The sequence below is a fragment of the Gordonia marina genome (assembly GCF_052036135.1).
GTDB lineage: Bacteria > Actinomycetota > Actinomycetes > Mycobacteriales > Mycobacteriaceae > Gordonia.
Window position 1 is genome coordinate 57672 of sequence record NZ_JBPSDN010000003.1, and the last position, 164471, is coordinate 222142.

The 164471-nt window shown below is 70.5% G+C and carries 140 protein-coding genes, 1 tRNA gene, 1 rRNA gene and 1 riboswitch (1 of these 143 only partly in view); of the genes, 87 read left to right on the top strand and 55 right to left on the bottom strand.

All coding sequences use genetic code 11. The features are described from left to right. Positions 1-1874, top strand: partial view of a pyruvate carboxylase gene (locus ACSEEN_RS02245; protein ID WP_371308401.1) — the 3' portion only. Its footprint begins 1516 nt before the window's first position; only the last 1874 of its 3390 coding nucleotides appear in the window; its start codon lies off the left edge, out of view; the stop codon is at positions 1872-1874. Between the two features lie 27 nt (positions 1875-1901). Beyond that, a complete protein-coding gene (locus tag ACSEEN_RS02250; RefSeq protein ID WP_440712187.1) occupies positions 1902-2525 on the top strand; it encodes an NUDIX hydrolase in 624 nt (207 codons plus the stop codon). 437 nt (positions 2526-2962) lie between these two features. On the opposite strand, the gene metE is transcribed toward ACSEEN_RS02250, so the two are convergent. Beyond that, positions 2963-5215 carry a 5-methyltetrahydropteroyltriglutamate--homocysteine S-methyltransferase gene (gene metE, locus ACSEEN_RS02255; RefSeq protein ID WP_440712188.1) on the bottom strand — a complete coding sequence of 751 codons (2253 nt, stop codon included), beginning with the start codon at positions 5213-5215 and terminating at the stop codon, positions 2963-2965. A gap of 140 nt (positions 5216-5355) precedes the next feature. Continuing rightward, a riboswitch (cobalamin riboswitch) is annotated at positions 5356-5551 on the bottom strand. Positions 5552-5860: 309 nt separating this feature from the next. On the opposite strand from metE, the gene ACSEEN_RS02260 reads away from it, so the two are divergent. After that, positions 5861-6064, top strand: a complete 204-nt coding sequence (locus ACSEEN_RS02260; RefSeq protein WP_440712189.1) for a type IV toxin-antitoxin system AbiEi family antitoxin domain-containing protein — start codon at positions 5861-5863, stop codon at positions 6062-6064. Between the two features lie 129 nt (positions 6065-6193). Next, a complete protein-coding gene (locus tag ACSEEN_RS02265) occupies positions 6194-6781 on the top strand; it encodes a hypothetical protein (protein WP_247867080.1) in 588 nt (195 codons plus the stop codon). A gap of 357 nt (positions 6782-7138) precedes the next feature. Here ACSEEN_RS02265 and ACSEEN_RS02270 read toward each other — a convergent pair whose 3' ends face one another. The 4 genes from ACSEEN_RS02270 to ACSEEN_RS02285 all read right to left on the bottom strand — a co-directional run bounded on the left by ACSEEN_RS02270 (position 7139) and on the right by ACSEEN_RS02285 (position 16954). Beyond that, positions 7139-12625: an ATP-binding protein gene (locus ACSEEN_RS02270; protein ID WP_440712190.1), complete on the bottom strand. Its 5487-nt coding sequence runs from the start codon at positions 12623-12625 to the stop codon at positions 7139-7141. A gap of 237 nt (positions 12626-12862) precedes the next feature. Beyond that, positions 12863-13282 (bottom strand): hypothetical protein, encoded by a 420-nt coding sequence (locus ACSEEN_RS02275; RefSeq protein ID WP_440712191.1) that lies wholly within the window; start codon positions 13280-13282, stop codon positions 12863-12865. Between the two features lie 28 nt (positions 13283-13310). Further along, positions 13311-14552, bottom strand: a complete 1242-nt coding sequence (locus tag ACSEEN_RS02280; protein WP_440712192.1) for an MFS transporter — start codon at positions 14550-14552, stop codon at positions 13311-13313. Then, complete coding sequence (locus tag ACSEEN_RS02285; RefSeq protein ID WP_440712193.1) at positions 14549-16954, bottom strand: beta-glucosidase; 2406 nt, start codon at positions 16952-16954, stop codon at positions 14549-14551. The genes ACSEEN_RS02280 and ACSEEN_RS02285 overlap by 4 nt, the downstream gene beginning before the upstream one ends. A 171-nt stretch (positions 16955-17125) precedes the next feature. Between ACSEEN_RS02285 and ACSEEN_RS02290 the strand changes: the two genes are divergently transcribed. Together ACSEEN_RS02290 and ACSEEN_RS02295 are read left to right on the top strand one after the other, a co-directional pair. Continuing rightward, positions 17126-17749, top strand: coding sequence for a TetR/AcrR family transcriptional regulator (locus ACSEEN_RS02290; RefSeq protein ID WP_440712194.1), 624 nt, complete (start codon positions 17126-17128; stop codon positions 17747-17749). Positions 17750-17820: 71 nt separating this feature from the next. Continuing rightward, positions 17821-18807 carry a poly(ethylene terephthalate) hydrolase family protein gene (locus ACSEEN_RS02295; RefSeq protein ID WP_440712195.1) on the top strand — a complete coding sequence of 329 codons (987 nt, stop codon included), beginning with the start codon at positions 17821-17823 and terminating at the stop codon, positions 18805-18807. An 82-nt stretch (positions 18808-18889) separates the two neighbouring features. On the opposite strand, the gene ACSEEN_RS02300 is transcribed toward ACSEEN_RS02295, so the two are convergent. The 4 genes from ACSEEN_RS02300 to ACSEEN_RS02315 all read right to left on the bottom strand — a co-directional run bounded on the left by ACSEEN_RS02300 (position 18890) and on the right by ACSEEN_RS02315 (position 23636). Continuing rightward, the gene (locus ACSEEN_RS02300) at positions 18890-20689 is read right to left on the bottom strand and encodes an acetyl/propionyl/methylcrotonyl-CoA carboxylase subunit alpha (protein ID WP_440712196.1); all 1800 of its coding nucleotides are present in this window, start codon (positions 20687-20689) and stop codon (positions 18890-18892) included. A 202-nt stretch (positions 20690-20891) separates the two neighbouring features. Continuing rightward, a complete protein-coding gene (locus tag ACSEEN_RS02305) occupies positions 20892-22277 on the bottom strand; it encodes a condensation domain-containing protein (protein WP_440712197.1) in 1386 nt (461 codons plus the stop codon). Positions 22278-22300: 23 nt separating this feature from the next. After that, positions 22301-22735: a SufE family protein gene (locus ACSEEN_RS02310; RefSeq protein WP_440712198.1), complete on the bottom strand. Its 435-nt coding sequence runs from the start codon at positions 22733-22735 to the stop codon at positions 22301-22303. Between the two features lie 10 nt (positions 22736-22745). Next, positions 22746-23636 carry a sulfurtransferase gene (locus tag ACSEEN_RS02315; RefSeq protein ID WP_440712199.1) on the bottom strand — a complete coding sequence of 297 codons (891 nt, stop codon included), beginning with the start codon at positions 23634-23636 and terminating at the stop codon, positions 22746-22748. 138 nt (positions 23637-23774) lie between these two features. Here ACSEEN_RS02315 and ACSEEN_RS02320 point away from each other — a divergent pair, with 138 nt between their 5' ends. Next, complete coding sequence (locus ACSEEN_RS02320; protein WP_298446655.1) at positions 23775-24683, top strand: neutral zinc metallopeptidase; 909 nt, start codon at positions 23775-23777, stop codon at positions 24681-24683. Positions 24684-24690: 7 nt separating this feature from the next. Here the strand turns inward: ACSEEN_RS02320 and ACSEEN_RS02325 are convergent, their stop codons facing one another. The 4 genes from ACSEEN_RS02325 to ACSEEN_RS02340 are packed head-to-tail and all read right to left on the bottom strand — an operon-like array spanning position 24691 to position 27974. Further along, complete coding sequence (locus ACSEEN_RS02325) at positions 24691-25476, bottom strand: acyl-ACP thioesterase domain-containing protein (protein ID WP_298446654.1); 786 nt, start codon at positions 25474-25476, stop codon at positions 24691-24693. Beyond that, a complete protein-coding gene (locus ACSEEN_RS02330; protein ID WP_440712200.1) occupies positions 25473-26144 on the bottom strand; it encodes a Maf family protein in 672 nt (223 codons plus the stop codon). Before ACSEEN_RS02330 ends, ACSEEN_RS02325 begins: the two co-directional genes overlap by 4 nt. Position 26145: 1 nt before the next feature. Next, positions 26146-26352 (bottom strand): acyl-CoA carboxylase subunit epsilon, encoded by a 207-nt coding sequence (locus ACSEEN_RS02335; protein ID WP_440712201.1) that lies wholly within the window; start codon positions 26350-26352, stop codon positions 26146-26148. Then, positions 26349-27974 (bottom strand): acyl-CoA carboxylase subunit beta, encoded by a 1626-nt coding sequence (locus tag ACSEEN_RS02340; protein WP_298446651.1) that lies wholly within the window; start codon positions 27972-27974, stop codon positions 26349-26351. Before ACSEEN_RS02340 ends, ACSEEN_RS02335 begins: the two co-directional genes overlap by 4 nt. 89 nt (positions 27975-28063) lie before the next feature. Here ACSEEN_RS02340 and ACSEEN_RS02345 point away from each other — a divergent pair, with 89 nt between their 5' ends. Continuing rightward, the gene (locus ACSEEN_RS02345) at positions 28064-28879 is read left to right on the top strand and encodes a biotin--[acetyl-CoA-carboxylase] ligase (RefSeq protein ID WP_298446650.1); all 816 of its coding nucleotides are present in this window, start codon (positions 28064-28066) and stop codon (positions 28877-28879) included. A gap of 3 nt (positions 28880-28882) precedes the next feature. On the opposite strand, the gene ACSEEN_RS02350 is transcribed toward ACSEEN_RS02345, so the two are convergent. Then, on the bottom strand, positions 28883-29512 hold the full coding sequence (locus ACSEEN_RS02350) for a hypothetical protein (protein ID WP_298446649.1): 630 nt from the start codon (positions 29510-29512) through the stop codon (positions 28883-28885). A 113-nt stretch (positions 29513-29625) separates the two neighbouring features. Between ACSEEN_RS02350 and ACSEEN_RS02355 the strand changes: the two genes are divergently transcribed. Genes ACSEEN_RS02355 through ACSEEN_RS02365 form a run of 3 tightly spaced genes read left to right on the top strand, consistent with a single transcriptional unit; the run spans position 29626 to position 32219 of the window. After that, on the top strand, positions 29626-30222 hold the full coding sequence (locus ACSEEN_RS02355) for a PH domain-containing protein (protein ID WP_440712202.1): 597 nt from the start codon (positions 29626-29628) through the stop codon (positions 30220-30222). Beyond that, positions 30219-30905, top strand: a complete 687-nt coding sequence (locus tag ACSEEN_RS02360; protein ID WP_247867097.1) for a response regulator transcription factor — start codon at positions 30219-30221, stop codon at positions 30903-30905. The genes ACSEEN_RS02355 and ACSEEN_RS02360 overlap by 4 nt, the downstream gene beginning before the upstream one ends. A gap of 3 nt (positions 30906-30908) precedes the next feature. Next, complete coding sequence (locus ACSEEN_RS02365) at positions 30909-32219, top strand: sensor histidine kinase (RefSeq protein WP_298446648.1); 1311 nt, start codon at positions 30909-30911, stop codon at positions 32217-32219. On the opposite strand, the gene ACSEEN_RS02370 is transcribed toward ACSEEN_RS02365, so the two are convergent. Continuing rightward, positions 32191-32751: a GtrA family protein gene (locus ACSEEN_RS02370; RefSeq protein WP_298446647.1), complete on the bottom strand. Its 561-nt coding sequence runs from the start codon at positions 32749-32751 to the stop codon at positions 32191-32193. The genes ACSEEN_RS02365 and ACSEEN_RS02370 overlap by 29 nt on opposite strands. Before the next feature lie 173 nt (positions 32752-32924). On the opposite strand from ACSEEN_RS02370, the gene ACSEEN_RS02375 reads away from it, so the two are divergent. The 3 genes from ACSEEN_RS02375 to ACSEEN_RS02385 are packed head-to-tail and all read left to right on the top strand — an operon-like array spanning position 32925 to position 35130. Next, positions 32925-34148, top strand: a complete 1224-nt coding sequence (locus ACSEEN_RS02375) for a 5-(carboxyamino)imidazole ribonucleotide synthase (RefSeq protein WP_440712270.1) — start codon at positions 32925-32927, stop codon at positions 34146-34148. A gap of 9 nt (positions 34149-34157) precedes the next feature. Then, positions 34158-34664 carry a 5-(carboxyamino)imidazole ribonucleotide mutase gene (purE, locus tag ACSEEN_RS02380; protein ID WP_247867100.1) on the top strand — a complete coding sequence of 169 codons (507 nt, stop codon included), beginning with the start codon at positions 34158-34160 and terminating at the stop codon, positions 34662-34664. Between the two features lies 1 nt (position 34665). Continuing rightward, on the top strand, positions 34666-35130 hold the full coding sequence (locus ACSEEN_RS02385) for a mycothiol transferase (RefSeq protein ID WP_440712203.1): 465 nt from the start codon (positions 34666-34668) through the stop codon (positions 35128-35130). Here ACSEEN_RS02385 and ACSEEN_RS02390 read toward each other — a convergent pair whose 3' ends face one another. Next, positions 35131-36141, bottom strand: coding sequence for an NAD(P)H-dependent flavin oxidoreductase (locus ACSEEN_RS02390; RefSeq protein WP_440712204.1), 1011 nt, complete (start codon positions 36139-36141; stop codon positions 35131-35133). It lies immediately after the preceding gene. Positions 36142-36459: 318 nt separating this feature from the next. Here ACSEEN_RS02390 and ACSEEN_RS02395 point away from each other — a divergent pair, with 318 nt between their 5' ends. After that, positions 36460-38034 carry an HNH endonuclease signature motif containing protein gene (locus ACSEEN_RS02395; RefSeq protein ID WP_440712205.1) on the top strand — a complete coding sequence of 525 codons (1575 nt, stop codon included), beginning with the start codon at positions 36460-36462 and terminating at the stop codon, positions 38032-38034. 182 nt (positions 38035-38216) lie between these two features. On the opposite strand, the gene ACSEEN_RS02400 is transcribed toward ACSEEN_RS02395, so the two are convergent. From ACSEEN_RS02400 to ACSEEN_RS02410, 3 genes are read right to left on the bottom strand one after another with little or no spacing between them, the layout of a single operon-like run. Beyond that, positions 38217-38909 (bottom strand): GNAT family N-acetyltransferase, encoded by a 693-nt coding sequence (locus tag ACSEEN_RS02400; protein WP_440712206.1) that lies wholly within the window; start codon positions 38907-38909, stop codon positions 38217-38219. After that, positions 38906-39727 (bottom strand): dienelactone hydrolase family protein, encoded by an 822-nt coding sequence (locus ACSEEN_RS02405; RefSeq protein ID WP_440712207.1) that lies wholly within the window; start codon positions 39725-39727, stop codon positions 38906-38908. The genes ACSEEN_RS02400 and ACSEEN_RS02405 overlap by 4 nt, the downstream gene beginning before the upstream one ends. Further along, positions 39724-40095, bottom strand: coding sequence for a PNPOx family protein (locus ACSEEN_RS02410; RefSeq protein ID WP_247867106.1), 372 nt, complete (start codon positions 40093-40095; stop codon positions 39724-39726). The genes ACSEEN_RS02405 and ACSEEN_RS02410 overlap by 4 nt, the downstream gene beginning before the upstream one ends. A gap of 38 nt (positions 40096-40133) precedes the next feature. On the opposite strand from ACSEEN_RS02410, the gene ACSEEN_RS02415 reads away from it, so the two are divergent. Continuing rightward, a complete protein-coding gene (locus ACSEEN_RS02415; protein ID WP_440712208.1) occupies positions 40134-40745 on the top strand; it encodes an ASCH domain-containing protein in 612 nt (203 codons plus the stop codon). A gap of 34 nt (positions 40746-40779) precedes the next feature. Here ACSEEN_RS02415 and ACSEEN_RS02420 read toward each other — a convergent pair whose 3' ends face one another. Beyond that, on the bottom strand, positions 40780-41412 hold the full coding sequence (locus ACSEEN_RS02420; protein ID WP_440712209.1) for a Type 1 glutamine amidotransferase-like domain-containing protein: 633 nt from the start codon (positions 41410-41412) through the stop codon (positions 40780-40782). Positions 41413-41462: 50 nt separating this feature from the next. On the opposite strand from ACSEEN_RS02420, the gene ACSEEN_RS02425 reads away from it, so the two are divergent. Both ACSEEN_RS02425 and ACSEEN_RS02430 read left to right on the top strand, forming a co-directional pair. Beyond that, positions 41463-42053, top strand: coding sequence for a TetR/AcrR family transcriptional regulator (locus tag ACSEEN_RS02425; protein WP_298445994.1), 591 nt, complete (start codon positions 41463-41465; stop codon positions 42051-42053). A gap of 89 nt (positions 42054-42142) precedes the next feature. Beyond that, the gene (locus ACSEEN_RS02430) at positions 42143-43306 is read left to right on the top strand and encodes an acyl-CoA dehydrogenase (protein ID WP_247867110.1); all 1164 of its coding nucleotides are present in this window, start codon (positions 42143-42145) and stop codon (positions 43304-43306) included. 32 nt (positions 43307-43338) lie between these two features. Here the strand turns inward: ACSEEN_RS02430 and ACSEEN_RS02435 are convergent, their stop codons facing one another. Continuing rightward, the gene (locus tag ACSEEN_RS02435) at positions 43339-44082 is read right to left on the bottom strand and encodes a TIGR03089 family protein (RefSeq protein WP_440712210.1); all 744 of its coding nucleotides are present in this window, start codon (positions 44080-44082) and stop codon (positions 43339-43341) included. Then, positions 44070-45839: an LCP family protein gene (locus ACSEEN_RS02440; protein ID WP_440712211.1), complete on the bottom strand. Its 1770-nt coding sequence runs from the start codon at positions 45837-45839 to the stop codon at positions 44070-44072. Before ACSEEN_RS02440 ends, ACSEEN_RS02435 begins: the two co-directional genes overlap by 13 nt. A 137-nt stretch (positions 45840-45976) precedes the next feature. Between ACSEEN_RS02440 and rfbD the strand changes: the two genes are divergently transcribed. Genes rfbD through manB form a run of 3 tightly spaced genes read left to right on the top strand, consistent with a single transcriptional unit; the run spans position 45977 to position 48940 of the window. Beyond that, the gene (rfbD, locus tag ACSEEN_RS02445) at positions 45977-46870 is read left to right on the top strand and encodes a dTDP-4-dehydrorhamnose reductase (RefSeq protein WP_440712212.1); all 894 of its coding nucleotides are present in this window, start codon (positions 45977-45979) and stop codon (positions 46868-46870) included. Positions 46871-46892: 22 nt separating this feature from the next. Further along, the gene (locus ACSEEN_RS02450) at positions 46893-47831 is read left to right on the top strand and encodes a glycosyltransferase family 2 protein (protein ID WP_440712213.1); all 939 of its coding nucleotides are present in this window, start codon (positions 46893-46895) and stop codon (positions 47829-47831) included. 5 nt (positions 47832-47836) lie between these two features. Further along, positions 47837-48940: a mannose-1-phosphate guanylyltransferase gene (manB, locus tag ACSEEN_RS02455; protein ID WP_247867114.1), complete on the top strand. Its 1104-nt coding sequence runs from the start codon at positions 47837-47839 to the stop codon at positions 48938-48940. 70 nt (positions 48941-49010) lie between these two features. On the opposite strand, the gene ACSEEN_RS02460 is transcribed toward manB, so the two are convergent. Further along, the gene (locus tag ACSEEN_RS02460) at positions 49011-49643 is read right to left on the bottom strand and encodes an O-methyltransferase (protein WP_440712214.1); all 633 of its coding nucleotides are present in this window, start codon (positions 49641-49643) and stop codon (positions 49011-49013) included. A gap of 201 nt (positions 49644-49844) precedes the next feature. Here ACSEEN_RS02460 and sigE point away from each other — a divergent pair, with 201 nt between their 5' ends. The 4 genes from sigE to tatB all read left to right on the top strand — a co-directional run bounded on the left by sigE (position 49845) and on the right by tatB (position 52900). Next, a complete protein-coding gene (sigE, locus tag ACSEEN_RS02465; protein ID WP_247867116.1) occupies positions 49845-50462 on the top strand; it encodes an RNA polymerase sigma factor SigE in 618 nt (205 codons plus the stop codon). An 88-nt stretch (positions 50463-50550) separates the two neighbouring features. Beyond that, entirely contained in the window at positions 50551-50901 is a 351-nt protein-coding gene (locus ACSEEN_RS02470) for a zf-HC2 domain-containing protein (RefSeq protein ID WP_440712215.1), read from the top strand. Positions 50902-50904: 3 nt separating this feature from the next. After that, on the top strand, positions 50905-52401 hold the full coding sequence (locus ACSEEN_RS02475; protein ID WP_440712216.1) for a S1C family serine protease: 1497 nt from the start codon (positions 50905-50907) through the stop codon (positions 52399-52401). 10 nt (positions 52402-52411) lie between these two features. Next, positions 52412-52900 carry a Sec-independent protein translocase protein TatB gene (gene tatB, locus ACSEEN_RS02480; RefSeq protein WP_247867118.1) on the top strand — a complete coding sequence of 163 codons (489 nt, stop codon included), beginning with the start codon at positions 52412-52414 and terminating at the stop codon, positions 52898-52900. Positions 52901-53311: 411 nt separating this feature from the next. On the opposite strand, the gene ACSEEN_RS02485 is transcribed toward tatB, so the two are convergent. From ACSEEN_RS02485 to ACSEEN_RS02500, 4 genes are all read right to left on the bottom strand, one after another. Beyond that, complete coding sequence (locus tag ACSEEN_RS02485) at positions 53312-54454, bottom strand: Mrp/NBP35 family ATP-binding protein (protein ID WP_247867119.1); 1143 nt, start codon at positions 54452-54454, stop codon at positions 53312-53314. A 33-nt stretch (positions 54455-54487) separates the two neighbouring features. Further along, positions 54488-55633, bottom strand: coding sequence for a lytic transglycosylase domain-containing protein (locus ACSEEN_RS02490; protein WP_440712217.1), 1146 nt, complete (start codon positions 55631-55633; stop codon positions 54488-54490). A 127-nt stretch (positions 55634-55760) separates the two neighbouring features. After that, complete coding sequence (locus ACSEEN_RS02495) at positions 55761-56279, bottom strand: DUF1003 domain-containing protein (protein WP_440712218.1); 519 nt, start codon at positions 56277-56279, stop codon at positions 55761-55763. Beyond that, the gene (locus ACSEEN_RS02500; RefSeq protein ID WP_440712219.1) at positions 56276-57559 is read right to left on the bottom strand and encodes a magnesium transporter MgtE N-terminal domain-containing protein; all 1284 of its coding nucleotides are present in this window, start codon (positions 57557-57559) and stop codon (positions 56276-56278) included. Before ACSEEN_RS02500 ends, ACSEEN_RS02495 begins: the two co-directional genes overlap by 4 nt. A 56-nt stretch (positions 57560-57615) precedes the next feature. Here ACSEEN_RS02500 and ACSEEN_RS02505 point away from each other — a divergent pair, with 56 nt between their 5' ends. The 6 genes from ACSEEN_RS02505 to ACSEEN_RS02530 all read left to right on the top strand — a co-directional run bounded on the left by ACSEEN_RS02505 (position 57616) and on the right by ACSEEN_RS02530 (position 63763). After that, the gene (locus tag ACSEEN_RS02505) at positions 57616-58095 is read left to right on the top strand and encodes a YflT domain-containing protein (RefSeq protein ID WP_247867122.1); all 480 of its coding nucleotides are present in this window, start codon (positions 57616-57618) and stop codon (positions 58093-58095) included. A gap of 147 nt (positions 58096-58242) precedes the next feature. Next, positions 58243-59706 (top strand): extracellular solute-binding protein, encoded by a 1464-nt coding sequence (locus ACSEEN_RS02510; RefSeq protein ID WP_247867123.1) that lies wholly within the window; start codon positions 58243-58245, stop codon positions 59704-59706. Further along, positions 59703-60932, top strand: coding sequence for a carbohydrate ABC transporter permease (locus ACSEEN_RS02515; RefSeq protein ID WP_440712220.1), 1230 nt, complete (start codon positions 59703-59705; stop codon positions 60930-60932). Before ACSEEN_RS02510 ends, ACSEEN_RS02515 begins: the two co-directional genes overlap by 4 nt. A 306-nt stretch (positions 60933-61238) precedes the next feature. Then, positions 61239-61970 (top strand): carbohydrate ABC transporter permease, encoded by a 732-nt coding sequence (locus ACSEEN_RS02520; protein WP_440712271.1) that lies wholly within the window; start codon positions 61239-61241, stop codon positions 61968-61970. Between the two features lie 3 nt (positions 61971-61973). Continuing rightward, positions 61974-63143 (top strand): ABC transporter ATP-binding protein, encoded by a 1170-nt coding sequence (locus ACSEEN_RS02525; protein WP_298444051.1) that lies wholly within the window; start codon positions 61974-61976, stop codon positions 63141-63143. Further along, entirely contained in the window at positions 63143-63763 is a 621-nt protein-coding gene (locus tag ACSEEN_RS02530) for a suppressor of fused domain protein (RefSeq protein ID WP_440712221.1), read from the top strand. Before ACSEEN_RS02525 ends, ACSEEN_RS02530 begins: the two co-directional genes overlap by 1 nt. 13 nt (positions 63764-63776) lie before the next feature. On the opposite strand, the gene ACSEEN_RS02535 is transcribed toward ACSEEN_RS02530, so the two are convergent. Genes ACSEEN_RS02535 through mhpA form a run of 4 tightly spaced genes read right to left on the bottom strand, consistent with a single transcriptional unit; the run spans position 63777 to position 68387 of the window. Continuing rightward, complete coding sequence (locus ACSEEN_RS02535) at positions 63777-64661, bottom strand: dioxygenase family protein (protein ID WP_440712222.1); 885 nt, start codon at positions 64659-64661, stop codon at positions 63777-63779. Continuing rightward, positions 64658-65737, bottom strand: coding sequence for an iron-containing alcohol dehydrogenase (locus tag ACSEEN_RS02540; RefSeq protein ID WP_440712223.1), 1080 nt, complete (start codon positions 65735-65737; stop codon positions 64658-64660). The genes ACSEEN_RS02535 and ACSEEN_RS02540 overlap by 4 nt, the downstream gene beginning before the upstream one ends. Next, positions 65734-66807: an alpha/beta hydrolase family protein gene (locus tag ACSEEN_RS02545; RefSeq protein ID WP_440712224.1), complete on the bottom strand. Its 1074-nt coding sequence runs from the start codon at positions 66805-66807 to the stop codon at positions 65734-65736. Before ACSEEN_RS02545 ends, ACSEEN_RS02540 begins: the two co-directional genes overlap by 4 nt. Beyond that, the gene (gene mhpA, locus ACSEEN_RS02550) at positions 66804-68387 is read right to left on the bottom strand and encodes a bifunctional 3-(3-hydroxy-phenyl)propionate/3-hydroxycinnamic acid hydroxylase MhpA (RefSeq protein WP_440712225.1); all 1584 of its coding nucleotides are present in this window, start codon (positions 68385-68387) and stop codon (positions 66804-66806) included. The genes ACSEEN_RS02545 and mhpA overlap by 4 nt, the downstream gene beginning before the upstream one ends. Before the next feature lie 126 nt (positions 68388-68513). Between mhpA and ACSEEN_RS02555 the strand changes: the two genes are divergently transcribed. After that, positions 68514-69500: an AraC family transcriptional regulator gene (locus ACSEEN_RS02555; protein WP_440712226.1), complete on the top strand. Its 987-nt coding sequence runs from the start codon at positions 68514-68516 to the stop codon at positions 69498-69500. Positions 69501-69507: 7 nt separating this feature from the next. On the opposite strand, the gene ACSEEN_RS02560 is transcribed toward ACSEEN_RS02555, so the two are convergent. After that, entirely contained in the window at positions 69508-70620 is a 1113-nt protein-coding gene (locus ACSEEN_RS02560) for a magnesium and cobalt transport protein CorA (protein ID WP_440712227.1), read from the bottom strand. Between the two features lie 52 nt (positions 70621-70672). Between ACSEEN_RS02560 and ACSEEN_RS02565 the strand changes: the two genes are divergently transcribed. Continuing rightward, positions 70673-71293: a MarC family protein gene (locus tag ACSEEN_RS02565; RefSeq protein ID WP_247867126.1), complete on the top strand. Its 621-nt coding sequence runs from the start codon at positions 70673-70675 to the stop codon at positions 71291-71293. Between the two features lie 37 nt (positions 71294-71330). Then, positions 71331-72197, top strand: coding sequence for a glycine betaine ABC transporter substrate-binding protein (locus ACSEEN_RS02570; protein WP_440712228.1), 867 nt, complete (start codon positions 71331-71333; stop codon positions 72195-72197). 42 nt (positions 72198-72239) lie between these two features. On the opposite strand, the gene ACSEEN_RS02575 is transcribed toward ACSEEN_RS02570, so the two are convergent. From ACSEEN_RS02575 to ACSEEN_RS02595, 5 genes are all read right to left on the bottom strand, one after another. Next, complete coding sequence (locus ACSEEN_RS02575) at positions 72240-73322, bottom strand: tetratricopeptide repeat protein (RefSeq protein ID WP_440712229.1); 1083 nt, start codon at positions 73320-73322, stop codon at positions 72240-72242. Next, complete coding sequence (locus ACSEEN_RS02580; protein ID WP_440712230.1) at positions 73315-75219, bottom strand: NB-ARC domain-containing protein; 1905 nt, start codon at positions 75217-75219, stop codon at positions 73315-73317. Before ACSEEN_RS02580 ends, ACSEEN_RS02575 begins: the two co-directional genes overlap by 8 nt. A 170-nt stretch (positions 75220-75389) precedes the next feature. Next, a complete protein-coding gene (locus ACSEEN_RS02585; RefSeq protein ID WP_440712231.1) occupies positions 75390-76217 on the bottom strand; it encodes an SDR family NAD(P)-dependent oxidoreductase in 828 nt (275 codons plus the stop codon). Between the two features lie 34 nt (positions 76218-76251). Then, complete coding sequence (locus ACSEEN_RS02590) at positions 76252-77085, bottom strand: SDR family NAD(P)-dependent oxidoreductase (protein ID WP_247867131.1); 834 nt, start codon at positions 77083-77085, stop codon at positions 76252-76254. Positions 77086-77111: 26 nt separating this feature from the next. After that, positions 77112-78623, bottom strand: a complete 1512-nt coding sequence (locus ACSEEN_RS02595; protein WP_440712232.1) for a flavin-containing monooxygenase — start codon at positions 78621-78623, stop codon at positions 77112-77114. Between the two features lie 80 nt (positions 78624-78703). Between ACSEEN_RS02595 and ACSEEN_RS02600 the strand changes: the two genes are divergently transcribed. Further along, a complete protein-coding gene (locus tag ACSEEN_RS02600) occupies positions 78704-79339 on the top strand; it encodes a TetR/AcrR family transcriptional regulator (protein ID WP_298444061.1) in 636 nt (211 codons plus the stop codon). A gap of 70 nt (positions 79340-79409) precedes the next feature. Here the strand turns inward: ACSEEN_RS02600 and ACSEEN_RS02605 are convergent, their stop codons facing one another. The 3 genes from ACSEEN_RS02605 to ACSEEN_RS02615 all read right to left on the bottom strand — a co-directional run bounded on the left by ACSEEN_RS02605 (position 79410) and on the right by ACSEEN_RS02615 (position 87978). Continuing rightward, a complete protein-coding gene (locus ACSEEN_RS02605; protein WP_440712233.1) occupies positions 79410-83180 on the bottom strand; it encodes a multifunctional oxoglutarate decarboxylase/oxoglutarate dehydrogenase thiamine pyrophosphate-binding subunit/dihydrolipoyllysine-residue succinyltransferase subunit in 3771 nt (1256 codons plus the stop codon). A 167-nt stretch (positions 83181-83347) separates the two neighbouring features. Next, positions 83348-87163 carry an ABC transporter ATP-binding protein gene (locus ACSEEN_RS02610; protein WP_440712234.1) on the bottom strand — a complete coding sequence of 1272 codons (3816 nt, stop codon included), beginning with the start codon at positions 87161-87163 and terminating at the stop codon, positions 83348-83350. Beyond that, positions 87160-87978 (bottom strand): hypothetical protein, encoded by an 819-nt coding sequence (locus tag ACSEEN_RS02615; protein ID WP_440712235.1) that lies wholly within the window; start codon positions 87976-87978, stop codon positions 87160-87162. The genes ACSEEN_RS02610 and ACSEEN_RS02615 overlap by 4 nt, the downstream gene beginning before the upstream one ends. A 149-nt stretch (positions 87979-88127) precedes the next feature. On the opposite strand from ACSEEN_RS02615, the gene ACSEEN_RS02620 reads away from it, so the two are divergent. The 8 genes from ACSEEN_RS02620 (at position 88128) to ACSEEN_RS02655 (ending at position 98171) form a co-directional block, all read left to right on the top strand. Next, positions 88128-89630 carry a DHA2 family efflux MFS transporter permease subunit gene (locus ACSEEN_RS02620; protein WP_371308443.1) on the top strand — a complete coding sequence of 501 codons (1503 nt, stop codon included), beginning with the start codon at positions 88128-88130 and terminating at the stop codon, positions 89628-89630. Positions 89631-89700: 70 nt separating this feature from the next. Continuing rightward, complete coding sequence (locus ACSEEN_RS02625) at positions 89701-90918, top strand: metallophosphoesterase family protein (RefSeq protein WP_440712236.1); 1218 nt, start codon at positions 89701-89703, stop codon at positions 90916-90918. Next, on the top strand, positions 90915-93518 hold the full coding sequence (locus tag ACSEEN_RS02630; RefSeq protein ID WP_440712237.1) for an AAA family ATPase: 2604 nt from the start codon (positions 90915-90917) through the stop codon (positions 93516-93518). Before ACSEEN_RS02625 ends, ACSEEN_RS02630 begins: the two co-directional genes overlap by 4 nt. Before the next feature lie 66 nt (positions 93519-93584). Continuing rightward, positions 93585-93657 (top strand) — tRNA-Arg (locus tag ACSEEN_RS02635). A gap of 368 nt (positions 93658-94025) precedes the next feature. Further along, positions 94026-95372, top strand: a complete 1347-nt coding sequence (locus ACSEEN_RS02640; RefSeq protein WP_440712238.1) for an MFS transporter — start codon at positions 94026-94028, stop codon at positions 95370-95372. Positions 95373-95476: 104 nt separating this feature from the next. Then, positions 95477-95836, top strand: a complete 360-nt coding sequence (locus tag ACSEEN_RS02645; RefSeq protein ID WP_298442166.1) for a bifunctional 3-phenylpropionate/cinnamic acid dioxygenase ferredoxin subunit — start codon at positions 95477-95479, stop codon at positions 95834-95836. Further along, complete coding sequence (locus ACSEEN_RS02650; protein ID WP_440712239.1) at positions 95833-97005, top strand: NAD(P)/FAD-dependent oxidoreductase; 1173 nt, start codon at positions 95833-95835, stop codon at positions 97003-97005. The genes ACSEEN_RS02645 and ACSEEN_RS02650 overlap by 4 nt, the downstream gene beginning before the upstream one ends. A gap of 44 nt (positions 97006-97049) precedes the next feature. Then, positions 97050-98171: an aromatic ring-hydroxylating oxygenase subunit alpha gene (locus tag ACSEEN_RS02655; protein ID WP_298442162.1), complete on the top strand. Its 1122-nt coding sequence runs from the start codon at positions 97050-97052 to the stop codon at positions 98169-98171. Between the two features lie 8 nt (positions 98172-98179). Here the strand turns inward: ACSEEN_RS02655 and ACSEEN_RS02660 are convergent, their stop codons facing one another. Beyond that, a complete protein-coding gene (locus ACSEEN_RS02660; RefSeq protein WP_371308446.1) occupies positions 98180-98986 on the bottom strand; it encodes an IclR family transcriptional regulator in 807 nt (268 codons plus the stop codon). A 61-nt stretch (positions 98987-99047) separates the two neighbouring features. Here ACSEEN_RS02660 and ACSEEN_RS02665 point away from each other — a divergent pair, with 61 nt between their 5' ends. From ACSEEN_RS02665 to glyA (ACSEEN_RS02695), 7 genes are all read left to right on the top strand, one after another. After that, complete coding sequence (locus tag ACSEEN_RS02665; RefSeq protein ID WP_371308447.1) at positions 99048-99719, top strand: GntR family transcriptional regulator; 672 nt, start codon at positions 99048-99050, stop codon at positions 99717-99719. 80 nt (positions 99720-99799) lie between these two features. Beyond that, a complete protein-coding gene (locus ACSEEN_RS02670; RefSeq protein ID WP_298442152.1) occupies positions 99800-101167 on the top strand; it encodes an L-serine ammonia-lyase in 1368 nt (455 codons plus the stop codon). Between the two features lie 12 nt (positions 101168-101179). Further along, positions 101180-102028 carry a formyltetrahydrofolate deformylase gene (gene purU, locus ACSEEN_RS02675; RefSeq protein WP_371308449.1) on the top strand — a complete coding sequence of 283 codons (849 nt, stop codon included), beginning with the start codon at positions 101180-101182 and terminating at the stop codon, positions 102026-102028. Between the two features lie 94 nt (positions 102029-102122). Continuing rightward, positions 102123-104627, top strand: a complete 2505-nt coding sequence (locus tag ACSEEN_RS02680) for a GcvT family protein (protein ID WP_298442148.1) — start codon at positions 102123-102125, stop codon at positions 104625-104627. Positions 104628-104664: 37 nt separating this feature from the next. After that, on the top strand, positions 104665-105435 hold the full coding sequence (locus ACSEEN_RS02685) for an electron transfer flavoprotein subunit beta/FixA family protein (RefSeq protein ID WP_298442146.1): 771 nt from the start codon (positions 104665-104667) through the stop codon (positions 105433-105435). Positions 105436-105446: 11 nt separating this feature from the next. After that, on the top strand, positions 105447-106412 hold the full coding sequence (locus ACSEEN_RS02690) for an electron transfer flavoprotein subunit alpha/FixB family protein (protein ID WP_440712240.1): 966 nt from the start codon (positions 105447-105449) through the stop codon (positions 106410-106412). Between the two features lie 10 nt (positions 106413-106422). Continuing rightward, positions 106423-107706: a serine hydroxymethyltransferase gene (glyA, locus tag ACSEEN_RS02695; RefSeq protein WP_298442142.1), complete on the top strand. Its 1284-nt coding sequence runs from the start codon at positions 106423-106425 to the stop codon at positions 107704-107706. Positions 107707-107739: 33 nt separating this feature from the next. On the opposite strand, the gene ACSEEN_RS02700 is transcribed toward glyA (ACSEEN_RS02695), so the two are convergent. Next, positions 107740-108072 carry a hypothetical protein gene (locus tag ACSEEN_RS02700; protein ID WP_298442140.1) on the bottom strand — a complete coding sequence of 111 codons (333 nt, stop codon included), beginning with the start codon at positions 108070-108072 and terminating at the stop codon, positions 107740-107742. A 112-nt stretch (positions 108073-108184) separates the two neighbouring features. Between ACSEEN_RS02700 and chaB the strand changes: the two genes are divergently transcribed. From chaB to ACSEEN_RS02715, 3 genes are all read left to right on the top strand, one after another. Continuing rightward, positions 108185-108418, top strand: a complete 234-nt coding sequence (gene chaB / locus ACSEEN_RS02705) for a putative cation transport regulator ChaB (protein ID WP_247867140.1) — start codon at positions 108185-108187, stop codon at positions 108416-108418. Between the two features lie 98 nt (positions 108419-108516). Then, complete coding sequence (locus tag ACSEEN_RS02710; protein ID WP_247867955.1) at positions 108517-109320, top strand: SDR family oxidoreductase; 804 nt, start codon at positions 108517-108519, stop codon at positions 109318-109320. Positions 109321-109523: 203 nt separating this feature from the next. After that, the gene (locus ACSEEN_RS02715; protein ID WP_440712241.1) at positions 109524-110300 is read left to right on the top strand and encodes a SigB/SigF/SigG family RNA polymerase sigma factor; all 777 of its coding nucleotides are present in this window, start codon (positions 109524-109526) and stop codon (positions 110298-110300) included. Positions 110301-110391: 91 nt separating this feature from the next. Here ACSEEN_RS02715 and ACSEEN_RS02720 read toward each other — a convergent pair whose 3' ends face one another. From ACSEEN_RS02720 to ACSEEN_RS02745, 6 genes are all read right to left on the bottom strand, one after another. Continuing rightward, positions 110392-112896, bottom strand: coding sequence for an HNH endonuclease signature motif containing protein (locus ACSEEN_RS02720; RefSeq protein WP_440712242.1), 2505 nt, complete (start codon positions 112894-112896; stop codon positions 110392-110394). Positions 112897-113193: 297 nt separating this feature from the next. Continuing rightward, complete coding sequence (locus ACSEEN_RS02725; RefSeq protein ID WP_440712243.1) at positions 113194-113565, bottom strand: hypothetical protein; 372 nt, start codon at positions 113563-113565, stop codon at positions 113194-113196. Then, positions 113562-113861 (bottom strand): metallothionein, encoded by a 300-nt coding sequence (locus tag ACSEEN_RS02730; RefSeq protein ID WP_502260902.1) that lies wholly within the window; start codon positions 113859-113861, stop codon positions 113562-113564. Before ACSEEN_RS02730 ends, ACSEEN_RS02725 begins: the two co-directional genes overlap by 4 nt. A 72-nt stretch (positions 113862-113933) precedes the next feature. Then, a complete protein-coding gene (locus ACSEEN_RS02735) occupies positions 113934-114134 on the bottom strand; it encodes a hypothetical protein (protein WP_440712245.1) in 201 nt (66 codons plus the stop codon). Between the two features lie 77 nt (positions 114135-114211). Further along, positions 114212-115231: a hypothetical protein gene (locus ACSEEN_RS02740; protein WP_440712246.1), complete on the bottom strand. Its 1020-nt coding sequence runs from the start codon at positions 115229-115231 to the stop codon at positions 114212-114214. A gap of 5 nt (positions 115232-115236) precedes the next feature. Continuing rightward, positions 115237-115494 (bottom strand): hypothetical protein, encoded by a 258-nt coding sequence (locus tag ACSEEN_RS02745; protein WP_247867153.1) that lies wholly within the window; start codon positions 115492-115494, stop codon positions 115237-115239. A gap of 171 nt (positions 115495-115665) precedes the next feature. Between ACSEEN_RS02745 and ACSEEN_RS02750 the strand changes: the two genes are divergently transcribed. The 3 genes from ACSEEN_RS02750 to ACSEEN_RS02760 are packed head-to-tail and all read left to right on the top strand — an operon-like array spanning position 115666 to position 119526. Beyond that, the gene (locus ACSEEN_RS02750; protein ID WP_440712247.1) at positions 115666-117285 is read left to right on the top strand and encodes an outer membrane protein assembly factor BamB family protein; all 1620 of its coding nucleotides are present in this window, start codon (positions 115666-115668) and stop codon (positions 117283-117285) included. Beyond that, a complete protein-coding gene (locus ACSEEN_RS02755; protein WP_440712248.1) occupies positions 117282-118667 on the top strand; it encodes a hypothetical protein in 1386 nt (461 codons plus the stop codon). Before ACSEEN_RS02750 ends, ACSEEN_RS02755 begins: the two co-directional genes overlap by 4 nt. Positions 118668-118683: 16 nt before the next feature. Further along, positions 118684-119526 carry a shikimate 5-dehydrogenase gene (locus tag ACSEEN_RS02760; protein ID WP_440712249.1) on the top strand — a complete coding sequence of 281 codons (843 nt, stop codon included), beginning with the start codon at positions 118684-118686 and terminating at the stop codon, positions 119524-119526. A gap of 12 nt (positions 119527-119538) precedes the next feature. On the opposite strand, the gene ACSEEN_RS02765 is transcribed toward ACSEEN_RS02760, so the two are convergent. Then, positions 119539-120192, bottom strand: a complete 654-nt coding sequence (locus ACSEEN_RS02765) for a Uma2 family endonuclease (protein WP_440712250.1) — start codon at positions 120190-120192, stop codon at positions 119539-119541. Between the two features lie 13 nt (positions 120193-120205). Between ACSEEN_RS02765 and argS the strand changes: the two genes are divergently transcribed. The 7 genes from argS to ACSEEN_RS02800 all read left to right on the top strand — a co-directional run bounded on the left by argS (position 120206) and on the right by ACSEEN_RS02800 (position 129582). Continuing rightward, positions 120206-121858 carry an arginine--tRNA ligase gene (gene argS / locus ACSEEN_RS02770; RefSeq protein ID WP_440712251.1) on the top strand — a complete coding sequence of 551 codons (1653 nt, stop codon included), beginning with the start codon at positions 120206-120208 and terminating at the stop codon, positions 121856-121858. Positions 121859-121867: 9 nt separating this feature from the next. Next, positions 121868-123289 carry a diaminopimelate decarboxylase gene (gene lysA, locus ACSEEN_RS02775; protein WP_440712252.1) on the top strand — a complete coding sequence of 474 codons (1422 nt, stop codon included), beginning with the start codon at positions 121868-121870 and terminating at the stop codon, positions 123287-123289. After that, positions 123282-124607 carry a homoserine dehydrogenase gene (locus tag ACSEEN_RS02780; protein ID WP_440712253.1) on the top strand — a complete coding sequence of 442 codons (1326 nt, stop codon included), beginning with the start codon at positions 123282-123284 and terminating at the stop codon, positions 124605-124607. The genes lysA and ACSEEN_RS02780 overlap by 8 nt, the downstream gene beginning before the upstream one ends. After that, positions 124600-125685 (top strand): threonine synthase, encoded by a 1086-nt coding sequence (gene thrC / locus ACSEEN_RS02785; protein ID WP_440712254.1) that lies wholly within the window; start codon positions 124600-124602, stop codon positions 125683-125685. The genes ACSEEN_RS02780 and thrC overlap by 8 nt, the downstream gene beginning before the upstream one ends. 9 nt (positions 125686-125694) lie before the next feature. Continuing rightward, a complete protein-coding gene (gene thrB, locus ACSEEN_RS02790) occupies positions 125695-126660 on the top strand; it encodes a homoserine kinase (protein ID WP_247867160.1) in 966 nt (321 codons plus the stop codon). Positions 126661-126922: 262 nt separating this feature from the next. Continuing rightward, on the top strand, positions 126923-128752 hold the full coding sequence (rho, locus tag ACSEEN_RS02795) for a transcription termination factor Rho (protein WP_440712272.1): 1830 nt from the start codon (positions 126923-126925) through the stop codon (positions 128750-128752). A gap of 479 nt (positions 128753-129231) precedes the next feature. Continuing rightward, entirely contained in the window at positions 129232-129582 is a 351-nt protein-coding gene (locus ACSEEN_RS02800) for a hypothetical protein (protein WP_440712255.1), read from the top strand. Between the two features lie 631 nt (positions 129583-130213). Here ACSEEN_RS02800 and ACSEEN_RS02805 read toward each other — a convergent pair. Genes ACSEEN_RS02805 through ACSEEN_RS02820 form a run of 4 tightly spaced genes read right to left on the bottom strand, consistent with a single transcriptional unit; the run spans position 130214 to position 139537 of the window. Beyond that, positions 130214-131389, bottom strand: a complete 1176-nt coding sequence (locus ACSEEN_RS02805; protein ID WP_298446613.1) for a diflavin oxidoreductase — start codon at positions 131387-131389, stop codon at positions 130214-130216. 49 nt (positions 131390-131438) lie between these two features. Next, entirely contained in the window at positions 131439-132416 is a 978-nt protein-coding gene (locus ACSEEN_RS02810) for a ChuX/HutX family heme-like substrate-binding protein (RefSeq protein ID WP_440712256.1), read from the bottom strand. Further along, the gene (locus ACSEEN_RS02815) at positions 132416-134212 is read right to left on the bottom strand and encodes a sulfite reductase subunit alpha (protein WP_440712257.1); all 1797 of its coding nucleotides are present in this window, start codon (positions 134210-134212) and stop codon (positions 132416-132418) included. The genes ACSEEN_RS02810 and ACSEEN_RS02815 overlap by 1 nt, the downstream gene beginning before the upstream one ends. A 12-nt stretch (positions 134213-134224) precedes the next feature. Further along, positions 134225-139537: a glutamate synthase-related protein gene (locus tag ACSEEN_RS02820; protein WP_440712258.1), complete on the bottom strand. Its 5313-nt coding sequence runs from the start codon at positions 139535-139537 to the stop codon at positions 134225-134227. 281 nt (positions 139538-139818) lie between these two features. On the opposite strand from ACSEEN_RS02820, the gene rpmE reads away from it, so the two are divergent. From rpmE to ACSEEN_RS02900, 16 genes are all read left to right on the top strand, one after another. Continuing rightward, positions 139819-140031 carry a 50S ribosomal protein L31 gene (rpmE, locus tag ACSEEN_RS02825; RefSeq protein ID WP_247867166.1) on the top strand — a complete coding sequence of 71 codons (213 nt, stop codon included), beginning with the start codon at positions 139819-139821 and terminating at the stop codon, positions 140029-140031. Between the two features lie 138 nt (positions 140032-140169). Next, positions 140170-141240: a peptide chain release factor 1 gene (gene prfA / locus ACSEEN_RS02830; RefSeq protein WP_298446617.1), complete on the top strand. Its 1071-nt coding sequence runs from the start codon at positions 140170-140172 to the stop codon at positions 141238-141240. Further along, complete coding sequence (gene prmC / locus ACSEEN_RS02835; RefSeq protein ID WP_440712259.1) at positions 141237-142142, top strand: peptide chain release factor N(5)-glutamine methyltransferase; 906 nt, start codon at positions 141237-141239, stop codon at positions 142140-142142. The genes prfA and prmC overlap by 4 nt, the downstream gene beginning before the upstream one ends. Further along, the gene (locus tag ACSEEN_RS02840) at positions 142139-142810 is read left to right on the top strand and encodes an L-threonylcarbamoyladenylate synthase (protein ID WP_440712260.1); all 672 of its coding nucleotides are present in this window, start codon (positions 142139-142141) and stop codon (positions 142808-142810) included. The genes prmC and ACSEEN_RS02840 overlap by 4 nt, the downstream gene beginning before the upstream one ends. Then, positions 142807-144048: a serine hydroxymethyltransferase gene (glyA, locus tag ACSEEN_RS02845; protein ID WP_440712261.1), complete on the top strand. Its 1242-nt coding sequence runs from the start codon at positions 142807-142809 to the stop codon at positions 144046-144048. The genes ACSEEN_RS02840 and glyA (ACSEEN_RS02845) overlap by 4 nt, the downstream gene beginning before the upstream one ends. Positions 144049-144058: 10 nt before the next feature. Beyond that, positions 144059-145240, top strand: coding sequence for a glycosyltransferase family 4 protein (locus tag ACSEEN_RS02850; protein WP_283255283.1), 1182 nt, complete (start codon positions 144059-144061; stop codon positions 145238-145240). Positions 145241-145263: 23 nt separating this feature from the next. Next, complete coding sequence (locus ACSEEN_RS02855) at positions 145264-145755, top strand: Cg1360 family ATP-synthase-associated protein (protein WP_247867170.1); 492 nt, start codon at positions 145264-145266, stop codon at positions 145753-145755. A 210-nt stretch (positions 145756-145965) separates the two neighbouring features. Further along, complete coding sequence (atpB, locus tag ACSEEN_RS02860; RefSeq protein ID WP_298446630.1) at positions 145966-146787, top strand: F0F1 ATP synthase subunit A; 822 nt, start codon at positions 145966-145968, stop codon at positions 146785-146787. 102 nt (positions 146788-146889) lie between these two features. Then, the gene (locus ACSEEN_RS02865) at positions 146890-147138 is read left to right on the top strand and encodes an ATP synthase F0 subunit C (protein ID WP_247867171.1); all 249 of its coding nucleotides are present in this window, start codon (positions 146890-146892) and stop codon (positions 147136-147138) included. A gap of 14 nt (positions 147139-147152) precedes the next feature. Next, positions 147153-147728, top strand: coding sequence for a F0F1 ATP synthase subunit B (locus tag ACSEEN_RS02870; RefSeq protein WP_440712262.1), 576 nt, complete (start codon positions 147153-147155; stop codon positions 147726-147728). 101 nt (positions 147729-147829) lie between these two features. After that, positions 147830-148645 (top strand): F0F1 ATP synthase subunit delta, encoded by an 816-nt coding sequence (locus ACSEEN_RS02875; RefSeq protein ID WP_440712263.1) that lies wholly within the window; start codon positions 147830-147832, stop codon positions 148643-148645. Positions 148646-148703: 58 nt separating this feature from the next. Then, positions 148704-150341, top strand: a complete 1638-nt coding sequence (gene atpA / locus ACSEEN_RS02880) for a F0F1 ATP synthase subunit alpha (protein WP_247867174.1) — start codon at positions 148704-148706, stop codon at positions 150339-150341. 2 nt (positions 150342-150343) lie between these two features. Then, positions 150344-151303, top strand: a complete 960-nt coding sequence (locus tag ACSEEN_RS02885) for a F0F1 ATP synthase subunit gamma (protein ID WP_440712264.1) — start codon at positions 150344-150346, stop codon at positions 151301-151303. A 29-nt stretch (positions 151304-151332) separates the two neighbouring features. Continuing rightward, on the top strand, positions 151333-152778 hold the full coding sequence (atpD, locus tag ACSEEN_RS02890; RefSeq protein WP_371308461.1) for a F0F1 ATP synthase subunit beta: 1446 nt from the start codon (positions 151333-151335) through the stop codon (positions 152776-152778). Positions 152779-152787: 9 nt separating this feature from the next. Then, positions 152788-153165: a F0F1 ATP synthase subunit epsilon gene (locus ACSEEN_RS02895; protein WP_247867177.1), complete on the top strand. Its 378-nt coding sequence runs from the start codon at positions 152788-152790 to the stop codon at positions 153163-153165. A gap of 105 nt (positions 153166-153270) precedes the next feature. Beyond that, a complete protein-coding gene (locus tag ACSEEN_RS02900) occupies positions 153271-153723 on the top strand; it encodes a DUF2550 domain-containing protein (protein ID WP_247867178.1) in 453 nt (150 codons plus the stop codon). Between the two features lie 14 nt (positions 153724-153737). Here the strand turns inward: ACSEEN_RS02900 and ACSEEN_RS02905 are convergent, their stop codons facing one another. After that, complete coding sequence (locus ACSEEN_RS02905; RefSeq protein ID WP_247867179.1) at positions 153738-154328, bottom strand: cob(I)yrinic acid a,c-diamide adenosyltransferase; 591 nt, start codon at positions 154326-154328, stop codon at positions 153738-153740. A gap of 35 nt (positions 154329-154363) precedes the next feature. Here ACSEEN_RS02905 and murA point away from each other — a divergent pair, with 35 nt between their 5' ends. The 7 genes from murA to ACSEEN_RS02940 all read left to right on the top strand — a co-directional run bounded on the left by murA (position 154364) and on the right by ACSEEN_RS02940 (position 162955). Then, positions 154364-155620: a UDP-N-acetylglucosamine 1-carboxyvinyltransferase gene (gene murA / locus ACSEEN_RS02910; protein ID WP_247867180.1), complete on the top strand. Its 1257-nt coding sequence runs from the start codon at positions 154364-154366 to the stop codon at positions 155618-155620. Between the two features lie 153 nt (positions 155621-155773). Beyond that, positions 155774-157045, top strand: a complete 1272-nt coding sequence (mdo, locus tag ACSEEN_RS02915) for an NDMA-dependent methanol dehydrogenase (protein WP_247867181.1) — start codon at positions 155774-155776, stop codon at positions 157043-157045. A gap of 111 nt (positions 157046-157156) precedes the next feature. Then, positions 157157-158221 carry a MadB family AAA-type ATPase gene (locus ACSEEN_RS02920; protein WP_440712265.1) on the top strand — a complete coding sequence of 355 codons (1065 nt, stop codon included), beginning with the start codon at positions 157157-157159 and terminating at the stop codon, positions 158219-158221. Then, positions 158205-159758 (top strand): MadC family VWA domain-containing protein, encoded by a 1554-nt coding sequence (gene madC, locus ACSEEN_RS02925; protein WP_440712266.1) that lies wholly within the window; start codon positions 158205-158207, stop codon positions 159756-159758. The genes ACSEEN_RS02920 and madC overlap by 17 nt, the downstream gene beginning before the upstream one ends. Positions 159759-159807: 49 nt before the next feature. Further along, positions 159808-160980 carry an iron-containing alcohol dehydrogenase gene (locus tag ACSEEN_RS02930; protein ID WP_298446629.1) on the top strand — a complete coding sequence of 391 codons (1173 nt, stop codon included), beginning with the start codon at positions 159808-159810 and terminating at the stop codon, positions 160978-160980. 2 nt (positions 160981-160982) lie between these two features. Then, a complete protein-coding gene (locus ACSEEN_RS02935) occupies positions 160983-162296 on the top strand; it encodes a MadS family sensor histidine kinase (protein ID WP_371308465.1) in 1314 nt (437 codons plus the stop codon). Beyond that, on the top strand, positions 162293-162955 hold the full coding sequence (locus tag ACSEEN_RS02940) for a MadR family response regulator transcription factor (RefSeq protein ID WP_247867186.1): 663 nt from the start codon (positions 162293-162295) through the stop codon (positions 162953-162955). Before ACSEEN_RS02935 ends, ACSEEN_RS02940 begins: the two co-directional genes overlap by 4 nt. A gap of 40 nt (positions 162956-162995) precedes the next feature. On the opposite strand, the gene mftM is transcribed toward ACSEEN_RS02940, so the two are convergent. Then, the gene (gene mftM / locus ACSEEN_RS02945) at positions 162996-163841 is read right to left on the bottom strand and encodes a mycofactocin oligosaccharide methyltransferase MftM (RefSeq protein WP_440712267.1); all 846 of its coding nucleotides are present in this window, start codon (positions 163839-163841) and stop codon (positions 162996-162998) included. A 532-nt stretch (positions 163842-164373) separates the two neighbouring features. Here mftM and ACSEEN_RS02950 point away from each other — a divergent pair. Then, positions 164374-164471, top strand: a 16S ribosomal RNA gene (locus ACSEEN_RS02950); the annotation flags it as partial.

The window sequence follows — 164471 nt, forward strand, 5'->3', positions numbered from 1 at the left end:
AGCGCCTGGACGCGCTGGGTCCGGAGGGCTTCGCGCGGGCGTTGCGCGAGCAGAAGGCGCTCGCCGTCACCGACACCACCTTCCGCGATGCGCACCAGTCGCTGCTCGCCACGCGTGTGCGCACGTCGGGCCTGGTCTCGGTGGCACCGTACGTCGCCGCCCTCACCCCCGAACTGCTGTCCGTCGAGTGCTGGGGCGGGGCCACGTACGACGTCGCGCTGCGCTTCCTCAAGGAGGACCCCTGGGAGCGGCTGGCGCGGCTGCGCAGGGCGCTGCCCAACGTCTGTCTCCAGATGCTGCTGCGCGGCAAGAACACCGTCGGCTACACGCCGTACCCGACGCAGGTGACCACCGCCTTCGTCGACGAGGCGGCCCGCACCGGTGTGGACATCTTCCGTATCTTCGACGCCCTGAACAGCGTCGACGCCATGCGGCCGGCCATCGACGCGGTGCGCGAGACGGGGACCACGGTCGCCGAGGTCGCCATGAGCTACACCGGGGACCTGGCGAACCCGGCCGAGGACATCTACACCCTCGACTACTACCTGCGGCTGGCCGAGCAGATCGTCGACGCCGGCGCGCACATCCTGGCGATCAAGGACATGGCCGGACTGCTGCGCCCGGCCGCGGCGCGGAAGCTGGTCGGCGCGCTGCGCGCCGAGTTCGATCTGCCGATCCACGTGCACACGCACGACACGCCGGGCGGCCAGCTGGCCACCTATCTCGCCGCCTGGGAGGCGGGTGCCGACGCCGTCGACGGGGCCAGCGCACCGCTGTCCGGCACGACGAGCCAGCCGTCGCTCTCGGCGATCGTGGCCGCCGCCGCGCACACCGACTACGACACCGGCCTGGACCTGGACAAGGTGACCTCGCTGGAGCCGTACTGGGAGGCGCTGCGCAAGATGTACGGCACCTTCGAGTCGGGCATCCCGGCGCCGACCGGCCGCGTCTACGACCACGAGATCCCCGGCGGTCAGCTCTCCAACCTGCGTCAGCAGGCGATCTCGATCGGTGTCGGCGACCAGTTCGAGGCCGTCGAGGAGGCCTACGCGGGCGCCAACCGGCTGCTCGGCCGCCCGGTCAAGGTTACGCCGTCGTCCAAGGTGGTCGGTGATCTCGCGATCGCCTTCGTGGCGCAGGGCATCACCGCCGAGGAGTTCGCGGCCGACCCGACCGCCTACGACATCCCCGATTCGGTGGTCGGCTTCCTGCAGGGTGAACTGGGTGAGCCGGCCGCCGGGTGGCCGGAGCCGCTGCGGGAGAAGATCCTGGCCGGTCGCAGTTCCTCGCTCACCGAAGAGGTGCTGTCGGCGGAGGACCAGGCGCTGCTCGCGGCTCCCGGTCCGGAGCGGCAGGCCGCGCTCAACCGGCTGCTGTTCCCCGGCCCGACCGCCGAATACCTCGCGCACCGTGCCGAATACGGCGACACCTCGCGACTGCCCGCGTACCAGTTCTTCTACGGGCTGCAGCAGGGCTACGAGCATCGCGTGATCCTGCGCGACGGCGTCCAGCTGCTGATCACGCTCGAGGCGGTCAGCGAGCCGGACGTGGCCGGCATCCGCACCGTCATGTGCACGCTGAACGGCGAACTCCGGCCGGTGCCGGTGCTCGACCGCACCGCCGACGTGACCGTCGAGGTGCGTGAACGCGCCGAGAAGGACAACCCGCATCACATCGGCGCGCCGTTCGCGGGCGTCGTGACCGTCTCGGTGCACCCCGGTGACGAGGTGGCCGCCGGCGACGTGATCGGCACCATCGAGGCGATGAAGATGGAGGCCTCCATCTCGGCGCAGACCGGGGGCGTGGTGAAGCGGGTCGTCGTGCACCCGGCCACCGAGGTGGGTGCCGGCGACCTGCTCGTCGAGCTGGAATGAGAACCGGATCGGCATAGCCTGGATGTCATGGATCTGACCCGGGACGTGGCGGCGCGGCGACTCTCCTCGTGGGAGCGCCGCGCCGCGGCGTCGTCGCCGGAGCTGAAGCGGGCGGCGGTGGCGATCACCGTGGTGCCGTCGGCGGGCTCAGGTGGCGGCGAGGGCTCGGAGCGGGGGATCTGGGTGATGCGGCGGGCCAAGTCGCTGCGCAGCCACTCGTATCAGTTCGCGCTGCCCGGCGGGCGTGTCGACCCGGGGGAGACCGCGATCGAGGCGGCCCTGCGGGAACTCGACGAGGAGCTCGGCGTATCGCTCGGCGAGGACTCGGTGATCGGCGTGCTCGACGACTACGAGACGCGCTCCGGGTACGTGATGACGCCGGTGGTGTGCTGGACCGACGAACCCGTGGTGCCGGTGCCGAGCCCGGACGAGGTGCACGAGCTGTTCTTCGTCACCCTCGACGAGGTCACCGCGCCGCCCGAGTTCGACGCGATCCCGGAATCGCCACGCCCGGTGATCCGCCTGCCGATCTTCGGCTACTGGGTGCACGCACCGACCGCGGCGGTGATCTACCAGTTCGCGGAGGTGGTCGTGCGCGGGCGACGGACTCGCGTGGACCAGCTGGAACAGCCGGTCTTCGCCTGGAAGTAGGGGCCGCGCCCGTTGCGCCACCGCCTCCGCCAGCCCGCCCCGCCACCGCCGCCTCCGCCAGCCCGTTGAGCCGGTCAAGCCGCTAGGCGCAGACCGTGTCGAAACGTCCTCTTGACTGGTGGGCGTTTCGACACGCCGCCTCGCCCTGGCGGGCTCGGCGACGGCTCAACGGGCTGAGAGGACTCGGTGGGATGTTGGGGTTCGGTGCTGTCTCGTTGAGCGGCCGCTGTCAGCTCGTGGGGTGTTACCGCTGGCCTGGTGGAGCCACCGCCGCCAGCCCGTTGAGCCGGTCAAGCCGCTAGGCGTAGACCGTGTCGAAACGCCCTCTTGACTGGTGGGCGTTTCGACACGCCGCCTCGCCCTGGCGGGCTCGGTGGCGGCTCAACGGGCTTGGTGGGAGCCGGTGGCCGCTCAACGGGCTGAGAGGACCCGGCGGCTCAGGCGCGGACGGCCTTGGCGGCGTCGACCATCGCGGTCAGGGCCGCGGTGACCTGCTCGGTGGTGCGGGTCTTGAGGCCGCAGTCCGGGTTGACCCACAGGCGCTCGGCCGGAACGGCATCCAGGGCCTCACGCAGCAGCGTGGTCATCTCGCCGGCGTCCGGGACGCGCGGCGAGTGGATGTCGTACACGCCCGGGCCGACCTCGTTCGCGAAGCCGATCGCGTTGAGGTCGTCCAGGACCTCCATGTGCGAGCGGGCGGCCTCGATCGAGGTCACGTCGGCGTCGAGGTCGGCGATGGCACCGATCACGTCGCCGAACTCCGAGTAGCACAGGTGCGTGTGGATCTGCGTCTCGTCGGCGACGCCGGAGGTCGACAGCCGGAACGCGCCGACGGCCCAGTCCAGGTACGCCTGGCGATCAGCGGACTGGAGCGGCAGCAGCTCGCGCAGGGCGGGCTCGTCCACCTGGATGATGCCGACGCCGGCGCGCTCGAGGTCGACGGTCTCGTCGCGAATGGCGAGGGCCACCTGGTCGGCGGTGTCGGCGAGCGGCTGGTCGTCGCGCACGAACGACCACGCCAGGATGGTGACCGGGCCGGTCAGCATGCCCTTGACGATCTTGTTGGTCAACGACTGCGCGTGGGTGATCCAGCCGACGGTCATCGGCGTGGGGCGGGCGACGTCGCCGTACAGGATCGGCGGGCGCACACAGCGCGAGCCGTACGACTGGACCCAGCCGTTCTGCGTGGCGAAGAAGCCGGTGAGCTGCTCGGCGAAGTACTGCACCATGTCGTTGCGCTCGGGTTCGCCGTGCACCAGGACGTCGAGGCCGATCTGCTCCTGCAGCGCGATGACGGCGGCGATCTCGGCCTCCATCCGCTCGCGGTAGGTGTTCTGGTCGATCTCCCCGGTCCGCAGCTGCTGGCGGGCCTTGCGGATGTCGCCGGTCTGCGGGAACGAGCCGATGGTCGTGGTCGGCAGTTCCGGCAGCTTCAGGGCCGCGCGCTGGCGTTCGCGGCGGTCCGCGGCGTCGTGGCGGCGGCGGTCGGCCTCGGCCAGGGCCGCGAGCCGATCGCGGACGGCGGCGTCGTGCAGGCGCGGGTCGGTGGCACGGGAGGCCAGGGCGTCGCGGGCGGCGTCGAAGGCCTGCTTCTGGGCGGCGCGCCCGTTCTTCAGTGCCCCCGACAGTGCGGCGACCTCGGCGAACTTCTCGCTCGCGAAGGCGAGCCAGCCGCGCAGGGCGTCGTCGAGCTCGGTCTCCGGGGCGAGCGAGTACGGGACGTGCAGCGTGGAACACGACGTGCTCACGGCCAGTTCACCGACCGCCGGCCGCAGGTCCTCCAGGGTGGCCAGGGCGGCGTCGAGGTCGGTGCGCCAGATGTTGCGGCCGTCGACCACACCGGCCACGACCAGCTTGTCGTTCAGGCCGGCGGCCTTCACCGACTCGGCGGAGCCGTAGACGAGGTCGACGCCGACACCCTCGACGCGGGTGCGGGCGAGCGCGGCCAGCGACTCGCCGGCGTCGCCGAAGTAAGTCTGCACCAGGATCTTCGGCCGATCCGGGGTGCTGGACAGCCGGGTGTAGACGCGCTCGGCGAGCTCCGCGAGGCCCTCGTGGGCGTCGGTCACCAGGACCGGCTCGTCGAGCTGCACCCACTGCGCGCCCGCGGCGTCGAGCTCGGCGAGGAGCTGCTCGTAGAGGGGGAGCAGGTCGTCGATGCGGCTCAGCGGCTCGGCGGCGTCGTTCACCGCCTTGGCGAGCGCGAGGAAGGTGATCGGGCCGATGACGACCGGACGGGCGGGCATGCCCTGCGCCGTCGCCTCCCGGTACTCGGCGAGAACCTTGGTCGGGTCGAGGGCGAAGACGGTGTCCCCGTCGATCTCCGGGACCAGGTAGTGGTAATTGGTGTCGAACCACTTCGTCATCTCCAGCGGCGTGATGCCGTCGGCGCCGCGCGCGGCGGCGAAGTAGCGGTCCAGCGGATCCTCGACGCCGGCGACGCGCGGCGGGAGCGCGCCGAGGAGCACGGCGGTGTCGAGCATCTGGTCGTAGTAGCTGAAGGTGCCCGTCGGGACCGAGTCGAGTCCGGCGGTCAGCAGCTCGGCCCAGCTGGTGCGGCGCAGCTGCGCGGCGACGCGCTCCAGCTCGGCGGCGTCGATCCGGCCGGCCCAGTACCCCTCGACCGCTCGCTTGAGTTCACGATCGGCGCCGATCCGGGCGGTGCCCGGCACGGTGGTGGTGAAAACCATCTTTCTTCTGTTCTCCTGCATACAAGGGTGACGACGAACGCCCTTACCGGAAGCGGAGACGAAGAGCCCCAGAGACGAAAAGCCCCAGAGACGCGCTTCGACTTCGCCCAGGTCCACGAGGCGGAACGTCACCGGATGCGGCGCATCCGGTACAACGGGCAGGTCTTCGGGCTCATCGGCGCGCGTCGGGAGAATGACGCTCCTACTGGCCGTCGCTTCCCGGCCGCTGGGGGCGGCCAGTGCGTGGTGACGGCGGTCGTTCCGATATACCGCTGCGGGTCAGCTCCGGAGTCTCACCGGATTCCCTCTCGCGACATCCACCGCGTCGTGCGATGCCTGCCGCTCGACGTCCGCGCGGTCACAGGGGCTCCTGGGCGACGGCGCGACGGACGAACCGATTGCGGGTTCAGTGTAGGTCGCGCATGGATGGGGTGTCACGACGGCCGGCGGGAGTGGGTTTAATTCGGGGCCCGGCTTGACGCCCACTGATTCGGTGGGCAGCGCCCAGTGAGTCGGTCGTCGCCCACTCGGCGGTGTGGGCGACATCGAAATCGCTGGCACGGGCTGTGGACAACCCGGGGCTCACTCGTACAGGTCTGTGGACAGTCGTTCGACGACGGCGCCGGAGTGGCCTTTCCTTCAACCATGACCATCGCGATCGACGACCTGCCCCGCGACCGCTACGGATTGATCCGGCGCGCCTCCGCGCACCAGGCCGGGATGTCCGACGATCGGCTGTGCGCCGCGGTGAGAGCCGGGTTGCTGGTGCGGCTCTGCCGCGGTGTGCGGGGTGAACTGGTCCCGCTGCTCCGGTCGTGGCTGCGGCGGCTCGGAATCGGCGTCGGATGACCGGCGCGATTCTTGCCCACGGAGTCGGCGAGCACTTCGTCGCCCACTCCGCGGGCTGGGCGACGACGAAGTCGCTGGCAGCGACGTGGACCGGCGGGCCGCGGGAAGCGCGCGTAAACTGGGCTCATCATGTCGCTCGGTGAAGTCGCCACCGGCGGCCGGTCGGGGCCGGTCGTCGGGGTCGTGCTGGTGTCCCGGGGCGACGAGGGGGCCGTGCCCGACGACAGCGACGACATCCCGCAGCTCGAGCGGCTCCGCGCACTTCTGGCGGGGTTCGGCGCCGGCGGCTGCGGCGATCTGTATGTCGCGCTCGGCAGCCGGGTGGTTCAGGCGCCGCGGGACTCGTCGACCGCCTTCTACGTGCCCGAATGGTACGACGCCCTCGACGAGACCGTCGGCGCCGCGCTGACCTTCGCGGCCGGCATCGACGGCGTCGCCGGGGTCCTGGTGCAGACCATCGACAGTCAGGACCTGGGCGACGTCGGCGTGGCCCGCGTCCTCGACGCCGCCGCGGGGAGGCCGGAGGTGCTGGTGCGGGCGTCGTGCCACGGGCATCTGGCGCAGCCGGTGTACGTCGGGGCGGGACTGCTCACCGACGTCTCCCGGGTGATCGCGGACTCCGGCGGCGCGGTCCGGTATCTCCGCGAGCACGCCGGTGAGGTGGTCACGGTCGATTGCAGCGACTTGGCCGGGCCGGTCGTGGACGTGCTGGGCTGAGCGTCGGCCGACTTGACTCGGGGGCGTTTCGACGAGCCCGCCAGCAGCCCGTTGAGCCGTCGCCGAGCCCGCCAGGGCGAGGCGGCGAGTCGAAACGCCCGCCAGTCCGGGGGCGTTTCGACACGGTCTGCGCCTAGCGGCTTGACCGGCGGGGCGGGCGGGTGGGTCCGCTCGGCGGGCGGTAGCAGGGTGGCTCAACGGGCGGGTGGGAGGTCCGCTCGACGAGCGGCGGCAGGGCGGCTCAACGGGCGGCGGGAGGGCGGTTCGGCGGGCGGTGGTCTCGACTTCGCTCGACCATCATGGGAGAGAACGGCGGCCGCCCCCGGGAAGTCCGGGGGCGGCCGCCGTCTCAGCCGGTCAGTCGCGCGAGGCGGTGATCGCTTCGATGATCTTCGGGCGCAGCTCGGCGGCCTTGATGATCTCGTCGGCGGAACCGACCTGGACGGCGCGCTCGATGCTGTGCACCGCGTCGAACTCGGCGGCCACCTCGGAGAGCTTCTCGGCCCGCACGCTGGCGCGCACCTCTTCGAGCTCGGCCGACAGCGACGCGTGCTCGGTGTCCGAGGCCTGCTCCAGGCGATTCTGCAGGTCCTGGACTCGCGGGTCGTTCTCGGTGCGCGTACGGACGTCGCCGGCGAAGACGACGGCCGCGGCGGGAGCGCCGCCGAGCACCGAGGCGAACGATCCCTCGATGGCCAGCACCGTCATGTTCGGGTTGAGCGCCTTGGAGAACACGACGAACGCGCCACCGTGGTAGCGGGAGATCACGCAGAAGACGATCGGGCCCTCGAAATTGATGATGGCCCGGCCGATCTCGGCGCCGTACTCCAGCTGCAGCTTGCGCAGCGACTCCGGTGAGCCGTCGAAGCCGGACAGGTTGGCCAGCACGACGACCGGCCGGTTGCCGCTGGCCGCGTTGATCGCGCGCGCCGCCTTCTTCGACGACTGCGGGAACAGCGTGCCCGCGCTGAAGGTGTCCGGGCCGTCGGCCGGCAGGAAGCCGCGACGGGCGATCGGCGTCGACTCGATGCCGATCAGGGTCACCGCATGCCCGCCCATGTGGGTGTCGTGCACGACGACGGTCTCGGCGTCGGCCATCCCCGCCCAGCGCTCCAGCGACGGCAGATCCTGGTCGACCACCGCGCTCATCACCGAACGGATGTCGAACGGCTTCTTACGATCCGGGTTGCCCAGGGGCGAGAAGATCTCGCCGACCGTGGCGAACTCGGAGCCCTCCAGCTCGTGCGGGAAGTCCGAGATGTCGCGGTCGACGGGGTCACCGGTCACCGCCGGGCGCGGCCCGTCCTCGCCGGGCACCACATAGCTGTGGTCGTAGTGGCTCATCACGACGCCGATGGCCGCGGTCAGATTCGGCGCCCAGTACTGTGCCTCACCGTTCGGGCCCATCACGCGGTCGTAGCCGCCGATCCCGAAGTTGTCCTCCGCGGACACGCCGCCGGAGAAGTCCAGGGCCTGCTTGCCGGTCAGCACCATCGACGAATCCGGGGTCATCACCAGGATGCCCTTGGTGTGCATCAGCATGGTGGCCTCGGCGTTCCAGTACGCCTGGCCGCCGACATTGATGCCGGAGACGACGATGTTGATCTCGCCGCCGTCCTGGGTGAACTCGACGATGCGCTTGAGCGCGGCGGCCACCCAGTCAAGATTCTCGGTGCCCGAGTCCATCTTGACCGCGGCGCCGGACGACAGCGCGTACCACTCGACGGGCAGCTGCTCCCGCTCGGCGAGATCCAGTGCCGCCATGTACCGGCGGCACTCGGGCTCGGTGAGGGCGCCGAGCGACTTGGTCGGATCGCCCAGCATCACCACGCGGCGGACACCCTCCGGGTACTTGGCGGTCGGGGTGCTGACGATACCGACGACGACCGCCGCGGTGTTGTGCCCCTTGGGCCGGTCCACCGGCACCAGTTCGCCGACCTCGTCCCGGTCCGGCTCGGCGGCCGGTTCCAGGTCGTACTCGGTGAAGTCGCCGAGCAGGTCGGTCAGCTCGTACGGGTACACGTTGTTGCGGCGCGCGGCCCGCAGCACCTTCTGCCGGTACTCGTCGACCGGCTCGATGGGCGTGCTGTCCGGCTCGTCGACGGTGATCTGGGTTTCGCCCGCGGCGTCGAACCCGATCGTCACGGCGACCTTGGTGAGTTCGCCGGTCTCCTGATCGCGGTGCCGGGCGATGAGCAGGATCTCCTCCAGCCCCGCGCCGTCGGTCGATGCCGCCGTACCGAGGGTGTGGCGCACCACACGCGCCACCTGCCTGCGGTCCACGTCCAGCGGCGGCCAGATGTACATCACGATGCGGTTGGTGTTGAACCGCTTGGACGACGGGCGCTTGGCCTGCGCGCGGCGGATCGAGTCCACGCAGGCCTCGAAGGTGCGCTCGGCGGTCGGCAGGGTGAGCAGCTTGCCGTTCTGCTCGCTGACCGCGGTCAGGTCGCGGACCTGGGCGAATGCGATCAGCCGGTCGTCGTTCTGGTTGGCCTTCGCGACGGCGCGGTACAGGTACACCTCCTCGTCGTCCGACGACCGCAGGCGCGTGACGTCGAACTTGCGGAGCCGTTCCATCTGCATGCGCTGGGCGATGTAGGGGTGCAGGCCGCGGATCAGGCGGTCCTCGCTCATCCCGGTCGCCGACGGCCGGAACGTGAAGTGGTGGTGCATGGCCTCGTCGCCGGAACCGGCGACGGTCGCGGTGACCCGGTGGATCTGGCTGGGCAGCAGGCGGGCGCCGACCACCTCCTGCAACTGGGCGGCCATCTCGTCGAGGTCCTCGGGCTGCTCCTCCCAGCGCACGTAGACGTCGGCGTCGATCGACGCGGCACCGTCGGCGAGTTCGGCCAGCCCGCACATCGCGGTGTCCAGGTCGTCGAAACTGGTCGCCGCAGACACCAGCAACGACCCGCCGCGCTGGGCCAGCACGAAGGTCACGCCGCCGGCGCGGTGGGTGGCGACGCCGCTCAGACCCTTGTTGCCGTAGTAGCGGCGGGTCAGGACCTCCAGCATCACGGCGTTGTCGAGCGACGCATCGGCCAGGCGACGGCTCAGCACGCGCACCAGCGGCTCGGTGCTCTTGACCATCTCGGCGATGCGCTCGGCGCGGTCGGAGGCTTCCGGATTGGCATCCAGGTACGTCAGATCGCTGTCGATCGCGGCGTACACCCGTTCGCGGGTGCGCATCAGACGCGGCTGGCCGTACCAGGCGTAGAGGACGCCGCGCGCCAGGTCGGCGATCGCCGGGAAGCGGATCTGGGTGGCCGCCACCATGTGCTCGAGCACCTGGCCGACTCGTTCCCGCAGCTCCGGTGCCGGTGCCGGCTCCTTCATCCAGCGGCGCAGCAGGGTCGCGACGCTCGGCACGATGTCGTCGAGCCGCTGCAGCGCGAGGAAGATCCGGAAGACCGCGGCCTCCAGGTCGTCGGTGCGTTCCAGGTCCTCGACGTCGTAGTGCGCGAGGGCGGCGGCGAGCTTGCGCTGGAACTGCTCGGGCAGGCCGGCCAGCTCCACGTCGAGACTCTGCAGATAGGTGTGGAACTGCTCGCGGGTCGAGTGGACGCGGTCGTCGACCTCGTCGTCGGCCGGGCGGCGCCGGGCCAGCTCGGCCAGATCGGCGAAGACACTGGCCAGTTCGGTCTCGCCGGCGAGCGGGCGGCTGCCGGCGTCGATCTCCGCCTGGCGGTCGGCGAGGTAGCCGCTGAGCAGCCGGCTGCTGTCCTCGGGGTCGACGTCGAAGCCCAGCATCAGGCTGTGCAGCGCTTCGCGGCCCCGCTCGGCGAGGTCGTGGGCGTCGGGGATGGTCGGCTGCGCGGGCAGATCGAGGACGGCGGCCTCGGAGGCGGTGTCCTGCTCCTCGTCGCCGTCGCCGACCGGTTCCAGACGCAGCAGCGGGGCGCCGGTCTCCACCTGCGCGCCGACGTTGACCACGCACTCCTTGAGGCGGGCGGCGAACGGCGCGCGCAGCACCGTCTCCATCTTCATCGACTCCAGCACCAGGACCGGATCGCCGGCGGCCACCTCGTCGCCGACCTCCAGCGGGGTCGCGATCACCAGCGCGGGCGCGGGGGAGCGGACGACGCCGCCCTCGTCGCGGCTGACGCGGTGGGTGACGCCGTCGACGTCGACCAGGTGGATCGGGCCGTGCGTGTCGGTGAGGACGCGGAAGCGCTCACCGTTGACCGTGATGCGGCCGGTGTGCTCGTCGTACCGCTCGACGCTGACGTCGGCGGCGGCCGAATCGGCGCCGGCCTCGATGACGACGCGGAAGCGCTGCGCCCCGACGCGGGCGACGCGTACCCGGTAGCCGACGCCGCGCAGTTTGAAGTCGATCGGCCGGCCGCTCTCGTGCATCACCTGCGGGCGACCGCCCCGGGCGGTGGCGAACAGGCGGTTGCGTTCGGCCTGCTCCTCTTCCTCGTAGGCGTCGATGGCGGCGGCGGCCAGGGCGATCGAGGAATGCCGGTGGCTGACCAGGCGGCCCTCGGCGCGGACCCGGTCGATCCAGCCGGTGTCGGCGCTGCCGTCGATCACCTCGGGCTGGTCGAGCAGGTCGATGATGAAGCTGCTGTTGGTGGCGCCGCCCTCGATCACCACGCGGGTGCGGCCCATGGCGCGGCGCAGGCGGGCGAGCGCCTGGTCACGGGTGTTGCCGTAGGCGATGATCTTGGCGATCATCGAGTCGAAATCGGCGGGGATGGTGTCGCCCTCGCTGACGCCGGTGTCCACGCGCACGCCGGGGCCGCTCGGCAGCTCCAGCCGGGCGATGTAACCGGGTGACGGCGCGAAGTCGCGGTCGGGGTCCTCGGCGTTGAGCCGGGCCTCGACGGCGTGGCCGCGCTCGGAGGGCTTCTCGCCGTCGAGCGTGCCGCCGGAGGCGACGTGGATCTGCGCGCGGACCAGGTCGAAGTCGTTGGTGACCTCGGTGATCGGGTGCTCCACCTGCAGTCGGGTGTTCACCTCGAGGAAGGCGAACATCTGCTCGCCCGGGTGGTACAGGAACTCGACGGTGGCGGCACCGCGGTAGCCGACCTTCACGGCCAGCCGCTCGGCGGCGGCCTTGACCTCGGCGACCTGCTCGGGGCCGAGGACCGGCGACGCCGACTCCTCGATCACCTTCTGGTTGCGGCGCTGCACCGAACAGTCGCGGACGCCGAGCGCCCACGCGGTCTCGCCGTCGGAGATCACCTGGACCTCGACGTGGCGGGCGCCGGTGACCAGACGCTCCAGGAAGACGACGCCGCTGCCGAAGGCGCGCTCGGCCTCGTCGCGGGTGCGCTGGTAGGCGTCGACCAGATCGGCCTCGTCGTCGACGCGCCGGATGCCGCGCCCGCCGCCGCCCGCGGTGGCCTTGAGCATCAGCGGGTAACCGATCTTCTCGGCCGCCGCGACGGCCTGTTCCTGGGTCTCCACCTCGCCGCCGCTCCACGGTGCGACCGGCACGCCGACCTCCTCGGCGATCAGCTTGGCGCCGATCTTGTCGCCGAGCTGGCGCATCGCGTCGGGCGACGGGCCGATGAAGGTGATCCCGATCCGTTCACAGAGCTCGGCGAAGGCCGGGTCCTCGGCGACGAAGCCCCAGCCCACCCACGCGGCGTCGGCGCCGCTCTCGATCAGGGCACGCTCGAGCACCTCGAGGTTGATGTAGGGGCGCGCCGCGGCGGGTCCCAGGTCGTACGTGAGGTCGGCCTCCCGGACGAAGGTGGAGCCGGCGTCCACGTCGGTGTGCAGAGCGACCGTCTGCACCGACTCCCCGGTCTCGGCGTTCAGGTCCCGGACGGCGTTGATCAGCCGCATGGCGGCCTCTCCCCGGTTGACAATCGCGATACGACGGAACATGCGCCCTCTCTGCGTCGGTGCCGTGGCGGTCCACGACGATCGGTACTTCTGCTGGCTTCGCCCGGGTGATCGGACGGCGGGCGGGCTGGCGCGCGCACGGAAGCCACCGGATCGCGGTGGAACCGGTCAGTCCACGGTATGCGGAGCGAGCTCGTCCGGGTAGTGCCTACCGGTACGTAACCACGTCCGGTGCGATGAATGACACAGTTACCGGCCGGTCAACTGTGTGGTAGGGGGTCACGGCACCCCGGTGCGGAGTTCACCGGCCGGTAGATCGAGGGCCTGGGCGGCGAAACGCCGGACCGGATCGGCCGCTGCGGCGAGTGCCTCGGCGTACCCCGCTCGATGGCAGCCGCGCAGTGTTCCGGCGCCGGGCCCTCCGGTCACGCCGATGAGCGCGACGAGTTCACCGGTGGTCGGGATGCACACCGCCCAGACGCAGCGGACCGCGTCCGGTTCGCCGGGCTGCACGGTCCCGTCGACGTAGCCGGCCGGGTCGGTGATCCCCAGGTCGGTCAGCGCGGGGACGTCGGACAGCCGGTCATCGGCGCGCAGGGCGCGGAGGTACCACGCGCCGGCGTTGATCTCGACGGCGGTCGTCGGCACGGTCGATGCGGGGTCGGGGTCCACGATCTGCACGATAGCGGACGAGACCATCAACACCCATTCGCTGCGTCCGCACCTCTCAACGGACGGAGCGAATGGGTGCGACGGCCAACGCACCCAGGATCGCCAGCGCACCGCCGATGAGGAACAGCGGGGTGTACCCGATGAGGCTCACGACGGCGGACGCGACGAAGGGTGCGAGGATCTGGGGCCCGGCGTTGGCGATGTTGAGCACGCCGAGATCGCGGGCGGCGTGCTCGGCCTTGGGGAGCACCATCGTCACCAGGGCGGTGTCGACGGCGATGAAGCAGCCGAAGGCGAGCCCGTTGAGCGCCGCGAAGACGAGCATGGCCGGCCAGGTCGGGCTGAACACCGGGATGACGAGGGCGATGGCCGCGAGCACCGCCGCGGCCGCGACGAAGACCTTGCGGCGATCGAACTTGTCGGAGAGCACACCGCCGGTCACCGTGGAGATCGCCATGGTGACGGCGCCCAACGGGGCCAGGATGGCGACCGCGTGCTCCGGCTTCAGGCCCGCGGGCAGATGGATGTGGTCCTGCAGGATGTAGAGCTGGTAGCCGGTCACCGCGAAATAGCCGAGCACCAGGCAGGCGCGGCCGATGAAGGCCCACCGGAAGTCGTGCTCGCGCAGCACCTCCAGGAACATCCGGACCTGTCGGCCCAGGGGAGTGGGCTCTTGCGGCGGCAGCGGAACGTCGCGGGCACCGGCGGTGAACAGGACGGCCGCGGCGGCGACGAGCAGACCGAGCACCAGGTAGCCGATCCGCAGGTGCTCGGAGAACGCCGACGCCACCACCACGCCGACCGCCGAGCCCACCGGGATGCCCAGGCCGACCGCGGCCGAGGCGGCGCCCCGGCGGCTGCGCGGAACGCGATCGGGCACCACCGAGGTGAGGGCCGCCTGGTAGACGTTCATCGTCGCCTGGCCGAGGCACCAGGCGATGGCGACGAGCAGGACGGTGTGCACGCTGCCGAGTAGCGCCATGGCGGCGATCGCGGCCAGGCCACCGCCGAGGATCCACGGGTTGCGGCGGCCCGAGTGGTCCGACAGCGCGCCGGCCACCGGATTGCACACGGTCGCGAAGATCGCCGCGACACCGGCGACGATACCGAGGTTGGTGACCTTCGAGGACGGGTCGATGTGCTCGATCTGCAGCGGCAGCAGCACGCTGCCGACACCCATGTACAGCGCGAACATCGCCGCGTTGCCGAGGAACAGCAGGGGCAGCAGGCCCCGTCCGACGGTGCCGGGGGCGGCCGGGAAACGGTCGGCGGTGGTGCCGGTCTCGGGGACGGTCATCGTGCCACCCCCGCGAACTCGGCGCTGGGCCGAACGTCGGCGACGAGCGGGAGATCGGCGACCGAGGTGCCGATGTGCAGCCGGAACGCGCCGGGTTCGACGCGCCAGCCATCGTCCGTCCAATGCTCGAAGGCGCGCTGGGGCAGTTCGATGACCGCGGTGGCCGATTCACCGGCGTCCGCCTCGACGACGGCGAATCCGGCCAGCCAGCGCACCGGACGGTCGACGGCACTGTCCGGCCGGGACAGATAGGCCTGCACCACCTGGCGTCCGCTGCGGCGGCCGGTGTTGCGGATACGGACCACGGCGGTGCGCCCGGCGATCGAGAGATCGCGCAGCTGCCAGCTGGTGTAGCCGAGACCGTGACCGAACGGGTAGGCCGGCTCCACGCCGCTCTTCAGCCACGCGCGGTAGCCGACGTGGATGCCCTCGTCGTACGCGAGTGTCTGGTCGGCGCCCGGCGCGGTGCGCAGCACGGGCACGTCGGCGATGGTCACCGGCCAGGTGTTCGGCAGGCGGCCGCCGGGTTCGGTCAGGCCGGTCAGCACGTCGGCCAGCGCGGAGCCGAACTCCTGACCGGGGAACCAGGTCAGCAGGATGGCGGCGACGTCGTCGCGCCAGGGCATCTCGACCGGGGAGCCGGAGTTCACCACCACCACGGTGCGCGGGTTGACGGCGGCCACCGCCGCGACCAGCTCGTCCTGCCGTCCGGGCAGGCGGAGATCGGTGCGGTCGAAGCCCTCCGATTCGATCTGCTCGGTGGTGCCGACCACGACGATCGCCACCTCCGCGGTGCGGGCCGCTTCGACGGCGGCCGCGAACTCCTCGTCGGCGGTGCGCTGGGGCCGGCGGGCGACCAGTGTGACACCGATGAGAGGGAGGCCGCCGTCGGGCGCGGTGCGCACGACGATGTCCAGTTCCTCCCCGGCGGCGAGGCCGCGGGTGACGCTGCGCTGCGGCGGCTTGAGGGCGATCTCGGCCGGATCGCTGCCGGTGGGCTCGATGAGTTCGTCGAGCACGGTGTCGCCGTTCAGGGTCAGCGTGACGGCGCCGACACCGGCGACCCCGATCTGCCAGTCGCCGGCGACGTCGGCGCGGAGCCGGCCGTGCACCTCGACGGCGGTGACGCCGGCCGCGGGTGGATGGCTGAACAGCATCAGCCGGCTCGCGGTCCGATGCTCGGTGGTGCGGATCTCCTCGCCGTCGAGGTAGCGGACGGACAGGCCGGACCGGCCGGTCGCGGGATCGGTCAGCAGACCGGTCGGCACCGGGCTCAGTTCGTCGCCGGCGTGGACGCCCGCGACATAGGTGACCGGCAGGATCGCGGACAGCCCGTCCAGGGGTGAACTGGTGTGGCTGGGAATCACGGTCGCGCTGCCGCCGCCCATGTACCGCGGCTCACCGGCGGCCGGCCCGAGCAGTGCGACCGGGGCCGGATTCGCCAGCGGCAGGACACCGTCGTTGCGGACCAGCACCATCGCCTTGGCGGCCGCCTCCCGGACGAGGCCCTGCGCGGCCGCGTCGGTGAACGGCTCGGGAACCGGAGCCGGATCGTCGAGTGCGCCGACCCGCTGGGCGAAGCGCAGGACGCGGCGGACCTTGTCGTCGATCGCGGACTCCGGGATCCTTCCGGCGCGGACGGCGTCGAGCAGGGGCGCTCCCCACAGCCGGGCCGGGCCGGGCATGGCGACGTCGCACCCGTCGGCGGCGGCGGTGGTCGAGCGGATCGCCGACCAGTCGGACACGACCACGCCGTCGAATCCCCACTCGCCCTTGAGCGGCTCGTCGAGCAGCCGGTTCTCGGTCATCGTGGCGCCGTTGACCGCGTTGTAGGCGGCCATCAGCATCCACGCGCCGGCCTGGACCGAGCGCTCGAAGGGATAGAGGTACACCTCGCGCAGCGCCCGGTCCGAGACCTGGACGTCGACGGTGAACCGGTCGGTCTCGGAGTCGTTGGCCACGTAGTGCTTCGGACAGGCGCTGACTCCGTGCGCCTGCACGGAGCGCACGTAGGCGTCGGCGATCTCGGCGGTCAGCAGCGGGTCCTCGGAGAGGCATTCGAAATGCCGGCCGCCGATCGGGGAGCGCTGCAGGTTGATGGTGGGCCCGAGGACCGCGTAGACGTCCTTGCGCCGCGCCTCGGCGGCGATCAGTCCGCCGACGCGGCTCAGCAGTTCGCGGTCCCAGGTCGCGGCGAGTGCGGTGCCCGAGGGCAGGCTGACCGAGGAGTCGCGTTCGTCCCAGTGTTCGCCACGCACCCCCGACGGCCCGTCCGACACCGGCATCTCGGCCAGGCCGATGTCCGGGTCCCCGGCGAACCGGAAGAAGGCGGAACCGGAGATCAGCAGGATCTTCGCCGGCAGGTCCAGGCTGGCGAGCAGGGAGTCGACCGTGTCGGTCATGTCCGGGGTCCTTCCAGGTCGGTGCGGGGCTGGAATGAGCGTGCCCTCGGACCAGTAATTTACCAAGTGATCGGTAAAGTTCGTTACTGATTCGTGACATTATACGACAGGGTTGTGCCATCCGCGGCGGGTGTTTGCCCGATCCGCAGCGCGGGAACTAAGGTCGCGCTCATGAGGCCGCAGCCACAAAGACGCGCGCGCGGGGAAGCGCGTCGCGAACAGATCATCTCCGAGGCGCTGGCAGTCTTCGCCGAACACGGTTACCGGAACGCCTCGGCGGCCGAGATCGCCGAGCGGTGCGGGCTGTCGCAGCCGGGATTGTGGCACTACTTCCCGAACAAGGACGCGCTGCTGACCGCGGCGCTGGCCCATCGCGACCAGGCCGACCTGGACCGATTCGGTCACGACCTGCCGCTGCACGGCGCCGACGCGCTCCGCCGGCTGGTGACACTGACCGAGGCGAATGAGCAGGTGCCCGAGCTGGTGCGCCTGTTCACGGTGGTCGCCGGGGAGTCGGTCACCGTGGATCACCCGGCCCGTGACTGGGCGGTTCGCCGCTACCGCAACATGCGATCGCATGTCGTCGTCGCGCTCGAGGGCGGCATCGCGAACGGAGAGTTCCGGTCCGACATCGACATCCCGGCGATCGCCGGCCAGGTGGTCGCGACGCTGGACGGGCTGCAACTGCAGTGGCTGCTCGATCCCGGCGAGGTCGAGCTGACGACGGTCTTCAATGCGTATATCGAGAACTTGATCGACTATCTGTCGGCGAAAGATAACGAAAAGATAACGTAGTTATATCGAAGTGATTGCATCCCTGACTGGGTACTCGGTTATTGCGCGGGTGGTCCCCACACTCGATGGGCATGAGACGAATGCACACAGCCCAGTTACTGATCAGCTTCTTCGCGACGCTGGCCGTCGCCGCCTGCATCGCCGTCGTCGGCATGGGCCAGGTGGCCGCCGCACCGCATACCCGGACCTCGCTGCCGATCGAATCGATCTACCGGGCACCGGGACCGTGGAAGGTGACCGCGCGCACCGGATTCTCGTGCTGCGACGCCGGCGGCGGCAAGCTCGACGTCTTCTACCCGACGAATCTCGGGGCCCGCGGCGCCCGCCACCCGATCATCACCTGGGGTAACGGCACCCTGGCCGACACCTCGAAGTACTCGTACCTGCTGCGGCACCTCGCCTCGTGGGGCTTCGTGGTGATCGCCACCCAGAACGAGTTCACCAACAGCGGTGCCGACATCCGCGCCGCCGCGTCGTACCTGGTGAAGCAGAACTCGACGCCGGGCAGCCGCTTCTACCAGAAGCTGGACACCAGCGACATCGCCGCCGTCGGGCACTCGCAGGGCGCCTCCGGCGCGCTCAACGCGATGATGGACTCGAACGGCGCGATCAAGACCGCGATCCCGATCGAGATGCCGGCCCAGCGGTCCTGCTCGCCGGGGACCTGCACCGATCCCGGCCGGCTGCGCAGCGGATCGGTGTTCTACGTGAACGGCTCGGCAGACGGATTCATCTCCCCGTCGTTCGAACCGAATCCGTGGTCGGGCGGTGGTCTGCAATCGCTGAGCGCGTTCTACCAGGCGACCCCGGATTCGGTCGCGAAGGTCTGGGCCACGCTCAACGGTGCCGACCACAACGACATCCAGGGCAAGCCCACGTGCTGGCAGGCATCCTGGCCCTGCGCCCACGGTGTGACGGGGTACCTCGGCTACCTCACGGCCTGGCTGATGGCGCAGCTGCGCGACGACGCCCGGGCCCAGAGCGTCTTCGTCCGCGACTCCGGGGAACTGTTCCACCACCCCGGCTGGAGCAACCAGAGCAGCAACATCACCGCCTGACACCGCCGTACCGCACACGACCGCCCCGGAACCGAGAAGGTTCCGGGGCGGTCGCGTGCGTGTCAGGCGGCCGTGCCGCGGACTACTTGATCTCCAGCAGGACGGTGCCCTGGGTGACCGCGGCGCCGGCCTCGACGGCCAGGCCGGTCACGGTGCCGTCCTTGTGCGCGGTGACCGGGTTCTCCATCTTCATGGCCTCCAGCACCACCACCAGGTCGCCGGCCGCGACGGTGTCGCCCTCGGCGACGGCGACCTTGACCACGGTGCCCTGCATCGGTGCCGCCACGGCGTCGCCGGAGGCGGCCTTGGCGCCGCCCTTGGTCCGCGAGCGGGACTTGGGCTTGCGGCGGATCGCGCCGTCGCCGCCACCGTTGCCGCCGGACAGGTTCAGGTCGCCCGGCAGGGACACCTCGACGCGTCGGCCACCGACCTCCACGACCACGCTCTGCCGCGGCAGCGCCTCGTCGTCGTCGGTCTGCGCGCCGCCGCCGCTGTACGGCTCGATCGGGTTCTCCCAGTCGGTCTCGATCCACTTGGTGTAGACCTCGAACGACTCGCCGTCACCGACGAACGCCGGGTTCTCCACGATGTGGCGGTGGAAGGGGATGACGGTGGCGAGGCCGTCGACCTCGAACTCGGCGAGGGCGCGAGCGCTGCGCTCGAGGGCCTGCTGCCGGTTCTCGCCGGTGACGATCAGCTTGGCCAGCATCGAGTCGAACTGGCCGCCGATCACGTCGCCCTGGCGGACACCGGAATCGACGCGCACGCCCGGGCCGCTCGGCTCGCGGTAGACCGCGACCGGGCCGGGGGCGGGGAGGAAGCCGCGGCCGGCGTCCTCGCCGTTGATGCGGAACTCGAAGGAGTGGCCGCGCGGGGCCGGGTCCTCGGTGAGCTCCAGGGCCTTGCCCTCGGCGATGCGGAACTGCTGGCGTACCAGGTCGATGCCTGCGGTCTCCTCGGTGACCGGATGCTCCACCTGCAGGCGGGTGTTGACCTCGAGGAAGCTGACGGTGTCGCCCTGCACCAGGTACTCCACGGTGCCGGCGCCGTAGTAGTGCGCCTCGCGGCAGATGGCCTTGGCGGAGGAGTGGATGCGGGCGCGCTGGTCGTCGGTGAGGAACGGCGCGGGGGCCTCTTCGACGAGCTTCTGGAAGCGGCGCTGCAGCGAGCAGTCGCGGGTGCCGGCGACGATCACGTTGCCGTGCTGGTCGGCGATCACCTGGGCCTCCACGTGGCGGGCCTTGTCCAGGTACTGCTCGACGAAGCACTCGCCGCGGCCGAAGGCGGCGACGGCCTCGCGGGTGGCCGACTCGAACAGCTCGGGGATCTCCTCGATGGTGTGGGCGACCTTCATCCCGCGGCCGCCGCCGCCGAACGCGGCCTTGATGGCGACCGGGACGCCGTACTGCTCGGCGAAGGCGACGACCTCGGCGGCGTCGGCGACCGGGTCCTTGGTGCCCGCCGCCATCGGGGCCTGCGCCCGCTCGGCGATGTGCCGCGCGGTCACCTTGTCACCGAGGTCGCGGATGGACTGCGGTGACGGGCCGATCCAGGTGAGTCCGGCGTCGAGCACGGCCTGGGCGAAGTCGGCGTTCTCCGACAGGAAGCCGTAGCCGGGGTGGATCGCATCGGCGCCCGAGCGGGCGGCGGCGTCGAGGATCTTGTCGAAGACCAGGTAGCTCTCGGCCGAGGTCTGGCCGCCCAGGGCGAAGGCCTCGTCGGCCAGCTCGACGAACAGCGCACCGGCGTCGGGCTCGGCGTAGACGGCGACGCTGGCGATACCGGCATCCCGAGCCGCCCGGATCACGCGGACCGCGATCTCACCGCGGTTGGCGATGAGTACCTTGTTGATCGTCTTCTGGGGGATCTCGGTCTTGGACACTGGCTCTCCTGCCTGGGGCTCACGCGGTGACGCGGGCCGTCGTCGGGGACAACGAATACGGTGCGGGCGCCGCCGCCACGGTGGGGCCGCGTGACGTCCGGCACGGCGCCGCTGATTCTCGGCGCCGTGCATACACGGGAATCACAGTAACTCACCGAGCACCTGCTAGGTTCCGGGGCTCGCGCAGCGACGATCCCGGTGCTCAGCCGCCCGCGGCGATACTCGCGAGTAGGCGCGCGAACTCGTTGAGGAACGCGGCCAGCCCGGCCTCGCCGGGGCCGTCGCCGCCGGCCGGGAACCGGCTGTGCAGCCGCAGGCCGCCGGGGGTGCGGTTGAACCAGACGTACACCTCGTCGTCGGCGTAGGTGTGACTGCGGAGCGCCACCGCGGCCCCGGCGTCGGCCTCGACGGCCCCCGGGACGCCGCGGGTGTCCATGAACGAGACGACGAACTTCGGTTCCGGCGGGATCCCGATCAGCTCGGCCAGCCGCAGCATCGGCAACGACGCGCCCTCGCGGGCGCGGTCGAGCGACACCATCGTCCGTTCCAGGGCGAGCGCGAAATCGGGGTCGTCGGACACGTCGACGCTGATCGGCGCCAGCGCGACGAACCAGCCGAGCGCGCCGTGGAACTCCACGTGGTGTCGGGTGTGCCGGGGCATCAGAGTGGTGAAACGACGGCCGCCGTGGCGGTGGTAGACGAGTGCCGCCACGGCCAGCAGTGCGCCGATCAGGGAGCCGCCCAGCGCGGTGGCGCGGTCGGTCAGCGCGCGGGTGGCGTCGTCGTCGAGAAGCAGTGTGGTGTGCGAGTGCTGCGCGGGCGGCGGCCCGGCGCCGGTGGGCGGCGCGGACAGGATACCGAACGGGGGCAGCCGGTCGGCGCCGCCGAGGAACTCCCGCCAGACGGCCACCGCCGGATGCCGGTCGTCGGCGGCGTCGGCGGCGGTTCGCTCGGAGCTGGAGAAATCGACGTAGCTGCCCGTCGGCGGCAGCGCCGCGGGGCGGCGCTCGCGCGCGGCCTGGTACAGCTCGCGCAGCTCGTATTGGGCGTTGACCAGCGAATAGCCGTCGACCAGCGAATGATCGGCGGCGAAGAAGAGCGTGAAACTGCCCGCCCGGGCGACGGTCGCGAAGCGGTACGCCGGCCAGTGCATCGGCGTGGTGGCGCGGTCGAAGGAGCCGGCGATCTGCTCGATCAGCAGCCGGGGATCGTGATACCAGCCGATCCGGCTCCGCCGCAGCAGCACCGTCCCGGGATCGGTGGTGTACCGGGCGACGTCGGGGCCGTCGAGGCGGACGTGCGTGCGGAGCACCTCGTGCCGGTTGATCCAGGCGAGGAGCGCGCCCTGCACCGCCGGGAAGTCGATCTGCTGATCGAACTCGACGGCCAGGCCCAGCCAGGCCTCGCGGCCGCCCTCACGCCGGGTGGCGCGCCGGTAGTCGTGCGCCGAGCGGAGATGCTGTTCGTGATTGTGGGACGTGCCGCGCGGGTCACGATGCCACGCGCCCAGTCCGCCGGGTGCCGCCGGGATCCACTCGATGAGTCCGCCCGGCCGGATGTCCGAGTCCAGGATCTGCAGAAATTCCATGTCGGCGGTGCGACGGGCCCCGGCTACGCCCCGCCGGAGCGGGTCTGCTCGGTCACCTGACGCTGAATCCGGGCCAGCATGCCGGTCATCCCGCGCAGGCGCAGCGGGGAGATGATGGATGCGAGCTGCAAACTGTTCACGAAGTCGGCGGGGGTGTCCAGGATCGCCGCGGCCGGGGCGCCGTCGAGCCCGGTGTGCAGGATCGACGCGAAACCGCGGGTCGTGGGCGCCTCCCGCGGCGCGCTGAAATACAGGCGCACCGCGTCGGGGTCGGCGGCGTCGACCGACAGGAAGATCGGCGACTGGCACTCCGGGACCGGCTCCATGGCATCGGCGTGCAGGTGCTCGGGAAGTGCGGGGAGGTCGTCGGCGAACTCCAGGAGGAGAGTGGTGCGGTCGGCGTCGCCGAGCGCGGTGAAATCGTCGACGATCTCCTGCAGGGCTGGTGTCAGGGTCATCGCGGTGAGGCTAGCCGTTCAGCGTGCCGGGCTCGTCGCCCACGGCGATCGGTGCGCGGACCGCGTTGCCCCACTCGGTCCACGACCCGTCGTAGTTGCGGACGGCGTCGAAGCCGAGCAGGTACGTGAGCACGAACCAGGTATGGCTGGAACGCTCGCCGATGCGGCAGTACGCGATGGTCGGCGTGGCCGGATCGAGGTCGGTGTAGATCTCCTCGAGCTCGGGCCGCGAGCGGAACCGGGCATCCGGGGCGGCCGCCTTGGCCCACGGGATGGAGACCGCGGTGGGGATGTGGCCGCCGCGGAGGGCGCCCTCCTCCGGGTAGTCGGGCATGTGGGTGCGGGCGCCGGTGTACTCCTCGGGGGAGCGGACGTCGACCAGCGGCTGGGTGCCGATGGCGGCGCGCACCTCGTCGGCGAACGCCCGGATACGCGTGTCGTCGCGCTCGATCACCGGGTAGTCGCTGCGCGGGTACTCGGGGACGTCGAACGACGTCTCACGCTGCTCGTCCATCCAGGCGGTGCGGCCGCCGTCGAGCAGCCGGACGTCTTCGTGGCCGAAGAGGGTGAACACCCAGAGCGCGTACGCGGCCCACCAGTTGTTCTTGTCGCCGTAGATCACGATGGTGTCGTCGCGCTCGATGCCCTTGCTGCGCATCAGTTCGGCGAAGGCCTCACCGTCGATGTAATCGCGGGTCACCGGATTGTTCAGGTGCAGGTGCCAGTCGATCTTCTGGGCGGTCGGGATGTGCCCGATGTCGTACAGCAGCACGTCCTCGTCGGACTCGACGATCTTCAGGCCCGGCGCGCCGAGATGCGCGGACAGCCATTCGGTGCTGACCAGGCGCTCGGGATGTGCGTACGACGCGAACGCCGGGTTCGGATCGAGTTCGACTGTCACGGGAGAGCTCCTGATCGCCGGGGACGCCCCCGGGGCGGGCGCCGATGGCTTTCAGCATACGGCGGGACCGGAGACCCCGCCGGGGCGCAGGGGTGGTTACGTGCGTGCGAGTCGCGCGGGCTTGGTACTTTTCCGCACATGCCTTCACCGCAGAACGGGCGCCGTCCCGTCGTCGCACTGGTCGTCCTCATCGTGGCGATCGCCGCCGCCCTGGCGGGATGCTCCCCGGCGGCCAAGCACCGCGGGGAACCGGAGCCGACGCCGACGGCCCCGCCCAAGCACTGCACCGTCGACGACTGTCCGGCGCTGGCCGACCCGGCGGGACGGATCGGGCCGAGCGGGGTGACCGACGAGAACGCCGCGTCGACCGTGCCCAAGTATCTGACGACCGTGCTCGACGACCTCGACACCGTCTGGCCCGCCTGGTTCACGCAGCTGAACATCACCCGGGTGACGCCGGGCCGGGTGCTGATCTCCGGCAGCGACACGTTCACCAGCGAGTGCACCGACGAGGACGGGAAGACCGTCGCGGTCGACAGCGACTTCCCGAACGCCTTCTTCTGCCCGAAGGACACGCAGAAGGACGGCGCCGGGCATCCGCGCACCGGATCGGTGATCCTGCCGGTGCAGACCTTCGCCGACATCTGGGACGGCAAGCTGATGGGCCAGCGCGGCTTCCTGCTCGGCGACTTCAGCGCGTCGACCATCGTCGCGCACGAATACGGGCACAACGTGATGTACCGGATGGCCGACGCCTACGGCATGACCCCCGAGCAGTATCCGACCGGGGACGACACGGAGTTGCTGGCCGACTGCTTCGCCGGGAACTGGCTGGCGACGGTGTATCGCCGAGACGAGCTGTCGGTGAAGGAGATCGGCCAGGCGGTGGTGCTGATGGCGAGCGTCGCCGACCCGGTGAACGGGATGGGGCACGGTTCCATCCCGGCGCGGGTCTCGGCGATCAGCCGCGGCTTCGGCGTGACCGGTGACTCCGCCCCGGTGACGTGCTTGAAGAAGTACTGGCCGCAGGCGCTGGGCTCGGCGTAGGCAGACCTTACGGCGACACGGGCAGCGCCTCGACGGACATCGTGGCCGCGGTGCGCTCACCGGCCATCAGCCAGACCGAAAGCACATCGCCGTCGCGGTGCGCCAGCAGCCGCGGCGCATCCGCCAGCTGCAGGGGCGAGTCGTGTTCGACCACGGCCCGCAGCGGCAACCGCTCGCGCAGGTCGGCCTGAGTGGCGAGGGCCTCCTCCAGCGCCGTCCAGTACACGGCGTTGTTGACGTGCTCGATGAGGTCCAGATCGCAGACGCGCAGCAGGAACGGCACCGGCACGGCATCGGGGTGCGGCACCGGATCGAGCCATTTCTTCCAGCGCAGCCGCCCGGGCACCGCGTCGCCGCCGATCCGGCGCCGGAAGGTGTCGCTCAGCGCGGACGGGGTGAGCGTGTCGACGTTGAAGTTGATCCAGAAGCCCTCGGTGGCGATCCGTGTGCCGCGTTCGCCGTCGATGTCGATCCGTGCGGTGAACCAGCGGGAGCCGGCCTGCGCGGCCCAGCGCTCGGCGGTCAGCTGGTCCGGCTGCTCGCCGAGTGCGTGCATCTCGATCACGGTGCGGCGTAACACCCAGTGCGGATGGATCTCCAGGTGACCGATGTGCGCCAGGTGATCCTGACCGACGTCCTGCAGGCACCGGGCCACGCCGTCGAACTTGAGCCGACGGTCGTGACTGATGTCGTCGCCGCGGACCGGCCACGTGCTGGTGAAGACCGCGCCCTCGGACAGCAACTCGCGGCGCAGCTCGGGGTCCAGGCGCGGGGAAAGGGGTTCTCCGATCATGACCGGAGTGTCTCACTCGCCTCCGGCAGCCACAGGCTCGTGACGTCGACGCCGACGTCGGCCAGCAGATCGCGGGTCAGCGGGAGGCTGATGCCGATCACGCTCGACGGGTCGCCGTCGATGCCGTCGAGCAGCCAGCCGCCGAGGCCGTCGAGGGTGAAGGCGCCCGCGACCTGGAGCGGTTCGCCGGTGGCGACATAGGCGTCGATGGTCTGGTCGGAGACGTCGGAGAAGTGCACCCGCGTGGATCTGGTGCCGGACGCCGCGCGCGCGACGGTGCCGCCGGTCATCCGGGTGACGCAATGGCCGGTCAGCAGCCGGCCGGTGGTGCCGCGCATGCGCCGCCAGCGTTCACGGGCGACCTCGGGGGTCTTCGGTTTGCCGGTCAGCTCGCCGTCGATCAGCAGCATCGAGTCGCAGGTGAGGATCACGCCGTCGTCGGCGACGGCGGCGATGTCCGGATCCGCCGAGGCCAGCACCTGCGCGACGATCGCGCCGCCCTTGGCCTTCGCCAGCTCGGTCACGACCGCCTCGGGAGCGTGACCGGCCAGTCCGGCGATCAGGGCGTCCTCGTCGAGATCGGACACCAGCACCAGCGGATCGATCCCGGCGGCCCGCAGCACGCCGCGGCGGGCCGGGGACGCCGACCCGAGCAGAACCCGGGTCACCTCAACCGTGGATGTAGCTGGTCGGCATACCCCACGCCGGGCGGTGCAGATCCGTCGGCCGTCCCCAGCGGTTGATCGGGCCGGCCGCCGCCGGGCCCCCACCGGACGACGCCGCGGCCGACAGGACGGTCACCAGCGCGGCCAGCTCCTCGTCGGTCGGGGCACCCTTGACGACGGTCAGGAAGGGCTGCTCCTCGTCGGCGCTCACAGCGGGATGTTCCCGTGCTTCTTGGGCGGCAACTGCACGAATTTACGTTCGAGCAGGCGCAGCGCGGTGGCGATCTGGCCGCGGGTATGGCTCGGCGGGATCACCGCGTCGACGTAGCCGCGCTCGGCGGCGACGTACGGGTTGACCAGGGTGTCCTCGTACTCCTGCTGGAGTTCCAGGCGCAGCGCGTCGACGTCCTCGCCGTTCGCCTCCGCCTCCTTGAGGCGGCCGCGGTAGACGAAGCCCACCGCGCCGGAGGCGCCCATCACGGCGATCTGCGCGGTCGGCCAGGCCAGGTTCACGTCGGCACCCATGTGCTTGGAGCCCATCACGTCGTAGGCGCCGCCATAGGCCTTGCGGGTGATGACGGTGATCTTGCCGACGGTGGCCTCGCCGTAGGCGTACAGCAGCTTGGCGCCGCGGCGGATGATGCCGTTGTACTCCTGGTCGGTGCCGGGCAGGAAGCCGGGGACGTCGACCAGCGTGATGATCGGGATGTTGAAGGCGTCGCAGGTGCGGACGAAGCGGGCGGCCTTCTCGGAGGCGTCGATGTCCAGGCAGCCGGCGAACTGGGTGGGCTGGTTGGCGACGATACCGACGCTGCGGCCGTCGACCCGGCCGAAGCCGACGATGATGTTCATCGCGCGCTCGGCCTGGACCTCGCAGAACTCGTCGTCGTCCAGGAGACGGCGGATCACCTCGTGCATGTCGTACGGCTGATTCGGCGAATCCGGGATCAGCGTGTCGAGCTCGAGGTCCTCCTCGGTGACGTTGTCCTCGATGGAGCCGTACTGGGCCGGGGCGGGCAGGCGCGGCGCCTCGGCGCGGTTGTTGCTCGGCAGGTAGCTGAGGAGTTCCTTGACGTACTCGAGGGCGTCTTCCTCATCGGTGGCGACATAGTGCGCGACACCCGACTTGGTCATGTGGGTGTGGGCGCCGCCCAGATCCTCCATCGTCACGTCCTCGCCGGTGACCGTCTTGATCACGTCGGGCCCGGTGACGAACATCTGGCTGGTCTTGTCGACCATCACGGTGAAGTCGGTGAGCGCGGGGGAGTAGACGTGGCCGCCGGCCGCGGCACCCATGATCAGCGAGATCTGCGGGATCACGCCGGACGCCTTGACGTTGCGGTGGAAGATCTCGGCGTACAGGCCGAGGGAGACCACGCCTTCCTGGATGCGGGCGCCGGCGCCTTCGTTGATGCCGACCAGCGGGCGGCCGGTCTTGATGGCCAGATCCATCACCTTGCAGATCTTCTCGCCGTAGACCTCACCGAGGCTGCCGCCGAACACGGTCGCGTCCTGGCTGAACACGCAGACCTCGCGGCCGTCGACCGTGCCGTAGCCGACCACCACACCGTCGCCGAGCGGGCGCTTCTCGGCGAGGCCGAAGTTGGTGCTGCGGTGCCGCGCGAGGGCGTCGAGTTCGACGAACGAGCCCTCGTCCAGCAGGTGGGTGATGCGCTCGCGCGCGGTCAGCTTGCCCTTGGCGTGGACCCGCTCGACGGCGGCCTCACCCACCGGATGCTCGGCATCGGCGAGTCGGTTGCGCAGATCGGCCAGTTTGCCGGCCGTCGTGTGGATGTCGGGGGCGGCGTCATCGTCGCGGCGAGCAGTCGTCATGGACACCCATGCTAACGACGTCGCCGCGGCCGTCGGCAACCGACACGGGTACCGGCGGGTAGGGCGGCGGCGTTACTAGGGTGGATGTCGTGACCGTTCCGCCGCTGCCCGACATCGCCACCCTGACCGGATCTCTGGCCGGTACGCGCTGGCACGACGTCCACGTGATCGCCGAGACCGGCTCCACCAACGCCGATCTGGTGGCCCGCGCCGGTGAACCGGGGATCGCCGGCACCGTCCTGATCGCCGGGCACCAGCGCACCGGCCGCGGACGGCATACCCGCGTGTGGCAGACCCCGCCCGGCCAGCTCGCCGTCTCCGCGGCGGTCCCGGTCACCGCGGGCGATGCCGCAGCGGTCGGCTGGCTGAGCCTGCTGACCGGCCTGGCCGTGCGCGCCGCGGTCGGTGAGATCACCGGAATCCGTCCGGACCTCAAGTGGCCGAACGACGTCCTCGTCCCGTCCGGGGTACCCGGGGAGGGCAAGAAGCTGTCCGGAATCCTGTGCGAGTTCGCGCCGTCCGGGCATCCGGACGGCGGCGGCATCGCGGTGATCGGCACCGGCCTGAACCTCGACCTGACCGCGGCGCGGCCGCCGATCGAGACGGCGGCCTGCCTGCGGAGCCTCACCGGTGACGTCCCCGACCCGACCGCCGTGGCGATCGCCTATCTGCGGGCGCTCTCGGATCTGCTCGCGCGCTGGCCGTCGGACCTGACCGCGCTGGCCGCCGACTACCGGGCGGCTTCGGCGACCCTCGGCAAGCGGGTGCGGCTGGTGCTGCCCGGCGACCGGGAGGTGATCGGCCGCGCGATCGACGTCGACGACGAGGGCCGCATCGTGGTGGAGGGACCGGCGGGACCGGTGAGCGCGTCGGCCGGCGACGTCACCCATCTGCGTCCGGCCTGACGGCTACCGGGCGGGCGATGCGGTCCGGCGGCTGCGGTCGCCCATCGTCGGGATCAGGGACAGGATCGGCAGACCGATGCAGACCTGCAGGATGCCGGTCACCAGACCGCTCCAGATGTCGCTCTGGGTGGCGAGCGGCACCACGAACGCGGCGACGATCAGCAGGCCGACGATCCACCGGTAGAAGCTGTTCGGGGTCGGGGTGACCAGGGTCAGGACGAACCAGAGCGCGCCGCCGAGCAGGGCCGCGACGAAGCCGACGATCGCGTACCAGTACTCGCCGCCCGGATCGAGGGGACTCCACCAGCCGAAATGCCCGGTGGCGTTCACCCCGCGGGCGATGAGGCCGATGATCCACGCGACCAGCCAGCCGGCCAGGCCGGTGACGACGCCGGTCATGAACACGCCGCCGGAGTACAGCAGCGGGTCGATGTCCGGTCCCTGCCGGGACGGTTTCGCCGGGGCGCCGGACTGCGGGTAGCCGGACTGGCTGTACCCGGTCTGGGGATAGCCCTGCGGGTCGTAGGCGGGCTGACTCTGCGTGTAGCGGGGGTCGGTGTATCCGGAGTCCTGGCTGTACGCCCGCGTCTGCGGCGGGCGGCGTCGCGGATCCTGCGGATCGGAGTAGGTCATCACGTCCCCTGCATCTCTGGTCGGTGTCTCGGCGTTTGCGCGCCGGTGTCCTGGCCGCCCAGTGTACTGGCGTCTCAGGCGTCTTTTACCCGGTGATGACTACGCTGGCATCCATGGCATATCCGCGGGAGAACCTCGCGCCCGGCGAGACCGTGCTGGTCTACCGGCATCCGCACTGGAAGAGCCTGGTGGCGCCGGTGCTCTTGTTCTGGCTGCTCACCGCGGTCGCCGGACTGCTGCTCGGGCTGCTGTGGAACTCAGCCGGCCCGGGTCCCGCGCGCACGTGGGCCACCGTCGCGATCGGCGTGGTGTGGGGGCTGGGCGCCTTCTGGTGGCTCGCCCGGCCGCTCGCCGCCTGGGCCACCACCCACTTCGTGGTGACCGATCGCCGGGTGATCTACCGCAACGGCATCCTCACCCGCTCCGGGATCGACATCCCGATCGGCCGCATCAACACCGTCGAGTTCTCGCACGGACTGCTCGACCGGATCCTGCGCACCGGGTCGCTGCAGATCCAGTCCGCGTCCGATGATCCGCTGACCTTCGTCGCGATCCCGCGGGTCGAGTCGGTGCACGCGCTGCTGTACGAGCGGCTGCTGGACCACGTCGACGACGAGGACTGGGATCGCCGCAGTGATTGGGATCGCCGCGGTGACTGGGATCGCCGCGGTGATGGGGACCGGCGTGACGGCGATCGGAGCCGGCGATGACGCCCGGCCGCGCGGTCCTGCTGGCCGAGGACGATCCGGCGATCGCCGAACCGCTGGCCCGCGCCCTGATCCGCGAGGGCAACGACTGCACCGTCGCCGCGACCGGACCGGAGGCCCTCGACGCCGCGCTGTCCGGTGCGTATTCGCTGGTGATCCTCGACCTCGGGCTGCCCGGGATGGACGGGCTGGAGGTGTGCCGCCGCATCCGTGACGAGCGTCCGCAGCTCGCGGTGCTGATGCTGACCGCCCGCACCGACGAGGTGGATTTCGTGGTCGGCCTCGATGCCGGCGCCGACGATTACGTCGGCAAACCCTTCCGGCTCGCCGAGCTGCTGGCGCGGGTGCGCGCTCTGCTGCGGCGCAGCATCGGCGACGACGAGGTGGTGCTCGACAGCGGTGACATCCAGCTCGACGTCCGCGCGCGCCGCGTCGTCGTCGACGGCGCCGAACTGACCTTCGCCAACCGCGAGTTCGACCTGCTGCGCTTCCTGATGGAGACCCCCGGCCAGGTCCGCACGCGCGACGAGATCATGACCGAGGTGTGGGGCTCGACCGATCTGCGGTCGTCGAAGACCCTCGACATGCACATCTCGTGGGTCCGCCGGAAACTCGGTGACGACCAGCCCAGCCGCCCGAAGCACATCGCCACGGTGCGCGGCGTCGGCTTCCGGTTCGACCCGTAGCCCATGCGCCAGCGCATTCTCCGGACGATGATCGTCTCGCTGCTCGCGATGGCGGTGCTGCTCGGCGTGCCACTGACCATCGTGACCTGGTCGTGGATCTCCACCACCGCGCACGAGGATCTCTCCAATCGGCTCAAGACGATGTACGAGGACGTGCTGGCCGAGGAGGCGGCGGGCGCCATCACCGGGCCGGAAGAGGTGCACCTGGACGACTTCCGGCTGCTGGTCCCGCGCACCGGCACCCTCACGCTGCACGGCCCGACGGGCACGCAGGAGCTGGGCGAGCCGCTGCCCGCCGACCGGTTGTCCGAGTCGGTCACCCTGGGTTCCGGCTACACCCTCACCCTGTCGATCCCGGCCAGCGACGTGCGCCCGAGTCAGTGGCTGGCGGTGACCGTGCTGGTGGTGGTGATCGCCGCGTCGGTGGGTGGCGGGGCGCTGGTGGCCACCGTCACCGCGCGCCGGCTGACCGAACCGCTGACCCGGGTGGCCGGGCGCGCCGCCGCGATGGCGCGCGGCGATCTCTCCACGGCCTGGCCGCGCTACGGGATCGACGAACTCGACCGCGTCTCCGAGGCGCTCTCCGAGGCGAACGCCGAGATCACCCGACGGCTCGAACGCGAGGGACAGATCATCGGCGACGTCTCCCACCAGCTGCGCAGCCGGCTGACCGCGATCGGCCTGCGGCTCGACGAACTGACCCTGCACCCCGATCCGGACGTCGTCACCGAGGCGCAGGCGGGAGTGGCGCAGGTGGAACGGCTGGCCTCCGAACTCGACGAGCTGGTGTCGGCGTCGCGGGCGGAGAGCGGCGTGCGGACCGAGATCGACGTCGTCGCCGTGGTGACGGCCCTGGCCGACGACTACGAAGCGCAGTTCGAGGCGGCCGGCCGCGTGCTCGTCACCCGGATCGAGGAGCAGCCGAGACCGGTTTCCGGGCGCCCGGGACGGCTCCGCGAGGCGCTGAGCGCCCTGCTCGACAACGCGCTGCGGCACGGCGGCGGCGTGGTGACCGTGCGCGTCGACGATCTCGGCTCGGCCGACGTCGTCCGCATCACGGTGAGCGATGCGGGACGCGGGGTGGCCGATGCGATCGCCCCGGACATCTTCCGGCGCGGTTTCTCCGGTGGGACCAGCACGGGGGTGGGCTTGTCGCTGGCGCGGGCGCTGGTGGAGGCCGACGGCGGCCGCCTCGATCTGGCGTCGCGGCGGCCCGCGGTGTTCTCCGTCGTCGTCCCGGTCCGGGCGGGTGCGCCGTCAGACGACGAGGCGGGCGGGGACGCCGTCAGGCGTGACCGAGTTCCTCATCGATGAGTTCCTCCGGCGTCGGCTCGGCGTCGGCGGACCCGCCGTGACCGCCGGGCCCCTGCTCCTCCGGGAACGCGAAACGGCGCAGCGCCCAGAACCGGAACGCCATCTGGGCGATGTTGCCGATGATGAAGGCCAGCAGGAAGTCGACGATCGCGAGTTCCACACCGCTCATGTTGTGGCGCATGTCGAACACGTTGTTGGCCAGCCAGAGCGGCGCGGCCGCGATGAGCACGCCGATCCCGCTGATCACGAAGAACAGCAGCGCCTCGTGGTGCCGCGCCCGGCCGCCGCGGTTCTTGAACGCCCATTCGCTGTTCAGGATGTAGCTGGCGATGGTGGCGACCACGCCGGAGATGATCTTGGCGATGGTCGGCTTGGCGTCGAGCACGGTGAACGCGAGCGCGTAGTAGATCACCAGGTCGACGACGAAGGTGGAGCCGCCGACGATCGCGAACTTGATGAGCTCGCTGTGCTTGATCACCAACCGATGCAGGGGCCCGGGGAGCTGGGAGACGAGCCCGTCGATGGATGGCACAAGTTCTGAGTGTACGTAATCAGACGCAGGGGGCCGGAATCGCGACGCGCGGATGTGAGGGAATCGCCGGTCGGACATCTCGGGCGATGCCGGGCGCGGGCACGGTTCATGTCAGGATTGAGCCCGTGATCTCGCGTCCCGACCCCGCCCGCCCCGGACCGTCCACCGGGGGCATGCCGACCGTGACCATGATCGGCGGCGGACAGCTCGCCCGGATGACCCATCAGGCCGCGATCGCGCTCGGCCAGTGCCTGCGTGTGCTCGCCGGTTCACCCGGTGAACCGGCCGCGGCGGTCAGCGCCGATGTGGTCCTCGGCTCGCACGACTCGTTCGACGACCTGCTGCGCGCCGCCGAAGGCGCCGTCGCTCTCACCTTCGACCACGAGGGCGTGCCGCTGGCGCACCTGGAGGCGCTGGAGGAGCGGGGGGTGGCCGTCCGGCCGCCGTCGGCGGCGCTGCGGTACGCGCAGGACAAGCTCGAGATGCGCCGCCGGCTGGCGGCGCTCGGCCTGCCGGTGCCCGACTTCGCCGACCTGTCCGGCGACCCGGAGCAGGCCCGCGCGGCCCTGCTCGCGTTCGGCGCCGCGCACGACTGGCAGATCGTCCTCAAAGCCGTCCGCGGCGGGTACGACGGCCGCGGCGTCTGGCTGATCGACGGTGACGAGGCCGCCGCGCTGGAGGTCTTCGACGGCGCCCGCGGCGGCGACACGGTGCTGATGGCCGAGCAGAAGGTCTCGATGGCCCGTGAACTGTCGGCCATGGTGGCGCGCAGCCCGTACGGGCAGGGCGCGGCGTGGCCGGTGGTGGAGACCATCCAGCGGCACGGTCAGTGCGCCGTCGTGCTGGCACCCGCGCCGGACCTGGATCCCGAGACAGCCGCCCGGGCGCAGCGGATGGCGCTGGAACTGGCCGCCGAGCTGGGGGTCGTGGGGAACATGGCGATGGAGCTGTTCGAGACCACCGGCGGTGAGCTGGTGGTCAACGAACTGGCGATGCGCCCGCACAACAGCGGTCACTGGACCATGGACGGCTGTGTGACCTCGCAGTTCGAACAGCACCTGCGCGCGGTCCTCGACTATCCGCTCGGCGACACCTCGGCGACCGCGGAGACGGTGGTGATGGCGAACATCCTGGGTGCCGCGCAGGCCCCCGAGATGAGCATGGACGAGCGGCTGCATCACCTGATGGCCCGGTTGCCGGAGGCCAAGGTGCACCTGTACGGCAAGTCCGAGCGGCCCGACCGCAAGGTGGGCCACGTCAACATCGTGTCGCGGCCCGGGCAGTCCCGCGACGACGTGCGTGAGCGGGCCGAGCGGGCCGCCCACTGGATGAGCCACGGCGTGTGGACCGACGGCTGGGATCACCGCGCCGACGACCGTCCCGGCCACGACGCTTAAGGAGAACAGATGACCCCCGCACCGCGTGTCGGCCTGATCATGGGCAGCGACTCGGACTGGCCGGTGATGACACTGGCCGCCGAGGCGCTGGCCGAGTTCGGCGTGCCCTTCGAGGTGGGCGTGGTGTCCGCGCACCGCACCCCGCAGCGGATGATCGACTACGCCCGCGGTGCCGCCGACCGCGGCGTGCAGGTGATCATCGCCGGTGCGGGCGGCGCCGCCCACCTGCCGGGCATGGTCGCCGCGGCGACCCCGCTGCCGGTGATCGGTGTCCCGGTGCCGCTGAAGTATCTCGACGGCATGGACTCGCTGCTGTCGATCGTCCAGATGCCGGCCGGTGTTCCGGTGGCGACGGTCTCGATCGGCGGCGCCCGGAACGCGGGTCTGCTCGCGGTCCGGATCCTCGGCGCCTCCGACGAGCGCCTGCGCGCCGCGATGGCCGAGTTCCAGGCCGACCTGGAGGCGCTGGTCCTGGAGAAGGACGAGAAACTGCGCCGCAGCCTCCTCGAGGACTGAGATGGCCGGGCCGCTCGAGGACGCGTGCCGCACCGTCGCCGAGGAGACCTTCGGCGCGATCGCCGCGGCGCTCGACGACTGCGACGACGAGACGGTGAACGCCACCCCGCTGCCGGGCACGGTGAACTCGGTGTTCGCGCTGGTGACGCACCTCGACGGCGTGATCGCCGACTGGGGCGGGAATCTGGTGGCCGGTGAACATCTTCCGCGGGACCGCGCGGCCGAGTTCACCGCGACCGGCACTGTCGCGCAGGCGCGCGCTCTGCTCGACCGGATGCGTGACCGGCTGCCGCGCTACCTGGACCTCGCGCTGACCGAGGGGATCGCGAACCCGCGGGGCATCTCGTCGACCCGCGCGGACGCCGCGTCGTCGACCCCGGAGTTCGTGGTAATCCACCTGCTGCGCGAGCTGACCCAGCACACCGGGCACGTGCAGATCTGCCGGGACCTGGTCGCCCGGCGCTGATCAGCGCGGGTCGAGGGCGGCGACGACGTCGGCGGCACCGGTCTCCCGAGCGCCGCGCCAACCGGTGCCTGCCCACAGGTTGATCACCTGCGGGTCGTGGGCGGCGGCCTTGCGCAGCGGACCGGTGAGGGTGTTGATCTGCGGGTAGACGGGGGGAGCGGCCTCGGTGAAGTCGCGAATGAAGTCGTTGACCAGGCCCCGCGCGAGGCGGCCCGAATAGGCCCGGGTGGTGGCCGTCTCGGTGAACCGCGGGTCGGTGAGGGCGTCCCGGTGGGCTTGCCGGGTACCGGCCTCCGGGGTGCGCAGGAATGCCGTGCCGGCCTGGGCGGCGATCGCCCCGGCGTCGAGCATCGCGGCGACGTCGTCGCGGCCGCCGACCCCGCCCGTACCGATCACCGGCACGCCGAGCCCGGTGACCTGGCCGATCAGGTCGAGCACGCCGCTCTCGCGGTCCTCGTTGCTGATGTGGAAGGTGCCGCGATGCCCGCCCGCCTCCACCCCCTGGGCGCAGAGCGCGGTGGCCCCGGCGGCGACCGCGATCTCCGCTTCGAGCGGCCCGGTGACGGTCGCGATCGTCGCGACAGCGCGCTCGGTGAAGGCGGCGAAGACGGCGGGCTCGGGCACTCCGAAGGTGAATGAGACGGCGGCGACCCCCTCGTCGAGCAGTACGCCGATCTTGGCGTCGAACCGGTCGTCGCTGTAGTCGACGTGCTCGGGCAGCTCGGCGCCGTACCGGGCGGCGAGCGGCAGCAGGGCCTCGCGGTAGGCGTCGAACGCCGCGGCGTCGAACGGAATCTCCTCGGGGACGAAGAGATTGACCCCGAACGGCGCGTCGGTGCGGTCGCGCACCGCGGCGATCTGCTCGCGCAGCTGGTCCGGGGAGAGATAGGCGCCGGCCAGGATCCCGAAACCGCCGGCGGCGCTGACCGCGGCGGTCAGCGCGGGAGTGGACGGTCCGCCGGCCATCGGCGCTCCGACGATCGGGACGGACAGGGCGGTCAGGTCGAGCATGGGTCTCCCTCGTCGGCGGATACGCGGCGTCGTCTTACTGCTTACTCTTCGCGTGGTGGGGCCGCGCAGCGGGCCCGGCCGGGTTGTCGTGAGCGCGGGTGCGTCGGACCCGGAGCGGACCGTGTGATGCCCCGTGACACCACAGGCGGCTGAGACCCGCCATCACAGCCGGGTACGCCGGTCACCACAGCCGGCTGAGCCCCGCCGAGACCCTACCCGAAAACTAGTTCGACAAATCTATTGCACACACAACATAGTGTGAGATATCCTGAGAACAGGACGCTAAACGATTCCTGACCAGCGGAAAAGGGGAGCGCCATGAACGGCGACGATGGCTCGTTCAACGCCGCGGGCCTCCTTGCCGGGCTCTCGCCGGCGGCCCTGGTCGCGGTGATCGGCGCCGCCGAGGAACAACTCGCTGATGCGCCGTTGGCCGCGCTGTCCGAGGATGGGCTCCTGGCTCTGCTGGATTCGCGGGAGCAGGCCCGCCGTACGGGCGTGGCCGTCGATGCCGCGTTGTATGTGGAGATCTCCGATCGCGGTGCCTACTCGCGGGCCGGATACAACACGATGCACCAGCTGTACACCGGCGCCCTGCGCCTGGGCGACGGTGAATCCAAACGGCGGCGGGTCGCCGCCGCGTCGATCGGCCGATTCACCGAAATGACCGGCGAACGCCGCGAACCCGCCCTCCCGTGCACCGCAGAGGCCGTAGCCGAGGGTGCGATCGGTGAAGCGCATGTCGTGGTGATCGAAGAAGTCATGGACCGGATTCCACGTGCGGTGGACCCGGCTGCGCGGGACAACGCCGAGGAACTCCTCGCCGGGGCCGCGCGCACCCTGAACCCGGCCGGTCTGATGGTCGTCGGCAACCGGATCCTCGCCCACCTCGACCCCGACGGCACTCTGGCCGACGACAAGGAACGCCAGCGGCAGCGCAAATTCCGTCTATCTCCGCAGGACCGGCAGTTGATGTCGGCCATCCAAGCCCGCATGACCCCGCAACTGCGGGCACAGTTCGAGGTCATGTTCAGCCTGTGGGCCGCCCCCGGGATGAACAATCCCGGTGATCCCGACTCGCCCTTTGGGTCCGCCGATCAACCCGGGCTCGATCCGGCGGTTCTGGCCGCCGCGGCTGAGCGCGATGACCGGCTGCTCGGGCAGCGTCAGCACGACGCCCTCGAAGCCATGCTCGACTGGGTCAACGCTCAAGCCTCGCACGCCCGGCCGGAGAGTCTGCGGAATCAGGTCGTGGTGACCGTCACCGATGAGGACCTTGCCCGCGGCGCTGGCGTCGCCTGGACCACGACCGGGACCCGCATGCCCGTTTCTGATCTGGTGAAGATGGCCGCGGACTGCGTGCCGTGGCTGGCGGTGTTCTCCAACGCCACCGGGCAGCCGTTGTATCTGGGCCGCGCCCACCGCCTCGCGTCACGCGCGCAGCGGCTCGCGCTGTTCGCCCGCGATCGTGGGTGCACGGCGCCGGGCTGCACCCGGCCGTTCTCGCAGTGTGAGATGGACCATACGCCGGAGTGGCAGGACGGTGGGACCACCGACGTCGACCGTCTCGGCGGGGCCTGCGGACGACACAACCGCCGCCACGGCAAGAATTCCGGCCAGTGGGAGACGATCGTCTTCACCGACGGCCCGAACAAGGGACGCGTCGGGTGGCGGCCGGTCGGAAGTGGCGGGCCGTGGATCGTCAACCCGCTCTTCCACCCGGACAAGCTGCGGACCGGCCCCGACGTCCCGGAGGCTGAACGGACGCCGCCGCCGGTGGTGAATCATCGCCTCGGCGACACCCCATGCTGGTCGAGCGAAGTCGAGAGCACCTCACCGCCCGGCACCGACTCCGGCGTCGAAGCTCTTCTCGAACAGCACCTGGCAGCCTGATCACCACGTGGTGGTCAGGCCACCGGTGCGTGTACCAGGGCCCATGACTGCGACCAGAGCCTTGACGCTGGATGAATCGCCCATTCAGAATACTTGCCGCAAAACGTGCGTACTGGAGTCCTATCGGTCCCGGCCCGGCGGCGGTGCGCTGACTGGAGGACCGGCTGTCTCCCTCAGGAGCGTCAGCTCGGAACCCGCACGATCTCCAGGGGCACGGTGGCGCGGTGGACGAAGCCCATCGACTCGTACAGGGCCCGCGCCGGGTTGTCGGCGGTGGTGTGCAGGAACGGGAGGTCGCCGCGGGCGACGATCCCGTCGGCGACCGCGGCGATGAGCCGCCGGGCCAGGCCGCGGCCGCGCGCGTCGGGGTGGGTGCAGACCGCGCTGATCTCGGTCCAGCCGTCGGGTTTGGCGCGTTCTCCGGCCATCGCGAGCAGCCGGCCGGTGCCGGGGTCGCGGTAGCCGAGGTAGTCGCCGAGTTCGATGGTGCGCGGCAGGAACGGCCCGGGCCGGGTGAGGTCGACCAGGGCGGTCATCTCGGGGACGTCGCCGCCGGTCAGCGCCACGAACTCCGGATCGGCCGCCGGTTCCACCGCCTCACCGGTGTAGAGCACCAGCTCGAAGGTCTCCAGCGCGTCCCAGCCGGTCGGGAGCGGGGTGGACCGGCCGCGCAGGCCGACGGTGCCGCCCGGGCCGGCGAGCGTGGCGAGGTCGGCGTAGTCGTCGCCGGTCAGCTCGCGCGGATGCGCGTAGAAGACGGACACGTCGCGCCGGTAGGCGATCGCGCTGCCGTGCGCCCGCGCGAACCGGGCGTGGCGTCCGCGCAGCGCGCACCCGAACGGGTCGTCGAGTACCGCGGCATCGAGGGTGGTCATCCGGCGACGCCCAGCTTGGTGGCGAAGAAGTCGATCACCTGATCCAGGGTGTCGCGGGTCGGCTGCCCGGGCTCGTCGATCAGGTGCTCGGTGAGGACCGAGTGCGGCGGGATCAGTGCCTCCGGGTTGGCCGCCGAATCGGGCAGTTCGACGCCGAGGAAGGCGTCGCCGAGCTGCTCGCGGAGGAAGTCGAAGCGGGTGCCTGGCACCATCAGGTCGCCCTCGAAGCGCGCGCCGAGCACCTGCAGTCCGTTCGCGCACCGCACCTTCACCGTTGCCAGGTCGTCGGGGGAGATGTCGATGGTCCGGCGGCGGCCCGGTGTCATCCCGAACGGCAGGGAGGGTTGGGAGAGCACGGGGGCGAGCATTCGGTCGTCGACGGCCATGGCGAGGGCGAAACCACCGGTCACGCACATGCCGACCGCGCCGACGCCGGGTCCGCCACACTCCTCGTGTGCCTTGGCGGCCAGGGCGCGCAGCCAGCCGACGACCGGGGAGGTCTTGCCGGTCGCGAAGATGGTGAACTCGCGGGAGACGCAGACCTTCCCGAGCGTCCGGGCCATCGTCATGCCGACGCGCGGCAGGTCGGTGGGGCCGGACGGGGACGGCGACGCACCGTCGGTGCCGAACAGCGAGGGCAGGTAGACGGTGAGTCCGGCGGTGGCGACCCGGCGCGCGAACTCGATCACCTTCGGGGTGATGCCCGGGACCTCGGCGATCACGATGACCGCCGGCCCGGTGCCGTGGCGGTAGTAGCGGTGGGTGATGCCGTCGTGGGTGAATTCATCGGCGGCGAAGTCGTCGAGGAGTGCGGTCACGACACGATCCTTCCGTAGAGCACACCCTCGAACGGGCGGCCGGCGTACTTGGCGAATCCGGCGACGTCGGGCGAGTCCGGCGGCAGAATCCGGACACCGGCGATGCGGAGGCGCCGGCCGCGGCGGATCATCGTGAACTCGCCGGCGGCGAGGACGTTGCGTACCCAGTCGGAGTCGGCGCCGTAGACGAGGGGAATGGAGATGCGGCCGTGCTCGGTCCACGCGAGCACCGGCGTGGAGTAGACGGTGCCGGACGTGCGGCCGACGTGCCGCACCACGGCCCACGGCGCGAGCCGCGGCGCCCACGCGCTCTGAATCGGGTTGGTGACGTACTTGTTCATCCGGGCGACGGCGCGGGGGACTCTCACCCCTCCATAGTGGCCCATCGGCGTTCTACGATCATCAGGTGCTCATCTCCAAGGCGATCGCCGAGCAGATCCGGGCCGGGACGGTCACCGCGCAATACCGGCGCTGGGACGTGCCGCGGGTGAAGGTGGGCGGCACCCAGCTGACCCCGGCCGGGGTGGTGCGGTTCACCCGGGTCGCCCGGGTGAACGACCTCGATCGGCTGACCGACCGGGCCGCCCGCGCCGCGGGGATGAAGAACGCGGACGCCCTGCGCAAGGCGCTGGCGCCCAGACCGAACCGCGCGCCCTCGGAGCGGGGTTCGCGCGGCGGCGAGCACATCTACCGGATCAATCTGGAATGGGCGGGCGAGGACCCCCGGCTGGCACTCCGCGAGGAGTTGCCCGACGAGGCGGCGTGCGCGGAGATCGCCCGCCGCACCGCGGTGCTGGATCGTCGTCTCGGTGACCGCTGGACCCGCGAAACCCTGGAATGGATCGAGGCCAATCCCCGGGTGGTGTCCAAGCGGCTGGCCGAGCTGCGCGGCGTGGAGCTGGCTCCGATGAAGACCGACATCCGCAAGCTCAAGGCCCTGGGCCTGACCATCAGCCACGACGTCGGCTACGAACTGTCCCCGCGCGGCGCGGCCTATCTCTCCTGGCTGCGGCGGTGACCGCGGCGGCCGGAGTGATCTGCGCCCGGACCCCTCAGCGAGACTCGACGATGTCGATCGCGTCGTCTGAGACCACGAGGGCCTGGTCGTCGTGAAGAAGCGTCAGCTGCAGGCGCGGGGAATACACCCGCGACACCTCGGCGATCAGTTCCGGCGGGAAGAGTTCGATCCGGCCGTCCGCGCGCGGCACGATCGAGGTGCCGACCAGCCCGAGCCCGCGGTGGTCGGTCAGTCCGGGGGCCAAGGACGGGTCGTCCATCAGCGACGCGGGTTCGGCGCTGGCCCCGGCGATCACCGCGCCCGCCGACAGCCCGATGTACGGCAGGCCGTCGCGCACCTTCTCGACCAGCACCTCGTCCAGACCGCGCGCACGCAGGTTGCCGAGCAGTACGAAGGTCTCGCCGCCGCACACGTAGAGCGCGTCGAGTCCGTCCAGCACATCGGCGAACTCGGCGGCGGTCGGGACATCGCGCGCGGTGATCGTCGTCGGCCGGTAGCCGAAGTCGATCAGGCGGTAGCGGTCGATATTGACGAACTCCGCGTCCTCGTAGGGGAGCGCCGCGTCGTTCAGATAGCCGAGGCGAGTCTGCTCCGCGGTCTTCCCGGTGGTGCGGGCCAGGAATCCCGGTAGCGCGCCCGCGCCCCACGACAGCAGCAAGAGGTTCACGGGTCGAGGCTATCGGTGGAGACGCCGGGGCGTGCGACATACTGGCACCCATGGCAGCGACCGATCAGGCATCCGGCGAAGCGGTCGATCTGCGCCGCCGGGTGGCGGCCGAATCGATTCGGCTCTTCGCCGAGCACGGCTACGACGCGACCACCGTCGACGACGTCGCGGCGGCCGCCGGAACGTCCCGGCGCACCCTGTTCCGGCAGTTCGGCTCCAAGGAGGGGCTGATCTTCGCCGACCACGACGCGTTGCTCGAACAGGTGGCCGCGCACCTGGCCGCGGCCGGCCGGGAGGACCGGGATCCGTGGGCCGCGGTCGCCGAGGGGGCGGAACTGGTCTTCACCCATTTCGCCGCGGACCGCGAGTTCGCCGCGCGGCGCTACGCCGTCGTCTCCCGGGTGGCGCCGCTGCGTGATCGGGAACTGGTGATGTCGTCGCGCTATCAGCGGCTGTTCGAGGACTTCCTCTCCCGCGAGCTGCCCGAGGTGGCGCGGACCCGGATCGTCGCCTACGCCGCCGCGGTGACCGGGGTGCACAATTACCTGCTGCGCCGGATGAGCCGCGGCGACGAGACGGCCACCGCCGAGGCGCTCGCCGCCGAGTTGCGGCGGCTGGCGGACACCATCGGCCACGACTGAGTCTCCCGCGGCGCGGTTGACCTACCGCCGCGTCCGTGGTGCACTAGGGACAGCCCAGACGTGGCACTCAGTGCCAAGAGGAGATGACAATGGCTTACGGCAACCCCGACTTCGACCTGTTCCAGCTGCCCGAGGAGCACCAGGCGCTGCGCGAGGCGATCCGCGATCTGTCCGAGAAGGCGATCGCCCCGCACGCCAAGGACGTCGACGAGAAGGCCCGCTTCCCCGAGGAGGCCCGCGAGGCCCTCGTCGCCAGCGGCTTCAACGCCATCCACGTGCCGGAGCAGTTCGACGGCCAGGGCGGCGACTCGGTGGCCGCGTGCATCGTGATCGAGGAGGTCGCCCGCGTCGACGTCTCGGCGTCGCTGATCCCGGCCGTCAACAAGCTCGGCACCATGGGCCTGATCCTGTCCGGTTCCGACGAGCTCAAGGCGAAGGTGCTGCCGTCGATCGCGTCGGGTGAGGCGATGGCGTCGTACGCGCTGTCCGAGCGCGAGGCCGGTTCCGACGCCGCGTCGATGAAGACCCGCGCCCGCAAGGACGGCGACACCTGGGTGATCAACGGCTCCAAGTGCTGGATCACCAACGGCGGCAAGTCCACCTGGTACACCGTCATGGCCGTGACCGACCCGGAGAAGGGCGCCAACGGCATCTCGGCGTTCATGGTCCACAAGGACGACCCGGGCTTCACCGTCGGCCCGCTGGAGCACAAGCTCGGCATCAAGGGCAGCCCCACCGCCGAGCTGTACTTCGAGAACTGCACCATCCCGGAGGACCGCATCATCGGCGACGAGGGCACCGGCTTCAAGACCGCGCTGGCCACCCTCGACCACACCCGCCCGACCATCGGCGCGCAGGCCGTCGGTGTCGCGCAGGGCGCCCTCGACCAGGCGATCGCCTACGTCAAGGACCGCAAGCAGTTCGGCAAGACCATCAGCCAGTTCCAGGGCGTCGAGTTCATGATCGCCGACATGGCGATGAAGGTGGAGGCCGCGCGCCTGATGGTCTACACCGCCGCCGCGCGTGCCGAGCGCGGCGAGAAGAACCTGGGCTTCATCAGCTCGGCGTCCAAGTGCCTCGCGTCGGATGTCGCCATGGAGGTCACCACCGATGCCGTGCAGCTGTTCGGCGGTGCCGGCTACACCACCGACTTCCCGGTCGAGCGCATGATGCGCGACGCCAAGATCACCCAGATCTACGAGGGCACCAACCAGATCCAGCGCCTGGTGATGGCGCGGCAGCTTCTGCGCTGACGCCCAGCCGCACGACGACGACAAGGCCGGTCTCACCCCAGGGTGAGGCCGGTCTTCTCCGTCTCGGCGATCGCCGGAAGATCAAGTCCCGCAACGGGATCGGCCCACACCAGGGCCGCTCCGGCCAGCAGCGGGGCCAGCAGATGATCGACGACGCCGTCGTCGGTGCGCCACGGACGGGTGGAGAGCACCCGCATTCCGGCCGTGATGCCCGCCGTCTCGGCGGCCGCGGCGGCGCGGGCGAGGACGTCGGCCACACCGAGTTCACCGAGCGCCAGCGGGCCGGCGCCGGAGGGGGAGAAGCGGTCGCCGTGCGGGCGCACCGTATCGCCGAAGTCGCCGGCGAAGGCGGGGAGGCCGGGTACCCGGCCGCCGAACGGGTCCAGCGGCACCGCGATCAGCTCCTCGGCATCGCGATGATCGTCCAGCCGGTCGGCGGTGGTGAACACGACGCGCGCGTCGCCGGTGTCGCCCGGCAGTGCCACCCGCAGCCCGGCCCACCAGGCGCCGAGCAGCGTGGCGGCGCTCTGCCAATGCTCGGGCAGGTCCACGGCCACCGTGTCGCCGGGCAGCAGGCCGGCCTCGTCGCGCAGATAGTTCGCGATCTTGGCCGACCAGTTCTCCAGCGTCGCCCCGGACAGCCCGACGCGCTGAGCTGGGACGTCGGGGCCCGCTCCCGGCGCCCCGGTGCCGTAGTAGGTGAGCAGCGGGCGGGCGCGGTCGGTGACGGCCTCGAACACGGCCCCGGTGACGGTCGACGGCATCAGTTCACGCACACCGGGCCGTTGGTGTCGGCCTTGATGGCCGGGGTGGCCTTCACCTCGCCGTCGGAGGCGCCGGACGTCTGGTCGTTGGCGTTGTCGCCCTGCGGTCCGGTGTTCCAGATGGCCCCGGTACCGGTGTAGGTGTTGGTCAGGACCGCGCGCAGCCGGTCGTCCGGGAGCGAGGTGTCCTTCCGGATCTCGATGTCCCCGCCGAGGTCCTTCACCAGCTGCTTGGCGCCGTCACCGTCGGGGTCCTTGGCGAAGACGATCGAGTTGAACTCGTTCATCGGCTTGCTCGACGTCGCGCCCTCGCGGTAGCCCTTGGCGGTGAGCAGACCCGAGACGTTCGCGGCGAGGCCGTCGACGGTGCCCGCGTTGACCACGTCCACCTGGTAGGCGCCGCGCCCGGTCTTCACGGTCGACGCCTTGCCGAGCTGGCGGTCGACGAAGGTCTGGACCTGCTTCGGATCCACCTCGACCACGCTCTGCGTGCCGTCGTCGCTCCAGCCGTGCTCGCTGACCACCGGGATGGTGGTGAACTTGACGTTGCCGCCGGTCAGGTCCTTCATCTGCTCGGCGAGCTTCACCACGTCCCAGCCGTCGTCGATCACGACCGACCGGGACACGGCGTGCTCCAGCTCGGTCAGCTTGCCGGGGTTGGTGAGCGTCTTGGTGGACAGGATCTTCTGCGCGAGCGAGGCCATGTACACCTGCTGGCGGGTGATGCGATCCAGGTCGCCGCGCGGCAGGTCGTGCCGCTGGCGCACGAAGCTCAGCGCCTTCGGCCCGTTCAGGGTCTGCCGTCCGGCCTTGAAATGAGCGCCGGAGAGCGGCTCGTTCACGGCGTTCTTCAGGCAGACGTCGACGCCGCCGACCGCGTCGGTCAGCAGCGCGAAGCCGAGCAGGCCGACCTCGGCGTAGTGGTCGACCGTGACGCCGGTGAGGCCGGCGACCGACTCGATGAGGGCCTTGCGGCCGGCCTTGGTGCCGTCGGCCTCCGCCTTGGCCTCGGCGGTGCCGCTCTCCACCTCGGTGCGCCGCACCTGCTCGCGGGTGGCGCCGTACGCGGCGTTGATCTTGCTCATGCCGAGGCCTGGGACGTCGACGTACGAGTCACGCGGGATGGAGATGGCCGTCGCACCGGAGCCGTCGTTGGGGATCCGGATCAGGAGGATCGTGTCGGTGGAGGTGGTGATGTCGTCGCCGACGCGCAGCCACTTGAGTTCGTCCGGCGAGAGCGGGTTGCCCTTGGCGTCGACGCGCGAGTCGGTGCCGACCAGCAGGATGTCGACGGCGCCGTCGCTGCCGCCGCCCAGGCCCAGGCCGCCCAGCAGGGTGACCGCCGAGTTGAGGCTCGCGATCCGGTTCCAGGCGACGCCGGTGACGATCAGGACGACGGCGGTGATCAGTGCAATGAGTCCGCGACCGATCGGCAGCGCCGCGCCCGGGCGGCCGCCGGTCAGGCGGGCGAGGAAGGTGCGTGGTCCGCGCGGCGGTCCACCGCGGCCGGCCGCGGGCCGCGGGGTGGGCCGGGCCGGGCGGCGGGCGGGCGCCGGACGGCCCGCGTTCTCGCGTGTGCCCGCCGTGCGTTCGGGCCGGCCCCGTTCGGCGGAGGTGCGGCGGCGGGTGTGGATCTCGGCCGACGTGTTCGTCTTGCGTTTGGTGGTTCCGGTGCCGCGGGTCGAGGTCGGCGTGGTCCGCGGCCGGGGTGCGGCGCGTCCGGCGCGGGCACCCTCGGCCCGGGCGCGGCCTTCGCGTCGTTCTTCCACCGCGCCTCGGTTCCTTCCGTTGGTGTGGCTGATGTGACAAGTGTGGTGTTCAGGGTACTGGTTTCGGACCGCCGTGCCCGGAACGCAACGCCGGGGTGTCCGGGTCCGCCGAGTCCGGGTGCGGCAGCATGGGAGCCATGTCACAGCGCACCGTCCACCTGATCGGCGCCTCCGGGCAGCTCGGCACGGCTCTGCGCGCGACCGCCCCGGCCGGGGCCGTCGTGCAGCCGTACACCTCCGACGATATCGATCTGATCCGCCGCCTCTCGGTCCGCGACGCGCTGGCCGGTCTGCGTTCCGGCGACGTCGTCGTGAACGCGGCCGCCTACACCGCCGTCGACGACGCCGAGACCGACTGGGACCTGGCCTTCCGGGTGAACGCGCACGGTCCGGCTCTGCTGGCTGAGGCGACCGCCGCCGCGGGGGCCCGGCTGGTGCACCTGTCCACCGACTACGTGTTCAGCGCGCCGCCGGGGTGGACCGTGCCCCTGGAACCCGGTGATCTGGACCCGGAGGCCGAGCCGGAGTCGATCTACGGCGCGAGCAAGCTGGCGGGGGAGCGGGCGGCGCGGGCCGCCGATCCGTCGTCGACGGTGGTCCGCACCGCCTGGGTGTACACCGGCGGACCGGACTCGCCCGACTTCGTCGGCACCATGCGCCGCCTCGAAGCCGGGCGTCCGGAGATCTCGGTGGTCGACGACCAGCGCGGCTCGCCGACCTATGTGAGCGATCTCGCGCGCGGCCTGTGGGAGCTGGTCGGGCATGTCGGGGCCCCCGGTGACATCACCGCCGGCGCGGATCTGCACGCCGCGGGCGCGGGCGAGGCCACCTGGTTTCAGCTCGCGCAGGCCGTTTTCGCAGGTCTCGGCGCCGATCCGGGCCGTGTGCTCCCGTGCACCACGGATCAATTCCCGCGTCCGGCGCCGCGTCCGGCGTTCTCCGTCCTCTCCGGACGGTCGTGGGCTCAGGCCGGTCTGACGCCGCTGCGCGACTGGCGCGAGGCCCTCACCGAGGCCCTCGAAAGCCGGTGAGAGCGGGCCGATGTCCTACTCTATGGCGGTGACTTCTGGACCCGACGCCGCCGGACGCGGCGACGCCGAGCCCGTCGCCGTGGTGACCGTGACGTATTCGTCCGGGGAGTATCTGCACAGCTTCCTGCGCACGCTGGGCGCCGCCACGACGCGCCCGGTGCAGGTGGTGATCGCCGACAACGGCAGCACCGACGGTGCGCCCGAGGAGGCCGCGGCGCAGCGGCCCGAGGTGACCCTGGTGCACACCGGCGGCAATCTCGGCTACGGCGGCGGCATGAACCGTGGCATCGCGGAGATCGCCCCGGAGGTGGAGTTCGTGGTGATCGCGAATCCGGACGTCGAATGGACGCCCGGATCGCTGGACGAGTTGCTCGACGCGGCGCGCCGCTGGCCCCGCGCCGGAGCCCTCGGCCCGCTGATCACCGAGCCCGACGGCACCGTCTACCCGTCGGCCCGGCGGGTCCCGGACCTGGTGTCCGGGTCCGGTCACGCGATCCTGGGCACGATCTGGCCGGGCAACCCCTGGACGGTCGCCTACCGCAACGAGAACGACGACGTCACCGAGCGGCCGGTCGGCTGGCTGTCCGGCTCGTGCCTGCTGGTGCGCCGGGCCGCGTTCGACTCGATCGGCGGCTTCGACTCGCGCTACTTCATGTTCATGGAGGACGTCGACCTCGGTGACCGGCTGGCCAAGGCCGGCTGGCTCAACGTCTTCGTCCCCTCGGCGCGGGTGATGCACGCCAAGAGCCACTCGGTGTCCAAGCACCCCGAGCGGATGCTCACCGCGCACCACGACAGTGCGTACCGATTCCAGGCCGACCGCCATCCCGGTGCCCGCTGGGCACCGGTGCGCTGGGCACTGCGCGGCGGCCTCGCCGCGCGCCGTCGCATCGCCGTCGCCTCCGCTCTCCGAGAACTGCGTGCCGCCGAGCAGCAGTCGACCGCCGCAAGAGAAGGGTGAGCGCTGTGGCTCCCGAATCCCAGAATCCCAGGTCCCAGAATCCCGATGTGCAGGCCCTGATCCTGGTGGGCGGCAAGGGAACCCGGCTGCGGCCGCTGACCCTGTCGGCGCCCAAGCCGATGCTGCCGACGGCCGGGGTGCCGTTCCTGACCCACCTGATCGCGCGTATCCGCGAGGCCGGGGTCACCGACATCGTGCTGGGCACGTCGTACCAGGCGGAGGTGTTCTCCGAGTACTACGGCGACGGTGCCGACCTCGGGGTACGGCTGACGTACGTCACCGAGAAGGAGGCGCTCGGCACCGGCGGCGGCATCCGCAACGTGTACGACTCGCTGACCGCCGACACCGTCCTGGTGTTCAACGGCGACGTCCTCGGCGGCACCGACATCCGCGAGGTGCTCGACACCCATCGCACCTCCGGGGCCGAGGTCACGCTGCACCTGGTGCAGGTCGGCGACCCGCGGGCCTTCGGCTGCGTGCCGACCGACGGCGACGGGCGCGTCACCGCGTTCCTGGAGAAGACGCAGGACCCGCCCACCAACCAGATCAACGCCGGCACCTACGTGTTCCGCCGCTCGGTGATCGGCGAGATCCCCACCGGCCGGCCGGTGTCGGTGGAGCGCGAGGTGTTCCCGCGGCTGCTCGCCGAGGGCCGCCACATCCAGGGCCACGTCGACGGCGCCTACTGGCGCGACATGGGCACCCCGGAGGACTTCGTCCGCGGCTCGGCCGATCTGGTGCGCGGCATCGCGCCGTCGCCGGTGCTCGACGGCGAGCGCGGGGAATCGCTGGTCAAGGAGGGGGCGCACGTCGCCGCCGATGCCGTTCTGGTCGGTGGCACGGTGGTCGGCGCCGATGCGCAGATCGGTCCGGGTGCGCGGCTCGACGGCGCGGTGATCTTCGACGGCGCCATCATCGAGGCGGGCGCGGCGATCGAGCGCAGCATCGTCGGTTTCGGTGCCCGCGTGGGCCGCGGCGCCCTGATCCGCGACACGGTGATCGGCGACCAGGCCCACATCGGCAACCGTTGCGAGCTGCTGCGCGGCGCGCGCGTGTGGCCCGGCGTGCAGATCCCGGAGGCCGGAATCCGCTTCTCGACCGACGTGTAGATCCTCGCCGGCAGGGCTTGTCGAACCCGCCGGCCGCTGTCCACCTCGCCGGCTGAGCTTGTCGAAGCCCCTACCGCGCCTTCGCGGCGACCAGCAGGCCGGTGTCCACCGGGACGACCGCGGGCAGCAGGCGGTCGTCGTCGGCGATCAGCTGCGCGGCCTCGCGGACCGCGAGCGTCCGCGGATCGGTCACGTCGCGGTCGGCGATGGTGCCCCCGGCCGACGCATCGGTCAGCACCAGCACGCCGCCGGGCCGCAGGATCCGGATGCCCTCGGCGACGAACGCCGGATAGCCGAGCAGCGGGCCGTCGACGAAGACGACGTCGTACGACTCGTCGGCGAGCCGGGTGAGCACGTCCGACGGGGCACCGGTGATGAGCCGGGTGCGGCCGGGCGCGATCCCGGCATCGGCGAACGCCTGGCGGGCGGCGCGGTGGTGCTCGGGTTCGGGGTCGATGGTGGTCAGCACCCCGCTGACCGGCATCCCGGCCAGCAGCCACAGACCGCTCACACCCACCCCGGTGCCGATCTCGGCGACGTGCTGGGCGCCGGCGACGCGGGTGAGCACCGAGAGCAGCGCACCGGCCGCGGGACTGATCGTCGTCGCGCCGAGTTCGGCGGCCCGCGCCCGCGCGGCACGGAGCGCCTCGTCTTCCAGGATCGCCGAGTCCGCGTAGGCGGCCAATGCGGAGGTGTCACTCATGCTCACGAGGGTGCCAGACCGTGGTCCGGCCGGTGCGGGTGGCACGCCGCGAGGGGCCGATCGGCATCCTCAGCAAACACTTAGGCGAGTAACAGCACTGGCACACGCCGGTGGGAGAGGCTGAACCGCAAGCAGCCCGGAATACCGGCGCCGGTCACGGCGTTTCACCGGGCGAGGTCAGGGAAGGAGCCGTGCAGAGCGGTGAAGCAGGTTCGACACAGCGGGCAGGGGTCTTCGCCGTTCGCCGGTACCGCCGGATTCGACGAGACGGGCGACGCCGCGCTGATGCCGTCGTGGGAGGACCTGGTCGCCGAGCACGCCGACCGCGTCTACCGGCTCGCGTACCGGCTGTGCGGTAATCAGCACGACGCCGAGGATCTGACCCAGGAGACGTTCATCCGGGTGTTCCGCTCGCTGCACAACTATCAGCCGGGCACCTTCGAGGGCTGGCTGCACCGCATCACGACCAATCTCTTCCTGGACATGGTGCGGCGCCGCAACAAGATCCGGATGGAGACGCTGGAGACCGGCTACGAGCGCATCAGTGCCGACACGCCCGACCCGCAGCAGGCGTACGCCGATGCGAGCCTGGACCCGGATCTGCAGCAGGCGCTCGACGCGCTGGCGCCCGAGTTCCGCGCCGCCGTGGTGCTCTGTGACATCGAGGGTCTGTCGTACGAGGAGATCGCCGCGACCATGGGCGTCAAGAAGGGGACGGTACGCAGCCGGATCCATCGTGGACGCCAGGGAATCCGGGAGTTCCTGCTCGCGCGCGGTCACACCGGCAGTCGTTCGGTGGCCGTCGGCAGCGATGCCTGAGCGCACCGCCCGCAACGTTCCGATAAGCTGGGGTCGACTTCGCCGCGTCCGCGGCGGGAGCTGTTCCGAGCGACGAGGGGAGCCGTGCGTGGGTGACGAGCGTTCCTCGCGGCCCCGGCGCTGGGCGCCGGTGGGTGCCACGTTCGCGCCCAACCCCGAATACCGTGCCGGTCGTGCGTTCGGTTCCACCGATCACCTCGCCGCCGACGCCGTCGTCGCGTACGTCGACGGCGTGCTGAGCGCGTCCGCCCAGGGGCGGGCCGAACGGCATCTCGCACTGTGCACACAGTGCGCCGCCGAGGTCGCCGCGCAGGCCGGTGCCCGGTCGGTCCTGAGAGCCAGTCGCGACGTGTCCGCGCCGATGGATCTGATCGGCCAGCTCAGCAAGATCCCGACCCGCGAGATCGATGTGCGGGACCTCGACCGCCGGAGCCGCTGACACGTGACCGATACCCCCGACTGGTCGGACCGCGACCAGAATCGGCCCCCGGCCGATCGCGCGACCGACCCGGTGACCGCTGTGCCGTCACGTGTGACCCGTCCGCCGGTGCCGGAGCAGGTCGCCGCCGTGTTCGGTCGTCCGCCCGGCGTCGAGGACTCGTTCGGCAACCGGTCGTCGACGCCCGTACCGCAGCCGCAGATCGCCCCGCCGGACCCGGTGCTCGCCGAAGCCTTCGGCCGGCCGGCCGGCGCCGCCGACACCCTGCAGCGCGACCCCTACGCCACCTACGGCGCACCGGAGGGTGAGGCCGAACCGGAGGATCCGTGGCGCGATCCGGCGAGCGCCGCGCGGCTCGACGGGCCGGCGCTGCGCGCATCGACCGGCGAACCGGTCCTCACCGCCGGTCCCAAGCTGGGCGTGCGGGATCTGCTGTTCGGCGACCGTGTGCACTGGTGGGCGCTGGTCTCCCTGGCGCTCGTCGCGGTGCTGATCGGTCTCGGTGGCGGCCTGCTCGGCCGCTGGACCGCCGAGGTGATCCCGCCGCGCAACACCAATGCGGTGGAGCTGCACGTCGACCACAGCAAGGCCGATTCCGGTGACGTCGCCCAGGTGGCCAAGGCGTTCGCCCCCGCCGTCGTGATGATCGAGGTCCGCACCGCGGGCGGCGGTGGTACCGGCTCCGGGTTCGTGGTCGACAAGCTCGGCTACATCGTCACCAACAACCACGTGATCAGCCAGGCCGCCAACGACAAGGAGGCCAAGCTGGAGGTGGTCTTCGACGACCACAGCCGGGTGCCGGCCCGCATCGTCGGCCGCGACATCCGCACCGACATCGCGGTGCTCAAGGTCGACAACGTCGAGAACATCACGGTCGCCAAGCTCGGCGACTCGTCGAAGCTGGAGATCGGGCAGCCGGTGATCGCGTTCGGCGCGCCCCTCGGGCTCGACCGCACCGTCACCACCGGCATCGTCAGCGCCGTCGACCGGGCCGTGCCGCTGCGGCCGGACGCCGACTCCGACACCGACGCGGTGATCAACGCCATTCAGACCGACGCGGCGATCAACCCCGGCAACTCCGGTGGACCGCTGGTGGACGGTAAGGGCCGCGTGGTCGGCGTCAACACCGCCGCGGCGGTGACCGGCGGCGGCTCCATCGGCCTGGGCTTCGCGATCCCGATCAACGAAGCGATCCCGGTGGTCGACACGCTGATCAAGGACGGCAAGATCCACCATCCGCAGATCGGTGTCAGCGCCGCCACGGTCCGCAACGACCAGGTGTTCGGCGCCCAGGTCAAGAGTATCGCCGACGGCAGCCCCGCTGCCCGCGCCGGGCTCAAGGAGGGCGACGTGATCACCAAGTGGAACGGCAAGCCGATCGAGGGTGCCGACGAATTGACGGTCGCCGTCCGGAAGTCGAAGATCGGTGGCGAGGTGAAGTTCACCTACTGGCGCGACGGCCGCACCTTCGACGGCACCATCACGCCGGCGAGCGACTAGAGGCGGCGCGATGTTCAGCAGTATCGGGTGGGGCGAGGTCCTCATCCTGCTCGTCGCCGCTCTGGTCATCCTCGGTCCGGAACGCCTCCCCGGCGCCATCACCTGGACCGTGCAGTCGCTGAAGAAGGCGCGCGACTACGCGACGGGCGCCTCCCAGGACCTGCAGGAGCAGATGGGTACCGACTTCGATTCGCTCCGCGAGCCGCTGCAGCAACTCAACGAACTGCGCCAGATGACGCCGAAAGCGCTCGTCACCAAGCATCTGTTCGACGGCGACGCGTCGACGCTCGATTCGCTGGAGTCCTCGGTCCGCGACTCGCTCAGCATCAGCGGCACCGCCCCGGCCAACCCGCATCCGCAGCCGGACGCCGCCGACGTCGACCGCTTGGAGCGCGCGACCCAGGCCGATCCGGGCCGACTGAACGGCGACGTCCCCGCTCCGCCGAAACCCTCGGGCACCCCGCGTCGCCACGACGTCGCCGACTGGGACGCCACATAGGTCCGAGAGGCTCCTTGCGGGCCAGGGTGCGTTTCGACACGATCTCGCCTAACGGCTCGATCGGCTCAACGGGCTGTGCGAAATGTCGCAGAGCCGGTTGTTGTCTTTTAGCCCGCCCCGCCGACGACGAGCCCTTCCAGCCCGCCCCGCCGACGACGAGCCCCTCCAGCCCGCCCCGCCGACGACGAGCCCTTCCAGCCCGTTGAGCCGACGACGAGCCCGCAAGGGCGAGTCGGCGAGTCGAAACGCGCCCCCAGCAGAGGCAGGCCGGGACGGAGCGATCTGTCGCGGATCGTGTCGGGGTCGACAATCCGTCGCGTCTGCCCTGTCAGATCCGCCAGGATCCGCGACATCTGCCGACCGGCGACACGATCCGCGACATGTCGAGGCCGGCCCGTCGTGCGGTCCCGCTCAGTGGCGGACCGTGTCGATGCCCAGGCTCATCCCGGCCAGCCCGCGCTTGCGGACGGCGAGCTTGTCGGCGACGGCCCGCAGCGCCGTCCCGGACGCCGAGTCGGGGGACGACAGCACCACCGGGGTGCCGGCGTCGCCGCCCTCGCGCAGGTCCTGCTCCAGCGGCACCTGACCGAGGAGTTCCACCGGTGCGCCGATCAGCCGGCTGAGGCTCTCGGCGACCCGCGCGCCGCCGCCGGAACCGAAGGGCTCCATCCGGGAGCCGTCGGGGAGCTCCATCCACGACATGTTCTCCACCACGCCGAGCACCTTCTGCTTGGTCTGCAGCGCGATCGACCCGGCCCGCTCGGCGACCTCGGCGGCGGCCTGCTGCGGGGTGGTGACCACCAGGATCTCCGCGCCCGGGATCAGCTGGGCGATCGAGATGGCGACGTCGCCGGTGCCCGGCGGGAGGTCGAGGAGCAGCACGTCCAGGTCGCCCCAGTAGACGTCGGCGAGGAACTGCTGCAGCGCGCGGTGCAGCATCGGCCCGCGCCAGGTGACCGGGGTGTTGCCGTCGGTGAACTGTCCGATCGAGATGAACTTCACGTCATGGCTGATCGGCGGCATGATCATCGACTCGACCTGTGTCGGCCGGGCGTCGCTGCCGAGCATCCGGGGCACGCTGTGGCCGTAGATGTCGGCGTCGAGCACGCCGACCGACAGACCGCGGGCGGCGAGGGCGGCCGCCAGATTCACCGTGACGCTCGACTTGCCGACACCGCCCTTGCCGGAGGCGACCGCGTACACCCGGGTCAGATTGCCGGGCTTGGCGAACGGGATCTCCGCCTCGGGGCGGTCACCGCGCAGCTGCTTGCGTAGCGCGGTGCGCTGCTCGTCGTTCATCACGTCCAGCTCGACGCGCACCTGTCCGACGCCGGGGACGTCGGAGACGGCCGAGACCACGTTCTCGCTGATCTTGGTCTTCATCGGGCAGCCCGCGGTGGTCAGGTAGACGCCGACGTCGACGGTGCCGTCGTCGGCGACGGCCACCGATTTGACCATGCCGAGGTCGGTGATCGGCCGGCCGATCTCCGGATCGGAGACCTTGCTCAGCGCCGAACGGACGGCGGACTCGGTGGGGAGGGCTGCACTAGTCACGCAATCCAGACTAGCGACCCGCCCGGCGGGACCTCAGCGCGGCTGGACGGTGGTCTTGGCCGTCGGCTTCTTGGTGGTCGGCTGCTTGGCCTGCGGGGCCTTCGACTTGGGGGCGGCGCTCTTCGGGGCCTTCGGCTGGGGCTGGGGAGCGGGGCCGATGCCCGGCGGCAGGCAGAGCGCGCCGAGGCAGTTCTGCGGGGGCGGCGTGGGCGTGGGCGTCGTGGTCGACGGCGCGGTGGAGCCGTCACCCGGCTTGGTGGTCTCGCCCGGCTTGGTCTTGTCGCCGGGCTTCTTCTTCGCGTCGGTCTTGGTCGCCGGTGCGTGGCTCATCTCCGGGATGCCGCCGGTGGGGATCACGCCGGTGGCGTAGGCCGCGGCCCAGCCGAGGACGTTGTTCACGTAGGCCATCGAGCGGTTGTAGCGCAGCACGGCGGCGACCTTGTTGCTGCTCGACATGATGTCGGTGACGCCGGCGCACAGGTAGCGGCCCGCCGAGTAGGTGGCGTCGAAGATGTTGTCCGGGTCGGCCTTGCCGTCGCCGTTGGCGTCCGAGCCCCACGACGCCCAGGTGCTGGGAATGAACTGCATCGGGCCCATCGCGCGGTCGTGTCCGGCGTCGCCGTCCAGGCGGCCGCCGTCGCTGTCGTGGATCACCGCGTTGCCGGCGAGTGAACCGTCGAGCACGGGTCCGCGGATCTTGACGCGGGTGTTGCCGTACGCGTCCACGTCGCCGCCGTCGGCGTGACCGGACTCGATGCGGCCGATCCCGGCGAGCAGGTACCAGGGCAGCTTGCACTGCGGGCTCTCCGCGGCGACGCGGGTGGCGGCCAGCTTGTAGGCCTGCAGCACCACGCCGGGGATGCCCAGCGGGCCGCTGGGCAGGTCCGCCGCGATCCGGAACTGCGGGTTCGCGGCGGGCGCGGCCTCGGCGGGCGGCGCGAAGCCGTACAGCTGGGTGGCATCCGCCGGGACGGACGCGGCGACGGCCGGCGCGTCGCCGGCGGTGGGAACGGTCACGCTGGCTACGGTGTAGGCGGCGGCCGGTGAGCTGGAGGAACTGGCGGTCGCGCCCGCGAGCATGACGGCGCCGACGGCGGCGATGCCGGTGGTGACGGCCACGCCACGCCACGGTATGCCGGGTGCCGGGCGGTCCCCGCGCCGCGAAAAACTGATCCCCATCGGTTCCGATTACTCCAGTCGGTACTGTGCTGTGCCGTCGTCGGTGGCGTCCCTCCCCGGTGAGGCCGGGGCCCTCCGGACGCTGACTGTGAGCCAGCATACCCTGCGGTAGCCCGGCGGGTCAGGGCTACCGCGCGATCTCCGGTTCACCGGCCTCGGTGCCGCCGGTTCCGGGCTGCTCGCGGAGCCGTTCGACGAGTTCGTCGACCAGATCGTCCAGCTCGCGCCGCAGGTAGTCGCGGGTGACGGTGTCGCCGACCGCGAGCCGGACGGCGGCCAGCTCGCGGGCCAGGAACTCGGTGTCGGCCTTGGTCTGTGCGGCCCGGCGACGGTCCTCGTCGAGGGCCACCTTGTCGCGGTTCTCCTGCCGGTTCTGGGCCAGCAGGATCAGCGGCGCCGCGTAGGCGGCCTGCGTGGAGAACGCCAGATTGAGCAGGATGAACGGGTACGGATCCCAGCGCCAGGCGAACGCGCCGAGATTCAGCCCGATCCACACCACCACGACGATGGTCTGGATCGCGAGGTAGCTGCCGGTGCCGAGGAACCGGGCGACCCGCTCGGCGTAGACGCCGACCACGTCGGCGTCGATCTGCGGAGAGAAGCGACGCCGGCCTTCGCTGGGGGTGTCGAGGCGGCGTGGGCTCATCGCGGGAGGGCCTCCGGTTCCTGATCGCGCCAGTCGCGGGGCAGCACGGCGTCGAGCAGATCGTCGACCGCCACGGCGCCCAGCAGATGCGCGCCGTCGTCGACCACGGGCGCGAGGACCAGGTTATAGGTCGCGAAGAATCGCGTCATCACCTCCAGGGAGTCGGTGGGGCTCAGGCGGGGGATGTCGGCGTCGAGGATGCCGGCCACCAGGTTGGCCGGCGGCTCACGCAACAGGGCCTGGGTGTGGACGGCGCCGAGGAGTTTTCCGGTCGGGGTGCTGGTCGGCGGGCGGACGACGAAGACCATGCTCGCGCCCGCCGAGGCGATGTCCGGGTTGGCGACCCGCGCCAGCGCCTCGGAGACGGTGGCGTTGGCCGCCACGATGATCGGCTCCGGCGTCATCACGCCGCCGGCGGTGTCGGGGGAGTGCAGCAGCAGGCGGCGGACCGGTGCCGACTCCTCGGGGTCCATCCGGGCCAGCATCGCCTCGGCCTCGGCGGCCGGCATCTCGCCGAGCAGGTCGGCGACGTCGTCGGGGTCCATCGCTTCCAGGACGTCCGCGGCGCGGGCGGGTTTCAGGCTGGCCAGCAGGGCGGTCTGGTCGTCGGCGGTCATCTCCTGCAGGATGTCGGCCAGACGCTCGTCGTCCAGGGCGGCGGCCAGTTCCTCGCGGCGGCTCTCTGGCAGCTCGCGCAGCGCGTTGGCGACGTCCGCCGGGCGCATCCCCTCGAACTGGGCCAGCGCCAGTTCCACCCCGTGCCCGGGCTGGCTGAGGTTCAGTTCGGTGATGCCGACGACGTGATTCCACGGCACGACGATCGTCTCGCCGCGCCGGCGCAGGCCCTTGCGGGTGGTGCGCAGCGCGACGCGGCCGACCACCCAGTCCAGGCTGCGGGTCCGCTCGATCTCCATGTCGACCACCGACAGCCCGGTGCCGTGCAGTTCGGGATGGTCGGGGTCGTCGGTCTGCACCCGGCTCTCCAGGATCTGGCCGACGGCCAGCGCCTCGTTCACCCGCAGCTGCAGTTTGCGCATGTTGATGCGGCCGGTGGTGAGCGTGATCGCGTCGGCGTCGATGTTGATCACCCGGCTCATCGGCACGAAGATCCGGCGCCGGCCGGCGGCCAGTTCGACGGCGAGGCCGAGCGCGCGCGGGCGCTGACCGGGCAGGTACATGGACACCACCACGTCGCGCACACGCCCGATCGACTCGCCGTCCGGACCCAGGACGACGAGACCGACTAATCTGGCCACGAAGACCTTGAGCGTTGACGTCATGGTCTCAAGAGTAGAAGTAGCCGCCCGCTGCCACGCACATTCCTCGAGGGGGAACCATGACTCAGCCGCGACCGACCCCGGGCCTGCCGACCAAGCCGACCGGCTGGCCCGTCGGCTCGTACGACACCTACGAGCAGGCGCAGCGGGCCGTCGACTACCTGTCCGACAACCAGTTCCACGTGGAGAAGCTGACGATCGTCGGCGTCGACCTGATGCAGGTGGAGCGGGTCCTCGGCCGGCTGACGTGGGGCAAGGTGCTCGGCGGCGGGCTGGCGTCGGGCGCGTGGTTCGGCCTGTTCGTCGGTCTGATCATCTCGATCTTCTTCAACGGCCAGGACTTCTGGTGGCCGATCGTGTTCTGCGTGATCGCCGGCATGGTCTTCGGCGTGATCAGCGGCGCGATCCCGTACGCCGCGACCCGCGGCCAGCGCGACTTCGCGTCGACCATGCAGTTGGTCGCCGGGCGGTACGACGTCCTCTGCGATCCGGGCAGCGCCGAGCAGGCCCGCGACATGCTGACCAAGCTCGCGCTCTAGGACCCCTCGCCCCCGGGCGACACTCCGTCCCGGCCGATGTGTGCGGTTTGTCACTCGCCGGTGGGTTAGCCTAAGCGGCACAGCAATTTTCACAGGCGTTTTTCAGCTACGCCGGTGGCCGTATGTGTCGAGGAGGCGTCTAGCGAGATGGTCCGGAAGTCTTCAACGAAGCGCCGCCGCGCGCGCACCCGGCTGACGGCCGCCGCGGTCGCGGCCGCCGCCGCAGTGCCGCTGCTGGCGGCCTGCGGCTCGGGCTACTCGCCCGGCGTGATCAACGTCTACGCGCCCGCCGACGGCGCCGACCAGATCACCGCGCGCGCCGCGATCTGCAACAAGGAATCCGGTGGGGCGTACCGCGCCGCGGTCACGATCCTCCCGAAGGACGCCGACGGTCAGCGTCTGCAGCTGGCCCGCCGCCTGGCCGGCAACGACCACGGCCTCGACGTGATGGCGATGGACGTGGTGTGGACCGCCGAGTTCGCCAACGCCGGATGGCTGGTGCCGGTGCCCGACGCCGAGGCCGAGCAGGTGATCGAGAACAATCTCGCCGGCCCGGTGGAGACCGCCATGTGGAAGCGGCCCGACGACGCCGAGAAGCGGCTGTACGCGCTGCCGATCTGGACCAACACCGAGCTGATGTGGTACCGCCCCGACGTGCTGAAGAAGTTCCTCGGGCGCAAGTCCCAGGTGCCGGTCACCTGGGATCAGATGATCGAGAACGCCACCGAGATCCACCGGCAGGACCCCAAGGGGCCGACCCAGATCCTGGTGCAGGGCAGCCAGTACGAAGGCCTGATGGTGTGGTTCAACTCGGTGCTGCAGAGCGCCGGCGGCCACATCCTGGACCCGGACGACCCGTCCAAGCAGACCCTCAACGACACGCCCGAGCACCGCGCGGCGACCCTCAGGGCGCTGCAGATCCTCAAGGCGGTGTCCACCTATCCGGGCGCCGATCCGTCGATCAGCAACTCCGACGAGGGCTCGGCCCGCGACGGCATGGAGCGTGGCGAGGCCGCCTTCGAGATCAACTGGCCGTTCGTCTTCGACTCGGCCCGCAAGAACGGCGCTTCCGGCAACATCGACTTCCTCAAGACCGAGATGGCCCCGTTCGCGAAGCGGATCCTCGACGAGGAGAACCCGCCGACCGCGGCCGAGCTGGTCCCGATCAACCGGGAACTGCGCACGCGGTTCGATTTCGCGCTCTACCCGGGTGTGTCGAAGGACCTGCCGGCCAAGTCGACGCTGGGCGGCCTGAACATCGCGGTGGCCTCCACCTCGCGGCAACCGGAACTCGCGGCCAAGGTCGCCTCCTGCCTCACCAGCAAGGACGCCCAGCGCGTGTACGCCCTGGAGGGCGCGCTGCCGCCGACGGTGGCGTCGCTGTACGACGAGAAGGACTTCAAGGTCGCCTACCCGATGGGTGACGACATCCGCACCCAGCTGGAGGCCGACCACGTGGCGCCGCGTCCGGCCACCCCGCAATACCAGGCGATGTCGACGCTGGTCACCGCCACGCTCAGCCCGGTCGGAAGATGGGACCCGGCGTCGATGGTCGACAAGCTGGCCGAGCAGGTGCAGAAGGCGATCGACGGGGAGGGGATCATCCCATGACCACCGGTGACGACGACACCACCCGCGAGACCCCGGCCGGCGACGACGCGCCCGGCCGTCACTCCCGCGGCGACGAGACGCGGCCCGCGCCGCCCGCGGGACCCGCCGAGACCGGCCCGATCGCGCCGGTGCACTCCGACGCCTGGGTGCCGCCGCCGTCGGCGCCGCGGCCGCTGCCGCCGCAGGGGCCGCCCGCGCAGCCGGCCCAGCCGCCGCGGCCGCAGACGCCGCGGCCCGCGCCGGCGGCCACCGCGACCGGCTCCATCACCGACCTGCTCGACGCATCGCCCCCGCCGCCCGCCGCCCCCGCGGCGAAGGCCAAGCCCGCGCGCTCGCGCGGCGCCACCGCCCGCAAGGCCGGCGAGCGCCGGCTGGCGTATCTGCTGGTGGCGCCCGCCGCGATCGTCATGCTGCTGGTGACCGGCTACCCGATCGTCTACGCGTTCTGGCTGTCGCTGAACAAGGCGACGCTGACCGCGCCGGACGACAACAAGTTCATCGGCTTCGGCAACTACGCGACCGTCCTGACCGACAGCTACTGGTGGAATTCGCTCTGGGTGACGCTGTTCATCACCGTCGTCTCGGTGGCGATCGAGTTGGTCCTCGGCATGATGATCGCGCTGGTGATGCACCGCACCATCTTCGGCCGCGGCACCATCCGGACCGTCGTGCTGATCCCGTACGGCATCGTCACGGTGGCGGCGGCGTTCTCCTGGTACTACGCCTGGACCCCGGGCACCGGCTACCTGGCGAACCTGCTGCCCGACGGGGCCACGCCGCCGCTCACCGAGCAGTGGCCGTCGTTGTTCATCATCATCCTGGCCGAGGTGTGGAAGACCACCCCGTTCATGGCGCTGCTGCTGCTGGCCGGTCTGGCGCTGGTGCCCGACGACCTGCTCAAGGCCGCGCAGGTGGACGGTGCCGGGGCGTGGACGCGGCTGCGGAAGATCATCATCCCGCTGATGAAGCCGGCGATCCTGGTCGCTCTGCTGTTCCGCACGCTGGACGCGTTCCGGATCTTCGACAACATCTACATCCTGACCAAGGGCAACAATCAGACCGGCTCGGTCTCGATGCTCGGCTACGACAACCTGTTCAAGGCTTTCAACCTGGGCGTCGGCTCGGCGATCAGCATCCTGATCTTCGTGTGCGTGGCGATCATCGCCTTCATCTTCATCAAGGTCTTCGGCGCCGCCGCGCCCGGTTCCGACAACGAGGGGAGGTAGCCGGAGGTGAACAACGTCAATCGCCGCGTCGGCTGGACCGTCGCCAACGTGCTGGTGATCCTGTACGCGATCGTGCCGCTCTGGTGGATCATCAGCCTGTCGTTCAAGCCCTCGGGCAGCGTGCTCGACGGCAACTTCATTCCGCGCGAGTGGACCATGGAGAACTACCGCGGGCTGTTCGCCTCCGGGGTGCTCACCGACCTGCTGTGGGCGCTGCTCGGGCTCGCGATCGGCGGCGTCGTGCTCGCCGTCGCGCTGTGGTGGCGCCGCGGTGCCGAGGAGTCGGGCGACGCCCAGCGCAAGCGCGTGGCGACCGCGCTGGTCGCGGTGCTCTCGGTGGCCTGGGTGGTCGGCCTGATCTGGGGCATCATCGTGCCGCTGACCGACGGCGGCAACTTCGGGCGACCGCTGCTGAACTCGATCGGTGTCGGACTGATCACCACCGCCGTGGCCGTGATTCTCGGCACGATGGCCGCCTACGCGGTCGCCCGCCTGGAGTTCCGCGGTAAGAAGCTGCTGGTCGGCGTCGCGCTGCTGATCGCCATGTTCCCGCAGATCTCGCTGGTGACGCCGCTGTTCAACATCGAGCGCCGGCTCGGTCTGTTCGACACCTGGACCGGCCTGGTGATCCCGTACGTGGCGTTCGCGCTGCCGCTGGCGATCTACACGCTGTCGGCCTTCTTCCGGGAGATCCCCTGGGATCTGGAGAAGGCGGCCATGATGGACGGCGCCACCTCCGGGCAGGCCTTCCGCCGGGTGATCGTGCCGCTCGCCGCGCCGGGCGTGGTGACCGCCGCGATCCTGGTCTTCATCTTCGCCTGGAACGACCTGCTGCTGGCCCTGTCGCTGACCTCGACCCCGCGGGCGATCACCGCGCCGGTCGCGATCTCGCAGTTCACCGGCAGCAGCCAGTTCGAGGAACCCACCGGATCGATCGCCGCGGCCGCCGTGGTGATCACGATCCCGATCATCGTCTTCGTACTCTTCTTCCAACGTCGTATCGTCGCCGGTCTCACCTCCGGCGCGGTGAAGGGATAACCCATGGCCGACATCGTTCTGGAGAACGTCTCCAAGCAGTACCCGGACGGCTCGACGGCCGTGCACGGCGTCAACCTGCGGATCGCCGACGGCGAGTTCGTGATCCTGGTCGGCCCGTCGGGCTGCGGCAAGTCGACGACGCTCAACATGATCGCCGGCCTGGAAGACATCTCCGGCGGCGACCTGTACATCGGTGGCGAGCGGATGAACGACGTCGCGCCGAAGGACCGCGACATCGCGATGGTGTTCCAGAGCTACGCGCTCTACCCGCACATGACGGTGCGGGAGAACATCGCCTTCCCGCTGAGCCTGGCGAAGCTGCCGAAGGCGGAGATCGCGGCCAAGGTCGACGAGGCCGCCCGCATCCTCGATCTCACCGAATACCTGGACCGCAAGCCGGCGAACCTGTCCGGCGGCCAGCGGCAGCGCGTCGCCATGGGCCGGGCGATCGTCCGGCACCCCAAGGCGTTCCTGATGGACGAGCCGCTGAGCAACCTCGACGCCAAGCTGCGCGTGCAGATGCGCACCGAGATCGCCGAACTGCAGTCCCGGCTCGGGGTCACCACCGTGTACGTCACCCACGATCAGACCGAGGCGATGACCCTCGGCGACCGCGTGGTGGTGATGCGCGGCGGTGTGGTGCAGCAGGTCGGGGCGCCGCAGGACCTCTATGACCATCCGGCCAACCTGTTCGTCGCCGGTTTCATCGGCTCCCCGGCGATGAACTTCATTCCCGGCCGGCTCACCCAGACCGGTGTCGACAGCGTGCTCGGACCGATCGAGCTGCCCGACTACGCGCGGGTGGTCGAGGCCGCCCAGCGCGCGGGTTCCTCCGGCGAGGTGCTGCTCGGCATCCGCCCCGAGCACCTGGCCGACGCCGAACAGATGGACCCGGCGCAGCTGCCGATCATGAAGACCTTCGACGCCCGCGTGGACATCGTCGAGTCGATGGGCTCGGACAAGTACTACTACTTCACCCTCGACGACGGCGGGCGCCACGCGGACCTGCTGAATCAGCTCGCCGAGGACCTCGGGGCCACCACCTCGGGCGGCCAGAAGGTGGCGCGTCTGCTGCCGGCCACCCGGGTGCCGCGCGGCGGCATCCTGCACCTGGCGATGGAGCCGCGCCTGCTCCACGTGTTCGACGCCGCGTCCGGCGTCGCGCTCCGGTAGTGGCGGCGTCGACGACCGATCGCATCGCCGCCCACCTGACCGCGGGACTCGGCGCGCAGCCGCAGCGCGCGTCGGTGACCTTCCTCGGGGTCGAACCGATCGACGTGCTGCGTTTCGGTCCCTTCGACGGAGCTCAGGGGGCGATGGACGGGGCTCAGGGGGCGGCGGAATTGGTGTTCGCGACGGTGGGCTGCGCCCGTCATCCCATGCACGACCCGGCCGACCTCGCGCCGGACCCGGAGCGAGGGCCGCGCGCCGAACTCGTGGTGCGCATGCGCGCGGTGTCGCCGCTGCCGGGGCTGCACCGCTCCCTCGCGACGGTGGCCGCCGCGCCCGCGGTGGAGGGCCTGGTCCTGGGCGACGACTCGCTGATCGACCTGCAGGAACCGCTCTGGGCCGGCGCCGTGTGTTCGGCGCTGCTGCTGTCGGCCGATTCCGGCGTCGACGACCTGCCGCTCGACGCCCCGGCCGACCCGGTGCGCTTTCTGCGGGCCGTCCCGATCACCGCGAACGAGGCCGCCTGGGTGCGGCTCAAGGGCGCGGCGGCGCTCCGCGAGGCGTGGGCCGAGGGCGGCGTGGACGTCACCGATCCGGCCCGCGGGGGCGTGACCCCCGCCTGACCGGTCGGCGCGCTCAGGCGTCCGCGGGGGCCAGCACGATGTCGAACTCGGCGCGCGCCCAGTCCCGGCCGCCCAGGTCGCGACCGTCGGGGGTGGGGGTGCCTGCGGGCTGCACGTCGAAGGCGCTGATCAGCGAGTCCTTGACGCCGAAGACGCTGTCGCCGGCCGCCAGCTGCGGGTCGCCCTCGACGAAGATGTGCGTGACGAGGGTCCGCAGTCCCGGGGCGGTCACCATGAAGTGCAGGTGTGCCGCGCGCACCGGGGAGCGGTTCACGGCGGCGAGCATCCGGCCGACCGGGCCGTCGTGCGGGATCGGGTACGGCGTGGGCGTCAGCCCCCAGAATCGGTACCGGCCGTCGTCGTCGGTGAACAGGTGCGCGCGCCCGGCGACCCGCTCGTCGCCGTACTGGACGTCGTAGAAGCCGTCCTCGTCGGCCTCCCAGACCTCGACGCGGGCGCCGGGAACCGGGTTCCCGGCGACGTCGGTGACCCGGCCCTGCACCCAGCAGGGCTGGCCCGGCGCGCCGCCGGCGATGTCGCCGCCGAGCGGTATCCGAGGTGAATCCTCGACGAAGAACGGTCCGAACACGGTGGACTCGGTGATCCGGCCGTCCACCGGGTTGGCGACCGTGATGGTCTGCATCGAAGCGCCGAGGACGTCGGAGAGCAGGATGAACTCCTGGCGGCGGTCGTCGGTGATGTGCCCGCAGCCGGTGAGGAAATCGATGCCGGCCTGCCACTCGGCCTCGGTGAGCCGGACGTCGCGGATGAAGGCGTGCAGGTGGGTCACCAGCGACTGCATCACCTCGCGCAGCCGGTCGTCGGGGGTGCCGGCGAAGGAGGCCAGGACTCGCCGGGTCAGCGATTCCTCGGCGAGCTGCTGAGCGTCGTGGGTCATGACTGTGCTCCTTCGGTGAGGACGGCCGGATCGTCGCCGCGGGTGGCCGCGGTCAGCAGCGCGGTCAGGTTCTCGGCGGTCACCGGCCGGGGATTGCTGGGCGGCGCGATCGGCAGGATCGCCGCGACGGCCTCGCCGATCCGTGCGGCGTCGAAGCCGATCTCGGTCAGCGAGCGGGGGGCGCCGACGGCGTCGTACAGCGCGACGAGCCCGGTCAGCCCGTCGTCGGCGCCGAGACCGGCGGCGAGCCGGGCCGCGGCGGCGGGCGCGGCGGGGGCGTTGAACGCGGTCACGAAGGGGAGGAGCGCCGAATGCAGCGGCGCGTGCGGCAGGTTGTAGGCGCCGCCGAGCACGTGGGCGATCTTGTGGTGCAGGCCGGATCCGGCCGAGGCGAAGGCCACCCCGGACAGGTAGGTCGCGTACAGGATCTGCTCGGCGCCGGAGACGGTGCCGGGGACCGCGGCCAGCCCGCGCAGGCCGACACCGAGCGCCCGGATGCCCTCGGCGGCGAAGGCCGCGTTGATCGGGTCGGCGTTCGGCGCCCACAGCGAATCGATGCAGTGGGCGAGCGCGTTGAGACCGGAGGTCACGGCGGCTGGGACCGGCATGCTCGCGGTGTACGCGGCGTCGTACACCACCGACCGGGGCAGGACGCGGTCGTCGACGCCGGTGCGCTTGCCGTCGGCGTCGGTCAGGCCCCACATCGGGGTGGCCTCGGAACCTGAGTAGGTGGTCGGTATCGCGACGATCGGCAGCCCGGACTCCAGGGCGATCGCCTTGGCCAGCCCGGTGGCCGAGCCGCCTCCGATGCTGAGGAGCAGATCGGCGCCGGCCGCGGCGGCAGCGAGCCGGGCCCGCTCGGCCAGCTCGACCGGCACGTGCATGGCGACCTCGTCGAAGTGCGCGGCCGCCGGCACCGCGTCGATCACCGCGGCGGCCTGGGCCGCGGCGCGCGCCGAGGCGATGACGAAGACGCGCTGGCCGCCCAGATCCGCCACGGCCCGGCGGGCCGACTCGGCGGCCGCGCCGGTGGCGAAGTGGACGGTCTGCTCGAGACTGCGATGGGTGAACTTCACGTGGCGGCTCCCGGGTCGGTGAATCGGTCGGCGAACCAGTCGGCCACGAGATCGTTGCGCTCGTCGCCGTGGTTGTAGATCGTGTGCTCGCCGTCGTCCCAGACGTGCAGGGTGGCATCGCGGGCGGCGTCGAGGAAGGGCTGCTGGTCGGCGAGGTCGACGAGCGGATCGGCGCCGCCGTGCAGCACCAGGAGGGCGCCGTCGATGCGGTGGCCGGCCGGATCGAACGCGAGCCGGTCGAAGTTGGCGGTGATCGCCGCCGGGTCGTCGGTGCCGAGCATGGCCGCGGCCTGTTCGGCGAAGGTCCGGAAGCCGAGCAATCGCGGCCGGGCGAAGCCGCCGTTGATGCAGCACGCGACGATGCGCGGATCGGCCGCGGCGGTGAGCCCGGCGAACAGCCCGCCGACACTGTTCCCCCAGATCCCGACCGGACCGTCGACCCGGTCCACCGCCGCGTCGACGAACCGGCCGAACGCGGCGGCGACGTCGACGTCGAGATGGACGCCGTGCCGGATCCGGCTGCCGCCCTGCCCGGGCCCCTCGGCCAGGACGGTCGCGATACCGCGCTCGGCGAGTGCCGCGGCGTTGCGCAGGTACGCCGCGCCCCAGCCGCTCTGCCCGCCGAAGACGATCACCGTGCCGATCGCCGGCCCCGGCGGCCGGACGTGCCAGCCGGTCAGGGCGGCGTCGCCGAACGGGATCTCCAGCCGCTCGATCGGCGGATCGGAGAGACCGGCCAGCCCGGCGACCGCGTCGTCGAACCGCTGATACAGCGCGGCCTTGCGCGGGGTGTCCTCGTTGATCGCCATCTGCGCGAAGAGATAGGCGCCGGCCGCATCGGCGAACCGATGCCGGGCCGTCACCCGGTGCCCGGCGGCGAGCGCGTCCGCGGCGGCGGCGAACCGGGCGTCGCCGATCCGCTCGCAGGCGACGTCCCAGGCCACACCGTCGTCGAGCCGGCGCTCCAGGTCGAGGGTGTCGGCGTAGGCCATGCCGCAGTCGAGCAGACGGGTCGGCGACATGGCGCGCCGGTGCGCGGCGTTGGCGGCCGCGATCTCGTCAGCGGTCATGCCGGCGTCACCACCGCACCGCTCAGAGTGGACCGCAACTCGTCGACCAGGGCGCCCAGTTCGGCGGCGGGCACGGCGCCGAAGAGATGGAAGTCGGGCCGCGAGATCAGGGCGTCGACGCCGTTCTCGGCGAACCAGCCGGCGTAGCCGCCGTCGACGTCCTCGACCGAGTACGCGGTGCCCGGCGCCGTGCTGACCACGGTCGCGCCGAGCCGGTCCAGGAAGGCGAGCTGCTGCTCGCCGAGCACGGCGGCCGGATCGGCCGCGGTGACGACGGTGAAACCCCAGCCGATCAGGTCGTCGAGCAGCGCGGTCGTGCCGGCCGAAGCCACCCGGAACTGCGGGGCGAGGGTGCCGGCGAGCGGGGCCGGCTCGTCGCCGGCCATGGCGACGCCGGACAGCACGGTCGGGAACGGCGGCAGCGGCGGGACCTCGCCGCGGCGGAACATGGCATCGCGCTCGGCGGCCGCGACCGGATCCTTGAGATTGGCGACCTTGCCGAGTTCGACGGCGCAGAACTGGATCAGCTCGGCATGCGGCCGGCGCTCGGTCTCGTAGGTGTCCAGGTACTCGTCGGGCGCGTTGCCCCGGAGCACCTGGTCCAGCTTCCAGGCGGCGGTGATGCCGTCGCGCATGCCGGAGCAGGCGCCCTGGCCCATGTACGGCGGCATGGTGTGCGCGGCGTCGCCGGCCAGCAGCACCCGGCCGGACCGCCAGGTCTGCGCGTTGCGGGCGGAGAAGGTGTAGATCACGTGGCGCAGGATCTCGACGTCGTCGGGTCCGAGGCCGTGCCTGCGGCCCAGCCACGCCCACGCGAACTCCTCGGTGGACATCTCGGTGGGGTCGTCGCCCGGGCGCACGGCGACCTCGAAACGCTGGCGGGTGAGGCCGATCGGCATGAACATGTTCGGCTGCTCGGGGTCGCAGAACTGGCGGGTGACGCCGAAGTTCTCGCCGAGCGGGTGACGGCACTGGGTGTCGATGTTGAGCCAGGTGTCGTCGACGCCCAGGTCGTCGCGGGTGATTCCGAGGGACTCCCGGACGAAGCTGTTGGCGCCGTCGGCACCCACCAGATACCGCGCGGTGTAGGTCCGCGCGGCGGCGTCGATGTCGGCCTCGGCCCAGGTGCGGTCCTTGGTCCACGGGCGCACGGTGACCGCGACGGTGTCGTCGTCCTGCTCGATCCCCACCAGCTCGGTGCCCATGTGCACCTCGACGTTCGGGTAGCTGCGGGCGCGCTCGTCGACCGCGTCCTCGATGTCGGGCTGGTACATGGTGTAGTGGGCGGCGAATCCGGACGACTCGCCCGCCCAGTCGAGGGCGACGAGGAGTTCGCCCTCGCCGTTGCGCCACTCGTAGTTCTTGGCGGGCTCGGCGTCGCGCAGGGCGTGCTCGACATCGCCGGCGGCCTGGATGATCCGGGCGGTCTCGCCGTCGATGTGGGTGAGCCGCGGGAGACCGTAGAGGTTGGGCCAGCGCTCGAACACCGCGACGCGGTGCCCGGCGCGGCCGAGCATGGAAGCGAGCACCTGACCGGTCGGGCCGTAACCGGCGACGATCACATCGAAATCAGTGGCCATCGGAGTACTACCTATCGTGAGAGTGTGACTGACGCAACTGACAGTAGAGTCGGGTGGGGAGCGGCACTATCCGCATCGCGTCGGCGCGATCCGGATCGCGCCACGAGTTCTACCGAGGAGGCGGCGGTGACCGAGTCGGTGCTGGGCGACGTCGAGCGGGCGTCGCGCACCCTGGGCGTCGATCAGTTCCAGGCGCAGGCCGCCGGGCTGCTCACCGCGCATCGCATCGCGGTCGCCGGCCGGGAGGGGCCGCACGAGTTCCGCGGGGTGGTGCAGGTGGCGCAGGTGGCCGACATCCAGGTGATCTACCTGGAGCAGGGGATCGCGGTCGACGTCGAGATCACCGAACCGATCGACTACTACGACGTGATCGTCGCGATGCGCGGCACCAGCCGGATCAGCGCGGGCGGCGGCGGGTCGTTGATCGACGCCGGCCACGGTGCGGTGCTGAGCCCCGGGATGCGGGCGAGCATGCAGATGGACGACGACTACGGGCAGCTGCACCTGCGCATCGAACAGCGCACCCTGGACCGGCACCTGGAATCGGTGCTCGGCCGGCCGGTCGGCGCCCCCGCCGGATTCGCCGTGCCGATGGACCTGCGGTCGGGTCCGCTGCGGTCGTGGCGGCACCTGGCCGACATGGTCTACGGCGACCTGGCCGCCGGCGACGGGCTCGCGGCGCACCCGCTGGCGGCGCGGAGCTGGCGCGATCACATGCTGACCGGGCTGGTCGCGGCGCAGCCCGGCAGCTATCTCCGGGCGCTCGACGATGCCGCCCACGAACGCCCGCATCGGCGAGCGCTGGCCCGGGCCCTGGAGTACTGCGAGGAGCGGATCGCCGAACCGATCGGCGTCGACGACCTCGCCGCCCACGCCGGGGTGAGTCGCCGATCGCTGCAACGGATGTTCGCCGAGGAACTGGCGGTGTCGCCGGCCGGTTATCTGCAGCGGTTGCGGCTGCGCCGGGTGCGGGCGGACCTGCTCGACGGTGACCCGGCGGCCACCGTCACCGACGTCGCCCTGCGCTGGGGATTCGCCCATCTGTCCCGGTTCGCCGCGGCCTACCGGGAGCAGTACGGGGAACTCCCGTCGCAGACCCTGCGGCGCCGGTGACCGCGGGTCAGAGCCAGTGGTTGCGGTGCAGCGTCCGCCACAGCAGCAGACACACGCTGATCACGCTGAGCAGCAGCACCGGATACGACCAATGCCAGTGCAGCTCGGGCATCCAGTCGAAGTTCATGCCGTAGAAGCCGGCGACCATCGTCGGGACCGCGGCCAGCGCCGCCCACGACGAGATCTTGCGCATATCGGTGTTCTGCTGGATGCCGACCTTGGTGGCGGCGGCGCCCAGGAGCGAGGTGAGCCGCTCGTCGTACTCGGTCACGGCGTCGATCACGGTGCGCAGGTGGTCGTGCACGTCGCGGAAGTGCCGGCGATTCTCCTTCTGCCGGAAGGTCTCGGTGCGCTCCACGCGCAGCAGCGCGCGCGGCCGCTGGTCGTCGCCGGACAGCCAGGCCAGCGGCTCGTCGAGCGGGATCACCACCCGCCGCAGTTCCAGGATCTCCCGCTTGAACAGGTAGACCACGTCGATGTCGAGGTTCTTGGTGCTCGAGGAGAACACCCGCTCCTCCACCTCGTCGACGTCGTCCTGCATCTCCTCGACGACGGCCACGTAGCCGTCGATGATGTGGTCGGCGATGGCGTGCACCACCGCGGGCGGACCGACGGCCAGGCGCTCGGGGTTGGTCTCCAGCCGCGCCCGCACGCCGGCGAGCCCGGTGTGGTCGCCGTGCCGCACGGTGATGACGAAGTCGTGGCCGGCGACGATCATGATCTCGCCGGTGTCGACGATGTCGTTGGCCCGGTCGAGCGAGTCGTGGTCGATGTACTTCATGGTGCGCAGCACCATGAAGAGCGTGCCGTCGTACAGTTCGAGCTTCGGCCGCTGGTGCGCGTGCACCACGTCCTCCACCAGCAGCGGGTGCAGGCCGAAGACCTCGGCGACGGTGTTCATCTGACCCTGGGTCGGCGCGTGCAGGCCGAGCCACACGAAGCCCTCGCCGGTCTCACGGACGATCTCGTGCGCGCTGGCGTAGTCGACATGCGCGGACACGCGCCTGCCGTCGACGTAGATGCCGCAGTCCACGATGGCGCGGCTCGCCGGTATCGGCGGCAGGATCGGGCCGTCGCCGCCGCGGCGGCCGCCGTTGCCGCCCCAGGGGAGTGAGGGCACGTCCACGATCGTACGGCGCATCGTGCCGCGGGGCCCGGGTAACATGCGCCCCGTGCACTTCGAGACGGCGGTTTACACCACGACGGCGATCACGCTGATCGTCATCATGGATCCGCCGGGCCAGGTTCCGGTGTTCCTGTCCCTGGTCGGACGCCGCTCACCCGAGTACCGCAGGCGCGCGGCGATCCAGGCGCCGCTGGTGTCGCTGCTGGTCATCAGCATCTTCGCGGTGGCCGGCCGATTCATCCTCAACTACCTGCACGTCTCCATCTCGGCGTTGCAGGGGGCCGGCGGCCTGCTGCTGCTTCTGGTGGCGCTGCAACTGCTGACCACCACCGGCGGCCCGAAGACCGCGGCGGCCGACGACGAGGTCAACGTCGCGCTGGTGCCGCTGGGGACCCCGCTGCTGGCCGGTCCCGGTGCGATCGCCGCGGTGATCGTCGCCGTCAGCCAAGCGCACGGCCGGCCGGGCGCCTACCTGGCGATCGCGGCGGCGATCATCACGGCACACGCCGTGGTCTGCCTGGCCCTGCTGTATTCGACGGTGCTGATCCGCGTCTTGAAGGTCAGCGGCATCACCTTGCTGGCCAAGATCGCCGGTCTGCTGCTGGCCACCATCGCCGTCCAGTTGATCGCGACCTCGGTGACCGGATTCGTGCAGGCCGCCTCGTGAGTTCGCGTCGGCGTCGGGTCGGCTACCGTGGGCAACGATGCTGAAGCTGCGTATCCCGGCCGCGATCCTGGCGATCCTCGCGGCGCTGGCGACCCTCACCGCGTGTGGTGACGACACCGCGCGCCCCCTGCTGATCGGCTCGTCGTCGTCGTCGCCCGCCATGCGGGCCGCGGCCGCCGTGTACGCGGTCTCGCTGACCCGGGCCGGTATCCCGGCGACCACCGACGGCGCACCGACCGGATCGGACGCGCAGCTGCTCGACGACGCGGGGACCGGCCGCGTCGATCTGTTCCCCGCCTTCACCGGCGACCTCCTCACCCAGCTCTCCAGCAAGCCCGAGGCGATGGGTGGCGAGGACCTGCTGACCGAGGTGGCCCGCGCGCTGCCGCAGGGCGTCTCCATCGGCGACCCGACCGGGGTGAGCAACCGCCCGCAACTGCTGATCGCAGCCGGTCTGCGGGACCGGCACGACGTGGCGACCCTGGACGACTGCGGGCGGCTGCCCGCCGGACTGCCGCTGGTGGTGACCGGTGACCCCGGGCCGCAGACGCTCGCGGCGTTCGCCGGCTGCCGTCCCGGGCCGGTCGAGACGGTCGCCGATCCGCGCGCGGTGATCGCCCGGGTGTCGAGCGGGCAGGCACTGGGCGTGCTGCCCGCGCTGGACACCGCCGGGGCCGGCGACCTGGGCGACGTGCAGGCGCTCAAATCGACCGGTGCGCCCCGCGCGCAGGACCTGGTGCCGGTGTACCGCAGTGCGGCGTTGAGCAAGTCGGGTCTCAAGCAGCTCGGCCGGATCGCCGGGGAACTCACGACCGGCGACCTCGCGAAGCTCGCCGCCCGGGTGCGGGCGGGGGAGGACCCGCGCGTAGTCGCCGCCGACTGGCTGTCCGGCGCCGGGGACTAGAGCCGAGGCCGTGCAGTTGAGCAGGGGGAGACGGTCGGTGATCTATCGGCCGGGCGTGAGATCGGCGAGGTTCCGCCGGGTGCGGACGGTGTCCGGATGATCGTGGCCCAGCCGTGATTCACGTCTGGCGAGCACATTGCGATACAACGTGACGGCCTCCTGGGTGCGTCCGAGGGCGGCGTATGCGAACGCGACGTTGTGGGCGGAGGTCATTCTGTCCGGATGCGACGGACTCAGTGAGCGTTCTCGCTCGCTCAGCACCTGCTGAAATAGCCGCAGCGCCTCCTCGGTCCGCCCGTCTTCGTGGTAGGCGAAGGCCAGGTTGTTCATCGAGAGGAAGATGTCGGGGTGATCGCGGCCGAGGGTCGTGGTTCGCAGGTGCAGGACTCGGGTGTACAGGTCGAGCGCCGGGCCGTAGTCACCCATCGACTCGTAGGTGTACGCGAGGTTGTTCATCGTGGTGAGTGCGTCGGGATGGTCCGAGCCGTGGAGGCGTGTGATGTCGTCGAGCAGTTGTTTGCCGACGTCGATCGCTTCGTCATAGCGTTCCGCGGATTCCAAGGTGAAAGCGATGTTGATACGTACCTCGAAGGTCTCGGTGGTACCGACCCCGTACCGAGTCTCGAGCGCGTCGAGCACCTGCCGATACAAAGCCAGCGCAAGCTCAGCCCGGTCCGCATCTTCATACACATCCGCGAGCGCGGTCATCGTCGTCAGTGTGTTCGGATGGACCGGCCCGAGCGTCCTGGACTGATCCTCACGAAGACGCTCGAACAGTGAGATCGCTGTCGGCAGGTGCCCGAGCGAAGCATGTACGGTCGCCAGCCGATACCGAGCGTTCAGTACATCTGGGTCCTTATCGTCGCGCTCGGCTGCGAGCGATTCAGCAAGAGAAGTGGCGCAGTCGAGTGCCTCGTCGAGTTGCCCGGCGCGGTCGAGCGCATCGAGCAGACTCATGAACGCGCGGATGGTCGCGGGGTCCGCAGCCCCCAGGACACGGGTGGCGTCCGAGACGTTGAGACGGGCATTCTGCGCGGCAGTCTGCGGGTCCCCGAGCGCGAGCAGCAGATCGACGGCTTTGGAGCGCACATGGGTGAGCTTCCGAACCACGTCGGGGTCAGTCATCGTGCTCGGGTGCTTCGGCATCCTCGCCGGTCTCGAAGACGTTGGTGGCCAGGGCCTCGATCTGCTGCACGAGGTGCAGACTCGCGTCGCGCCCCGACCAGGCCGGTTCCGCATCGATTCCGTCCTGGACGAGCCGCAAGGTGTCCGCGACCGCGATGTCGGCGCGGCCGGCACGACTGGTGCGTTCCCTGATTACCCGGCCCATCAACCGGTGCATGATGACCGCGTTACCGCCTTGCGACCACGACAGGATCGACGCGCTCACACAACGTTCCAGCGCATCCTCGATGTCCGCGTTACTCCACCCCTCTCCTGAGCCCGTCGCGACCTGGGTAAGCAGATCGCGATTCACGCCGTCGGGGGAGAGGTTCGCGATGATCTCCAGGAGGGAGCGCGCCACATCACCGCCGACGCCCGAGGCGACGGAGTCGATTGCGAGCAGCAGAGCGGCTGTGGTGCTGTGGGGATACTCCACGCTCCGGCCGCGCCCCAGCACCTCGACCACCGGATACGCTTCGAGATCTGCGAGGCACTGTGCGAAGGTCAGCTGGCGCCGTCGCGCGTAGGCGGAGATCGCGGCGAGCGCTAGCGGTAGGTCGCCGAGTTCGTCCGCGACCTGGTCGGCGCCGCGGCGGTCGGTGGATTCGGTTCGGCCCAGAAGGTACTCGATGGACTCGGTGCGCTCGAACGTGTCGACGTCGATCGCCGTCGCGAGATCGCGGAACGCCCGGTTAGTCGTGGTGATGATCACCTTCGCGTGGCCCGTCGCGGGCACGATGCGGTGGGCGAGGGCTGGGTCTTCGGCGTTGTCGAGCACGAGCAGGCTCGGCTGATCCGAACTGGACAGGTGCTCCCGAAGAAGGACGGTCGCTTCGTCGTGATCTGTGCCCTCGTCCACCAGCCCTAGCCGTTCGGCGACGCGCGCGAGACCGGTCAGCAGAGTGTCCTCTGTCTCAGCGTTGATCCAGGCGACCAGCGGCACCCGGTCGGTGACCGCGGCGCGGGCGCACGCTGCGGCGACCTGGGTCTTGCCGACGCCCCGCATCCCGGTCAGTGCGGTCACGACTACGACCGGGGAGGAGCTGAGCTCCACCGACAGTCTCCGGACGAGGTCGCGATCCACGAACGTCTGCGGCTCACCCGGGATCTGACCGGTGACAAGCGTCTCGCCGCCAAGAGCCGCCCGTGTGGGGTGGAGGAGCGAAGCGCGAATGTCTCTCCGGAGCGCCCGCCACGCGGGACTGTCGAGCGTGGGCGCATCCAGGATGCTGGAATGGTCCCCGGGAAGCACATGCACGGTGCGGAACGATCCGCGTCCAGATGCCACTGGCACCACCCCGTCCGTCTCTCCGAGGTAGGCGGTGATCGGGATCGGGCAGCGCGAGGGCGATACGTTGAGAGCCTGGTCCACCCGCTGCACCACGTTCGCATGTGTCTCGGCCACGGCGGTTGCGAACGGCCTGAGCTGGCGATCCTGCGGATGCCGGCCGAGCAGCGTCTTGCGGAGTGTCAGAACGATTTCTGACCCGTGGCTCGGGCACGCGAACAACGACACACCTCGAATACGAGATAACTCGTGACCTCGGTCTGCGTTGAGCTGGCGGATGAGCATCCGCTGGATCGCCAGACCGCCCTGGCTGTGACCTACCAAGTACAGATTCGCGGGTTCCGGTGCTTCGAGTCCGAGGAAGGTCCAGAGCCCGTCCGCGATCACATCGAGGTCCGGGATCACCCGAGTCGGATTGAAACAGAACTTGGGGGTGCTGTACCGGTAACGAGCGACCTTTACTTGATCAAGTCCGTCATCCTCGCTCAGGCATGAGGCGAGGCCGTCGAATACATGCGGGCCCGAGAAAACGCCGTGGACGAACACGACGCTCAACACACCCTGGTCCATCAGCCTCATCACCTCCGCGAGAGGCTTTCGCGATCGCCTCCGGTCCTGTGACACGAGCTTAGCGGCGCCTCCTCATGGGGGCTCCGTCCGACGTGATGAGCGGCGCGGACGAGTGCTGCACGAGGAGACGAGGCTCCCAGAGTCACATCGCTGACCGCGCGGCGTCGCGACTAGATGCCGGCGAGCTTCGCGGCCCGCGCAGAGATGCCCTGATACCAGGAACCGGCCAGCCGGACGCCGAGATCGAGCACCTTCGCGTCGGGGCCGACCAGGACGCGGGCCCGCTCCTTGACGGTCGCGTTCAGGATGATCTGGGCCGCCCGCTCGGCCGATGTGCGGGCCAGGTGCTTGTCGAAGTAGTCGGCGCCGGCCTTCGCATCGCGGTCACCCGACGCGGTGGCGTTGCGGGCGATGGCGGTCTTGATGCCGCCGGGGTGCACGCAGGTGACGGCGACCTCGGGGTGGCTCAGCAGCATCTCCTGGCGGAGCGATTCGGTGAAGCCGCGGACCGCGAACTTGGCCGAGTTGTAGGCGCTCTGACCCGGCTGGGACAGGATGCCGAACAGCGAGGAGATGTTGACGACGGCGCCGTCGCCGGAGGCGATGATGTGCGGCAGGAAGGCCTTGGTGCCGTTCACCACGCCCCAGTAATCGACGTCCATGATGCGTTCGAGATCGGTGAACCCCATGGTCTCGACGTCCCCGTTGTGGGCGATCCCGGCGTTGTTGATCACGGCGTTCACGGTGCCGAAGTGCTCGGCGACGGTATCGGCGTAGGTCAGGACGGCTTCGCGTTCGGCGACGTTGAGCAGTTGCGTGTGCACCTGCGCGCCCGGCACCGCACCGGTCACCAGACGCTCGGTGGCGCCCAGTCCCTCCGCGTCGACGTCGGAGATCGCGACCTTCGCGCCGCGGCGCGCGGCCAGCACCGCGAGTTCACGGCCGATGCCCGATCCGGCGCCGGTGATCACCACGACCTTGTCGCGCAGATCCTTCATCGCGGCGCGCTCGGTGAGTGACGGCCCGGTCGGGTCATCGGTTCAGCTTCTCGAAGGCGAACTTGGTGACGCGCGCGGTGAAGCCCTGGTAGGCCGAACCGGTCAGACGCACCAGCACGTCGATGATCTTCGCGTCGGCGCCGACCAGCACGCGGGCGTTCTCCCGGTGCACGGCCGACAGGATGATCCGCGCCGCGCGCTCCGGCGAGGTGTGCGCGAGGTACTTGTCGAACATGTCCGAGAAGGACTCCAGGTCACCCGACGTGGTCGCGTTGCGGGCGATGGCGGTCTTGATGCCGCCGGGGTGCACGCAGGTGACGGCGACCTCGGGGTGGCTCAGCAGCATCTCCTGGCGGAGCGATTCGGTGAAGCCGCGGACCGCGAACTTGGCCGAGTTGTAGGCGCTCTGACCGGGTTCGGAGAGGATGCCGAACAAGGAGGAGACGTTGACGACGGCGCCGTCGCCGGAGGCGATGATGTGCGGCAGGAACGCCTTGGTGCCGTTCACCACGCCCCAGTAGTCGATGTCCATCACGCGCTCGATGTCCTTGAACTCCATCACCTCGACATCGCCGTGATGGGCGATCCCGGCGTTGTTGAAGATGGCGTTCACGGTGCCGAAGTGCTCGGCGACGGTGTCGGCGTAGCTCAGGACGGCTTCACGCTCGGCGACGTTGAGCAGCTGCGAGTGGACCTGCGTGCCGGCCGCCGCCTCGGTGATCAGCGATTCGGTGGTGGCCAGGCCGTCCGGGTCGATGTCGGAGATCGCCAGCTTCGCACCGCGCCGGGCGAGATCGATCGCCAGCGCCCGGCCGATCCCGGAACCGGCCCCGGTGACGACGACGACCTTGTCGCGGAAGTTCTTCATGCGGGAGTGCTCTCTTTCTGGGACTGTCAGACGTGCGCCGGGGTGGCGGCGGGGGCGGATACGGTGGTCGAGACGTCGTAGGCCGCGATGTCGAAACGGCGCGTCGCATTGCGGAAGACGAAGGTGAAGCCGGGCCACAGGGTGGTGATGTTGCCGTGCTCATCCTTGTACCAGGACGAGCAGCCGCCGTTCTCCCACACGCTGTGGCGCAGGGTCTGCTGGAGACGGGCGTTGTAGCGTTCCTGCGCGGCCGCGGAGACGTCGACGCGGGTCAGGCCGCGTTCACGCACCTGACGCAGGTAGTCGACCAGGTAGTTGAGCTGCGACTCGATCATGTACACCATCGAGGTGTGGCCGAGGCCGGTGCCCGGGCCGACCAGGAGCATCAGATTCGGGAAACCGTGGACGAAGCTGCCCTTGTAACCCGCCATGCCGCTCTCGGCCCACACCTGCGCCAGGCTCCGGCCGTCCGCGCCGTGGATGGCGTCGAACATCGGCGAATCGGTGACGTGGAAGCCGGTCGCGACGACGATGACGTCCACGGGGTGCGACTCGCCGTCGCGCGTGACGATGCCGTCGGCGGTGATCTTCTCGATGCCCGAGGTCACCAGGTCGACGTTGTCGCGGTCGAGGGTCGGGTACCACTCGTTGGACTTGAGGATGCGCTTGCAGCCGACGGCGAAGGTCGGGGTGACGCGGGCGCGCAGCTCCGGGTCGCGGATGCCGCGGAAGATGTTCGCCTTGCAGAGGGCCTCGACCGGCTTGAGCGCCTTGGGGGCGTAGGTCATGCCGGCCGCGACCGACTCGTTGGCGGTGTAGATGGTGCCGCGGATCAGGTTCTGCAGGCCCGGCACGTGCTTGAACGCCCAGTTCTCGACGGGCAGGTACGGGCGCTCGGTGCGCGGGACGATCCACGGGGCGGTGCGCTGGTAGACGTCGAGGTGACCGGCGATCTCGCCGAGACGGGGGACGATCTGAATGGCCGAGGCGCCGGTGCCGATGACGGCGATCCGCTTGCCCGCGTAGTCGGCGTCGGCGTCCCAGCGGGCGGAGTGGACGATGGTGCCGGCGAAATCGTCGAAGCCCTCGATGTCGGGCAGATTCGGCTCGCACAGCGGGCCGATCGCGCCGATCAGCTGGCGCGCGGTGACGGTGCTCGCCTCGCCGTCGCGTTCGATCGCGATGGTCCAGCGCGCGGTGTCCTCGTCCCAGTCGGCGCGGGTCACCTCGGTGCCGAACCAGGTCCGCTCGGCGATGCCGTACCGGTCGGCGACGCCGTTGAGGTAGCGATGGATCTCCGGCTGGTGCGAGTACGAGCGCGACCAGTCGGGGTTCTGGGCGAACGAGTAGGAGTACAGGTGCGAGGGCACGTCGCACGCGGCGCCGGGGTAGACGTTGTCGCGCCACGTTCCGCCGAAGTCCGCGCCGCGATCGAGCACCAGGTAGTCGTCGAAGCCGTTCTGTCCCAGCTTGATGGCCGCGCCGAGCCCGGAGAAGCCCGCTCCGACGATGACGATCTCTACATCGCGTGTTGTCATGGTGCTCACGATAGAGCCTTACTGAATCGGAGTCAACGACTTGTTGAATCGAAGTCAATAAGTGCCCTACAGTGAGATGTATGACGGTGACCGGGAAGGACGCCGGCGCTGCCGGGACGGTGCGCCGCAGGCGGATGAGCCCGGAGGAGCGGCGTCGCCAGCTGCTCGATCTGGGCCAGGAGATCGCCCTGGAGCGGTCGCTGGAACAGGTGACGATCGACGAGGTCGCCGAGCGGGCCGGGGTGTCGCGGGCGCTGATCTTCCACTATTTCGAGTCCAAACAGGACTTCCACGTGGCGCTGGTGCAGGAGCAGGCCGAGGTGATGCTCACCCGCACGCTGCCGCCGTCCGAGGTCGAGGACCCGCTCGCCGCGCTGGTCGTGTCGATGTCGTCGTACCTGGACTACGTCGAGGAGTTCAAGGAGCATTTCGTCGGCCTGCTCCGCGGCGCGATGAGCTCGGACCCGGCGATGCGGCGGGTGGTCGACGGCACGCGCGCGGCGATGGCGCGGCGGGTACTGGACCACGCGCCGCGGCTGGGGATCGAGCCGTCGCCGGCCGTCGCGACCGCGGTCCGCGGCTGGACCGCCTTCGTCGAGGACGTCGTGATCCGCTGGATCACCGATCCGGAGCCGGAACTGAACCGCGACCAGGTCCTCGGGATGCTGGTCGGCTCGCTGCCCGCCCTCGCCGCGAGCGCGTCGTTGATCGAGTGAACCCCGACCGGCGACGACGGGGCCGCACCAGTGCAGGTGCGGCCCCGTCGTCGTCAGGCGGTACGGCCCGTCAGGAGAAGGCGCCGTCGATGATCTCGGCCTGCTCCACGGCGTGCACCTTGGACGAGCCGGACGACGGTGCGGCCATCGGGCGGCGCGAGATGCGCCGCAGACCCGACAGCAGCTCGGGGAGCTGCTCGGGCAGCCACAGCCCGAGGAACGGCCACGGACCCTGGTTGGCCGGCTCCTCCTGAACCCAGACGAAGTCCGTCGCGTTCGGGTACTGCTCCAGGATGCGGCCCAGACGGCGGTGCGGCACCGGGTGCAGCTGCTCGATCCGGACGATCGCGATGTCGCCGCGGCCGTCCTTCTTGGCCCGGGCGGCCAGCTCCCAGTACAGCTTGCCCGAGGTCAGCAGCACGCGGGTGACGGCCGAGCGGTCGAGCTTGTCGCCGTCGCCGCGGAAGTTGCCGGCGAAGCGCGGATCGTCGCGCACCGACAGGAACTTGCCCTCGCTGAACTCCTCGATCGGCGAGACGGCCGCCTTGTTGCGCAGCATCGACTTCGGCGTGAAGACCACCAGCGGGCGGCTGATGCCGTCGTGCATGTGGCGGCGCAGCAGGTGGAAGTAGCTGGCCGGGGTGGACGGCAGGGCGACGGTCATCGAGCCCTCGGCGCACAGCTGCAAGAAGCGCTCGATCCGGCCGGACGTGTGGTCCGGGCCCTGGCCCTCGTGGCCGTGCGGCAGCAGCAGGACCACGTCGCTGCGCTGGCCCCACTTGGCCTCGCCGGAGCTGATGAACTCGTCGATGATCGACTGGGCGCCGTTGACGAAGTCGCCGAACTGCGCCTCCCACAGCACCAGCGCGTCCGGGTTGCCGATCGCGTAGCCGTACTCGAAGCCGAGCACCGCGAACTCGCTCAGCGGCGAGTCGTACACCATGAACCGGCCCGGGCCCTGCGGCGCCAGGGTGTTCAGCGGGGTGTACTCGCTGCCGTTCTCCCGGTCGATGAGGACCGAATGCCGCTGGGTGAAGGTGCCGCGGCGCGAGTCCTGACCGGACAGGCGCACCGTGATGCCCTCCTGCACCAGGGTGCCGAACGCCAGCAACTCGGCGAACGCCCAGTCGACGTCGCCGTTGCGCGACATGTCGTGCCTGCGCTCCAGGACCGGCTTGACACGCGGATGCGGGGTGAAGCCCTCCGGCACGTTCAGGAAGGCGTCGCCGATCTGCTCCAGCGCGGCCGTCGGGACCCCGGTGTTCAGGTTCACCTGCAGCTGCTGGTCCTCGGTGATCGGCTCGCTGGGCTCCGGCTGGAAGCGGTCGAGCTCCTTGACCTCCACGAACACCCGCTCGAGCTGGCCCTGGTAGTCGCGCAGGGCGTCCTCGGCCTCCTTGGTGGAGATGTCACCACGGCCGATGAGCGCTTCGGTGTAGCTCTTGCGGACGCTGCGCAGATTGTCGATCACGTCGTACATGGCCGGCTGCGTCATCGACGGGTCGTCGCCCTCGTTGTGGCCGCGGCGGCGGTAGCAGACCATGTCGATCACCACGTCGCGGTGGAACTGCTCGCGGTAGTCGACGGCCAGCTGCGCGGCCCAGACGCAGGCCTCGGGGTCGTCGCCGTTGACGTGGAAGATCGGCGCGCCGATCATCTTGGCGACATCGGTGCAGTACTGCGACGACCGCGAGTACTCGGGCGCGGTGGTGAAGCCGACCTGGTTGTTGACCACGATGTGCACGGTGCCGCCGGTGCGGTAGCCGTTGAGCATGGAGAGGTTCAGCGTTTCCGGAACCACGCCCTGGCCGGCGAACGCGGCGTCGCCGTGCAGCATCAGCGGGAGGATGTCGAACTGGTGCTCCTCGTCGAGCAGGTCCTGCTTGGCGCGGACGATGCCCTCCAGGACCGGGTCGACGGCTTCCAGGTGGCTGGGGTTGGCGGTCAGCGACACGTTGATCTCGTTGTCGCCGAACATCTGGTAGTAGGTGCCCTCGGCGCCGAGGTGGTACTTGACGTCGCCGGAACCGTGCGCCTGGGCGCTGCCCAGGTTGCCCTCGAACTCGGTGAAGATCTTGGAGTACGGCTTGCCGACGATGTTGGCCAGCACGTTGAGGCGGCCGCGGTGCGGCATGCCGATGATGACTTCCTGCAGGCTGTGCTCGGCGCTGCGGTCGATCACCGCGTCCATCATCGGGATCACCGACTCGGCGCCCTCCAGCGAGAAGCGCTTCTGGCCGACGTACTTGGTCTGCAGGAAGGTCTCGAAGGCTTCGGCGGCGTTGAGCTTGCTCAGGATGTACTTCTGCTCGGCCACCGGCGGCTTGACGTGCTTCACCTCGACGCGCTCCTGGAGCCAGCGCTGCTGCCCCGGGTCGAGGATGTGCGTGTACTCGACGCCGATGTGGCGGCAGTAGGCATCGCGCAGGATGGACAGGACGTCGCGCAGCTTCATCTCGTTCTGGCCGTGGAAGCCGCCGACCTTGAAGGTGCGGTCCAGGTCCCAGAGGGTGAGGCCGTAGGTGAGCACGTCGAGATCCGGGTGGGCGGCGCGGGCGTCGCTCTCCATCATCAGCGGATCGGTGTCGGCCATCAGGTGGCCGCGACTGCGGTAGGCGGCGATCAGCTCGAGCACGCGGGTGTTCTTGTCGACCGCACCGGCCGGGATGTCCCGGCGCCAGCGGATCGGCTCGTACGGGATGTGCAGCGCGGTGAAGATCTCGTCCCAGAAGGCGTCGTCGAGGATCAGCTCGTGGATCCGGCGCAGGAAGTCGCCGGACTCGGCGCCCTGGATGATGCGGTGGTCATAGGTGGAGGTCAGCGTCATCACCTTGCCGACGCCGGCGTCGGCGAGCTGCTGATCGCTCGACCCCTGGAACTCGGCGGGGTACTCCATCGCACCGGCGCCGATGATGGCGCCCTGACCCGGCATCAGGCGGGGGACCGAGTGGACGGTGCCGATGGTGCCCGGGTTGGTGAGCGAGATGGTGACGCCGGCGAAGTCCTCGGCGGTCAGCTTGCCGTCCCGCGCGCGGCGGACGATGTCCTCGTAGGCGGCCCAGAACTCGCCGAAGCCCATCGTCTCGCAGCCCTTGATGGCGGCGACGACGAGCGTGCGCTGGCCGTTCTTGCCCGGCAGGTCGATCGCCAGGCCGAGGTTCGAGTGCGCCGGGGTCACCACGTTCGGCTTGCCGTCGATCTCGGCGAAGTGCCGGTTCAGGTTGGGGAACGACTTGAGCGCCTGGATGATCGCGTAGCCGAGGATGTGGGTGAAGCTCACCTTGCCGCCGCGGGTACGGGCGAGATGGTTGTTGATGACGACGCGGTTGTCGAACATCAGCTTCACCGGGATGGCCCGGACGCTGGTGGCGGTGGGCACCTCGAGCGAGGCGTTCATGTTCTTGACGATGGCGGCGCCGGGACCGCGGATCACCTTGTTCTCGTCGGCGGCGGGCTCGCTGGCCGGCTTGGCGACGGCGGCCGAGCGGCTGACGCCGGAGGCGGCCTTGGTGGCGGCGGCCTCGCGCGCCGGGGCCGCCTTGCGCGGGGCGGCGGTGCGGGTGGGCTCGGCGTCGAGGGTGATCGCGGGCTTGGCCGAGACCGGTCCGGTCGCGGCGGCCGGGGGATCGGCGGGGGCCACCTGGGCCGGGGCGGCGGGCGTGGCCGGCGCCACCGGGGCGGCGGGTGTGGGGGCGGGGGCGACCTGGTCGGGCTTGTACGACTTGAGCAGGTCGTGCCAACTGGGATCGACCGATCCGGGATCCTTCTGGAATCGCTGGTACATCTCCTCGACCAGCCATTCGTTTTGTCCGTAGTCGGTCTGGGATGTCGAACTGCTCACAGCGTCGTCTCGCCTCTTAGATATATCGATGTGGTCTTCGATCGCCGGCCGGCCGCGTCGGATTGCGTGCAGCACCGGCCAACAGTCGATCGTACGCCCAGAAAAGTCCGCACGCCCGGCTTCCGGGCGCCCTGACCGGCCGACTCACGAGTAAGTGGCGGGAATCACTACCGGCGTCCGGCTGTGGCGCCCGCATCGTCGGGCGCGACGCCCGCCGCCCACATCCGCGCATAGGTGCCACCGGCCGCCAGCAGGGCGTCGTGCGGGCCGCGTTCGACGATCCGGCCGTCCTCGACGACGGCGATGGTGTCGGCCCGGGCCGCGGTCGCCAGGCGGTGCGCGACGATCACGCTGGTCCGCTTCCGGCGCAGCGCGGTGCCCGCGGCGAGCACCTGCGCCTCGGTGGCCTGATCGAGGGTCGCGGTGGCCTCGTCGAGCAGGATCAGCTCGGGCTCGACGAGCTCGGCACGCGCCAGCGCGATCAGCTGTCGCTGCCCCGAGGACAGACCGCGGCCGCGCTCGGAGACGGCGAAGTTCATGCCGCCGGGCAGACCGGCGATCATCGCCGCGGCACCCACCCGGCGGGCGGCCTCGGCGATCTCCTCGCGGCCGGCGCCGGGGCGCCCGTAGGCGATGTTGTCGGCGACGGTCCCGGCGAACAGATGCGGTTCCTGGGGGACCACGCCGAGCCGGGCGCGGTAGTCGTGCAGATCGAGGGTCCGCAGATCGTCGCCGTTGTACTCCACCGCGCCGCGGGTCGGGTCGTAGAAGCGGGCGAGCAGTTTGACGATGGTCGACTTGCCGGCGCCGGTGGGCCCCACCAGGGCCAGTGACGCGCCCGGCGGGAGATGCAGGTCCACGTCGTGCAGCGCGTCGGCAGGCGCGACCGAGTAGCGGAAACCGACCCCGTCGAGCCGGACGTCGGCCATCCCGGAACGGTGGTCCCCGTGCCGGTCGAGCGGAGCCGGGATCGCCGCCTCCTCGGCCACGACGGCGGCCTCGACGAGGGAACTCGGGGTGGTCAGCAGGTCCCCGATGCGGCGCAGACCGACACTGGCCTGCTGATAGCCGTCGAACACGGTGGTCAGCTGCTGTACCGGCCCGAACAGCATCGACAGGTACAGCACGAAGGCCACCAGCGTGCCCGCGGAGAGCCGGCCGTGTGCCAGCTGATGGGCGCCGAAGCCGATCGCGACGGCGGCCGCGACGTCCGCGCAGAAGGTGATGAACGGGAAGTACGACGCGATCGCGCGCTGGCTGCTCATCCGCGCGGCCACCCAGGCGTCGCTGAGCCGGCCGAACCGGGCCTGCGCGATGGCGGTGTGGCGGTAGGCGCGGGTGGTGGCGAGCCCGGCGATGTTCTCCTGGAAGTCGGCGTTGACCGCGGACACCAGCTCGCGGGCCCGACGGTACGCGCCCGCGGCGACGCGGCGGAACCAGAGCGTCGCCAGCGCGAGGATCGGGAACACCGGCAGCACGGTGAGGCCCAGCTCCCAGTCGGTCACCATCAGCATCGCGAACACGCCGACGACGGTGAAGATCGCGACCACCGCGGAAGCCAGGCCGGTCTGGATGAAGGTGGAGAGCGCGTCGACGTCGGTCGTCATGCGCGTCATGATGCGGCCGGACAGTTCGCGCTCGTAGTAGTCGAGGCCCAGTCGTTGCAGGTGGGCGTAGCTGCGCACGCGCAGCGCGTAGAGGACGCGTTCGCCGGTCCGCGCCGAGACGAGCGTGTTGACCGCCTCCACCACCCAGCCGGCCGCGACCAGGGCCAGGCCCACCCCGGTGGCCGCCCACAGCAGATCGGCCCGGTCGTGCGTGCCGGCATCCAGGACCACCCGGGCCAGCGACGGGTAGGCGAGGCCGATCAGGGTGTCGAGCGCCAGGGCGACCAGCATCACGACCAGCAGGCCGCGCACCGGGCGCAGGATCTGGCGCAGCGAGAACACCGGGTTCTCGGCGGCGGCCGCCGCGACGTCGACCCGCGGATCCTCGTCGGCCGGCGGCAGCGCGGCGACGGCCGCGGTGATCTCCGGGGTGGCCGGCATGCTGCCCAGGGCACTGGACAGCTGTCCGCCGCCGCGGGCCCCGCCACCGCCGCCTCCGCCACCGGGACCGGGGCGGGTGGGGGCCGCGGTCGCGGCGCGGGCCGGTTCGGCGGCGCGCGGTGCGTCGGTGCGCCACAGGTCGTCGACGGTCAGCGCGGCCTGCCGGGCCACCCGCTGCGCGGCTGCGCGCTCGGCCTCGGCGCCGTCGGGCGGGGACATCAGTTCGGCGAACCTCGGGCAGCGCGCGTCGAGCTCCTCGACCGTGCCGATGTCGAGGATGCGACCCTCGTCGAGCACCGCCACCCGGTCGGCGACCGCCAGAGTGGAGCGGCGGTGGGCCAGCAGCAGCATGGTGGTGCGCCGGGCGCGCAGCCGGGTGAGGATCGCCGCCTCGGTGACCGCGTCGACCGCCGACGTGGCGTCGTCGAGGACCAGGACGCGCGGCTGCGCGTAGAAGGCGCGGGCCAGGGCGATGCGCTGCCGCTGTCCACCGGACAGGGTGAGGCCGCGTTCGCCGACGGTGGTGGCGAAGCCGTCGGGCAGGTCGTCGACGAAGTCGGTGGCGGCGGCCTCGTCGGTGGCCGCGCGCAGCGCCGGATCACCGGGGTCGGGCGGCGGCAGCGGGCCGAGCGCGACATTGGCGGCGATGGTGTCCGAGTAGAGGAAGGGCTCGTCGAAGGCGACCGCGAGCGCGCCGTGCAGCGCGTCCGGGTCGAGCGCGTCGACGTCGTACCGGTGCCCGTCCGCATCGGTGAGACTGACCCGGCCGGCGTCGGCCCGCGACGCGCCCTCCAGGAGCGCGGCGAGCGTCGACTTGCCCGAGCCGGGGCCGCCGACGACGGCGACGGCCTCGCCGGGTGCCACGCGCAGGTCGACCCCGGCCAGCACCGGGCGCGTTCCGCGGGTGAGCGCCACCCCGTCGAGCCGCAGTCCGAGCGGGCCGTCCGGGAGCTGCCCGGTGTTGGTCAGTGCGGGGTCGAGCGGGTGGTCGATCACGTCGAACACGCGGGACGCCGAAGAGGCCGCGAGCTGGCTGGCGACCACCAGGTTGGTGAGGATGCGGGCCAGCGCCGTCATGCTCGCGAGGTAGGTGGTGAAGGCGAGGAAGGTGCCCGCGGTGAGCGAGCCGCGCAGGGTGAGCCAGCCGCCGACCGCGATCACCAGCACCATGCCCAGCTCGGGGACGGCCGCCATGGTCGGCGTGAAGCGGGAGGAGAGTCGGGCGGCCCGCATCCGCAGGCGGAACAGGGTGCCGCCGAGTTCGGCGAGTTCGGCGGTGGCGCGCCGCTCCTGGCCGAAGCCCTTCACCACCCGCACGCCGGTGACCGTCTCCTCGACGTGCCCGGCCAGCTCGGCGGCGGCCTGCTGCGCCGACCAGGTGGCCGCGAACAGGCGCCGCCGCCCGCGATAGGCGACGACGGCGACCAGCGGCACCGTGACCAGCGTGACGATGGTCAGCAGCGGGGAGAGCCAGGCCATGATGCCGATCGCCAGGACCACCTGCACGGCGCCGCCGAGGGACAGCGGCGCCATCGCGAGAAGCCCCTGCACGACCTGGAGATCGGAGATCGACCGCGACACCACCTGCCCGGTGCGCAGCGTCTCCTGGGCGGGTCCGTCGAGCCGCAACAGGGTCGCGAGCATCGCGCGGCGCAGCCCGTCCTGCACGACGATGGACAGCCGCCCGGCCAGCAGCCGCCGGCCGAACTGGCAGCCGTAGCGGATCAGTGCGGCCACCAGCAGCGCCGCCACCAGCACCGACAGGGCGACCCCGCCGCGGACCTCGCCGGTGGCGTGATCGATGGCGGAGCGGGCGATCAGCGGCGTCACCAGGTCGACGGCCACCGCGCCGAGCGTCACCGCGACGGTCAGCAGCGTGAGACGCCGATGCTCCCAGCAACGAGCGGCGAGTGCCGCCAGCCAGCCGGGCGTCACCGTGGCAGCACGGTGCCGTCGACGTCCCAGAAGCGCGGCGGGGGACCGAAGGCCTCGCGGGCGTTGCGCAGCACCAGCGAGCCGAGGGCGCGGTTGCCCGCACCGCCGACCGCGGCGCCGATCCCGCCCGGGATCAGTTTGCCGACCAGGATCGGGGCCCGGCGGACGGCGAACTTCTTGACCAGCTTGGTGGTCAGCGTCTTGTTCAGGCTCGCCAGCCGGCCGGCCGACACGCGGCCTCCGGCCATTCGCACGATCGCGTCGGTGCCGCGCGTCCCGGCGACCTTGCCGAGGGCGGCGACGCCCTCCTCGCCCATGGCGACGGCCAGGACCAGGGCGCGGCGCCGTTCCGCCTCGTGCGGCGAGATGCCGTGCACCTCGGCGGTGGCCAGCGCGAGCAGCGCGGAGGCCTCGATGAACACGGCGGTGTCGGCGGTCAGCGCGGACAGCGCGGTGATGGTGCCGACGCCGGGGATCGAGGCCGTGGCGCCGACCGCGGCGCCGGAGGTGGTGACCGCGTTGAGGTACCGCCGCTCGAGGCGCCGGATGATCTGTTCGGGAGAGTCGTCGGGGTACTTGGCGCGCAGCCGGGTGACGTACTTCGCGACGGCCGGCTGTTGCAGCCGATGCGCCTTCTCGACGATCCGGGTGACCAGCGCGACGGTCCGCGTGGACTTCTCGGCGGCATCACGCGGCAGTGCCGTCTCCGGGACGGCGACGTCGCTCACCGGCACCGGGAGCGCGCCGCCGTGGTAGACGTCGAGCCGGGCGTGCGGGTCCACGACGGTCTTCGCGGCCTTGCTTCTTCGCGCCATCTGCTGCTCCGTTCTCGCGGGCGGACGGGCTGTTCTCCGCCGCCGTCCAGATTAGGGGAACTCGCGTTGTCGGCGGTCGGTGCTACTGTCGGCTCGCTCCGCTGACAGGTGCGGCCGCGGGCCGCGCTCGCGGCCCCGCCGAACCGAGGATGACCGTTATGACCGTTCCCGCTCCGCCGCAGTTCAAGTCGGTCACCGACCGCCCGTGGGCCGCGCTGCTCGCCCTGTGCGTCGGCTTCTTCATGATCCTGGTCGACATGTCGATCGTGGCGGTCGCACAGCCGGAGATCATGGAGGCGCTGCACGCCGGCGTCAACGGGATCGTCTGGGTGTCCAGCGCCTACCTGCTCACCTACGCGGTGCCGCTGCTGATCGCCGGCCGGCTCGGCGACAAGTTCGGGCCGAAGAACGTCTACCAGGTGGGCCTCGTGGTGTTCACGCTCGCGAGCATCTGGTGCGGTCTGGCCGGCTCGATCGGCGAATTGATCGCGGCTCGCGCGGTGCAGGGTATCGGCGCGGCGCTGATCACCCCGCAGACCATGGCGCTGGTGACCCGGATCTTCCCGCCCGAGCGGCGGGGTGCGGCGATGGGCGTGTGGGGCACCGTCGCCGGTGTCGCGACGCTGGTCGGCCCGCTGCTGGGCGGCATCCTGACCGACAATCTCGGCTGGGAGTGGATCTTCTTCATCAACGTGCCGGTCGGCGCGGTCGGCCTGGTCCTGGCCGCGACGCTGGTGCCGCAGGTGGAGACGCACGATCACCGTTTCGACTGGATCGGCGTGATCCTCTCCGGGCTGGGTCTGACGGCGCTCGTCTTCGGCGTCCAGGAGGGCCAGACCTATCACTGGGCGGCGTGGATCTGGGTGCTGATCGCGGTCGGGGTGGCGCTCATGGGGCTGTTCCTGCTGTGGGAGGCCCGCACGCGCACCGAGGCGCTGGTGCCGCTGAGCCTGTTCCGGGAACGCAATTTCTCGCTCTGCAACGTCGGCATCACCTCGATGGGCTTCGCGGTGTCCGGCTCGATGATTCCGTTGATGTTCTTCCTGCAGTTCGTGGGCGGCATGTCGCCGACGCGGTCGGCGCTGATGATGGTGCCGATGGCCGTGCTCACCGGTGTGTGCTCGCCGATCGTCGGGCGGATCCTGGACCGGGTGCATCCGCGCAACATCATCTCCACCGGCCTGGCCGGGTACGCGATCGCGACCGGGCTGCTCGGCTGGCTGATGACGCCGTCGACGCCGGTGTGGCAGTTGCTGATCCCGACGTGCCTGATGGGCCTGTCGTCGGCGTGCATCTGGGCGCCGCTGGCCGCGACGGCCACGCGCAATCTGCCGTGGAGCGACGCCGGCGCGGGCGCGGGTGTGTACAACACCACCCGGATGATCGGCTCGGTGGTCGGCACGGCGGCGATCGGCGCGCTGATGATGACCTTGCTGGCCGACAAGCTGCCGGGGATGAACGCGGCGGCCTCGGAGGGATCGAAGGTGCACCGGCTGCCCGAGGTGGTGTTCGGGGTGCACGTGCGCGAGGGCTTCGCCTCGGCTATGGGACAGTCGTTGTTCCTGGGCGCGGCGGTGCTCGTCGTCGGTGCGATCGCCACCCTCTTCCTGGTCCGGCCCGACCATCAGGGATCGCCGCGCGGCGCGGCCTGACCGACTTTGTCGGAGGGGCCTCCTACCATCGTCTCGACGAGGTGGTCGACGACAGCGAAAGGGGGCCGCCATGACCGTGCCACTGTTCGATCTGCCCGAGTCGGAGCCCGGAACCGCCGTCGGCGGCGACGCGGCGCGCGAGGTCACCTTCCTGCACACCGCCGACTGGCAGCTCGGCATGACCCGGCATTTCCTGGGCGCCGACGCGCAGCACACGTACGACGCCGCCCGCGCGGATGCGGTCGCCGAGATCGGCAGGCTCGCGTCCCGGACCGGCGCCGAATTCGTGGTGGTCTGCGGCGACGTGTTCGACGACCCGCGCGTCTCGTCGCGGATCATCCGCCGCACGCTCGACGCCCTCGGCGACTATCCGGCACCGGTGTATCTGCTGCCCGGCAACCACGACCCGCTCGACGCGACCTCGGTGTACCGGAGTGCGACCTTCGCCGCGGCCTGCCCGCCGAACGTGCACGTGCTCGAGAAGGCCGGCCTCGTCCGTGTCCGGGACGGGGTCACCCTGGTGGCGGCGCCGTGGACCACCAAGCGCCCGGACGGCGACCTGATCGCCGAGCAGTTGGCCCGGCTGGGGTCCGCCGACGAGGTGCGGATCGTGGTCGGGCACGGCGGTGTCGACACGTTCAGTCCGGGGTCGGATCCGGCCCGGGTGGCCGCGGCGGATCTGGAGGCCGCGGTGCGGTCCGGTCTGGTCGACTACGTGGCACTGGGCGACCGGCACTCGGCGACGCCGATCGGGGAGTCCGGCCGGATCTGGTACGCGGGTGCCCCCGAGGTCACCGACTTCGATCACGTCGAGACCGGCTCGGGCCAGGTCCTGGCGGTGACCGTGGGTCGCGGTGCCGGGGCCGCGCGCGAGGTGGAGGTGGTCCCGCACCGCGTCGGGCAGTGGACCTTCACGACTCTCCGCCAGGACGTCGACGGCGCCGCCGACCTCGAGGTGCTGCGGGAACGCTTGACGGCGCTGCCGGACAAGTCTCGGACCGTGGTCAAACTGGCCCTGGTGGGCACTCTGAGCCTGGCCGACGACGCGGCCTTCGAGGCGCTCTTCGCCGAGTTCGCCGAGCGCCTGGCCGGGCTGTGGCTGTGGGAGCGCCACCACGACCTGACCGTCGTCGCAGATCCGTCCGACGTGTCGGCGCTCGGTCTGCAGGGGTACGCGGCGCAGGCGGCGGACGAACTGTCGGCCCTCGCCGCCGGCGAAACGCCTGAGGCCGGGGCGGCGCGCAGCGCGCTGTCGCTGTTGTTCCGGCTGGCGGGATCGTCGTCGTGAGACTCCACCGGCTGCGCCTGCGCGACTACCGCGGCATCGCCGAGCGGGAGATCGACTTCGCCGACTCGGGGATCACCGTGGTCGAGGGTGCGAACGAGGCGGGCAAGTCGTCGATGATCGAGGCGCTCGACCTGCTGCTGCAATATCCGTCGAGCAGCAAGAGCACGGCGGTGCGCGCGGTGCAGCCGGCCGGGCGGGACGTGGGTTCGGAGGTCTTCGCCGAGATCAGCTGTGGACATTGGCGTTTCGAATACTTCAAGCGGTTCAACAAGAAGGCCGAGGCGGCGCTCACGATCATCGAGCCGCGCCGCGAACAGCTCACCGGGCGGGCGGCGCACGAGCGCGTCGAGCAGATCCTCGCCGAGTCGCTGGACAGCCCGCTCTACCGGGCGCTGCGGTTGCAGCAGTCGGGTGCGCCCGAACTCGGCCGGCTGAGCGATTCGTCGGCGCTGGCGCGGGCCCTCGATCGGGCAACCACACCGGTCGACGCTCACGCGGACGACGGCGACGGCGACGCGGACGCCCAGGCGCTGATCGCGGCCGCGGAAGCCGAGTACCAGCGGTACTACACGCTCAAGGCGGGCCGCCCGGCCGGTGAACTCGCCGCGGCGATGGCGGCGGCCCGGATGGCGCGCGCGGAGCTGGACGAGCGCCATCGCGGACTGGACGCGGCGGAACGGGCCGCCGCCGAACTGCCGGACGTGGAGCAGGCGTACCGGGAGGCGACCGCGGCCGAGGTGCACGCGCTCGAGGAACTGGCCGACGCGAGCCGTCGGGTGGCGGACGCCGAGAAGGTCGCCGCCGCGTTGGATCAGGCCGCCGAGCGGGCGCAGCGCCGGGAGATCGCCGTGCGGCTCGCCGAGCGCGACCTGGCCGACCGCCAGGACGCTCAGCGCCGGGTCGCCGTCCTCGCGGACCAGGTCGACGCGGCACGGGAGTCGGCCGCGGAGCTGGCCGGGACGGCGGAGCGCGCCGACGCCGAGGTCGCGGACCTGGACGGGGCCGTGACGGCGGCGCGGGCGCGGCACGAGGCGCTGTCCGCGGAGCTGACGGCCGCGGTCGAGGCCGAGCGGGTACGCGCCGATCGCGCCCGGATCGCCGAGATCGAGGCCGTGCTGAACGAGCTGAGTGAACTCGCCGCCTCGCGCGCCGGGATCGTCGCCGGACTGGAGTCGAATCCGGTCGGCGCGGAGCAGGCGGAGCAGGCGGTGCGCCTGGATCGTGCGCTGGCCGTCGCGCAGGCGCGCGTCGAGGCCGCCGCCGCACGCGTCGAGGTCACCCCGCTCGGCGGCGAGGAGGTCCTCGTCGACGGTGCGGCGATCGGTGACGCGGTCGCGCTGTCCGCCGTCGGGGACACCGTGATCGAGACCACCGGCGTCCGGGTCCGGGTGATCGGCGCCGCGGGCACTCGCGCGCTGTCGGACGACCTCGATGCGTTGCGGCGATCGGAACGGGAACTGCTGACCGCTTGCCGGGTCGAGTCGCTGGCGGAGGTGGCCATGCGCGCCGCCGAGCGCGGCGCCGCAGGGCGTGCGCTCGCCGACGTCGAGGCCGCCGGCCGGCGGCTGCTCGGCGGGTCGACGGAGCAGGCGCTGTCCGGCGAGCGTGACCGGCTGCTCGCGGCGTCGCCCGGCGAGGCGCCGGCCGCCGGCGACCGGCCGGTGGACCAGTTGCGGGTCGCCGAGCGTGAGCAGCAGGGGTTGGTGGCGCGTGGCGAACGGGCGGCGAGTGCGCGTCGTGCGGAGGCCGCTGCGGCCCGGGTGCGTGCGCAGGCGCAGGCGGAGACCGCCGAGCGGGCGGCGTCGGACCTGGCCGTCGCTCGTGCCGAACTGCTGGAACAGCGCGCGCGGATCAGTGACGAGGCCCTGTCCGGCGTCGCGGACACGGCGCGGGCCGAGCACGCCGAGGCGTGTGCCGTCGTCGACGAGCAGCGGGCTCGGGCGCAGCGGCTGGACCTGCCGGGGCTGCGTGCCGCCTGCGCCGAGGCCGAACAGCGGCTGGACCGGTTGCGCGGCCGGATCGGGTCGCTGCGGGATCAGCGGACGCAGTTGCGCACGCTGATCGAGCAGTGCCGCACCGAGAACCGGCTCGACGACCTCACCCGTGCCCAGACCGCCGATCGGGCCGCCGCGGCCGAGCTGGAGCGCGTTACCCGGCGGGCCGAGGGCGCCCGGCTGCTGTACCGGACGCTCACGCGTACGCGCGCCGAGAGTCGTGCGCGGTATGTCGCGCCGTTCACCGAGCGGCTGGAGACGCTCGCCAAGCCCGTCTTCGGGGAGTCGGTGCGCTTCGAGGTCGATGACGACTTCACCATCGCCAGCCGCACGCTCGACGGTGTGACCGTCGATGCGAGCGCCCTGTCCGGGGGAGCGCGGGAGCAGCTGGGCCTGATCGCCCGGCTCGCCTGCGCGATGATCGTCGACCCCGGTGACGGCGTCCCGGTGATCCTCGACGATGCCCTCGGCTACTCCGACCCGGCGCGGCTGGCCTCGATGGCCGGTGTGCTCGGCGACGCCGCCGGCGGCGCGCAGATCATCGTCCTGACCTGCACCCCGGACCGCTACGCGGCGGTGCCCGACGCCCGGGTGGTGGCCGTCTAGCGCGCGCCGCGACCCCCGTGTTGGGGTCCGCGGCATGGGTGCGCTAATGTTGCTCTCGCTTCACCCGCCCCCCTAGCTCAGGGGATAGAGCGTCCGCCTCCGGAGCGGAAGGTCGTAGGTTCGAATCCTACGGGGGGCACAGATAGACGCAGAAGAAGACCACTGGCCAGGACCGTATCGGTCCTGGCCAGTGGTCTTTCTGCGCCTCGTCCCGCGGCGGCTGCCGGGACTGCCATCTCGCTGAGTCCGATAGATATATCAGTCAGCATTGACAGGCTGATGTGTCGTGCCTCACACTTCACTATTGGATAGTGAGACCTGTTGCAGAGTATGCAACTTGCCTGGTCGGACGTGGAGCTTGCCCGCCGCGGATTCCGGCCTCGATGATTCGCCGCGCGGATCGCCGGCACTACTGCCCGCGCCCGGACCCCGATGAGTCCGGCGTGTGAGACCCGACGGATGAGGGAGAAGTGATGCCGAATACCACCACGACGGGGAGGACCGCACATGTCTGAGATAGTCGGATCCGCGACGCAGGAGCCCGAGGACCCCGCCGTCCTGGCCAAGCGGCGGCGCTTTCTGTGGCGCATGATTCTGGTGCTCGTCGGCGGAACGTTCCTGGACGGATACATCCTCGGCATCATCGGGCCGGTCACCGGCACGATCGAGCACGACGATCCTCGCTACACCGCGATCTGGATCGGCCTGGAGGCCTCGTCCGCCATGCTCGGTATCCTGATCGGCTCCCCGGTGGGCGGATGGCTCGCCGATCGGCTCGGGCGCCGTCCGATCCTGTTCTGGGATCTCGTTCTGTTCACGGCGTTCTCCGCGCTGCAGTTCTTCGTCGACGGCCCGTGGCAGCTGTTCCTGGTCCGCCTCGGCATGGGTATCGCCGTCGGCGTCGAGTACGCCGTGGGTCAGCCGATGATCGCCGAGTTCGCACCCGTGCACCTGCGCGGCAAGCTCCTGGGCACCACGCTCGTCGCCTGGTACTTCGGCTTCATGGTGGCCTTCATCATCGGCTACTACCTCAACGCCGCCGGGGTGCACTGGCGAGTGATCCTGGGTTCCAGCACGATCATCGCGGTCATCCTGGTGATCGGCCGAATCGGGCTACCGGAGTCGCCACGCTGGTTGTGGTCGCGCGGCCGAACGGAGGAGGCTCACGAGATCGCCCTGGAATACATGGACACGGCGTATCAGACGGATATGGCGAAGGCGGCCAGCGACGGTGTCGTCGGCTCCTTCGGGATGCTCTTCTCGCCGGCGGTATGGCGGTCGACGGTCTTCATGTGCGTGTTCTGGACCTGTGCCGTCGCGCCCTACTTCGCCATCGCCACCTTCGCCGACAACGTCATGGGCACCGTCGGGCTGACCGGCCTGCTCAGCGGCGTGATCCTCTCGGTGTTCGCCTGGCTGGGCGTCACCTGGACGACGCTGGTGATCGACCGCTACAGCCGGCGTTCGCTGTGTGTGCCGACGCAGTGGGCGGCCGCGGTCCTGCTGGTGGTGATCGGCCTGTGGGCCGGTGCGCCGGCGCCGATCATGCTGGTCATGTTCCTCGCGTACTCGTTCCTCAACGCCGTGTACACGTGCCTCACGATGATCTACCCCGCGGAGATCTTCCCGACCGAGATCCGTGCACTGGGCACCGGCTTCTCGGCGGCGGTGAGCCGGCTCGGCGCCGCGGGCGGCCTGTTCCTGATCCCGCTCTCGCTCGACCACCTCGGCTTCACCTGGACCATGATCTTCGCGGCCATCGTGGCCTTCGTCGGGGCGCTCGTCTCGCAGATCCTCGCCCCGGAGACCGGCGGGAAGAGCCTCAGCGAGCTCGCCTCGGAAGTCACTCACTGACGCCCGTGGAAGGCCGTTGACAAGTGACTATGGCGACCATCACACTGTGAATGCGAATAGCGATATGAGTTGCACAATACGCAACAAAACGAGAGGGGAACGCGATGCTTGAGATCTGTCCACTGGCCGATCTGAGCCCAGGGGATGCGCGCCGCGTCGCCGTCGATCCGCCGATCGCGGTCTTCCGCACGGACGACGGCGAGGTGTTCGCGATCGACGACACCTGCACCCACCAGGACGCGTCCCTCGCCGACGGCTGGCTCGAAGGCTGTGCGGTGGAGTGCCCGCTGCATGCCTCGCAGTTCGACCTGCGGACCGGTGCCGTCGACGCGCCGCCGGCGAAGAAGCCGGTGCGCACGCACCGGGTGGAGATCGTCGACGACGTGATCCATGTCGAACTGAGCACCGAGGTGCCGAACCTGCCGCCGTCGCTCGCATCGCGGCGCGGTCCGGAGTCGGCATGAGGTCCGTGGTGGTGGTCGGGGCCTCCCTCGCCGGCCTGAGTTCGGTACGCGCGCTGCGCGAGGCGGGCTTCGACGGTGTCATCACCGTCGTGGGCGAGGAACCGCACCGTCCGTACGACCGGCCGCCGCTGTCCAAGGAGTTCCTCCGGGGCGACGTCGTGCGCGCGGATCTCGAGCTGGAATCCGACGACGACCCGCCCGCCGACTGGCTGCTGGGCCGCCGGGCCGTCGACCTGACGGTGGACGGCGGCGGTATCGGTGTCGAACTCGACGACGGCACCCGGGTGGTGGCCGACGGCGCGGTGCTGGCCACCGGCGCCCGGGCCCGGACCTTTCCGGGCCGGGAACTGGCCGGGGTTCACGTGTTGCGGACCCTCGACGACGCCGAGCGGCTGCGCGAGGTGCTGGTGCCGGGATGCCGACTCGCGGTGATCGGCGGCGGGTTCATCGGTGCCGAGGTCGCGTCGACCGCGCATCAGCTCGGCGTCGAGGTCACCGTGATCGAGGCGGCACCGGTGCCCCTCGCCGGTGCGCTCGGCGCCGAGTTCGCGGCGGTCGTCGCCGACGTGCACGCGTCGAACGGAGTCACCCTCATCTGCGGCACCGGCGTCGACGGCCTCACCGGCGACGACCGGGTCACCGGGGTGGCGCTGGCCGACGGGCGGCACATCGCGGCGGACGTGGTGCTGGTCGCGATCGGCGCGCGGGCGAACGTCGAGTGGCTGCTCGGCGGGCCGGTCGAGACGGGCGAGGGTGTGCTGTGCGACGCCCGCGGCCGGACCAGTGTCCCGCATGTCGTGGCGGTCGGCGACTGCGCGTCGTGGTTCGACCCGTATCTCGGCAGGCGGCGGCGCGTCGAGCACTGGACCGGTGCGCTCGAGCGGCCCTCGCTGGCCGTCACGACGCTGCTGTCCGGCGGAGGCGACGACGGGCCGTCCCCGGCACCGGTCAAACCGCCGTACTTCTGGTCCGACCAGTACGACCGGAAGATCCAGTTCGCCGGACACGCCGAACTGGCCGACGAGGTGACGGTCGACGTCGGCGCGGCCGCCGATCTCGACTTCCTCGCCGTCTACCGCCGGGACGGACGGCCGGTCGCCGCTCTCGGCGTCAATCAGCCGCGGGCCTTCACCCGGGTCCGCAGGCAGCTCGCGCCGCCGACCTTCTGACCTTCCGGCATCACCCAGCCCCCTTCTGAGAGAGGAGATCGCCGATGTCGATCACCGAACTACCCCCCAGCCTGATCTCGACGCTTCCGGGCGAGTACTACGTCGATCCGGAGATCTTCGCCGAGGAGCAGGCCAGGATCTTCGAGTCGATGTGGATCGCGACGGTGCGCGCCGACGACATCGCCGAGCCCGGCGCGTTCCGGACCGTGCAGATCGGCCGGGAGAGCGTCATCGTCTCCCGTTCCCGGCGCGGCGAGATCCGGGCGTTCTACAACGTCTGCCGTCATCGCGGCGCCAAGCTGTGCATGGAGAGCGAGGGCGCGGTGAAGCGCGCCTTCCAGTGCCCTTACCACGCGTGGACCTACGACCTCGACGGCAAGCTGATCGCGGCCCCGAATCTGTCGTCGATGCCCGACATCGACCGCCAGGAGTTCGGGCTGAAGACGATCCCGGTGCGTGAATGGCTCGGCTACGCCTGGGTCTGTCTCGCCGACGAGGTGCCCTCGTTCGAGGAGTCGGTGATCAAGGACGTCACCGATCGTCTCGGCGACGCCCACATGATCGACCACTACGGCGTGGAGAACCTCGCCGTCGGGCGCCGGATCGAATACGACGTCCAGGCGAACTGGAAGCTCATCATCGAGAACTTCATGGAGTGCTACCACTGCGCCACCATTCACCCCGAACTGACCGAGGTGCTTCCGGAGTTCGCCGACGGGCTCGCCGCGCAGTACTACGTCGGTCACGGCGCGGAGTTCGGGGACGAGGTCCAGGGGTTCACCGTCGACGGCTCCGAGGGCGTCGACCGGCTGCCGGGGATCACCGAGCACGAGGACCGGCGCTACTACGCCATCACGGTGCGGCCGCTCGTCTTCGTCAACCTGGTGCCCGACCACGTGATCATTCACCGGATGTTCCCGCTGGCCGCCGACCGCACGCTCGTCACCTGCGACTGGCTCTACCTGCCGGGCGTCGTCGAATCCGGCCGGGATCTCGATCGTTCGGTGGAACTGTTCCACCGGGTGAACACGCAGGACTTCGAGGCCTGCGAACGGTGCCAGCCGGCGATGAGTTCACGCCTCTACGCCGACGGGGGAGTGCTGGTGCCCAGCGAGTTCCACATCGGGCAGTTCCACGACTGGGTGCGGTCGATGCTGGGCCGCTGACGCGCGGATCAGCCGCCGGTCGGGTGGTACCCCATCCGGCGGCTGATCTCCGCGGCGGCCGCGGTCACCACGGGCGTCACCTCGTGCATCCGTTCCCGCGTGAAGCGGTACACCGGGCCGGACGCGCCGATCGCGCCGATCACCGCACCGGTGTAGTCCCGGATCGGGGCGGCCAGGGAGTTCAGTCCCTCTTCGAGTTCCTCATAGGCGTACGCCACACCGTCCCGCTGCGCCTCGGCCACCTGGTCGCGCAATGCGGCCGGATCGGTCACCGTCGTCGGCGTGAAGCGTTCCAGCGGAACATCGTCGACGATCGCCGTGAGGTCGGCCGGTTCGAGGCTGGCGAGCAGGACTTTTCCGGTCGAGGTCGCGTGCAGCGGATTGAGCGACCCGAGCCAGTCCTGCGAACCGATCGTCGACGGGCCGAACGCCTGCAGCAGATTCACCGAGAGCCCGGACCGGGCCACCGCGACGGTCACCGTCTCGCCGACCTTCGTCGCGAGGTCGTCGCAGATCGGCTGCGCCTGGTGGCTGATGTCCTGCCGGGCGGGCACCGCCGAGGCCAGGCGCAGGATCCCGTGGCTGAGGCGGTAGCGTCCGCGCGCGTCCCGCTGCTCGACGAGATCACGCGCTTCCAGCGCGCTCAGCAGCCGGGACGCGGTGGACTTGTGGACGCCGAGATTCTCGGCGACGTCGCCGACACCGACCGCGCCGCGGCGGGCCAGCAGTTCGAGAACACCGATCGCCCGGTCGACGGCCTGGACGCCTTTGGCGGCGGCGCCGGCCGGTTCTGAGTCGTCGTTCCTGGTCCCCATGGTCGCCATAGTAGGCACCGTCGGGAATGCCGGACTCATCGCCGGGTGATATACCGGTCCTGTGACTACTGCGCAACAGAGCCTCGGCAGCGGCGCGACCAATGCCGAGATCGCCTACGAGCAGATCCGGGAGCGGCTGATGCTGCTGGACATCAGGCCGGGTGATCCGATCAACGACGAGCAGCTCGCCGCCTCGCTCGGGTTCGGCCGCACCCCGGTGCGGGAGGCGCTGAAACGACTCGAACGCGATCGTCTGGTCGTCACCTTCCCGCGCCGCGGAACATTCGCGACGGCCGTGGACATCACCGACCTGGGGCACATCTCGGCCATTCGCACGCGCCTGGAGCCGCTGGCCGCCGGCCTGGCCGCCGTTCATGCGAGCCCGCAGACGCGAGAGGCGTTCACCGAGATGGCGGCGCAGATCGAGTCGGGGGAGTTCGGCGACGACCGCCGGGAGATCCTGATGCGCGATGTGCGGCTGCACCGGGAGGTCTACCGGGCCTGCGGCAATCCCTATCTCGAAGACGTGCTGATCTGCCAGGATGCTCACGCGACGCGGATCTGGTGCCTGTTTCTGGATCGCCTCTCGCAGCTGGTACCGCATGTGCAGGAGCACGTGCGGCTGTTGCGGGCGATCGTCGACGGCGACGCCGAGGCGGCCGAGGAGTACGCGCTCGATCATGTGAAGGGATTCGAGGCGGCGATCCGCGGCGTCCTGCATCAAGACTCCTGAGCGAATCGACTGACACGACACTGATATATCAGTATCGTGGGCGGGACATCGATCGGCATGCGCGAGAGTGAGGTGCACGCGTGGCGTTGTCCGTCTTCGACCTGTTCAAGGTCGGTGTCGGTCCGTCGAGTTCCCATACGGTCGGGCCCATGCGCGCGGCGTGCCTGTTCGTCGGGCGTCTCCGCGATGCCGGGCTGCTCGACCGGACGGCCGGCGTGCGCTGCGAGCTGTTCGGCTCGCTCGGCGCCACCGGCCACGGGCACGGCAGCGTGCGCGCCGTCGTGCTCGGGCTGAGCGGAGAGCTGCCGCATCTGGTGGATCCGGTCGCCGCCGGACCGATGGTCGACGCCGTCGTCGCGAGCGGGCGGATCGTCCTGGGCGGTGAACACGAGATCGCGTTCTCGGTCGACGACGACGTGGTGCTCTACCGGAACCGCTCGCTGGACTTTCACAGCAACGGGATGCGATTCACCGCCGTCGACGACGACGGCGCCGAACTGGACTCGCACGAGTACTACTCGGTGGGTGGCGGTTTCGTGGTGGATCAGGACGAGGCGGGCCGGCCCACGCTGGTCAGCGACTCGACCCACCTGAAGTACCCGTTCACCACGGGCGACGAGCTGGTGGCGCTCGCCGGCAAGACCGGTCTGCGGATCAGCGACCTGATGCTCGCCAACGAACTGTCGTGGCGCAGCGAAGACGAGGTGCGCGAGGGGCTGCTGGAGATCTGGTCGGTGATGTGCGAGTGCGTGGACCGCGGCACCAAGGTCGAGGGCGTACTGCCCGGCGGCCTGAAGGTGAAGCGCCGGGCCGCGGCGCTCCGCCGGCGGCTGGAGTCGGCCGACGCCGACCACACCAGCGCCATCGACTGGGTGACGCTGTACGCGCTGGCGGTGAACGAGGAGAACGCCGCCGGGGGACGGGTGGTCACCGCACCGACCAACGGCGCGGCCGGCATCGTTCCGGCGGTGCTGCACTACTGCGAGCGATTCGTGCCGGGCTTCACCGACGACGATGTGGTGCGCTTCCTGCTCGTGGCCGGTGCCATCGGGATCCTCTTCAAGGAGAACGCGTCGATCTCCGGTGCCGAGGTCGGGTGCCAGGGCGAGGTCGGTTCGGCGTGCTCGATGGCCGCCGGCGGGCTCGCCGAGGTCCTCGGCGCGACGCCGGCCCAGGTGGAGAACGCGGCCGAGATCGGTATCGAGCACAACCTGGGGCTGACCTGCGATCCGGTCGGTGGCCTGGTGCAGATCCCGTGTATCGAGCGGAACGCCGTCGCCTCGGTGAAGGCCATCACCGCCGCGCAACTCGCTATCCGGGGGGACGGTGTCCACCACGTCTCCCTGGACAAGGCGATCAAGACGATGCGGGAGACCGGCGCGGACATGAAGAAGAAGTACAAGGAGACGGCCCGTGGCGGGCTGGCTCTCAACATCGTCGAATGCTGAGGAGAACATGCGATGGCGATCACCTGCACACTGAACTTGATGTGCCCCAACCGCTCCGGGATCCTCCGGGCGGTGACCGGCTACCTGTACGAATACGGCTGCGACATCGGCCAGCACCAGCAGTGCGACGACACGGTCACCGACTGGGTCTTCATGCGGACCCAGGTCAGCGCCCCGGACGGCACGGACGTCGAGGCGATGGCCGAGGGCTTCGAGCGGGTGGCCGATGAATTCGGGATGACGTACTCGCTCGGTGCGGACCGGAACATGCGGGTGCTGGTCATGGTGTCGAAGCTGGGCCACTGCCTCAACGACCTGATCTTCCGCTGGCGGGCGGGCAGCCTCGGCGCCGATCTGGTCGCCGTGGTGTCGAATCACGAAGACCTGCGGCCGATGGCCGAGGCCGCGGGCCTGCCGTACATCTGCATACCGGTGACACCGGAGAACAAACCGGAGGCGGAGGCCCGGCTGCTGGAGGTGATCGACGAGTACGACGCCGAGCTCGTCGTCCTCGCCCGCTACATGCAGATCCTGTCGGATGAGACCAGCGCGACGCTCTCCGGGCGTGCGATCAACATCCACCATTCCTTCCTGCCGGGGTTCAAGGGCGCCAAGCCCTATCACCAGGCGTATCAGCGCGGCGTGAAGATGGTCGGCGCGACCGCGCACTACATCACGTCCGATCTGGACGAGGGCCCGATCATCGAGCAGGAGGTGATCCGGATCGACAACAACGATGATCCGCACGCGCTGCAGATGCTCGGCCGGGACGCCGAGGCGCTCGCGTTGTCCCGCGCGGTGCGCTGGCATTGCGAGCGGCGGGTGCTGCTCAACGGGCAGCGCACGGTCGTCTTCCGTTAGCGCTGGAAGAAGGGTATTGACGCCCGAAATCCGGGGGCGTAGCTTCATCTCAACACTGATATATCAGTCCACTGTTAGACCCTGAGGAGTAGTCATGGCAGAAGTTCCCGCGCAGGCGAAGTGCGTGGTCATCGGCGCCGGCATCGTCGGCAACAGCCTGGTGCATCATCTGGCCGAACTCGGCTGGACCGACATCGTGCAGATCGACAAGGGTCCGCTGCCGAACCCCGGCGGTTCCACGGGCCACGCGTCGAACTTCATCTTCCCGGTGGACCATTCGCGCGAGGTCACCGACATCACGCTCGACTCGGTGCGCCAGTACAAGGAGATGGGCGTCTTCACCGAGTCCGGCGGCTTCGAGATCGCCCGTACCGAAGAGCGGATGGAAGAACTGCGCCGCCGGATGTCGAGCGCCAAGGCGTGGGGCATCGAGTCGGAGATCGTCACTCCGGAGTTCGTCAAGGAGAAGGTCCCGTTCATCGAGACCGATCAGTTCATCGGCGCCCTGTGGACCCCGAGCGTCGGCGTCGTCGACTCGCTCCGGGCCGGCACCATCATGCGCGACGGCGCCGTCGCGTCCGGTGCGTTGACCACCGTGCCCAATGTGGAGATCACCGGGCTCGACGTGGAGGACGGCCGGATCCGCCGGGTGCGCACCGACAAGGGCGACATCGAGGCCGAGTACGTCGTCATCGCCTGCGGAGTCTGGAGCCCGAAGATCGGCGACATGGCCGGCGTCCGCATCCCGCTGACCCCCGCCGTGCACCAGATGATCTCGGTGGGCCCGTGCGAGCAGCTGTCCGGCCTGCCCGGCGAGATCAACTTCCCGATCGTCCGCGACATGGACACCTTCTGCTACGAGCGTCAGCACGGCGCCGACATGGAGGTCGGGTCGTACGCGCACCGCGCGATCCTGCACGAGCCGGAGGACATCCCCAGCATCGAGCAGTCCAAGCTGAGCCCCACCGAGCTGCCCTTCACCTCCGACGACTTCGACACCCAGCTGGAGCAGGCCTACGAGCTGATGCCCGAGCTGCTGGGCGGCGAGGGCGCCGAGATCCGCTACGCGATCAACGGTCTGCTGTCGCTCACCTGCGACGGCAGCGCGATCCTCGGTGAGAGCGACGTCGACGGCCTCTGGGTCGCCGCGGCCGTATGGATCAAGGAGGGCCCCGGCACCGGTCGTGCCGTCGCCGAGTGGATGGTGCGCGGCTACAGCGACATCGACGTCTCCGGCTCCGACATCGCCCGTTTCTACCCGCACCAGGAGCGCCGCGAGCACACCCGCCTGCGGACCTCCGAGAGCTTCATCAAGACCTACGGCATCGTCCACCCGCACGAGCAGTACGAGTCGGACCGTCGCCGCCGGCTGTCCCCGATGTATGACCGGCAGGCCGAACTCGGCGCGGAGTTCTTCGAGGCTGTCGGCTGGGAGCGCCCGCAGTGGTACAACTCCAACGCCGATCTGCTCGACGTCTACGGGGACGCGGTCATGCCGCGCGAGAACGAGTGGGATGCGCGCTGGTGGAGCCCCATCATCAACGCCGAACACCTCCGGATGCGCGAGGCGGCCGGCATCATCGACCTGACCGCCTTCGCCGTCTTCGACATCACCGGCCCGGGCGCCCTCGCCTCCGTGCAGGGCGTGTGCGTCGCCCAGTGCGACGTCGCCGTCGGCAAGGTGATCTACACCCCGGTCCTCGACGCGAAGGGCGGCTTCATCTCCGACCTCACCGTCATGCGGCTGGGCGACGAGCACTTCCGCGTCGTCACCGGCGGCGCCCACGGCATGGTCGATCGCAAGTGGTTCGGCGATCATCTGGTCGACGGCGCCGAACTGACCGACCTCACCGACCAGATCTCCACCATCGGCCTCTGGGGACCCAAGGCACGCGCCATCCTGTCCTCGCTGACGGCGGAGGATCTCTCGGACGAGGGCTTCGGCTTCCTCACCTGCCGGAAGATCGATGTGGGCGGCATCAACGTCCTGGCCTCGCGGATCTCCTACGTCGGTGAACTCGGCTGGGAGCTCTACGTGCCGTTCGAGGACGCGGCCGCCCTCTGGGACAAGCTGCTGGAGGCCGGCCAGGAGTACGGCGCCCGCGCCGTCGGCATCGGCGTCTACGTCACCACCGGCCGCCTGGAGAAGGGCTACCGCGCCTTCGGGCACGAGCTCGACGCCGAGCGGACCATCGTCGAAGCCGGCATGCAGCGCCCCAAGGTCAAGGCCGCCGACTTCGTCGGCAAGGAGGCGTACCTGGCGCAGCGGGAGGCCGCGCCGGCCGCGGTGCTGTGCACCCTGACCGTCGACGACCACACGTCGGCCTCGGGTATCAAGCGCTACATGCTCGGCGGCGAGCCGATCGTGACGCGCGCCGGTGAGCCGCTGGTCGACGGCCACGGTCACCGCAGCTACGTCACGTCGGCCGGATCCGGGCCGTCGCTCGGCAAGCACATCCTGCTGGCCTACCTGCCGCCCGCCGAGGCGACCCTGGGCAACGAACTCGCCGTCTCCTACATGGAGGAGCTGTACCCGGTGACCGTCGTCAGCGTCGACTCCACGCCGGCCTTCGATCCCGCCAACGAGCGCATCCGCTGAGCTCCCGATCACCCCAGTAGTAACCGAAAGGCAAACGATGCCGAACATCCTCGTGTGCATCAAACGAGTCCCGGACTCGTCCGGTGAGATCGTGCTGACCGACGACAGTCAAGAGGTCGACGGCCGGTTCGCCGGCTTCACGGTCAGCAACCATGAGAACAGCGCGGTGGAGCTCGCCGTGCGCACCGTCGAACAGTCCGGCGGCGCGGTCACCCTGCTCACCGTCGGGCCGGCGGCGGCCGACGAACAATTGGTCGCCGCGCTCTCCATCGGCTGTCACGCAGCGGTGCGCGTCGACGCGGTGAGCTCGCAGCTCGGCCCCTCGGACGTCGCCAACGAGATCGCGAACGTCGTCGTCGAGCACCAGGAGCAGGGCCGCGAGTACGACCTGATCCTGCTCGGGAACGACGCCGCCGACAGCGGTGACTTCCAGGTCGGCATCCGGCTGGCCTACGCGCTCGGCCGTCCGGTGGTCAACGGCATCTCGACCTTCGAGGTGGCCGGCGGCGAGGTGACCGCGCGCGGTGACGGCCCCGACGGCGAGGAGACCTTCGTGCTCCCGCTGCCGGCCGTGGCCACCGTGCTGGAAGGCGGTGCCGAACCCCGGTATCCGTCGCTGAAGGGCCGCATGGCGGCCAAGAAGATCGAGATCGAGACCCGCGCGCCCGGCTACGAATGGGCCGGCCCGGACCGGGTGCGGCTGCTGCTGCCGCCGCCGGTGCCCTCGCAGGTGGAGGTGCTCGGTGAAGGACCCGAAGCGGCCAAGGCCGTCGTCGATCTGCTCGAGAAGCTGGGAGTGACCCGATGATTCTGGTGTTCGTGGAAACCGAAGACGGTGCGGCGGGCGAGACCTCGCTCGAGACGCTCGCCTTCACCCGTGCGCTGTCCGACGAGATCGGCGGTGTGCCGATCCGGGCCGTCGTGATCGGCGACGTCGCCGACCCGGCGGCGCTGGCGGCCGAGCTCGGTGCGCACGGTGCCGACGAGATGCATCACGCGGTGGGGGAGGCCTTCGCGGCCTACTCGGGTGCCGCGTGGGGTTCGGCGGTGCAACAGCTGGCCGAGGCCACCGAGTCCGATGTGATCACCGCGGCGGGCACTCCGCGCGGCAACGAGGTGCTGGCGCACGTGGCGGCCCGGCTCGAGGTGCCGATGGCCGCGAACGTCGTCGGCTTCGAGAGCGTCGACCCGTTCATCGTCACCCGGCAGGTGGTCGGCGGCTCGGCACTGGAGGAGATGCAGCTGTACCCGCAGCCGGCGATCTTCAGCGTGGCCGGTCACTCGTGGGCCGCCGCCACGGTCGACGGCGCCGGGCCGGCGGAACTGATCGAGCAGCAGCCCGTGATCGACGATGCGGACCTGGTCGCCCGGGTGCGTTCGACCGGTGTCAAGGAAGCCGATCACTCCGATTCGCTCAAGTCCGCCAAGGTCGTGGTCGGTGCGGGTCGCGGTGCGGGCGGACCGAACGGATTCGACGCGGTGGTGGCGCTGGCCGAACTGCTCGGCGGATCGGTGGGCGTCTCCCGCGTGGTGACCTCCCTCGGGTGGCGGCCGCATCACGAGCAGGTCGGCCAGACCGGCTCGCGGATCAGCCCCGACATCTACATCCCGTGCGGCATCTCCGGTGCCATTCAGCACTGGGCGGGCTGCTCGTCGTCCAAGACGATCCTCGCGATCAACACCGACGACGAGGCACCCATGATGACCAAGGCGACCTACGCCGTCGTCGGCGACATGCACGAGGTGCTGCCGGCCGTCATCGCCGAACTCGAATCCCGCCGGTGAGGAGCCGACCATGACCACCACCACCTCGACCCTCGACGAGGACCTCGTGACGTACGATCCGGCGGTCGCCGAGCTGATCGGCCTCGAGCTGGACCGGCAACGGCACGGCCTGGAGATGATCGCCTCGGAGAATCACGCGCCGATCGCGGTGATGCAGGCCCAGGGGAGCGTGCTCACCAACAAGTACGCGGAAGGCTATCCCGGGCGCCGGTACTACGGCGGCTGCGAGCACGTCGACGTCCTCGAACAGCTGACGATCGATCGGGTCAAAGACCTGTTCGGGGCCGGTTTCGCGAACGTCCAGCCGCATTCGGGCGCGCAGGCCAACGCCGCCGCGATGCACGCGCTGATCCAGCCCGGTGACACCATCCTCGGTCTCTCCCTGGACGCAGGCGGCCACCTGACCCACGGCATGCGGCTGAACTTCTCCGGTCGCCTGTACGAGGTCGTCGCCTACGGCGTCTCACCGGACGATTACCGGGTCGACATGGCGCAGGTCGCCGACCTGGCCCGCGAGCACCGGCCGAAGCTGATCATCGCGGGCTGGTCGGCCTACCCGCGGCACCTCGACTTCGCCCGGTTCCGGGAGATCGCCGACGAGGTCGGCGCGTACCTGATGGTCGACATGGCGCACTTCGCCGGCCTGGTCGCGGCGGGGCTGCACCCGTCGCCGGTGCCCTACGCCGACGTCACGACCACCACCACGCACAAGACGCTCGGCGGGCCCCGGGGCGGTCTGATCCTGTCCAACGATGCCGCGATCGCGAAGAAGATCAACTCGGCGGTGTTCCCGGGGCAGCAGGGTGGGCCGCTGGAGCACGTGATCGCCGCGAAGGCGGTCGCGATGGGGATGGCGGCCCGTCCCGAGTTCACCGAGCGACAGCAGCGGGTTCTGGACGGCGCGGCGATCCTCGCCGAGCGGTTGTCGCAGCCGGATCTGGTCGACGCGGGGATCAGCGTGCTCACCGGTGGAACGGACGTGCACCTGGTGCTGGTCGATCTCCGCGACGCGGCGATCGACGGTCAGCAGGGCGAGGACCGGCTCGCCGCGGTCGGCATCACCGTCAACCGGAATGCCGTGCCGTTCGATCCGCGCCCGCCCATGGTGTCCTCGGGACTGCGCATCGGGACGCCCGCGCTCGCCGCGCGGGGCTTCGGCGCGGACGAGTTCCGGGAGGTGGCCGACGTGATTGCGCAGGCGCTGACGGCGCCCGACGGCGCAAATCTCACCGCGCTGGCCGAGCGGGTCTCGGTGCTCGCGGAGCGATTCGAGTTGTACCCCGGTCTGTCCTGACCGGATCGGCGCCCTGGCCGCCGGTTCGCGTGGTCACCACGCAGCGTAGGGGACGGTCAGGGCGCCGAGCATCAGGACCAGCAGAAACCAGCCCGCGCCTTGCCACGGCACCCACGGCTTGCCACGCGTGTACACCGCGATGCCGGTGCCGAGCGCACCGATCCCGCCGAGCAGGAAGACACCGGGCACGGCGAGGGCCAGGCCGCGGTTGTCGCCGCCGAGGGCGGCGAAGACGGCCAGCACCACCAGGGCCGCCGCGATCACCGCGAGCGCGTAGACCGTCGGCGCCCGGTAGGGGCGGGGGTCGGACCACCGCTTCTCGACGTCGCGGCGACCGGGGTCCAGGGGTTCTTCGTCGGTAGCCATGTCTCCGGTCTACGCGTCCCCGGCGTCGCGGTCCAGCTTCCAGGTGAGGTTTACCGTCGAGGTGGAACGGGTACGCGGAGAGGGCCCGGTCACCGATCGAAGGAGCAGAACCATGCCGTACGAATCCAGAAGCGAACTGCCCGACTCGGTGCAGCACGTGCTGCCCGCCCACGCGCAGGAGATCTATCGCGAGGCGTTCAACCACGCCTACGACGAGTATTCCGACCCGGACAAGCGCCGCGGCCACGCCGGCCGGGAGGAGACGGCGCACAAGGTGGCGTGGTCCGCCGTCGAGAAGGGCGGCTATCGCAAGGGCGACGACGACAAGTGGCACCGGGACTCGTGATGCGGCGGTTCGATCCCGGCACCGAGGGCCCGCGCACTCCGGGCGCGTCGGGTTCCCATCCGCCCCGTACCACCGGCTATCCCGGCGCCACCGGCGACATGCCCGAGCAGCCGCGTGACGAGATGCACGACTACCAGGGCCGCGGCCTGCTGCGGGGGCGTCGTGCCCTCATCACCGGCGGCGACTCAGGGATCGGCCGGGCGGTCGCGGTCGCCTTCGCGAAGGAGGGCGCCGACGTGGCGATCGCCTACCTGTCCGAGGAGGAAGACGACGATGCCGCGCACACCGTCGGCCTGGTGCAGGCGCAGGGCCGCGCGGCGGTCGCCATCCGCGGCGACCTGGCCGAGGCCGAGCAGTGCCATCGCGCCGTCGAACGGACGGTCGCGGCGTTCGGCACGCTGGACATCCTCGTCAACAACGCGGCCTTTCAGGCGCCGGTCGACGACTTCGCGGACCTGAGTCCGGCGCAGTGGGCACGCACGTTCGCGGTGAACGTCGACAGCTGTTTCCACACCACGCGCGCCGCGCTGCCGTACCTGACGCCGGGCGGCACGATCATCAACACCGGTTCCATCAACGGCCTGCGCGGCAACAAGCAGCTCATCGACTACGCGGCCGCCAAGGGCGCCGTGCATGTGCTGACCTTCTCCCTGGCCAAGGCGCTGATGGACCGGAACATCCGCGTCAACTGCGTCGCACCGGGACCGGTCTGGACGCCGCTCATCCCGGCGACGCTCCCGGCCGAGCAGGTCGGCGAGTTCGGCTCCCAGGCGCCGTACGGACGGGCCGCCGAACCGGACGAGATCGCGCCCTCGTACGTCTTCCTCGCCAGCGACCGGCTGTCGTCCTACTACAGCGGCGAGGTCCTCTCGCCGGTCGGCGGCGAGACCCTGCCCGGCTGAGGACGGGGGTTGAGATCGGCGGCGGCCCGTCGTAACGTCGGGCACACCCGGTTCAACACACAGCCGGGATTCCCCGGGCGGCCCCTTTCGGTGCGCCGCCGTTCATCGACGACGCGCGGCGGCGTTTCACCCCCCGGTCGATTCTCACCGCCGGTCGCTGCCGACTTCATGCGTCGTCCATCGAACAGAGGAGTCCAGGAACGATGACCACCGATCAATACCAGCGGGCTACGGAACTGATGACGGAGCGGGCACGACCGGAGTGTTCCCGCGAGAGCGCCGCGAGGCTGCGCGAGGAGTGCATCGTCGAGTGCCTGCCGCTCGCCGAACACATCGCGCGGCGCTTCAGCGGCCGCGGCGAACCGTACGACGATCTGTTGCAGGTGGCCCGGCTCGGGCTGATTCAGGCGATCGATCGCTTCGATCCGGGCGCCGGGCACGACTTCCTCTCCTTCGCGGTGCCGACCGTGATGGGCGAGGTGCGCCGCCATTTCCGCGACCGGGCGCCGGTGCTGCGGGTGCCCCGCGGATCGCGCGACCTGCACGACAAGGTGCTCGCCGTCCGCGAGGAACTCGCGCAGGAACGGTCGTGCATGCCGACCACGACCGACATCGCCGAGCGGCTGGGCGCCGAACCCGGCCAGGTTCGGAAGGCGATCGACGACTGCCGCGCCGGTGCCGCGATCTCCCTCGACCAGTGCCGGTCCGTCGATGCCGAGGCCGGCCCCGCCGTGATCGACCGGCTCGGCGACGTCGACCCGGGCTACCGCCGCGTCGACGACTCCCTGGAACTCGGGGAGGCGCTCGGCGACCTCGGCCGCCGGGAACGTCGCATCCTCGGCCTGCGGTTCGTCCGGCTGATGTCGCAGAGCGAGATCGCCGACGAGATCGGGATCTCCCAGATGCATGTGTCCCGGTTGCTGCGCCGGACGCTGGACCACCTGCGCCGGGTACTCGAGCCGTGGCCGGCCGCGGCCTGACGCGCGACGCGGTCTGGCACTTCCAGCAGTCGTGCTGGTGGAGGGGAGTTGAGACCACTCATCCGATCGGGCGGCCACATCCCTGTCCCGGTCAGAACGGCGGTTCTTCGGGGAAGCCTTCGTGGTCGTTCCCGGCCTGCGTGTCGCGGGCGTGGCGTTCGCGGCGGTTGGCGTCGCGTTCGGCACAGCGGCGTGCGTGTTTGGCCTGCGTGCGGGTCCGTGCGCGGTCCGGACTCAGGTCGTAGGTGTCGTGATCGGGTTGCCCGGCTCGGGATGTCTGCCCGGCGAGCTGGTGCCGGCACCGCAGTCGCGCCAGTCGAGGGAACAGCCACTGGTTGGGTGCGAGGGTTTCGGTAGTGATCCCGAACAGGGTCATCGCGCAGTGGTAGAGGCCGGCGTCGTCGATCCAGATCTCGTCGACGAATCCGGGGAGATGGGTTTTCGCGAGGTGGTGATAGCGACACTTCGGCAAGAGGTTGCACAAACAGGTCGGTCCGCCCTCGCGAGGGCAGACCTGATTGAACTCGGTGACATGGTCGAGATCGCAGGAGAACGCGGCGCGTGCGCAACCGGGGATCGAGCAGGTGCCCCAGAGGAACCGGGCGACGGTGTCGGTGACGGTGTTCGGCCGATAGGGGTCGCTCGGCAGAGCGGTGCGGCCGATGACTCGCCCGGCCGGTGCCGCGTGAGCGGTGGGTGTCGTGGCGCTGCCGGGCACGGGGGTGTGGGCCGCGATGGTCGCGGTGGCCATCCCTGCGCTCGCGGTGTCGGCGATCGTAGCGTCGGCGCTGTCGATGGGGATGTCGAGATCGGCGAAGTACGCCAGAGCAACCGCATCGACAGCAGCCCAGTCGACGCCGTCGAAGACCGAGTCGAACCAGGCCCCGGCTCTCGCTGAACCGATTCCCGGGGAAGTGTCGCCGCAACTCGGTGAACCGGAGCCGGGCTGGTCGCCACTGACCGGTGCGTTCGGAGCGGAATGGTCGATCAGCGCAGAGCGATCGATCAGTGCGGCCATGGCCGGGTGGTCCTGTCCGGCCGGGTCGGCTCCTTCGGTGAGGTCGTCTCGCTCGCTGAGGTCGTGCAGTGCGGCTTCTTGCACGAGTTGGGCGAAGAGGACGTCGATGTCGGCATCGTCGAGATCACAGACGCGCCGTGACCAACGTGCCGAGTCGCCCCGGAGCGTGGCCGGGTCTGATCGGTCCGTGGTGACTGGGCCCACGCCGATATCGAGGCCGTCTCGGCCTTCCTCGGCGGCGTCGCCCTCACCGCATCCGACGTGCAGATCGGATTCGGGTCCGCACCGGGCGCGGTCCCGGGCTCTGATACCGCCAAGGCTCGTGTCTTCGGCGTCGGCGGTGTCTTCTGCGGTGCCTGCCTCGGTGTCGTCGTGGCTCTCGTCGTCGCGCGGGTCGTCTGCGGTGGGTTCGGGGCGCCGGTGATCGTCTCCGCGCTCGTCGGAGGTGCCGGGGCGGGGTCGTCGTCGGTGCACCGCGGCGTCGCCGCGGGTCGTGACCGGATCGCCGGCTTCCGCCGGATCGCTGTGGCCAGTCGAGTCGGTGGGCTCGCACAGGTCGTTGAGGTCGACCGGCCGGATCACCGCATCCTTCCGACCAGCGAGGTCACGGGCGTGATCAGCCGAGATCACCCCGTGCCCGTCGAGATAACCCGGCTGGCCGCCGCCGTCGAGTGTGGTGGAGTCGACCACGACGTGGATCACCACTCGCTTGAGTCGCTCATCCAACGCGGCCGGATCCAACCGGGCGGTGCAGTCCTCACGCCCGCACCGGCAGGTGAACTCCTGTCCGGTGACTCGGGCGTTGATCGCATCGGCCCGCCGGGCACCGGCGGTCCGCGGATCATGCCTGCACACCCCGGCGGCGAACGCGTCCGCAGCAGCTAGCAGCAGACGATTGTCCTCGGCTGGAGCAACGATCGTGACCGCCGACATGCCGTCCGGCCGTGCATCGACATACACCGTGCGGCGGGCCTTCGCCTTCTCACGCCGGCGGCGCACCGCATCCGGATCAGTCAAAGCGAGGAACCTGTTCGCCAGATCGGTGACCTGTTTCTCCGAGAGCACCGCGCGCCGACCGTAGAGCCGGAGAAGTTCTCCGCTGATCTGCCCGTCCAGGGCGGCGACCGCGACCGGGTCGGTCACCAACTCGACCGCCAGGACCAGTTTGTGGAACCGTCGCCGGTCCAGAATCCCGTCCCGCAACAACACCGCACACCGGGGAAGCCGGTCGCGGGCGGCGAACGCATCATCGAGCAACATCGCCCCTTGATACTCGGTGCCCTCGACATACTGGGCCAGACACAGGATCACCTGCGCATCAACGTCGAGGAGTTTATGCGCGACCCGCTCCGCACTGTCGACCGCCTCGGCGGCGGCCTTCGCGGCGACCTGATCGTAGATCGCGAGCGCACCCTGAAATTGTGTCCAATCCAGGAATGCGTGAGCCTTCTTCACCGTGTTGATCCGCCCGGCCACCTCGGCCTGCGTCAATCCGGACAGATCCTGCCCGGCAGGACCCAGACCGAGAGCAGACAGGTCCGCGGTCGGCCAGGCCGACGGCGCGAATCCGAGTAACATCACCCACCACCCCCTCGGCGATCTGTGCTGGTCAACACCGGTTTTCTGGCGTCTCTGTACTGCTGACGACATCATGACACACCCCTCCGACAAACCGAACAAATGAACGATCATCTCGTCTGATGGGTGGTCTCGACTCCGCTCGACCGTCATGGGTGCTTCGCGTAGCCGTCGGGACGGCACTTCGCTCGATAAGTCAGCGGCCGCGGACCGGCAGACGGGACAGCGCGTCGATCAGCAGTCGGGTGTCTTCCTGAGGCCGGTAGACCGTGGCCGCGGCGGCGGGCGCCGGGGCAGTCATTGGGGCCCTCGCGGGGCGGGCGGGACCGGCGGATGCGGATGATGACGCCGATAGTCGGCGGCCTCCTCCGCGGTGACCTCCGGGATCAACGGATCGTGCTCGGCGCGGTCGTGCCGGCGCCGTGTGGTGAGCGCGGCCCGCCCGCCGACCAGGCAGGCGAGCGCCAACGCCGTGCAGACGACGGCGCCGGCGACCCAGCCCGTCAATGCCCAGCCGAGGGCCGCGGCGGAGATCGCCATGCCGATCAGTGCGATCGCGATCAGAAGCAGAACGTAGCCGAGGAGTCCGAGCGCCTTCAGCGGCCGGGCCACCTCGCCGGGGAGCAGGTCGGCCGCCGGATCGTGGGCGGACCGTCGGGGCCCGGTCATGACCGCACTCCGGCGTTGTCGACGAGTTCACGGTTGCCGTCGCGCCGAGCGCAGTTCGCGCAGCAGTAGATGGACACGTCGTCTTGGACGCCGTGCCCGATGATCGCGCAGCCGCATCGTGCGCACCGCGGGGCGTGACCGGCGATGGCGCACTCGAAGCTGTCGTAGACGCCGCGTCCCGGCAGTCCTTCCACCGAGATCAGCAGTGCGTTGCGGTACTCGTTGCCGCAGATGTCACAGGTAGCGATGGGAATCCTCTCTCCGGCGGCGTGGTCTCGACTCCGCTCGCCCGGTATGCGTCACGGAGCGAGCGGTGAACGGATGCGAACGGGAGGGGAGCGTCATCGCGCTTCCCCTCCCGCCCCGTGTCACTGGCCGCTGTGGCTGTGCTCGCCGCCGCGGACCTTGGCCTCGTGCGGCTGCTGCTCGGCACCCTTGCGGCCGGCCTCATGCGGGTCGGCACCTTCCGGGGAACCGAACTTGCCCGAGCTGGCCTCGCCGCCCTTGTGCGCCTGTTCCTCCGTGTCGGACCGGTTGCCGAACTGTCCTGGGTTGTTCGGATCTGCCATCGTCGAACACCTCCTTGTGATGTGTTGTCGCGGAAGCTCCGCGGCCAAGGAGTACCCGAGTGGGCGAGTGCTAAACGTCAGCCGGCGAGAATCGCCGTGACCTCCGGTGAGGCGTAGAACGGGGCGAGCTGTTCGCGCACGATCCGCTCCAGTTCGCCGTTCGCGGCGGACGCCGCCAGCAGGCGGGGTGCCATCTGGACGGCGTAGCCGACCAGATCGTCGCGGGTCAGGTCGATGTCCTCGATGAGCACGGCCGCGGGGTGCCCCGCATAGGTGTCGAAGAATCCGTCGACGAACGCCTCGGCCAGCGCGATGACCGGCCGGCTCGTGGCGGCCGCGATCACGACGTCCTGCGCCAGCCCGGCGACGCGCAGGGCGTCGTCGGGGGAGAGCACGGTGTCGTGGCGGCGGACCGGGCGATCGGCGTACAGATCGAAGACCTCCAGGACGGCGGTCCGGGTCTGCGGGTCGTTCAGGGTGGCGATGATGATCTTGTTCAGCCTGCTCATCGCGAATTCCGCGCCTTTGGCGGCGGTGTCGCCGAAGAACTGCTCGAACTGCTCGCCGGTCTTCCCGATGGCCTTGCCGGCGACGGAGGTGCCCAGGTTGACCAGCGAGCCGACGCCGGGGATCTTCTCGGCGACCGCGCGATTGCCCGCGAGGACGTCGTTCACGATGCGCCCGACGAAGCGGGACGCCAGCGAGGCGACGAGCGGGCTGCTGGTGAGCTCGTCCAGCGCGCGTTCGAGGGCGGGGGTGAGCGCGAGCGTCTCGTCGGTGAGCCGTTCGACGTTGTCGCGGTCGATGAGTTCGCGGAGCGTGTACTCGCCGGCCGGGTTGCCGACCACGATCGACGCTCCCGACTCGGCGAGCGTCGTCGCTGCGGAACTGGCCGGCAGCCGCGCGGCGAGAAGTCTGACCAGGGACTTCACCTGGGCGGGGTCGACCAGCTCGCCCACGGTCGTCTTCTCGGCGGCGGCCAGGACGTCGTCGACGAGCTGAGTGGTGACCTCGGTGACCTCGTCGCCGGTGAGGCGTCCCAGCGCCCAGCGGACCTGCGCGTCGAGCAGTTGCTCGGCGATCGATACGTCGCTCATAGCGGTCAGTTCAGCCCGTCCCGGCGCTTCTGCTCCTCGTACTGCGCAGCGGCGCTCTCGTGCTCGGGATTCTCGGTGATCAACGACTGGCCGCCGAACTCGCGGTACAGCGCGAACACCGCGAGGATCAGGCCGAGGACGCCGCACGCGTAGGTGCTGCCGGGGACGTGCGACCATCCGCGGTTGACGACGTCGACGATCGCCCAGATCACCCCGACGAAGCCGAGGCCGACCATGAGGACCAGGAATCCGCTCACACGCATGGCGTTCATCCTGCCATGGGCGTGTGCACCGACCGGCCGGGCGCGTCGCAGTGGTCGAATAGTCGCGATGGTCGAATAGTCGTGATGGTCGGGTAAGGGAACAAACGTCGGGGCCGGCACCGTCTTATCGCTGCCGGGTGCATCCGCACCGGCCGAGTCGAAGGGGCGGAGATGACGGGTACCGGTGTACCGCCGACGGTCGACGACGAGCGCGCGCCGGCCGGCGGGGTCTGCCGTGGTCTGGCGTTTCTGCTGTGCGCGGTGGGCTCGGGTCTGCTGCTTCTCGCCGTGGCGATCTCCGGGGCGGTGCTGCTTCGGGTGCGGCAGCCGCACGACGACTTCGCGTCGCTCCGCGGCCCGGCGAACGTTCTGATCGTCGTCTTCGCCCTGGTCATCGCGGTGCTGATCGGACTGCTGGTGGCCGCGTGGGCTGGCGGTGCGCCGCCGTCGCTGCGGGTCGCCGTCCTGCTGACCGCCGCGGCCGGCGTCCTGGTGTTGCTCTCTGTCCAGCGGTTCGGGGGTATCGAGAGCGAGGCCGGGCAGGCCGGATTCAGCGGGCAGCACGCCACCTGGCTCGCCCTTCGGCTGGCGATCGGGGGCTGCGTGGCGGTGTTCGTCGGCGTGATCATGCTGCCGGACCGGGAGACGAGTCGCCTCCGCTGGGCGGTGGCGCCCGTCGCGGTGATCGTCGTCGCGGCCGGAGTCCTCACTCTCGGGCTTCCGCTGTTGCCGTCCGGCGGTACGACGCTCCGGGTGGCTGATCCGCTGCCGCCGGTGCCGCCGATTCCTGCCGCGGTCTCCGGTCCGGGCCGCTCGCTGCCCGCCGGTATCACCGACGCGATGGCGTTCGGCCCCGGTTACCTCGTCTCCAGCCGTCACGGCGGCCTCCTGACCATGCACGACGCGACCGGCGCTCAGCGGTGGCGATTCGACCTGGCCCCGGGGGTGAACAGCGCGGTCAGCCTGCTGCCCGCCGAGTCGCTGGTGGTGGTGGCGCGAGTGTCGGACCGCGCGGACACCACGTACGCGATCGACGCGGCGAGCGGACGACTCCGCTGGACCGCGGCGGGGCTCTGGGCCGTGCCGGACAGGCACTTCGACGGCACTCTCGCCACCGGACACACCTTGATCCAGCCGACTGCGGACCGGTCCGCGGTCAGTGCCGTCTCACCCGCGACCGGCACCCGGATCTGGGAGCACCGCGTCCCCGCGGACTGCGCGATGGACTGGTTCTCCGGGTCGCGCGACGTCCTCGAAGCGCACACCTACTGCACCGGCACCGAGATGTTCGTGCGCGTCATCGACCCCGCGACCGGTGCGTTGCGGCGCACCACCCCCTATCCACCGGCCTACGACAAAACCGTTCCCGTGGGTCGTGACTTCACCCTGACGCGGACGTACCGGCCCGGAATCACGACGATCCGCCGGACCGGCACGGGCCGTCCGGTGCGGGTGATCCGCTCGGCCGACGTCTCCTGCCCCAGCGACACCGACTGCGTCTCCGTGGCCGACGGCCGCGTCGTCCTCTTCTCGTTGACCGGCGCGCATCCGGACCTGGTCGTCCGCGGCGTCACTTCGGCGCGGGATCCGGTGCTGCTGAAAGACCAGCTGATCTTCCAGGCGGGATCCGAGGGCGACGGCGAGCGCCCGGTCGTGCTGGTGAACCGGACGACGGGCGACGTGCAGAAGGTCCCCGCGAGTCGTGCGCTGGCTCTGCAGGCGATGCCCGGCGGCGTGCTGGCGACCGGTGCGGACGGCCGCGGATTCGTGCTGGAAGGTGCCCACCGATGAGCACGGACATGCGCTCGAACAACGCGCCCGGCCGCCCGAATTCCGCCGCTCTCGGCGTCGCGGGAGCGGCCGGTGTGCTGGCGGTCGTCTTCGGGGTGGCCGCGCTGGCGGGCGGACACGCCGTGATGGCGATGGCCGGCGCGCTGCCGATCCTCGCCTGGACCGGGATCGCCGGCGGGGTGGCCGCACTGGCCGCCGGGTTCGTCATCGCCCGGCGGCCGTATCCCGGCGGGACCGTCGTCCTCGCCGTGACCGGTGCCGGTATCGCGGGCGTCGTGCTTCTGGAGTGCACCGGCGATCTCGCCGGCCGGCGAGACCTGCTGCGCGTCGTGGATCCTCGCGGCGCGACGATCTACGCGCTGGCCGCGGCGATCGCCGCCGGTCTCGCGTTGCTGGCATGCGCGGCCGCGATGTGGCGGTTGGCGCCGTCTCGGCGAGCATTCGTCGTGGCCGGGGCGGTGAGCCTCGTCGCCGGTCTGGGCACCACGGTGCCGCTGGCGGCGACCTTCCCGCGAATGCCGGAGTCGCGGACCGTCGCGCCGAAAGCTACTCCGCCACTGCCGGATTCGATCCGCGGCGAGGTCGCCTACCGGATCCGGGGCACGACCACCAGCGTCGTTCCCGCGGGTCCCGGCTTCGTCACCGTCAGTGACGACGATGAGGTGAGCGGCTACGACGGCGTGACCGGCGCGCTCCGCTGGCGCTTCCCCGCGGGAGAGCTCGACGGAGTTCGATCGGACAGGCTCTACTCCACACGGGGAGTGCGCGCCCTCCGGGTGACCGAGGACGGGCGGCAGGTGCGATTCGCGGTGTCGGCCGTCGCCGTCACCCTGGACGCGAACACCGGGGCCGTCCTCGAGCTGTCGCGTGCCCCGGAGGCCGCCGCGCCGCCGCCGGGTCTCACGCTGCCGGGTGGCGGGCGGATTCGTCGCGACGGAGACAACGGTGCGTTTCACATCCTGAATTCGCGTGACGAGGTGATCGATGAGTTCAGCGCACCCGACCGGTTCCCGGTTCTCGTCGGTCCGGGAGGCTGGATCGTGCTCGCCGCCGTCGATGATCATCGGGACCTCTCGGTCGTCGTGCGCTGGCCGGCCGAACACCGCTCGGTGGAGGTGCCGCACCTCGCGCTGACCGACCGGGGCCGGCCGGTGCGCGTCGAGGCGTTCGCGGCGCTCGGCGACCGGCTCATGTACGGCGGGAACGGTGCGATCCTGGCGCTGAACCCGTCCACCGGCACCGTCGTCGAACGCCTGCCGAGCCCGTGCATCGGAGATCCCGCCGTGATAGCCGGCCTGGAGACCGTCCCCGGCGCGCTGCTGGTGCACTGCCACGCGTCGTTCTTATACGACGGTTTCGAGGAACTCGTGGGGCTGCGATGACACTAGGCTGGAGCACATGACCGACCTGCCGGACCCGCCGCACGCCCGCGCCCTCGACCGCGACACCGCGCTCTGCGTCTCGCTCGCCGCGCGGCCGTCGAACCACGGCACCCGATTCCACAACTACCTGTACAACGCGCTCGGGCTGAACTACGTCTACAAGTCCTTCGCACCGCGCGACCTCGCCGCCGCCGTCGAAGGCATCCGCGGCCTCCCGATCCGCGGCGCCGCGGTGTCGATGCCGTACAAGGAAGCGGTGATCGACCTGGTCGACGTCATGGAACCGTCGGCCGCGGCGATCGAATCGGTGAACACGATCGTCAACGACGACGGGGTGCTGCGCGCCTACAACACCGACTATCAGGCCGTCGCGGACCTGCTCGAGGGGTCCGGATTCGACCGCGCCTGGCCGGTCGCCGTCGCCGGCAGCGGCGGGATGGCCAAGGCCGTGGTGGCGGCCCTGCGCGACACCGGGTTCGGCGACGTCACCGTCGTCGCCCGCAACACCTCCACCGGCACCGACCTCGCCGGCCGCTACGGGTTCGCCTACCGCCCGGTGCTGAACGACGACGACCGCCCCGCGCTCCTGGTCAACGCCACCCCGATCGGGATGGCGGGTGACGCGGCGAAGTCGGCACCCTTCCCGGACACGGTGATCGACGCCGCCCTCGCCGGGTTCGACGTGGTCGCGATGCCGCCGGACACCCCGCTGGTACGACGACTGCGCGCCGCGGACAAGCCGGTGATCAGCGGCGACGCGGTGATCGCCGGTCAGGCGGCACTGCAGTTCGTGCTCTACACCGGTGTCACCCCGCCGCCCGAACTGGTCCGGGCGGCGTCGGAGTACGCGAGGTCGTAGGGGCGCCGCCGGTCACGACGTTCGCATCCCCGGCAGGTCGATCTCGACGGGGAACGGATCGGCGGTACGGAACACGCCGGTGACGGGCGGACACGATTCGGTGTACTCGCCGTCGTCGCCGAGTCTCAGCACGGTGAGTGAGCGGTCGGGTTCCAGAATCCAGTAGTGCGGGATGCCCGCGCGGGCGTATTCGTACCGCTTCATCACCCGGTCGGTCCCGGCACTGCCCGGGGAGACTATCTCCACGACGAGGACGACGTCCGAGGCCGCGACAGGCTGTGGGCCTCCGGTGCGGATCACGGCGATGTCGGGCACTCGCACCGTCGCGGGGCCGCGCGCTTCGACGACGACATCGATCTCGCCGAATCCCTGTATACCCGGCGGGCAGGCGGCACGCAGCGCCGCCAGCATCTCGAACTGCGCGTTCTGATGCTCTTGTCTCGGCCTCGGTGACACCCGCAGTACGCCCTCTTGCAGCTCGGTGTGAACGAGCTCGTCCTCGGGCATCGCGGCCCAGTCGGACAGCGTCAGCAACCCGAGAGGCTCGGGCATGGGGGAGTGCTGCGCGGTCATACGACCACGATAGGCGCGCACCCGGACGGCGGAAAGCGCGTTGTCCACAGGCCCGGCCGCAGCCCGATTGTCGCCCGCGACCGGCGCGGCCATAGAATGGGGAGCCGTGACTCCCACCGATCTCGCCGCCCTGATTCGTGCTGCGACGCTGGCTGTTTTCGCCGCGCACGACCTGGACGTTTCGCTCGTCCCCGAGACCGTGGTGGTGGAGCGGCCCCGCAACCCTGAGCACGGCGACTACGCCACCAACATCGCACTTCAGCTGGGCAAGCGGGCCGGCGTCAACCCGCGCGAGCTGGCCGGCTGGCTGGTCGAGGAACTGCGGGCGTCGGACGGCATCGACGACGCCGACCTCGCCGGTCCGGGTTTCGTGAACCTGCGGCTGGCCGCCGCGGCGCAGAACGCGACCGTGGCGACCATCCTGGAGCAGGGCGAGAAGTACGGTCTCGGCGACGAACTCGCCGATTCGGTGGTCAACCTCGAATTCGTCTCGGCCAACCCGACCGGCCCGATCCACCTCGGCGGCACCCGCTGGGCCGCCGTCGGCGACGCCCTCGGCCGTGTTCTGGCCGCCCGCGGTGCCACGGTGACCCGCGAGTACTACTTCAACGACCACGGCGAACAGATCAACCGCTTCGCCCGCTCCCTCGAGGCCGCCGCCCGCGGTCTCCCGGCGCCGGAGGACGGCTACGCCGGCGAGTACATCAACGACATCGCCGACGCGGTGGTCGCCGCTCACCCGGGCGTGCTGGACCAGCCCGACGACGAGCGCCTGGAGACCTTCCGCGCGCAGGGCGTGGACCTGATGTTCACCCACATCAAGCGGACGCTCGCCGAGTTCGGCACCGTCTTCGACGTCTACACCCACGAGAACTCGATGTTCGACCGCGGCCTGGTCGAGGACGCGATCGCCGACCTCAAGGCCAGCGACAACCTGTACGAGGCCGACGGTGCCTGGTGGCTGCGCTCTACCAATTACGGCGACGACAAGGACCGTGTGGTCCTCAAGAGCGACGGCAACGCCGCCTACATCGCCGGTGACATCGCGTACCTCAAGGACAAGCACGACCGCGGCTTCAATCACCTCATCTACATGCTCGGCGCCGACCACCACGGCTATGTGGTGCGCCTGAAGGCGGCCGCGGCCGCGCTCGGCTACGACGCGGACAGCGTCGAGGTGCTGATCGGGCAGATGGTGAACCTGGTGCGCGACGGCAAGCCGGTCCGCATGAGCAAGCGGGCGGGCACCGTCATCACCCTCGACGACCTCGTGGAGGCCGTCGGCGTCGACGCCGCTCGCTACGCGCTGATCCGCTCGTCCATCGACGCCAACATCGACATCGACCTCGACCTGCTGCGCAAGCAGTCCGCGGAGAACCCGGTCTACTACGTGCAGTACGCCCACGCGCGACTCTGCGCGCTCGCCCGCAACGCCGCGGAACTGGGCCTGACCGCGAGCCTCGATCACCTCGACCTGCTCACCGACCCGGCCGAGGGTGAGCTGATCCGGACCCTCGGCGACTTCGGCTCCACGGTGGCCACCGCCGCGGAACTGCGTGAGCCGCACCGGATTCCGCGCTACCTGGAAAGCCTCGCCGGGAGCTACCACCGCTTTTACGCCCATTGCCGCGTGCTGCCCCAGGGTGACGAGGAGGCGGGCGACGTGCACGCCGCGCGTCTCGCCCTGTGCGCCGCGACCCGCCAGGTGCTCGCCAACGGCCTCGACATGGTCGGCGTCAGCGCCCCCGAACGGATGTAGAGAACCGATATGGCACACCCCGCAGGCCCCCGGCACGCCGAGATCCTGGCCGCCCCGCATCTCGCGGAGCGGCCGAGTTCCCCCGAGGCGATGGCCGAGATTCCCGCAAATGTCTTCCCGCGCAACGCTTCTCGTGATGCCGATGGTGTCCTGGAGATCGCCGGAGTGACCGTCGACCGACTGGCCGCCGACTACGGGACGCCGCTCTTCGTCTACGACGAGGACGACTTCCGTTCGCGCTGCGCCGACATGCAAGCGGCCTTCGCGCCCTACGGCCGCGTGCACTACGCGTCGAAGGCGTTCCTCTCGGTGCAGATCGCCAAGTGGGTCGAATCCGAGGGCCTGTCGCTCGACGTGTGTTCCGGCGGCGAGCTCGCGGTGGCCCTGCGCGCCGGTTTCCCGGCCGAGCGGATCGCCCTGCACGGCAACAACAAGAGCGAGACCGAGCTGGCCGCCGCGCTCGACGCGGGCATCGGGCACGTGGTGCTCGATTCGATGATCGAGATCGAGCGCCTGGACCGCCTCGCCGGGGAGCGCGGCGTGGTCGCGGACGTGCTGGTCCGCGTCACTCCGGGCGTCGAGGCGCACACCCACGAGTTCATCTCGACCGCCCACGAGGACCAGAAGTTCGGCTTCGCGCTGAACGGCGGAGTGGCGATGGACGCCGTGCGGGCCGTGTTCGCCACCGACCATCTGCGCCTGGTCGGCCTGCACAGCCACATCGGCTCGCAGATATTCGAGATCGACGGCTTCGAACTGGCCGCCCACCGTGTCCTCGGCCTGCTCGCCGAGATCGTCGCCGAGTTCGGCGTCGCGAAGACCTCGCAGATCGAGACGTTGGATCTTGGTGGCGGACTGGGCATTTCGTACATGCCGAGCGATGATCCGCCGCCGGTCAAGGTCCTCGCCGATGCGCTGGCCGCGATCGTTCAGCGGGAGTCCGCACAACTCGGACTGCCGACCCCGAAGATCGCCGTCGAACCCGGCCGCGCCATCGCCGGACCGGCCGGTGTCACCCTCTACCGGGTCGGCACCGTCAAGGACGTCGCGCTCGACGGCAAGGCCGTGCGACGGTACGTCTCGGTGGACGGCGGTATGAGCGACAACATCCGCACCGTGCTGTACGACGCCGAGTACGACGTCCGGCTGGCCTCGCGCGAGTCGCAGGCCCGCGCCGTGGTGTGCCGCGTGGTCGGCAAGCACTGCGAGAGCGGGGACATCGTCGTCCGCGACTGCTGGCTGCCCGAGGACCTGCGGCCCGGTGACCTGCTGGCCGTCGGCGCCACCGGCGCGTACTGCTATTCCATGTCGAGCCGCTACAACCTGGTGCCGCGGCCCGCGGTGGTGGCGGTTCGCGACGGCGCCGCCCGCACCCTGCTGCGGCGAGAGAGCGTCGATGACTTCCTGAGCCTGGAGGTAGGCAATGAGTGACTCCGCAGTGCAGGAGCTTCCGGGGCGCCCGATCGGCGTCGCGGTCCTGGGGATGGGCAATGTCGGCACCGAAGTGGTCCGCATCCTCATCGAGAACGCCGACGACATCCGCGCCCGCGTCGGTGCGCCGGTGGAGCTGCGCGGTGTCGCCGTGCGCGACACCGCGCGGGAACGCCCGGGCATCGACCCGGCGCTGCTGACCGGCGACGCCGAGGCGCTCGTCGCCCGTGACGACGTGGACCTCGTGGTGGAGCTGGTCGGCGGCATCGAGCCGCCGCGGACGCTGATCCGCGCCGCTCTGGAGGCCGGCAAGTCGGTGATCACCGCCAACAAGGCGCTGATGGCTGCGTATTCCGGCGAGCTGTCGGAGGCGGCGGCGCGCAATCGCGTCGACCTGTACTTCGAGGCCGCCGTCGCCGGTGCGATCCCGGTGATCCGGCCGCTGACCCAGTCGCTCGCCGGTGACTCGGTGAACAGGGTGGCAGGCATCGTCAACGGCACCACCAACTACATCCTCTCGGAGATGGCCGAGACCGGCGCCGACTACGCCGACGTGCTCGCCGAGGCCGGTCGCCTGGGCTACGCCGAGGCCGATCCGACCGCCGACGTGGAGGGCTACGACGCCGCCGCCAAGGCCGCCATTCTCGCCTCCATCGCCTTCCACTCGCGGGTGACCGCCGACGACGTCTACCGCGAGGGCATCACCGCGATCACCGCCGACGACCTCGAAGCAGCGAAGAAGTTCGACTGCACCGTCAAGCTCCTCGCGATCTGCGAGCGACTGAATGATGGAGGGGCAGAACGGATTTCGGCGCGCGTCTACCCGGCGCTGATTCCGCTGGAGCATCCCCTGGCGGCCGTCAACGGTGCGTTCAACGCCGTCGTCGTCGAATCCGAGAACGCCGGCCGGCTGATGTTCTACGGGCAGGGCGCCGGTGGCGCGCCCACCGCCGCCGCCGTGATGGGCGATCTGGTGATGGCCGCGCGCAACCGCGTCTACAGCGGCCGCGGTCCGCTGGAGTCGACCTACGCGTCGCTACCGATCGCGCCGATCGACGACGTGCCCACCCGCTACTACGTGTCGATGCGCGTCGCCGACCGCCCCGGTGTGCTCGCGCAGATCTCCGGTGCGTTCGCCGAACGCGGCGTGAGCATCTCCGCCATGCGCCAGGAGGGTGCGGGCGAGGACGCGCGCCTGATCATCGTCACCCATCGCGCCTCCGACCGCGCTCAGTCGGAAACCGTTGCCGGACTTGAAGAAATGGACTCCGTGATCGAGGTGTCCAGTGTGCTCCGCCTGGAGGGAACCGATGACTGACACCACCTACACACCCGTTCACCGCGGCTGGCCCGGCCTGATCGAGGCCTACCGCTCGCGCATGCCGGTCGGCGACGACTGGAAGATCGTGACGCTCCTCGAGGGGGGCACCCCGCTGATCTCGGCGCCGTACCTCAGCGAGGTCACCGGCTGCGAGGTCTACCTCAAGGTCGAGGGCCTCAACCCGACCGGGTCGTTCAAGGACCGCGGCATGACGATGGCCGTCACCACCGCCGTCAACAACGGCAAGCGCGCCGTGCTGTGCGCGTCCACCGGCAACACCTCCGCCTCGGCGGCCGCCTACGCCACCCGCGCGGGCATCACCAGCGCGGTGCTGATCCCCGAGGGCAAGATCGCGATGGGCAAGCTGGCCCAGGCCGTGATGCACGGTGCCAAGGTGATCCAGGTGCAGGGCAACTTCGACGACTGTCTGGAGCTGGCCCGCAAGGTGACCTCCGACTACCCGGAGATCGAGCTGGTCAACTCGGTGAATCCGGCCCGCATCGAGGGACAGAAGACGGCGTCGTTCGAGATCGTCGACGTCCTCGGCCGGGCCCCCGACGTGCACGCGCTCCCGGTCGGCAACGCGGGCAACATCACCGCGTACTGGAAGGGCTACAAGGAGTACCACGCCGACGGGATCATCGACGCGCTGCCGCGGATGCTCGGCGTCCAGGCCGCCGGCGCCGCGCCGCTCGTCCTCGGCGAGCCGGTACTGAACCCGGAGACCATCGCCACCGCGATCCGCATCGGTGCCCCGGCCAGCTGGAACCAGGCCGTCGCCGCCAAGGAGGAGTCGAACGGCCAGTTCCGGGCCGCGACCGACGAGAAGCTGCTGGAGGCCTACCGCCTGCTCGCCGGGAAGGTCGGCGTCTTCGTCGAGCCCGCCTCGGCCGCCAGCGTGGCCGGCCTGCTCGCCGCCCACGCCGACGGCTGGGTGAAGCCCGGCTCGCTGGTGGTCTGCACCGTCACCGGCAACGGCCTGAAGGATCCGGACACCGCCCTGCGCGACATGCCGCAGGTGGATGCCATCGCCGTCGACCCGGTTGCGGTCGCCGGGGCGCTCGGCGTGGGATAGTACGTCCTCATGAGTGCTAGCCCCCTCGCGCTGCTCGGCGCACCGGACGCGGACCTGCGGCTGAGCCCCGGCCTGCGCGCCGGCGTACGCGTCCCGGCGTCGTCGGCCAACCTCGGCCCCGGCTTCGACTGTCTCGGCCTGGCGCTGGGCGTGTACGACGACATCGTCGTGACGGTGACCGACGGCGGCGTGGCCGTCGAGGTGACCGGCGAGGCCGCCGGCGACGTGCCGCGCGACGGCCGTCATCTGGTGGCCCGCGCGGTGATCCGCGGTCTGGAGTTCGCCGGTATCGCCGCGCCGGGACTGCACCTGAAGTGCACCAACGTCATTCCGCACTCGCGCGGCCTGGGGTCGTCGGCCGCGGCGGTAGTCGGCGGTCTGGCCGCCGCGTCGGCGCTCATCGCCGCCGACGGACGACGTCCCGCGCTCACCGACGACGAGTTGGTGCAGCTCTCCGGTGAGTTCGAGGGGCACCCCGACAACGCCGCCGCCAGCGTGCTCGGCGGCGCCGTGGTGACCTGGATGACCGACGAGTCCGGCCACACCGGCTACTTCGCCCGCCGCCTGCACCTGCACCCGGCGATCGTCGCCACCGCGTTCGTCCCGCAGATCGAGTCGTCGACGGCCGTGACCCGCGGTCTGCTGCCCGACGCGGTGCCCCGCGGCGACGCGATCTTCAACCTGAGTCGTGCGGCACTGGCCGTCGTCGCACTCACCAGCGATCCCGGCTGCCTGATGGAGGCCACCCGGGACCGCCTGCATCAGGACTACCGGTCGACGGCGCTGCCGGAGACCACGGCGCTGGTCGCGGAGCTGCGGCGCCGCGGACACGCGGCGACCGTGTCGGGTGCCGGTCCGTCGGTCCTGGTGCTGGGGGAGGCCGAACTCGGCGACGACGCTCGCGCCCTGGGGGCCGAGCACGGCTTCGCGATGCTGTCGTTGCCCATCGGCGAGGGTGTCAAACCCCACAACTGACCGGTACGGTGCTACACTGGCAGCGTTCCGCCGCGAAGACATCTTCTCTCACGTCTTCGGTACACACCGCCAGAGGCCGTCGACTCCGACCGGCCGCAGCGTCGGCCGGTCGTGATCTTTCGCCGCGGCGGAGCACAGAGAATCTCCACACCACTTCTTCATTGTTGTGGGCCCGGCGGCCTCTGCCGCGGGCAACGAAAGGACATCCGTGACCGATACGGACCTGAGCACTCCCGACACGGCCAAGCGCGGCCTCAGCAGCATGCTGCTCCCGGAACTCCGCACCGTGGCCGCCGGCCTGGGCATCAAGGGCATTTCGGGAATGCGCAAGGGCGCGCTGATCGACGCGATCCGCGCTCAGCAGTCCGGTGGGGCCGCGAACACCGCACCTGCCGGGAAGCCCGCCGCCGACAAGCCCGTCGTCGCGAAGACGGCCGAGAAGGCCCCGGCGGAGAAGGCACCTGCCGAGAAGACCGTCGCGGAGAAGGCCCCGGCCGATTCCGCGCCGAAGTCCGGCCCCGAGCAGGGCGAGGAGCGCGGCCGCGGCGCGCGGCGCGGCGAGAACCGCGACAACCGGAACGGCGAGAACCGGAACGGGGCCAACAAGCCGGACACCGGCGACAAGGGCGCGGCCAAGCAGGGCGACAAGAACAACGCCGACAAGAACAACGACGCGCGCGGCGAGAAGTCCGACGGCAACAAGAACGACGGCAACAGGAACGACGGCGGCAACAAGGGCGGCCAGCGGAACCAGGGCAACCAGGGGCAGGGCGGCCAGAACCAGGGCAACCAGAACCAGGGGAACCAGGGTCCGTCGGACGACGGCGAGGGCGGCGGCCGCCGCCGCGGCCGTCGGCTGCGGGAACGCAACCGCCGCAACCGCGATCGTGGCGACGGTGGCGGCGGGGCGGAGCCGCAGCTGAACGAGGGCGACGTCGTCGCACCGGTCGCCGGCATCCTCGACGTGCTCGACAACTACGCCTTCGTCCGGACCTCCGGCTACCTGCCCGGCCCGAACGACGTCTACGTCTCGATGAACATGGTCCGCCGTTACGGCCTGCGGCGCGGCGACGCGATCACCGGTGCCGTGAAGGTGCCGCGCGACGGCGAGCAGGGCGGCGGGGGCGGCAATCAGCGGCAGAAGTTCAACCCGCTGGTCCGCCTGGACACCGTCAACGGCGGCGATCCGGAGCTGTCGCGCAAGCGGCCCGACTTCACCAAGCTGACGCCGCTGTACCCGAATCAGCGCCTGCGGCTGGAGACCACGCCCGAGCGGCTGTCGACGCGCGTGATCGACCTGATCATGCCGATCGGTAAGGGCCAGCGCGCCCTGATCGTGTCGCCGCCGAAGGCCGGTAAGACCACCATCCTGCAGGACATCGCGAACGCGATCACCACCAACAACCCCGAGTGCCATCTCATGGTCGTGCTGGTGGACGAACGGCCCGAAGAGGTCACCGACATGCAGCGCAGCGTGAAGGGCGAGGTCATCGCCTCCACCTTCGACCGCCCGCCGTCGGACCACACCACCGTCGCCGAACTGGCCATCGAACGCGCCAAGCGTCTCGTGGAACAGGGCAAGGACGTCGTCGTGCTGCTCGACTCGATCACCCGCCTGGGCCGCGCCTACAACAACGCCTCCCCGGCGTCGGGCCGTATCCTGTCCGGTGGTGTCGACTCCACCGCGCTGTACCCGCCGAAGCGGTTCCTCGGCGCGGCGCGCAACATCGAGAACGGCGGCTCGCTCACCATCATCGCGTCCGCGCTGGTGGAGACCGGCTCGACCGGAGACACGGTGATCTTCGAGGAGTTCAAGGGCACCGGCAACGCCGAGCTCAAGCTCGACCGCAAGATCTCCGAGCGCCGCGTCTTCCCGGCCGTCGACGTCAACCTGTCGAGCACCCGCAAGGACGAGCTGCTGCTCTCGCCCGACGAGTTCGCGATCGTGCACAAGCTGCGCCGGCTCCTCGCCGGCCTGGACAGCCAGCAGGCGATCGACCTGCTGGTGAGCCAGCTGAAGAAGACGCGGAACAACGTCGAGTTCCTGATGCAGGTCTCCAAGACCGCCCCGGGCGGTATCGACAACGACTGACCTCGGGTCTTCTCGTCTGGTCGCGGGGTCGTTGACGACCCTTTCTCGGCCCTTCGACCGCGTGTCGTCGCTCCGCTCCGCCACGCATGCTCAGGAGGGGCCAGTCCTCGCTGCTTCGTTCTAGAAGGCTGTGCCGATCTCGAGAGTGGCTGCGGAGGGCTCGAAAGGGTCGTCAACGCCCCCGCTTCCGTCGTCTCAGCAGGTCCGTCGTCGCGGTCCGCGCGGTGCGGGGTGGCTGCGTCGATCGACGTGCTCCCCAGCTGGTCGAGCCTGCTTCCAGCCGGTCGAGCCCCGCTATCCGCCGGCCGGGCTGGTCGAGTCTGTTTCAGCCGGCTGAGCCGGTCGAGCCCCGCAGGGGCGAGACCGTGTCGAAGCCAAGCATCTCGCTGGGTGGTGGCTCCGCGCGGACACCCGGAGAAGTGACCTTGGCTCGAGGCCGTCGCCCGAACGATTCGCCGCCTCGACTCCGTGCCGCCCACATGACGGCGGCGCTCTGGCGGCTCACGTGTGCATATCTGGATCGTGACCGGCTATTCTGCCGACGTCGTACTGGTCCGTGGCCGTCGGACGGGACCTCGGCGTCGAGCGGCGACGGTTACCCCTTCGGCTGGTTCGACGCGTACGACGGGAAAGGCGGGACCTTCAATGCGCAGTTCGGGACCGCCCTCGGTACCGACGGTGAGCGCCTGCTGGTCTCGCTCGATTCGGACAGCTTCGCCGCGTTCGGGATCGACTCGTCCACCCCGCTGTGGCGCCGGACGCTCGACGATCGGTACACGCTGCTCGCCGTCGGCGGGAAGCTGTACGACCGCAACCGTCGCCTGCTCTGAGCGACTGCGCCCGCGCTCCCCGGCCCCGGCGCGCCCGGCGATCGGTCGCGGATCGTGTCGCCGGTCGACACATGTCGTGATTCTTGCTGGATCCGGCGGCGTGTCCGCGACAGATTTCGGCCGCGACAAGATCCGCGACGTCTTGCTCCCGTGGCGCCCAGATCGTCGGCCGTGTGGAGACGTCCTGCTAGGAGGGCGTTTCGACACGATCTCGGCTAGCGCCTCGATCGGCTCAACGGGCTGTGGGGGCGGGTCGGCTCAGCGGGCTGTGGGGGCGGGTCGGCTCAGCGGGCTGTGGGGGTGGGTCGGCTCAGCGGGCTGTGGGGGTGGGTCGGCTCAGCGGGCTGTGGGGGTGGGTCGGCTCAGCGGGCTGCGGGGGCGAGTCGGCTCAGCGGGCTGCGGGGGCGAGTCCGCTCAACGGGCGGTGGGCCCGGGTCGGCTCGATGGGTGGTGGGGGCGGGTCGGCTCGATGGGTGGTGGGGGCGGGTCGGCTCGATGGGTGGTGGGGGAGAGTCGGCTCAGCGGGCTGTAGGGGTGGGTCGGCTCAGCGGGCTGTGGGGGCGGGTCGGCTCAGCGGGCTGTGGGGGCGGGTCGGCTCAACGGGCGGTGGGGGCTCGTCCCAGAGGAAGCGTCAGTAGACGTCGCGGCGGTAGCGGCCGGCGGTGCGCAGCTCGTCGAGGCGGGCGCGGGCGGCGGTGTCGTCGAGGCCCTCGTTGGTCGCGATGATCGAGACCAGGGCGTCGTCGACGCTGGCGGCCATGGCGTCGGCGTCGCCGCAGACGTAGAGGACCGCGCCGTCGCGCAGCCAGTGGTAGAGGTCCTCGCCGTGGCCGTCCATCAGGTGCTGGACGTAGACCTTCTCCTCCTGTTCGCGGGAGAAGGCCACGTCCAGGCGGTCCAGGACGCCCTCGGCGTGCAGTTCGTGGATCTCCTCGCGGTACAGGAAGTCCTGGTCGCGGCGGCGGGCGCCGTGGAACAGCCAGTTGCGGCCCGCGCCGCCGGCGGTGGCGCGCTCGTGCAGGAAGCCGCGGAAGGGGGCGATTCCGGTACCGGGGCCGATCATGATGATGTCGGTGTCCGGTTCGGGCAGGCGGAAACTCTTGTTCGGGGTCAGGTAGATGCCGACGGTGTCGCCCGGCGTCACCCGGTCGGCGAGGTACGTCGACGCCGCGCCGCCGCGGTCGCGCCCGTCGCCCCAGTCGTCGGTGGCGAAGTGCCGGACGGTCGCCGGGGTCAGGTGAATGGTCCCGGCGTGCACGTTCGGCGACGACGAGATCGAGTAGGTGCGCGCGGCGAGCGGCCGGAGCTCGGCGAGCAGCGCCTCCGGGGTCGGCGTCCAGTCGGGTTCCAGGTTCAGCAGATCGAGCACGTCCCGGCCGCGCGCCCAGGCGTCGAGGTCGGCGCGGTCACCGTCGAGCAGGGCGGCCGCCGCCGTGTTGCCGAGGGCCTTCGCCAGGTGGTCGAGCAGATACATCGACACCGAGGTGATCTCGAACCCGTGGGTGAGCGCGTTCGACAGCGTCTGCGAGCCCTTCCGGTCGGTGATCTCCGTCTCCGGCGGCACGCCGAGCCGCGCGATGATCGCCGTGACCAGCGACGGGTCGTTGGTGGGGAGCACCGAGACGGCGTCGCCGGGCTCGTATTCCAGACCCGCGTCGGCGACGTCGAGCACCAGGTGACGAACCTCCTTCTCGCTCTCCGGGGCGGTGAGGAGGGTGTTCTCGATGACCCGCGCCTCGTAGGGATTGCGGCGAGACCAGCGGACTTTCTTGGCCCGGCCCGCGGGCCGCTCGGATTCGGTCGTCATGGTCGTAATCTACCCCGCGGTACGCGCGGTACCCGTCAGGCTCGGGCGGTCACGAGTGGTCGCGCAGATCATCGATCAGCTGCTCCCATCCGGCCCACGTCGACTCGGTGATCGGGCCGGTCACCGAGGCGAGGAAACAGCACCGGCCGTGGCGGTCGTACAGTTCGACGGCGCTCGTGCGTCCGCGCGAGCCGTCGGCGCGGGTGAGCCAGCAGTGCTCGATGTCATTGAAGTCGATCATGGTGCTGGTGCCGCCGGACGCCATGACCATGACGCCCGCGTGTTCGCGGACCCCGTCGAGGCGGTCGTGATGGATCGCGAGGATTCCGGGTGCGACGGCGCAGGTGGTGATCGGCATGGACAGCCGGGCGGCGTGCGTGAGCGCGGCGACGAGCTGCGACGACGCGACGCGCACCGCGCCGGCCTGGGTGCCGCTCGCCAACGCTGCACCGCGCCGGCATCCGCGGTCGGCGAGCACGTCGTCGAGCATCGCGAGCTGGTCGCCGGAGTCACCCGGCGTGCTCGGTCCTTCGCCGAGGTGGACTCCGGCCAGTCCGCCGCCGCCGACCGACGGCCCCACCAGGGAGAGCGACTCGAAGACGAGCCGGTCGGAGCCGCGCGTCAGATAGACGGCGTGCGCGATGGTGCCGTCCCGGTCGAAGAAGCGCAGCGTCGGGGGAGTGCGGTCGACCGGTTCGGTGATCACCATCGGCCCCAGCGCGGCGGGCCGCACGCGCAGGGCGATCGTCCCGGCCGGCGCGAGGAGCGGGCCGCCCGCGCCGATGGGTGCCGCATGCGCGCCGGTGGCGCTGGTCAGCACCGGACCGGCGGCCGTCACGCCGACCACCTCATCCAGCAGGGGCAGCGCACTCAGGACGATGTCGACCGGACCGTCGAGGAGAGTGCTCGCCGATCCCGGCGCGTCGAGCACCTGCTCCAGGTCGGTGCCGCGGCCCCGTGCGCGTGGACACCTCCGGCACGGGCAGTCGTCCGGGCGTGACCGATCCTCCGGCTGCTGTCCGTTCATCAGTACACGTCCCTGCAGTACCGCTTGTCCTTCTTCAACTCACCGACGTACAGGCCGGCCTTCTCGGCATCCATGCCGCCGTGCCGGGCGACGATCTCGGTCAGCGCGACGTCGACGTCGTGCGCCATCCGGCTCGCATCACCGCACACGTAGAGGTAGGCGCCGCGCTCGAGCCATCGGTAGAGTTCCCCGCCCCGCTCGCGCATGCGGTCCTGGACGTACACCTTGTGCGCTTGGTCGCGGGAGAAGGCCAGATCCAAGCGGGTGAGCCCGCCGTCGGCGCGGAACTGCTCGAGCTCGGCCTCGTACAGGAAATCCGCGTCGCGGTGCTGATCGCCGAAGAACAGCCAGTTCTCGCCGACGGCGCCGCGAGCCGCCCGCTCGTGCAGGAAGCTCCGGAAGGGGGCGATACCGGTGCCGGGCCCGACCATGATGACCGGGGCGGCGTCGTCCTCGGGCAGCCGGAAAGCCTTGTTCGGGGTGATGTAGACGTGCACCTGCTCGCCGGTCGCGCGGCGGTCGGCCAGGAAGGTCGAACAGACGCCGCCGCGCTCCCGATTCTCCGAGGTGTAGCGGACGGTCGCCATGGTGAGGTGCACGGTGCCGGGGTGGGCGGCCGGCGACGACGAGATCGAGTACACGCGCGGCGCCAACGGGCGCAGCTCGCCGATCAGCTCCTCCGGCGTCAGCGTGAGCGACGGATCCACGTTGAGGACGTCGAGCACGTCCCGGCCCCACAGCCAGGCGTCGAGTGCGTCGGTGTCGCCGGTGACCGACAGGTGCGTCAGTTCGTCGTCGCCGGTGCGCGAGGCGACGTAGTCGACGAGATACTTCGACGGGGTGGAGATCTCGTAGTGGTGGGTGAGCGCATCGCGCAGGGTGCGCTGCGTCTTGCGGTCGGTGATCACCTCGTCGCCGGTCGCGCCGATCCGGGACAGCAGTGCCGCGACCAGCGTCTCGTCGTTCACCGGCACCACGCTGAGTCCGTCGCCCGCCTGGTACTCGATCCCGCTGTCGCCCAACGAGATCACCACGTGCCGCACCTCCTTGCCGGAGGTGGGGCCCGAGAGGATCGAGTTCGCGAGAATCGTCGCGGGGTACGGCCTCTTGCGGCCCCACGCGACCTCTCCCGGGTCCTTCGACGACGGCGACGGAGACGGCGCCGTCGCGCTGAGCGCGGTCGCCGGAGCGTCGGCGAGCGCTTGCAGCGCACCGGGGAGCCACGCGTCGGCCGGGCGCTGGAAGTCGACGTCGCACTCGACCCGGTCGACGAGACGCTGGGCCCCGAGTTCGGCGAGCCGGCCGTCGAGGTTCTTCGCGGCCTGACAGAAGCCGTCGTAGATCGAGTCGCCGAGCCCGCACACGGCGTAGCGCAGACCCTCCAGGCGCGGTGCGCCGGCCTCGGCGAGCGCGCCCCAGAGGTCCTCGGCGGCGTCGGGCATGTCGCCCTCGCCGTACGTGGACACGACCGCCAGCAGTTTGCCCGACGCGGCGATGTCCGCCGCGGTCAGGTCGCCCATGTCGGCGACGCGCACCCGGAAGCCGAGGCTCGCGGCCGCCTCACCGGCCTGCTCGGCGATCATCTCGGCGTTGCCGGTCTGGGTGCCGTAGGCGATCAGCAGCGGGCCCGGACCACCGGCCGGCGCGAGCGTGCTGGTCGCCGTCCCCGCGAGGGCCGCGTCGGCCACACCGGTCGGCATCGCCATGCGCGTGTGCAGACCGGACATGAACCCGGCGAACCAGGCCTTCTGCTCACCGGTGAACGGGATGTCGGACGGAATGTAGGGGAGTTCCATGGGGACCGCCTTCTACCTCGGGGCGGCGACAGCCGCGGGGTCGGTGGACGAGGCCGGCGCGGGAGGGCGCATGGCCTCGGCGATGTCGGGTACGGCGCGGGTGGCGAACAGTTCGGCGAAGCTCGTGAGTTCGCCGAGCACCTCCCGGTTCCGCGCGTCCTGCAACAGGAGCCAGCCGTAGGTCGCCGGCGCGTCCATCGACCGGACGTTGCGCAGCGCGAGCGCCTGCTTGTAGTCGGTGACCCGTTTGGCGCCGATGAGCGCCGCGAGGTGCTCGGCCGGGTACTCGGCCAGGATGTCCCGCGCGTACCGGGCCACCCGGCCGAGCAGATCGAAGTCCTCGGTCAGGACCAGATTGCGGGCCGCATGCGCGACGGTCTTGTCGTTCGCCGTCAGGCGGGTGCCGTGCCGCGACTTGCGCAGGCGCCGCGCGGCCACCTCCCGGGCGAGCTCGAACACGGTGAAGGCGGCGAGGAGAGCGTAGGTGGCCTCGTCGTCGGTGTGCCCGAACGCCGGCACCGCGCCGTCGATCACCGGGACGCCGGTCCGGGCGCCGCGCTTGAGTGCGCGGACCTGGTCGACGGCGATGGCGCCGGACAGTTCGTCGAGCAGCTCGCGACGATCCAGCGTCGCCATGATCGTCGCCGAATCCTGGTGCACGACGAGCGCTCTCGGCATCGCGTAGGTGATGTAGTGCCGTTCGGTCTCCCAGTTCTGGAGGAGGCGCGTCGCGAGCCGCGAGCCGGTCGCGTCGGCGTGCCACTGCACGAGCTGGAACACCGCGGCGTGGTGCAGCGCCGCGAACGGGTCGTCGACACCGGTGATCGAGCCGAGGATGACCGAGTCGGCGCTGACATACTCGTCCACGCGGCACGCGGGGTCGTACTGGTAGAGGAAGCCGCCGCTCATCCCGTTGGCCAGGCCCTTGCCGTAGCCGCCGAGATTGAGCACGGCCCCGCCGGTCATGTACTCGCAGCCGTACTCGCCGAGCCCCTCGACCACGGCGGTCGCTCCGGAGTTCCGCACGGCGAAGCGGTCGCCGGCCTCACCTTCGACGAACAGCCGCCCGCCGGTCGCGCCGAAGAGCGCGAAGTTGCCCACCAGCACGTTTCCGCCGGCCGACGTCGAACCGCCGCCGGGCGACGAGATCACCACGGTGCCGCCGGACATCGACTTGCCGACGCCGTCGTTGCAGGTGCCGCTGTGCGTCATGCGCAGGCCGTCGTTGCAGAAGGCGGCGTACGACTGTCCCGCCGAACCCGTCGTCGGGATCGTCACCGCGTCCGGTGCGAGGTAGCGCCGCCCGCGCTCGTCGTGCAGCACGGCGGTCAGGGCGTCGGCCCGTTCGGCGTCGAGTTCCCAGTTGAGGAGGCGTTCGAGGTCGATCGCCAGCCGGCCGCCGACGCTCTTGTCGCGGTTGCCCAGGTGCACGGGCTCGGTGACGACGGTGCCGGAATTCCGCTCGACGAGGGCGCCGCGGACCTGCTCGAGGAGCGCGTCGTCGACGCGGAAGTCGGCCTCGTAGTAGATCGGCTCGTCGATCACCGACTCGGGAACGACGGCGAGCAGTTTGTCCGGGCGAATGGTGCCGACCATCGCGGGATGGTCGATCACGCTGAGCAGGTCGGCCCGGCCGCGGGCCTGACGGAGGCTGCGCAGCCCGAGGCCCGCGAGGATCTCGCGGACATCGGCGGCCACGTTCAGCAAGTACTGCGCCATCGCGCGCGGATCGCCCTCGAAGAGTTCGGGATTGGTGGTGAGGCCGGCCGGGCACTTGATGTTGCAGTTCTTGGCCATCACGCAGCCGATCGACATGAGCGCGGCGGTGCCGAACTCGAAGCTGTCGGCGCCGAGCAGAGCCGAGACGACGACATCGCGGCCCGTCTGGTGCGCCCCCGACGCGCGCAGGATCACCTTCTTCCGCAATCCGTTGGCGCACAACGCCTGATGCACCTCGGCGAGGCCGATCTCGGCGGCCCGGCCGGCGTATCGCAGGCTGGTGACCGCGGCGGCACCGGTGCCACCGGTGTTGCCCGCCACGTTGATGACGTCGGCGCCGGCCTTCGCCACGCCGACGGCGATCGTGCCGATGCCCTCCGATGAGACCAGCTTCACGATCACGCGCACGCGGGCGGCCTTGCAGTCGTGGATCAGCTGGGCCAGGTCCTCGATCGAGTAGGTGTCGTGGTGCGGGGGCGGCGAGATCAGCTCGACACCCGGGGTGCCGCCGCGGGCCGCGGCGATCTCCACCGTCACCTTGGCCGCCGGCAGCTGACCGCCCTCGCCGGGCTTGGCGCCCTGGCCGATCTTGATCTCCAGTTCCCGCAGGTTCGGATCGGCCAGGTAGCCCGCCCAGATGCCGAACCGGCCGGAGGCGAACTGTTTGATCGCCGAGGCCCGCAGGGTGCCGTAGCGGGAGATGTGCTCGCCGCCCTCCCCGCTGTTGCTGAGGGCGCCGACCATGTTGGTGCCGTGGGCGACGGCCTCGTGCGCCGCCGCCACCAGGGCGCCGTGGCTCATCGCGCCGGACGCGAAGGCCGGGGTGATCTCGTGTGCGGGCATCACCAGCTCGAGCGGCATCGCGTCCCCGGCGGGCGCGATCGCGAGCACGTCGCGGACCGTGGACGGCCGCTCGGCACGCGCCGCGGCGATGTCGGCGGCGAACGTGCGGTAGGCGTCGGTGATCGCGAATCCGTCGATCTGCTCGTCGGTGAGCCGGTCGTAGCCGCTGCCGTCGTAGACCTTCGCGGTCAGCCCGAACGCGCTGTTCAGTTCGGCGAGGGTCAGCGTCCGCAGAGCGTCCGGGGCGCCGGCGCCCACCGCGTCGGGCGAATCGCGCTCGGCGCCGTCGTAGGTGAGCCCGGCGGCGTTCATCTCCTCCCAGCGGCGGACGGCCGTCGCCCCGAACGAGTGACCGGCGCCGTCGGCGCGCTCCTTGAAGAGGCCGAGCAGCGGCAGGTCGCGGTCGCCGGTGAGCTCGCCGGTCATCGCCGCGGTGTGGGCGGCCACGAGGGCATCCGCGATCGGGGCCAGGCCGACACCACCGGCGGGCGAGGTCATGGTGCCGAACCACCGGTGCAGGTCGGGGTCGTCGGTGTCGAGGAAGTTGGGTTCGAAGAACTCGCCGCCGATGTAGCTCTCGACGGTGCACAGGCCGACCCGGCCCATGGTCTTGCCGAGCGACTTCTCGGCCGCCTTGCGCCACCGATCGAACGCGGCGCCGGCGCCGTCGGGCCCGAACACGTCGACGGCTCGCCGCAGCACGGTGTGCGGATGCACGGCCGACGCGCCGAAACCGAGCAGCAGCGCCAGGTGATGGCTCGATTCGACCTGGCCGGAGTCGACGACGATGCTCACCCGCAACCGCAGACCCGCGGCGATCAGGCGCTGGTTCACGGCCGACACGGCGAACACCATGGGGAGGGCCATCGCGTCCGGTCCGATACGCCGGTCGGTGAGTACCGCGATGCCGCCGGCGGTGCCGGCGAAGGCGACCACGTCGTCGCACAGCGTTTCGATGGCGGCGGAGAGCGCCGCCGCGCCGCCGGCCTCGCCCGGCACCGGCGACGTCGCGTCGAATTCGGCGACCGGGACCCGGCGCTGGGTCGTCAGGACGTCGAGCTGGTCGCCGGAGATCACCGGCGAGGTGAGCACGATCTGGCACGACGTCGCGGACTCGTCGCCGCGCGCGCGGGCGGAGGCGAAGACCTGCGGGCGGGCACCGAGCGCGACGCGCATGGTCATGGCGTCGGCTTCCCGAATGCTGTCCAGCGGCGGGTTGGTCACCTGCGCGAACCGCTGGCTGAAGAACCGCGCGACGCTCGGCTCCCGATCGGTCAGCGCGTTGATCGCGAGTCCGAAGCCCATCGCCGAGATCAGTTCCCCGCCGGTCTCGATCATCGGATCGAGGAAGAAGCGGAAACTCTCCTGGTCCAGGTAGTACGCGCGGTAGCGCTGGTGATCGGTCAGCGTCGTGGCCGGTGGGGTCTGCCGGGGCCCGTCGACTCCGGTCAGTTCGGCGAGATCGACCTTGGCGGCGGCGAGCAGCGCGGGGTAGTCGGCCGCGGCGGCGAGCTTCTCGTACACCTCGTCGGTGGTGTACGTGCGCTGTTCGCGGTGGTCGTAGTAGATCATTCCGCCCGCGCGGACGCGGCCGCGGGAGAGGACCGTCGACGGTTCGATGTCGATCTGTCCCGCCTCGGAGAAGACGCAGAGGTAGTCGGCGGTCTCGACCGAGCGGAGCGGGCGCAGGCCGAGCCGGTCCAGGCGGGCGCCAATCACGGTGCCGTCGCCGAACACGACGGCCGCGGGACCGTCGTTCTTCTCCTCGTAGAGCGAGAAATACTCGAACATCGCGCGGACGCGAGGGGAGAGGGTGAGGTCGTTCTCCCAGGCCGGCGGCATCATCGAGACGATCGCGGTCACCAGGTCGAGGCCGTCCTCGATGACGCGCGTCGCGACGGTCTGGTCCAGCCGTGAACTGTCGGACTGACCGGGCGGCCGGACGACGGTGCGCCGCGCGGCGGCGGCCGCGGTGGTCTGGGCGATCCGGTTCTTCTTGTCGGTGTTCAGCTCGCCGTTGTGGGCCAGGTAGCGGAACGGCTGCGCCATCGTCGGATGCGGATCGGTGTTGGTGGAGAAGCGCGTGTGGAAGTACAGGGTGTGCACGGCGTGGTCGGGGTCGGCGAGATCGACGAAATAGTCGATCACCTCGTGCGACGAGAGCCGGCCCTTGAGGACCTGGGTGCGGGCCGACAGGGAGAGCGGGTACAGGCCGGTCAGCGCCGGGTCGGCGTAGCCGATCGCCTCGATGTGCAGCAGCGCTTCCTGGACCAGCAGGTCCAGGCCGGCCGGGCTCGGGCACGGATCCGGGGCCGCGAACACCCACTGGCGGATGGGCAGCTGGGCCGCGGGCCCGGCCGGCGGCAGCGCCGAATCATCCACCGGCACCTCGCGGTCGGCGAGGACGGTGAAGCCGCGATCGGTCATCGTGGAGGTGATCAGGCGTGCGGCCTGCGCGGCCGCGGCGTCGTCGCCGGGGAGAAAGAAGTTGCCGACGCAGAAGCGGCCGAGCCGCAAGTCGCGCTGACCGGTGATCTTCCGGAAGAAGGCCTGCGAGAGGTCCATCGAGACGCCGCCGCCGTCGCCCACGCCCTCGGCGTTGATGCCGCCGCGGTGCGGCACCGAGCAGAGGGCCTCGGCGGCCATGGTGATCACGTCGTGGCTCTGCACGCCGTCCTTGCGGGTGATGAAGCCGACGCCGCAACTGCTCTTCTCGCCCGCCGGATCCCACAGGGTCGCGGCAGCAGTGGATTCGGGTCGCAATGGACTCACCTCGCAGACAGGGATACCCGGGATACGGGCATGGGGCCGGTGGGCGCTGCGACGGTGAAGCGACACACGTGTGAACTGAACTTAGCTTAGGCAACACTAAGTAGAAATGAAATGTCCGTCACACTCCGGTCGTCCCGGCGCCGCGCGGCGAGTCGCTCGATTTCGCCCGGCCCGACGGCCTGTGGAATAATCGATCGGTCAGTCCGGTTCCGGTTCACATCGGGGTCTTCGCACCGATGACCCGGCGACCACAGAGATTAAGGACCCAGCGCATGAAGCAGCAGATTCATCCCGAGTACGTGGCGACGACCGTCGTCTGCGGTTGCGGTAACACCTTCGAGACCCGGAGCACCGAGAAGGACGGACGGATCAACGTCGAAGTCTGCTCGCAGTGCCACCCGTTCTACACCGGTAAGCAGAAGATTCTCGACACCGGCGGCCGCGTGGCCCGCTTCGAGAAGCGGTACGGCAAGCGCCAGAAGTAGCTCGCAGACGACGCCCGGCTCACGATCGTTCCGATCGCAGGCCGGGCGTCGTTCGCATCTACTTCCATTTCGACAGGCTCAATGAGCGGCATCACAACGACTCAATGAGCGGCATCACAACGATTGAGAGCAACACCAGTGAGCAGGCAGGCAACCGCGATCGACGACGTCCTCGCCGAGCACGCCGGTCTCGAGCAGCAGCTGTCCGATCCGGCGCTGCACGACGATCCGGCCAACGCCCGCCGCGTGGGCAAGCGCTTCGCCGAACTCGCGCCGGTGATGGCCACCTACACCAAGCTGACCGCGGCCCGCGACGACCTCGAAGCCGCGCGTGAACTGGCCGAGGCCGACCCGGCGTTCGCCGAGGAGGTCCCCGGGCTGGAGGAGACCGTCGCCGAACTCGACGCCGCTCTGACCGATCTGCTGGCCCCGCGCGACCCGCACGACGGCGACGACGTGGTGCTGGAGGTCAAGTCGGGTGCCGGCGGCGAGGAATCGGCGCTGTTCGCCGCCGACCTGGTCCGCATGTACCTCAAGTACTGCGAGAAGCGCGGCTGGAAGACCACCGTCCTCGGCGTCACCGAGTCCGACCTCGGCGGCTACAAGGATGCGACCCTCTCCATCAAGGCGCGCGAGGCGAGCCGGGACGGGGTCTGGTCGCGCCTGAAGTTCGAGGGCGGTGTGCACCGAGTGCAGCGCGTGCCGGTCACCGAATCGCAGGGGCGCATCCACACCTCCGCGGCCGGTGTGCTGATCTATCCCGAACCCGACGAGGTGGCCGAGGTCGCCATCGACGAGAACGACCTGCGCGTGGACGTCTACCGCAGCTCCGGCAAGGGCGGCCAGGGCGTCAACACCACCGACTCGGCGGTCCGCCTCACCCACCTGCCGACCGGCATCGTCGTGACCTGCCAGAACGAGCGCTCCCAGCTGCAGAACAAGGCCCGCGCCATGCAGGTGCTGGCCGCCCGGCTGCAAGCCGCCGCCGAGGAGGAGGCCGCGGCCGAGGCCGCCGCCGGCCGCGCCGCGCAGATCCGCACCGTCGACCGCTCCGAACGCATCCGGACCTACAACTTCCCGGAGAACCGCATCACCGATCACCGCATCGGCTACAAGGCCAACAACCTCGACGCGGTCCTGGCCGGCGACATGGACGCGCTGCTCGGCGCCCTGGTCGAGGCCGACAAGCAGGCCCGCCTGGAGCAGTGAACGGCTCCGTGATCTCCGCCTCGGCGCTGCGCGCGGCCGGGACGGCCACCCTCGCGCGGGCCGGTATCGACTGTGCCGCGGTCGACGCCGCCTGGCTGCTGGCCCACGTGCTCGGCACGCAGCCCGGGCGGCTGCTGCTGATCGACGACGTCGACGCCGCCCGGCGCGCCGAGTACGAGGCCCTGATCGCGCGCCGCGCCGAGCGCATCCCGCTGCAACATCTGACGGCGACCGCGCACTTCGCCGGCGTCGAACTCGCCGTCGGGCCCGGGGTGTTCATCCCGCGTCCGGAGACCGAACTGCTGGTCGAGTGGGCCGCCGGGATCTGCGCACGCGAGCACTCCGGGGCCCAGACGATCCGCATCGCCGACCTCTGTTCGGGGAGCGGGGCGCTGGCGCTGGCGATCGCCACCGCGGTGCCGCGGGCGCGGGTGATCGCCGTCGAACGGTCGCCGGAGGCGCTGGCGTATCTGCGGCGCAACGTGGCCGCGCAGCCCGGCGGCGTGTTCGAGCGGGTGCGCGTCGTCGCCGGCGATGTCACCGATCCCGGGGTCTGGGAACTGATCGGGCCGCGGCAGGTGATCGTCAGCAATCCGCCCTATGTCCCCGCATCGTCGCCGGTGTCGCCGGAGGTCGGTCACGACCCGGCCGAGGCCGTCTTCTCGGGGGAGAGCGGCATGGACGTGATCACCGCGATGGTTCCGCTGATCGCGGGGTCCCTGGTGCCCGGCGGCGCGGTCGCCATCGAGCACGACGACACCACCGGCGGGCGTACCCGGGACGTCTTCGGGGCCGATGGCGCCTTCACCGAGGTCGCCGGCCACGACGATCTGGCCGGCCGCCCCCGATACGTCACCGCGCGACGACGCCCGGTGACCGCCGTGCAAGGATGGAACGCGTGAGCGCCGTCTACGACTGCAGTGACCCGGACGAACGAGCAGCCGGATTGCACGCGGCGGTCGGCGCCGCGCGCGGCGGTCGCCTGGTGGTCCTGCCGACCGACACCCTCTACGGCATCGGCTGCGATGCGTTCGACGCCGAGGCGGTCGCCTCGCTCCTCGCCGCGAAGGGCCGCGGTCGTGACATGCCGGTGCCGGTCCTGGTCGGCTCCTGGCACACCGTCGACGGCCTGGTGCAGCGCGTCAGCCCGCAGGCCCGCGCGCTGGTCCAGTCGTTCTGGCCCGGGGGCCTGAGCATCGTCGTCGAGCAGGCGCCGTCGCTGGCGTGGGATCTGGGCGACGCCGACGGCACCGTGATGCTGCGCATGCCGCTGCACCCGGTCGCCATCGAGGTGCTCCGCGAGGTGGGACCGATGGCCGTGTCCAGCGCGAACGTGTCCGGCGGCGCGCCGTCGTCGACCGTGGCGCAGGCCCGCGACCAGCTCGGCGACTCGGTGGCGGTGTACCTCGACGGCGGGCCCGCCGAGCACGCGGTCGCGTCGACCATCGTCGATCTGACCGGCGAGATCCCGCAGGTGCTGCGTGAGGGCGCGGTCTCGATCGACGAGATCGCCGACGTGCTCGACCTGCCCGTCGCCGACCTGCGCCCCGCGAAGGACGACGCGCGGTGACCGGAGCGAACCCGAACGACCCGCTGGCCGCCGCCGATCCGGCGATGGCCGCCCTGATCGACCGCGAACAGCAGCGCCGCCGCCGCGGGCTGCCACTACTCGCGGCCGAATCGGTCGCCACCCCGGCGGTGCGCGCCGCCGTCGGCTCGGTGCTGGCCGACAAGTACGCCGAGGGCTACCCGGGGCGCCGCTACCACGCCGGCTGCGAGGTGGTCGACGAGGTGGAGGAGCTGGCGCTGGCGCGGGCCCGCGACCTGTTCGGCGCCGACTACGCCAACGTGCAACCGCTGTCCTGGGTGCTGGCGAATCTGGCCGTCCTGGCCGCGTTCGCCCAGCCCGGCGACCCGCTGCTGTCGCTCAGCCTGCGGCACGGCGGCCACCAGACGCACGGCTCGCGCGCCAACTCCTCGGGCCGCTGGTTCACCGTGGTGAACTACGGCGTCCGCGAGGACACCGAACAGATCGACTACGAGAAGATGCACGAGCTGGCGATGATCCACCGCCCGCGCATCCTGGTGGCCGGCGGCACGTCGTACACGCGGACCTGGGACTACGCCCGGCTACGGGCCATCGCCGACGAGGCCGGCTGCATCCTCTGGGTCGACGCGGCCCACCTGGCCGGACTGGTGGCCGGGGGAGTGCTCGAGTCTCCCGTGCCCTACGCCGACGTGGTGACGGTCGCGACCAACAAGGTGATCCGCGGACCGCGCGGCGGCCTGCTGCTGGCCCGCGAAGAACACGGCGGGGTCCTGGACCGCGCCGTCTTCCCGTTCCTGCAGGGCGCGCCGCCGATGCACGCCATCGGCGCCAAGGCCGTCGCCTTCGCCGAGACCGCGACCCCCGGCTACCGGGACTACGCGTCGTCGGTCGCGGACTCCGCGCGCGCCCTGGCGAGCGAACTCGCCGACCGCGGACTGCGGCCCGTCGCCGGCGGCACCGACACCCACCTCGGCATCGTCGAGGTCACCGCGCTGGGCATCACCGGGCGCGAGGCCGCGGTCCGGCTCGCCGCCTCGGGCATCTACGTCGACAAGGCCGTCACCCCGTTCGATCCGGCGCCCGTCGCGCAGGGCTCGGCGATCCGCTTCGGCACGGCCGCGGCCGTCGCCGAGGGCCTGACCTCCGCGGATGCGCCGGCCGTCGCCGACCTGATGGTCGCCGCGATGCACACCCCGGCCGACGATCACGCGCGACACGAGGCGCTGGCGCAGCAGGTCGCGGCGCTCGGTGCTCGGTAGCCTGGGCATCGTGACTGGACCCGGAAGCGGCGTGGGGCTGCTCGCGCTCGACGCTGTCGGGGGCGCCGGTGTACCGCTGCGCGAACTCGGTCTCGTCGCCCTCACCGCCACCGGGATCACCTACCTGCTCACCTCCCTGGTCCGCGTCTTCGCGGTGCGGGCCGGCGCAGTCGCCGTCCCGCGCGAACGCGACGTCCACGTGATCCCCACCCCGCGGCTCGGCGGCGTCGGCATGTACGCCGGGGTGGTCTGCGCGGTCACCCTGGCCTCACAGCTGCCCGCCCTGAACCGCGGCTTCGCCTACTCGCACGACATGATCGCGGTGGTCACCGCGGGCCTGGTGATCGTGCTGGTCGGCGTGATCGACGACCGGTGGGGGCTGGACGCGCTGACCAAGTTCGTCGGTCAGCTCACCGCGGCCGGAGTCCTGGTGGTGATGGGCGTCAGCTGGAATTCGCTGTACGTGCCGTTCGCCGGGATCCAGACGGTGGTGCTCGACCCGCTGCAAGCGGGACTGCTGACCGTCCTCATCACCGTCACCACCATCAATGCGATGAACTTCGTCGACGGGCTCGACGGCCTGGCCGCCGGGCTCGGCCTGATCGCGGCCAGCGCGATCCTGATCTTCTCGCTTGGTCTGCTGCACGATCAGGGCGGCGACGTCAGCTACTACCCGCCCGCGCTGATCACCGCCGCGCTCGCCGGGGCGTGCCTGGGCTTCCTGCCGCACAACTTCTCGCCGGCCCGGATCTTCATGGGCGACTCCGGGGCGATGCTCCTCGGACTGATGCTGGCCGCGGCGGCGACGAGTGCGTCCGGCCGCCCGGCGCGCAGCGCCTACGGCACCGCGGACCTGTTCACGCTGCTCTCGCCGCTGGTGCTGGTGGCCGCCGTGATGTTCATCCCGATACTCGACATGGTGATGGCGGTGATCCGCCGCACCCGCGCGGGCGTCGGCTTCTACACCCCCGACAAGATGCATCTGCACCACCGGCTGCTCGAACTCGGGCACTCGCAGCGGCGCGTCGCCCTGCTCATCTACCTGTGGGTCGGGGTGCTGGCGTTCTCGGTGGCCGCGTGCACGCTGTTCTCCCCGCTGACCGTGGCACCGTTCTTCGCCGCCGGTCTGCTGATCGCCCTGACGGCGACCTTCGCGCCCCGGATCCGGCGGCGCCGACTCGCCAGCCGCTAGGGGAGTGCCCTAGCCTGGTCGGCGTGCCCAGCAACAGCGATAGCCCCGAACCCGGACCGGACGAGCCCGGTGACGTGACCGTCACCGAGACCACGTACGACTCGCTCACTCCCCTCAAGAACGGTCTGCGCTACGGCCTGTTCGGGCTGCTCGCCCTCACCCTGATCGGCCTCGCGATCTGGTGGCCGGTCAGCGGCCTGCCCGGAGTGTGGGGCGTGCTGATCGGCGCGGGTGTCGGTGGCTCGTTCATCCTGCTCACGGTGCTCACCATCATGGGTACCACCAAACTGCCGCCGTCGACGACGATGATCGCGGTGATGGGCTCGTGGTTCCTCAAGATGGTCGTGGTGCTGGTGGTGATGGCGATGCTGTCGAACATGCACTTCTATTCCAAGGGCGCCCTGGTCAGCATGCTGATCGGTGCCATCGTCGCCGTGCTGGGTTCGGAGGTGTGGGGGGTGCTGCGCACCAACCAGCCCTATGTCGATCCGGACAACGCCGACGCCGGGAAGTGACGAGTCCCACTCCGGAGCCCGCGACCTGCTACTACGCCTGATAGTAGGGGTCCGATCCGGGCGCTGGGAGGCCGGTCACCAGGGCCGGATTACCTGCACGAAGTAACCACTTGATAAAGTTCTGAGCGCACGACAACCGTCTTCGCAACGCCGTGAGGCGCTGCAGATGGTTCGTGCCCGCACAGATTGCCGATCGGACCGACAGCCGGACTGACTGTCTGGTCCCGAACACGGGAGAGAACGCTGAGCGTCATCCTTGCCGCCGCCGAGTTCCACGCGCCGAGCCTGAACGACTTCTTCCCGAAGGCCGTGGCCTTCGCGGACACCCCGTTCGCTCTCGATCGTCTGATGATCATCCGGCTGGCGGTCGCCGGCCTGGTCGCGCTCTTCTTCGCGCTGGCCATGCGCGGCGCCAAGCTGGTGCCGAGCGGTATGCAGAACGTCGCCGAATCCATGCTCGACTTCGTCCGGATCAACATCGCCGAAGAGATCCTGGGCAAGGAGAACGGCCGCAAGTTCTTCACCCTCATCGCGACGATCTTCTTCGCGACGATCTTCCTCAACCTGACGTCGATCATCCCGTTCCTGAACATCTCGTCGAACGCCCGGATCGGTATGCCGCTGGTGATGGCCGCCGTCGCCTACGTCACCTACGTCGGCGTCGGTATCCGCAAGTACGGCTTCTTCGGCTTCATCAAGTCGTCCATCGTGCTGCCGGGTGTTCCGATGGCGATCCAGCCGCTGCTGATCCCGATCGAGTTCGTCTCCACCTTCATCCTCCGGCCGTTCACGCTGACCGTCCGTCTCATGGCCAACATGCTGTCCGGCCACATCATGCTGGTGCTGTTCTTCGCGGCCACTCAGTACTTCCTGCTGAGCGGCACCTGGCACATCGTGTTCGCGCCGTTCTCGCTGATCGTCGGCGTCGGCTTCACGTTCTTCGAGCTGCTGGTCATCGGCCTGCAGGCCTACATCTTCGCGCTGCTGACGGCCGTCTACATCGACCTGTCGCTGCACGCCGATCAGCACTGACGCCCGCCGTCAGCGCCCCAGACCGCCCGACCCACCACCACAGACTGACTCACTCGCCCGCCCGGGCGGGGAGCCACCCAAGAAAGAAAAGGGAATCGCAAGATGAGCTACATCGCCCAGACTCTCGCCGACACCAAGACCACCTTCGAGGGTTCCGGCTTCGGCGCCATCGGTTACGGCCTGGCCGCCATCGGCCCGGGCATCGGCGTGGGCATCGTCGCCGGCAAGGCCATCGAGGGCATCGCCCGTCAGCCCGAGCTGGCCGGCCAGATCCGCACCACCATGTTCCTCGGTATCGCACTCTCCGAGGCGCTGGCGCTGATCGGTATCGTCGTCGGCTTCATCTTCTGATCTGAGCCATTGACATGATCAACACCACTGAACTCCTCTACCTCGCCGCCGGTGGCGGCGAAGGCTCGGAGGAAAACACGAACCCGCTGCTTCCGCACTGGTACGACATCATCTGGTCGTTGGTCGCCTTCGCCGTCGTTCTGTTCGTCTTCTGGAAGTTCGTGGTACCGATGTACCAGAAGGTGCTCGACGAGCGTCGCGAGACCATCGAGGGCGGCATCGAGCGCGCCGAGGCCGCTCAGGCCGAGGCGAACGCATCGCTGGTCGCCTACCGCGAACAGCTCGCGGGCGCTCGCGAAGAGGCGTCGGCGATCCGCGACGAGGCGCGCCAGCAGGGCACGCAGATCATCTCGGACATGAAGGCCCAGGCCACCGCCGAGAGCGACCGGATCATCGCCAACGGTGCCGCGCAGCTGCAGGCCCAGCGTCAGCAGGTCGTCGCCGAACTGCGCAACGACGTCGGTCGCCTGTCGGTCGACCTGGCCGAGAAGCTCGTCGCCACCGATCTGTCGGACGCCACCAAGCAGGCCGGCACGGTCGATCGCTTCCTCGCGGAGCTCGACGACGTCGCCGACCCGGCCGCGAAGTAAGAGTCTCGATGATGTCGGAGCAGGTGCAGGTCGGCGAACCCGGGTTCGCCGCACCTGTTGCCGTTCCGTCGCGAAACGCCACCCAAAAGGAATGTAGGTAGATGTACGCAGCATCAAGCCGTGAGGCCCTCGACGGGGCTCGGGTCGAGCTGGAAGCCGCCCTGCGCGGCGTCACGACCGACGACGCAGTCACCACCGGTGAACAGCTGCTGTCGGTCGCCGAGACCGTGTCCGACAACCGTGCGCTGCGTACCGCTCTGGCCGACTCGGTCACGCCGCCTGACACTCGCGCGGCGATCGCCCGCGAGGTTCTCTCCGGCAAGGTCACCGAGGTCACGCTGCAGACGGTGGCGTCGGCCGCCGCGCGCCACTGGTCCAGCGACGCCGACCTGGCGGACGCCCTGCTCGAGCTGGGACGCGAGTCCCTGCTGCAGGCCGCCAAGCGGGAGGGCCGCCTGGACACCGTCGAGGAGGAGCTGTTCCGTCTCGGCCGCGTCGTCAAGGAGAACACCGAGCTGGAGCAGGCCCTGTCCGACCGCACGCGGTCGCAGGCCGATCGGGCGCAGCTGCTGTCCGGGCTGATCGACGGCAAGGTCGACGACGTGACCAAGCGGCTCGCGGTCCAGGCCGTGACCACCTCCACCGAGGCGCCCGGCGATGTGATCGACGAGCTCTCCGGGCTCGCCGCCGCCGCGGGTGGCCGCAAGGTCGCTTACGTGACGTCCGCCGGTGAACTGTCGGCCGCCCAGCGCACCGCGCTGGCCGGCAAGCTGTCCGCCATCTTCGACGCGCCGGTCACCCTGCACGTCGAGATCGACCCCGAGCTTCTCGGCGGTGTCGTCGTCCGCGTGGGCGACGAGCGCATCGACGGAAGCATCGCCGGCAAGCTGGCGGCCCTGCGCCGCGGCATGCGGTGACCCCCACTAAGTACGATTCCCAGACCCTTTAGAAAGCCCAGGAAGAGCAGGCAGGAATATGGCCGAGTTGACCATCTCCTCCGATGAAATTCGGAGCGCGATCGCAAATTACACCGAGGAGGTGCGCGGGGAGGCCACTCGTGAAGAGATCGGCATCGTCACCGACACCGGCGACGGCATCGCTCACGTAAGCGGTCTCCCGGGCGCCATGGCGAATGAGCTGCTGGAGTTCCCCGGCGGAATTCGCGGCGTCGCCCTGAACCTCGACCTGGATGCCGTCGGCGCGGTCATCCTGGGCGACTACGAGAACATCGAGGAGGGCCAGGAGGTCAAGCGGACCGGCAACGTGCTGTCGGTGCCGGTCGGCGACGCCTTCCTGGGCCGCGTCATCAACCCGCTCGGTCAGCCGATCGACGGTCTCGGCACCATCGACGCCGAGACCGACCGCGTCCTGGAGCTGCAGGCCGCTTCGGTGCTGGAGCGCCAGCCGGTCGAGGAGTCCCTCGCCACCGGTATCACCGCCATCGACGCGATGACCGCCATCGGCCGCGGCCAGCGCCAGCTGGTGATCGGCGACCGCAAGACCGGTAAGACCGCGGTCTGCATCGACGCCATCCTGAACCAGAAGTCCAACTGGGAGACCGGCGACCCGACGCAGCAGGTCCGCTGCATCTACGTCGCGGTCGGCCAGAAGGGCTCGACCATCGCCGGCGTCAAGACCGCCCTCGAAGAGGCCGGTGCGATGGAGTACACCACCATCGTCGCCGCCCCGGCGTCCGACTCGGCCGGCTTCAAGTGGCTCGCCCCGTACACCGGCTCGGCCCTCGGCCAGCACTGGATGTACCAGGGCAAGCACGTCCTGATCGTGTTCGACGACCTGTCGAAGCAGGCCGAGGCCTACCGCGCGATCTCGCTGCTGCTGCGCCGTCCGCCGGGCCGCGAGGCGTACCCGGGCGACGTGTTCTACCTGCATTCGCGCCTGCTGGAGCGTTGCGCCAAGCTGTCCGACGAGCTCGGCGGCGGCAGCATGACCGGCCTGCCGATCATCGAGACCAAGGCCAACGACGTCTCGGCGTTCATCCCGACCAACGTCATCTCGATCACCGACGGCCAGGTGTTCCTGGAGTCGGACCTGTTCAACAAGGGCGTCCGCCCGGCGATCAACGTCGGTATCTCGGTCTCCCGCGTCGGTGGCGCCGCCCAGACCAAGGGTCTGAAGGACGTCTCCGGTTCGCTGCGTCTGGAGCTGGCGCAGTTCCGCGAGCTGGAGGCCTTCTCGGCCTTCGCCTCGGACCTGGACGCCGCCTCGAAGGCGCAGCTGGAGCGCGGTGCCCGCTGGGTGGAGCTGCTGAAGCAGGACCAGTACAGCCCGGTCTCGGTCGAGGACCAGATCATCTCGCTGTACCTCTGCGGTGAGGGCTTCATGGACTCGGTGCCCGTCGCCGACGTCCGCCGCTTCGAGAGCGAACTGCTCGCCGACCTGCACCACAGTGCCAAGGGCGTGTACGAGAACATCGCCGGCGGCGCCAAGAAGCTGGGCGACGAGGACAAGGCCGCGCTCGCGACCGCGACCAACAACTTCAAGACCGGCTTCATCGCCTCGGACGGCACCCGCGTCGTCGAGGCCGAGGCCGACGCGCTCTCGCCGGAGGCCGTCGAGCCCGAGACGCTGCGCGTGACGAAGAAGACCAAGTAGCCATGGCGTCCATTCGAGAGCTGCGTTCGCGGATCCGGTCGATCCAGTCGACCAAGAAGATCACCAAGGCGCAGGAGCTGATCGCGACCTCGCGGATCACCAAGGCCCAGGCTCGGGTGGCCGCTGCTCGTCCGTACTCGGACGAGATCACCAAGGTCGTGACGACTCTCGCGAGTCGTGCCAACCTGGAGAGCATTCCGCTGCTCTCTGCCCGGCACGACCCCAAGCGGGCCGCGGTGCTGGTCGTGACCAGCGACAGCGGCCAGTGTGGTGGCTACAACTCGAACGTCCTCAAGGAGACCGAGGAGCTGCTGTCGCTGCTCCGCTCCGAGGGCAAGACGCCGGTGCTGTACGTGATGGGCCGCAAGGGCATCGGGTACTACACCTTCCGCGACCGCGAGATCGCCGGCAGCTGGTCGGGCTTCTCGCAGCAGCCGGTCTTCGCCGACGGCGCGCCCGCGGTGCGTCACCTGGTCGAGGCGTTCCTGGCCGGAACCGGCGAGTTCGTCGAACTCCCGGACGGCAGCGGCCAGATCGAGGGCGTCGACGAACTGCACATCGTGTACACGCGGTTCGTGTCCATGCTGTCGCAGCAGCCGGCCGTGCGCCGGATGGCGCCGATCGACGTCGACTTCGAGCTGGAGCGGCTGAACCTCGGGGAAGACATGCTCGACGAGCGGCCGGGCAACGGTGTCCAGGCCGACATCGAGTTCGAGGGCGACGACCCCGACACGCTGCTCGACGCGCTGCTGCCGAAGTACGTGGCCGCGCGGATCTTCGCCGCGCTGCTCGATTCGGCGGCGTCGGAGAGTGCTGCGCGTCGTACCGCCATGAAGGCCGCGACCGACAACGCGACCGAGCTGGAGAAGAACCTGAGCCGGCAGGCCAACGCGGCCCGCCAGGCGCAGATCACCCAGGAAATCAGCGAGATCGTCGGCGGCGTCGAAGCGCTCGCGCACTGACAAGACATATCGAGGAAAGAGAAGAAACCATGACTGCAGCAGTCACCGACCCGACCGCGGCCGCTTCGGCGACCGCCGGTCGTGTCGCCCGGGTCATCGGCCCGGTCGTCGACGTCGAGTTCCCGCGCGGCGCCGTGCCCGACCTGTTCAACGCCCTCCACGCCGAGATCACCCTCCCGGCCGTGGCCAAGGTGCTGACCCTCGAGGTCGCCCAGCACCTCGGCGACAACGTGGTGCGCACCGTCTCCATGCAGCCCACCGACGGCCTGGTCCGCGGTGCCGCCGTCACCGACACCGGCAAGCCGATCTCGGTGCCGGTCGGCGACGTGGTCAAGGGCCACGTGTTCAACGCGCTGGGCGACTGCCTGGACGCGCCGGGCACCGGCCGCGACGGCGAGCAGTGGGGCATCCACCGCAAGCCCCCGGCCTTCGACCAGCTCGAGGGCAAGACCGAGATCCTGGAGACGGGCATCAAGGTCATCGACCTGCTGACCCCGTACGTCAAGGGCGGCAAGATCGGCCTGTTCGGTGGTGCCGGTGTCGGCAAGACCGTTCTCATCCAGGAGATGATCACCCGTATCGCGCGTGAGTTCTCCGGCACGTCGGTGTTCGCCGGCGTCGGTGAGCGCACCCGTGAGGGCACCGACCTCCACCTCGAGATGGAGGAGATGGGCGTCCTCCAGGACACCGCCCTCGTGTTCGGCCAGATGGATGAGCCGCCGGGGACGCGTATGCGCGTCGCCCTCTCGGCCCTGACCATGGCCGAGTACTTCCGCGACGTGCAGCACCAGGACGTGCTGCTGTTCATCGACAACATCTTCCGCTTCACCCAGGCCGGTTCCGAGGTCTCGACCCTGCTGGGTCGCATGCCCTCGGCGGTGGGTTACCAGCCGACGCTGGCCGACGAGATGGGTGAGCTGCAGGAGCGGATCACCTCGACCAAGGGCCGGTCGATCACCTCGCTGCAGGCGATCTACGTCCCCGCGGACGACTACACCGACCCGGCGCCGGCGACCACCTTCGCCCACCTGGATGCCACCACCGAGCTCTCGCGGCCGATCTCGCAGCTGGGTATCTACCCGGCCGTGGACCCGCTGACCTCGACCTCGCGCATCCTCGAGGCGTCGATCGTCGGCGACGAGCACTTCCGCGTCGCCAACGAGGTCAAGCGGATCCTGCAGAAGTACAAGGAACTGCAGGACATCATCGCCATCCTCGGTATGGACGAGCTCTCCGAAGAGGACAAGGTCACCGTCGCGCGGGCCCGTCGTCTGCAGAAGTTCCTCGGCCAGAACTTCCTGGTCGCCGAGAAGTTCACCGGCCAGAAGGGCTCCGTGGTGCCGCTCGCCGATACCATCGAGGCATTCGACCGCGTCTGCAAGGGCGAGTTCGATCACCTGCCCGAGCAGGCCTTCAACAGCTGCGGTGGGCTCGACGACGTCGAGGCCGCTGCCGCCAAGATCGCCGGAAAGTAGTCACGGACCATGGCTGACAAGACCTTCCAGGTGGACGTGGTCTCGCCCGATCAGGTGCTGTACTCGGGGAGCGCGACGTTCCTGCGGGCACAGACGACGGACGGCGAGGTCGGAATCCTGGCCAGCCACGCGCCGATCTTCGCCGAGCTCGCGCCCGGCGGGGCCGTGGTGGTCACCGAGGCCGACGGCAGCAAGGTCGCGATCGCGGCGCAGGGTGGTTTCCTGTCCGTCACCGGCACCGAGGCCAAGGTGCTCGCCGAGTCGGCACAGCTCGCCCGCGAGGTGGACGTCGAGGCCGAGCGCGCGGTGCTGGAGTCGGCCGAGGAGGGCACCGAGGAGTATCTCGCCGCCCGGTCGCGTATCCGCGCGGTCGACGCGCTGAGCTGATCCCGGCGAGTCCGCAATGATGTACGCCACCAGCCGTCCCGGCCTCCGGGGCGGCTGGTGGCCGTTTTTCTCCCGTATCCGCTGTTCCGAGACGAGGTGACGCCCATGCCGTGGTGGTTCTGGTTGATCGTTGTCGTCGTGGTCGGCGGTGTGCTGCTGGCGGCCGGACTGGTCCATCGGGTTCAGGAGGTGCGCCGGGCGGGTACCCCGGTGCTGCTGCGCCGGCTGCCCGCCGCGCAGGATCAGGGCTGGCGGCACGGTTCGGTGCACTACACCGACGAGGCGCTCGTCTACTACCGGCTGACGGCCCTGCTGCCGGGACCGACCGAGACGCTGTCGCGGCGCGGGACCGAGCTGATCGGGCGCCGGGCGCCGGCGGGCACCGAACTCGAGATCATGGAGCCGTCGATGGCGGTCCTCGAACTGCGGGTGACCGAACGCGGGCGCGGGGTCACCGAATACGAGATCGGGATGGATCCGGTACTGGCGACGGCGTTCCTGTCGTGGCTGGAGGCGCGCCCGCCGAGCCGGTCACGGCGACGTCGTTCGGCGCCGTAACGCACCGCTCCGGGTCATCGGGTGCGGCCCTCGCCCGGGACCCATTTCACGTCGGTCGTGCCTGCGCGCACGTTCGCGACCCGGGCCAGGATGAACAGCAGGTCGGACAGGCGGTTCAGGTACTTGGCCGGCAGCACCGAGGTGTGGTCGGGATTCTCGTGTACCGCGCTCCACGCCGCGCGCTCGGCGCGCCGGGTGATCACCCGGGCCTGATGCAGCAGCGCGGCCAGCGGAGTGCCGCCGGGCAGGATGAACGAGTCCAGGGGAGTGAGCTCGGCACCGAAACGGTCGCACCAGCCCTCCAGGGCGTCGATGTACTCCTCCTCGATACGCAGCGGCGGGTACTTGGGATTCTCGACGACCGGGGTGGAGAGGTCGGCGCCGGCGTCGAACAGGTCGTTCTGCACGGTGGCCAGCACGGCCGCGATGTCGGCGGGGACGTCGCCGCCGAGGGTGAGGGCGAGACCGATCGCGGTGTTCGCCTCATCGCAGTCGGCGTAGGCGACCACGCGCGCATCGGTCTTGGACACCCGGGAGAAATCGGACAGTCCCGTGGTGCCGTCGTCGCCGGTCCGCGTGTAGATCTTCGTCAGGTGTACGGCCATGGGTGCCAACCTACGCCGCCGGTTAAGCTACTTCGGTGAGCGATCGCTATTTGGTGACGGGTGGGGCGCGGCTGTCGGGCGAGGTCGTCGTCGGGGGAGCGAAGAACAGCGTGCTGAAGCTGATGGCGGCGTCGTTGCTGGCGCACGGCCGCACCGTGCTGACCAACGTGCCGGAGATCGCCGATGTCCCGCTGATGGCCGACGTGCTGCGCGGTCTGGGCGCCGAGGCGCAGATCGAGGGCGACACCGTGGTGATCGACGCGCCGGAGGTGCCCGAGTTCCACGCCGACTTCGACGCGGTGAAGCAGTTCCGCGCGTCGGTGTGCGTCCTCGGTCCGCTGATGGCCCGCTGCAAGCGCGCCGTCGTCGCGCTGCCGGGCGGTGACGCGATCGGTTCGCGGCCGCTCGACATGCATCAGTCGGGGCTGCGGGCGCTCGGGGCGACCAGCGCCATCGAGCACGGGTGCGTCGTCGCGCAGGCCGATCACCTGCGGGGCGCGGCGATCTCGCTGGAGTTCCCGTCGGTCGGCGCCACCGAGAACATCCTGATGGCCGCCGTGCTGGCCGAGGGCGTCACCACCATCGACAACGCGGCGCGCGAGCCGGAGATCGTCGACCTGTGCGAGATGCTGATTCAGATGGGCGCGCGGATCGACGGCCTGGGCTCCTCGACGCTGACGGTGACCGGGGTGGCGCGGCTGAGCCCGACGCGGCACCACGTGGTCGGCGACCGGATCGTCGCCGGCACCTGGGGGATCGCGGCGGCGATGACGCGCGGCGATGTGACCGTGCGCGGGATCGACCCGCAGCATCTGGCGCTGGTGCTGACCAAACTCGAACACGCGGGCGCCGCGGTGGAACGCTACGACGACGGTTTCCGGGTGCGGCAGGATGCGCGGCCGCGCGCCGTGAACACCGCGACGCTACCGTTCCCCGGCTTCCCGACGGATCTGCAGCCGATGGCGATCGGGCTGGCGACGATTTCCGAGGGCATGTCGTTGATCACCGAGAACGTCTTCGAGGCCCGTTTCCGCTTCGTCGAGGAGATGGTCCGCCTCGGTGCGGACGCGCGCACCGACGGGCACCACGCCGTCGTCCGCGGCATCGAGGAGCTTTCGAGTGCACCGGTGTGGTCGAGCGACATCCGCGCCGGGGCCGGGCTGGTGCTGGCCGGGCTGGTCGCCGACGGCGTCACCGAGGTGCACGACATCGAGCACATCGATCGCGGCTACCCGCACTTCGAGCAGAACCTCCGCAGCCTCGGCGGCACCATCGAGCGCGTCACCGGGTAGCCGTCGGGACACCTGGCCGGTCGGACAGGTGGGTGTCCTGACCCGAGGGGCCGACCCTGGCCACGACGGGTCAGGGACCCTTGTTGTGTCCTATGTCATCGCTGAGTCTGGATGTGTTCCACACAACCCGCTGCGATACAGGAGACATCCGCGATGGCAATCGAGCTGAACCAGATCTGGGACTTCCCGATCAAGGAGTTCCACCCCTTCCCCAAGGCCAAGCTGGGCGTCGGCGCACACGACATGATCGGCGTCGAGGCCAAGGACCTCGGCATGACGCGCGTGCTGCTGATGACCACCGGCCTGCGCGGCTCGGGGATCATCGACGAGCTCAAGGGCAAGATCGAATATCAGGGCGTCGACGTCGTCGTGTTCGACGAGGTCGAGTCCAACCCCAAGGACTACAACGTCATGGACGCCGCGGCGCGGTACCAGGAGGAGCGCTGCGACGGCATCATCTCCGTCGGCGGCGGGTCCAGCCACGACGCCGCCAAGGGCGCCCGCATGGTGATCGCGCACGACGGCCGCAACATCAACGAGTTCGAGGGCTTCTCCAAGGCCACCAACAAGGAGAACCCGAAGCACATCGCGGTCTCGACCACCGCGGGCACCGGCTCGGAGACGTCGTGGGCCTACGTCATCACCGACACCTCCGATATGGATCATCCGCACAAGTGGGTCGCCTTCGACGACACCTGCCTGGTGGATCTGGCGATCGACGACCCGCTGCTGTACTACTCGTGCCCCGAGCACTTCACCGCCTTCTGCGGTTTCGACGTGCTCGCGCACTGCTCCGAGCCGTACGTCTCGCGGCTGGACTTCGCGCCCTCGCTCGGTAACGCCAAGTACGCGATCGAGCTGATCCGCGACCATCTGCGCACCGCCGTCTTCGAGCCGCACAACCTCGAAGCCCGCACCGGCATGATGCACGCCCAGTACATCGCGGCGCAGGCGTTCAACTCCGGCGGCCTCGGCCTGGTGCACTCGCTGTCGCACGCGTTCAGCGCCTTCTACGACAGCCACCACGGGCTCAACAACGCGATCGCGCTGCCTCGCGTGTGGGAGTACAATCTGCCCGCCCGCTATGAGCGTTTCGCCGACATCGCGCGGCTGCTCGGCGTGGACACCCGCAACATGACCACGGTGCAGGCCGCGGACGCCGCCGTCGAGGAAGCCATCCGCATCTCCAAGGACGTCGGCATCCCGGACAACTTCGGTCAGCTGACGGTCAACAGCTACGAGAAGAACCGGATGAACACCGGCAAGTACCACGGTCGCGGCGAGGGGGTCGACACGTCCGAGAACCAGATCCGGGCGATCTCCGAGCACATGATGGACGACTGGTGCACCCCGGGCAACCCGCGCACCTGCACCGTCGAGTCGATGATCCCGATGGTCCGGCACGCGATGGTCGACAGCTACTGAGTCCGCGCCGGGACCTCCGCTGCGCGGGGCGGATCTGCCGACCCGGCAGGTCCGCCCCGTTCTCACCGACCCCGCCTCCCCGCCACCGCGACATCGACGTCAAGGACCCTCATGAACCACCAGACCACCGCCACCGCCGCTCCCGCCGACGACCGTCACTTCGCCTCGACCGGCGAACTCACCGAGGCACTGGCCGGGCAGGGCTATCTGATCGCCGACGATCTCGCGGTGGTCTTGTATCTGGCGACCCTCCTCGACCGCCCGCTGCTGCTGGAAGGGCCGGCCGGTGTCGGCAAGACCGAACTGGCGAAGGCACTCGCGGCCGCCTCGGGGCGCGAACTGATCCGTCTGCAGTGCTACGAGGGGCTCGACGACGCTCGCGCGCTGTACGAGTGGGACTACGCCCGGCAGCTGCTGCACGTGCAGATGCTGCGGGACCGCATCAGCGACGAGCTCGCCGCCTACGACACGCTCGCCGACGCGTCCGCGGCGCTCGCGCGGACCGAGGTCGGCGTATACAGCGAGGAATTCCTGGTGCCCCGGCCGCTGCTGGCCGCGATCATGTCGCCCGAGCCGACCGTGCTGCTGGTCGACGAGATCGACCGCACCGACGAGGCGATGGAGGCGGTGATGCTCGAGGTGCTGGCCGAGCGTCAGGTGACCGTGCCGGAGCTGGGCACCTTCACCGCGCGATCGTCGCCGTGGGTGATCCTGACCTCCAACGACACCCGGGAACTGTCGCCCGCGCTGAAGCGCCGCTGCCTGCACTTCCAGGTGGCCTACCCGGACGCCGAGCGCGAGCGCGCGATCGTCGCGGTCCGCGCTCCCGACGTGGAGCCGACCGTGATCGGGGAGGTGGTGGACCTGGCGCGGCGGCTCCGGGAACTGCCGCTGCGCAAGAGCCCGTCGATCGCGGAGGTGATCGACGCCGCTCGCGCCGCCGCCCGGTTGTCGGAGGCCGGTGCGCCGCGGACCGGCGAGCCGATCGGCGGCCAGGACCCGGCGCTGATGAGCCTGCTGGTCAAATTCGGGACCGACCTCGACCATGTTCGCCGGGCGTTCGCCGCGGACGTCGCGGCCGGTGCCCCGGTCGCCGTCGACGGCAGCAGCCCGGGCGGCACGGTCACCGAGCGCGCCTTCGGCGCCGGACGGGCCCGCAGTGCGGCCCGCCGCTGAGCCCTCCGCGGCTGGGCAGGCCGCGCCGCAGCGGCTCCTCGGCGAGGTGGCCGTCGGCTTCGGGCGCGTCCTCCGAGCGCTGTCGGTCGCGGCGTCGCCCGCCGAGGTGATCGAGATCCGGCGCGTGCTCGACCTGGTCGGCGCCGCCGATCCCGACGTGCTGCGCACCGCGCTGCGCGCGGTGACCGTGAAGTACGAGTACGAGCGGGAGCCCTTCGAGGAGGCGTTCGCGCTCTACTTCCTCGGCGAGCGGCCGGCCGGCGACGACGGCGGGCTGCCGCGGGTGCGCGGCTTGCTGTCCGGCCTGCCCGACGACGTCGTCTGGGCCGAGGACTTCGAGGGCGCGGGCCGGATGATCGGGGCCGACGAGCACACCGTCGAGATCGGTGACCTGATGATCGACGACCCGGATGCCCGCGAGCGGCACGCGGAGAGCGCGCACCGCGAGGAGAACGACTTCTCCGTCTCGGGCGGCGCCGAGGAACTGGAGGTGAGCACCGATTCGTCGAGCGTGTCCGGTGGGGTGACCTACACCGTGGAGGTCGATCACGCCGACGCCTCGCAGGTGGGGGAGTTGACCGCCGCCGCCACCCGGGTCGAGGGCACCACCCTGGCGCTGGCCGATGCCGCGGCCCTGCTGCGGGCGCTGGACCAGGCGGACGGCCGGCAGGCCTACGGCGTGGACGGGGCAGCCGGACTCGATGACGAGGCCGTCGCCGAACTGGAGGAGGCCCTGAATCGCTTCGTCGAGGCGCTCACCGAACGACTGGCCGCCACCGCGATCGCGGTCGACGGCGACGACGAGGAGGGCACGGCCGGGCGGGCGCATCGCGATCAAGCCGACCTGGACCGCGCCTGTCACCGGTTGATCCAGCGGATGCGCGGGGCACCGCGGCGGATCAGCCGCCTGGCCGACAGCGGACGACTCGACTTCCGCCGCACCATGCGGGGTGCGGTCGCCACCGACGGGGTGCCGCTGGCGCTGTGGCGGCGGACGGCGACGCCCGGACCGGTCAAGCTCCTGGTGCTGATCGACGTCTCCCTCTCGGTCCGGCCGGTCACCGGATTCATCCTCCGGCTCGCGCAGACCCTGCACGACTTCGGGGACCGTTGCGAGGTGATCGCCTTCGTCGACCGTCCGGTACTGGTGACGCCGGCGCTGCGCACCGCCTCCCCGGACGGCGCACTGGCCGCGGTGCTGGCCGCCGACGGCCTCGATCTGTCGGCGACCAGCGACTACGGCCGGATGTGGCACGAACTGCTCGACGAACACGGTGACCTGATCACCCCGCGCACCAGCGTCCTCGTCGTCGGCGACGCCCGGCACAACGCGTTCGATCCGCGCACCGATCTGTTCGCGGAGGTCGCGCGGCGGGCCTACCGGGTAGCCTGGCTCACACCGGAGCCGGAGCGCTACTGGAGCCAGACCGGGTGCGCCCTGGACGCCTACGCACAAGAGTGTTCCGGGGTGATCAGCGCGCGGGACGGGGCCGAGATCCTCGAACGCTGCGACGATCTGGGCGCGGCACTGCGGTGAGCGCGGCCGGCGGGCGGTTCGGGCAGCGAGAGGCGGAAGGCGGAAGCACATGAGTGCGGCAGCGGGCCACGGCCTGAACCGGGTGGTGAAGTTCCACACCCCGGAGATCCTGTTCGGCCCCGGGGCCCTCGCGGAGGCCGCGAACGCCGTCGCCGCCCTCGGGGTGGCGCGGCCCCTCGTCGTCTCCGATGCGAATCTGGCGGAGACGCCGTGGTTCGACCGGCTGCTCGCCGATCTGCGTGGACGCGGGCTCACCCCGGCGCCGTACCTGGGGGTGACGCCCAATCCGCGGGCCGAGGAGGTGGCCGCCGGGCAGCGCGCGTACGCCGCGCATCGCGCCGACGGGCTGGTCGCACTGGGCGGCGGCTCGGTGATCGACGCCGCGAAGGGGGTGGCGGTGCTCGCCGCCAACGGCGGATACATCCTGGAGTACGAGGGGATCGACAAGGCGCGGACGGCGCTGCCGCCACTGGTCGCGGTGCCGTCGACGGCGGGCAGCGGCGCCGACGTCTCGCAGTTCTGCGTCATCAACGACACCGCGCAGCGCACCAAGGTGACGATCATCGGACGCACGCTGGTCCCGAATGTGGCGGTGATCGATCCGGTGTTGCTGACCACCGCCTCGCCGGAGGTGATCGCGCAGGCGGGGATGGATGCGCTGACCCACGCGGTGGAGGCCTTCGTGTCGCTCGCGCGGGGGCGGCTCACCGATGCGCTCGCCGTCGAATCGCTGACCGGGCTGTGGACCAACCTGGAACGGCTGATCGACGACCCCTCCGATGCGCGGGCGGGCGCCGAGATGTCGCTGGCCGCGCTGCGGGCCGGGATGTCGTTCACCAACGCGATCCTCGGCGCCACGCACGCGATGAGCCATCCGGTCGGCGGATACTGCGACGCCCCGCACGGCACCATCAACGCGGTGCTGCTGCCGCACGTCATCCGGTACAACGCGGAGGTCTGCGCGGACGACTTCGCCGAGCTCGCCGGGGCGGTGGGCCTGTCGTCGACCGGCGACGCGCGGACCGTCGCCGACCGGCTCGCCGACCAGATCGGGGCGCTCGCCGGGCGGATCGGGATGCCGTCGACCCTGGCGCCGCTCGGGGTGGGCGCCGACCAGCTGGAACTGCTCACGGAGCGGGCACTGGTCGATTCGTGCATGCTGACCAACCCGCGCCGCCCGGAGGCGCAGGGCATCCTCGACCTCTACCGGCAGGCGCTGTAGCGATGACGACGCCCGACGCCGATCTCGCCAGCCTGGTCGGGCTGAGCAGTGTCAAGGGCGGTCACTACGGCCAGTACCGCGGCACCGAGGCCCGCCTGAACCGGATGATGACCGCGCTGGAGAGCATCTCGGCGGCGCTGGTGCAGACCGACCGCGGGCCCGAGCAACTGGCGGTCGCGGTGCTGGAGGCGATCGCCGAGCACCTCGACGCCGACTGGGTGCTGTTCGCCCTGGCGGACGGGCAACTGGAGCAGGTGGTGCCGCGGCATCTGATCGCCGGGCGCGACGAGGGCATTCTGGCGTTCGAGGGGGTGGGGGTGGCCCACCCGCCGACCGAGCTGCCGGTGTCGGTGCTGAACCGGCTGATCGACGTGCTGCGCGGTGAGGTGACGGTGCTGGCGGCGCCGATCCTCGACGACCACCACCTGCACGTGCCGATCGAGTACGGCGGCCGGGTGGTCGGCGGGATCTCGGCGTGGAGTCCGCAGTGGCGGCCGGTCGACCGCACCGATCTGATGGTCCTGACGATCCTGGCGCGGCAGGCCGCGGTGGCGCTGATCAACTCGGAGCTGTTCCTGGAGACCCGGCGGTGGGCGCAGCAGCTGGCCGACCGGAACGCGGAACTGGAACTGACGCAACGCGAGCTGTCCGCGGTGCAGCGGACCGCGCTGCTCAACGGAGAGCGTTCCCGGATCGCCCGGGAGCTGCACGACTCGGTGGGGCAGTCGGTGCTGTCGGCCGGCCTGCAGATCGAACTGTGTCGCGGTCAGGTGCCGGAGGGCGTCGCCGACCACCTGGAGAAGGCGATGCGGCTCTCGCGCGAGGCCGTGACGCAACTGCGCAACGCGATCTACACGCTCAACGATCAGACCGAGGCCTCGGAGAGCATCGCCGACGCCCTCGCCGGCCTGTGTGAACTGCACCTTCCGGAGTCGACGCAGACCTCGGTGGTGGTGCGCGGCCGCCCGCGGGAACTGCCCGGCGACGTCCAGCACGCGCTGCTGCGGATCGCCGGGGAGTCGTTGTTCAACGCGGCCATGCACGCCGACACCGGTCAGGTGACGGTCACGCTGGTCTATGCGGACAATCGGGTGAGCCTGGCCGTCGACGACGACGGCGACGGAGACCCCGGACTCCTGCGTGGGCGGTTACGGGCGGCGGCGGCCGGCGACCTCGGGTCGGGCCGGGGCCGCGGTCTGTTCAACATGGCGTCGCGGGCCGAGGAACTCGGCGGCACGCTGCGGATACGCCGGTCGCGGTCCGGCGGGGTGCGAATCGCGGTGGAGATACCGATCGAGCAGGGAGCGCAGGGATGAACGGCGACACGGCGGGTGCTCAGCGGCCGATCCGGACGGTCCTGGTGGACGACCACGCGCTGCTGCGCGAGGGGCTGCGGGCGGTGCTGGAGCGCCACGACGGCATCGAGGTGTGCGGGGAGGCCGGCACCTTCGATGCCGCGATGGCGGAGGTCGCGCACACCCGGCCCGACGTGGTGGTGGTCGATCTCAAACTGACCGCGGGCACCGACTACGAGGGCATGCGGCTGATCGAGGAGCTGACCCGCTGGAATCCCGACGGCGCGGTGCTGGTTCTCACCACCTTCCTGGACGACGATCTGGTGATCCGGGCCGTCCGCGCCGGAGCGCGCGGATACGTGGTGAAGGACGTCGACACGACAGAGCTGGTGAGGGCGATCCGGGCGCTCGCGGCCGGTGGCAGCGCCTTCGATCCGCGCAGTTCGACGATCATGATGCGCACGATGGCCGGTGAGCGCACCGTCGGGCATGAACTGACCGACCGCGAGCGCGAGATCGTCCAGCTGCTGGCCAACGGCCTGTCGAATGTGGAGATCGGGCAGCGCCTGTACATCTCGGAGTCGACGGTCAAGTTCCACATCCGGAATCTGATCCGCAAGCTCGGTGTCAGCAAGCGCACCGATGCCGTCTACGTGGCCACCAAACGCGGGCTCATCTGAGCCGGGTGGATCCGGGCGGCTCAGGGCGGATCCGGGCGGCTCAGGGGTGGTCGAAGACCAGCCAGCCGCCGTGATCGGCGAAGACGCGCGACGGCACGTCCGGGTGGCGTCGTGCCCAGCGTTGCAGGTCCGCCGGTGTGAGCGCGGCCAGGTGACCGAAGTGCGGACTGGGCCGGTCCTCGTAGGGGACGGCGATCACCACCCGCCGGCGGGCGACGCGCAGGGCTTCGCCGATCGCCGCGTCGACACCGTCGTCGTCCAGGTGCTCGAGAAGATGGATCAGGGTCACCGTGTCGACGTCGCCGTCGGCGAACGGCAGAGCGCGTGCGTCGGCGAGGCGGGTGCCGACCGGGATGCCCAGCGCGTCCGACGCCGCCTCGAGCAGGTCCAGCGATTCCGGGCAGATGTCGGCCGCGCACACGCGGAAGCCGTCCTGCGCGCATTGCAGGGCGAAGAGACCGAAGCACGAACCGACTTCGAGGACGCTGTCGCCGGCGAGCAGTGAGCGGGCGCGGCGGTGGACCGGGCTGAAGTCGGCGGTGCCGGCCCGGAGCTCGACGAGGGAGTTGCGGTAGAACGCCGACCACGCGGCCGGCCGCGACGGCGCGCAACTGGTGACCACCTCGACGAACGCCCGCTCGAACTCGTCCTGGCCGGCGAGCACCCCGTCGGCGACCAGCCCGAGCAGGCCGGTGACCAGCCGGTGATCGCTGACCGTGGCGAGCGACAGGTCGTGCTCGATCCAGACGGTGCTCCCGGTGGTCGCGGCCCGGAACCGCGGTCCCGGGAGGTCGTGCTCGGGAACGCCGGGTCCGCGGCCGGCGACGATGGTCCGGGGCTGCGCAGTCCCGTCGAGCGAGGTGGGGACGTCGAGGGAAGCGGTCATGATTTCACGCTAGGAGCGCCGGCGGCGAGTGGTCACTGGCCGAGCGGGCCCAACGACTGACCGACCGGACAGGGTCTTCGCCGATCGCCGGGTTGCATCCCTGTCGTGCTTCGATCCGGCCGTTGACCTGCGGAGTTGTGTTTGTGTTGGGGTGTGTGTAACTTAGTCGAGGTCGCCAGGGCCAAGGTTTCCCGGAGAAATCCGGATCCAGGGGTTGCGCGGCGGGCCGGGACTCTGATAGAGTTCTTGTCACCGGGGTGGTTGTGGTTTGACTGCCTGGGGTTGCAGACGCTAGTCTGGAACAGTTGCCCGCTTGCGGGTGGCAAACTCTGCTCATTGAAGTTCGCATGACTGTGGTTGTGTGGTGTTGGTGGGTGTGTGTTTTTTGAGAACTCGATAGTGTGTGATGGATTTTCTTGTGCCAGTGATTGTCTGGCATGGAGGGAGTTTGTCATTGACAAGACGAATTTTTTTGCCAGTCAATTTCTTATTTTTTTGGATTATTTTTTGGTCAGGTCTTTTCTCTGATTTTTGTTTGGAGAGTTTGATCCTGGCTCAGGACGAACGCTGGCGGCGTGCTTAACACATGCAAGTCGAACGGAAAGGCTCCTTCGGGGGTACTCGAGTGGC

Excerpts from the sequence above, each read along its gene's own strand:
- ACSEEN_RS02870 (WP_440712262.1), top strand. The coding sequence starts at position 147,153 with ATGATCAACACCACTGAACTCCTCTACCTCGCCGCCGGTGGCGGCGAA.
- ACSEEN_RS02920 (WP_440712265.1), top strand. The coding sequence starts at position 157,157 with ATGAACCACCAGACCACCGCCACCGCCGCTCCCGCCGACGACCGTCAC.
- ACSEEN_RS02360 (WP_247867097.1), top strand. The coding sequence starts at position 30,219 with ATGACGCCCGGCCGCGCGGTCCTGCTGGCCGAGGACGATCCGGCGATC.
- ACSEEN_RS02270 (WP_440712190.1), bottom strand. The coding sequence starts at position 12,625 with ATGTTCCGTCGTATCGCGATTGTCAACCGGGGAGAGGCCGCCATGCGG.
- ACSEEN_RS02595 (WP_440712232.1), bottom strand. The coding sequence starts at position 78,623 with ATGACAACACGCGATGTAGAGATCGTCATCGTCGGAGCGGGCTTCTCC.
- ACSEEN_RS02285 (WP_440712193.1), bottom strand. The coding sequence starts at position 16,954 with ATGACCGACACGGTCGACTCCCTGCTCGCCAGCCTGGACCTGCCGGCG.
- ACSEEN_RS02310 (WP_440712198.1), bottom strand. The coding sequence starts at position 22,735 with ATGACCCTGACACCAGCCCTGCAGGAGATCGTCGACGATTTCACCGCG.
- ACSEEN_RS02700 (WP_298442140.1), bottom strand. The coding sequence starts at position 108,072 with ATGGCTACCGACGAAGAACCCCTGGACCCCGGTCGCCGCGACGTCGAG.
- ACSEEN_RS02905 (WP_247867179.1), bottom strand. The coding sequence starts at position 154,328 with ATGGCCGTACACCTGACGAAGATCTACACGCGGACCGGCGACGACGGC.
- atpD (WP_371308461.1), top strand. The coding sequence starts at position 151,333 with ATGACTGCAGCAGTCACCGACCCGACCGCGGCCGCTTCGGCGACCGCC.
- ACSEEN_RS02935 (WP_371308465.1), top strand. The coding sequence starts at position 160,983 with ATGACGACGCCCGACGCCGATCTCGCCAGCCTGGTCGGGCTGAGCAGT.
- ACSEEN_RS02500 (WP_440712219.1), bottom strand. The coding sequence starts at position 57,559 with ATGACGTCAACGCTCAAGGTCTTCGTGGCCAGATTAGTCGGTCTCGTC.
- ACSEEN_RS02715 (WP_440712241.1), top strand. The coding sequence starts at position 109,524 with ATGACCACCGATCAATACCAGCGGGCTACGGAACTGATGACGGAGCGG.
- ACSEEN_RS02265 (WP_247867080.1), top strand. The coding sequence starts at position 6,194 with ATGTCGCTCGGTGAAGTCGCCACCGGCGGCCGGTCGGGGCCGGTCGTC.
- ACSEEN_RS02295 (WP_440712195.1), top strand. The coding sequence starts at position 17,821 with ATGAGACGAATGCACACAGCCCAGTTACTGATCAGCTTCTTCGCGACG.
- ACSEEN_RS02625 (WP_440712236.1), top strand. The coding sequence starts at position 89,701 with ATGACCGTGCCACTGTTCGATCTGCCCGAGTCGGAGCCCGGAACCGCC.
- ACSEEN_RS02525 (WP_298444051.1), top strand. The coding sequence starts at position 61,974 with ATGGCCGACATCGTTCTGGAGAACGTCTCCAAGCAGTACCCGGACGGC.
- purU (WP_371308449.1), top strand. The coding sequence starts at position 101,180 with ATGGCGATCACCTGCACACTGAACTTGATGTGCCCCAACCGCTCCGGG.
- ACSEEN_RS02760 (WP_440712249.1), top strand. The coding sequence starts at position 118,684 with ATGACCGACCTGCCGGACCCGCCGCACGCCCGCGCCCTCGACCGCGAC.
- ACSEEN_RS02900 (WP_247867178.1), top strand. The coding sequence starts at position 153,271 with ATGCCGTGGTGGTTCTGGTTGATCGTTGTCGTCGTGGTCGGCGGTGTG.
- rfbD (WP_440712212.1), top strand. The coding sequence starts at position 45,977 with ATGTCACAGCGCACCGTCCACCTGATCGGCGCCTCCGGGCAGCTCGGC.
- metE (WP_440712188.1), bottom strand. The coding sequence starts at position 5,215 with ATGGTTTTCACCACCACCGTGCCGGGCACCGCCCGGATCGGCGCCGAT.
- ACSEEN_RS02290 (WP_440712194.1), top strand. The coding sequence starts at position 17,126 with ATGAGGCCGCAGCCACAAAGACGCGCGCGCGGGGAAGCGCGTCGCGAA.
- ACSEEN_RS02325 (WP_298446654.1), bottom strand. The coding sequence starts at position 25,476 with ATGATCGGAGAACCCCTTTCCCCGCGCCTGGACCCCGAGCTGCGCCGC.
- ACSEEN_RS02800 (WP_440712255.1), top strand. The coding sequence starts at position 129,232 with ATGACGGCGGCGCTCTGGCGGCTCACGTGTGCATATCTGGATCGTGAC.
- ACSEEN_RS02515 (WP_440712220.1), top strand. The coding sequence starts at position 59,703 with ATGACCACCGGTGACGACGACACCACCCGCGAGACCCCGGCCGGCGAC.
- ACSEEN_RS02620 (WP_371308443.1), top strand. The coding sequence starts at position 88,128 with ATGACCGTTATGACCGTTCCCGCTCCGCCGCAGTTCAAGTCGGTCACC.
- ACSEEN_RS02765 (WP_440712250.1), bottom strand. The coding sequence starts at position 120,192 with ATGGCCGCGCCGGTCGCGGGCGACAATCGGGCTGCGGCCGGGCCTGTG.
- ACSEEN_RS02350 (WP_298446649.1), bottom strand. The coding sequence starts at position 29,512 with ATGACCTACTCCGATCCGCAGGATCCGCGACGCCGCCCGCCGCAGACG.
- ACSEEN_RS02780 (WP_440712253.1), top strand. The coding sequence starts at position 123,282 with ATGAGTGACTCCGCAGTGCAGGAGCTTCCGGGGCGCCCGATCGGCGTC.
- chaB (WP_247867140.1), top strand. The coding sequence starts at position 108,185 with ATGCCGTACGAATCCAGAAGCGAACTGCCCGACTCGGTGCAGCACGTG.
- ACSEEN_RS02395 (WP_440712205.1), top strand. The coding sequence starts at position 36,460 with ATGAACGGCGACGATGGCTCGTTCAACGCCGCGGGCCTCCTTGCCGGG.
- ACSEEN_RS02685 (WP_298442146.1), top strand. The coding sequence starts at position 104,665 with ATGCCGAACATCCTCGTGTGCATCAAACGAGTCCCGGACTCGTCCGGT.
- ACSEEN_RS02535 (WP_440712222.1), bottom strand. The coding sequence starts at position 64,661 with ATGACCCACGACGCTCAGCAGCTCGCCGAGGAATCGCTGACCCGGCGA.
- mftM (WP_440712267.1), bottom strand. The coding sequence starts at position 163,841 with ATGACCGCTTCCCTCGACGTCCCCACCTCGCTCGACGGGACTGCGCAG.
- ACSEEN_RS02275 (WP_440712191.1), bottom strand. The coding sequence starts at position 13,282 with ATGGTCTCGTCCGCTATCGTGCAGATCGTGGACCCCGACCCCGCATCG.
- ACSEEN_RS02660 (WP_371308446.1), bottom strand. The coding sequence starts at position 98,986 with ATGGGGACCAGGAACGACGACTCAGAACCGGCCGGCGCCGCCGCCAAA.
- ACSEEN_RS02875 (WP_440712263.1), top strand. The coding sequence starts at position 147,830 with ATGTACGCAGCATCAAGCCGTGAGGCCCTCGACGGGGCTCGGGTCGAG.
- ACSEEN_RS02460 (WP_440712214.1), bottom strand. The coding sequence starts at position 49,643 with ATGAGTGACACCTCCGCATTGGCCGCCTACGCGGACTCGGCGATCCTG.
- glyA (WP_298442142.1), top strand. The coding sequence starts at position 106,423 with ATGACCACCACCACCTCGACCCTCGACGAGGACCTCGTGACGTACGAT.
- ACSEEN_RS02735 (WP_440712245.1), bottom strand. The coding sequence starts at position 114,134 with ATGGCAGATCCGAACAACCCAGGACAGTTCGGCAACCGGTCCGACACG.
- ACSEEN_RS02655 (WP_298442162.1), top strand. The coding sequence starts at position 97,050 with ATGTCGATCACCGAACTACCCCCCAGCCTGATCTCGACGCTTCCGGGC.
- purE (WP_247867100.1), top strand. The coding sequence starts at position 34,158 with ATGACCCCCGCACCGCGTGTCGGCCTGATCATGGGCAGCGACTCGGAC.
- ACSEEN_RS02810 (WP_440712256.1), bottom strand. The coding sequence starts at position 132,416 with ATGAACGGACAGCAGCCGGAGGATCGGTCACGCCCGGACGACTGCCCG.
- ACSEEN_RS02615 (WP_440712235.1), bottom strand. The coding sequence starts at position 87,978 with ATGGCGCGAAGAAGCAAGGCCGCGAAGACCGTCGTGGACCCGCACGCC.
- ACSEEN_RS02320 (WP_298446655.1), top strand. The coding sequence starts at position 23,775 with ATGCCTTCACCGCAGAACGGGCGCCGTCCCGTCGTCGCACTGGTCGTC.
- ACSEEN_RS02365 (WP_298446648.1), top strand. The coding sequence starts at position 30,909 with ATGCGCCAGCGCATTCTCCGGACGATGATCGTCTCGCTGCTCGCGATG.
- ACSEEN_RS02580 (WP_440712230.1), bottom strand. The coding sequence starts at position 75,219 with ATGGACCAGGGTGTGTTGAGCGTCGTGTTCGTCCACGGCGTTTTCTCG.
- ACSEEN_RS02570 (WP_440712228.1), top strand. The coding sequence starts at position 71,331 with ATGCTGAAGCTGCGTATCCCGGCCGCGATCCTGGCGATCCTCGCGGCG.
- ACSEEN_RS02590 (WP_247867131.1), bottom strand. The coding sequence starts at position 77,085 with ATGAAGAACTTCCGCGACAAGGTCGTCGTCGTCACCGGGGCCGGTTCC.
- ACSEEN_RS02585 (WP_440712231.1), bottom strand. The coding sequence starts at position 76,217 with ATGAAGGATCTGCGCGACAAGGTCGTGGTGATCACCGGCGCCGGATCG.
- ACSEEN_RS02510 (WP_247867123.1), top strand. The coding sequence starts at position 58,243 with ATGGTCCGGAAGTCTTCAACGAAGCGCCGCCGCGCGCGCACCCGGCTG.
- thrB (WP_247867160.1), top strand. The coding sequence starts at position 125,695 with ATGAGTGCTAGCCCCCTCGCGCTGCTCGGCGCACCGGACGCGGACCTG.
- atpA (WP_247867174.1), top strand. The coding sequence starts at position 148,704 with ATGGCCGAGTTGACCATCTCCTCCGATGAAATTCGGAGCGCGATCGCA.
- ACSEEN_RS02260 (WP_440712189.1), top strand. The coding sequence starts at position 5,861 with ATGACCATCGCGATCGACGACCTGCCCCGCGACCGCTACGGATTGATC.
- ACSEEN_RS02430 (WP_247867110.1), top strand. The coding sequence starts at position 42,143 with ATGGCTTACGGCAACCCCGACTTCGACCTGTTCCAGCTGCCCGAGGAG.
- ACSEEN_RS02390 (WP_440712204.1), bottom strand. The coding sequence starts at position 36,141 with ATGCTCGACCTGACCGCCCTGTCCGTCCCGATCGTCGGAGCGCCGATG.
- ACSEEN_RS02575 (WP_440712229.1), bottom strand. The coding sequence starts at position 73,322 with ATGACTGACCCCGACGTGGTTCGGAAGCTCACCCATGTGCGCTCCAAA.
- ACSEEN_RS02650 (WP_440712239.1), top strand. The coding sequence starts at position 95,833 with ATGAGGTCCGTGGTGGTGGTCGGGGCCTCCCTCGCCGGCCTGAGTTCG.
- ACSEEN_RS02895 (WP_247867177.1), top strand. The coding sequence starts at position 152,788 with ATGGCTGACAAGACCTTCCAGGTGGACGTGGTCTCGCCCGATCAGGTG.
- ACSEEN_RS02505 (WP_247867122.1), top strand. The coding sequence starts at position 57,616 with ATGACTCAGCCGCGACCGACCCCGGGCCTGCCGACCAAGCCGACCGGC.
- ACSEEN_RS02940 (WP_247867186.1), top strand. The coding sequence starts at position 162,293 with ATGAACGGCGACACGGCGGGTGCTCAGCGGCCGATCCGGACGGTCCTG.
- ACSEEN_RS02750 (WP_440712247.1), top strand. The coding sequence starts at position 115,666 with ATGACGGGTACCGGTGTACCGCCGACGGTCGACGACGAGCGCGCGCCG.
- ACSEEN_RS02645 (WP_298442166.1), top strand. The coding sequence starts at position 95,477 with ATGCTTGAGATCTGTCCACTGGCCGATCTGAGCCCAGGGGATGCGCGC.
- tatB (WP_247867118.1), top strand. The coding sequence starts at position 52,412 with ATGTTCAGCAGTATCGGGTGGGGCGAGGTCCTCATCCTGCTCGTCGCC.
- ACSEEN_RS02280 (WP_440712192.1), bottom strand. The coding sequence starts at position 14,552 with ATGACCGTCCCCGAGACCGGCACCACCGCCGACCGTTTCCCGGCCGCC.
- rpmE (WP_247867166.1), top strand. The coding sequence starts at position 139,819 with ATGAAGCAGCAGATTCATCCCGAGTACGTGGCGACGACCGTCGTCTGC.
- ACSEEN_RS02425 (WP_298445994.1), top strand. The coding sequence starts at position 41,463 with ATGGCAGCGACCGATCAGGCATCCGGCGAAGCGGTCGATCTGCGCCGC.
- ACSEEN_RS02355 (WP_440712202.1), top strand. The coding sequence starts at position 29,626 with ATGGCATATCCGCGGGAGAACCTCGCGCCCGGCGAGACCGTGCTGGTC.
- ACSEEN_RS02725 (WP_440712243.1), bottom strand. The coding sequence starts at position 113,565 with ATGACCGGGCCCCGACGGTCCGCCCACGATCCGGCGGCCGACCTGCTC.
- ACSEEN_RS02495 (WP_440712218.1), bottom strand. The coding sequence starts at position 56,279 with ATGAGCCCACGCCGCCTCGACACCCCCAGCGAAGGCCGGCGTCGCTTC.
- ACSEEN_RS02490 (WP_440712217.1), bottom strand. The coding sequence starts at position 55,633 with ATGGGGATCAGTTTTTCGCGGCGCGGGGACCGCCCGGCACCCGGCATA.
- ACSEEN_RS02745 (WP_247867153.1), bottom strand. The coding sequence starts at position 115,494 with ATGCGTGTGAGCGGATTCCTGGTCCTCATGGTCGGCCTCGGCTTCGTC.
- ACSEEN_RS02885 (WP_440712264.1), top strand. The coding sequence starts at position 150,344 with ATGGCGTCCATTCGAGAGCTGCGTTCGCGGATCCGGTCGATCCAGTCG.
- ACSEEN_RS02340 (WP_298446651.1), bottom strand. The coding sequence starts at position 27,974 with ATGACGACTGCTCGCCGCGACGATGACGCCGCCCCCGACATCCACACG.
- rho (WP_440712272.1), top strand. The coding sequence starts at position 126,923 with ATGCTGCTCCCGGAACTCCGCACCGTGGCCGCCGGCCTGGGCATCAAG.
- ACSEEN_RS02805 (WP_298446613.1), bottom strand. The coding sequence starts at position 131,389 with ATGACGACCGAATCCGAGCGGCCCGCGGGCCGGGCCAAGAAAGTCCGC.
- ACSEEN_RS02755 (WP_440712248.1), top strand. The coding sequence starts at position 117,282 with ATGAGCACGGACATGCGCTCGAACAACGCGCCCGGCCGCCCGAATTCC.
- ACSEEN_RS02375 (WP_440712270.1), top strand. The coding sequence starts at position 32,925 with ATGCCGACCGTGACCATGATCGGCGGCGGACAGCTCGCCCGGATGACC.
- ACSEEN_RS02815 (WP_440712257.1), bottom strand. The coding sequence starts at position 134,212 with ATGGAACTCCCCTACATTCCGTCCGACATCCCGTTCACCGGTGAGCAG.
- ACSEEN_RS02305 (WP_440712197.1), bottom strand. The coding sequence starts at position 22,277 with ATGGAATTTCTGCAGATCCTGGACTCGGACATCCGGCCGGGCGGACTC.
- ACSEEN_RS02385 (WP_440712203.1), top strand. The coding sequence starts at position 34,666 with ATGGCCGGGCCGCTCGAGGACGCGTGCCGCACCGTCGCCGAGGAGACC.
- ACSEEN_RS02400 (WP_440712206.1), bottom strand. The coding sequence starts at position 38,909 with ATGACCACCCTCGATGCCGCGGTACTCGACGACCCGTTCGGGTGCGCG.
- ACSEEN_RS02250 (WP_440712187.1), top strand. The coding sequence starts at position 1,902 with ATGGATCTGACCCGGGACGTGGCGGCGCGGCGACTCTCCTCGTGGGAG.
- ACSEEN_RS02930 (WP_298446629.1), top strand. The coding sequence starts at position 159,808 with ATGAGTGCGGCAGCGGGCCACGGCCTGAACCGGGTGGTGAAGTTCCAC.
- ACSEEN_RS02680 (WP_298442148.1), top strand. The coding sequence starts at position 102,123 with ATGGCAGAAGTTCCCGCGCAGGCGAAGTGCGTGGTCATCGGCGCCGGC.
- ACSEEN_RS02720 (WP_440712242.1), bottom strand. The coding sequence starts at position 112,896 with ATGTTACTCGGATTCGCGCCGTCGGCCTGGCCGACCGCGGACCTGTCT.
- lysA (WP_440712252.1), top strand. The coding sequence starts at position 121,868 with ATGGCACACCCCGCAGGCCCCCGGCACGCCGAGATCCTGGCCGCCCCG.
- ACSEEN_RS02865 (WP_247867171.1), top strand. The coding sequence starts at position 146,890 with ATGAGCTACATCGCCCAGACTCTCGCCGACACCAAGACCACCTTCGAG.
- ACSEEN_RS02640 (WP_440712238.1), top strand. The coding sequence starts at position 94,026 with ATGTCTGAGATAGTCGGATCCGCGACGCAGGAGCCCGAGGACCCCGCC.
- ACSEEN_RS02740 (WP_440712246.1), bottom strand. The coding sequence starts at position 115,231 with ATGAGCGACGTATCGATCGCCGAGCAACTGCTCGACGCGCAGGTCCGC.
- mhpA (WP_440712225.1), bottom strand. The coding sequence starts at position 68,387 with ATGGCCACTGATTTCGATGTGATCGTCGCCGGTTACGGCCCGACCGGT.
- ACSEEN_RS02600 (WP_298444061.1), top strand. The coding sequence starts at position 78,704 with ATGACGGTGACCGGGAAGGACGCCGGCGCTGCCGGGACGGTGCGCCGC.
- mdo (WP_247867181.1), top strand. The coding sequence starts at position 155,774 with ATGGCAATCGAGCTGAACCAGATCTGGGACTTCCCGATCAAGGAGTTC.
- thrC (WP_440712254.1), top strand. The coding sequence starts at position 124,600 with ATGACTGACACCACCTACACACCCGTTCACCGCGGCTGGCCCGGCCTG.
- ACSEEN_RS02450 (WP_440712213.1), top strand. The coding sequence starts at position 46,893 with ATGGCGGTGACTTCTGGACCCGACGCCGCCGGACGCGGCGACGCCGAG.
- ACSEEN_RS02710 (WP_247867955.1), top strand. The coding sequence starts at position 108,517 with ATGCCCGAGCAGCCGCGTGACGAGATGCACGACTACCAGGGCCGCGGC.
- ACSEEN_RS02545 (WP_440712224.1), bottom strand. The coding sequence starts at position 66,807 with ATGACCGCTGACGAGATCGCGGCCGCCAACGCCGCGCACCGGCGCGCC.